196 protein-coding genes, 1 tRNA gene and 2 pseudogenes (1 of these 199 only partly in view) are annotated in these 213,265 nt (G+C 67.3%); 106 read left to right on the forward strand and 93 right to left on the reverse strand.

The features are described 5' to 3' along the window. Positions 1 to 1,267, forward strand: partial view of an aldehyde dehydrogenase gene (locus HWX36_RS06260; RefSeq protein WP_175951341.1) — the 3' portion only. Its footprint begins 224 nt before the window's first position; the window shows 1,267 of its 1,491 coding nt (coding positions 225–1,491); its start codon lies off the left edge, out of view; it ends in the stop codon at positions 1,265 to 1,267. 64 nt (positions 1,268 to 1,331) lie between these two features. On the opposite strand, the gene HWX36_RS06265 is transcribed toward HWX36_RS06260, so the two are convergent. The 10 genes from HWX36_RS06265 to HWX36_RS06310 all read right to left on the reverse strand — a co-directional run bounded on the left by HWX36_RS06265 (position 1,332) and on the right by HWX36_RS06310 (position 8,846). Next, on the reverse strand, positions 1,332 to 1,532 hold the full coding sequence (locus tag HWX36_RS06265; protein ID WP_113194742.1) for a heavy-metal-associated domain-containing protein: 201 nt from the start codon (positions 1,530 to 1,532) through the stop codon (positions 1,332 to 1,334). Between the two features lie 168 nt (positions 1,533 to 1,700). Further along, entirely contained in the window at positions 1,701 to 1,919 is a 219-nt protein-coding gene (locus tag HWX36_RS06270; protein ID WP_175951342.1) for a hypothetical protein, read from the reverse strand. Next, positions 1,919 to 2,386 (reverse strand): hypothetical protein, encoded by a 468-nt coding sequence (locus HWX36_RS06275; protein WP_175951343.1) that lies wholly within the window; start codon positions 2,384 to 2,386, stop codon positions 1,919 to 1,921. Before HWX36_RS06275 ends, HWX36_RS06270 begins: the two co-directional genes overlap by 1 nt. A 67-nt stretch (positions 2,387 to 2,453) precedes the next feature. Further along, positions 2,454 to 2,774: a DNA-binding transcriptional regulator gene (locus HWX36_RS06280; protein WP_175951344.1), complete on the reverse strand. Its 321-nt coding sequence runs from the start codon at positions 2,772 to 2,774 to the stop codon at positions 2,454 to 2,456. Then, positions 2,767 to 3,132, reverse strand: coding sequence for a type II toxin-antitoxin system RelE/ParE family toxin (locus tag HWX36_RS06285; protein ID WP_175951345.1), 366 nt, complete (start codon positions 3,130 to 3,132; stop codon positions 2,767 to 2,769). The genes HWX36_RS06280 and HWX36_RS06285 overlap by 8 nt, the downstream gene beginning before the upstream one ends. Positions 3,133 to 3,262: 130 nt before the next feature. Continuing rightward, on the reverse strand, positions 3,263 to 5,080 hold the full coding sequence (gene glmS / locus HWX36_RS06290; protein ID WP_175951346.1) for a glutamine--fructose-6-phosphate transaminase (isomerizing): 1,818 nt from the start codon (positions 5,078 to 5,080) through the stop codon (positions 3,263 to 3,265). Between the two features lie 50 nt (positions 5,081 to 5,130). Then, positions 5,131 to 6,492, reverse strand: a complete 1,362-nt coding sequence (glmU, locus tag HWX36_RS06295; RefSeq protein ID WP_175951347.1) for a bifunctional UDP-N-acetylglucosamine diphosphorylase/glucosamine-1-phosphate N-acetyltransferase GlmU — start codon at positions 6,490 to 6,492, stop codon at positions 5,131 to 5,133. Positions 6,493 to 6,627: 135 nt separating this feature from the next. Further along, complete coding sequence (gene ttcA / locus HWX36_RS06300) at positions 6,628 to 7,623, reverse strand: tRNA 2-thiocytidine(32) synthetase TtcA (protein ID WP_175951348.1); 996 nt, start codon at positions 7,621 to 7,623, stop codon at positions 6,628 to 6,630. Beyond that, positions 7,620 to 8,024: a dihydroneopterin aldolase gene (locus HWX36_RS06305; RefSeq protein WP_043186999.1), complete on the reverse strand. Its 405-nt coding sequence runs from the start codon at positions 8,022 to 8,024 to the stop codon at positions 7,620 to 7,622. The genes ttcA and HWX36_RS06305 overlap by 4 nt, the downstream gene beginning before the upstream one ends. A 78-nt stretch (positions 8,025 to 8,102) precedes the next feature. Then, a complete protein-coding gene (locus HWX36_RS06310; RefSeq protein WP_047852306.1) occupies positions 8,103 to 8,846 on the reverse strand; it encodes an SDR family oxidoreductase in 744 nt (247 codons plus the stop codon). 13 nt (positions 8,847 to 8,859) lie between these two features. Between HWX36_RS06310 and HWX36_RS06315 the strand changes: the two genes are divergently transcribed. Together HWX36_RS06315 and HWX36_RS06320 are read left to right on the forward strand one after the other, a co-directional pair. After that, entirely contained in the window at positions 8,860 to 10,056 is a 1,197-nt protein-coding gene (locus HWX36_RS06315) for an SAM-dependent methyltransferase (protein WP_175951349.1), read from the forward strand. 11 nt (positions 10,057 to 10,067) lie between these two features. After that, entirely contained in the window at positions 10,068 to 10,262 is a 195-nt protein-coding gene (locus HWX36_RS06320; protein WP_006484654.1) for a DUF2905 domain-containing protein, read from the forward strand. 22 nt (positions 10,263 to 10,284) lie between these two features. Here the strand turns inward: HWX36_RS06320 and HWX36_RS06325 are convergent, their stop codons facing one another. The 6 genes from HWX36_RS06325 to HWX36_RS06350 all read right to left on the reverse strand — a co-directional run bounded on the left by HWX36_RS06325 (position 10,285) and on the right by HWX36_RS06350 (position 17,360). Next, entirely contained in the window at positions 10,285 to 10,506 is a 222-nt protein-coding gene (locus HWX36_RS06325; RefSeq protein WP_129513135.1) for a hypothetical protein, read from the reverse strand. Between the two features lie 119 nt (positions 10,507 to 10,625). Then, positions 10,626 to 11,534, reverse strand: a complete 909-nt coding sequence (locus HWX36_RS06330) for a carbohydrate kinase (protein WP_175951350.1) — start codon at positions 11,532 to 11,534, stop codon at positions 10,626 to 10,628. After that, positions 11,531 to 12,811, reverse strand: coding sequence for an AGE family epimerase/isomerase (locus tag HWX36_RS06335; protein WP_175951351.1), 1,281 nt, complete (start codon positions 12,809 to 12,811; stop codon positions 11,531 to 11,533). Before HWX36_RS06335 ends, HWX36_RS06330 begins: the two co-directional genes overlap by 4 nt. Beyond that, entirely contained in the window at positions 12,808 to 13,830 is a 1,023-nt protein-coding gene (locus HWX36_RS06340) for a LacI family DNA-binding transcriptional regulator (RefSeq protein ID WP_046544274.1), read from the reverse strand. The genes HWX36_RS06335 and HWX36_RS06340 overlap by 4 nt, the downstream gene beginning before the upstream one ends. A 362-nt stretch (positions 13,831 to 14,192) precedes the next feature. Beyond that, a complete protein-coding gene (locus HWX36_RS06345) occupies positions 14,193 to 16,019 on the reverse strand; it encodes an EAL domain-containing protein (protein WP_175951352.1) in 1,827 nt (608 codons plus the stop codon). 309 nt (positions 16,020 to 16,328) lie between these two features. After that, positions 16,329 to 17,360, reverse strand: a complete 1,032-nt coding sequence (locus HWX36_RS06350) for a bile acid:sodium symporter family protein (protein ID WP_175951353.1) — start codon at positions 17,358 to 17,360, stop codon at positions 16,329 to 16,331. 347 nt (positions 17,361 to 17,707) lie between these two features. Between HWX36_RS06350 and HWX36_RS06355 the strand changes: the two genes are divergently transcribed. The 3 genes from HWX36_RS06355 to HWX36_RS06365 all read left to right on the forward strand — a co-directional run bounded on the left by HWX36_RS06355 (position 17,708) and on the right by HWX36_RS06365 (position 20,752). Beyond that, positions 17,708 to 18,190: a peptide-binding protein gene (locus HWX36_RS06355; protein ID WP_175951354.1), complete on the forward strand. Its 483-nt coding sequence runs from the start codon at positions 17,708 to 17,710 to the stop codon at positions 18,188 to 18,190. 345 nt (positions 18,191 to 18,535) lie between these two features. Continuing rightward, complete coding sequence (locus HWX36_RS06360; protein ID WP_175951355.1) at positions 18,536 to 19,612, forward strand: porin; 1,077 nt, start codon at positions 18,536 to 18,538, stop codon at positions 19,610 to 19,612. A gap of 177 nt (positions 19,613 to 19,789) precedes the next feature. Next, positions 19,790 to 20,752: a LysR family transcriptional regulator gene (locus tag HWX36_RS06365; protein WP_175951356.1), complete on the forward strand. Its 963-nt coding sequence runs from the start codon at positions 19,790 to 19,792 to the stop codon at positions 20,750 to 20,752. 115 nt (positions 20,753 to 20,867) lie between these two features. On the opposite strand, the gene HWX36_RS06370 is transcribed toward HWX36_RS06365, so the two are convergent. Further along, positions 20,868 to 21,827: a nitronate monooxygenase family protein gene (locus tag HWX36_RS06370; protein ID WP_047852303.1), complete on the reverse strand. Its 960-nt coding sequence runs from the start codon at positions 21,825 to 21,827 to the stop codon at positions 20,868 to 20,870. Positions 21,828 to 22,103: 276 nt separating this feature from the next. On the opposite strand from HWX36_RS06370, the gene HWX36_RS06375 reads away from it, so the two are divergent. Next, the gene (locus HWX36_RS06375) at positions 22,104 to 23,000 is read left to right on the forward strand and encodes an alpha/beta hydrolase (RefSeq protein ID WP_175951357.1); all 897 of its coding nucleotides are present in this window, start codon (positions 22,104 to 22,106) and stop codon (positions 22,998 to 23,000) included. Between the two features lie 30 nt (positions 23,001 to 23,030). On the opposite strand, the gene HWX36_RS06380 is transcribed toward HWX36_RS06375, so the two are convergent. Further along, positions 23,031 to 23,522: an Lrp/AsnC family transcriptional regulator gene (locus HWX36_RS06380; RefSeq protein ID WP_175951358.1), complete on the reverse strand. Its 492-nt coding sequence runs from the start codon at positions 23,520 to 23,522 to the stop codon at positions 23,031 to 23,033. A 112-nt stretch (positions 23,523 to 23,634) separates the two neighbouring features. Here HWX36_RS06380 and HWX36_RS06385 point away from each other — a divergent pair, with 112 nt between their 5' ends. Further along, complete coding sequence (locus HWX36_RS06385; protein ID WP_175951359.1) at positions 23,635 to 24,537, forward strand: DMT family transporter; 903 nt, start codon at positions 23,635 to 23,637, stop codon at positions 24,535 to 24,537. Between the two features lie 263 nt (positions 24,538 to 24,800). On the opposite strand, the gene HWX36_RS06390 is transcribed toward HWX36_RS06385, so the two are convergent. The 4 genes from HWX36_RS06390 to HWX36_RS06405 are packed head-to-tail and all read right to left on the reverse strand — an operon-like array spanning position 24,801 to position 27,443. Then, complete coding sequence (locus HWX36_RS06390; protein WP_175951360.1) at positions 24,801 to 25,013, reverse strand: DUF1289 domain-containing protein; 213 nt, start codon at positions 25,011 to 25,013, stop codon at positions 24,801 to 24,803. Continuing rightward, a complete protein-coding gene (locus HWX36_RS06395; protein ID WP_175951361.1) occupies positions 25,010 to 25,516 on the reverse strand; it encodes a YbaK/EbsC family protein in 507 nt (168 codons plus the stop codon). Before HWX36_RS06395 ends, HWX36_RS06390 begins: the two co-directional genes overlap by 4 nt. A 26-nt stretch (positions 25,517 to 25,542) precedes the next feature. After that, the gene (locus HWX36_RS06400) at positions 25,543 to 26,475 is read right to left on the reverse strand and encodes a hydroxymethylglutaryl-CoA lyase (protein ID WP_175951362.1); all 933 of its coding nucleotides are present in this window, start codon (positions 26,473 to 26,475) and stop codon (positions 25,543 to 25,545) included. Between the two features lie 26 nt (positions 26,476 to 26,501). Further along, positions 26,502 to 27,443, reverse strand: coding sequence for a glyoxylate/hydroxypyruvate reductase A (locus tag HWX36_RS06405; RefSeq protein WP_175951363.1), 942 nt, complete (start codon positions 27,441 to 27,443; stop codon positions 26,502 to 26,504). A gap of 378 nt (positions 27,444 to 27,821) precedes the next feature. Between HWX36_RS06405 and HWX36_RS06415 the strand changes: the two genes are divergently transcribed. Further along, positions 27,822 to 28,445: an alpha/beta hydrolase gene (locus HWX36_RS06415; RefSeq protein ID WP_175951364.1), complete on the forward strand. Its 624-nt coding sequence runs from the start codon at positions 27,822 to 27,824 to the stop codon at positions 28,443 to 28,445. A gap of 55 nt (positions 28,446 to 28,500) precedes the next feature. On the opposite strand, the gene HWX36_RS06420 is transcribed toward HWX36_RS06415, so the two are convergent. From HWX36_RS06420 to HWX36_RS06430, 3 genes are all read right to left on the reverse strand, one after another. Continuing rightward, positions 28,501 to 30,621, reverse strand: coding sequence for a phospholipase C, phosphocholine-specific (locus HWX36_RS06420; RefSeq protein ID WP_175951365.1), 2,121 nt, complete (start codon positions 30,619 to 30,621; stop codon positions 28,501 to 28,503). Between the two features lie 48 nt (positions 30,622 to 30,669). Beyond that, on the reverse strand, positions 30,670 to 30,951 hold the full coding sequence (locus HWX36_RS06425) for a hypothetical protein (RefSeq protein WP_175951366.1): 282 nt from the start codon (positions 30,949 to 30,951) through the stop codon (positions 30,670 to 30,672). A gap of 266 nt (positions 30,952 to 31,217) precedes the next feature. Further along, a complete protein-coding gene (locus HWX36_RS06430; protein ID WP_175951367.1) occupies positions 31,218 to 32,138 on the reverse strand; it encodes a LysR substrate-binding domain-containing protein in 921 nt (306 codons plus the stop codon). Between the two features lie 112 nt (positions 32,139 to 32,250). Here HWX36_RS06430 and HWX36_RS06435 point away from each other — a divergent pair, with 112 nt between their 5' ends. After that, positions 32,251 to 32,889, forward strand: coding sequence for a glutathione S-transferase N-terminal domain-containing protein (locus HWX36_RS06435; RefSeq protein WP_175951368.1), 639 nt, complete (start codon positions 32,251 to 32,253; stop codon positions 32,887 to 32,889). Between the two features lie 56 nt (positions 32,890 to 32,945). Here HWX36_RS06435 and HWX36_RS06440 read toward each other — a convergent pair whose 3' ends face one another. After that, a complete protein-coding gene (locus HWX36_RS06440) occupies positions 32,946 to 34,220 on the reverse strand; it encodes an MFS transporter (protein ID WP_175951369.1) in 1,275 nt (424 codons plus the stop codon). A 106-nt stretch (positions 34,221 to 34,326) separates the two neighbouring features. Between HWX36_RS06440 and HWX36_RS06445 the strand changes: the two genes are divergently transcribed. The 3 genes from HWX36_RS06445 (at position 34,327) to HWX36_RS06455 (ending at position 36,074) form a co-directional block, all read left to right on the forward strand. Then, the gene (locus HWX36_RS06445) at positions 34,327 to 35,385 is read left to right on the forward strand and encodes a LysR substrate-binding domain-containing protein (RefSeq protein WP_175951370.1); all 1,059 of its coding nucleotides are present in this window, start codon (positions 34,327 to 34,329) and stop codon (positions 35,383 to 35,385) included. 105 nt (positions 35,386 to 35,490) lie between these two features. Beyond that, on the forward strand, positions 35,491 to 35,694 hold the full coding sequence (locus HWX36_RS06450) for a hypothetical protein (protein ID WP_175951371.1): 204 nt from the start codon (positions 35,491 to 35,493) through the stop codon (positions 35,692 to 35,694). Then, positions 35,694 to 36,074 carry a type II toxin-antitoxin system VapC family toxin gene (locus HWX36_RS06455; protein WP_175951372.1) on the forward strand — a complete coding sequence of 127 codons (381 nt, stop codon included), beginning with the start codon at positions 35,694 to 35,696 and terminating at the stop codon, positions 36,072 to 36,074. Before HWX36_RS06450 ends, HWX36_RS06455 begins: the two co-directional genes overlap by 1 nt. Positions 36,075 to 36,130: 56 nt before the next feature. On the opposite strand, the gene dapA is transcribed toward HWX36_RS06455, so the two are convergent. Beyond that, a complete protein-coding gene (dapA, locus tag HWX36_RS06460; protein WP_175951373.1) occupies positions 36,131 to 37,024 on the reverse strand; it encodes a 4-hydroxy-tetrahydrodipicolinate synthase in 894 nt (297 codons plus the stop codon). 451 nt (positions 37,025 to 37,475) lie between these two features. Here dapA and HWX36_RS06470 point away from each other — a divergent pair, with 451 nt between their 5' ends. Both HWX36_RS06470 and HWX36_RS06475 read left to right on the forward strand, forming a co-directional pair. Next, a complete protein-coding gene (locus HWX36_RS06470; RefSeq protein WP_175951374.1) occupies positions 37,476 to 38,495 on the forward strand; it encodes a sulfate ABC transporter substrate-binding protein in 1,020 nt (339 codons plus the stop codon). A gap of 167 nt (positions 38,496 to 38,662) precedes the next feature. After that, positions 38,663 to 39,622: pseudogene (locus HWX36_RS06475) on the forward strand (ion channel); the annotation flags it as partial. Positions 39,623 to 39,676: 54 nt separating this feature from the next. On the opposite strand, the gene HWX36_RS06480 reads toward HWX36_RS06475, so the two are convergent. Beyond that, positions 39,677 to 40,291, reverse strand: coding sequence for a glutathione S-transferase (locus tag HWX36_RS06480; protein WP_175951376.1), 615 nt, complete (start codon positions 40,289 to 40,291; stop codon positions 39,677 to 39,679). Between the two features lie 356 nt (positions 40,292 to 40,647). On the opposite strand from HWX36_RS06480, the gene HWX36_RS06485 reads away from it, so the two are divergent. The 3 genes from HWX36_RS06485 to HWX36_RS06495 all read left to right on the forward strand — a co-directional run bounded on the left by HWX36_RS06485 (position 40,648) and on the right by HWX36_RS06495 (position 46,678). Further along, positions 40,648 to 41,205 carry a sugar O-acetyltransferase gene (locus tag HWX36_RS06485; protein ID WP_175951377.1) on the forward strand — a complete coding sequence of 186 codons (558 nt, stop codon included), beginning with the start codon at positions 40,648 to 40,650 and terminating at the stop codon, positions 41,203 to 41,205. 818 nt (positions 41,206 to 42,023) lie between these two features. Then, positions 42,024 to 42,248, forward strand: coding sequence for a hypothetical protein (locus HWX36_RS06490; RefSeq protein ID WP_175951378.1), 225 nt, complete (start codon positions 42,024 to 42,026; stop codon positions 42,246 to 42,248). Between the two features lie 857 nt (positions 42,249 to 43,105). After that, the gene (locus HWX36_RS06495) at positions 43,106 to 46,678 is read left to right on the forward strand and encodes an indolepyruvate ferredoxin oxidoreductase family protein (RefSeq protein WP_175951379.1); all 3,573 of its coding nucleotides are present in this window, start codon (positions 43,106 to 43,108) and stop codon (positions 46,676 to 46,678) included. An 88-nt stretch (positions 46,679 to 46,766) separates the two neighbouring features. On the opposite strand, the gene HWX36_RS06500 is transcribed toward HWX36_RS06495, so the two are convergent. Continuing rightward, entirely contained in the window at positions 46,767 to 48,434 is a 1,668-nt protein-coding gene (locus tag HWX36_RS06500) for a Na+/H+ antiporter (protein WP_175951380.1), read from the reverse strand. A 297-nt stretch (positions 48,435 to 48,731) separates the two neighbouring features. On the opposite strand from HWX36_RS06500, the gene HWX36_RS06505 reads away from it, so the two are divergent. The 5 genes and pseudogenes from HWX36_RS06505 to HWX36_RS06525 all read left to right on the forward strand — a co-directional run bounded on the left by HWX36_RS06505 (position 48,732) and on the right by HWX36_RS06525 (position 53,085). Next, the gene (locus HWX36_RS06505) at positions 48,732 to 50,018 is read left to right on the forward strand and encodes an EAL domain-containing protein (RefSeq protein WP_175951381.1); all 1,287 of its coding nucleotides are present in this window, start codon (positions 48,732 to 48,734) and stop codon (positions 50,016 to 50,018) included. 310 nt (positions 50,019 to 50,328) lie between these two features. Continuing rightward, positions 50,329 to 50,712, forward strand: a complete 384-nt coding sequence (locus HWX36_RS06510) for a hypothetical protein (RefSeq protein WP_175951382.1) — start codon at positions 50,329 to 50,331, stop codon at positions 50,710 to 50,712. After that, on the forward strand, positions 50,709 to 51,113 hold the full coding sequence (locus HWX36_RS06515) for a hypothetical protein (protein ID WP_175951383.1): 405 nt from the start codon (positions 50,709 to 50,711) through the stop codon (positions 51,111 to 51,113). The genes HWX36_RS06510 and HWX36_RS06515 overlap by 4 nt, the downstream gene beginning before the upstream one ends. Positions 51,114 to 51,207: 94 nt before the next feature. After that, entirely contained in the window at positions 51,208 to 51,933 is a 726-nt protein-coding gene (locus tag HWX36_RS06520) for a copper homeostasis protein CutC (RefSeq protein WP_175951384.1), read from the forward strand. 77 nt (positions 51,934 to 52,010) lie between these two features. After that, a pseudogene (locus HWX36_RS06525) lies at positions 52,011 to 53,085 on the forward strand (suppressor of fused domain protein). Positions 53,086 to 53,191: 106 nt separating this feature from the next. On the opposite strand, the gene bioB reads toward HWX36_RS06525, so the two are convergent. The 9 genes from bioB to aceK all read right to left on the reverse strand — a co-directional run bounded on the left by bioB (position 53,192) and on the right by aceK (position 63,317). Continuing rightward, entirely contained in the window at positions 53,192 to 54,214 is a 1,023-nt protein-coding gene (gene bioB / locus HWX36_RS06530; protein ID WP_175951385.1) for a biotin synthase BioB, read from the reverse strand. A gap of 55 nt (positions 54,215 to 54,269) precedes the next feature. After that, positions 54,270 to 54,989, reverse strand: coding sequence for a dethiobiotin synthase (gene bioD, locus HWX36_RS06535; RefSeq protein WP_175951386.1), 720 nt, complete (start codon positions 54,987 to 54,989; stop codon positions 54,270 to 54,272). After that, positions 54,986 to 56,212, reverse strand: coding sequence for an 8-amino-7-oxononanoate synthase (bioF, locus tag HWX36_RS06540; RefSeq protein WP_175951387.1), 1,227 nt, complete (start codon positions 56,210 to 56,212; stop codon positions 54,986 to 54,988). Before bioF ends, bioD begins: the two co-directional genes overlap by 4 nt. After that, the gene (bioA, locus tag HWX36_RS06545) at positions 56,209 to 57,555 is read right to left on the reverse strand and encodes an adenosylmethionine--8-amino-7-oxononanoate transaminase (RefSeq protein WP_175951388.1); all 1,347 of its coding nucleotides are present in this window, start codon (positions 57,553 to 57,555) and stop codon (positions 56,209 to 56,211) included. Before bioA ends, bioF begins: the two co-directional genes overlap by 4 nt. A gap of 496 nt (positions 57,556 to 58,051) precedes the next feature. Continuing rightward, the gene (locus tag HWX36_RS06550) at positions 58,052 to 59,323 is read right to left on the reverse strand and encodes a CocE/NonD family hydrolase (RefSeq protein WP_175951389.1); all 1,272 of its coding nucleotides are present in this window, start codon (positions 59,321 to 59,323) and stop codon (positions 58,052 to 58,054) included. Between the two features lie 106 nt (positions 59,324 to 59,429). Then, complete coding sequence (locus HWX36_RS06555) at positions 59,430 to 59,867, reverse strand: YchJ family protein (RefSeq protein ID WP_043187089.1); 438 nt, start codon at positions 59,865 to 59,867, stop codon at positions 59,430 to 59,432. A gap of 37 nt (positions 59,868 to 59,904) precedes the next feature. After that, positions 59,905 to 60,582 carry an SDR family oxidoreductase gene (locus HWX36_RS06560; protein ID WP_175951390.1) on the reverse strand — a complete coding sequence of 226 codons (678 nt, stop codon included), beginning with the start codon at positions 60,580 to 60,582 and terminating at the stop codon, positions 59,905 to 59,907. A 93-nt stretch (positions 60,583 to 60,675) separates the two neighbouring features. Continuing rightward, positions 60,676 to 61,443, reverse strand: a complete 768-nt coding sequence (gene can / locus HWX36_RS06565; RefSeq protein ID WP_175951391.1) for a carbonate dehydratase — start codon at positions 61,441 to 61,443, stop codon at positions 60,676 to 60,678. A gap of 56 nt (positions 61,444 to 61,499) precedes the next feature. Continuing rightward, positions 61,500 to 63,317, reverse strand: coding sequence for a bifunctional isocitrate dehydrogenase kinase/phosphatase (gene aceK / locus HWX36_RS06570; protein WP_175951392.1), 1,818 nt, complete (start codon positions 63,315 to 63,317; stop codon positions 61,500 to 61,502). A gap of 304 nt (positions 63,318 to 63,621) precedes the next feature. Between aceK and HWX36_RS06575 the strand changes: the two genes are divergently transcribed. The 3 genes from HWX36_RS06575 (at position 63,622) to HWX36_RS06585 (ending at position 66,842) form a co-directional block, all read left to right on the forward strand. Next, on the forward strand, positions 63,622 to 64,698 hold the full coding sequence (locus HWX36_RS06575; protein WP_175951393.1) for an MBL fold metallo-hydrolase: 1,077 nt from the start codon (positions 63,622 to 63,624) through the stop codon (positions 64,696 to 64,698). Between the two features lie 72 nt (positions 64,699 to 64,770). Then, complete coding sequence (locus tag HWX36_RS06580; protein ID WP_175951394.1) at positions 64,771 to 66,555, forward strand: DUF6880 family protein; 1,785 nt, start codon at positions 64,771 to 64,773, stop codon at positions 66,553 to 66,555. Positions 66,556 to 66,596: 41 nt separating this feature from the next. Further along, entirely contained in the window at positions 66,597 to 66,842 is a 246-nt protein-coding gene (locus HWX36_RS06585) for a DUF6429 family protein (protein WP_175951395.1), read from the forward strand. Between the two features lie 14 nt (positions 66,843 to 66,856). Here the strand turns inward: HWX36_RS06585 and HWX36_RS06590 are convergent, their stop codons facing one another. Further along, positions 66,857 to 68,497 carry an ABC-F family ATP-binding cassette domain-containing protein gene (locus HWX36_RS06590; RefSeq protein ID WP_175951396.1) on the reverse strand — a complete coding sequence of 547 codons (1,641 nt, stop codon included), beginning with the start codon at positions 68,495 to 68,497 and terminating at the stop codon, positions 66,857 to 66,859. Positions 68,498 to 68,818: 321 nt separating this feature from the next. Continuing rightward, positions 68,819 to 70,207: a tetratricopeptide repeat protein gene (locus HWX36_RS06595; RefSeq protein WP_175951397.1), complete on the reverse strand. Its 1,389-nt coding sequence runs from the start codon at positions 70,205 to 70,207 to the stop codon at positions 68,819 to 68,821. A gap of 322 nt (positions 70,208 to 70,529) precedes the next feature. On the opposite strand from HWX36_RS06595, the gene HWX36_RS06600 reads away from it, so the two are divergent. Next, entirely contained in the window at positions 70,530 to 70,802 is a 273-nt protein-coding gene (locus HWX36_RS06600; protein ID WP_175951398.1) for a hypothetical protein, read from the forward strand. Between the two features lie 51 nt (positions 70,803 to 70,853). Here the strand turns inward: HWX36_RS06600 and HWX36_RS06605 are convergent, their stop codons facing one another. The 5 genes from HWX36_RS06605 to argS all read right to left on the reverse strand — a co-directional run bounded on the left by HWX36_RS06605 (position 70,854) and on the right by argS (position 77,206). Continuing rightward, on the reverse strand, positions 70,854 to 72,449 hold the full coding sequence (locus tag HWX36_RS06605; protein WP_175951399.1) for an ABC transporter substrate-binding protein: 1,596 nt from the start codon (positions 72,447 to 72,449) through the stop codon (positions 70,854 to 70,856). A gap of 452 nt (positions 72,450 to 72,901) precedes the next feature. Beyond that, the gene (locus HWX36_RS06610) at positions 72,902 to 73,675 is read right to left on the reverse strand and encodes an SDR family oxidoreductase (RefSeq protein ID WP_175951400.1); all 774 of its coding nucleotides are present in this window, start codon (positions 73,673 to 73,675) and stop codon (positions 72,902 to 72,904) included. A gap of 19 nt (positions 73,676 to 73,694) precedes the next feature. Then, a complete protein-coding gene (locus HWX36_RS06615; protein WP_011353364.1) occupies positions 73,695 to 74,333 on the reverse strand; it encodes a thiol:disulfide interchange protein DsbA/DsbL in 639 nt (212 codons plus the stop codon). 69 nt (positions 74,334 to 74,402) lie between these two features. Continuing rightward, positions 74,403 to 75,302, reverse strand: coding sequence for an SPOR domain-containing protein (locus HWX36_RS06620; RefSeq protein WP_175951401.1), 900 nt, complete (start codon positions 75,300 to 75,302; stop codon positions 74,403 to 74,405). A 122-nt stretch (positions 75,303 to 75,424) separates the two neighbouring features. Next, positions 75,425 to 77,206 (reverse strand): arginine--tRNA ligase, encoded by a 1,782-nt coding sequence (gene argS / locus HWX36_RS06625; RefSeq protein WP_175951402.1) that lies wholly within the window; start codon positions 77,204 to 77,206, stop codon positions 75,425 to 75,427. 200 nt (positions 77,207 to 77,406) lie between these two features. On the opposite strand from argS, the gene HWX36_RS06630 reads away from it, so the two are divergent. Further along, a complete protein-coding gene (locus HWX36_RS06630) occupies positions 77,407 to 77,730 on the forward strand; it encodes a DUF1840 domain-containing protein (RefSeq protein WP_011353361.1) in 324 nt (107 codons plus the stop codon). Positions 77,731 to 77,843: 113 nt separating this feature from the next. On the opposite strand, the gene metH is transcribed toward HWX36_RS06630, so the two are convergent. The 5 genes from metH to HWX36_RS06655 all read right to left on the reverse strand — a co-directional run bounded on the left by metH (position 77,844) and on the right by HWX36_RS06655 (position 84,658). Continuing rightward, a complete protein-coding gene (metH, locus tag HWX36_RS06635; RefSeq protein ID WP_175951403.1) occupies positions 77,844 to 80,561 on the reverse strand; it encodes a methionine synthase in 2,718 nt (905 codons plus the stop codon). 42 nt (positions 80,562 to 80,603) lie between these two features. Continuing rightward, complete coding sequence (locus tag HWX36_RS06640; RefSeq protein ID WP_089446708.1) at positions 80,604 to 81,671, reverse strand: homocysteine S-methyltransferase family protein; 1,068 nt, start codon at positions 81,669 to 81,671, stop codon at positions 80,604 to 80,606. Positions 81,672 to 81,873: 202 nt separating this feature from the next. After that, positions 81,874 to 82,131: a DUF3567 domain-containing protein gene (locus HWX36_RS06645; RefSeq protein WP_006477667.1), complete on the reverse strand. Its 258-nt coding sequence runs from the start codon at positions 82,129 to 82,131 to the stop codon at positions 81,874 to 81,876. Positions 82,132 to 82,384: 253 nt separating this feature from the next. After that, the gene (locus HWX36_RS06650) at positions 82,385 to 83,677 is read right to left on the reverse strand and encodes a DUF3108 domain-containing protein (protein ID WP_175951404.1); all 1,293 of its coding nucleotides are present in this window, start codon (positions 83,675 to 83,677) and stop codon (positions 82,385 to 82,387) included. A gap of 114 nt (positions 83,678 to 83,791) precedes the next feature. Then, positions 83,792 to 84,658 (reverse strand): IclR family transcriptional regulator, encoded by an 867-nt coding sequence (locus HWX36_RS06655; RefSeq protein WP_175951405.1) that lies wholly within the window; start codon positions 84,656 to 84,658, stop codon positions 83,792 to 83,794. Between the two features lie 156 nt (positions 84,659 to 84,814). Here HWX36_RS06655 and HWX36_RS06660 point away from each other — a divergent pair, with 156 nt between their 5' ends. The 6 genes from HWX36_RS06660 to rfaE2 all read left to right on the forward strand — a co-directional run bounded on the left by HWX36_RS06660 (position 84,815) and on the right by rfaE2 (position 90,859). Next, the gene (locus HWX36_RS06660) at positions 84,815 to 85,807 is read left to right on the forward strand and encodes a fumarylacetoacetate hydrolase family protein (RefSeq protein WP_175951406.1); all 993 of its coding nucleotides are present in this window, start codon (positions 84,815 to 84,817) and stop codon (positions 85,805 to 85,807) included. Positions 85,808 to 85,941: 134 nt separating this feature from the next. Beyond that, entirely contained in the window at positions 85,942 to 86,769 is an 828-nt protein-coding gene (locus tag HWX36_RS06665) for an enoyl-CoA hydratase/isomerase family protein (RefSeq protein WP_175951407.1), read from the forward strand. Positions 86,770 to 86,857: 88 nt separating this feature from the next. Continuing rightward, positions 86,858 to 87,619, forward strand: a complete 762-nt coding sequence (locus HWX36_RS06670; RefSeq protein ID WP_175951408.1) for a PhaM family polyhydroxyalkanoate granule multifunctional regulatory protein — start codon at positions 86,858 to 86,860, stop codon at positions 87,617 to 87,619. Positions 87,620 to 87,647: 28 nt separating this feature from the next. After that, entirely contained in the window at positions 87,648 to 88,874 is a 1,227-nt protein-coding gene (locus tag HWX36_RS06675) for a patatin-like phospholipase family protein (RefSeq protein ID WP_175951409.1), read from the forward strand. Positions 88,875 to 89,340: 466 nt separating this feature from the next. Further along, positions 89,341 to 90,219 carry a diiron oxygenase gene (locus HWX36_RS06680; protein ID WP_175951410.1) on the forward strand — a complete coding sequence of 293 codons (879 nt, stop codon included), beginning with the start codon at positions 89,341 to 89,343 and terminating at the stop codon, positions 90,217 to 90,219. A 154-nt stretch (positions 90,220 to 90,373) separates the two neighbouring features. Next, positions 90,374 to 90,859: a D-glycero-beta-D-manno-heptose 1-phosphate adenylyltransferase gene (gene rfaE2, locus HWX36_RS06685; RefSeq protein ID WP_069248974.1), complete on the forward strand. Its 486-nt coding sequence runs from the start codon at positions 90,374 to 90,376 to the stop codon at positions 90,857 to 90,859. A 16-nt stretch (positions 90,860 to 90,875) separates the two neighbouring features. Here the strand turns inward: rfaE2 and HWX36_RS06690 are convergent, their stop codons facing one another. The 3 genes from HWX36_RS06690 to HWX36_RS06700 all read right to left on the reverse strand — a co-directional run bounded on the left by HWX36_RS06690 (position 90,876) and on the right by HWX36_RS06700 (position 93,032). Beyond that, the gene (locus tag HWX36_RS06690; protein ID WP_175951411.1) at positions 90,876 to 91,118 is read right to left on the reverse strand and encodes a hypothetical protein; all 243 of its coding nucleotides are present in this window, start codon (positions 91,116 to 91,118) and stop codon (positions 90,876 to 90,878) included. A gap of 196 nt (positions 91,119 to 91,314) precedes the next feature. Further along, positions 91,315 to 92,115 (reverse strand): type III pantothenate kinase, encoded by an 801-nt coding sequence (locus HWX36_RS06695; RefSeq protein WP_175951412.1) that lies wholly within the window; start codon positions 92,113 to 92,115, stop codon positions 91,315 to 91,317. After that, entirely contained in the window at positions 92,112 to 93,032 is a 921-nt protein-coding gene (locus tag HWX36_RS06700) for a biotin--[acetyl-CoA-carboxylase] ligase (protein WP_175951413.1), read from the reverse strand. Before HWX36_RS06700 ends, HWX36_RS06695 begins: the two co-directional genes overlap by 4 nt. Positions 93,033 to 93,502: 470 nt before the next feature. On the opposite strand from HWX36_RS06700, the gene HWX36_RS37040 reads away from it, so the two are divergent. After that, positions 93,503 to 94,108 (forward strand): hypothetical protein, encoded by a 606-nt coding sequence (locus HWX36_RS37040; protein ID WP_244136331.1) that lies wholly within the window; start codon positions 93,503 to 93,505, stop codon positions 94,106 to 94,108. Beyond that, positions 94,090 to 94,719, forward strand: a complete 630-nt coding sequence (locus HWX36_RS06710) for a type VI secretion system amidase effector protein Tae4 (protein ID WP_175951414.1) — start codon at positions 94,090 to 94,092, stop codon at positions 94,717 to 94,719. The genes HWX36_RS37040 and HWX36_RS06710 overlap by 19 nt, the downstream gene beginning before the upstream one ends. A gap of 537 nt (positions 94,720 to 95,256) precedes the next feature. Here the strand turns inward: HWX36_RS06710 and HWX36_RS06715 are convergent. Together HWX36_RS06715 and HWX36_RS06720 are read right to left on the reverse strand one after the other, a co-directional pair. After that, on the reverse strand, positions 95,257 to 96,102 hold the full coding sequence (locus tag HWX36_RS06715) for a tetratricopeptide repeat protein (RefSeq protein WP_175951415.1): 846 nt from the start codon (positions 96,100 to 96,102) through the stop codon (positions 95,257 to 95,259). Positions 96,103 to 96,110: 8 nt separating this feature from the next. Then, positions 96,111 to 98,180, reverse strand: a complete 2,070-nt coding sequence (locus HWX36_RS06720) for a bifunctional 2',3'-cyclic-nucleotide 2'-phosphodiesterase/3'-nucleotidase (RefSeq protein WP_175951416.1) — start codon at positions 98,178 to 98,180, stop codon at positions 96,111 to 96,113. 293 nt (positions 98,181 to 98,473) lie between these two features. Here HWX36_RS06720 and HWX36_RS06725 point away from each other — a divergent pair, with 293 nt between their 5' ends. From HWX36_RS06725 to HWX36_RS06770, 10 genes are all read left to right on the forward strand, one after another. Continuing rightward, positions 98,474 to 99,598: an ABC transporter permease gene (locus HWX36_RS06725; protein ID WP_175951417.1), complete on the forward strand. Its 1,125-nt coding sequence runs from the start codon at positions 98,474 to 98,476 to the stop codon at positions 99,596 to 99,598. After that, positions 99,595 to 100,503 (forward strand): ABC transporter ATP-binding protein, encoded by a 909-nt coding sequence (locus HWX36_RS06730; RefSeq protein ID WP_175951418.1) that lies wholly within the window; start codon positions 99,595 to 99,597, stop codon positions 100,501 to 100,503. Before HWX36_RS06725 ends, HWX36_RS06730 begins: the two co-directional genes overlap by 4 nt. A gap of 18 nt (positions 100,504 to 100,521) precedes the next feature. Further along, a complete protein-coding gene (locus tag HWX36_RS06735) occupies positions 100,522 to 101,451 on the forward strand; it encodes an MlaD family protein (RefSeq protein ID WP_175951419.1) in 930 nt (309 codons plus the stop codon). A gap of 38 nt (positions 101,452 to 101,489) precedes the next feature. Beyond that, positions 101,490 to 102,113, forward strand: coding sequence for an ABC-type transport auxiliary lipoprotein family protein (locus HWX36_RS06740; protein WP_175951420.1), 624 nt, complete (start codon positions 101,490 to 101,492; stop codon positions 102,111 to 102,113). Between the two features lie 19 nt (positions 102,114 to 102,132). After that, positions 102,133 to 103,284 carry a VanZ family protein gene (locus HWX36_RS06745; protein ID WP_175951421.1) on the forward strand — a complete coding sequence of 384 codons (1,152 nt, stop codon included), beginning with the start codon at positions 102,133 to 102,135 and terminating at the stop codon, positions 103,282 to 103,284. A 155-nt stretch (positions 103,285 to 103,439) separates the two neighbouring features. Beyond that, positions 103,440 to 103,757 (forward strand): ferredoxin, encoded by a 318-nt coding sequence (locus HWX36_RS06750; RefSeq protein WP_011694422.1) that lies wholly within the window; start codon positions 103,440 to 103,442, stop codon positions 103,755 to 103,757. A 13-nt stretch (positions 103,758 to 103,770) separates the two neighbouring features. Further along, the gene (locus tag HWX36_RS06755) at positions 103,771 to 104,415 is read left to right on the forward strand and encodes an alpha/beta hydrolase (protein ID WP_021157030.1); all 645 of its coding nucleotides are present in this window, start codon (positions 103,771 to 103,773) and stop codon (positions 104,413 to 104,415) included. 497 nt (positions 104,416 to 104,912) lie between these two features. Further along, a complete protein-coding gene (locus HWX36_RS06760) occupies positions 104,913 to 106,226 on the forward strand; it encodes a D-alanyl-D-alanine carboxypeptidase family protein (RefSeq protein WP_175951422.1) in 1,314 nt (437 codons plus the stop codon). Between the two features lie 44 nt (positions 106,227 to 106,270). Then, positions 106,271 to 107,197: a D-amino acid aminotransferase gene (locus HWX36_RS06765; RefSeq protein ID WP_175951423.1), complete on the forward strand. Its 927-nt coding sequence runs from the start codon at positions 106,271 to 106,273 to the stop codon at positions 107,195 to 107,197. Next, complete coding sequence (locus HWX36_RS06770; protein ID WP_011353335.1) at positions 107,197 to 107,505, forward strand: YbeD family protein; 309 nt, start codon at positions 107,197 to 107,199, stop codon at positions 107,503 to 107,505. Before HWX36_RS06765 ends, HWX36_RS06770 begins: the two co-directional genes overlap by 1 nt. Here HWX36_RS06770 and HWX36_RS06775 read toward each other — a convergent pair. Continuing rightward, complete coding sequence (locus HWX36_RS06775; protein ID WP_175951424.1) at positions 107,489 to 108,475, reverse strand: transcriptional regulator GcvA; 987 nt, start codon at positions 108,473 to 108,475, stop codon at positions 107,489 to 107,491. The two genes, HWX36_RS06770 and HWX36_RS06775, sit on opposite strands and share 17 nt — an antisense overlap. A 102-nt stretch (positions 108,476 to 108,577) precedes the next feature. Here HWX36_RS06775 and HWX36_RS06780 point away from each other — a divergent pair, with 102 nt between their 5' ends. From HWX36_RS06780 to HWX36_RS06805, 6 genes are all read left to right on the forward strand, one after another. Then, positions 108,578 to 108,904 carry a DUF2917 domain-containing protein gene (locus HWX36_RS06780; protein ID WP_175951425.1) on the forward strand — a complete coding sequence of 109 codons (327 nt, stop codon included), beginning with the start codon at positions 108,578 to 108,580 and terminating at the stop codon, positions 108,902 to 108,904. Between the two features lie 84 nt (positions 108,905 to 108,988). Next, complete coding sequence (lipB, locus tag HWX36_RS06785; RefSeq protein WP_175951426.1) at positions 108,989 to 109,744, forward strand: lipoyl(octanoyl) transferase LipB; 756 nt, start codon at positions 108,989 to 108,991, stop codon at positions 109,742 to 109,744. Further along, the gene (gene lipA / locus HWX36_RS06790) at positions 109,737 to 110,729 is read left to right on the forward strand and encodes a lipoyl synthase (protein WP_175951427.1); all 993 of its coding nucleotides are present in this window, start codon (positions 109,737 to 109,739) and stop codon (positions 110,727 to 110,729) included. Before lipB ends, lipA begins: the two co-directional genes overlap by 8 nt. Positions 110,730 to 110,978: 249 nt before the next feature. Continuing rightward, on the forward strand, positions 110,979 to 111,995 hold the full coding sequence (gene tauA, locus HWX36_RS06795) for a taurine ABC transporter substrate-binding protein (protein WP_175951428.1): 1,017 nt from the start codon (positions 110,979 to 110,981) through the stop codon (positions 111,993 to 111,995). A gap of 28 nt (positions 111,996 to 112,023) precedes the next feature. Beyond that, positions 112,024 to 112,821, forward strand: a complete 798-nt coding sequence (locus HWX36_RS06800) for an ABC transporter ATP-binding protein (RefSeq protein ID WP_175951429.1) — start codon at positions 112,024 to 112,026, stop codon at positions 112,819 to 112,821. After that, positions 112,821 to 113,783 carry an ABC transporter permease subunit gene (locus tag HWX36_RS06805; RefSeq protein WP_175951498.1) on the forward strand — a complete coding sequence of 321 codons (963 nt, stop codon included), beginning with the start codon at positions 112,821 to 112,823 and terminating at the stop codon, positions 113,781 to 113,783. Before HWX36_RS06800 ends, HWX36_RS06805 begins: the two co-directional genes overlap by 1 nt. Before the next feature lie 35 nt (positions 113,784 to 113,818). On the opposite strand, the gene HWX36_RS06810 is transcribed toward HWX36_RS06805, so the two are convergent. From HWX36_RS06810 to HWX36_RS06820, 3 genes are all read right to left on the reverse strand, one after another. Next, on the reverse strand, positions 113,819 to 114,454 hold the full coding sequence (locus HWX36_RS06810) for a LysE family translocator (RefSeq protein WP_175951430.1): 636 nt from the start codon (positions 114,452 to 114,454) through the stop codon (positions 113,819 to 113,821). 64 nt (positions 114,455 to 114,518) lie between these two features. Next, positions 114,519 to 116,396: a gamma-glutamyltransferase gene (gene ggt, locus HWX36_RS06815; RefSeq protein ID WP_175951431.1), complete on the reverse strand. Its 1,878-nt coding sequence runs from the start codon at positions 116,394 to 116,396 to the stop codon at positions 114,519 to 114,521. 72 nt (positions 116,397 to 116,468) lie between these two features. Then, complete coding sequence (locus HWX36_RS06820; RefSeq protein WP_175951432.1) at positions 116,469 to 117,431, reverse strand: LysR family transcriptional regulator; 963 nt, start codon at positions 117,429 to 117,431, stop codon at positions 116,469 to 116,471. Positions 117,432 to 117,679: 248 nt separating this feature from the next. Here HWX36_RS06820 and HWX36_RS06825 point away from each other — a divergent pair, with 248 nt between their 5' ends. The 9 genes from HWX36_RS06825 to HWX36_RS06865 all read left to right on the forward strand — a co-directional run bounded on the left by HWX36_RS06825 (position 117,680) and on the right by HWX36_RS06865 (position 130,780). Beyond that, positions 117,680 to 119,812 (forward strand): 3-hydroxyacyl-CoA dehydrogenase NAD-binding domain-containing protein, encoded by a 2,133-nt coding sequence (locus HWX36_RS06825; protein WP_175951433.1) that lies wholly within the window; start codon positions 117,680 to 117,682, stop codon positions 119,810 to 119,812. Between the two features lie 29 nt (positions 119,813 to 119,841). Beyond that, positions 119,842 to 121,050, forward strand: a complete 1,209-nt coding sequence (locus HWX36_RS06830) for an acyl-CoA dehydrogenase family protein (RefSeq protein WP_175951434.1) — start codon at positions 119,842 to 119,844, stop codon at positions 121,048 to 121,050. A gap of 14 nt (positions 121,051 to 121,064) precedes the next feature. Then, entirely contained in the window at positions 121,065 to 122,201 is a 1,137-nt protein-coding gene (locus HWX36_RS06835; protein WP_175951435.1) for an acyl-CoA dehydrogenase family protein, read from the forward strand. A 30-nt stretch (positions 122,202 to 122,231) separates the two neighbouring features. Further along, a complete protein-coding gene (locus tag HWX36_RS06840; RefSeq protein WP_175951436.1) occupies positions 122,232 to 123,437 on the forward strand; it encodes a CaiB/BaiF CoA-transferase family protein in 1,206 nt (401 codons plus the stop codon). Positions 123,438 to 123,618: 181 nt separating this feature from the next. Next, positions 123,619 to 123,924 (forward strand): DUF485 domain-containing protein, encoded by a 306-nt coding sequence (locus HWX36_RS06845; RefSeq protein ID WP_175951437.1) that lies wholly within the window; start codon positions 123,619 to 123,621, stop codon positions 123,922 to 123,924. A gap of 11 nt (positions 123,925 to 123,935) precedes the next feature. Continuing rightward, positions 123,936 to 125,630 (forward strand): cation acetate symporter, encoded by a 1,695-nt coding sequence (locus HWX36_RS06850; RefSeq protein ID WP_175951438.1) that lies wholly within the window; start codon positions 123,936 to 123,938, stop codon positions 125,628 to 125,630. 397 nt (positions 125,631 to 126,027) lie between these two features. Next, positions 126,028 to 127,317, forward strand: coding sequence for a dicarboxylate/amino acid:cation symporter (locus HWX36_RS06855; protein WP_175951439.1), 1,290 nt, complete (start codon positions 126,028 to 126,030; stop codon positions 127,315 to 127,317). Positions 127,318 to 127,321: 4 nt separating this feature from the next. Beyond that, entirely contained in the window at positions 127,322 to 129,331 is a 2,010-nt protein-coding gene (locus HWX36_RS06860) for an ATP-binding protein (RefSeq protein WP_175951440.1), read from the forward strand. A 93-nt stretch (positions 129,332 to 129,424) separates the two neighbouring features. Continuing rightward, positions 129,425 to 130,780, forward strand: a complete 1,356-nt coding sequence (locus HWX36_RS06865; protein WP_175951499.1) for a sigma-54 dependent transcriptional regulator — start codon at positions 129,425 to 129,427, stop codon at positions 130,778 to 130,780. A 97-nt stretch (positions 130,781 to 130,877) separates the two neighbouring features. On the opposite strand, the gene HWX36_RS06870 is transcribed toward HWX36_RS06865, so the two are convergent. Continuing rightward, the gene (locus HWX36_RS06870; protein WP_175951441.1) at positions 130,878 to 131,414 is read right to left on the reverse strand and encodes a TlpA disulfide reductase family protein; all 537 of its coding nucleotides are present in this window, start codon (positions 131,412 to 131,414) and stop codon (positions 130,878 to 130,880) included. A 160-nt stretch (positions 131,415 to 131,574) separates the two neighbouring features. On the opposite strand from HWX36_RS06870, the gene HWX36_RS06875 reads away from it, so the two are divergent. Then, positions 131,575 to 132,147, forward strand: coding sequence for a hypothetical protein (locus HWX36_RS06875; protein ID WP_175951442.1), 573 nt, complete (start codon positions 131,575 to 131,577; stop codon positions 132,145 to 132,147). A gap of 333 nt (positions 132,148 to 132,480) precedes the next feature. Here HWX36_RS06875 and HWX36_RS06880 read toward each other — a convergent pair whose 3' ends face one another. The 8 genes from HWX36_RS06880 to HWX36_RS06915 form a co-directional block, all read right to left on the reverse strand. Beyond that, complete coding sequence (locus HWX36_RS06880; protein WP_244136332.1) at positions 132,481 to 132,588, reverse strand: hypothetical protein; 108 nt, start codon at positions 132,586 to 132,588, stop codon at positions 132,481 to 132,483. 543 nt (positions 132,589 to 133,131) lie between these two features. Continuing rightward, a complete protein-coding gene (locus HWX36_RS06885; RefSeq protein ID WP_175951443.1) occupies positions 133,132 to 134,196 on the reverse strand; it encodes a hypothetical protein in 1,065 nt (354 codons plus the stop codon). Between the two features lie 2 nt (positions 134,197 to 134,198). Further along, entirely contained in the window at positions 134,199 to 135,992 is a 1,794-nt protein-coding gene (locus HWX36_RS06890) for a restriction system-associated AAA family ATPase (RefSeq protein ID WP_175951444.1), read from the reverse strand. Beyond that, positions 135,989 to 137,602 (reverse strand): restriction endonuclease subunit S, encoded by a 1,614-nt coding sequence (locus HWX36_RS06895; RefSeq protein ID WP_175951445.1) that lies wholly within the window; start codon positions 137,600 to 137,602, stop codon positions 135,989 to 135,991. Before HWX36_RS06895 ends, HWX36_RS06890 begins: the two co-directional genes overlap by 4 nt. Further along, positions 137,599 to 139,170 (reverse strand): N-6 DNA methylase, encoded by a 1,572-nt coding sequence (locus tag HWX36_RS06900; protein ID WP_175951446.1) that lies wholly within the window; start codon positions 139,168 to 139,170, stop codon positions 137,599 to 137,601. The genes HWX36_RS06895 and HWX36_RS06900 overlap by 4 nt, the downstream gene beginning before the upstream one ends. Before the next feature lie 274 nt (positions 139,171 to 139,444). Then, positions 139,445 to 139,786 (reverse strand): helix-turn-helix transcriptional regulator, encoded by a 342-nt coding sequence (locus HWX36_RS37600; RefSeq protein ID WP_279613381.1) that lies wholly within the window; start codon positions 139,784 to 139,786, stop codon positions 139,445 to 139,447. Further along, the gene (locus tag HWX36_RS06910) at positions 139,787 to 141,418 is read right to left on the reverse strand and encodes a YifB family Mg chelatase-like AAA ATPase (RefSeq protein ID WP_175951447.1); all 1,632 of its coding nucleotides are present in this window, start codon (positions 141,416 to 141,418) and stop codon (positions 139,787 to 139,789) included. A gap of 314 nt (positions 141,419 to 141,732) precedes the next feature. Then, positions 141,733 to 141,984, reverse strand: a complete 252-nt coding sequence (locus tag HWX36_RS06915; protein WP_006489451.1) for an accessory factor UbiK family protein — start codon at positions 141,982 to 141,984, stop codon at positions 141,733 to 141,735. 355 nt (positions 141,985 to 142,339) lie between these two features. Between HWX36_RS06915 and HWX36_RS06920 the strand changes: the two genes are divergently transcribed. From HWX36_RS06920 to ptsP (HWX36_RS06950), 7 genes are all read left to right on the forward strand, one after another. Next, a complete protein-coding gene (locus tag HWX36_RS06920) occupies positions 142,340 to 142,678 on the forward strand; it encodes a P-II family nitrogen regulator (RefSeq protein WP_027789049.1) in 339 nt (112 codons plus the stop codon). Between the two features lie 37 nt (positions 142,679 to 142,715). Beyond that, positions 142,716 to 144,230, forward strand: coding sequence for an ammonium transporter (locus tag HWX36_RS06925; RefSeq protein WP_175951448.1), 1,515 nt, complete (start codon positions 142,716 to 142,718; stop codon positions 144,228 to 144,230). Positions 144,231 to 144,473: 243 nt separating this feature from the next. Then, on the forward strand, positions 144,474 to 145,763 hold the full coding sequence (gene gshA / locus HWX36_RS06930; protein ID WP_175951449.1) for a glutamate--cysteine ligase: 1,290 nt from the start codon (positions 144,474 to 144,476) through the stop codon (positions 145,761 to 145,763). A 26-nt stretch (positions 145,764 to 145,789) separates the two neighbouring features. Then, a complete protein-coding gene (gene gshB, locus HWX36_RS06935; protein WP_175951450.1) occupies positions 145,790 to 146,746 on the forward strand; it encodes a glutathione synthase in 957 nt (318 codons plus the stop codon). A 230-nt stretch (positions 146,747 to 146,976) separates the two neighbouring features. Continuing rightward, entirely contained in the window at positions 146,977 to 147,447 is a 471-nt protein-coding gene (locus HWX36_RS06940) for a PTS fructose transporter subunit IIA (RefSeq protein ID WP_011353293.1), read from the forward strand. A 73-nt stretch (positions 147,448 to 147,520) separates the two neighbouring features. Continuing rightward, positions 147,521 to 147,790 (forward strand): HPr family phosphocarrier protein, encoded by a 270-nt coding sequence (locus HWX36_RS06945; RefSeq protein WP_006477716.1) that lies wholly within the window; start codon positions 147,521 to 147,523, stop codon positions 147,788 to 147,790. A gap of 201 nt (positions 147,791 to 147,991) precedes the next feature. Then, positions 147,992 to 149,764, forward strand: coding sequence for a phosphoenolpyruvate--protein phosphotransferase (gene ptsP / locus HWX36_RS06950; RefSeq protein ID WP_175951451.1), 1,773 nt, complete (start codon positions 147,992 to 147,994; stop codon positions 149,762 to 149,764). Between the two features lie 71 nt (positions 149,765 to 149,835). Here ptsP (HWX36_RS06950) and moeB read toward each other — a convergent pair whose 3' ends face one another. The 3 genes from moeB to gpmA form a co-directional block, all read right to left on the reverse strand. Then, positions 149,836 to 150,588, reverse strand: a complete 753-nt coding sequence (gene moeB, locus HWX36_RS06955; RefSeq protein ID WP_175951452.1) for a molybdopterin-synthase adenylyltransferase MoeB — start codon at positions 150,586 to 150,588, stop codon at positions 149,836 to 149,838. Positions 150,589 to 150,692: 104 nt separating this feature from the next. Beyond that, the gene (locus HWX36_RS06960; protein ID WP_175951453.1) at positions 150,693 to 152,243 is read right to left on the reverse strand and encodes a S41 family peptidase; all 1,551 of its coding nucleotides are present in this window, start codon (positions 152,241 to 152,243) and stop codon (positions 150,693 to 150,695) included. 276 nt (positions 152,244 to 152,519) lie between these two features. Further along, positions 152,520 to 153,266 (reverse strand): 2,3-diphosphoglycerate-dependent phosphoglycerate mutase, encoded by a 747-nt coding sequence (gpmA, locus tag HWX36_RS06965; RefSeq protein WP_021164239.1) that lies wholly within the window; start codon positions 153,264 to 153,266, stop codon positions 152,520 to 152,522. A 135-nt stretch (positions 153,267 to 153,401) separates the two neighbouring features. Here gpmA and HWX36_RS06970 point away from each other — a divergent pair, with 135 nt between their 5' ends. The 5 genes from HWX36_RS06970 (at position 153,402) to HWX36_RS06990 (ending at position 156,316) form a co-directional block, all read left to right on the forward strand. Continuing rightward, positions 153,402 to 153,824, forward strand: a complete 423-nt coding sequence (locus HWX36_RS06970; protein WP_175951454.1) for a rhodanese-like domain-containing protein — start codon at positions 153,402 to 153,404, stop codon at positions 153,822 to 153,824. Next, positions 153,821 to 154,081, forward strand: a complete 261-nt coding sequence (grxC, locus tag HWX36_RS06975; RefSeq protein WP_039346228.1) for a glutaredoxin 3 — start codon at positions 153,821 to 153,823, stop codon at positions 154,079 to 154,081. The genes HWX36_RS06970 and grxC overlap by 4 nt, the downstream gene beginning before the upstream one ends. Before the next feature lie 106 nt (positions 154,082 to 154,187). After that, complete coding sequence (secB, locus tag HWX36_RS06980; RefSeq protein ID WP_011353285.1) at positions 154,188 to 154,670, forward strand: protein-export chaperone SecB; 483 nt, start codon at positions 154,188 to 154,190, stop codon at positions 154,668 to 154,670. Positions 154,671 to 154,698: 28 nt separating this feature from the next. Next, entirely contained in the window at positions 154,699 to 155,697 is a 999-nt protein-coding gene (locus HWX36_RS06985; RefSeq protein ID WP_175951455.1) for an NAD(P)H-dependent glycerol-3-phosphate dehydrogenase, read from the forward strand. 94 nt (positions 155,698 to 155,791) lie between these two features. Beyond that, positions 155,792 to 156,316: an O-acetyl-ADP-ribose deacetylase gene (locus HWX36_RS06990; RefSeq protein WP_175951456.1), complete on the forward strand. Its 525-nt coding sequence runs from the start codon at positions 155,792 to 155,794 to the stop codon at positions 156,314 to 156,316. 34 nt (positions 156,317 to 156,350) lie between these two features. On the opposite strand, the gene trmL is transcribed toward HWX36_RS06990, so the two are convergent. Continuing rightward, positions 156,351 to 156,821, reverse strand: a complete 471-nt coding sequence (trmL, locus tag HWX36_RS06995; protein ID WP_011353282.1) for a tRNA (uridine(34)/cytosine(34)/5-carboxymethylaminomethyluridine(34)-2'-O)-methyltransferase TrmL — start codon at positions 156,819 to 156,821, stop codon at positions 156,351 to 156,353. A 105-nt stretch (positions 156,822 to 156,926) separates the two neighbouring features. Beyond that, positions 156,927 to 157,730: a phosphoribosyltransferase family protein gene (locus HWX36_RS07000; protein ID WP_175951457.1), complete on the reverse strand. Its 804-nt coding sequence runs from the start codon at positions 157,728 to 157,730 to the stop codon at positions 156,927 to 156,929. An 81-nt stretch (positions 157,731 to 157,811) separates the two neighbouring features. Here HWX36_RS07000 and HWX36_RS07005 point away from each other — a divergent pair, with 81 nt between their 5' ends. The 8 genes from HWX36_RS07005 (at position 157,812) to HWX36_RS07040 (ending at position 164,877) form a co-directional block, all read left to right on the forward strand. Then, positions 157,812 to 158,777: a methyltransferase domain-containing protein gene (locus HWX36_RS07005; RefSeq protein WP_175951458.1), complete on the forward strand. Its 966-nt coding sequence runs from the start codon at positions 157,812 to 157,814 to the stop codon at positions 158,775 to 158,777. 195 nt (positions 158,778 to 158,972) lie between these two features. Then, complete coding sequence (locus tag HWX36_RS07010; RefSeq protein WP_175951501.1) at positions 158,973 to 159,497, forward strand: DUF2244 domain-containing protein; 525 nt, start codon at positions 158,973 to 158,975, stop codon at positions 159,495 to 159,497. Between the two features lie 55 nt (positions 159,498 to 159,552). Continuing rightward, a complete protein-coding gene (gene coxB / locus HWX36_RS07015) occupies positions 159,553 to 161,148 on the forward strand; it encodes a cytochrome c oxidase subunit II (RefSeq protein WP_175951459.1) in 1,596 nt (531 codons plus the stop codon). Positions 161,149 to 161,191: 43 nt separating this feature from the next. Then, a complete protein-coding gene (ctaD, locus tag HWX36_RS07020; protein WP_031401318.1) occupies positions 161,192 to 162,799 on the forward strand; it encodes a cytochrome c oxidase subunit I in 1,608 nt (535 codons plus the stop codon). Between the two features lie 80 nt (positions 162,800 to 162,879). Further along, positions 162,880 to 163,020: a cytochrome oxidase small assembly protein gene (locus HWX36_RS07025; RefSeq protein WP_174921494.1), complete on the forward strand. Its 141-nt coding sequence runs from the start codon at positions 162,880 to 162,882 to the stop codon at positions 163,018 to 163,020. Positions 163,021 to 163,055: 35 nt separating this feature from the next. Further along, positions 163,056 to 163,664, forward strand: a complete 609-nt coding sequence (locus HWX36_RS07030; RefSeq protein WP_175951460.1) for a cytochrome c oxidase assembly protein — start codon at positions 163,056 to 163,058, stop codon at positions 163,662 to 163,664. A 16-nt stretch (positions 163,665 to 163,680) separates the two neighbouring features. Continuing rightward, positions 163,681 to 163,881: a DUF2970 domain-containing protein gene (locus HWX36_RS07035; RefSeq protein WP_175951461.1), complete on the forward strand. Its 201-nt coding sequence runs from the start codon at positions 163,681 to 163,683 to the stop codon at positions 163,879 to 163,881. Positions 163,882 to 164,019: 138 nt separating this feature from the next. After that, positions 164,020 to 164,877 (forward strand): cytochrome c oxidase subunit 3, encoded by an 858-nt coding sequence (locus HWX36_RS07040; protein WP_011353274.1) that lies wholly within the window; start codon positions 164,020 to 164,022, stop codon positions 164,875 to 164,877. A 171-nt stretch (positions 164,878 to 165,048) separates the two neighbouring features. On the opposite strand, the gene HWX36_RS07045 is transcribed toward HWX36_RS07040, so the two are convergent. Continuing rightward, positions 165,049 to 165,258, reverse strand: coding sequence for a twin transmembrane helix small protein (locus HWX36_RS07045; RefSeq protein ID WP_174952993.1), 210 nt, complete (start codon positions 165,256 to 165,258; stop codon positions 165,049 to 165,051). Positions 165,259 to 165,342: 84 nt separating this feature from the next. Between HWX36_RS07045 and HWX36_RS07050 the strand changes: the two genes are divergently transcribed. From HWX36_RS07050 to HWX36_RS07070, 5 genes are read left to right on the forward strand one after another with little or no spacing between them, the layout of a single operon-like run. Beyond that, on the forward strand, positions 165,343 to 166,053 hold the full coding sequence (locus HWX36_RS07050) for an SURF1 family protein (protein WP_244136335.1): 711 nt from the start codon (positions 165,343 to 165,345) through the stop codon (positions 166,051 to 166,053). Between the two features lie 60 nt (positions 166,054 to 166,113). Next, positions 166,114 to 166,737, forward strand: coding sequence for a cytochrome C oxidase subunit I (locus HWX36_RS07055; RefSeq protein WP_175951463.1), 624 nt, complete (start codon positions 166,114 to 166,116; stop codon positions 166,735 to 166,737). Positions 166,738 to 166,761: 24 nt separating this feature from the next. Beyond that, positions 166,762 to 167,874 (forward strand): COX15/CtaA family protein, encoded by a 1,113-nt coding sequence (locus tag HWX36_RS07060; protein ID WP_175951464.1) that lies wholly within the window; start codon positions 166,762 to 166,764, stop codon positions 167,872 to 167,874. An 8-nt stretch (positions 167,875 to 167,882) separates the two neighbouring features. Then, a complete protein-coding gene (gene cyoE / locus HWX36_RS07065; RefSeq protein WP_175951465.1) occupies positions 167,883 to 168,785 on the forward strand; it encodes a heme o synthase in 903 nt (300 codons plus the stop codon). A gap of 18 nt (positions 168,786 to 168,803) precedes the next feature. Continuing rightward, positions 168,804 to 169,421, forward strand: coding sequence for an SCO family protein (locus tag HWX36_RS07070; RefSeq protein WP_175951466.1), 618 nt, complete (start codon positions 168,804 to 168,806; stop codon positions 169,419 to 169,421). Between the two features lie 140 nt (positions 169,422 to 169,561). On the opposite strand, the gene HWX36_RS07075 is transcribed toward HWX36_RS07070, so the two are convergent. Then, on the reverse strand, positions 169,562 to 169,852 hold the full coding sequence (locus HWX36_RS07075; protein ID WP_039346187.1) for a YciI family protein: 291 nt from the start codon (positions 169,850 to 169,852) through the stop codon (positions 169,562 to 169,564). Between the two features lie 243 nt (positions 169,853 to 170,095). On the opposite strand from HWX36_RS07075, the gene HWX36_RS07080 reads away from it, so the two are divergent. After that, the gene (locus tag HWX36_RS07080) at positions 170,096 to 171,700 is read left to right on the forward strand and encodes a methyl-accepting chemotaxis protein (RefSeq protein WP_175951502.1); all 1,605 of its coding nucleotides are present in this window, start codon (positions 170,096 to 170,098) and stop codon (positions 171,698 to 171,700) included. A gap of 211 nt (positions 171,701 to 171,911) precedes the next feature. Then, positions 171,912 to 172,727 (forward strand): MetQ/NlpA family ABC transporter substrate-binding protein, encoded by an 816-nt coding sequence (locus tag HWX36_RS07085; protein WP_175951467.1) that lies wholly within the window; start codon positions 171,912 to 171,914, stop codon positions 172,725 to 172,727. A gap of 114 nt (positions 172,728 to 172,841) precedes the next feature. Here HWX36_RS07085 and HWX36_RS07090 read toward each other — a convergent pair whose 3' ends face one another. Continuing rightward, positions 172,842 to 173,150 carry a VF_A0006 family four-cysteine protein gene (locus tag HWX36_RS07090; protein ID WP_175951468.1) on the reverse strand — a complete coding sequence of 103 codons (309 nt, stop codon included), beginning with the start codon at positions 173,148 to 173,150 and terminating at the stop codon, positions 172,842 to 172,844. A gap of 333 nt (positions 173,151 to 173,483) precedes the next feature. On the opposite strand from HWX36_RS07090, the gene HWX36_RS07095 reads away from it, so the two are divergent. The 11 genes from HWX36_RS07095 (at position 173,484) to nagE (ending at position 189,638) form a co-directional block, all read left to right on the forward strand. After that, positions 173,484 to 174,449, forward strand: a complete 966-nt coding sequence (locus HWX36_RS07095; protein WP_175951469.1) for an ABC transporter substrate-binding protein — start codon at positions 173,484 to 173,486, stop codon at positions 174,447 to 174,449. Between the two features lie 139 nt (positions 174,450 to 174,588). Then, on the forward strand, positions 174,589 to 175,485 hold the full coding sequence (locus HWX36_RS07100; protein ID WP_175951470.1) for an ABC transporter permease: 897 nt from the start codon (positions 174,589 to 174,591) through the stop codon (positions 175,483 to 175,485). Between the two features lies 1 nt (position 175,486). After that, positions 175,487 to 176,281 (forward strand): ABC transporter ATP-binding protein, encoded by a 795-nt coding sequence (locus HWX36_RS07105; protein WP_175951471.1) that lies wholly within the window; start codon positions 175,487 to 175,489, stop codon positions 176,279 to 176,281. A 300-nt stretch (positions 176,282 to 176,581) separates the two neighbouring features. Then, positions 176,582 to 177,289, forward strand: a complete 708-nt coding sequence (imuA, locus tag HWX36_RS07110) for a translesion DNA synthesis-associated protein ImuA (RefSeq protein WP_175951472.1) — start codon at positions 176,582 to 176,584, stop codon at positions 177,287 to 177,289. Further along, the gene (locus HWX36_RS07115; RefSeq protein ID WP_175951473.1) at positions 177,222 to 178,709 is read left to right on the forward strand and encodes a DNA polymerase Y family protein; all 1,488 of its coding nucleotides are present in this window, start codon (positions 177,222 to 177,224) and stop codon (positions 178,707 to 178,709) included. Before imuA ends, HWX36_RS07115 begins: the two co-directional genes overlap by 68 nt. 6 nt (positions 178,710 to 178,715) lie before the next feature. Further along, positions 178,716 to 181,919 carry an error-prone DNA polymerase gene (locus HWX36_RS07120; protein WP_175951474.1) on the forward strand — a complete coding sequence of 1,068 codons (3,204 nt, stop codon included), beginning with the start codon at positions 178,716 to 178,718 and terminating at the stop codon, positions 181,917 to 181,919. Positions 181,920 to 182,237: 318 nt separating this feature from the next. Beyond that, entirely contained in the window at positions 182,238 to 182,972 is a 735-nt protein-coding gene (locus HWX36_RS07125; RefSeq protein ID WP_175951475.1) for a GntR family transcriptional regulator, read from the forward strand. Positions 182,973 to 183,070: 98 nt separating this feature from the next. Continuing rightward, positions 183,071 to 184,174, forward strand: a complete 1,104-nt coding sequence (gene nagA, locus HWX36_RS07130) for an N-acetylglucosamine-6-phosphate deacetylase (protein WP_175951476.1) — start codon at positions 183,071 to 183,073, stop codon at positions 184,172 to 184,174. After that, complete coding sequence (locus tag HWX36_RS07135) at positions 184,167 to 185,183, forward strand: SIS domain-containing protein (RefSeq protein WP_175951503.1); 1,017 nt, start codon at positions 184,167 to 184,169, stop codon at positions 185,181 to 185,183. The genes nagA and HWX36_RS07135 overlap by 8 nt, the downstream gene beginning before the upstream one ends. A gap of 15 nt (positions 185,184 to 185,198) precedes the next feature. Continuing rightward, the gene (gene ptsP / locus HWX36_RS07140; RefSeq protein ID WP_175951477.1) at positions 185,199 to 187,781 is read left to right on the forward strand and encodes a phosphoenolpyruvate--protein phosphotransferase; all 2,583 of its coding nucleotides are present in this window, start codon (positions 185,199 to 185,201) and stop codon (positions 187,779 to 187,781) included. Between the two features lie 87 nt (positions 187,782 to 187,868). After that, the gene (nagE, locus tag HWX36_RS07145; protein ID WP_175951478.1) at positions 187,869 to 189,638 is read left to right on the forward strand and encodes an N-acetylglucosamine-specific PTS transporter subunit IIBC; all 1,770 of its coding nucleotides are present in this window, start codon (positions 187,869 to 187,871) and stop codon (positions 189,636 to 189,638) included. Between the two features lie 150 nt (positions 189,639 to 189,788). On the opposite strand, the gene HWX36_RS07150 is transcribed toward nagE, so the two are convergent. From HWX36_RS07150 to rpoH, 6 genes are all read right to left on the reverse strand, one after another. Beyond that, positions 189,789 to 192,272, reverse strand: coding sequence for a family 20 glycosylhydrolase (locus HWX36_RS07150; protein ID WP_175951479.1), 2,484 nt, complete (start codon positions 192,270 to 192,272; stop codon positions 189,789 to 189,791). A gap of 572 nt (positions 192,273 to 192,844) precedes the next feature. Further along, complete coding sequence (cydX, locus tag HWX36_RS07155; protein WP_011353251.1) at positions 192,845 to 192,961, reverse strand: cytochrome bd-I oxidase subunit CydX; 117 nt, start codon at positions 192,959 to 192,961, stop codon at positions 192,845 to 192,847. 62 nt (positions 192,962 to 193,023) lie between these two features. Continuing rightward, positions 193,024 to 194,160 carry a cytochrome d ubiquinol oxidase subunit II gene (gene cydB / locus HWX36_RS07160; RefSeq protein ID WP_175951480.1) on the reverse strand — a complete coding sequence of 379 codons (1,137 nt, stop codon included), beginning with the start codon at positions 194,158 to 194,160 and terminating at the stop codon, positions 193,024 to 193,026. A gap of 31 nt (positions 194,161 to 194,191) precedes the next feature. Further along, a complete protein-coding gene (locus HWX36_RS07165) occupies positions 194,192 to 195,772 on the reverse strand; it encodes a cytochrome ubiquinol oxidase subunit I (RefSeq protein ID WP_175951481.1) in 1,581 nt (526 codons plus the stop codon). Beyond that, the gene (gene cydP, locus HWX36_RS07170; RefSeq protein ID WP_175951504.1) at positions 195,762 to 196,046 is read right to left on the reverse strand and encodes a cytochrome oxidase putative small subunit CydP; all 285 of its coding nucleotides are present in this window, start codon (positions 196,044 to 196,046) and stop codon (positions 195,762 to 195,764) included. Before cydP ends, HWX36_RS07165 begins: the two co-directional genes overlap by 11 nt. Before the next feature lie 362 nt (positions 196,047 to 196,408). Further along, positions 196,409 to 197,344 (reverse strand): RNA polymerase sigma factor RpoH, encoded by a 936-nt coding sequence (gene rpoH, locus HWX36_RS07175; protein WP_175951482.1) that lies wholly within the window; start codon positions 197,342 to 197,344, stop codon positions 196,409 to 196,411. A gap of 359 nt (positions 197,345 to 197,703) precedes the next feature. On the opposite strand from rpoH, the gene pagL reads away from it, so the two are divergent. Beyond that, entirely contained in the window at positions 197,704 to 198,273 is a 570-nt protein-coding gene (gene pagL / locus HWX36_RS07180; protein ID WP_175951483.1) for a lipid A 3-O-deacylase PagL, read from the forward strand. Between the two features lie 45 nt (positions 198,274 to 198,318). Then, complete coding sequence (locus HWX36_RS07185; protein WP_011353245.1) at positions 198,319 to 198,702, forward strand: nuclear transport factor 2 family protein; 384 nt, start codon at positions 198,319 to 198,321, stop codon at positions 198,700 to 198,702. 143 nt (positions 198,703 to 198,845) lie between these two features. Here HWX36_RS07185 and leuA read toward each other — a convergent pair whose 3' ends face one another. Both leuA and ybiB read right to left on the reverse strand, forming a co-directional pair. After that, the gene (gene leuA / locus HWX36_RS07190; protein WP_175951505.1) at positions 198,846 to 200,492 is read right to left on the reverse strand and encodes a 2-isopropylmalate synthase; all 1,647 of its coding nucleotides are present in this window, start codon (positions 200,490 to 200,492) and stop codon (positions 198,846 to 198,848) included. Between the two features lie 380 nt (positions 200,493 to 200,872). Continuing rightward, a complete protein-coding gene (ybiB, locus tag HWX36_RS07195; protein WP_175951484.1) occupies positions 200,873 to 201,847 on the reverse strand; it encodes a DNA-binding protein YbiB in 975 nt (324 codons plus the stop codon). Positions 201,848 to 202,039: 192 nt separating this feature from the next. Here ybiB and maiA point away from each other — a divergent pair, with 192 nt between their 5' ends. Further along, positions 202,040 to 202,684, forward strand: a complete 645-nt coding sequence (maiA, locus tag HWX36_RS07200) for a maleylacetoacetate isomerase (protein ID WP_175951485.1) — start codon at positions 202,040 to 202,042, stop codon at positions 202,682 to 202,684. An 85-nt stretch (positions 202,685 to 202,769) separates the two neighbouring features. Here the strand turns inward: maiA and ftsY are convergent, their stop codons facing one another. Further along, the gene (gene ftsY, locus HWX36_RS07205; RefSeq protein ID WP_175951486.1) at positions 202,770 to 203,924 is read right to left on the reverse strand and encodes a signal recognition particle-docking protein FtsY; all 1,155 of its coding nucleotides are present in this window, start codon (positions 203,922 to 203,924) and stop codon (positions 202,770 to 202,772) included. A 216-nt stretch (positions 203,925 to 204,140) separates the two neighbouring features. Between ftsY and rsmD the strand changes: the two genes are divergently transcribed. The 3 genes from rsmD (at position 204,141) to HWX36_RS07220 (ending at position 205,690) form a co-directional block, all read left to right on the forward strand. Next, positions 204,141 to 204,755 carry a 16S rRNA (guanine(966)-N(2))-methyltransferase RsmD gene (gene rsmD, locus HWX36_RS07210; protein ID WP_175951487.1) on the forward strand — a complete coding sequence of 205 codons (615 nt, stop codon included), beginning with the start codon at positions 204,141 to 204,143 and terminating at the stop codon, positions 204,753 to 204,755. A 111-nt stretch (positions 204,756 to 204,866) separates the two neighbouring features. Next, the gene (gene coaD / locus HWX36_RS07215; RefSeq protein ID WP_039346084.1) at positions 204,867 to 205,364 is read left to right on the forward strand and encodes a pantetheine-phosphate adenylyltransferase; all 498 of its coding nucleotides are present in this window, start codon (positions 204,867 to 204,869) and stop codon (positions 205,362 to 205,364) included. Positions 205,365 to 205,423: 59 nt separating this feature from the next. After that, on the forward strand, positions 205,424 to 205,690 hold the full coding sequence (locus HWX36_RS07220; RefSeq protein ID WP_175951488.1) for a YfhL family 4Fe-4S dicluster ferredoxin: 267 nt from the start codon (positions 205,424 to 205,426) through the stop codon (positions 205,688 to 205,690). 84 nt (positions 205,691 to 205,774) lie between these two features. Here HWX36_RS07220 and hisC read toward each other — a convergent pair whose 3' ends face one another. The 8 genes from hisC to HWX36_RS07260 form a co-directional block, all read right to left on the reverse strand. Beyond that, complete coding sequence (hisC, locus tag HWX36_RS07225) at positions 205,775 to 206,842, reverse strand: histidinol-phosphate transaminase (RefSeq protein WP_175951489.1); 1,068 nt, start codon at positions 206,840 to 206,842, stop codon at positions 205,775 to 205,777. Positions 206,843 to 206,959: 117 nt separating this feature from the next. Further along, on the reverse strand, positions 206,960 to 207,559 hold the full coding sequence (pth, locus tag HWX36_RS07230; RefSeq protein ID WP_124593413.1) for an aminoacyl-tRNA hydrolase: 600 nt from the start codon (positions 207,557 to 207,559) through the stop codon (positions 206,960 to 206,962). 121 nt (positions 207,560 to 207,680) lie between these two features. After that, positions 207,681 to 208,286 (reverse strand): 50S ribosomal protein L25/general stress protein Ctc, encoded by a 606-nt coding sequence (locus HWX36_RS07235; protein WP_085042200.1) that lies wholly within the window; start codon positions 208,284 to 208,286, stop codon positions 207,681 to 207,683. A gap of 161 nt (positions 208,287 to 208,447) precedes the next feature. After that, positions 208,448 to 209,404: a ribose-phosphate pyrophosphokinase gene (locus HWX36_RS07240; protein ID WP_069248896.1), complete on the reverse strand. Its 957-nt coding sequence runs from the start codon at positions 209,402 to 209,404 to the stop codon at positions 208,448 to 208,450. Between the two features lie 44 nt (positions 209,405 to 209,448). Continuing rightward, positions 209,449 to 209,525: transfer RNA gene (locus HWX36_RS07245), tRNA-Gln, on the reverse strand. 55 nt (positions 209,526 to 209,580) lie between these two features. Further along, complete coding sequence (gene ispE / locus HWX36_RS07250; RefSeq protein WP_175951490.1) at positions 209,581 to 210,462, reverse strand: 4-(cytidine 5'-diphospho)-2-C-methyl-D-erythritol kinase; 882 nt, start codon at positions 210,460 to 210,462, stop codon at positions 209,581 to 209,583. Between the two features lie 25 nt (positions 210,463 to 210,487). Then, complete coding sequence (gene lolB / locus HWX36_RS07255; RefSeq protein ID WP_175951491.1) at positions 210,488 to 211,108, reverse strand: lipoprotein insertase outer membrane protein LolB; 621 nt, start codon at positions 211,106 to 211,108, stop codon at positions 210,488 to 210,490. Further along, positions 211,108 to 212,931, reverse strand: a complete 1,824-nt coding sequence (locus HWX36_RS07260; protein WP_175951492.1) for a tetratricopeptide repeat protein — start codon at positions 212,929 to 212,931, stop codon at positions 211,108 to 211,110. The genes lolB and HWX36_RS07260 overlap by 1 nt, the downstream gene beginning before the upstream one ends. Between the last annotated feature and the right edge of the window lie 334 nt (positions 212,932 to 213,265).

Consider the following 213,265-nt stretch of genomic DNA (forward strand, 5'->3'; position numbering starts at 1 on the left):
GGCCGGGCTGAACCCGCGTGCGCGCAAGGCCGTGCTGCTGCGCTGGGCCGCGCTGATGCGCGAGCATCTCGACGAGCTGTCGCTGCTCGAGACGCTCGACGCCGGCAAGCCGATCGGCGACACGACGACGGTCGACGTGCCGGGCGCCGCGTACTGCGTCGAATGGTTCGCGGAAGCGATCGACAAGGTCGGCGGCGAGGTCGCGCCGGCCGATCATCATCTCGTCGGTCTCGTCACGCGCGAGCCGGTCGGCGTGGTGGCCGCCGTCGTGCCGTGGAACTTCCCGATCCTGATGGCCGCGTGGAAATTCGGGCCGGCGCTCGCGGCCGGCAACAGCGTGGTGCTGAAGCCGTCGGAGAAATCGCCGTTGACCGCGATCCGTGTCGCGCAGCTCGCGTACGAGGCCGGCATTCCGGCCGGCGTGTTCAACGTCGTGCCGGGCGCGGGCGAGCCGGGCAAGCTGCTCGCGCTGCATCGTGACGTCGACTGCATCGCGTTCACGGGCTCGACGGCGGTCGGCAAGCTGATCATGCAATACGCCGCGCAGTCGAACCTGAAGCGCGCGTGGCTCGAACTCGGCGGCAAGTCGCCGAACATCGTGCTGCCCGATTGTCCCGATCTCGACCGCGCGGCGCAGGCCGCCGCCGGCGCGATCTTCTACAACATGGGCGAGATGTGCACGGCGGGTTCGCGGCTGCTCGTGCATCGCGACATCAAGGACGCGTTCATCGAGAAGCTCGTCGCGGCCGCGCGCGCATACGTGCCCGGCAATCCGCTCGATCCGTCGGTGTCGATGGGCGCGATTGTCGACGGCATCCAGCTCGAGCGCGTGCTCGGCTATATCGAGGCCGGGCGCAGCGAAGGCCGGCTCGTCACGGGCGGGGCGCGCGTGAAGGAGGAAACGGGCGGCTTCTACGTGGAGCCGACGGTGTTCGAGGTGAAGCCCGATGCGAGGATCGCGCGTGAGGAGATCTTCGGGCCCGTGCTGTCGGTGATCGTGTTCGACGACGTCGACGAGGCCGTGCGGATCGCGAACGACACCGAATACGGGCTGGCCGCCGCCGTGTGGACATCGAACCTGACGACCGCGCACGACGTGTCGCGCCGGCTGCGTGCGGGCACCGTCTGGGTGAACTGCTACGACGAGGGCGGCGACATGAACTTCCCGTTCGGCGGCTACAAGCAGTCGGGCAACGGCCGCGACAAGTCGCTGCACGCGCTCGAGAAGTACACCGAGCTGAAGTCGACGCTGATCAGGCTGCGCTGACGCGAAATCGGCCGCGGGCGCAGCGCCGTACGGCGGTGTGCCCGCGGGTCGCGGTGCGTGCGCGTTATGCGGCGCGCAGCGCGGGGTGGAAGCCGGCGGCTTCGATGATCGACTGCACGCGCTGCGCGCCTTGTGCCGATTCGACCTTGACGATCTTCGCCGCGACGTCGATGTCGAGCTTCGCGGCGGGATCGGCGGCCGTCACCGCGCGCGTGATGGCGTTGGCACAGCCGCCGCAGGTCATGTCCTGGACTTCGAATTCCATCGTGTTCTCCTGGGTTGACGATTGACAAGCATCGACAGCATGAAGCTTGCCACGGTGGGAAGGTCAAGCGCCGTCATGCGTGCTCGTGCGGTTGCGGGATGAGCGATCAGGCGGCGGGCGGGCCGCCTGCCGCCGTGCGAACGGGTGAGAAGGGGCGGCCGAGGGCGGTCAGCGGTGGCTGTCGATCCAGGCGCGAGCCCATTCGAGCCCCGCTTCGCGCGCGTCGTCCTCGGTGTCGAACACGCCGAGTACGCCGGATGCCTCGACCAGCTTGTTGTTCTGCGTGATCGTGCCGCTTGCCGCGAAGCGCTCGGGCTGCAGGATTTCGTCCTGCTGCAGGATCGCGTGGCCCCAGATCTGGTAGCCGTGGTAGCTTTGCGCTTCCATTATCGAGTCACCTCCGCGGAGCGGCCGCGCGTGCCGACCTGCAGCACGTTGCCGTCCGGCGTGTATTGACGCGGGATGTTGGAGTCATTCAGGGCGTGCTGCGCATCGGGCGCAGCCGGCTGCATCACCGTCAGGCGTCCCGGTGCGGGCTGCGCGACGGGGCGCGGAGCGGCCGGCGTCTCGGCCGCGGTCGCGGGCGAACGATGCGAACCGGCTTTCACGGCCTGCGCGACGCGGCGCTTGTGCGGCTTCACCGCGGCTTTGGGCGTGGCATTCGCGTGCTTCTCCGCGCTCTTGACGGCGCGCGCGTCGGCGCCCGTGTGCGCGGCCGGGGTACGGGCTTCCGGCGCGTGGGCCGCCGGCTGCCGCGCCTCGGGCGGGTTCCAGACCTCGACGTAATGCTCGGCGGCCCAGCCCGTCGACGCGAACGTCAGCGCCAGCACACCGCATCCAATCAGTCTTACCATTGTCTCTCCGTCATATTCCTTGCGACCCGCGTTCGGCCGGCCGTGCATGCGCATTCGGGGCAGCGGCTCAGGAGAACACCTCGAGCCCGTGCTTCTCGACGATCTGGAGCATCCGGGCCGCGATGCCGCTCGGCCGCTTGTCGCCCTGTTCCCATTGGCGGATCGTCGACGTCGTCGTGTTCAGGTAGAGCGCGAACACGCTCTGGCTGACGTTGACGGATTTGCGGATGCGGGCGATCGCTTGCGGATCGAACTGCGGGGCGGCTTCGATGCAGAGATTGTCGTATTCGCGCATCGTTTTCTTGTCGATCAGGTTTGCGCGATAGAGGCCCGACGCGGCGCTGTGGATCGCCTCCGTTGCGTCGCTCTTGAATCGACTCTTAGCCATTGCAAATCTCCACCAGCTCTTTCAGTGCGATCAGCGTCGCGATATCGGCGTCGGTGCGGCGCCCGACATCCGCGGCGAGCTTTCTGAAGGCGCGCAGTTCGCGTTCGTCGATGTCGTCCCTGTCGCGTTTTGCGAACAGGAACACGAAAACCCACGCCTGCCCGACCTTGCTCAGCACGATCCCGCGCTGCCGATTCCCGTCCAGGCGCTTTTTCCAGACGTTGCCGCCGAGCTCGACGCCCTGGCCGCGCGCCAGTTCCCGCGCGGCGCGGCAGAGTTCGGCATCGGCGATTCCTGCTTTTCTGGCTGCCTTGTGAAACCACTTCGTCTTGAAGACGCGTCGTACGGAGGCAGGCATGTCGGACCGGTCGAGTTAGCACAGGATTATATACCACTAAGTGGTACATATTTCGACCTGGCCGAATGGCCTGCTGCCCGCCGATACGCGGTCGGGACGGCCCGGCAAGGACCATCCCGGTCGTCCCGCGTTACTCCACCGTCACCGATTTCGCGAGGTTCCGCGGCTTGTCGACGTCGGTGCCGCGCGCGCATGCGGTGTGATACGCGAGCAATTGCAGCGGCACGACGTGCAGGATCGGCGACAGCTGCCCGTAGTGTTCCGGCATCCGGATCACGTGCAGGCCATCGTCGTTGACGATCTGCGTGTCCGCATCGGCGAACACGTACAGTTCGCCGCCGCGCGCACGCACTTCCTGCATGTTCGACTTCAGCTTCTCGAGCAGCGTGTCGTTCGGCGCGACCGTGACGACCGGCATCGCTTCCGTGACGAGGGCGAGCGGCCCGTGCTTCAGTTCGCCGGCCGGATAGGCCTCGGCGTGGATGTACGAGATTTCCTTCAGCTTCAGCGCGCCTTCGAGCGCGATCGGGTAGTGCAGCCCGCGGCCGAGGAACAGCGCATTTTCCTTGCGTGCGAACTCTTCCGACCACGCGATGATCTGCGGCTCCAGCGCGAGCACGCTGTTCAGCGCGGCCGGCAGGTGGCGCAACTGCTTCAGGAATTCCGCTTCCTGAGCGGCATCGACGTGCCCGCGCAGCTTGCCGAGCGTGGCCGCGAGCACGAACAGCGCGACGAGCTGCGTCGTGAACGCCTTCGTCGACGCGACGCCGATCTCGGTGCCCGCGTGCGTCAGGAACTGCATTTCGGTGAGGCGCACCATTGCGCTCGTCGCGACGTTGCAGACGGCCAGCGTGTGCGTGTGGCCGAGCGACTGCGCGTGCTTGAGCGCGGCGAGCGTGTCGGCCGTCTCGCCCGACTGCGAGATCACCAGCACGAGCTGGCGCGGGTTCGGCACCGATTCGCGGTAGCGGTATTCGCTCGCGATCTCGATCTGCGTCGGGATCTTCGCGATCGATTCGAGCCAGTATTTCGCGGTCAGGCCCGAGTAGTAGCTCGTGCCGCACGCGAGGATCAGCAGGCTGTCGATGTCCGCGAAGGCGGCGGGCGCGGCGTCGCCGAACAGCGTCGCGTCGAAGGCTTCGGTTTGCGGCACGGTGTCGCTGATCGCGCGCGGCTGCTCGAAGATTTCCTTCTGCATGAAGTGGCGATACGGCCCGAGTTCGACCGCGCCGCCGTAGGCGCTCACCACGCGGATTTCGCGCTGCACGGCGGCGCCGTGGCGGTCGACGATCTTCACGCCGTCGAGCGACAGCTCGCACACGTCGCCTTCCTCGAGGAACGTGAAGCGGTCGGTGCTGCCCGCGAGCGCGAGCGCGTCGGACGCGAGGAAGTTCTCGCCGTCGCCGTGGCCGACCACGAGCGGCGAACCCTGGCGCGCGCCGACGACGGTGTGCGGCTGGTCCTTGTGGATCACGGCGATCGCATACGCGCCGTGCAGCTGCCCCACCGCTTCGCGCACCGCGTCGAACAGGTTGCCGCGATACAGGCTGTGCACGAGGTGGGCGATCACTTCGGTGTCGGTCTGCGACACGAATTCGTAGCCCTTCGCGCGCAGCGATTCGCGCAGCGATTCGAAGTTCTCGATGATGCCGTTGTGGACGAGCGCCAGCGCGTTCGACGAGAAGATCGGGTGCGCATTGTGCGTGACGGGCGCCCCGTGCGTCGCCCAGCGGGTATGCGCGACGCCGGTGGTGCCTTCGAGGTGCGATTCGCGCACCTGCGCGTCGAGATCGGCGACGCGCGCGACGCTGCGCGCGCGCTTCGGTGCGCCCGGCTCGAGCACGGCGACGCCGCACGAGTCGTAGCCACGGTATTCGAGGCGCCGCAATCCTTCGATCAGCACCGGAACGATATTACGTTGCGCAACTGCGCCGACAATGCCGCACATGAAATCTACCTTCTATATGGAAGCGGGCGCCGTATGGCACCCGCGTGATGTTAAGTTTTCTTCTTGACCGGGCGGACGTAGCCGCTCTTCGCGGTCTGGGTCTTCTCGTTCAACGCGAGCAGGCCGTCGGCCACGTCCTTCCAGATCGTCGTGCCGGCGGCGATCGTCACGCCGCGGCCGACGCGCACGGGCGCGACGAGCTGCGTATCGGAGCCGACGAACACGTCGTCCTCGATCACGGTGCGGAACTTGTTCGCGCCGTCGTAGTTGCAGGTGATCGTGCCCGCGCCGATGTTCACGCGCGCGCCGATGTCGGCGTCGCCGATGTAGGTGAGGTGGTTAGCCTTCGAGCCGTGGCCGATCACCGCGTTCTTCACCTCGACGAAGTTGCCGACGTGCGCTTCGTCCGCGAGTTGCGTGCCGGGGCGCAGCCGCGCGTACGGGCCGATCACGGTGTGCGCGCCGAGCTCGGCGCCGTCGATGTGCGTGAATGCGTCGATGCGCGTGCCGGGGCCGACCGACGCGTTGCGGATCACGCAGTTCGCGCCGATCGTCACGTTGTCGGCGAGCGTCACGTTGCCTTCGAACACGCAGTTCACGTCGATCGACACGTCGCGGCCGCAGCGCAGCGTGCCGCGCACGTCGACGCGCGCCGGATCGGCGAGCGTGACGCCGTCGACGAGCAGCGCGTCGGCGATATTGCGCTGGTGGATGCGTTCGAGCTCGGCGAGCTGCGCCTTGCTGTTCACGCCGAGCGTTTCCCATTCCTCGTCGGGCTGCGCGGTGACGACCTCGAAACCGGCCTCGATCGCGAGTTCGACGACGTCGGTCAGGTAGTACTCGCCCTGCGCGTTCTCGTTCTTCAGCGCGCCGAGCCACATCGACAGCTGGGCCGTGGGCGTGACGATGATGCCGGTGTTGATCTCGGCGATCTTCAGCTGTTCGGGCGACGCGTCCTTCTGTTCGACGATGCGCGTGACGAAGCCGGCCGCGTCGCGCACGATGCGGCCGTAGCCGGTCGGATCGTCGAGCGTGACCGTCAGAATCCCGTAGCGGCCTTCGCGCGCGGCGTCGACGAGGCGTTGCAGCGTCGATGCGCGGGTGAGCGGCACGTCGCCATACAGCACGAGCGTCGGTTGCGCGGGATCGAGGAGCGGCAGCGCCTGGCGCACCGCGTGGCCGGTGCCGAGCTGCTCGGCCTGCACCGCGAACTGGACGTCGGGCGCGGCGACGGCGGCCTGGACCTGCTCGCCGCCGTGACCGACGACGACGACGAGCCGGGACGGCTGCAGCGTGCGCGCGGTGTCGATGACGTGGGAGAGGAGCGGCCTGCCGGCCAGGGGATGAAGCACTTTCGGCAGCGCGGAACGCATGCGCTTGCCGGTGCCTGCCGCCAAAATCACGATATTCATGGCGCCAGCTTGTCAGAGGAGTTCGAAGCCGTCCATTTTAGCATGCGGCCCCCGCCGTTCCGGGCCTGTCGCGGCGGGGCGACAGCGCCGGAAAGAGGCGTCGAGGCCCCGTTCCGGCAGGTGTTCGGGCCCTGCTTACAGGTCGTCGAACTGGACGATCGAGATCGGCCGGGCGCCGCCCGGCGCGGCGCTGTCGTCGCCCGACGCGCACGGTTCCTCGTCGAACGCGATGTCGCCCTGCGGATCGGCAACGCCGGTCGCGCGCAGCGACTGGAACGGGTACAGCGTCGTGTCCATCAGGTGCGACGGCACGACCTTCGCGAGCGCGTTGAACATGTTGTCGACGCGGCCCGGGAAGCGCTTGTCCCATTCGCGGATCAGCGCCTTCATTTCCGCGCGCTTCAGGTTCGGCTGGCTGCCGCACAGGTTGCACGGGATGATCGGGAATTCGCGCAGTTCCGCGTATTTCTCGAGATCGGTTTCCTTCACGTACGCGAGCGGGCGGATCACGATGTTCCTGCCGTCGTCCGACTGCAGCTTCGGCGGCATCCCCTTCAGCTTGCCGCCGTAGAACATGTTGAGCAGCAGCGTCTGCACGATGTCGTCGCGGTGGTGGCCGAGCGCGATCTTGGTCGCGCCGAGCTCGCCGGCCACGCGGTACAGGATCCCGCGGCGCAGCCGCGAGCACAGCGAGCAGGTCGTCTTGCCCTCGGGCACGAGCCGCTTCACGATGCTGTAGGTGTCCTGGTTCTCGATGTGGAACGGCACGCCGACCTGCTTCAGGTACTCCGGCAGCACGTGCTCGGGGAAGCCCGGCTGCTTCTGGTCGAGGTTCACCGCGACGATGTCGAAATCGATCGGCGCACGCTCGCGCAGGCGCAGCAGCACGTCGAGCATCGCGTAGCTGTCCTTGCCGCCCGACAGGCAGACCATCACCTTGTCGCCTTGCTCGATCATGTTGAAGTCGCCGATCGCCTGGCCGACCTGGCGCACGATCCGCTTGAACAGCTTGTTGTTCTCGTACGCGTCCTTCTGTTCGCGGCGCGTCAGCACCGGGCGGGCGGCCGGGGCGGCGGTTGCGTCGAGGGTGGCGGCATCGGCCGCCGTGTCATTCATGTGGGGGGCGTTCATGCGCGCTCCTCGTCCTTGATGCGAAAGACTTCGACGCCGACGGCGTCGCAGTCCGGATAAGCGTCCGGTTTCTCGGTACAGACGCGTACCGCGCGCACGGCATCGTGCGCCAGCAGGCGCGCGGCGATCGCGTCGCACAGCGTTTCCTGCAGGTGGATGTGGCCGCGCGCCAGGCATTGCGTGACGCTCTGCTTCATCAGATCGTAGTCGACGATTTCATGCAGCCGGTCGTCGACGGGGGTGGACAGTGCGAGCGGCACGAACAGGTCGACATTGATGACGACGCGCTGCTCGCCGCGCTTCTCGTGTTCGAAGGCACCGATGTTGATGTGCACTTCGTAGTCGCGCAGGTAGAGCCTGCGGCAGTCCGCGAGGCGGGGGTGCAGGAGAGCGGAAAACATGGTCGTCCCAGTCAAATTGGCGTGCGCACACGCAAAGCGGCGCGGGCGGCGGCAGTCAGGCCGCGCGATCCGCGCAGTTCATTCATTCGGGCCGGCGGCGGGCGGCACGAGGTGCTCGCCGCCGTCGACGGTCAGCGTCGCGCCGGTGACGCCCGGTGCGCTCGCGAGATAGCAGGCGGCCGCCGCGATGTCGTCCGCGTGCGGCGCGTGGCCGCGCACGAGCGCCGCGACCCGCACCTTCGGCGCGAGCGCCAGCGCCAGCGCCGACGTCGCGCGGTTCAGCGCGGCCTGCATCAGCGCGTGCGACATCTGCGCCGGCGCGGGGTGAAACAGTGCCTGATCCAGCACGTGGATCGCGCAGGCGCGCAGCGCTTCGTGCTCGCGCGCGGCGTCGGGCGTCGCATCGGCGAGCGCGCGGGCCAGCGCGAGCGGGGCCGTCACGTTGCGCGCGAGCGCGCCGGCGAGCGACGCGCCGTCCACCGTGTGCGCGTCGTCGGCGCCTGCGCTGGCGCTCACGAACACCGCGCACGCGGGCCGGCCGAGCGCCGCGCCGCACGCGGCGACGAGTCCGGCGGCGTCGGCTTCCAGGGCCAGATCGGCGTCGAGCACGACCGCGCGGCGGCCGAGCGCCGCGACTTCGGCGACGAGTGCGTCGGCCGCCGCGTGCGGCGTGCCGTGGCTGCGCTGCAGCGCGACGTCCCAGCCGCGCCGGGCGAATCCCGTCGCGAGCGCGCGACCGATCGACGCGGCGTCGGCCGCGCTGCCCAGGGCACCTGTGACGAGCGCCACGCGCTGGGTCGACGTATCGGCTGAAACGGTCATTTACAATGCCGGGATGAACCCGAAAGCTCACGAACCCGCTAGTTTACCCGCTCCCGGCCCTGACGCGCTTGCGCAGTCCGAAACCCTTGCCGCGCAACTGCGCGACGAGATCGCGGCTGCCGGCGGCTGGCTGCCGTTCGACCGCTTCATGGAGCGCGCGCTGTATGCGCCCGGCCTCGGCTATTACAGCGGCGGCGCGCGCAAGTTCGGGCGTCGCGCCGACGACGGCAGCGACTTCGTGACCGCGCCCGAGCTGTCGCCGCTGTTCGCGCAGACGCTCGCGCAACCGGTCGCGCAAGCGCTCGCGGCGAGCGGCACGCGTCGCGTGATGGAATTCGGCGCCGGCACGGGCAAGCTCGCGGCCGGGCTGCTCGCGGCGCTCGACGCGTTCGGCGCCGGGCTCGACGAATACCTGATCGTCGACCTGTCCGGCGAGCTGCGCGAACGGCAGCGCGACACGATCACGGTCGCCGCACCGGCGCTTGCCGCGAAGGTGCGCTGGCTCGACGCGCTGCCCGAGCGGTTCGACGGCGTCGTCGTCGGCAACGAGGTGCTCGATGCGATGCCCGTGCGGCTGTTCGCGAAGGCGGGCGGCGCGTGGCACGAGCGCGGCGTCGCGCTCGACGCGCGGCAGGCGTTCGTGTTCGAGGATCGGCCCGCCGCGCCTAACAGCCAGCCGCCGGTGCTCGCGCGGCTCACCGCCGATGTCGCCGACGGCTACGTGACCGAGACGCACGAGGCCGCGCTGGCGTTCACGCGCACCGTCTGCGCGATGCTCGGGCGCGGCGCGGTGCTGCTGGTCGACTACGGCTTTCCCGCGCACGAGTACTACCATCCGCAGCGCGACCGCGGCACGCTGATGTGCCACTACCGCCATCACGCGCACGACGATCCGTTCCTGTACCCGGGGCTGCAGGACATCACCGCGCACGTCGAATTCACCGGCATCTACGACGCGGCCATTGCCGCCGGCGCCGACCTGCTCGGCTACACGTCGCAGGCGCGCTTCCTGCTGAACGCAGGCATCACCGACGCGCTGGCCGCGATCGATCCGTCGGACATCCATGCGTTCCTGCCGGCCGCGAACGCGGTGCAGAAGCTGATCTCGGAAGCCGAGATGGGCGAGCTGTTCAAGGTGATCGCGTTCTCGCGCGGCATCGACGGCACGCTCGACGCGTTCGCGCGCGGCGACCGCTCGCACGCACTCTGACGGGAGCCGACATGCTGCGCTGGCTGATGGCGTCGTTCGTCGCGGTGATGATCCTGACGCGCTGCTGGCCGTGGCTCGGCAAGCTCGGCATCGGGCGGATGCCGGGCGACGTCACGCTGACGCTCGGCGGGCGGCGCTACCCGTTCCCGTTCATGTCGACGCTGGTGCTGACGATGCTGGTATCGATGGTGGCGCGGCTCCTCTGAGCCGCGCGTGAATGGCGGCGCGTTACAGCTCGATTTCGCCGAGGATCCGGTGCGCGAGCGCCTTCGCCTCGTCGAACGCTTCTTCCTCGCTGGGGCTCGTCGAGTGGACGTCGTAGCGTGTGTTCTCGGTGTCGTCCCCGTCGTCCCGCGAGAGGATCACGTAACCCTGGAACTGACCGTTGGCCGAATGCTGGGTATGCGCCTTGGCCGTGTAGATGCCCTTCGTGAACGTGTTCGTGTCCATCGTGCCTCTCCCGCAAAAGGACACTTCATCGTAGCACTGCGGCGCAGCATGTACAGCGCGGCTTATCGGTGACCGAACGGCGGCCGGCGCGCGCCCGGCCGCGTTCGATCGACCCTCGGTCAGCCTTCGATCAGCGCGACGACCTCGTCGAGCGTCGGCGCGTGCGCGCCCGTATGCCGGCACGCCGCGGCGCCCGCCGCCAGCGCGAACGCGAGATGCTCGCGCCACGATCGCTGCGGCGCCACCATCAGGCTGAACAGCATGCCGCCGATCGATGCGTCGCCCGCGCCAACCGTGTCGGCCACCTCGACGCGCGGCGGGCTGGCTTCATGCACGTCGCCGTCCGCGTAGAGCGTCGCCGCCTGCGCGCCGCGCGTGACGAGCACCGCCGCGTGCGGGTTCAGCGCGCGCACCGCGCCGATCGCGTCGGGGCCGTCGCCGCCGAACAGGTGCCGCAGGTCCTCGTCGGAGACCTTGATCAGGTCGGCGAGCGCGGCCATCTTTTCCAGCGTCGGCCGGTACGCGGCCGTCATCAGGTTCCGGACGTTCGGGTCGAAGCTGATCTTCACGCCACGTGCGTGCAGGTCGGCCGCGAGCGCGGCCAGCGTGCCGGCGAGCGGTTCGCGCACGAGGCTGATGCAGCCGAAATGGGCCCATTTCACATGGTCGGTCCAGCCGGCCGGCAGTTGCGCCGGATCGAACGCGAGATCGGCGCTCGCTTCGCCGATGAAGAAGTACGCGGGCGGGCGGGTCTCGTGGACGATCGCGAGCAGCGGCGGCCGCGCGACGCGCTGCAGGAAGCGCAGGTCGAGCCCGGCCGCTTCGCTCGTGCGCCACAGCACGTCGGAGAAGCAGTCTTCGCCAATCGAGCCCGCGAGCGCGCTCGGCACGCCGAGCCGCGCCACCGCGCGCGCGACGTTCCAGCCGGCGCCACCCGGCACCGAGGTCCATTGCGCGTCGCCCGCACGCACCATGTCGGTCAGGATGTCGCCCGCCGACACGAAAGCCGGAAACGTGCCGCCGCTCATTGCGTCGGCTCGCTGCGCTGCGCGCGCGCGAGGGTCGCGAGCACGTCGTAGCATGCGCCCATCGTGTGGTAGTCGGTCTTGCCGGCCGGGCTCTTCTCGTCGCCGTACTTGCGGTTGTCGCAGGTAAGGATGCGGTACCACGCGCCGTAGCGGTGATCGACGAAGTGCGCCCAGCTGTAGCGCCAGATCTCGTCGTACCAGTCCCAGAAGCGTTCGCTGCCGGTGCGCGCGCCGAGCATCGCGGCCGCCGCGAAGGTTTCCGCCTGCACCCAGAAATACTTGTTGTGGTCGCAGATCGTGAAGTCGGGGCCGAAGCCGTAGCACAGGCCGCCGTGATCGGCGTCCCACGCGTGCGCGAGCGCCGCGTCGAACAGCTCGGTCGCGCGCGGCACGAGCCAGTCGAGCGGGCGGTGCCGCTCGAGGATCAGCAGCAGCTTCGCCCATTCGGTCTGGTGCCCGGGCTGGAAGCCCCACGGACGGAAGATGTTCGAGCTGTCTTCCTTGTTGTAGTCCCAGTCGACCGACCAGTCCGCGTGATAGTGCTCCCACACGAGCCCGCCCGACAGCGCGGCCTGGCGCTGCGTGACGTGGCTCGCGATTTTCTCTGCGCGATCGAGGTACGTGAGGTGGCCGGTCGCCTCGTACGCCGCGAGCAGTGCCTCCGTCATGTGCATGTTGGCGTTCTGGCCGCGGTACGACGACACGACCCAGTTCGGCGTCGCGTCGTCCGCATACAGGCCCGCGGCCGCGTCCCAGAAGCGGTGCTCGGCGAGCTCGAAGGTGGCCGCGATCAGCGGGCGGGCCTCGTCGATGCCGGCCATCGTCGCGTGCGCGGCCGCGAGCAGCACGAACGCGAGCCCGTAGCAGTGGCGCGTGCCGTCGAGCGTCGCGCGCTTCGCGCCGTCGCGCCAGTCGAGTTCCCAGTCGTAGCCCTGCAGTTCGTCGTCCCAGTGCGCGTCGCGCAGGAAGCGCAGCCCGTGGCGCGCATAGTCCAGGTGGCGCGGATCGCCGAAATGCCGGTACGCCATCGCGTAGTTGAAGACGAACCGGCAACTGCTGACGAGGTGGCGCGACGTGCGGTTGTAGAGGCTGCCGTCGTCGCGGAAGTAGTGATGGAAGCCGCCCGTCGGGTCGAACGCATTCGTTGCGTAGAAGCGCAGCGTGTCCTCGATGTGCGACAGCAGGAACGACGGATCGCGGAAACTCGCGACGAACGGCGCGGCTTGCGTATGGGCGGCCGGCGCGGCCGTGCAGGGTTGGACCGGGGGCATGTTCATGATGATTCGGTGACCGTGGCGGTATCGAGCGCCGGGGAGCCGGCGGGCTGACTGCTGGCCCGCACGATCAGCTCGACGGGCAGGGAAATCTCGGTGCGCTCGGGCGCTTCCGCGAGCAGCAGCTCGACGCCGCGGCGGCCGAGCGCTTCCTTGTCGACCGCGAGCGTCGTGAGCGGCGGGCTTGCGTGCGCGGCGGCCGGGATGTTGTCGAAGCCGACGATCGCGATGTCGTCGGGAATGCGCAACCCGCGCGCGGTGCAGACGCGCTGCGCGGCGAGCGCGGCTGCGTCGTTGTACGCGAAGACGGCTTCCGGGCGCGGGCCCGGCGCGTCGAGCAGCTGCTCCATCGCGCGCGCGGCGCCGGTGTCGGGATCGAGCCCTGCATCGATCGTCACTTCGTACGCGGGATCGAACAGCCGCCCGGCCTCGAAGAACGCGCGCCGGTAGCCGATCGCGCGCTGCGCGATGCTGTAGTGCGCGGGCGAGCCGCCGATGAACGCGATCCGCGTGCGGCCGGTGGCGAGCAGGTGGCGCATCGCGAGCGCCGCGCCCGTCGCGTTGTCGATGTTCACCGAGCGCAACCCGGGCGCCCACAGGTCGATCAGCACGAGCGGCCGGCCGGTCGCGGCGAGCGCCTCGATCGTTTCCGGCTCGATGAAGCCGGCCACCGCGATCGCGTCGGGCGCGTGCGGGCGCATCTGGCGCAGCACGTCGTCGTTCGGCCCGACCGTGAGCAGCGTCGGCACGATGCCGCGCTCGCGGCACGCGTCCTCGACGCCGTGCAGCACGTGCGAGAAGAACGGGCTGGCCGGAAAGCGGTTGTGCTGGCGGTGCAGCAGGAAGGTGAGCCGGCGGATGCGCGGCCGCAACTGCGCGGGATCGTAGCCGAGCCGCTGCGCGATCTCGACGATGCGCGCACGCGTCGCTTCGGACAGGCCCGGCTGGTTTTTCAGCGCGCGGGAGACGGTGCCGATCGAAACCTCTGCCGCCCGCGCCACATCGCGAATGGTCGTACCCATCGTTCGGGGTCCGGTTTGTTTAGGGTGAAAGCGATTGTATAGTAAAACGTGTCGCGGAATTCGGGCCGGATAACCGGGGAATACCCGGGAAATACCGGTTTTTAAGCGCTAATCTGCGAAAACGCCGTTACTAAAAATACTAAACAAAACGAGAAAAAGGCAAGGTGGTCGTGCAGGCGCCTGGCGAGCGGGAAATGGGGGCAAACGGACGGGCTTCACGCGTCCGCGCGAATGGTGCCCGACTGCCTCCGCCGACCACCAGCAGGTCGGCGTGCAACTAACGGTCCGGCTGCCTGACGGGCGCATGCACCCCGCCGCCGCACCGGGCGTCGCCATGTCTGCAAGCGCCCGCCGCCCGCCGCTCAGCGTATCGCCACGGCCGGCGGCTCGCCGCGATGGCGCAGCGCGGCGCGCCCCGCGTCGAGGTCGACGACCGCGAGTCCATCCGGCTGCTGTTTCGCGCGCCGCTTCGCGAGCGCCGCGACCGACGCGATCTCGTCGCTGCTGTAGCGCTTCGCGCCGTGCGCGCCGGCCGGCACGCCGACCGCGCCGATCGCCATCGTCACGAAGCCGAAGAACGCCGGGTTGCCGTGGCGGTCCTCGCCACGCAGCCCGCCTGCCTGCCGGTCGGCCTGCGTGTAGAACAGCTGCGCGCCGTCGTTGAAGCGGGCGATCGCGTCGGCGGCGCGCTCGCGCCAGTCGGCGCGCTGGAACAGCACGAGGAAATCGTCGCCGCCGACGTGCCCGAGAAAGTCGCGCTGCGGGTCGCACATGCCGGCCAGCACCGTCGCCGCGAACTTCAGCACCTCGTCGCCCTGCCAGTAGCCGTACTGGTCGTTGAACGGCTTGAACTGGTTCAGGTCGACGTAGCACGCATGAAAGCCCGCGTCGCGCTGGAGCAGGCGGTCGATGTGCGCGCTGATCGGGATGTTGCCGGGCAGGAACGTCAGCGGATTCGCGTAGCGCGCGGCCTCGATGCGCATCTCGGTCACCGTGCGAACGAGGCTCTCGCCGGTGCCGAGCCCGACATAGCGGCCGTGTTCGGTGATCACGAAGCCGTCCGCGAGATAGCGTTGGTCGTGGCTCGCGAGCTGCTCGAGCGTCGTCGCGTTGTCGATCATCAGCGGCGCATCGTTCGCGAACTGGAGGCACGGCTTCTTCCCGAACACCTCGCGGTGGTACGGCAGCGCGAAGCGGTCGATGAAGCCGCGGCGATTCACGAGCGCGACGGGCCGCCCGCGTTCGACGAGCGCGACCGCATGCAGGTCGGGCATTCGGTTGAACAGGTCGAGCACGTCGTTGCTGGTCGCGTCGCGCGGCAGCGCCGGCGCCGGCACCAGCATCTTCCCGGCGATCGTGCCGGCCGGCCGCACCGAGCGCGTCGCGCCGGGAAACACCGCGATGTGCGGCGCCCGGATCGCATCGCGCGCGGCCGGCGCGACGACCCGCGACGGCTGCGCGTTCGGCCGGCCGAGCAGGAAGCCCTGTACGCAGCAGATGCCCATGTCGCGCACGACGATCAGGTCGCATTCGTTCTCGATGCCTTCCGCGATCAGTTGCGCGCCGCTCGCCTGCGCGAAGTGCTGCATCGCCTTCACGGCCTCGAACTTCAGTGGGTCGCGGGCGATGTCGTGGATGAAGAAGCGGTCGATCTTCACGACGTCCGGCTGCAGGCGCAGCCACAGGTTCATGCTCGCGTTCGCGGTGCCGTAGTCGTCGAGCGCGAACTGGACGCCGGCGTCGCGCAGCGACGCGACGGCCGGCCCGATCTGGGCGATGTCCGGCGTCGCGTTCTGTTCGGTCAGCTCGATCACGATGCGCTCGGCGCCGATCCGCGCGCGGACGAGGCGCTGGCGTACGCGCTCGCGTTCGCGCGCGAGCTGCAGGATCGTGCCCGCGCTGAAATTGAGGAACAGCTTGCCGTCGCAGCCGAGCGCCGCGAACGCGTCGAGGCAGGTGAGTGCGGCCGCCTGTTCGAGCGCGATGGTTTCGCCTTCGCGCGCGGCCTGCGCGAACAGCGCGACGGGCGGCTCGAGGTCGGTGCCGCTTGGGCCGCGGATCAGGCCCTCGTATCCGACGACCGTTCCCGACCCGAGATCGACGATCGGCTGGAACACGGCGGCGAGCGCGCGATCCGCGATCAGGCGCGTGATGCTGGCGGCAGCGGAGTCGGGGTGGGGCGCGGGCATGGGCGAGGACAGCCGAATCGACGGGACGCCCGATTTAACGGCACCGCTCGCGGATAATTGAATGAAGATTTCGTGACGAGATGGGCGCTGCCGGTGCATCGCGCTTGGGGCGCATCGGTGCGCATTGGGGAGGGTGGTGTGGCGGGGAGGCGGAACCCGGAACCCGGAACGCGAGAACCCGAGAACCCGAGAACCCGAGAACCCGAGAACCCGAGAACCCGAGAACCCGAGAACCCGAGAACCCGAGAACCCGAGAACCCGAGAACGTCGGGACGGCCCCCCTCGATGACCGTCCCGCCGCGCTGATCGTCAGCGCTTGCCCGCGCTCAGCGCGCCTGGCGCCGATGTCGCGTCGCCCTCGTCGTGCTCGCCGCTCATGTCGCGCGCGCCCCAACGCTGCGCGAGTGCCGCGCACGCCATCAGCTGAATCTGGTGGAACAGCATCAACGGCAGCACGATCGCGCCGACCGCGTTCGCCGAGAAGATCACCTTCGCCATCGGCACGCCGGCCGCGAGGCTCTTCTTCGATCCGCAGAAGATGATCGTGATCTGGTCGGCGCGGTTGAAGCCGAGCCGTTTGCTGACGAACGCGGTCAGCAGCAGCGCGATCGCGAGCAGCACGAGGTTGACGACGAGCAGGCCGCCGAGCGCACGCGGCGGGATCTGGTGCCACAGGCCTTCGTTGACGGCCTCGCTGAAGGCGACGTAGACGACGAGCAGGATCGAGCCCTGGTCGACGAAGCGCAGCACGCCGCGGTTGCGGTCGATCCAGCCGCCGATCACCGGCCGCAGCAACTGGCCGGCGATGAACGGCACGAGCAGCTGCATCACGATGCTGCCGACGGTGCTCCACGGCGACGCGGCGGCTGCCGACTGCGACGTGATCACCAGCCCGACGAGCGCCGGCGTGACGAAGATTCCGAGCAGGCTCGACGCGGATGCCGCGCACACGGCGGCAGGCACGTTGCCCTTCGCGATCGACGTGAACGCGATCGACGACTGGACCGTCGACGGTAGCGTGCACAGGAACAGCACGCCCGCATACAACGTCGGCGTGACGAGCGGCTGCAGCACGGGTTTCAGCGCGAGACCGAGCAGCGGGAACAGCGCGAACGTGCTGAGCAGCACGACTGCGTGCAGCCGCCAGTGGGTCGCGCCCGCGACGACGGCTTCGCGCGACAGCTTCGCGCCGTGCAGGAAGAACAGCAGGCCGACGGCGATGTTGGTCGCCCAGTTGAACGCGTGGGCGGCCGGGCCGCGGCACGGCAGGAGGCTCGCGAGCACGACGGTGCCGACGAGCGCGAGCGTGAAGTTGTCGGGAAGATAACGGGGACGGGCCATCGGGAACTCGATTCGGAAACGACGGAGGTGCGCGTCGCGCGCGCGGATGGCGCCATTGTCCCGGTTGGCGATTCACTACACAAATTCATTGTGTGAATCGATTGATGAGACAACCTCATGCAACAGGGCTCACCGCACTGGCCCGGCGATGCGCAAAACGGCAGAAGAATGTTCTGTCCCGGTCGCCTGCGGAAGTGAAAAAACCTAGCAGTAACATGGTGTTACACCGATGCTGGCGACATAACACTTTTGGGCTCGACACGCTTTCGGCCCGCTCATAAATTACTGCTGAAAGCCCGGCGTCGGCCCCAAAGCGGCCGGCAACGGGCATGGACAGGCACTGAACGATGACGGAACGGGTGAAACGGAAGGTCGGACGATGGGTGGCGGGCGTGCTCGGCGCGCTGCTGATGCCGCTCGCGCTCGCGCAACCACCCCACGGCGGTCATGCGTTCGGTGGCCACGGCTTCGGCGGCGGCGACATGCGCGCGTACGGTCAGCCGGCTGGCGGGGGGGCCGTCTGGCACCGCGCTGCGCCGCCCGCCGGTGCACGCGCCGGCGGCGTGAACGGCTACGGCTCCCGCTGGGGGCTGCGGCCGACGCCGTCGTATGGCCATTACGCCGCGCAAAGCCCGTATCGCCCGATCAGCACCGACGTGCGCCAGATGCCGCGCCCGCCCGGCGGCGGCAACATGCCGCTGCGCGCCGGGTCGATCCGTGCCGACGTCGCGCGCTATAACGAGGAGCGCGGCGGACGTCCGATGCCGCCGCCCCGCTCGCAGGAAGAGCCTGCGCACTCGCCGTTTTTCTCCCCGTTCTACCGAAACTGAGCGCCCGCGCGCTCGTCCCTCCGCCGGCTGATGCGAATTCGCCACAGTCGCGCGCAGATTTCCGCTGATTTTCCCGTCGCATTGCGCTATCTTTCGCGCCCGGCTCGCGCGCGCCACGCTGCCGTCCCGCCGCGCGACCGCGTTCACGCCGGGCCGCCGGCGGGTACCCGGCCATGTATCCATTCCGCGAAGTTAATGCCGCCGCTATACCCGCAATAAGTGTGCGCAATTTTGACCGGACGAATGATCCGTAAAGATGGCTGCGCCCCATACGACGCAAGCACTCGGCTCCCAAAAACAACGCTCGCGCCACTTATCGACAATTCGACAAAACCTGGAGATCCCATGAAAGCACTCGCTCGCCGTGCGTCGCGCACGTCCGTCAAGCTGATCGCCGCGGCCGCCTGCGTGGCGGCTGCCGCGCCCGTCCATGCACAGTCGAGCGTGTCGCTCTACGGCCAGGTCGACGAATGGGTCGGCGCAACCAAGTTCCCGGGCGGCGACCGCGCGTGGAACGTGAGCGGCGGCGGGATGTCGACGTCGTACTGGGGCTTGCACGGCGCCGAGGATCTCGGCAACGGCTACAAGGCGATCTTTACGCTGGAAAGCTTCTTCCGCGCGCAGAACGGCCAGTTCGGCCGCTTCCAGGGTGACACGTTCTTCGCACGCAACGCCTACGTCGGCATCGATTCGCCGTACGGCACGGTGACGGCCGGCCGCCTGACGACGCACCTGTTCCTGTCGACGATCCTGTTCAACCCGTTCTACGACTCGTACACCTTCTCGCCGATGGTGTACCACGTGTTCCTCGGCCTCGGCACGTTCCCGACCTACCCGAGCGACCAGGGTGCCGTCGGCGATTCGGGCTGGAACAACGCGCTGTCGTACACGTCGCCGTCGTTCGGTGGCCTGAATTTCGGCGCGATGTACGCGCTCGGCAACCAGGCGGGCGACAACGGCTCGAAGAAGTGGAGCGCGCAGTTCAACTATGCGAACGGCCCGTTCGCGGCGACCGCGGTCTACCAGTACGTGAACTTCAACAATGGCCCGCGTGACCTGAGTGCGCTGGTGGCCGGCATGAAGAGCCAGGGTATCGCGCAAGTCGGTGCGACCTACGACCTGAAGTACGTGAAGCTGTTCGGCCAGTACATGTATACGAAGAACGACCAGGTCGCGGGCAGCTGGCACGTGAATACCGCGCAGGGCGGCGTGTCGGTGCCGCTCGGCGTCGGCAGCGCGATGGCGTCGTACGCGTACTCGCGCGATGCGGGCGGCCTCGATCAGACGCGCCAGACCTGGGCCGTCGGCTACGACTATCCGCTCTCCAAGCGCACGGACGTCTACGCTGCGTACATGAACGACCACATCAGCGGCCTGTCGACCGGCAACACGTTCGGCGCCGGCATCCGCGCGAAGTTCTGACGCGCGTGACCGGTGCGCCGGCCGCGCGCCAAAAGCGCGGCCGGACTGCATGTTTTCCCGCCAAAACGGCGCCGCGACCCCGCGGCGCCGTTTTGCTTTTGTTGACCTTTCTGTTTCCCCGCCTTTGTTACCCTATCTCGTAATTGGATCATTCCCCCGTCATTACGAGCGAGTTCGATGGATACCCTCGTCAGCATGAATGTGTTTCGCTACGTCGTCGAAGTGGGCAGCTTCGTCGGCGCGGCCGAGCGCATGCAGATGTCGGCTGCGATGGCGAGCAAGCACGTGATGCATCTCGAGCAGCAGCTCGGTGCGCGGCTGCTGCATCGCACGACACGACGCGTCGCCCCTACCGAGGCGGGACGCGAATACTATGAGCGCCTCGTGCAGGCGCTGTCTGAACTCGACGAAGCCGGGCAGGCCGTCGGCGCCGCGAGCGTGGTGCCGCAAGGCAGGCTGCGCGTGACGTCGCTCTCGGCGTTCGGGCTGCGGCACGTGATGCAGGCCGTCACCGATTATGCGGGCCGGTTCCCGGACGTGACCGTCGACATGACGCTGTCCGATCGCGTGGTCGACCTGATCGAGGAAGGCTACGACGTCGCGGTGCGTGCGGCGCCGAACGGATTGAAATCGTCGTCGCTGGTCGCGCGGCAGATCGCGACCGCGCACATCCTGCTGGTCGCGTCGCCCGAGTATCTCGAGAAGCACGGCACGCCCGCGACGATCGCCGATCTCGCGCACCACAACTATCTGCGGCGCGACTCGAATTCGACGATGCTCGACTCGCTGGTGATCGATGCGGCCGCCGCGTCGCGCGTGAACCTCAACGGCAACCTGATCGTGAATCATCTCGAAGGGCTGCGTGCGGCCGTGCTCGCGGGCGCGGGCATCGCGCTGCTCGGCACCGAGGTGGTCGGCGACGACATCGAGTCCGGCCGGCTCGTGCCGGTGCTGCTCGATGCGGTGCCGCCGCACGAGGCGCCGATCTATGCGGTCTACGCGAGCCGTCGTCACGTGTCCGCGAAGGTGCGTTCGTTCGTCGACTTCCTGGCGGCGCGTTTCGAAGGGCAGTCGCTGTGTCCGTCGATCGAATCGCGCCTGCGCGTGCTGCCGATGACGCGGATGAAGCGCGCGGTCTGAGCCGTCTTTCCCGCGGAAGCGGGGCAATGAAAAAGCGCGAACCGAAGCGGTTCGCGCTTTTTGTTTTGTCGGATGGCATTCGCGCCGGCGGCGGCCGCCATGGCCGCCGCATCCGTCAGCGCGGGATGCCGAGCCGCGCCTTCGCGTCGTCGTACTCGCGCTTCAGGCGCTCGACGAGCGCGCCCACGCTCGGCAGGTCGTCCATCAGGCCGACGCCCTGGCCGGCACCCCAGATGTCCTTCCACGCCTTCGTCTTGTCGCTGCCGAAATTCATCTTGGTCTTGTCGGATTCCGGCAGCGCTTCCGGATCGAGGCCGGCCTTCTCGATGCTCTCGCGGATGTAGTTGCCGTGCACGCCCGTGAAGAGGTTCGTGTAGATGATGTCCGACGATTTCGCGTTCACGATCGCGTGCTTGTAGTCGTCGATCGCGTGCGCTTCCTGCGTCGCGATGAAGCGCGTGCCCATGTACGCGAAGTCGGCGCCCATCGCCTGCGCCGCAAGGATCGAGCCGCCGTTCGCGATCGCGCCGGACAGCACGATCGGGCCGTCGAAGATCTTGCGGACTTCGCCGACGAGCGCGAACGGCGACGTCGTGCCCGCGTGGCCGCCTGCGCCGGCCGCGACGAGGATCAGCCCGTCGACGCCGGCTTCGAGCGCCTTCTGCGCATGACGCAGGTTGATCACGTCGTGCAGCACGATGCCGCCGTAGCTGTGCACCGCGTCGACGATCTCGCGCGCCGGTGCGCGCAGGCTCGTGATGAAGATCGGCACCTTGTGCTCGACGCACACGCGCACGTCGTGTTCGAGCCGCGCATTCGACTGGTGGACGATCTGGTTGACCGCGATCGGGCCGATCACCGCGTCGGGATTTTTTGCCTGGTGGTCGGCGAGCTCGGACTGGATCTGCGTGAGCCACTCGTCGAGCAGTTCGGCCGGACGGGCGTTGAGCGCGGGGAACGAACCGACGATGCCCGCCTTGCATTGCGCGAGCACGAGTTCGGGGTAGCTGACGATGAACATCGGCGACGCGATGACGGGCAGCGTCAGGTTCTGCAGGACGGTGGGCAAGGCCATGTGATGTCTCCAGTCTCCAGGGGGCGGCCGCGCGGTCGCGCCGACGCCGCCATGCTTTGCGGTCGAACGGTGATGATGATTCGAGTGTAGCTGCGAAACGAGGTCGTTCATATTAATACGAACGATCGTGCGATTCTACGCGAGCTTAACAAAATGCGCGGTGTGCCGGCAATCGAGTGAGTGTTCTCTTTCTACGGATTCCGGCTGTTGCCCCGCTGTGGAGATGGGCAAGCGCTCCTAAAATAGCCGCCATAACAAACCAACGAGAAACAAACCATGTCGTTTGAGGCGTTTGCACCGTTTCGCGTGACGGTGCAGGACACCGACATCTTCGGTGTCAAAGGAGGCGCGGGTCCGCCGCTCCTGTTGCTGCACGGACATCCGCAAACCCACATGATCTGGCATCGCGTTGCCGCGACGCTCGCGAATCATTTCACGGTGATCGCCACCGACCTGCGCGGTTACGGCGGGTCGGGCAAGCCGCCGAGCGACGCGCGGCATGCGCCGTATTCGAAACGTGCGATGGCGGCCGACCAGGTCGCCGTGATGCGGCATTTCGGCTTCGAGCACTTCCACGTATGCGCGCACGATCGCGGCGCGCGGGTCGCACACCGGCTGGCGCTCGACCACGCGGACGCCGTCGAGCGGATGATGCTGCTCGACATCGCCCCGACGCTCGCGATGTACGAGAAAACCGATCGCGCGTTCGCGACCGCGTATTTCCACTGGTTCTTCCTGATCCAGCCGGAGCCGCTGCCCGAGACGCTGGTCGGCGCGCATACCGATGCGTATATCGAGCGCGTGATGGGCAACCGGTCCGCCGGGCTCGCACCGTTCGCGCCCGAGGCGCTCGCCGCGTACCGGGCCGCGCTCGCGCAGCCGGGCGCCGTGCATGCGATGTGCGAGGACTACCGCGCATCCGCGACGATCGATCTCGAACACGACCGTGCGGATCTCGAGCGCGGCAACAAGGTTGCGTGTCCGCTGCGCGTGCTGTGGGGCGAGCACGGGATCGTCGGCCGCTGCTTCGATCCGCTCGAGGAATGGCGCCGCGTGGCGCGCGACGTCAGCGGCCGCGCGCTCGAGTGCGGGCACTACATTCCGGAAGAGGCGCCCGTCGCGCTGATCGACGAACTGCTGGCGTTCTTCGACGCGCGCGACGCGGCTGCCTGACGATGCGCGGACGTCGCGCGACCCGGCTGCTCAGCGGTGCGCGCCGTCGTCCTCGACGAGCGGCGGCAGCCGGCGCGGCACCGGCGTCGATTTGACGATCGCGGTGCTCGTCTCGGCGCGCTCCGTCACTTTCGACAGGATGTCGTCGAGGTGCTCGATCGTGCGCAGGTAGAGCCGGCAGATGAAGCAGTCGTCGCCGGTGACCTTGTCGCACTCGACGAATTCGGGAATCCGCCGCAGCATCTCTTCGACGAGATGCAACTGGCCGGGCAGCGGCTTCACGCGGACGATTGCCTGCAGCGTATAGCCGAGCGCGCGCGGGTCGAGCTCGACGGTGAACGCGGCAATCACGCCTTGCGCCTCGAGCCGCCGCACGCGGTCCGCGGTCGCGGGCGCCGACAGCCCGATCTGCCGGGCGAGCTCGCTGGTTGCGATGCGCGCGTCGTCGGCCAGCGCCGCGAGGATCGCGCGGTCGGTCGCGTCGAGCGACGCGACGGCAGGCGGGGGAAGGCGTTTCGGCATGATCGCTTTGCTTTCGAAGGTGAATCGTTCGATTCACTTCAGTTTAGCCGTGGTTGTCGCGAAAGCAAGTTTCTAGAATCGAAGTCATCCACGCTTCTGAACGGAGTTCACGATGGCTTCGAATGAAATTCGCCGCGGCGCCGCCGAGATGGTCGTCGCAATGATGATGTCCGGCACGATCGGCTGGCTCGTGATGTCGTCGCGGCAGCCGCTGACGAACGTCGTGTTCTTTCGCTGCCTGTTCGGCGCCGCGACGCTCGCGATCGTCTGCGCGGCGTTCGGGTTCCTGCGCCGCGCGCTGTTCTCGCCGCGGATGCTTGCGCTTGCGATGCTCGGCAGCGTCGCGATCGTCGCGAACTGGCTGCTGCTGTTCGCCGCCTACTCGCGCGCGTCGATCTCGATGGCGACCGCCGTCTACAACACGCAGCCGTTCATGCTCGTCGCGCTCGGCGCGATCGTGTTCCGCGAGCGGATCACCGCGTCGACGCTCGCGTGGCTCGCGCTCGCATTCGTCGGGCTCGTCGCCGTGGTGCGCGTCGAGCCGGCCGTGCTCGCGGTGCCGGGCGAATATCTGGAAGGCGTCGCGCTGTCGCTCGGCGCAGCCTTTCTGTATGCGATCTCGTCGATCGTCACGAAGCACCTGAAGGGCACGCCGCCGCATCTGCTCGCACTGCTGCAGGCCGGCCTCGGGGTCCTGCTGCTCGCGCCGTTCGCGCACTTCGGCACGTTGCCGGCGACCGCCGGGCAGTGGCTCGACCTCGTCGTGCTCGGCGTCGTGAACACCGGTCTGATGTATGTGCTGCTGTACGGCGCGATCCAGAAGTTGCCGACCGCGATGACCGGTGCGCTGTCGTTCGTCTATCCGGTCGTCGCGATCGTCGTCGATCACGTTGCGTTCGGGCAGACGCTCGCGTGGACGCAGGTGTTCGGCGCGCTGCTGATCCTGCTCGCGGCGGCCGGCGTGAATCTCGGCTGGCGCATCGTGCCCGCCCGTCGCGCGGCCGTCGGCAACTGAAACGGTCGTGCGATCCGGCGCCGCCGCGGGCGGCGCAGCGGCGCGTCGAATGCGCATTTCAGGAGCGGGCATGGCGCGCGGATGGCATGTCCATGGCGAGCGAAAGCGCCGCGCGCGCACGCGTGGAAGATGCTGTAAGAAGCTGTAGGGAAACACCCGATGCGATGCGGCCGCGTCGCTCGTATGATGCGGGCTGTGACGTTGATCACGTTCACAGGATTCCGATCTCGTGCCGTTCGCCGGTCAGGCTGAACGGCTTTTTTTTATGCGCCGCTTCTCGCCAGCAGACGCCGCCGCGCATCGAGCCGCGCGAGCAACGCGCGCCTCGCGTCGTCGTCCGACGCACGCCACCCCTTGATCTCGTCGCGCGTGCGCAGGCAACCCGCGCACCAGTCGGTGCGCGGATCGATCCGGCATACGTCGGTGCACGGCGACGCGACCGTGGCGACCGGCGCCGTCACCGGCAGGTCGCTCATGCGGGCTCCCGCAGTGCGACGTCCGCGACCGGCGCGCCCGTCAGCGATACGAGTTCGTTCGGCGACAGGTTGAACACCGCGTGCGGATGGCCGGCGGCCGCCCACAGGCTGTCGAGTTCGAGCAGGTCGGCGTCGATCAGCGTGACGGGGTCGACGAGATGGCCGATCGGGCAGACGCCGCCGATCGCATAGCCGGTGTTGTCGCGCACGAACTTCGCATCCGCGCGGCCGACCGCGCCGACTTGCGCGGCAACCTTCTTCTCGTCGACGCGATTGACGCCGCTCGCGATCACGAGCACCGGCGCGCCGTCCGACTGGCGGCGAAACAGGATCGACTTCGCGATCTGCGCGACCGAGCAGCCGAGCCCGGCTGCGGCTTCGGCCGAAGTCTTGCCGGTTTCGGCGAGCATCACGATGCCTTTCGCATGGCCGCGCTCGCGCAGCAGCAGCGCGACGCGTCGCGCGGAATCGGGGAGGGAATCGAATGAAGCGGGTGTCGTCATGTTGAGGAATCCATGGAATACCGGGGTCACACGCAGTTCGCGGCGTCGGCCGCGCTCTGCGCCTTGGCGAGCAGTGCGCGACCGGCGCGCGACACGTTCGCGCGGCCGATCGCGTTCGAGATGAAGTCGCCGGCGGCGACCACCTGCGCGAGATCGATGCCGGTGTCGATGCCGAGGCCCTGCATCAGGTACAGCACGTCCTCGGTCGCGACGTTGCCGGTCGCGCCCTTCGCGTACGGGCAGCCGCCGAGGCCCGCGACCGACGCGTGGAAAATCTCGATCCCCTCGAACAGCGCCGCGTAGATGTTCGCGAGCGCCTGTCCGTAGGTGTCGTGGAAGTGGCCCGACAGGCGTTCGCGCGGGAACACGCGCGTGACGGCCGCAAGCACTTCGCGGGTGCGCTTCGGCGTGCCGACGCCGATCGTGTCGGCGATGTCGATCTCGTCGCAGCCGAGCGCGGCGAAGCGCTCGACGACGTCGACGACCGAGGCGACCGGCACGTCGCCCTGGTACGGGCAGCCGAGCGTGCACGACACGCTGCCGCGCAGCCGCAGGCCCGCGTCCTTCGCCGCCTTCGCGACGGGCTCGAAGCGCGCGATGCTCTCGGCGATGCTGCAGTTGATGTTGCGCTGCGAGAACGCCTCGCTCGCCGCGCCGAAGATCACGACTTCGTCGGCACGTGCGGCGAGCGCATTCTCGAAGCCCTTCAGGTTCGGCGTGAGCACCGAGTACACGGTGCCCGCGCGGCGCTCGATGCCGGCCATCACGTCGGCGCCGTCGGCCATCTGCGGCACCCATTTCGGCGACACGAACGACGCGGCCTCGACGTTGCGGAAGCCGGCGCGCGACAGCCGGTCGACGAGCGCGATCTTCACGTCGGTCGGCACGAAGGTCTTCTCGTTCTGCAGCCCGTCGCGCGGGCCGACTTCGACGATCTTGACGGCGGTGGGGAACGTCATGGTTGTCTCCTGGTTTGCTTGCAGGTTCAGTAGCCGCGTGCGTAGTCGACGATGCCGCCGACGTGCTCGCCGCGCTCGAGCGCGCGGATCTTGCCGGCGATCTGCGCGACGGCTTCGTCGCGCAGCGTCTCGGCCGAGCTGTGCGGCGTGATCGTGATGCGCGGCGCGTGCCAGAACGGATGGTCTTCGGGCAGCGGCTCGCGCTGGAATACGTCGAGCGTCGCGGCGGCCACCTGGCCGCTCGAGAGCGCGTCGAGCAGGTCGGCCTCGACGAGATGCGCGCCGCGCGCGACGTTGACGACATACGCACCGGGCGCGAGCCGCGCGAAGGTGCGCGACGACAGGATGCCATCGGTGTCGGGCGTGCTCGGCAACAGGTTGACGAGCACCTTCGCGCCGTCGATGCATGCATCGAACGCGCCGTCGCCGGCGAAGGTCGCAATGCCGTCGAGCTGCTTCGCGCTGCGGCTGTAGCCGCGCACGGGCAGGCCGAGCGCGGCGAGCGCGAGTGCGACCTGCGCGCCGAGCACGCCGAGGCCGAGCACGGCGACGGTGAAGCTTGCGCGCGCATGCGGTTCGAGCAGCCGCCAGCGGCGCTCGCGCTGCAACGCTTCGTATTCGTCGAAGCGGCGCAGGTAGCGCAGCACCGCGTGCGTCACGTATTCGACCATCTGCCGCGCCATGCCCGAATCTTCCAGCCGCACGAGCGGCACGTGCCGCGGCAGCGTGCCCGGATGCGCGCGCTCGAGCGCGAGCAGCGCGTCGACGCCGGCGCCGAGGTTGAAGATCGCGCGCAGGCCGTCGCGCGGGGTGAAGAATTCGCGCGGCGCGCGCCACACGAGCGCGTAATCGGCGGCGGCCGTGTCGCCCGGCTGCCACGCGCGCAGTTGGGCCTCCGGCAACGCATGCGCGATCTCGTCGCGCCACGCGCCGGCTTCCTGGTGCGGGGAATGGAACAGGATCTTCATTGGATGACGGCGCGCGCGCCGGCGAGGCGCGTTACGGGCACGGCGAGCAGGGCCGGGCGCAGCGCGCCGGCGGGCGTAGCGGACATCGGGCGTCTCCTGACGACCGGGCGCCCGGCGCGTCGGCGCCCGGCCCCGGTTCCGTGTGAAGCTGACGGGAAGCCCACATTCTACGGGCTCGCGGCGCATCGCGCGCCGGTGCGCGGGGCGGGCGACCGGCGTGGAGGGGCCGCTCCGGGGCGCCGGCCCCCGGGCGCGGTTCGCCGGACAGCCGCCCCCCGGCGCGCCGTCCGCCGCAAATGCAAAGCACAAAATATTGGTTCGTCCGCCGGGGACGCCGCGCCACAATCGAATCCCGTATTCAGGCAAGCGAGGGCAATCATGCGCGCATGCAGCAAATCGGCGTGGCCGCCGCGGCTCGTGACCGTTCCGGGCCTGCACGGCAGCGAAGGCGCTCACTGGCAGACCTGGCTCGAACGGCAGTTCCCGCGCTCGCTGCGCGTCGAGCAGGACGACTGGGACGCGCCCGATCTCGCGCGCTGGGCGCAATCGGTGCGCACCTTGCTCGACCGCGAACGCGGCCCGTTCGTGCTGGCCGCGCACAGCTTCGGCTGCCTCGCGGCCGCGCATGCGCTCGCGCAGTGGCCGCATACGGGCGATGTCGCGGGCGTGCTGTTCGTCGCGCCGGCCAGTCCGAGGAAATTCACGTTTGCCGGGCCGTTCGACGCGCGCCGGCTCGCCGTGCCGTCGATCGTGATCGGCAGCGAGACCGATCCGTGGATGCCGCTCGGCGACGCACGCACGCTCGCGCAGCACCTGGGCAGCGCGTTCGTGAACCTCGGCGACGCCGGGCACATCAACACCGCGGCCGGCTTCGGGCCGTGGCCGCGCGCGAAGTACTTCGTCGACACGCTCGTCCACTGCGCGGCACCGCTGCGCTTTCGCGACGCGGACGACGGCTTCGACGCCGCACGCGTCGACCGCGCGCTCGCGCACGCGATCTGACGAGCCGGGCGGGCGGCGCGCGCGGCACGGCGAGTGCCGCGCCGCGCCGTCGCGCTTACGCCGCGGAGACGGGCCGCACCGCCGCCGGATCCGAATAGCTCGGCCGGCCGTTCTCGACGTGGCCCGCGAAACGGCGCGAGAAGGTGCCGTTCGCGCCGTCGCTCACCGTCACGTCATACCATTGGTGGCTCGATGCGAGCGCCCACTGCTCGACGCGCTCGTCACCGCCATGCAGCGTCACCTGCCGCGACGGCGCGCCGTATGCGTTGTCGGTCAGCGTCAGCGTGACGTGCGCCCCGCCATGGTTGTGCAGCTTCAGGTACAGGTTCCCGTTCGCGACGTCGTAGCCGGCCTTCACTTCCGGTCGCGCGGGGTTGCGGTGCGGCGCGGCCGGGGCCGACACGTTGCCCGAGAACACGCGCACGAAGCCGTTCGGCCCGTACACCGCGAACGTGTACGCCCCGTTCGTCACCGTCAGGTCGAAGTCCGCATGCAGCACGCGGCGCGCGCCGACCGTATAGCGCCACGGGCCGTCGGTGCGGTTCGTCGCGTACACGTGGAAGTGCGCGCCCTGGTTGCCGCGGTTCGCGAACTCGATACGCAGCCTGGTCCCGCCATCGATGCTCGCGTTCACGTGCAGTTCGTACGGCAGCGCACGTGCCGGCCGCACGCCGGGCTCTTGCGGGTCGACCGGCGACGGCGTCGCGGGCACGGTCGGCGCGGGCTGCGACGTGCATTGCTGGTCGGCGATCGAGCGGTACTGGCTCGTGTCGGGCAGCGGCGGGAACGACGCGTCGGACGAGCGGAAGTCGAATGCGGCGGTGAGGTCGCCGCACACCGTGCGGCGCCACGGCGTGATGTTCGGTTCGTCGATGCCGAAGCGCTCGCCGATGAAGCGGATCACCGACGTGTGGTCGAACACCTGCGAGCACACGAAGCCGCCTTTCGTCCACGGCGACACGACCGTCATCGGCACGCGCGGCCCGAGGCCGTACGGCAGGCCGTCGGCCGTGTAGCTGCCGCCTCGGCCGGGGTTCACGACCGTGTGCAGCTCGCCGTCGGTCGTCACGGTCGACGCGCCCTGCGCGGCCGACGTCGGCGGCTGCGGCGGCACGATGTGGTCGAAGAAGCCGTCGTTCTCGTCGTACATGATGAACAGCACGGTCTTGCGCCATACGTCCGGGTTCGACGTGAGCGCATCGAGGATCTGCGACGTGTAGTTCGCACCGTACGCGGGCGTGTATTTCGGATGCTCGGAGAACGCCGCGGGCGGGCACAGCCACGACACCTGCGGCAGCCGGTCGTTGATCACGTCGTCCTTCAGGTTGTCGAGCGTGCGCACCGTCTGCGCGCGCTGGTACAGCGACGAACCGGGTTTCGCGTTGATGAAGTTCGCGAAGTTCTGCAGCACGTTCGTGCCGTAGTTGCCGTTGTACGGATCGTTGCCCGTCGTGCCCTGCTGGTAGATCTGCCACGACACGCCGTGCGCTTCGAGACGCTCGGGAAAGGTCGTCCACGACAGCAACTGATAGGCGGGCGGCCCGTCGCCGTCGACATAGTCGCTGTTGTCGAGCAGCGGGCCGCCGAACTTGCCGGTCGGGTCGACGGTGCCCGTCATCAGGTACGAGCGGTTCGGGTGCGTCGGCCCCGGCAGCGAGCAGAAGTAGTGGTCGCACACGGTGAACGCATCGGCGAGCGCGTAGTGGAACGGGATGTCCTCGCGCACGTGATAGCCCATCGTCATGTCGGTCTTGTTCGCGGGCCACTGGTCGTAACGGCCGCCGTCGATCGCCGCGTGCGTCTTGTACCACGAGTGGTCGAGGTCGCCGACGCACTGCGCGCTCGTCGTCAGCGTGTTCAGCCGGAACGGCAATACAGGCTTTGTCGGATCGGCCTTCGACGGCTGGTACCACACCGGCTTGCCGTTCGGCAGCGGGATCGGGAAGCGGTCGTTGTAGCCGCGCACGCCGCGCAGGTGTCCGAAGTAATGATCGAACGAGCGGTTTTCCTGCATGAACACGACGATGTGCTCGACATCGCGGATCGTGCCGGTGCCGCGCGCGGCGGGAATCGCGAGCGCGCGCCGGATCGATTCGGGGAAGGCGTTGAGCGCGACGGCGGCGCCCGCGGATTGTGCGACGGTATGCAGGAAACGGCGGCGGCTCGACGACGTCATGTTATTTCACCTCGGTTCTGCTGCGGTCAGGGGACGGAAGCGGCGGGATCAGCCGGGTGACGACGCTGCCGCACTCGACGCGGCCGCATGTGCCGTGGGCTTCGCATCGTCGTCGTCATCGGGCGGGTAGTGCACGACGGGCGGCGCGAGCGGCGCGGCATCGGACGCGGCGGTGCTGGCGGCTGCATCGTTGTTGAATGCGCTCGCGGAGCCGGCCGATGCGCCGGCCTGCTGCGAAGCGTCGGTCGCGTGTGCGTCGTGCGGCGCGTCGTCACTGCAGGCAGCGACGAAAGCGGCGGCACAAAGAACGGCGACGGAAACGCGACGCATGACTTCTCTCCTGGCTGGCTGATCGGGAAACGTTTTCGAGTATGCCGACGCGATGCGACGTTTCGGTGAATCGTTTGCGACCGGCGTGTGATCGCGAAATGCTTTCGATATCCTGACCAAGTGCTTTCGTGCGATCGAGGAGATGCAATATTTCCCGGTGGGTGATGCGGGCCGGGCACTTTTACCCGGGCACGCGACGCGATGCACGAGCGCGTCGATGGCCGCGTGACCGTTCATGATGGGCGCGTGCAGCCGATCGCGTTGCTTCAGCGGCGCGGCGTGCGTCGCCGGACCTCGCTGCGCAGCCAGTCGAGCCAGGTGCGGATCGCCGCTTCGTGCGGATGGCCCGGGCGCCACACGACGTAGTGCGCGTACACGTCGGTCACGCGCACCGTCGATACGCGCACGAGCGTGCCGTTAGCGAGTTCTCGCTCGATCAGCGAGCGGCGCGCGAGTGCGACGCCGCGCCCCTTCAGCGTCGCGTCGATCAGCGCATTCGCATCGGTGAAGCGCGGCGCGCGTGCGGATTCGGTGAGGTCGAGCCGCGCGGCCTGGAACCACGGTTCCCACGGCTGCGCGGGATGGCGCAGCAGCGTCGCGCGCACGAGATCGGCCGGCACACGCGGTGCGACGCCGTCGCGATTGCGGTACGCGGGGCTCGCGACCGGAAAGATCGTCTCGTTCATCAGCTTCTCGGCGACGACGCCCGGCCACGTGCCGGGCCCGTAGCGCAGCGCGACGTCGATGCGGTCGCGCTTGCGCAGCGGCGCGAGCGCCACGTCCGGGTGCAGCGCGATCGCGATGTGCGGATGCGCGGCCGTGAAGCGCGGCAGGCGCGGTGCGAGCCAGCGCTCGGCGACGCTCGGCAGCACGCTGACGTTCAGCGTGACGTCGCACGTGCGCGGGCGGCTGCGCACGGCGAGTGCCGGCTCGAACGCGCGTTCGAGCACGCTGAGGCCCTGGCGCACCTGCAGCGCGAGCGCGTGCGCGGCGTGCGTCGGCGTCGCGCCGTTGCGCTCGCGCGTGAAGAGCGGATGGCCGAGCTGCGCCTCGAGCGCGCGGATGTGCTGGCTGACGGCGCCTTGCGTGAGTGCGAGTGCGTCGGCCGCACGCGTGAAGCTCTGCAGCCGCACGGCGGTCTCGAACGCGCGCAGCGTCTGCAGCGGAGGAAGGTGGATGCGTCGCATTCGGGTATTAGTAACACTAATGTCCAGGCACGACAATTCATCGTTTGCGGCGGGCAGGCACGCGTTCCTACACTCGGTTCCGTCTTCCACAGACCCGTCGGGCCACACCACCATGAACGCCTATCGTCTCTATCTTTCGCCGGGTGCCTGCTCGCTTGCCGCTCACATCGCGCTGGAGGAAACCGGCGCGCCGTTCGACGTCGAGATCGTCTCCGTGCAGAAGCAGCAGAACCTCGAAGCGCGCTATCTTGCGATCAACGCGAAGGCGCGCGTGCCGGTGCTCGCGATTCCGGGCGAGCCGCGTGTGCTGACCGAAACGCCGGCGATCCTCACGTATCTCGCGCGCCGTTATCCGGATGCGCGATTGCTGCCGATCGGCGATCCGCTGCGCGAGGCGCGGTGCCACGAATGGCTCGCCTGGCTGGTCGGCTGGGTGCATGGCGTCGGCTACGGCGCGCCGTGGCGGCCGGGCCGCTTCATCGACGATCCGGCCCTGCACGATGCGGTCAGCACGCACGGGCGCGGCACGATCGATGCCGCGAACGAGGCGATCGAAGCCGCGCTCGCCGACGGCCGTCCGTGGGCCGAGCCGGGCGCGCATTCGATCGTCGATCCGTTCCTGTTCGTGCTGTATCGCTGGGGCGTCGCGATCGGACTCGACATGACGTGGCATCCCGCGTGGACGGCCCATGCTCAGCGCGAGGCCGAACGACCGGCTGCGCAGCGTGCGCTGGCGCGCGAGGCGGGCTGACGGAAGCGCGGGCGTCGCGGGCGCAGACAACGACGCCCGCGAACGACGCGCGGCCGCTATCGCACGGCGAACAGCGGATAGGTCGCACCCGCGATCAGCGCAGTCGCGAGCCAGACCACGCTCCACGAACTGACGGCGAGCAGCGGCGGAATCGCGAGCGGCGTCGCGAACAGCCCGAGGTAGACGATCGTGTTCGCCATCCCGAGCGCGGTGCCCGCTTGGTTCGCGCCCGCGAGCGTCGCGAGCTCCGTGTACGCGACGCCGTGCCACGCCGATACGCAGACGCCCGCGAACACGAGCATCGCGACGATCGCCGCGAGCGGCACCTGCGGGCTGCCTGCCGTCGCGGCCGCGAGCAGCGCGAACGACCCGGCCGCGACGAGCACCGAACCGCGCAGGTACGCGCGCCGGTTGCCGTGCCGGTCGGTATGACGGCCGCTCCAGACGCGCATCACCATCGCGCCGAGCTGCAGCACGACCATGGCCGTGCTGATGCCGGCGAGGCCGAGCCGGCCGAAGTCGTGCAGGAACACCGTCGCGAACGTGAGCACCGCGAATTGGGGCACGCACAGCGCGCCGATGCCGAGCACGATGCGCCATACGGGGCCGCTCGTCAGCGGGCCGCGGGTGGGTGGGGCAGCCCGATGCGGCTGGCCGGTCGCCCGTGTCGCGGCGACGTCCACGGGGGCCGGCGCGGCGGGCGGCTCGTGCAGCCAGCGCCAGGTCAGCGCGGCCGATCCCGCGCACAACAGCATCAGCGCACCGAACACAGCGGCGAAGCCGAGATGCGACGCGAGCGACGGCAGCAGCGCCGCGCCGACGCCGCCGCCGAGCGGCACGGCCGTCTGGCGGATGCTCATCGCGAGCCCGCGTTCGCGCTCGCCGAACCAGCGCATCACCGCGCGCCCGCTCGACCCGTTCACGCTGCCGCCGAGCAGGCCGACGCAGCTCATCGCCGCGACGACGCGCATCAGCGGCGGCACCGCGTGCGCGGTCGGGACGATCGTGCACACCATCAGCGCGAGCATCGCGGCCGTCGCGACGAGCCCGGTCAGCAGCACGCGGCGATCGCCGAAACGGTCGGCGGCCATCCCCCACGGCAGTTCGGACAGCGCGACGCCGAAGCCGAGCGCGCCGAGCACGAGGCCGAGCGCGCCGTTGTCGAGATGATAGGCCGCACGCATCCACACGGCCGTGGTCGGAATGCCGGCCGCAGCGGCCGAAAAGCTCATGTTCGCGGCGACGCCGGCCGCCAGCACGCGCCAGCGATGGGCCGGGCCGCGCGCGTCGCGGGCGGGCGAGGTGGGGGAAGCGATGCAGGTGGTATCCATGGCGGCAGGCCCGGTTGGAAATTGACACCGACAGTCTGGCAACCTACATTCATCCTGAAAATCGGAAAGTTCTTGATGAATCGTTCGATAAAACAGGATGGTCGATATGTCCGGACAAGACATTCCACGCGGCGACGGCGGGTCGCTCGCGCTGGCCGATGCCGCGCTGGCCCGGCCCAACTTCGACGTGGCGGCGCTGCGCAGCCTCGTCGCGGGCGTGGATCTCGGCAGTTTCGCGAAGGCGGCCGACCGCGTCGCGCGCTCGTCGTCGGCGGTGAGCGCGCAGATCCGCAAGCTCGAGGAGCAGGCTGGCACGCCGCTGTTCCTGAAGGCCGGGCGCGGGCTCGCGCTGACCGATGCCGGCGAAGCGATGCTGCGCTATGCGCGGCGGATGATCGAGCTGAACGACGAGGCGGCCGCGGCCGTGCGCGGCATGAATCTCGACGGCTGGGTGCGTGTCGGGCTGCAGGAGGATTTCGGCGAGGCGATTCTGCCCGACGTGCTTGGGCGGTTCGCGCGCGCGCATCCGAAGGTGCGGATCGAGGCGCGCGTGGCGCGCAATGCCGATTTGCTCGACCGGCTCGACGCGAACCAGCTCGATCTCGCGCTGGTGTGGGGCGATCCGGCGTCGGCGGCGCTGGTGGCGCGCGCGGGGATCGACAGCGAAGCGATCGCGCAGGTGCCGATGCAGTGGGTCGGGGCGGCGAGCCCGGGCGCGGGCGGTTTCGGCACGCTGGGCGGGGGCGGCACGGAGGCCGACGACACGGAAGTGCCGCGCGGCGCAACGGGCATCGGCGCGGTGGCCGTGCCGGGCGAGCCGCTGCCGCTCGTCGTGTTCGACCGGCCGTGCCGGTTCTTCAACGCGGCGACCGGTGCGCTCGATCGCGCGGGCGTGCCGTGGCGCGTCGCGTTCACGACGCCGAGTCTCGCCGGGCTATGGGCCGCGGCGGCGGCCGGCCTCGGGCTGACGGTGCGCTCGCACTACGGGCTGCCCGCGTCGGTGCGCGTGCTCGACGCGGCTTCGTGCGGGCTGCCGGCACTGCCGAGCCTGCCGCTGATCTTGCTGCGCCGCACGTCGTCGGCGACGCCGACCGTCGATCGGCTTGCGCGAATCGTGACGCAGGCGGTGCGGGATGCGACGGAGGGGGCGGCGCTGGCGGCGTGACGAAGCGTTCGATCTCCGCCGCGCGGGGTGCGGTTCTGCAGTCCCTCTGCCGATCGGTCGAATGGATCGATCGGGTGAACCTGACTACAGTGGTGATCACTTGAAATGGAGGTCATCGTGCAAAACGCCCATACACACGGCGGTAGTGAGGTCGATCCGCCCCAAAGGACAGATGCCGCGATTCGCAGTGACAGGGCTTCAGCCGATCCGCCCGTTCGGTTCGGCGTGCTGCAAGGGCAGGCCCGGATCGCGGACGATTTTGACGCCCCGCTGCCCGATTACCTGCTGGATGCTTTCGAAGGGCGCTGATGCGGCTGTTGCTCGATACGCACATCTTTTTGTGGATCGTGACCAACGACCCCAGGCTCAGCGCGCGGGCGCGCAGGTTGATCTCGGCCGCCGACGAACGTTTCGTCAGCAGCGCGAGTATCTGGGAGGCGGCGATCAAGGTCGGCCTGGGGAAGCTCGATATCGACGTCGGCAAGCTGATCGGCTCGATCGGTTCAAGCGGGATTCGTGAACGACCGGTGCGGGCCGTGCATGGGGCCGCGGTCCATGATTTGCCGCATCACCATCGTGATCCATTCGATCGTTTGCTGGTTGCACAGGCCCGGCTCGAGCCGCTTCAGCTTATGACGGCCGATACCCTTCTTGTGCGGTATGGCCGACCTCTTGTTCTGACAGTTTGAAGCAATCTCTCGGCGCGCTATCCGTCGGTTGCCCCCGTGACATGTGACGTCGGGATTTATATCGCGGCGATGTCCGGCTCGACCTCGCTCAGTGCCGCACGGATCGCCGCCAGCCGCGCCCGCAACCCTTCGCTCGCCGGCACGAACGGCAGCCGCAACCCGTCCTCGCACCACCCTTGCGCGGCCAGCACGGCCTTCACCGGCGCCGGGTTCGGCTCCGCGAACAGCGCCGCGACGAGCGGCTGCAGCGCAACCGACACGCGCCGCGCATCGGCGAGCCGGCCGTCGCGCAGCAGCGCATGGATGCGCACATGCCATTCGGGCAGCACGTGTGCGCTGCTTGCGATCGCGCCGTGCGCGCCGGCGCACATTGCCGCGAAGTTCTGGTTGTCGTCGCCGGACAGGATCGCGAGCGGCGTGTCGTGCACGAGCCGGCTCATCCGGTCGAGCGTGCCGCCGCATTCCTTGATGCCCGCGACGCGCGGGTCGCGGGACAGCGCCTGCAGCGTGTCCAGTTCGACGTTCACGCCGGTGCGGTACGGGATGTTGTAGACGAGCACCGGCAGGTCGGCCGCGTCGACGATCGCCTCGACGTGGCGGCGGATGCCGTCCTGCGTCGGCCGCACATAGACGGGCGGCGTGACGAGCAGCCCGTCGGGCCGCAATGCCGCGAGTTCGCGCGCGCGGGCGGCCGCGACATGCGTCGCGCTCGCGGTCAGCCCGACGACGATCGGCAGCCCGGGCGCCGCGTCGCGCAGCGTCGCGAACACCGCGTCCTGTTCGCGCGCGTCGAGCAGCACGCCTTCACCGGTCGTCGCGCCCGCGACGAAGCCCGCGATGCCTGCGGCCGCATAGTGGCGCGCGAGCCGCACGAGTGCGGCATGGTCGACTTCGCCGTGGTGGAACGGCGTGATGATCGGCAGCCAGATACCTTCGAAACGTGTGTTCATGCAAAGCCTCATGGTGGAAACGGAGTGGGAAAGAACCGTTCCGCCGGCGGAGAGCCGGAGCGAGGCGTGCGAGCAAGGAGAAAGAAACGACCTGCGGGCATCCCGTCCGGCATTCGCCTGACGGGACGCGACATCCCCGTCAGTCGAGGAGTCGTTTTTTCAGTTTCAGCCCGGCCGCGCGCGCACCTGCCGCGATGGCGGCGAGGATCGGAAGCGAGCGCAGGGGAGCGGACATGGAGGAACCGTGAGTGGGCTGAGCGGCGATCTTAACACCGGACCCGATCCGTGCGCGAGTGCGCGCCGCCGTTTAGCAGGATTCGAGATTTGCTTTCCACGACTGATTGGAAAGCGCGCTCCGTCCGGCCGCTAGAATGCCCGCTTACGTTTCGATGACAGCGCGTATGCGTGCCGTCATGCACATTCACCCACACTGGAAACGGGGCATATCACGATGGCAAGCATGAAGGGGATCGGCCGCTGGCTGCACACGGGCGCGGCGGCGGCGCTGGTCGTGGCGGCAACGGCCGCGCACGCGGATACGTCGATCCTGAACGTGTCGTACGACGTGACGCGCGAACTGTACAAGGACATCAACGCGGGTTTTGCCGCGGCCTACAAGCAGAAAACCGGCGAGACGATCGCGATCAAGCAGTCGCACGGCGCGTCGAGCGCGCAGGCGCTGTCGGTGCTGCAAGGGCTGCAGGCCGATGTCGTGACGATGAACCAGCCGAACGACATCGACCTGCTCGCCGAGCGTGGCCAGTTGCTGCCGAAGGACTGGCGCGCGCGCTTCCCGGACAACAGCTCGCCGTACTCGACCACGATGGTGTTCCTGGTCCGCAAGGGCAACCCGAAGGCGATCAAGGACTGGAGCGATCTCGCGAAGCCGGGTGTCCAGGTGATCATCGCGAACCCGAAGACTTCAGGCAACGGCCGCTATGCGTATCTCGCCGCGTGGGGCTTCCAGAAGCAGAAGGGCGCGACCGACCAGCAGGCGATCGACTTCGAGAAGGCGATCTTCCGCAACGTGCCGGTGCTCGACTCGGGCGGTCGAGGCGCGACGACGACGTTCACGCAGCGCGGCATCGGCGACGTGCTGGTCACGTTCGAGAACGAAGTCGCGCTGATGGACACCGGCGCATCGGGCGCGCAGTTCGACGCGGTGTATCCGTCGGCGAGCATCCTCGCGGAGCCGCCCGTCGCCGTCGTCGACAAGGTCGTCGACAAGAAAGGCACGCGCAAGGTCGCGCAGGCGTATCTCGACTACCTGTACACGCCGCAAGCGCAGGAGATCATCGCGCGGCACCATCTGCGCCCGCGCGACGCGAACGTGCTGAAGAAGCATGCGGCCGAATTCAAGCCGCTGAAGACGTTCAGCGTCGAGCAGGTTTTCGGCAGCTGGGCGAACGCGCAGAAGACGCATTTCGCGGACGGCGGCACGTTCGACCAGGTGATCGTCGACCGCAAGTGAGCGCCGCGCGCTTGCCCACACGCTGACGCAGCCGGCCGCTTCCGCGGCCGTTTCTTTTTGCGCCGCGCGGCCGGCGGCGCGGCAGGTCTCCGTTTCGACCCGGCACGCATACCCGGCCGCCGCCGCGCGTGCTACGCTCATCGCCTCCCTGCTTCCAGCGCCGCGCGATGAACGTCGATTCGTCCTCCCCATCCTCCCGCGGCCGTGGCCGCAAGATCTGGTCGGGCACGCGCCCGGTCATCGCGTACGGAATGCCGCCGCTCGGCTGGCGCGATCTCTATCATCGCGCGCTGACGGTGAGCTGGCCCGTGTTCTTCCTGTCGCTCGCCGTGCTGTTCCTGCTGCTCAACGGTGGGTTTGCGACCCTCTACCTGCTTGGCCATGCGCCGATCGCGAACCAGTCGCCCGCAGGATTCGGCGGCGCGTTCTTCTTCAGCGTCGAGACGCTCGCGACCGTCGGCTATGGCGACATGCATCCGCAGACCGTCTATGCGCACCTGGTCGCGACGTTCGAGATCTTCATCGGGATGTCGGGCATCGCGCTGGCCACCGGGCTCGTATTCGCGCGGTTTTCGCGGCCGCAGGCGAAGATCCTGTTCGCGCGCTACGCGATCGTCCGGCCGTTGAACGGCCGGATGACGCTGATGGTGCGCGCCGCGAATGCGCGCCAGAACGTGATTGCCGAGGCGCAGGCGAAGCTGCGGCTGATGCGCGTCGAAGGGACGCACGAGGGCTACACGCTGCGCAAGATCCACGACCTGCCGCTCGTGCGCAGCGAGCATCCGATTTTCCTGCTCGGCTGGAACCTGATGCACGTGATCGACGAATCGAGCGCGCTGTTCGGCGAGACGCCCGAATCGCTTGCCGCGCGCGACGCGTCGTTGCTGATCACGATCGAAGGATCGGACGAGACGACCGCGCAGGTGATGCAGGCGCGTCACTCGTGGGCGCATGGCGAGATCCGCTGGCGTCACCGCTATGTCGACCTGATGCACGACGAAGGCGGCATCACGCACATCGATTACACGCATTTTCACGAGGTGGTGCCGGTCGACGCCGATACCGACGAGCGCGGCTCGCCGGGTGCGGTGGTCGATGCTGGCGCCGCGACGTCGGGCCCGGCCGCCTAGGTGCGCGCGCGGGCGGCGGGTCGCGCCGCCCGCGCGCTACGCGTCCGCACGTCACGCATGCAGCAGGCGCGCCGCTTCGCGCTGTTCGATCGCGACCGCGCGGCGGAAGGCGTCGCGATCCTCGGCGCGGGCGACGTAGTCGCCGAGCACGCCTTCGTGCGGCAGCAGATGCGCGTCGAACGCGATCTTCAGCGTGCTGGCGAGCAGCAGGTCGGCCGCGGTGAAGCGATCGCCGACGAGCCACGGGCTGTGGGCGAGCGCTTGCGCAAGGGCGCGCTGCACGCGTGTGATGTTGCCCCAGCCGAACGCGACCGGATTGCCCGACGCGCCGGTGAATTTTTCGGCCATCGCCGGTTCGAGGCAGGTCGGCGTGAAGAACATCCATTGGAGGAAGCGGCCGCGCAGCGGATCGTCGGGCGCGACGCCGAGCCCGGCGCCCGGGCATCGGTCGGCAAGATAGAGCAGCACGGCGCCCGATTCGGCGAACGGCGCGCTGCCGTCGTCGAGCGCGGGTAGCTTGGCCATCGGGTTGACCTGCACGAACGCGTCGCTGCCCTGTTCGTGCGAGCGCAAGTCGATCGGCACGAGTTCGTACACCACGCCGAGCTCCTCGAGCATCCACAACGCCCGGAATGCCCGGGTCTTCGGCCAGTAGTAGAGCTTCATCGTGCCTCCGCGTTCGGGTGCAGTTGTCGGTCCGGTGGATGTTCAAGCGTACCCGAGCGCCGCAGGTTCGGACAGGGGCGCCCGGCTAGGGGCGCCCGGCTCGGGGAGGCTATCTGCGTGTGATGGCCGGATACGTCGTGTGCCGTGCGTGAATCAGGCACAAGGCCGGGAAGTCTTATGACACAAGGGCGTAATTTAATGACTAGTAATATCAATACTAGTTATGAATAGGGTAGGAATGCCGCCGTGAACCGGCATCGCGGAGTCCGCAGCGCCTGCACATACGACAACACTGGCATCCTTCCGCAATCGCCGATGCATCACGAAACAGGGAAATCATGGGAGACAACTCACGCATGGCAAACGACGATCGCACCACGGTCATTCCGAGAAGAACGCCGGAATCTGCGGCGATGGTGGCCGAGGTCAAGCGGGCGATGTCGATCGCCGCGCGGATCAATCGCCTGACGTTCGACGATGCCGCCGAGGTTCGCGCATTGTTCGGAGAACTGATCGGCACGCAGGTGGACGACGCCTTCGTATTGATCCCGCCGTTCCATGCGACGGGCGGCACCGGCATGAAGCTCGGGCGCAACGTGTTCATCAACCAGAACTGCACGTTCTACGATCTCGGCGGGCTCGAAATCGGCGACGACGCGATGATCGGGCCGAACGTCAGCCTCATCACGTCCGGCCATCCCGTCGAACCTTCGCGGCGGCGCGACTTCGTCGTCGCGAAGCCGATCATGATCGAACGGAACGTGTGGATCGGCGCCGGCGCGACGATCGTCGGCGGTGTGACGGTGGGCGAGAATTCGGTGGTCGCGGCCGGGGCCGTCGTCACGCGCGATGTCCCGCCGAACGTGCTGGTCGGGGGTAATCCGGCATCGGTCATCCGGTCGATTGCCGCGTAACGCGACGCGCGGGTGTGTGCCCGCTCGATGCAACCGGGCGGGACGGATGTGGATAACCCACCGCCGAGGCGACTCGAAACGCTGTGCATTTGAACGGTGAGCGTGCCGCCGAGCCCGTCCGGGCGGGGCTTTCCGGGGACTGTCCGCTAGCCGCCGGCAGATGCGTGAGCCGCACCTGGCGATGGTCCGACGAAGGCCGCGGCGAGCGATCGGTTGTGGATATCCTCACGCCGAAACGACTCGGCGCCCTGTGCATTTCACAGGTGAGGGTCACCGGATGATACGGAATGCATGAAGCAGGGTGTGGACAACTCGCCCGCGAAACGACGCGAAATGCTGTGGAATTCAGCGGTGAGGGTCGGCGCCCGATCGGGCGATGCGCCTGTCCTGGCGAGGTTTTCCGATCGTTGCCGTGGTTCGAAGCGTCGCGCATTCTAGCCGAACGCGCGCGTGCGCGGCGCAACCGCGCGGGTGCCGCGACGGGGAGATCCGGTTCCGGCTGTCGCTCGAAAGGCCGTGCATTTTAACGGCGAGCACGGGCGCGTGGTCTGCAATCCGCAGATTTCGCTGCGCACCGCCGCGTTCGCAAGCGATTCGAAGCGCTGCGCGATGCAAGGGCGAGCGTGAACACGAGATCGGCGCTCAGCGCACCAAGATGCGATCATTCGGCCGCCGGCGCCGTCTGGAGCATCGTGTATCTCAGGCTCGTGCGCGAGCATGCGAACGAGGAACACACGGGCCCCGTGTGGATATCCGGCTGCGGAAACGACTCGCGACACTGTGCATTTCGACGGTGAGTGTCCGTGCCCGATCGGCCGATGAGCCGCTTCCAGCATGAATCGCCGGCCTGCCGCACCTGCCGCGGCGCGCATCCGTCATCGCCTCGGCGGATGCTCGTCCATGTGGATATCCTGCGCGCGGAAGCACTCGAAGGGCTGTGGCTTTCGACGGTGAGGGCGACCGCGTGGCCGGACGGCAATGCAGGATCGGGCGTGGATAACCGCCGTTGCAGACACTCGAAGCCCTGTGTATTTCAATGGTGAGCGCGAGCCCGCGATTGTGCCGCATGCGCGTTCGGGTGTGTATGCCCGGCCCCTAAACCACTCGCGTCCCGGTGTATTTCCGCGGTGAGTGTGGGCCCGCGATCATGGCGCATGCGAGTACCCGCGCGCCTGTCCGGACGATCAACCCCGCGTGTTTCAACGGTGAGTGCGATCCGGCGATTGCCCGGCATGCGTGTTCCGGCACGCCTTTGCGGCCGACAAACCCGCTCGCGGCCCTGAGTATTCGAGCGCTGAAGGCGAGCCGTGGATCGACGCAACAGGTCCTGATCGATGTGGATATCCGCGGTTCAAACCCACTCGCCGCGCTGTGCATTTCAACGGTGAGCGTCGAGGCAAGCGCCGGACGCATGCCGACAACGGTGTGGACATCCCCGCCTCCACGCCACTCGAAACGCTGTGCAATCGAACGGTGAGCGCGCGAGCCCGGGCGGCCGAGGGGCGCGGCATTGTGGACATCCCGCCCCATCGACCAATCGCAACGCTGTGCATTTCATCGGTGAGGCTCACCGCATCGAGCCGCTGAAACCCTTGTCACACGGGGCGTGAGCGCCATCCGCCACCTACCTGGGCCACAGTCGGACAGCCGCGTGTTTCCCCGGCAGGCGACCCGCCGGTCCCGACACGTCGCCCATCCCGCCCGGCCGCCGTGCGCGAAAACTCTCTCAAATCCCGGCAAAAAGCTGCGCAGTTTTTCTCGCTGAAGGCCCGCCCGAGCAAGATGAGAAAAAACATTCTCGGCTGCGCGCGAAAAAATAGAGGCATTCGCTGCCGCCGGTCACGCGTCGCCTGACGCCCCACCGAGCAGCCCAGAACAACACGATCCGGAGACATCCCCCATGACTGCCCGCTTGCCCATCGACGGCACGCCTGCCCTGTCCGACTACCGCCTGACCGACAACCTGACCGCGACGCGCGGCCGGATCTTCCTGACCGGCACGCAGGCGCTGGTCCGCCTGCTGCTGATGCAGCGCACGGTCGACACCGAACAGGGGCTCGACACGGCCGGCTTCGTCAGCGGCTATCGCGGTTCGCCGCTCGGCATGGTCGACCAGCAGCTGTGGAAGGCGAAGAAACTGCTCGACGCCGGCAGCGTGCACTTCCTGCCCGCGATCAACGAGGAACTCGGCGGCACGGCGGTGCTCGGCACGCAACGCGTGGAAGCCGATCCCGAGCGCACGGTCGAGGGCGTGTATGCGATGTGGTACGGCAAGGGCCCGGGCGTCGATCGCGCGGGCGACGCGCTGAAGCACGGCAACGCGTACGGTTCGTCGCCGCATGGCGGCGTGCTCGTCGTCGCGGGCGACGACCACGGCTGCGTGTCGTCGTCGATGCCGCACCAGAGCGACTTCGCGATGATCGCGTGGCACATGCCGGTCGTGAACCCGGCGAACATCGCCGACATGCTCGAATTCGGCCTGTACGGCTGGGCGCTGTCGCGCTACTCGGGCGCGTGGGTCGGTTTCAAGGCGATTTCCGAAACGGTCGAATCGGGCTCGACCGTCGACCTCGACGCATTGCAGACGCAGTGGCCGGCGCCGGAAGGCTACACGCCGCCGGCGGGCGGCCTGCACAACCGCTGGCCGGACCTGCCGAGCCTCACGATCGAGGCGCGCCTCGCCGCGAAGCTCGACGCGGTGCGCCATTTCGCGCGCACCAACAGCATCGACAAGTGGATCGCGCCGAGCGCGCGGGCAAACGTCGGCATCGTGACCTGCGGCAAGGCACACCTCGACCTGATGGAGGCGCTGCGCCGCCTCGACCTGACGGTGGCCGACCTCGACGCGGCCGGCGTGCGGATCTACAAGGTCGGCCTGTCGTATCCGCTCGAGATGACGCGCATCGAAACCTTCGTCGAAGGCTTGTCGGAAGTGCTCGTCATCGAGGAGAAGGGCCCGGTGATCGAGCAGCAGATCAAGGACTACCTGTACAACCGCCCGGATGCCGCGCGCCCGCGGGTGCTCGGCAAGCATGACGCCGCCGGCGCCTGCCTGCTGTCCGAGCTCGGCGAACTGCGCCCGTCGCGCATCCTGCCGGTGTTCGCCGGCTGGCTCGCGCGCCACAAGCCGGCGCTCGACCGTCGCGAGCGCGTCGTCGATCTCGTCGCGCCGCAGATCCTGTCGAACGAGGCGGACGCGGTGAAGCGCACGCCGTACTTCTGCTCGGGCTGCCCGCACAACACGTCGACGAAGGTGCCGGAGGGCTCGATCGCGCAGGCCGGCATCGGCTGCCACTTCATGGCGTCGTGGATGGAGCGCGACACGACCGGGCTGATCCAGATGGGCGGCGAGGGCGTCGACTGGGCCGCGCACGCGATGTTCACCAACACGAAGCACGTGTTCCAGAACCTCGGCGACGGCACCTACTTCCACTCGGGCATCCTCGCGATCCGCCAGGCCGTGGCCGCGAAAGCGAACATCACGTACAAGATCCTCTACAACGACGCGGTCGCGATGACGGGCGGCCAGCCGGTCGACGGCAGCATCTCGGTGCCGCAGATCGCGCGGCAGGTCGAGGCGGAAGGCGTGTCGCGCTTCGTCGTCGTGTCCGACGAACCGGAGAAGTACGACGGCCATCACGGGCTGTTCCCGAAGGGCACGACGTTCCATCACCGCAGCGAGCTCGACGCGGTGCAGCGCGAGCTGCGCGAGACGCCGGGCGTCACCGTGCTGATCTACGACCAGACCTGCGCGGCCGAGAAGCGCCGCCGCCGCAAGAAGGGCGAATTCCCCGATCCGGACAAGCGCCTGTTCATCAACGACGCGGTGTGCGAAGGCTGCGGCGATTGCGGCGTGCAGTCGAACTGCCTGTCGGTCGAGCCGCTGGAGACGCCGCTCGGCCGCAAGCGCCGCATCGACCAGTCGTCGTGCAACAAGGACTATTCGTGCGTAAACGGCTTCTGCCCGAGCTTCGTGACGGTCGAAGGCGCGGCGCTGAAGAAGGCTGCCGGCGCCGCATTCGACGAAGCCGCGCTCGCCGCGCGCGTCGACGCGCTGCCGGTGCCGGCCACGCATCTCGACGCGGCGCCGTTCGACATGCTCGTGACGGGCGTCGGCGGCACGGGCGTCGTGACGGTCGGCGCGCTGATCAGCATGGCCGCGCACCTCGAAGGCAAGAGCGCGTCGGTGCTCGACTTCATGGGCTTCGCGCAGAAGGGCGGCTCGGTGCTGTCGTTCGTGCGGATCGCATCGAGCGACCGGTGGCTGAACCAGGTGCGTATCGACACGCAGCAGGCCGACGTGCTGCTCGCGTGCGACATGGTGGTCGGCGCGAGCGCCGAGGCGCTGCAGACGGTGCGTCACGAGCGTTCGCGGATCGTCGTCAACACGCACCGGATCCCGAACGCGTCGTTCGTGCAGAACCCCGACGCGAACCTGCATGCGGATGCGCTGCTCGAGAAGATGCGTCACGCGGCCGGCGACGGCTACCTGTCGAGCTGCGACGCGCAGGCGCTCGCCGCGAAGTTCCTCGGCGACTCGATCGGCGCGAACATCCTGATGCTCGGCTACGCGTGGCAGCTCGGCCTCGTGCCGGTGTCGCTCGCCGCGATGATGCGCGCGATCGAGCTGAACAACGTCGCGGTGCCGATGAACAAGCTCGCGTTCTCGATCGGCCGGATGGCGGCCGGCGACGCGGCGGGCCTCGATGCGTTGTGGAACGCGCGTCACGCGGTGGCCACACACGCCGCACCGGAAACGCTTGCCGAACTGATCGCCGATCGCGAGGCGCGTCTCGATGCGTACGGCGGCGCACGCTATGTCGAACGCTACCGTGCGCTCGTGAACGCGGCGGCCGCGAAGGGCGACGATGCGCTGACGCGTGCGGTCGCGACGACGTTCTACCGGCTGCTCGCGGTGAAGGACGAATACGAGGTCGCGCGGCTGTACACGGACGAGGCATTCCGCACCGCGCTTGAAGCGCAGTTCGAAGGCGTGCCGGGGCAGGCTTATCGCGTGAAGTTCAACCTGGCGCCGCCGACGGTCGCGAAGGCCGGCCGCGACGGCAGCGCGCCGAAGAAGCGCGTGTTCGGCCAGTGGATGTGGCCGGTGTTCGGCATGCTGGCGCGCGTGCGCAGCCTGCGCGGCACGTGGCTCGATCCGTTCGGCCGTACCGTCGAGCGCAAGATGGAGCGTGCGCTCGCCGACGACTACGAGACGACGCTCACGCGTGCGCTCGCCGCGACGACCGCCGGCAATGCGGCGCAGGTCACGCAACTGGCCGACCTGCACGCCCGCGTGCGCGGCTTCGGGCACGTGAAGGTGCGCAACCTGGCCGGCGTGAAGCGCGCGGAGCGCGAGCTTGCACTGCAGCTCGGCATCGAGGCGGCGACGAGCGCGGCCGTGCAGCACGCGCTCGACGAGATGAAGGGCGCGGGGATGCTGAAGGGGATTCCGGTCGTCGTCGTGAAGTGACGCGAACGCGGGCGGAAGTGAAAACGGCGACGCCGGTGCGTCGCCGTTTTTTATGGGCGACGGCCGCGCGCAGGCGGCCGCCGGCCGTTTAGAGAATGCCTTTCTTGCGCGTCGACAGCGCGGTCTCCGACAGGTCGATCTCGCGGAGCAGCTTCGTCAGCGTCTCGTCGGAAATCCTGCTTTCGCTGCGCAGCCGATAAAGCGCGGAACGTTCCGCGCGCACGGCCGCGATCCGCATCTGCAGTTCCATCGTTTCGGCCTGCTTCGCTTCCGCGCGCGGCGTGGGGCCGTCCTCGGCGAGCGTCGCGAGGCGGCGGCGGTACTGGTCCATCACGCGTGCGGAGATATCCGCGCAGCGCGCGGCGCCCGATTCGTCGAGATCGGCCGAGATCGCGTCGTGCGACGAGTCGATCGCACGGATCGCGGCCTGCGCGGCGGTCGCGCGTGCGGCGCGTTCCTCGTCGCCGAGCGGGCTGCGCGACGAACGCACGCCGCGCAGCAGCAGCGGCAGGCCGATCACCGCGACGACGAGCGAGCCGAGGATCACGGCCGATGCCACGAAGATCGCCGTGTCGCGGCCCGGCAGCGGCACGCCGTCGGACAGCGCGACCGGAATCGACAGCACGCCGGCGAGCGTGACCGCGCCGCGCACGCCGCCGACCGTCATCACCGCGACCGTGCGCACGCCGGCCATCGTGCCCGCGAGGCCCTGGCGCGCGGCGCGACGGCTCGCGAACCAGCGCAGCAGCCAGACCCACAGGAAGCGGATCGCATACAGCGCGAGCATCATCGCGCAGACGTTGAAGATCATCCGGCCGACGAGTGCGTCGCTCGTGTGGTGCGCGTCGACGAGCGTGCGGCCGATGATGTGCGGCAGCTGCAGCCCGAGCATGATGAACACCATGCCGTTGAACACGAACTCGATCATCGCCCACGTGCTTTCGGCGCGCACGCGCGACGCGACGGTGCTTTTGCGCGAGAAGCTCGTGTAATTCATCATCATCCCGGCCGACACGGCCGCCAGCACGCCCGACAGGTCGAGGTGCTCGGCGAACAGGTAGGCCGCGAACGGCACGAGCAGCGTCATCACGATGCCGGGGGCCGGATCGCCTTCCTGCTCGGCGTTCAGGAAGCGCGTCGACAGCGCACTGAAGGCCCACGATACGATCGCGCCCGTCGCGAGCCCGCCGGCCGCGACGATCACGAACGTGACCGAGGCGTCGCGCAGCGAGAACATGCCCGTCAGCGCGGCCGCGATCGCGAATTTCAGTGCGACGAGGCCCGACGCGTCGTTCATCAGCGCCTCGCCTTCGAGGATGTGCATCAGCTGCGGCGGGATCCGGCCACGGCCGGCGATGCCCGACAGCGCGACCGCGTCGGTCGGCGACAGCACGGCCGCGAGCGCGAACGCGATCGGCAGCGGCAACTCGGGTATCAGCCAGTGCGCGAAGTAGCCCACTGCGAGTACCGTCATGAACACGAGCCCGAACGCGAGCATCAGGATCGCGCGGCGCTGCAGGTACAGCTCGCGCTTCGGAATCCGCCAGCCGTCCGCGAACAGCAGCGGCGGAATGAACAGCAGCATGAAGATTTCGGGATCGAACGTGACGTGCAGGTTCAGCTTCGGCCACGCGAGCATCGCGCCGAACGCGATCTGCATCAGCGGCAACGGCAGCTGGAACGGCAGGATGCGCGTGACGGCGCCGGACAGCGCGACGGTCAGCAGCAGGATCAGGACGGTGAAGACGATTTCCATCGATACGGCGAATACGGGGAATGAAACGATCGTACGGAGTGTAGCGTGGCAGCGTGACGGGTGCGTTCGAGCGGCCGGTGCGCGCGCACGAAAATGGTGCGCGAGACATGCGCCGGGTTGGTGCGGCAGCACGGCGCGAGCGGCGCGGCACACGGGTTGTCCACGCCTTGCACGGAGCTTGCTTGGTGTTGGCCAGCCGTCCGGCGTCGACCGGGCAACCGAGGGTCCAACCATGACATTGCACGCGCCGTTCGCTTCGTCGGACGCTGCGTTCGAAGGCACTACCAGGAGGAAGGCATGACGATCGTGCAACAGGAGCGTCCGGCCGCCGCGTCGCCGTACCGCTTCGAGCGGGAGGTGAGTTCCGGCCTCGAACGTCTGGCGACGCAGCACCGCGACCTGACGCTCACGACCGTGTTCCAGCCGATTTTCAGCCTGTCGCACCAGCGTGCGGTGGGCTACGAGGCGCTGCTGCGCGCGCACGATGCGCTCGACCGCGCGGTGTCGCCGCTCGACGTGTTCGGCGAAGCCGCGCGCCAGGGCGAGCTGCTGCAGCTCGACCGGCTCGCGCAGGCGCTGCATCTCGAGAACTTCGCGCTGCTCGGCGCCGAGCGCGAGTGGCTGTTCCTCAACGTCCATCCGGGCGTGCTCACCGACCCGTTCCAGGCGGCCGCGCTGCTCGCGAACCTGAAGCGGCTCGGCATGCCGCCGCGCCGCATCGTGCTCGAAGTGCTCGAACAGCGCGCGGAAGACATCGAGCGGCTCGCCGAGGCCGTGCGTGAATTCCGCAAGCACGGCTTCCTGATCGCGCTCGACGATTTCGGCGCGGGCCATTCGAATCTCGAGCGGATCTGGCAGTTGAACCCGGACATCGTGAAGCTCGACCGGATCATGCTGTCGCACGCGGCGCACCGCACCGGGCTCACCGCGATCCTGCACGGGCTCGTGACGCTGCTGCACGAGGCCGGCAAGCTGGTGCTCGTCGAGGGCATCGAGACCGAACACGAGGCGCAGATCGCGCTGTCGTGCGAGGCCGATTTCGTGCAGGGCTACTACTTCGGCCGGCCGGCGCCGGGGCTGCCCGACAGCGCGGCCGCGACGGGCTGCATCGGCGAGCTGACCGAGCGTTTCCGGCAGCAGACCGACGCGCGCGAGCGGCGCGATGCGCAGCGGCTCGCGCCTTACCTGCGCGCGTTCGAGCGTGCGGCCGAGCGTCTCGCGGCCGGCGAGCCGCTCGACGAGGTGTGCTGGAACTTCCTTGCGCTCGACTCGGCCGCGCGCTGCTTCCTGCTCGACGCGCACGGCCGCCAGTCGGGCCGCAACGTCGTGCTGCGCGCCGACCGTGCGCTCGCCGAGGCGCGCTTTTCGCCGCTGGCGGACGCGCAGGGCGCGAACTGGCTGCGCCGGCCGTATTTCCGCTCGGCGATCGCCGAGCCGGGGCGCGTGCAGGTCACGCGGCCGTACCTGTCGATCAACGAGGCGCAGCCATGCGTGACGCTGTCGGTGGCCGTGCGCGTCGGCGATGCGCAGCGCGTGCTGTGCGGCGATATCGACTGGGGCGACGACGAAGCGGACGCCGGCTAGCGCCGCGCGCACCGCAAGCGGCAAGCGGCAAGCGGCAAGCGGCAAGCGGCAAGCGGCAAGCGGCAAGCGGCAAGCGGCAAGCGGCAAGCGGCAAGCGGCGGGCGGCGGGCGGCGGGCGGCAAGCGGCAGACGGCAGACGGCGGACGGCGGACGGCGGACGGCGGACGGCGGACGGCGAGTGGGGCGAGTGGGGCGGGCCGGCCGTTGCGTTCGCCGCGAGCTTCCCCGACAATGGCCCGACCGCGGCCATCGTGACCGCGAGCGCGCCGTCCCGGGGGCCACCATGGCGGCGAATAACAAGGAAAACACAATGAAAAGACCGATTTCGCTGACCATTCTCGCGTGGATCATCATCGTGACCAATGCGATAACGTGCGTCTATACGCCATTCACGATCGGCATGCCGACCACCCAGGCGCTGCTGTCGCACTACCTGCTGCCCGTCTGGGCGACGCTCGGCATCAGCGTGATTCTCGAAGTCGTGAACGTCGTGATCGGCATCGCGATCCTCAAGGGCCGCGAATGGTCGCGCAAGACCTACATCGCGATCTCCGTGTTCAGCTTCGCGTTCTCGTTCATCAACATGCCGGCGTCGATGTATGCGGTGCTGATTCCGGGCGTCCTGCTGTTCGCGCTGTTCGTCTACCTGATGTTCCGGCGCCCCGCGACCGCGTATTTCCAGGCGAACGCATGAGCTTCGCGCGCAATGCCGTCGCGATCGGGCTGTTCATGCTCGCGGGCATGTGCGTGATCACCGCGCAGATGATGGCGTTCATGAGGCTCGGCCATACGGGGGCGATGTTCGTGTTCGTCACCGTGCTGTGCGTGTTGTCGGCCGTGCTCCTGGCCGTGGGCGCGTTCGCCGGCGCGTTCCGGCCACGCGCGCGCGGCGCGGGCATCGCGCTCCTCATCGCGACCGCGACCACCGCGTTCGGGATGATCGGCTGGACGGCGATGCTGATGGCGCCGGGGATCGTCGACGTATTGCAGCAGCAAGGCGTGGACATGAACGTGCGGATGTTCCGGGTCGTGCCCGGCGCCGCGGTGACCGGCCTGTCCGCGCTCGTCGGCGCGTGGCTCGCGCGCCGCGGCTGACGGTGCGACCGACGGCGCCGCGGCCGGCACGCTGGCGTCCGTCACGTGGCTCGGCTAGGATGCGCGAATTGTCCTGACGATTCGCGGGCCGCCCATGAACCGAAACGCCGCCTCTTCCATTCTCCTCGAAGTGATCGCCACGACCGTCGGCGATGCCAAGGCCGCCGCCCGGGCGGGCGCCGACCGCCTCGAACTCGTGACCGCCATCACCGAAGGCGGGCTGACGCCGAGTGTCGGCCTGATCGAAGCCGTGGTGGCCGCCGTGCCGATTCCCGTCAACGTGATCGTGCGACCGCACAGCCGGTCGTTCGTGTACGACGCCGACGACTTGCGCGTGATCGAACGCGACGTGCGTGCCGCCGTCGCGGCCGGGGCGAACGGCGTCGTGTTCGGCGCGCTCGACGCGCGCGGCGACGTCGATCTCGACGCACTGGCCCGCATCGCGGCCGCGGCGGACGGCCGCGCGCTGACGTTCCACCGCGCCTTCGACGTGTCGCGTGACCTCAACGCCGCATTCGACGCGCTGTTGCGCGTGCCGGCCGTCACGTCGGTGCTGACGTCGGGCGGCCATCCGTCGGTGCTCGACGCGGCCGCGACGATCACGCGGCTGGTGCGGCAGGCGGCGGGCTCGACCTGCACGGTGCTGGCCGGCTCGGGGCTCACGATCGATGCGGTCGGCGATTTTGTCCGCGCCACGGGCGTGCGCGCGGTGCATTTCGGTTCGGGCGTGCGGCCGCGCGGCGAGGTGCTCGCGCCGGTCGATCAGCAACTCGTCGAGCGCGTGCGCGCGGCGATCGACGGCGCGGCGGCACACGTGTGACGCACACGGCGGCCTGCAGGCCGCCGCCGCACGCACCGACACCACCCACCGGGACACCAGCCGGGAGAGAGGGCCGCATGACGGACGCAACGCACGATCCGCAGGACCGCGCAACCGGCGACAGCGCGCCGGGCTGGGACGCGATCGACGGCGCGCTCGCGCGTGTCTATCCGGGGCAGGCGCCGAAGCACTACGCCACGCTGCTGAAGTGGCGGCTCGGCGGCCGCGATCCGCTCGACGGAATCAGCGTGTGGAGGCGCGCGGCACCCGTGCCGCACTGGCATTTCGTCACGTACGGGCTCTCCGAGCTGTATGCGAAGGAGTCGGATGATCCGGCCGTCAGCGGCTTCGGATTCGAGCTGACGATGCGCGTCGCCTGCGGCGGCGCCGACGAAGCGCCGCCGAACTGGGTGTTCAGCTTCCTGCAGAATCTCGCGCGCTACGTATTCCAGAGCGGCAACGCGTTCGACGACGGCCAACGGCCCGATTGCGCTCGATACCGGTACGCAGCTCTGCTCGATGGGTTTCGCGTTCGATCCGGAACTGCCGGCGATCGATACGCCGCACGGCCGTCTGGCGTTCGTGCAGATCGTCGGGCTGACGCTCGACGAGGAGCGCGCCGCGAAGCGCTGGCGCACGCGCGCGCTGCTCGACACACTGCTGTCGCACATGCCGCTATGGGTGACCGATCTCGGCCGCGCGTCGCTGCTCGAGCGCGCGGACGTGCGCGCCGAGGTCGACGCCGGTACGCGGCGCGACGGCTCATCGAGCGGCTACCTGTTCACCGACGTGCTCCGATGGGAAACCCGCAAGCGGCTACTGCGTGCGCCCGTGATCGAGATTACCGTCGGCGCACGACAGGTCGACGAACTCGTCATGCTGCTGCCGCTGCGGTTGCCGTTCGACCGGCCGTTCGGCCTGGTCGGCCATGACGGCGCGGTGCGGTTCGTGCACGGCGATGCGAATGGCGTGACCGACGAGGACGGCACGCTGACGCTGCGGCTCACGGATGCGACGGTGCAGGCGCTGGCGCGCACACTGCAGCCGCGCGCCGGCGAATATGCGCTCGACGGTCTCGACGGCGTGCGCTGGCGCGTGGAGAAGACCGTGATCCGCGATGCACAGGGCAACGCGGTGCAGACGATCGGATGACGCGCGGCGGTGCGCGGGCGGCCCGTCGCGTATTGCGTACGAACCGCGTAAAAAAGCCGGGACGTATCCCGGCTGTTCATGCGAACGAATCCGCCGCGCGTTGCGCTTACGCGTTCGCCGACATCGCGTCTGCATCGCTCGAACGGATGCCGAGGCGCTCGAACAGCGCCCGGTCCTTCTGCGACTGCGGATTGCTCGTCGTCAGCAGCTGGTCGCCATAGAACATCGAGTTCGCGCCGGCGAGGAAGCACAGCGCCTGCAGCCCGTCGTCGAGCTGCTCGCGGCCGGCCGACAGACGCACGACGGCCTTCGGCATCGTGATCCGCGCGACCGCGATCGTGCGCACGAATTCGAACGGGTCGAGCGGTGCGGTGCCTTCGAGCGGCGTGCCTTCGATCGCGACGAGGTTGTTGATCGGCACCGAATCCGGATACGGGTTCAGGTTCGCGAGCTGCGAGATCAGGCCCGCGCGCTCGCGGCGCGATTCGCCCATCCCGATGATGCCGCCGCAGCACACGTTGATGCCCGCGTCGCGCACGCGATCGAGCGTGTCGAGGCGATCCTGGTAGGTGCGCGTCGAGATGACCTGGCCGTAGAACTCCGGCGACGTGTCGAGGTTGTGGTTGTAGTAGTCGAGGCCCGCGTCGGCGAGTTCCTTCGCCTGCTCGTCTTCCAGCATGCCGAGCGTCATGCAGGTCTCGAGGCCGAGCTCCTTCACGCCGCGCACCATCTCGGTCAGCGCCGGCATGTGGCGCTCCTTCGGGTTGCGCCACGCGGCGCCCATGCAGAAGCGGCTCGCGCCGTTCGCCTTCGCCGCGCGTGCGGCGTCGAGCACCGCGTCGACGTCCATCAGCTTCTCGGCCTTCAGGCCCGTGTCGTGGTGCGACGACTGCGAGCAGTAGCCGCAATCTTCCTCGCAGCCGCCCGTCTTGATCGACAGCAGCGTCGACAACTGCACCGCGTTCGCGTCGAAGTGTTCGCGGTGCACCTGCTGCGCGCGGAAGATCAGGTCGTTGAACGGCAGCTCGAACAGCGCGACGACGTCGGCGACGCGCCAGCGCGGCGAGGCCGGAGCGGCCACGGGAATCGCGTCGGGTTGCACGGTGGCGGCAGTCTGGGCTTGGGTCATATCGTTTTCCTGTCCTGGTCGGGGATGAGGGATCGGGGATCTGTTGTCGATTGGGTCAAGGCTGCGCGGCGCGCAGCGTCTCGACGAGCGCGGCGATGTCGAGCATCGCCGCGGCGGATTCGGGGGCGGCCGGACGCAGGTGCGGAATGCGGCCGAGCAGCGGCGCGCCGTGCTCGCGGGCGAGCCAGTCGCGCATCGTCGCGATGTTTTCGTCGGGGAACGACATGGCCGGGTCGACGTGGTTCGCGACCCAGCCGGCGAGCTTGAGGCCGCGCGCGGCAATCGCGTCGGCGGTCAACAGCGCGTGGTTGATGCAGCCGAGCCGCACGCCGACCACGAGCACGACCGGCACGCCGAGCGAGACCGCGAGATCGGCCATGTCCTGCGTGTCGTTCATCGGCACGCGAAAGCCGCCGGCGCCTTCGACGACGACGATATCCGCGCGCGCCAGCGCTTCGCGATGGCACGCGACGATCGTGTCGATGTCGAGCGTCACGCCTTCCCGCGCGGCGACGATATGCGGCGCGGCCGGTGCTTTCAGCAGGAACGGCGTGCGCAGCTCGGGCGGCAGCACGACGTTCGCGGCCGCGTCGAGCTGGTCGGCGTCCTCGTTGCGCCAGACGCCGTCGCGCTCATACGCGCCGGCCGCGACGGGCTTCAGCGCGGCCGCGCGCAGGCCGTGCCGCGCGAAGCCGTGCAGCATCGCGGCCGACACGAAGGTCTTGCCGATTTCGGTGTCGGTGCCGGTGACGAACAGCGAGAGCGGGGCGGTCATGCCGCGGCCTCCTGCGGAACCGCGTCAACGGAGGCGGCAGCGCCCTCGCCGGCTTCGATCAGCGCCGCTTCGAGCCGCGCGAGATCGTCGAACGAATGCGCGGCCGACAGCGACACGCGCAGCCGCGACGTGCCGGCGGGCACCGTCGGCGGCCGGATCGCGGGCACCCACAGGCCGTGCGCGTCGAGCGCGCGCATTGCCGCGAGCGTCGCGTCGTTGCTGCCGATCACGAGCGGTTGCACGGCCGTGTGCGAATCGACCGGCTGCCAGCGCGTGTTGCGCAGCAGCGCGCGCGTGCGTTCGATCAGCGCGGCGAGATGCGCGCGTCGCGCGTCGCCTTCGTCGCCCGCGATCACTTTCAGGCTGGCCGATACCGCGTGCGCGACGGCCGGCGGCGCGGCCGTCGTGAAGATGTAGCTGCGCGCGCGCTGGATCATCCATTCGATCACGGTCTCGTGCGCGATCACGAATGCGCCCGCGACGCCGGCGGCCTTGCCGAGCGTGCCGACGTACACGAGATGCGGGGAGCGCATCGCGGCGGCCGCGAGCGCGCCGCGGCCCTGCGGGCCGAGCACGCCGAAGCCGTGCGCATCGTCGACGACGAGCCATGCGCGATGGCGTTCGGCCAGTGCGACGAGTTCGGCCAGCGGCGCGATGTCGCCGTCCATGCTGAACACGGTGTCGCTGACGATCAGCTTCGTTTCGGCCTCCGATGCGTCGAGCAACGCGGCGAGCGCGGCCGTGTCCGCATGCGGATAGACCTGGACGTTCGCGCGCGACAGCCGCATGCCGTCGATCAGCGACGCGTGGTTCAGCGCGTCGGAGAAGATCGTCGCGCCCTTGCCGGCGAGCGCCGTCATCGCGGCGAGGTTCGCCATGTAGCCGGTGCTGAAGTACAGCGCGCGCGGCGCGTCGGAGAAGCCGCCCGAGAAGGCGGCGAGTTCTTCCTCGAGCGTCGCGTGCGCACGCGAATGGCCGCCGAGCAGGTGCGAGCCGCCGCTGCCGGCGCCGTAGCGCTGCGCGCCTTCGGCGAACGCGGCGATGAGCGCCGGGTGCGCGGCGAGGCCGAGATAGTCGTTGCTCGCGAAGCCGATGATCTTGCGACCGTCGACGGTCATGCGCGCATCGCACGCGGTGTCGGCGGTGCGGCGCACGCGGCGCAGCCCTTGCGCGTCGAGATCGGCGAGGCCGCGCTGCAGGTGATCGAGCAGAGGGTTCGTCATCCAATGATCTCCGCGAGCGTTGCATCGAGCGTGTCGCGCGTGCTTTGCGCGAGCCACGCGATGTCGTCGTCGCTCATCACGTACGGCGGCATCAGGTACACGGTCGTGCCGATCGGGCGCAGCAGCAGCTCGCGTTCCAGCGCGCGTTCGAAAAAGCGCTGCGAGAAGCCGCGCGCCGCGTCGCCGTCGAGCGCGACGTCGAACGCGAACAGCGTGCCGCGCTCGCGCAGGTGGCGCACCCGCGGGTGTGCATCGAGCGGCGCGAGCGCCGCGCGCATCGTGGCCGACTTGCGGGCGTTGGCCGCGAGCACGTCGTCGCGGGCGAACAGGTCGAGCGTCGCGACCGCCGCGCGGCACGCGAGCGGGTTGCCCGTGTACGAATGCGAGTGCAGGAAGCCGCGCGTCGTGTCGTCGTCGTAGAACGCGGCGAACACGTCGTCGCGCGTGAGCACGAGCGACAGCGGCAGGTAGCCGCCGCTGATGCCTTTCGACAGGCACAGGAAATCGGGCCAGACACCGGCCTGCTCGCACGCGAAGAAGGTGCCGGTGCGGCCGCAGCCGACCGCGATCTCGTCGGCGATCAGGTGCACGCCGAACTCGTCGCACAGCGCGCGCAGCCCGCGTACATACGACGGATCGTGCATCGCCATGCCGGCCGCGCACTGCACGAGCGGCTCGACGATCAGCGCGGCGATCCGGTCGCCGCGTTCGACGAACAGGCGCCGCACGTCCGCGAGCGCGCGGCCCGCGACGTCGGCGGCCGTTTCGCCGGCCAGCGCGCCGCGTGCGTCGGGTGACGCGACGACATGCGCGTGGCGGATCAGCGGGTCGTACGCGTCCTTGAACAGCGCGACGTCGGTCACGCCGAGCGCGCCGATCGTCTCGCCGTGATAGCTGTTCGCGACGCAGACGAATTCCTGCTTGTCGGCGCGGCCGCGGTTGCGCCACGCGTGGAAGCTCATCTTCAGCGCGATCTCGACCGCCGACGCGCCGTCCGACGCGAAGAACGCATGGCCGAGCGTGCGCGCGGTGAGCGCGTGCAGCCGCTCCGCGAGCTCGATCGCGGGCTCGTGCGTGCAGCCGGCGAGCATCGCGTGCTCGAGCGTGTCGAGCTGGTCCTTCAGCGCCGCGTTGATGTCCGGGTTCGCATGACCGAACAGGTTGACCCACCACGAGCTGATCGCGTCGAAGTAGCGGCGGCCGTCACGGTCGTACAGCCACAGGCCCGCGCCACGCGCGACGGGGATGAGCGGCAGGCGCTCGTGATGCTTCATCTGGGTGCAGGGATGCCAGACCGCGCGCAGGCTGCGCGCGACCCAGTCGTCGGTGGCTGGCGTACTCAAGGCGGCTCCGGGGGATAAAACGGCCGCGCGGCATCGATGGGATGCCGCGCGGCGAGACACGAAACGCGCTGAGATTAGCGTGTTCCGCGACCCGTTGCACTACCGGTTACAAACGCCGCAAAGCCTTGCCGGGCGGGAGTTCGGCGCAGATCGGGGCGGCTCGCGACGGTACGGTTCAGATGTCCCGAAATGACCGCAGATGACGACGTTCGAGTGAGCCCCCCCAACCGAAAAAAATCGTGGGCCGGGCGGGGCGGCGGGGTGAAAAATCGGAGCGCGAAGGCGGGTGGCGAGGGGGGGATGTGGCCCCACATGACGGGAACGCGTTTGACGGCAAGCGGTGACGGGGAGAACGCGAGCGTGGGGTTGCGACACGGCGCATTCATGCCGGCATGCGCGCCGTGCCACCTGTGCGACATTCGCCGCGAACGCTGCGCGAAGCGGCGAAAGGGAGTCGGGGAGGAAAACGAAAAACGGCGGCGAAGGCCGCCGCTCGTCAACGCGAAGCCAGCGCCGGCGTACCGGTGTCGCGTGCGTTGCCGTCGTCGTTGTCGGCCGTCTGCGTCGTGTTCCACACGACGCGGTCGTTGACCGCGTACAGGCGGCACGAACCGGCGCCCTGCTTCGCGCAGTTGTCGAGCGCGAGCGCCATCGGGTCGTCGCCGCCTTCGGCCCACGACCATGCGCCTTCCGACGACACCGCGAACGCACGGCTCGGATGCTGGTTCAGGAAGCGGCGATAACCTTCGCGGCCGGCTTCGTCGACATACGGCACCGCGTCGACCGAGTCGATCGACGCATAGCCGCTCGCCTTCGGCTCGTGCGGGTTCGCGACCGCGTAGCGCACGGAGGTCGGCAGGTTCAGCTGCGCGAGGAACGCGTTGACGGCCGGCCACCACACGGGTACGCCGTCGCGGTCGACGATCAGCCGGTGCGCGTCGTCCTTGTAGCGGCCGAAATCGATGAACTGGGCTTGCGTGCCGTGCGAAACGTACGCGTCGCGCATTTGCGCGACCAGCCCGGGCGTCCACACCGAGTCGTTGTCGCCATACAGCCACAGCGACCGCACGGCCGTATGCGCGCCGTACTGGTCGAACGCGTCGACGAGGTTTTTCTGCCAGCCGTCGCAGAGGTCCTGGCGCAGCCCGCCGGAGAAGTTGATGATGCCGCGCACGCCCGGTGCGGCTTCGGTGCCGTACGCGACCGATACGAGGCCGCCGTGCGACGTGCCGGCGACGACGATGCGCGACGCATCGACATACGGCTGGCGCGACATGTAGCGCACCGTCGCGTCGACGTCAGCCGCCTGCGCGAGGCCGTTCTTGCCGACGTTGCAGCCTTCCTGCTGGTACGTGCCGTCCGAGCCCGCGAAGCCCTGGCGGTTCGGCGCGATCACCGCATAGCCGCGGCGCACGAATTCGCGCGCGAACGCGAGCGGCCGGCTGCGCGGCTGCAGATGGAGATCGCCGGTGTTCTTGCCGTGGTTGAAGACGACGAGCGGGAACGGGCCGGGGCCGTTCGGCTTGAAGAGCGTGGCCTCGAGCGTGATGGAGCCCGATGCATCGGCCGGAATGCGGAGGATCTGTTCGTTCAGGTCGGCGGCGACCTGCGGCAGGTTCGAATCGCCGTAGTCGAAGCGTTCGGCGTGGGCGAGCGACCCGCTGGCGCCGGCACCCGTCCCCGTATTGGCGTTCGGCAGCGTACCGGCCTGAGCGGCCGACAGCGCGCAGGCCGCCATCCATCCCACCAAACCCTTGCTGAACGCCATTCGTAAGCCCTGCCATGCAACATGACCAATTCGAGGTCATCGTAGCCCGACAAAATGGGGTTGTGCAATGCGGGAATTACCCGGCGTCTGACATGGCAACTATTTGTCAGCGTTCACTTACTTCGCCGTCGACGTAGCGCCAGAAACCATGTTCGTCGCGCTCGAAACGGCTCGTCTCGTGGAGCCGGTAAGCGCGTCCGCCAACCTTGTAGCGGGCCACGAATTCGACCTCCGCGTGCCGTTCGTCGAGCGGCGCGTGGCGTTTGACCGCCAGCCCGAGCCAGCGCGGCGCGTCGGGCGCTTCGGGGTCGGTGTCGAGATCCGGCGGGCAGGTGCGCGCGGCCCAGGTCGCGCGCAGGTAGTCGGTCGCGCCGAGCACGTAGGCGCTATACCGCGAGCGCATCAACTCGAGCGCGGTCGGCGCGGCTTCGCCGCCGTCGATGAAGCGGCCGCAGCAGGCCGCATAGCGGGGCGCCGGCGCTTTGCCGGCGGGAGCGGGGGACGCGCCGCCGCACGGGCACGCGTCAGGTCGGTTCAAAATCATGCGAAACGGGAATTAACGACGCAAGGTTGTCGGCTGCCTACCAGCTCAGCTCGATACCGTCGTACTGGAAGAAACGGCCGTTTGCCTGCGACACGTCCGCGCCGGATTCGGCGATCACGCGGCGCATGCCGGTCACGCTGGTTTCCGGATCGATCGCGGCCTGCGCGCCGCCCATGTCGGTGCGCACCCAGCCGGGATGCAGCGAGATGCACGCGGCGTGGCGCGTCTGCAGCGACGCGATGCGCAGCGCGTCGTTCAGCGCGGCCTTGCTCGCGCGGTACAGCCAGCCGGTCGTGCCGGTGGCCTCGGCGATGCTGCCCATCCGGCTCGACACGACGGCCAGTACGCCGCGCGCGTCCTCGACGAGCGGCAGCACGATCGGCAGCAGCTGCATCGGCCCGCGCACGTTCGTATGCATCACCGCGTCGAAATCCTCGGCGGTGACCGTCTCGACCCCCTCGGTGCGCGGCCCGTACACACCCGACACCAGCACGGTCGCATCGAGCCGCTCGCCGTCGAGCTTCCAGCCGAGCGCCGCGATCTGCTTGGGCTGCGTGATGTCGAGCGCATGCGCGTGCGCGCCGAGCGCGCGCAGCGCGTCGAGCGACGCGTCGTCGCGCGCGGTGGCGATCACGTTCCAGCCGTCGCGCCGGTATTGGCGGACGAATTCGCGGCCGAGGCCGCGCGATGCACCGACGATCAATACGGTTTTCATGTTCGCCGCTCCTTTGCAGTGCCGTGGTGACGGCGTCAGGTCAGTTCGATGGAGGTTGCCGCCGTTGCGTCGCCGCCGGCTTGGCTCGCGTGCTTACCCGGCGTCCGGGCAGGGCTTCAGGGTATCGACCACCGCCTGCGCGACTTCGTTCATTTGCGCGGCATCGGCGGCGACCATGTCGTTGTCCGGCGCATGCTTGCCGCCGGCGGTGAGCGCGGCCACGCAACGTTTGTAGGTCTCGTCGAGCGCGTCGAAGTTCGACACGGCCATTCCGAGGTTGCGCATCCGGCCGTCGTGCACGCCGTACACGAGCCCGTGCACGGTGAGCGACTGGCCGCGCGCCCACGCGTCGTTGACGATCGTCGTGCGGCATACGTTGACGACCTGCTCGATCGCGTTCAGCTCGATCAGGCGGCGATAGCGCGCTTCGCCCACCGGCCATCCGTCGAGCAGCGCCGCGTGGCGCTCGCGCACGTCCTGCACGTGATGCAGCCAGTTGTCGGCGAGGCCGACGCGGCGGTTGAGCAGTGCGGCGTTCACGCCCGAGCAGCCGTAGTGGCCGACGACCATGATGTGCTTCACGCGCAGGATGTCGACCGCGAACTGGATCACCGACAGGCAGTTCAGGTCGCTGTGCACGACCACGTTCGCGATATTGCGGTGGACGAACACTTCGCCCGGCGGCAGGCCGATGATCTGGTTCGCGGGCACGCGCGAATCCGAGCAGCCGATCCACAGGTATTCCGGCGCCTGCTGGTCGGCGAGGCGCGTGAAGAACTCGGGATCGTCGGCGAGCTGGCGCTTGACCCAGGCGTCGTTGTTGTCGAACAGGTGCGAGAGCGGGTTGACTGGGGTGTTCATCGGGTTGGATTCCGTTTTCGGCAATCAGGTCGATAGCGGGTTCGGTGTGACCGGCGTCAGGCGGCGCGCTGCGCGTCGCCTGCGCCATCGTTCTGGTCCGTCGCGCCGAAGCGCGCCGGGTAGCGCATGCAAAAGCGCAGCGCGGTGTCGTACGGGTAAAAATCGGGCAATTCGCCCTGCATCAGCTTGTCCTTGCTGGCCTGCCACAGCGCGGGATCGAAAAAGTCCGCGTGATGCTTCATGAAGACGTCGCGCACGCGCGGGTCGCCGAGCAGGAACGGCCCGTAGGTTTCCGGAAAGATGTCGTGCGGGCCGACGGTATACCACGGTTCGCCGGACAGCTCGTCTTCCTCGTTGCGCGGCGGCGGCACGCGGCGCACGTTGCAGTCGGTCAGGTACTCGATCTCGTCGTAGTCGTAGAACACGACGCGGCCGTGGCGCGTGACGCCGAAGTTCTTGTACAGCATGTCGCCGGGGAAGATGTTCGCCTTCATCAGCTCCTTCACCGCGTTGCCGTACTCCTTCACGCCGTGCTCGACGTCGGCGTCGGTGCCGTTCTGCAGATACAGGTTCAGCGGCGTCATCCGGCGCTCGATGTACAGGTGCTTGATCACGAGATTGTCGTCCTCGTATTCGAGCAGCGACGGCACTTCCTTCTCGAGCTCGCGCACGAGCGCATGGTCGAGCCGCGCGAGCGGCAGCGCGACGCTCGAATACTCGAGCGTGTCGGCCATCCGCCCGAGGCGGTCGTGGCGCTTCACGAGCTGGTACTTCTCCATGATCTGCGCGCGCGTCGTTTCCTTCGGCGGCGGGAACTGATCCTTGATGATCTTGAACACGTACGGGAACGACGGCAGCGTGAACACGAGCATCACGAGGCCCTTGATCCCGGGCGCGATGATGAAGCGATCGCTCGAATGCGACAGGTGGTGCAGCAGGTCGCGATAGAACAGGTTCTTGCCCTGCTTCTGCAGGCCGACCGACGTGTAGATCTCCGCCTTCGGCTTGCCGGGCATGATCGTGCACAGGAAGTCGACGTACGCGGAAGGCACACCCATGTCGACGAGGAAATACGAGTGCGAGAAGCCGAAGATGATCATCAGCTGGTCGCGGCGCAGCAGCACGGTGTCGAGCGAGAGCACGCCCGGGCGCACGTGGCGGATCGGCACCGCGAACGGCAGCACGCGGTCGGCGTTGATGATGCGGCCGACGATGTACGCGCTCTTGTTGCGGAAGAACAGCGACGACAGCACGTGGATCTGGAAATTCGGCGCTTCGTCGAAGTGGCCGAACTCGTCGTGGATCGCCTGCATCACGCATGCGATGTCGCGCGGGAGATCGTCGAACGCAGGCTCGAGCTGGAAGTTCGTGACGATCCGCTCGAGCGTGGCCGCGAGCCCGTCGGTGCCCGGATAGTACGCGCGGTAGGTCGGCTTCGCGGCCGGCTCGTCGTTCTCGAGATACTCGGTCGAGATCGCCGGGCGCACGAAGATGAAATCGTTGCTGAAGTACGAGCGGTGCAGGATCTTGCAGCACACCGAATTGAAGAAGGTCTCCGCGCACTCGGGCTGGCGGTGCGACGTGAGCAGGCCGATGTAGTGCAGCTTGATCTGCTGCCATACTTCGTCGTCGATGTTCTCCGCGTCGTATTCGTCTTCCAGCACCTCGACGCATTCCTTCACGCGATCGTCGTACGACGTGATCCGCTCGCGCGCGAGCCGCTGCAGCCCGTGCCAGTCGCCTTGCTCGTACAGCGTCTTCGCTTCGACGGCCGCTTCGCGGAAGATCCGGTAGTGGCGGTCGAAGTTCTCGAGCATCGTCTGCGCGACGTCGAAACCGATCTGCGAAGACAGCAGTTTGGGGAAGTGATTCATCGCGTGCAGGCTCGTTCGGGAGGGGCTGTAAGCACTCGCCATTTTAGCGCCCAAGCGGGCGGTTCAAGGACTTTGCGGCAATGTGCGGCCGGCCGGCAGGCGGCGGGTTGTGCGCCGTTGGATGCCGTTCGGTGCATCTTCGTGTAAAGATACGGGTACGGAACCGATTCTGGCGCGAACTTTTTTTGACGGGCGGCAAGCCGCCGGGCGCGTGTTCTGCGCGACGGCGATAGAATCGACGCACCGCCCGCCGCGGCCTGCCGCCGCCGCGCATTTGTACCGATAACGACGAGACGCCCCACCGATGAACGCACTGGAACACCAACTCGACTATCCCTTCGCCGACACGCTGCCCGCCGCGGGCGACACGTTCGAGGTCGCGCCCGGCGTGCGCTGGCTGCGCATGCCGCTGCCGTTCTCGCTCGATCACATCAACCTCTGGCTGCTGCGCGACGAGATCGACGGGCAGGCCGGCTGGACGATCGTCGATTGCGGGATCTCGTCGGACGCGATCCGCACGCACTGGGAGCAGATCTTCGACACGCATCTCGACGGCCTGCCCGTGCTGCGCGTGCTGGTCACGCACTGCCACCCCGATCACTTCGGCCTCGCGAACTGGCTGTGCGAAGGCGGCGACAAGGGCCGCTGGAACGTGCGGCTGTGGATGACGCTCGGCGAGTACATGTTCGGCTGCCTGATGGCGGCCGGCAACGGCTCGAACGCGGGCGGCGCGGCTGCCGCCGATCACTTCGCGCGCCACGGGCTGACCGATCCGGCCGCGCTCGACAAGCTGCGCAACCGCCGCCACTACTACTCGGATCTCGTGCCGGCCGTGCCGCCGCGCTACCGGCGCCTGCGCGAAGGCGACGCGGTGACGATCGGCGCGCGCACCTGGCGCGTCGTGACCGGCTTCGGCCATTCGCCTGAACATTGCGCGCTGCACAGCGAAGCCGACGGCGTGCTGATCTCCGGCGACATGGTGCTGCCGCGCATCTCGACGAACGTGTCCGTGTTCGACCTCGAACCGGAGGCGAACCCGCTCGCGTTGTACCTGCAGTCGCTCGGCCGCTACGAGACGATGGCGCCCGATACGCTGGTGCTGCCGTCGCACGGCAAGCCGTTCCGTGGCGTGCGCACGCGCGTCGCGCAACTGCGCGAACACCACGACGCGCGCCTGGCCGAAGTGCGCGTCGCGTGCGCGGAAAAGCCGATGAGCGCGGCCGACATCGTGCCGATCATGTTCCGCCGCCGCGAGCTCGACATCCACCAGATGACGTTCGCGCTCGGCGAGGCGCTCGCCCACCTGAACCTGCTGTGGCTCGCGGGCGAACTCGTGCGCGAGCAGGGCGACGACGGTGTGCTGCGGTTCGCGCGCCGTTGAGCGGGGTATCGACGGAAGTGTCCGTGTTGTTTGTAGAACCGTCGGCGTCAACCTGAATATCCATCATGAATCATGCCGCATAACGTTTCTCTTGCCGATGTCATTACGCTTGCGTCAATCCGCGAGTTGGCCGACCCGAAATCCTTCGCACGTGGCGAGGCTTATTACCACGATGGCGTCGTTTCGCGACTGACCGAGCGCGACGGCTCGGTATCGGCGACCGTGCGCGGCACATACCGCTATCACGTCGAACTGGCGGCGGACGACGACGGCACGCTGGATTATTCGTGCAATTGCCCGGTCGGCGAAGACGAGGTGTTCTGCAAGCATGCGGTGGCCGTTGCGTTGTCGTGGCTCGAAAACAGCGGCGAGGAAGTCTTTCATCGCGACGCACCTGAGACGGTGCGCCCGAGACGAAAGCGCAAGACCTATGCGGAACTGATTCATGAGTATCTGGCAACGCTGGACGCTGATGCGTTGCGGAACTGGTTGCTCGACGCGGCCGAACGCGACAGGTCCTTGCGCGACAGGCTGTTGTTCGAGGCCCGCGCCGCGAATGCCGACGACGTCCCGAGCCTGAAGGCTGCGGTCCGCCAACTGGCGCGCGTTACACGGCCGCTCGGCTGGGACGAAGCGCACCTTTACGGGGAAAACCTGTTCGAGCTGGCCGGCATGTTACGCCGGCAACTCGACGGTCCGCATGCCGCGCACGTGGTCGAGCTGACCGAACTCGCGATCGCCGATGCGGAGGCGAGCCTCGAACAGATCGATGACTCGGATGGCAGCGTGGCGCCCGGGCTCCACGAACTGGCCGAACTGCATCTCGATGCATGCCGGCGGACACGCCCGGACGCCATCCAGCTTGCCGAGCGCCTGTTCCGCCTGCAGGTCGGCGGGCAGTGGGATACGTTCCGCGGCGTGCTGCCGGCCTATGCGGAACCGCTGGGCGATGCGGGATTGAGCCGCTATCGGGAACTGGTCGAGCATCAATGGGCCGCGCTGCCGCCGCTGCGGGCGGGGCGGGACGATCGGCGCTCGTACGATTCGGTACGCTTGAATCTCGAGCATGCGATGGAATCGCTGGCGAGGCACGACGGCGACTTCGACGCGCTGGTTCGCATCTGGTCCAAGGATCTGTCGGCGTCGTACCGATTCGCGCAGATCGCGGAATTGTGCGCGGCGCATGGCCGTTTCGACGAAGGGCTGGCATGGGCCGAGCGCGGGTTGCACGAAGCGGGCGATCGTCGCGATGTGCGTCTTCTGGGCTTCTGTATCGACGAATACTTGCGTCGCCGCAATTTCGATCGGGCCGATGCACTCGCGTGGCAGCGTTTCGACGATCATCCAACGGCGGAAGCATTCTCGGCGTTGATGAAGGTCGCAAAGGTGACGAAGCGACGCGATGCCGTGCGGGAGCGCGCGGTTTCGCATCTGCTGTCTCTCGCGCGGAGCCAGGAAGCGCCGACTCAGGGCGGCAAAACGCGCCGGGGCTGGCAGCCTCTGGCGCGCACCGAACTCGTCAAGCTGCTGCTGGCGGAACAGGACGCCGCCGCGGCCTGGGACGCGTTTGGCGGCGGGCCGGTCGAGACCGGCGTATGGCCGGCGATGGCGGCCGCACGCGCGAAGACGCATCCCGCCGATGCGATCGCGCTGTATCACCGGTTGTTGCCGATCGCCGTCGAACGCGGCACCGGCGGTGCGCGTTACGACGAGGCGTTTCGTATCGTGCAGGCGATCGGCGCGCTGCGGGCGGCGCAGCGACAGCAGGCGGAATTCGACATGGAACTCGATGCTGTCCGGAAGACGTATCGCGCGAAGCGCAACTTCATCAAGTTGCTCGCGACGCTCGACGTGTAGCGCGTGCGACCGGCTCGATCAGGTATCGGGATGGAAATTGTATGGAAATCGACACGGCAGCAATCGATGATGCAGTCCTTGCGCTGCTCCAGTTGACTCTGCACGACCACAATCGCGCATGGAAGGGGCTCGATTGGGACGTGTTGAATCGCCTGCACGCGCGCGGTTTGATCGGCAACCCCGTGAACAACGCGAAATCCGTGGTCCTCACCGACGAGGGTTTGCGCGAATCCAGACGCTTGTTCGAACGGCTTTTCGTCGACCCGGGCAGTCGCGGTGACCCGTGACGCCCCTCGCTTCACTACGCGACGGGTTCGTAGCGCCACCCGTCCCGATGCCATTGCATCGTGTGCGTCGGGTCGAGCGCCGCGAGAAATGCGGTGTCGTGCGACGCGACCACGATCGCGCCGGGGAAGCCGGCCAGGGCGGCTTCGATCGCACGCACCGATTCGAGATCGAGGTGGTTGGTCGGCTCGTCGAGCAGCAGCAGTTGCGCGGGCGTGCCGCGCCACAACGCGCACGCGAGTGCGGCCTTCAGCCGTTCGCCGCCGCTCAGCTGCCGTGCCGGCTGCGTCGCGCGCGCCGCGTCGAGCTGCAACAGCGCGAGCCGGCTGCGCAGGTCGCCTTCGGCGAGGGGCGTATCGAGCAGCCCCAGTTGCTCGACGATCGAACGATCGGGATCGAGCAGCGCGAGCCGCTGGTCGAGATACGCGGCGCTGACGTGCGTCGTGCAGGCGCCTGAACGCGGCGAAAGCTCGCCCGCGAGCATGCGCAGCAACGTCGATTTGCCGCAGCCGTTCGGGCCGGTCAGCGCGATGCGCACCGGGCCGCTTGCCGACCATGTGATCGCGTCGGCATCGCAGGCGAGGCGCCACGGCGGTTGCGCGCGGTCGAGCGTGAACAGCTGGCGGCGCGCGCTGACCTCGGTGCCCGGCAGCGACACGAGCACGGGCGCATCGGCTGCGACGCGCGCGGCCGTCTCCTGCACGCGTTCGTCGAGCGTCGTCTTGAATTCGCTCTGGTGGCGCCGGACCTGCCCCATGATGTTGCGCGCCGCGCCCTTGCGGCTCTGGCGCGCGCCCGACGATAGGTTGGCTGTCTTCGCCTCGCGCAGCGATGCGGCCGCGTGACGCTGGATCGTGTCGTGCTCCTGCTGGAGCCTGCGCCTGACGCGTCCGCGCTCGGCACGCGCGTTGTCGAGTGCAGACTGCGCGGCATCCTGTTCGGCGTCGCGCTGCGCACGGTAGAGCGCATAGTTGCCACCATACGAGCGCACGCCTTGCGGCGTCAGCTCGACGATGCGCTGCACGTCGGCGAGCAGCGCACGGTCGTGGCTCACGATGACGAGGCCGCCGCGCCAGCCGTCGAGCGCCGCCCGCAGCCATGCGCGGCCCTGCGCGTCGAGATGGTTGGTCGGCTCGTCGAGCACCAGAAGGCCGGCGCCGGACAACAGGGCGCCGATCAGTGCGACGCGCGCGCGTTGCCCGCCGCTCAGCGCTTGCGCCGGCGTGTCGGCGCGCACGTCGTGCAGGCCGGCCGCGTCGAGCGCGGTGCGCAACCGCTCCACGAGATCCCAGCGATCGCCGATCGGGTCGAAGTCGTGCGGTTCCGCGCGGCCGTCGGCGAGACGCGCGAGCGCGTCGAGCGGCGCATCGAGCGCGGCAACCTGCGCGACGGTCCGCGGGCCGGCGGCTGCGTCGTCATGCTGCTGCGCGACGTAGACGACTGGCGTGCGCCGGTCGATCGTCCCCGCACTCGGCGCGCAGCGGCCCGCGATCAGTTGCGCGAGCTGGCTCTTGCCGATGCCGTTGCGGCCGACGATGCCGGTCGGCGTGCGATCGATGGAAAGGTCGAGCGAATCGAACAGCGTGAAGCCGTCGTCGAAGCGGAAGGAAACGTGATGAAGCGCGACGAGCGCGCCGGTGGGCGTGGCGGCAGCCATAAGCACCTCCGAAAATGCGTGAAGACCTTCGCGCGCGGCGTGCGTGGCACGGCGGCGAAAACATTTCGGGAAGGCTTAGTTGTTCACTTTGGCTGGCGTCCGGTATGAGGAATGAGCGCGCAGTGTAGCAGGCGCGGCGCGCGCGCCGCAAGCGACGGCCCGACGCGTCGTCGCTCGCGCGCGACGCGCGGCGGCCGCGTACCGCACCGCGGCGATCGTGAAGGTCTGCCGTCCGCACGGGCTCACGCGACAGCGGCTCGCGTGCGTGCCGGTGAGCGCGATGGCATCCGAACATCGCGTTCGTTGGTGCGTGTGCCTGCGTCAGCCCGCAGCGCGCGGCGCCGTCGTTGCGCGCCGCTCGAGCAGCGCGTGGAACGTTTGCCGGATGCGCTCGACGGCGGCTGTCTTGTACGGGAATCGTTCGTTGTTCCCGTGCACCAGCATGCTCGCATTGACCTCGAACACGACGACCGCTCCGTCGCGGTCGAGCCCGCAGTCGATGCCGAAATAGTCCAGCCCGATCGCGTCGCGGATCGCCTGCAGTCCGTTGCGCTGCGCGGCGCCGAACGCTTGCCACGGATCGTCGAGGAACGCGCGCTCCTCGTCCTGCATCCATGCGTGGTGCGCCATGTCGGTCGTCGCGTGATGGACCTTCCATTGGCTGTCGATCGCGAGGTGATACGGCAGGATCTCGCCGTCGACATAGACGAAACGGTACTTGCGGAAATAGCCGTCGGCGGACCGGTAGTCGACGTACGGCGTCAGATAGAAATCGTCCGTATCGAACCTGTCGACGAACGCCAGCAGTTGCGCCGCGTGTTCCATCCGTTCGAAATCGTCGCCGCCGTGCGCGCCGGCCGGCCTCGCGAGCAGCGGAAACGGTAGCGGCGCCGGCGATGTGCCCGATAGCATCGCGCGCAGCCCGGCTTTCCGGTGAAGCGACGTCTGCGGCACACGGCAGCCCGGCATCTCCGCCAGTTGCCGCGCCACCGCGTCCCGGCTCGTTTGCGCGATCACGGCCGGCGCATTCACGACGGGCCGGCCGACGCTCGTGACGAGCGCCTGCGCCGGCGCGAGCAGCGCCTGCCCGCGATCGACGTCGGACACCAGATTGACGACCACGTCCGCATAGATGCGCAACCGGTCGACGTCGTACTCCATGTCGGGCAGCAGCGTGATGATGTTGCTTTCGAAGCGCGCCCGATCGATCAGGAATTCGAACGGTGTGTTGCCGGCGCCGGGCGCGAACACGAACAATACGCGGAAGTCCGCCGGCGCGACGGCGGCCGGGATCGTGACAAGCGGCTTCAGTTTCAGCGCGCGGCGGAAGCTCGCGTCCGCTTCGCGCGCGAGCCCCAGCGCCTGCTCGAGATTCGCGACGGTATGCGCGAGCGCGGGATCGTCGGGATCGTGTTCGAGCGCGCGCCGGAAATGTGCGAGCCCGCGGGCGTGGCGGCCCGCGCAGGTCTCGGCGAGGCCGAGCTGGCGGCTGACGGCGGCGTGATCGCCGGGGCGCTCCAGCAGCGGCGTCAGCCAGCCGATGGCTTCGTCGAAGCGGTCCTGCCGGATCAGCACCAGCGCGAGGCCGAAGCACGCGTCCCAGTGGCCGGGCTCGAGCGCGAGCGCATCGCGGTAATGGTGTTTGGCCTGGTCGAGATGGCCCGCCTGCCGGCAAGAGGACGCGAGTGAAAGGGCGTGATCGATGGACATGATGGCGGCATGCCGCACGCGGCCGGATGACACGACGCTTGCGGTGCGGTTGGGCGAAAGCCGGGAAGACCCCGGCCGGATGGAACGAACGCCCGAAAGATAGCAGCGCGTCGATCCGTTCCGATCGCTCCCTCACTCCGGAAATTTACCGGCGATTACCGCAAGCCGCCGACGTAATGGGTCGTAACGCGACACCGCCCGACCGCGTCGTTTCCGCCTCTAATCGACCGATTGAACGGCGTGCGCTTGCGGCACGCTGCGATGGCGCTCGCAAAGCAACGCATCGCGGCGGGCGTCCGTTCATTCAATCCAGAGGAATACCATGTCCATTTCCAGCGTCTCGACCAGCGGCATCACGTCCCCGACCTTTCAGGGCAATGCCGCGCAGCGCACCGGCAACACCACGTCCACGTCGTCCCCGGAGCGGACGAAGCACATGCACGGCCATCATCATGGCGCCGAGGCCGTGTCGTCGAGCTCGACCGACAGCACGACGTCGTCGACCGGCAGCACGGCCGGCACCGCGAGCGGCACGGCGTCGACTTTTTCGCTCGCCGGCGACGCGCTCGGCAGCCTGATCAACACCACCGCGTAACGCGAAGCAGGCAACACGGCGGCGGCGTGATGCCCGTTCGCGGCGGACGCGTTACTGCACGGCGACCGTCGTGAAGTTCTGCCGTCCGAACGGGCTCACGCGATAGCCGCTCACGTTCGTGCGCGTGAGCGCGGCCGCGGTGGGGTAGCCGAGCGGGATCCACAGCGCCTGGTCGTGGATGATCTTCTGCGCGGCTTCGTACAGCTTCGCGCGCTTGGCCTGGTCGGCGGTCGACTTGCCGTCGGCGATCAGCTTGTCGAGCTGCGCGTCGCAGAAGCGCGCGAAGTTGATGCCCGATTTCACCGCATTGCAGCTGAACAGCGGCGACAGATAGTTGTCCGGATCGCCGTTGTCGCCGGCCCAGCCCATGAACAGCATGTCATGCTGGCCGAGCTTCGCCTGCTTGATCAGCTCGCCCCATTCGATCACCTTGACCTCGGCCTTCACGCCGATCTTCGCGAGGTCGGCCTGCAGCAGCTCCGCGCCGACCTTCGGGTTCGGGTTCAGCACGCTGCCGGTCGGGCGCGTCCAGATCGTCGTCGAGAAGCCGTTCGGGAAGCCGGCCTGCGCGAGCAACTGCTTCGCCTTCGCCGGATCGTACGGATACGGTGCGACGTCCTTCGCGTAGCTCCACGTGTTCGGCGGATACGGGTTGTTCGCGGCCGTCGCGGTGTTGTCGAACACGACCTTCAGGTAGGTCGCGCGGTCGAACGCGAGGTTCAGCGCTTCGCGCACCTTGTCGTTGTCGAGCGGCTTCTTCTGCGTGTTCAGTGCAACGAACGCGGTCATGAACGCGGGCGTCTGCACGACCTTCAGCGCGCTTTCGCCCTTCGCGGCGAGCACGTCCTGCGGCTTCGGCGACAGCGCGATCTGGCATTCGCCGGCCTTCACCTTCTGCAGGCGCACCGACGGGTCGGGCGTGATTGCATAGATCAGCCGGTCGACCTTCGGCTTCGTGCCCCAGTAGGTCGGATTCACGTCGTAGCGGATCAGCGCGTCCTTCGTGTAGCTCTTCAGCACGAACGGGCCGGTGCCGACCGGCTTCGCGTTCAGGTCGGCCTGCTTGCCGGCCTTCAGCAACTGGTCCGCGTATTCGGCCGAGTAGATCGACGCGAAGCCCATCGTCAGGATCGGCACGAACGTCGCGTTCGGCTCGTTCAGCACGAACTTCACGGTGCTGTCGTCGACCTTCGTGACCGACTTCACGAGCTTCACGAGGCCCATCGACTGCGCGTGCGGGAAGCCGCTCGCACCCGCCACCTTGTGCCACGGGTTCGAGTCGTCGAGCATTCGCGAGAACGTGAACACGACATCGTCCGCGTCGAGCGCGCGGCTCGGCTTGAAGTAGTCGGTGGTCTGGAACGCGACGTTCGGGCGCAGGTGGAACGTGTACGTGAGGCCGTCGGCGCTCGCCTCCCATTTGTCGGCGAGCGCGGGCACGACCTTCTTCGCGGCTTCGTCGTACGACACGAGCGTGTTGAAGATCACGTCGGCCGACGCGTTGGTCGTGACGAGCGAGTTGTACTGCACGACGTCGAAGCCGTCCGGGCTCGATTCCGTGCACACGGTGAGCGGCTTGGCGGCGGCGAGGCCGGGGGCGGCGAGGGCGGCGGCGAGCGTGGCCGCGGCGAACAGCTTGACCTGCATAGGATCTCCCACGTGGCTTGTGTTTTTTGCTGGGTGACGGGATGCGGGCGCGGCCCGGAAGCGGGCAGGGCCGGCGCGGCTGGCGAATAGCATACCGTCAAAGCGCGCGACGCGTGAAAAAAGCGCCTGAACGCGGCGAATTGACCGAAAAACGGCTGCGTTCGCGACGGAACGGGTGTTGGGGCGGTGGGAGGGGCGAGCGCTGGCGCTGGGGGCGCTGGACGGCGGTGCGGCGGGGGCGGCGCGGGAGCGCTCTGCGAATCGGAGCGTCGAAGCGGCCCGGCGTCGGTGCGGAGAGACGGAGAGATGGAGAGACGGAGAGACGGAGAGACGGAGAGACGGAGAGACGGAGAGACGGAGAGACGGAGAGACGGAGAGACGGAGAGACGGAGAGACGGAGAGACGGAGAGACGGCCCGCGATGCGTCGCGCGGGCCGGCGCTCGCCGGAGTGTCAGTGCGCCCCGGCCTTCGGCTTGCGCGGCGCCTTCTCGAACAGGCGGTCGTACAGCCAGCGCGGCAGCACGTGCAGCACCTTCGCGACGACGCCCATCTGCCACGGAATCACGCGGAACGCGTGCTGCCGCGCGATTGCCTGGGCCGCCCGTGCGGCGAAGCGGTCGGCGTCCATCAGGAACGGCATCCGGTACGGGTTGTGCGCGGTCATCGGCGTGCGGATGTAGCCGGGCGCGATCGTCACGACGCCGACGCCGGCCGGCCGCAGCTCGACGCGCAGCGCTTCGAGGTACTTGATCGCGGCCGATTTCGACGCGCTGTACGCGCCGGAACCGGGCAGGCCGCGCACGCCGGCGACGCTTGCGACACCGACCAGCGTGCCGTGGCGCGCGGCCGTCATCGGGCCGACGAACGGCTCGAACGTCGCGACCATCCCATAGTAGTTGATGTCCATCACGTCGCGGAACGCCGCGAGATCGCCCTGGCCCGTGACGGCGCCCTGGCTGATGCCTGCGTTCGCGATCACGACGTCGGGGCAGCCGTGCGTTGCGATGAACGACGCGGCGGCCGTCGCGAGCGCGTCGGCGTCGCGCACGTCGGCGGAATAGACGGAGATGGACAGCTTCGGGAAGCGCTGCGCGAACGCATCGAGGGTCTCGGTGCGTCGCGCGACGAGTGCGAGCGTGGCGCCCTGGCGGGCGTATTCCTCGGCCATCGCGAGGCCGAGGCCGCTCGATGCGCCGGTGATGAAGACCTTCAGCGGAGTAGTCATGCCGGCGCGCGGGCGGGGATCAGAGCTTCTTGTCCTGAACCTGCTTCACGAGGAAGTCGAGCACCTGGGCCGTGCCCGGGATGCTGTTCGCGTAAGCGGGGCCCGTCTTGTACTTGCCCTGGACGACGACCGTCGGCACGCCGTCGATCGCGTAGTCCTTCAGCAGCTTGGCCGACTGGTTCACTTCGCCCTGCACGCTGAACGAGTTGTACGCGTCCATGAACTGCTTCTTGTCGACGCCTTGCGTGGCCAGGAAATCGGCCTGCGCCTGCGGCGTCAGCAGGTAGTTCTTCTGCTTGTGGATCGCGTTGAAGATCGCCGGCGTGACCTTCTCGGAGATGCCGAGCGCGGACACCGCGTAGAACAGCTTCGAGTGCGGGACGAAATCGTCACGGAATGCGACCGGGACGCGCTTGAAGTCGATGTTGTTGCCCTGCTTCTTCACCCAGGCCTCGATCGTCGGCTCGAATTCGTAGCAGTGCGGGCAGCCGTACCAGAAGAACTCGATCACCTCGACCTTGCCGGCCGGCGCGGACACCGGCTGCGGCGACTTCATCACCTCGAAGTCCTTGCCGGCGACCGGCGCGGCGGGCGAAGCCTGTGCGAGGCCGGCGGCCAGGCCCAGGGACAGGAGGAGCGTGCTAAGCAGTTTTTTCATGTTGTGAACGTCGAATCAGTTGCTCGGGTTACGGGACGTAACGGGTTCTGGGTGGGCTCGGCCGGTTGCTTACTGCTTCGTGAAACGGATCACCGCCGTGTCGACACCTGCATCGGACAGGCGCTGGCGGGCCGAGTTCATATCCTCGAACTTCGAGAACGGGCCGACCCGCACGCGGAAATACGTCACGCCGCTGACATCGCGCTTCGACACCTTCGACTCGAAGCCCTGGAAGCCGAGGCGCGCGCGCTGCTGCTCGGCGTCGCCTTCCGTCTTGTACGCGCCAACCTGCAGGAAGTAGCCGGTATTCGCGTCGTTCGCGGTCGGCGGCTTCGCCGCGGCGGCGGCCGTGGCCGACGAGGTCGGCTTCGGCGTGTTCGCGGCCAGTTGCTGTTGTTGCTGCTTTTGCGCGGCGGCTTGCTGCGCCTGCTTCTGCGCGGCGAAGCGTGCGAGGTCGTCCTCGCCGCCTTGCTGCTGCTGCGCTTGCTGCGTCTTCTTCGGCGGCGGCGTGGTGTCGGCCGGCTTCGGCGCGACGGCGACGCCATTGCTCGACGACGTAGTGTTCGACGCGGTCGTGTTGTTCGCGCTGCCGGTGCTGTTCGAGCCGCTCGACCCGTTGGCCTGCGGCGGCACTTCGACGATCTGCGGCTCGGGCAGCAGGCCGCCCTGGGTCTGGTTCGCGGCCTGGCCTGGCGCGGTGTTCGGCGGCGCGGGCTGCGCGGCCTGCGGCACCGGCTGGCCGGGCGTCTTGCCCTGCAGCGCGCGGTTCGGATCGAACTGCTGCGGCTGGCTCGCGCCGTTGTCGGCCGGCGGCGGCGCGACCTTCGACACGAACGGCGACGGCGAACGCGTGATGTAGAGCGCCACCACCACCGCGATCGCGAGGCCGACGATCAGGCCCAGCACGATTCCAAGAAATGTTCCTCCGGCTTGTTTCGATTGTTTCGAAGTGCGGCGTGGTTGTGCCATTGCTTGAGTCACCTGCAAAAAGAATCGTGAAAAGGCCACGGCGGGCTGTCCGACGGCGGGTTATCCGACGGTGGGCGCTCCTGCCGCGGCCATTCGCTGCCCGGTTCGGGCCGCTTGCTGCCTTACATCTTGGCGGGCGCGGACACGCCGAGCACCGCCAGACCATTCTCGAGCACCTGCCGGGTCGCGGCGAGCAGCGCGGCGCGCGCATTGCGCGGCGCTTCGTCGTCGACCAGCACGCGCTCCGCATTGTAGAACGAGTGGAATTCGCCAGCGAGGTCGCGCAGGTAGAACGCGACCGCGTGCGGCGCCAGCTCGTTCGCCGCGTGCGTGAGCATGTCCGGGTATTCGGCCAGCTTCTGCATCAGCGACGCCGCTTGCGCGCTCGTCAGCTGTGACAGGTCGGCGCCCGGCAGCTGCGCAACGTCGACGTTGTAGCGCGATTTCAGCTCGTTGAGCACCGAGCAGATCCGCGCATGCGCGTACTGGACGTAATAGACCGGGTTTTCGTCGTTCTGTTTCAGCGCGAGGTCGATGTCGAACACGAACTCGGTATCGGCCTTGCGCGAGATCAGGAAGAACCGCACCGCGTCGCGGCCGCGCGTGATGGTCGCCTCGTCGATCAGGTCGGGCGCCGCTTCCTGGCCCGCCGCCGCGCCACCCGACCATTCGATCAGGTCGCGCACCGTCACGTAGCTGCCCGCGCGCTTCGAGATCTTCACTTCCTGGCCGTCGCGCATCACGGTGACCATCTTGTGCAGCACGTAGTCGGGGTAGCCCTTCGGAATCCCGATGTGCAGGCCCTGCAGGCCGGCGCGCACGCGCGCGATCGTGCCGTGGTGGTCCGAGCCCTGGATGTTGATCACCTTCGTGAAGCCGCGCTCCCACTTCGTCACGTGGTACGCGACGTCCGGCACGAAGTACGTGTACGTGCCGTCCGACTTGCGCATCACGCGATCCTTGTCGTCGCCTTCGTCGGTCGTGCGCAGCCACAGCGCGCCGTCCTGCTCGTAGGTCATGCCGGCCTTGACCAGCGCGTCGACCGTCTTCTCGACACGGCCTTCGCTGTACAGCGACGACTCGAGGTAGTACTGGTCGAACTTCACGCCGAACGCCTGCAGGTCCATGTCCTGCTCGCGACGCAGGTACGTGACCGCGAACTTGCGGATCGCGTCGAGATCCTCGACGTCGCCCGCACCCTTGACCGGCTCGCCATCCGACGCGGCGACCGTTTCGCCGTTCAGGTAGTCGCGTGCGATGTCGGCGATGTATTCGCCGTTGTACGCGGCTTCCGGCCAGCCCGCGTCGCCCGGCTTCAGGCCGCGCGCGCGCGCCTGCGTCGAGATCGCGAGGTTGCCGATCTGCACGCCCGCGTCGTTGTAGTAGAACTCGCGGTGCACCGCATAGCCCTGGCTCGCGATCACGTTCGCGAGCACGTCGCCGAGCGCGGCCTGGCGGCCGTGGCCGACGTGCAGCGGGCCGGTCGGGTTCGCCGACACGAATTCGAGCAGCACCTGCTTGCCTTTCTCGCGATCCGACGTGCCGAACGCGCGGCCCTGGTCGAACACGGCGGCGATCACCGCCTGCTTCGCGGCGGCCGACAGGCGCAGGTTGATGAAGCCGGGGCCGGCGATCTCGGCGGCTTCGACGAGCCCTTGCGCGGCCGGCTGCGCGGTGAGGGCGGCGACGATCTGCTCGGCGAGCTGGCGCGGGTTCGTGCCGAGCGGTTTCGCGAGCTGCATCGCGACGTTGCACGCGACGTCGCCGTGCGCGGCGACCTTCGGGCGCTCCAGCGTGATGGCCGGGGAGACGAACGCTGCGTCGGCGCTTTTCAGCGCGTGTGCGACCTGCTTGACGCTATCCGCGAGCAGGGCTTCGAGGGTCTGTTTGTGTGCTGGCAGCATGCTGGTAGAAGGCTTCGTTGGTGGCGGCCGGAAACGCCGGCCCGCCGGCGCGCTTTTTAAGCGCGCGTTTCAGGGATCGCAGAATTTTAACAGGTGCTAATATGCCGCTCAGGCGGCCCGCGTCCGCGAGGCCGGACGCCGGTCTGCCGGCGTTCCCCAACTTCGCCGCGCAGGCACAACAAGATGAAAAGGGAATTGTCATGATTACGTTCAAGAGCAAGGCGGCACAGGATCTCGACGTGCTGAAGGATTTCGCCGTGTATGTGCTGGGTCTCGTCGGCAAGCAGCTGGGCGAGCGCGGTGTGATTACGCACGACGAACTGGACCACGCGATCGCGAAGCTGGAAGGCGCAGTCGCGCAGGCGAAGCAGGAACGCGCCGAGCACGCCGGCCATTTCCACGAGGACGAAGCCGACCACGCGCACCACGAAGTGCCGCCGAGCCTGGCCCAGCGCGTCGCGCCGTTCCTCACGATGCTGCGCGAGGCGAAAGCCGGCGAAGCCGACGTGCACTGGGGCTTCTGAGCTTCCTTGCCCGGCAGTACGAAAGGTCAAGTAAGGCAAGAAAAAGCCCGCTTCCGAGCGGGCTTTTTCTTTTTGTCTGACCAAACGGGTGGCCGGTGGCCCGTTCGCTTCGATCAGAGCTGCGGCGCGAGCGCGCGGCGCGCGTCGTCGAGCGACAGCGCCATGCGCCGCGCGTAATCCTCGAGCTGATCCTGCCCGATTTTGCCGACCGAGAAATAGCGGCTGTCCGGATGCGCGAGATAGAAGCCCGATACGCTCGCGGCCGGCAGCATCGCCAGCGAGTCGGTCACGCTCATGCCGATCTCGTCCGCGCGCAGCACGTCGAACATGTCGCGCTTCACGAGGTGATCCGGGCAGGCCGGGTAGCCGGGCGCCGGGCGGATGCCCGCGTACTTTTCCGCGATCAGCGCCTCGTTGTCGAGCGTTTCGCCGCTCGCGTAGCCCCACAGCTCGCGCCGCACGCGTGCGTGCATCGCTTCCGCGAACGCTTCAGCGAAGCGGTCGGCGAGCGCCTTCAGCATGATCGCGCTGTAGTCGTCGTGGTCGGCTTCGAACTGCTTTTCCTTCGCGTCGACGCCGAGGCCGGCCGTCACCGCGAACATCCCGATGTAGTCGGCGACGCCCGATTCCTTCGGCGCGATGAAGTCGGCGAGCGAGCGGTTCGGCCGCATCACGCCGTCGACCACCGGGCGCACGCTCTGCTGGCGCAGGTTGCGCCACGTGAGCAGCACTTCCGAGCGCGACTCGTCGCTGTAGATCTCGATGTCGTCGTCGTTGACGGTATTCGCCGGCAGCAGCGAGATCACGCCGCTCGCGGTCAGCCAGCGGCCCTGGATCAGGCGCGCGAGCATCGATTTCGCGTCGGAGAACACGCGTCGCGCCGATTCGCCGACGATCTCGTCGTTCAGGATCGCCGGGTACGGGCCCGCGAGATCCCAGGTCTGGAAGAACGGGCCCCAGTCGATGTACTGCGCGAGCTCGTTCAGATCGTAGTTCTTGAACACGCGGCGGCCGATGAACTTCGGCTTGACCGGCTGGTAGCCCGCCCAGTCGATCCTGGTCTTGTTCGCGCGCGCTTCGGCGAGCGTGACCATCGGCTGCGCCTTGCGGTTCGCGTGCTGGTCGCGGATGCGTTCGTAGTCGGACTTCAGCTCGTCGAGGTATTTCGCCGCGCCTTCGTCGGACAGCAGGCTGGAGGCGACCGACACCGAGCGCGACGCGTCCGGCACGTAGACCACCGGGCCTTCGTAGTGCGGCGCGATCTTCACGGCCGTGTGCACGCGCGAGGTCGTCGCGCCGCCGATCAGCAGCGGGATCTTCTTCACGCGGAAGTAGTCGTCGCGCTGCATTTCGGACGCGACGTACGCCATTTCCTCGAGGCTCGGCGTGATGAGACCCGACAGCCCGATGATGTCCGCGCCCTCGACCTTCGCCTTCGCGAGGATCTCGTTGCACGGGACCATCACGCCCATGTTGACGACTTCGAAGTTGTTGCACTGGAGCACGACCGACACGATGTTCTTGCCGATGTCGTGCACGTCGCCCTTCACGGTCGCGATGACGATCTTGCCCTTCGCGCGCACGTCGCCGCCGGCTTCCGCGAGCAGGCGCTTTTCTTCCTCGATGAACGGGATCAGGTGCGCGACGGCCTGCTTCATCACGCGCGCCGATTTCACGACCTGCGGCAGGAACATCTTGCCCTGGCCGAACAGGTCGCCGACGACGTTCATCCCGTCCATCAGCGGCCCTTCGATCACGTTGATCGGCCGGCCGCCGGCCGCGGCGATCTTCGCGCGCGCTTCTTCGGTATCTTCGACGATGAAGTTCGTGATGCCGTGCACGAGCGCGTGCGCGAGCCGCTTCTCGACCGGCTGGTTGCGCCACTCGAGATTCTCTTCCTTCTTCGCGGCGCCGGTCTTGAACTTGTCGGCGATCTCGAGCAGGCGGTCGGTCGAATCGTCACGGCGGTTCAGGATCACGTCCTCGACGCGCTCGCGCAGCTCCGGGTCGAGGTCGGCGTACACGCCGAGCTGGCCCGCGTTGACGATGCCCATGTCCATCCCCGCCTGGATCGCGTGGTACAGGAACACGGTGTGGATCGCCTCGCGCACCGGGTCGTTGCCGCGGAACGAGAACGACACGTTCGACACGCCGCCGCTCACCTTCGCGTACGGCAGGTTCCGCTTGATCCAGCGGGTCGCCTCGATGAAGTCGACCGCGTAGTTGTTGTGCTCCTCGATACCGGTCGCGACGGCGAAGATGTTCGGGTCGAAGATGATGTCTTCCGGCGGGAAGCCGACTTCGTTCACGAGGAAGTTGTACGAGCGTGTGCAGATCTCGATCTTGCGCGCGTAGGTGTCGGCCTGGCCGGTTTCGTCGAACGCCATCACGACGGCCGCCGCGCCGTAGCGGCGGATCAGGTGCGCGTGGTGGCGGAACGCGTCCTCGCCTTCCTTCAGCGAGATCGAGTTCACGATCGCCTTGCCCTGCACGCACTTCAGGCCCGCCTCGATCACCTCCCACTTCGACGAGTCGATCATGATCGGCACGCGCGCGATGTCCGGCTCCGATGCGATGAGATTCAGGAAGCGCACCATCGCCGCCTTCGAATCGAGCATCGCCTCGTCCATGTTGATGTCGATCACCTGCGCGCCGTTCTCGACCTGCTGGCGCGCGACCGCGAGCGCCTCGTCGAACTGGCCGTTGAGGATCATGCGTGCGAACGCCTTCGAGCCGGTGACGTTGGTGCGCTCACCGACGTTGATGAAGAGCGTCCCGGGCGTGACGTTGAAAGGCTCGAGGCCGGCGAGGCGCATCGTGTGATCGGTCATGGCGGTGCGAATTCTGGTGATGAAGGACGTAGGGCGGTCGGGTCAGGCGTTGTCGCTGTACTGGTTCGGCCAGCGGCGCGGCTTCACGTCGGCGAGCGCCTTCGCGATCTCGGCGATGTGTTCGGGCGTCGTGCCGCAGCAGCCGCCGGCGAGGTTCACGAGCCCGGCTTGCGCGAATTCCTTCAGGAGACCCGACGTGACGTCCGGCGTCTCGTCGAAGCCCGTCTCGGCCATCGGGTTCGGCAGGCCCGCGTTCGGGTAGCACGACACGTACGTGTCGCACAGCTTCGCGAGCTCGGCGATGTACGGGCGCATCAGCGCCGCGCCGAGCGCGCAGTTCAGGCCGAACGTGAGCGGCTTCGCATGGCGCAGCGAATTCCAGAACGCCTCGACCGTCTGGCCCGACAGGATCCGGCCCGACGCATCGGTGACGGTGCCCGAGATCATGATCGGCAGGCGCTCGCCGGTGTCCTCGAACAGCTCGTCGAGCGCGAACAGCGCGGCCTTTGCGTTCAGCGTGTCGAAGATCGTCTCGACGAGGAACAGGTCGACGCCGCCGTCGAGCAGCGCCTTCGCCTGCTGGTAGTACGACGCGCGCAGCTCGTCGAACGTGACGTTGCGTGCGCCCGGGTCGTTGACGTCCGGCGAGATGCTGGCCGTCTTCGGCGTCGGTCCGATCGCGCCCGCGACGAAGCGCGGCTTGTCCGGCGTCGCGTATTTTTCGGCCGCTTCGCGTGCGAGCTTCGCCGATTCGATGTTCATCTCGACGACGAGATCCTCCATCTCGTAGTCGGATTGCGCGACGGTCGTCGCGCCGAACGTGTTGGTCTCGACGATGTCGGCGCCGGCCGCGAAGTACTGGTCGTGGATCTCGCGGATGATCTGCGGCTGCGTGATCGACAGCAACTCGTTGTTGCCCTTGATGTCGCGCGGGAAATCCTTGAAGCGCTCGCCGCGATACGCGGCTTCGTCGAGCTTGTAGCGCTGGATCATCGTGCCCATTGCGCCGTCGAGGATCAGGATGCGCGATTTGAGCAGCGCAGGCAGTGCGGCGCCGCGCGTGTAGGGCGCGTCGAGCGGGACGGAAGCGGCGAGAGGAGTCGCAGACATGGGCGAAAGACCGGCGAAGACGGGAAAACCGTCATTGTAGCCGGTGCGCATGGGCGCCGCCCGGCCTCGCGCCGCGCCGGCCGGGCCGCCAAATGAAAACCCCCGCCGGCGAACCGGACGGGGGCATGATCGGAGTGCTCGCGGGTGCCGCGTCGATGCGCGGCGAATGGCCCGGCCGCGCGAGGCGCCGGGCCGCGGGTCGTCAGTGCAGCACGACGGGCATCATCATCAGGCTGTCGAATTGTCCGAGGAATTCGTCGACTTCGTCGAGTGACGGTTCATCCTCGATCAACTGCTTCACGTGCGCGCGGAATCGTTCGGCAAGTTCGCCGTCGATGAAGATTTCGCGCTGCGCGTTCTTGTCGACGATTTCATATCCGCCGGCGTTCATCAGGTGGTGGCCGGCCTGCGGCGCGAATTCGACGACGCAGTAGTTGGGGCTGTTGTAGATCATTTGCATGGCGGCACTCCTCTTCGCAGTGGCATCTGGCCTTGTTGTCCCCTAGGTGGGGCGAGCCTTGCCGGATTCAAGGGGCTTGCGCTGCACACCCTGTTCCCGTTGTGTAGGGTGTATCGGTTAGAAGCCGATGTCTATGAAACGTTTCCCATTGTCGGCCGGTGGACTGAAATAGTTGTTAAAGAGTGTCATCGGCCATTTCTCGGAAATCTGTAATCGGTCGAAATTGCCGAATCGCGCGCGTCCACGCGCGAGTTCACTGTGTGACAGGCGATGTGACAGGCGATGTGACAGGCGAGGACGCGGGCGGCGCAGCCGGTTGTGCGGGCGGTTGCACGGCGGCCGGCGGCGCGGGTTGTGCCGGTTCCGCGGCGGGAGCGGCCGATGCGTCGGGCGTCGGTGCACCGGCGGGCGCATGCATTGCGCCGCCCGCGGGTTCTTCGTCGGACGGCGCGCCCGGCGCCGCGAGCCGGCCATGCCACAACAGCTCGATCTGCGCGCCGTTCGGTTCGCTCTGCACGAGCCGCGCGGGCAGCCAGCCGAGCGACGGCGCGAGCCACATGTCGATGCGGCGCGTGTCGCCGTCGCGCCGCGGCAGGCGCATGAAGTGCCGCGCGCCGATGATGCCGGTCTGCGTCTGCACCTGCTCGTCGCCGATCACGGTGATCGGCCACGTCTCGCCGCTGTTGTTGTCGATCACGAAGAACTGCTGCGTGACGCCCGGCTTGTAGGCAGACGGATTGCCGCGCACGAGCCCCGACAACTGCATCAGCATGCTGAAGCGGTCCTGCACGCCGTCGGGCAGCGGCGCGTTGTTCGGCGTGCGCGTAAACACGACCTGGCGGATCTCGCGGTTGAAGATCGCGATGTCTTCCGGCCGCTTGCCGCGCTTCTCGACGTAGCGGTCGGGCGCGACGCCGAACGCGTCGATGCGGCCTTCGCTGCGGTAGGTGAACGGGCCGACGAACGGCACGGGCATCGACACCGACAGGTCGTAGGTATGCCCGTCGGTGCGCCAGTGGATCGTGCCGATCATATTCTGCATGCCGTTGTAGAACGTGTCGTACTGCAGGTCGCCGGACGGCGGCGCGGCGAACTTCACGCCGTTCGTCGCGGGGCCCGGCGTCGCGGCGCTGGCGGCGCCGGCAGCCGACGCGGCATCGGCGCCCGATGCGCCCGGCACGCCACTCGCCGCGGACGCGGCGGCCGGCGGCTCGCCGTGCTCGGCCGTTTGCGTCGACGTGAGGACCGGCTCAGGCGCGGGTTTCGGTGCGGCGGCCTTCGGGGCAGCCGGTGCGGGCGCGGCCGGACGCTCGACCGGCTTCGGCGCAGGCGGCGCGGGCTGGCGCTCGATCGGTTGCGGTTTCAGCAGCTCGATCTGCACGGGGACTTCGGCGGGTGCGGGCGGCGTGAATGCGTCGCGGTTGCGCATCAGCCAGAACGCGGCGAGCGCGTGCAGCACCAGCACGACGACGAGCGCAATGCCCACGCGCAGCCAGTGGCGGGGCAAAGCGTGACTCGGGCGGGTGTCGGCAGGCTGCATGGGCATCGGAACAGGATCGGAGCGTTCGCATGGCGTCGGGCGCGCCGCGCGCGCCACAGGAATCGGACTGCCGAATGCGCCGCGCGTTCGCGCTACGTGACGGGGCGGGTGCAGGACGCGTCAGGCGTCGCGCGCGTCAGGACTATAGCCGAGTTCGTAAGACAGTTTCTGCGCGCAGGCGCGCAGCGCGGTGTCGATCTCGCCGCCCCATGCAATGTCGAACGAGCCTTCCTGGCCGAGCGCGACGATCGCGAGCGCGAGTTCGCCGACCGCATCGAACACGGGCATGCAGAACGCGTGGATCGTCGGCAGCAGCATCCCCTCGACGCGCGCGGCCTCGTGCTTGCGCACGTCGGCGAGCGCCGCGTCGACCTCGTCGAGCGTGCGCGGGCCGCCGTGGTGCGGCGAGCGGCGGGTATCGGCGAGTTCGCGCTCGAGCATCGCGGCGGTCTTGCTGCGCGGCAGGTACGCGGCGAACAGCAGCCCCGTCGCGGAGCCGAGCAGCGGCATCACGTCGCCGAGCTTCAGAGACGCCTTCGCCGGGTGGCTCGATTCCATCCAGTGGACGATCGTCGGCCCCTGGTTGCCCCATACGGCGATGCCGACCGTCTGGTCGAGCCGGTCGCGGAATTCGGTCAGCGCGATCCGCGCGAGCTTCACGCCGTCGACGCGCGCGAGCCGCGCGAGCCCCATCTGCAGCGCGAAGCCGCCGAGCTCGTAGCGGCCCGAGACGGGGTCCTGCGACACCACGCCGAGCCGCGCGAAGCTGACCAGGTAGCGGTGTGCCTTTGCAGGACTCATGCCCGCGCGCTGAGCGAGGTCGCGCAGCATCATCGCGCGCGGCTCGCTCGTCAGCACGTCGAGCAGGCGGAAGCCGACCTCGATCGACTGGATGCCGGAACGGACCTTCCCGCCGTGCTCGCCGGAAGCGGCGTCGTCGGTGTCGGAGTCGGCGAGATCGTCGTCGGGAAGCGGGCTGGCAGGCATGGGCGGCAGGTGCGCGAAAGTGCGGCAGGAGTCGGGCTGGAAAACCGGGCCGAAAAATCGGGGCGAAAACGGCGCGCACAATCGCGGCGCGCCGCAGGGATTCACCATCGTAAAATAGATTCCCTCCATCGTCACTACAACGGCAGAGTCCCCCTTATGAAACTTGCTTCGCTGAAGGACGGCACGCGCGACGGCCAGCTGATCGTCGTGTCGCGCGACCTGCACACCGCGGCGATCGCCGATGCGATCGCGCCGACGCTGCAGCGCGTTCTCGACGACTGGGCGTTCTACGCGCCGCAGCTGCGCGACCTGTACGACGCGCTGAACCACGGCCGCGCGCGCAATGCGTTCGCGTTCGATCCGGCCAACTGCATGGCGCCGCTGCCGCGCGCGTTCCAGTGGGCCGACGGCTCCGCCTATGTGAACCATGTCGAGCTCGTGCGCCGCGCGCGCGGCGCGGAGATGCCGCCCGAATTCTGGACCGACCCGCTGATGTACCAGGGCGGCAGCGACGATTTTCTGGGGCCGCGCGACGACGTCGTGTGCCCGTCCGAGGAATGGGGTATCGATTTCGAGGCGGAAGTCGCGGTGATCACCGGCGACGTGCGGATGAGCGCGACGCCCGACGAAGCGCTGAAGGGCGTGCGGCTCGTCACGCTCGTGAACGACGTGTCGCTGCGCAACCTGATTCCGGCCGAGCTCGCGAAGGGCTTCGGCTTCTTCCAGAGCAAGCCGGCCACCGCATTTGCACCGGTCGCCGTGACGCCCGACGAGCTCGGCGACGAATGGCGCGAAGGCCGCGTGCACCGGCCGATGATCGTCCACTGGAACGGCAAGAAGGTCGGCCAGCCCGATGCGGGCACCGACATGGTGTTCCACTTCGGCCAGCTGATCGCGCACGCGGCGAAGACGCGCAACCTGCGCGCCGGCTCGATCGTCGGCTCGGGCACGGTGTCGAACAAGGACGCGAAGCGCGGCTACTGCTGCATCGCCGAGAAACGCTGCCTCGAGACGATCGAGCACGGCGCGCCGCAGACCGGGTTCATGCGCTACGGCGATACCGTGCGCATCGAGATGTTCGATACCGCCGGCAAGTCGATCTTCGGCGCGATCGAGCAGTCGGTCGCCCCGCCCGACGGCGCGGCGTAAGTCACGCGGGGCACGCAGCTCCGCCGTCGCGAAACCCGGGCCCGGCCCGCGCGCCGGGTTTCGCCTGATGTTTGCCCGCGCGGGCTTGGCTACACTCGATTCAGGGGCTCGAGAGCCTCGAGCAAGGAGCTGGCATGGCCAATCTCGCCGCTTACAGCGGTTACGAAGCACTGAAGGTGACGCGCCGCGACCATGGCGTGCTCGACATCGTGATGAGCGGCGAGGGCGCGAACCGCAGCGGCCTCGCGACCGCGAACGCACGCATGCATCGCGAGCTCGCCGACATCTGGCGCGACGTCGACCGTGATCCCGACACGCGCGTCGCGGTGATCCGCGGCGAAGGCAAGGGCTTCTCGGCAGGCGGCGATCTCGCGCTCGTCGAGGACATGGCGAAGGACTTCGACGTGCGCGCCCGCGTGTGGCGCGAGGCGCGCGACCTCGTCTACAACGTGATCAACTGCAGCAAGCCGATCGTGTCGGCGATGCATGGCCCGGCCGTCGGCGCCGGGCTCGTTGCGGGGCTGCTCGCGGACATCTCGATCGCCGCGAAGGATGCGCGCATCATCGACGGCCACACGCGGCTCGGCGTCGCGGCCGGCGACCACGCGGCGATCGTGTGGCCGCTGCTGTGCGGGATGGCGAAGGCGAAGTACTACCTGATGCTGTGCGAGCCCGTGAGCGGCGAGGAGGCCGAGCGGATCGGGCTGGTCTCGCTCGCGGTCGAGCCGGCCGACCTGCTGCCGAAGGCGTACGAAGTGGCCGAGCGGCTCGCGCACGGTTCGCAGTCGGCGATCCGCTGGACCAAGTACGCGTTGAACAACTGGCTGCGCACGGCCGGGCCGACCTTCGATACGTCGCTTGCGCTCGAATTCATGGGCTTCTCGGGGCCCGACGTGCAGGAAGGCATCCGCTCGCTGCGCGAGCGGCGCCCGCCCGAGTTTCCCGGCGACGCGCCGTTCTGATGCGCGCCGGCGCTATGATCGACCCAGGCGCGGCTCGCGCGATGCATGGCGGCCGCCTTGCCCTCACCCAGTCAACCAGGATGCCCGTATGACGACCGATGCCCCCGGCTCCAACCCTTTCGCCGGCTTTGCCGGCTTCAAGCCCGCCGACATGATGGACCGCATGTGGGACATGATGCGGATGTCGCCGTTCGGCGGGATGACGTCGTTTCCGGGCGCCACGCACGGGCTGCCGCCGTCGCTGTCGAGCATGTCCGACATGATGGCGCCGCTCACGAGCGTCGAGGAGCTCGACAAGCGGATCACCGATCTGCGCGCGGTCGAGCAGTGGCTGAAGCTCAATCTCGGGATGCTGCAGTCCGCGATCCAGGCGCTCGAGGTACAGCGCGCGACGCTCGCGACGCTGCGTGCGTTCGGCGCGTTTGCGCAGAGCTCGATGTCAGCGGCCGAGGAGGCGGCCGTCGCGGCCGCGCATGCGGCGAAACAGGCATCGGGCGACGCACCGCCGGCCCCGGATGCCGACGCGTCGGATGCGGCGGCGGGCGACGCCGCGCAGCAGGCGTTCGATCCGTCGGGCTGGTGGAACCTGCTGCAGTCGCAGTTCAACCAGCTCGCGAGCCTCGCGATGGCGCAGCCGGGCATGCAGCCCGCCGCGCCGGGCGAGGCGCCGGCGGACGCGGCTGCGCCGCCGGAGCCGGCCGCGAAGCCGGCACCGGCCGCCGCCGCGCCGCGCAAGCCTGCGGCGAAGCGCGCGAAGTCGACCGGTGCGAGCGGTGCGGCCGGTTCGGCCGCGGCGCGCGCGGCGGCCGCTTCGTCGCCCGAAACCCGCCCGCCGAAGCGCTCGACGTGACGCGGCGCAGGTAGCAGGCAGGTCGACCATGCGGCTCGCGCTCGTTCTGATGGGAGGCGGCGCACGTGCCGCCTATCAGGTCGGCGTGCTGAAGGCGCTGGCCGAGATCGCGCGCGAAGCCGATCCGCAGCGGCACACGCTGCCGTTCGCGGTCGTGTGCGGCTCGTCGGCCGGCGCGATCAACGCGACGTCGATCGCGAGCCACGCAGACGACTTTTCCCACGGCGTGCGGCGCCTGCTCGAGTTCTGGGAGCCGTTGCGCGCCGACTACGTGTATCGCACCGACTGGCTCGGCATCGCGGCCGCCGGCGCGCGCTGGCTCGCGACGATGACGTTCGGCTGGGCGGCCCGCCGTTCGCCGCGCGGGCTGCTCGACAACGCGCCGCTCGCGCACCTGCTGCAGCGCGAGCTGAGTTTCCACCGGATCGAGCAGATGCTCGAAGCGCGCCTGCTGCACGCGCTCGCGGTGACGGCGCTCAGCTATTCGAGCGGGCGGCACCTGACGTTCTACCAGGCGGCCGAGCCGATCCAGGCGTGGCGCCGCGCGCAACGCACCGCACGGCTCGTCGACCTGTCGGCGTCGCACCTGCTCGCGTCGTCGGCGATTCCATTCGTGTTCCCGGCCGTGCCGCTCGTGCTCGACGGGCAGATCGAATACTTCGGCGACGGGTCGATCCGGCAGATCGCACCGCTGTCGCCGGCAATCCATTTCGGCGCGGACCGGATCGTCGTGGTCGGTGCGGCCGACCCGCGGCCCGAGATTCCGGCCGCGAACGGCGCCGGGCTGGTACGCGGCTACCCGACGCTCGCGCAGATCGGCCAGCAGGTGCTCGCGAGCGTGTTCCTCGACTCGATCGGCTCGGATATCGAGCGCATCGAACACATCAACCGGATGATCGAGCACCTGCCGCAGCAGGTCGAGGTGGGCAGCGGCTGGCGGCACGTCGATGTGCTCGCGATCGCGCCGTCCGAGCGCATCGAGCTGATCGCCGCGAAGCACCTGAAGCAGATGCCGGCGACGATGCGCGGGCTGCTCGGCGCGATCGGCGGCAGCCAGCCGGCCGGCGCGTCGTTCGCGAGCTACCTGCTGTTCGAGGAGGCGTTCACGCGCGAACTGATCGAGCTCGGCTATCGTGACGGGCGCGCGCAGCGCGACACGTTGGCCGGCTGGATCGCGCGGGCGGACGGCGGCAGCGTGCCGGCCGCCGGCATACCGCCGGAAGACGGCCTCGCGACCGGCGAAATACGGGTCTGATGCGCCGAAATGGTGCGTGGTTGCGTTTTCGCGACGGCCAGCCGCGACCGATCGCCGCACCGCGAATGGCGGAGCGCGACCGGCCAGGCGTCTCGGAACCGTCATGGACGCGTGCTATCATGGCCGCCGCCGTATACACCATATCGAACAGCCCGCCGATCCGGCATCCGCACGGGACCCTTCGGGGCACCCGCCTGGGGCAGGGGACGGGCGCGTCACGAGCCGGCCAGCGCCGGCCCCCACACAGGCAAGTGCGCAGCCGGTTCCGTTCGCGCGGAGCATGGTTGCGGCATGCCGCAACGGCGGCGGCGCGGCCGCCCGGCTGCCGGACGAGCAATCTGAGTCCGGTCGGTCGGTTTCACGCGTAAAATTACAGTCTTGGCCGCAAAAAGCGCGCTTGGCGCGCCGCTGCGGCAACAGTCACGTTTAGAGAAGTCGCATTGCGCAGAACAGGGGTGGGACCATCATGAACACCATGCTTTATCCGGAACTTTACCGATCGCTCGAAGCTGTCCGCTGGGACATGGAGAAGGACATTCCGTGGGACAGGTTCGATGCTTCGCTGCTGACCGACGAGCAGGCGAAGACGATCAAGATGAACGCGATCACCGAATGGTCGGCGCTGCCCGCGACGGAAATGTTCCTGCGCGACAACCAGCACGACAGCGACTTTTCCGCGTTCATGAGCGTGTGGTTCTTCGAGGAGCAGAAGCATTCGCTCGTACTGATGGAATACCTGCGCCGTTTCCGGCCGGAGATGGTGCCGACCGAAGAGGAACTGCACGCGGTGCGCTTCGAATTCGATCCGGCGCCGCCGCTCGAGACGCTGATGCTGCACTTCTGCGGCGAGATCCGCCTGAACCACTGGTACCGCTGCGCGGCCGACTGGCATACCGAGCCGGTCATCAAGCAGATCTACGAAACGATCTCGCGCGATGAAGCGCGCCACGGCGGCGCGTACCTGCGCTACATGAAGAAGGCGCTGAACAACTGCGGCGACGTTGCGCGTGCCGCGTTCGCGAAGATCGGCGTGCTGATGGCGTCGGCGCGCCGCACCGAGAAGCCGCTGCACCCGACCAACCTGCACGTGAACCAGGCGCTGTTCCCGCGCGACACCGTGCAGTCGCGCCTGCCCGATCCGGAATGGCTCGAGCGCTGGCTCGACGAGCAGATCCGGTTTGACGGCGAGTGGGAAAAGAAGGTCGTCGAGCGGATCCTGCACAACCTGTCGATCCTGTTCGAGCGTACGTTCGCGACCGCGCAGGAGTTGAACCGCTACCGCAAGGAAGTGACCAGCCGCCTGCAGGCCGAAAGCGGCCCGTCGTCGGCCGCGCAGCCGGCCTGAGGCTGGTTGGCGCCGCAGCCAGCCGGCGTGAAGCGCGCCGGCCGCGTTGCGCGATGCCGTACCCGTTGCATGAAGCCCGCCCGGTCAGTCCGGCGGGCTTTTTATCTGGCGCCGCCGCCGCGCGCGCCGTTGTTCATTCCGTCCAGCCTCCATCATGTCCGCCACCTTCGAACGCAAGCTGATCACCCGTGATGCCCTCGTCGCCCTGCGTGCGTCACTGCCGTCACCCGTCGTGTTCACCAACGGCGTATTCGACATCCTGCATCGTGGCCACGTCACGTATCTCGCCGACGCGAAAGCGCTCGGCGCATGCCTGATCGTCGGTGTGAACAGCGACGCGTCGGTACGCATGCTCGGCAAGGGCGACGACCGGCCGATCAATCGCGAGGAAGATCGCGCGGCGCTGCTCGCGGCGCTGGAAAGCGTCGACTGGGTCGTGACGTTCGAGGAAAAGACGCCGGTGTCGCTGATCGAGGCCGTCCGGCCGGACATTCTCGTGAAGGGGGGCGACTACGACATGGATGCGTTGCCGGAGTCGGCGCTGGTGCGCGGCTGGGGCGGCCGCGCGCTGGCGATTCCGTTCGAGCACGATCGCTCGACTACCGCGTTGCTGAAGAAGGTGCGCGCGCAACAGTCCTGAGCGCAGTCCGGCGCCGTCAGGGCGCGGACGCCGCGAGCGGCTCGGCCGTGACGGCAGGCGGCGTGATCGGGCCGCCGATGACGGGCTGGTCGGTTGCCTGCGCGAGCGGCGTCACGCGCAGCGCATCGGGCCGCACCTGCCGCGCCAGCACGCCCGGTTCGCGCGGGCCGGCCGCCGGCAGCGGCCCGAACACGCCGCGTGCCGCCACGAACGCAAGCATGTTGGCGAGAAAGAGAACAGCGATCAGCCAGCGCAGCATCGTCGACACTCCTCGTCGTCATTGACGTGGTTCACGTCATTCAATCGGGCCGGCCGCATCGCCGGCTATTTCACGCCTTCCGGTGACCGTGCGTGCGGGCTGCCGTCGTGGCGCCGCCCGTTCTTCACCGTCATCTTGACGCAGGCCCGCATGGGCTCGCGTCGCCGTGCGCCGGCGCGCTGCCGGCGCCTTTCCGTCACGCCTGCGCCGCCGGTGCGGCCGCGGCTTCCGCGGCGATCAGCGCGAGCCCGGACAGGATCAGTGCATCGTGCCGGGTATGCGGGACCGTCAGCGCACGCGCGACGTCGTCCGCCGCGCCGCCTGCCAGCACGAGCCGCACGGGCGCCTGCCAGGCATCCGCGAGATCGCGCCACGCGCGTTCGATCAGCCCGGCCTGTGCGTACAGGCAGCCGGCCGACAGCGAGCGCGGCGTATCGACCTGGAACGGCTCCGCTTGCGCATCTGCAAGCAGGCCGCTTGCGATATCGGTGGTCAGCGTCGGCAACTGCGCGGTGTGCGTGCCGAGCGCGCGCATCATCAGTGCCCACCCCGGCGCGATCAGACCGCCCGTGAAGCGGCCGTCCGCGCGCAGTGCCTCGAGCGTCGTCGCGGTGCCGAACGTCGCGATCAGCAGATGCTCGCCGGGAAAGGCCGCGTGCGCGCCGATCAGGCCGGCCCAGCGGTCGCTGCCGAGCTGGTCGGGCGTCGTATAGCCGTTCGTCACGCCGCATTGCGCGGGGCGCGAGCGTATCGTCGTGCGCGGCAGGCCCGGCCAGCGGGCGTCGAGCAGCGCGTCGATCCGGGCGGCCACGTCGGCGCCCGCGACGTTCGAGATCCATGCGTCGTGCGGACGCGGCAGGCTCGACCAGTCGGGATCGGCGCCGCCGTCGCGTGCGTGGCCGAACGCGCCGGTCTGGACAAGCGTGCGCTGCGCATCGGCGAGCGCCCACTTGATCCGGCTGTTGCCGGCGTCGATCAGCAGGTGCGGCTCGCTCATTGCGCTTCGCGCAGCGACACGTCGCCGGCCGCGATCGCCTGCATGCCGTTCGGCGTATCGAGCAGCAACTGGCCGGTCGCATCGATACCCGTTGCGATGCCGCGTGCGCGTTCGACGCCCTGTTCGAGCAGGACGACTTCGCGGCCGGCGTACGCGTGCAATGCGTGCCAGCGCGGCAGGAACGGCGCGAGCCCGTCGGTGCCGAACTGCGCGAGCGCGGGCGTGAGCGCGTTCAGCGACGCGGCGAGCGTATCGGTGAGGTTGGCCGATGCGCACGCGATCGACAGCGCGGCCGGCGGCAGCCCGATCGCGAGGGTCGCTTCGCGCGCGCGCAGCGCGTCGACCTGCGCGGCGACGGCTTCCGCGCCGTGCACGTTGATGCCGAAGCCGATCACGACGGCGGTCGCGTCGGCGGTGGTCCAGACGGTTTCGATCAGGATCCCGGCGAGCTTGCCGACGATGCGCGGCGCGCCGTCGTCGGTGGCCGTCAGCAGCAGGTCGTTCGGCCATTTGAGCGCGACGCGCGAGCGGGCGTCGAGCGGCAGCGCGGCCAGCCCTTCGGCGAGCGCGACGCCGATCGCGATACTGAGGCCGCCGAGCGCGTCGACAGGGCGCGGCACGATGCAGCCGACCGAGCAGAGGAGCGCATTGCCGGGCTGCGCGAACCACGGGCGGCCCTGCCGGCCGCGGCCGGCCGTCTGTTCGAACGCGACGCGCACGAGCGGCGCGGGCAACGCGTTCGCGCTGCGCGGCAGCGCCTTGAGCCGCGCCGCGACGTCGGCGTTGGTCGAGCCGGTGGCGGCGACGATGTCGAGCGGCCACGCACGCGGCGCGGCGTCCAGGTGCGCCTCGAGCCGGTTGCGTGCGATGTGCGCGTCGCCGGAATCGGGCGTGTCGGTGGAGGTGGGGGCGTTCATGGGGCTATTGTAGCGACAGGGGGCGGGGGCGCGTCGGGAAGCCGGCGAAGCGTTTGTCGGGGCGCTTGCTTGGATCGTCGCGACGCATTGGCCCGAATTTCGTTGCCGCCAAGAGAAGATGTCGCGTGTTCAAGCGGAAGTGCATCGTCAAGCCAAATGAAGTCCGGCCCGGTTCTTGTCGGGTGATGGGAAAAGCATGGTCGATTCATATAAATTGATTAGGATTTCGAATTCGTCTGATTGATTCCCTTGTGCTGATTGGGCATTTTGGATGCCAACCATTGACGACGGGGAATCCAGATGAGCAACGGGCAAGAGTCGCCAGCATCTTCTTTTACGGTTATCTGTCGGTTTGCTGCGGAAAGCGGCCGGCGTATCCGGGCTGGCGATAAGACAGTCATCGAATCGGGAACGGTTCGTCTTTATACGGATACGAAGCGTTCGGGCGCGACGTTTCGAGGCGAGTCGGCATGATTCGTTATTTCCTCGCCAAAGGCGACCGGGGCGGTAACGCCGTGATCACGGAAGGGCTGGAGTTCGTCACGTGTTCCAATCCACCCCCGCGCGTACAGATCGCCACGCTCTACATGAAAACCTACTGCACGGCTTGCAAACGGGAAGGGTTCATCGCGCCGCAAGGTCCGCGTTTGCCTGGTACGGGGCCCAATGGGCAGCAGTGGGCATTGAGTGGCGATGTCAATGCATGTGGATGTAGTCCGCCCCCCGTCTTTTATGCCGAGCGTGGCATGAAGATGATTCTGACGTCAGAAGATGCGGCAGCCGCTGAGAAAAAACAACGAATTGCAGAGGTCAATGAAAAAGAGCATACCGTCGCGACGCGATCTGACGTTACTCCTACCTATGACGAACAGGTGCGCGCCTGCATTGGCACCAGGCTGCCGCAGAGCTATCCGTATTTGATCGAAATGGCCGATGGGCGCACGATCGCCGGGCGCGTCGATACCAATGGTCGATTGCCGCGAATCCATACCGAGATTTCCGGGAGTTACCAAATATATTGGGGTGAGGATGCGCTTGCCCACAAGGACTGGCCGTCATGCCCAACAGATCGATAATGGTGAGGGGAAATACGACCCCGCTCTCAATCAAGGAAGTGCAGCTTCGGGCAGTGACGTTCAGCGAGCTGTGGGATGCTTACCCGTCGGGTAACCCATATGACAACCCTGCTTATACAAACCAATGTGCAATTCGCGTGAGTGTTGCCCTGCATCGCGTCGGGGTCGACATGAAGTCGTTTTCGTCGAAGCTGGTCAAGCCGCTAGGCGATCAACCGAGTATTGGGAGAATTCTGATAGATGGGAAGGCGACGGCGACACGTGCCAATGAACTTGGGGCGTGGCTCAGGTTGCAACCATTTGCAGGTCTCGGAAAGGCGGAGGCAATTACCGGCGCGAACTGGGAGGCAAAAATAAAGGGACGTACAGGCATTGTCATGTTTGACGGTTACTGGACGCGCGCCGGCGAGTCGGAATCGAATGCTAGCGGAGGGCACATTGATCTCTGGAACGGCTCTCGAATGACGATGAATGGTTTCTGGGGTGCGACCGCCACGATAGGGCGATATATCGGGATAGCATCATTTCGGCAAGGTGCAAGTGTCCTGCCAAGCCTCAGCTATTCCGATTTCGGGAGATCGAATTCAATCTGGTTTTGGGAGATCGAGTGAAGCGATTCGCGATTACGCTTTCTGGAGTCTTCGGGGGCTTGCTATTGGCCTGGCTCTACCTTGATGCATACAGCCATATAAGATGGCCGGAAACTTCAGGCACGCCGGCGCGGGGATGCTACGAGATCGACAAATGCCCGATGTCATGGTGGCAAGGGCTGCTTTTTTTTACGTACTTGTTTGCGCCGGCGGTGTTCTTCGGCGCCATCAATGCAATAGCGTATCGGCGTTGGTCATGCAAAAGATGGAGTGCGGCGCTCGGAATCGGGACCCTGCTCACGGGTCTGCTTTATCTTGACCCTTACGTGTCCCGCTTGCTTTAGCGCTGCTCGCAATGACGGAGCGATCGTATGCCAGCGCCCGGCCAAACGACTCAATGCTCTTCGATCCGCTCCAGCGCGTCGAGGTTTTCCTCGGACGTCAACGCAGCATCCTGCCCTCCAGCGCCGGGCCGTGGCGGGCCGACCCGAGAATCAGCGCGCCGCTCTCGTCCCGATGGCTCGCGCCAGCACCCGCGCAAGCCGAACAACCATCACATCACGGCGCGACAACCGGATGCTTCAGCGCATGCGCGGTCTCGATCCACTGCGCGTGGAATTCGTCCGCGTCGGGCTTGAGCCCGAGTTCGCCGTTGCGATAGGCCATCGCGAGCGTCTGTACGGCTTCCGGCAGCTCGTGCTCGGCGGCGCGGCGATACAGCGCCAGCGCGCGCGCCTCGTCGCGCGGCACGCCGCTGCCTTCGCGGTACGCGTTCGCGAGCATGAAGTCCGCGGCCGGAATGTCCGCGCGCGACGCGATCTCGAACCAGTGCGCGGCCTGCACCGGATCGGCGGCGACGCCGTAGCCGCTGCGATGGATCAGCCCGAGGTAATACGCGGCGGCCGGGTCGCCCTGCGCGGCCGCTTCGCCGAGCAGCGTACGGGCGCGTGCATAGTCCTTCGGCATGTCGCCGCTGCCGAGCAGCAACGCCTTGCCGAGCGCGAGCTGCGCGCGCCGGGCGGCCGGCGCGTCGGCCTTGCTGTCTGCCGTCGCGGCCGTTTCCAGCCAGCCGCGCCCCTCGTCGCGCAGCCCCGGTTCGCGGGCATCGACGAGCGCGATGCCGAGCGCCGCCTGCGCGGCGCCCGAGCCGCGGCGCGCGAGCGTGCGCAATTGCGCGAGTGCATGCGGCTCGGTGGCCTGCGTGACCATCGCCTGCCACTCGTCGAGCTGCGCGGCGCTCGGCGCGGGGCCGGCGCCACGCAGGCCAGTTGTCGCGACGACGGCCGCGACGGTCATGGCCGCCGCCGCGAGCAGCGCGGCCGGCGGGAGTTTCGCGCGCAGCAGGCGCCGCGCGGCGGCGGCGAAGCCGGTTTCGGCCGGCCGCATCGTCCGGATCGGTTGCATCGCGTGTCTCATTGCGTGAGGTCGATTTCGTAGGTGGCGAGGTTCTTGCCCGAGCCGTCGTCGGCCGCGACCTGCGTGATGCCGGTCAGGCCGGCCGCCGCCGCGTCGCCGAGACGGTTCGGCGCGGACGCGAACTGCACGTGCGCGACCGAGCTCGCGAGTTTCGTGAAGCGCCAGCTGCGCTGCGCGCCGTCGGCCGCACGCGTGATCGCGCCGCGCTTCTTGATGAATGCGATCAGCACGTCGCGGTTCGCATCGGGCGACGCGAAGATCGTCTTGCTGCCGTCGAGGCCCGGGAAGTTGCCGCCGCCGCTCGCGCGATAGTTGTTGGTCGCGACGATGAACTGCGCGTTCGGGTCGATCGGCGCGCCCTTGTACGTCAGGTTCCTGATCCGGCTGCCGACCGGCTGCGTGACGTCGATCTCATACGCGAGATCGGCCGACGTGAACATGTCGAAGTTGTAGCCGGGGAACGTGCTGACGAGCGGCTGCACGGTTGCCTTGGTCGGGTCGATCCGGTTGAAGCGCTTCGCGGCCGTTTCGAGCCAGTTCTTCACGTCGGCGCCGCTTACCTTCACCGCGTACACGGTGTTCGGGTACAGGTACAGGTCGGCCGCGTTGTTGATCGCGAGCGCGCCCGGCGCGACGTCGGTGTAGTCGGTGCCGCCGCCGAAGCCGCTCTTGAACGGCGCGCTGACCGACAGCACCGGCAGCGACGCGTATTGCGGCAGGTTCGCCTGCACGTAGGTCTTCACGTAGTCGGCCTGCGCCTCGTTGACGATCTGGATCGCGCCCGGGTCGCCTACGTCGGCGAAGTACGAGTTCATCCGGTAGTCGGTCGAGCCGATCGGCGTCTTCACGTAGTCGATCGTCGCCTGGTGCTCGGCGGCAATCGCGGCGGACACGGACGGATCGGCCGCGACGTAGCTCTTGTCGGCGTTCTGGATCGGTCGCGCCTCGACGGTCGTCTGCGATTTGTCGACGCTCCACGTCTTGCCGTCGAACTTCAGGCCGAGCTTGATCACGCCGAGGTGCTTGCCCCAGTAGTTGGCCATCACGGTCGGCACGCCGTTGACGGTGCCCTTGACCTTGTCGACGCCTGGCAGGTTGAATTGCGACACGGTGCTGTTCGCGTCCGGGAACACCTGGTGCGAGTGGCCGATCAGCATCGCGTCGATGCCGGTCACCTTCGACAGCCACCAGCTGCCGTTCTCCATCGTCGGCGAATACGCGGAATTGTCGAGGCCGCCGTGCGAGATCGCGACGACGAGATCGGCGCCCTTCGCGCGCATCTCCGGAATGTACTTTTCGGCGGCTTCCTTCAGGCCGGTCGTGTAGACCTTGCCGTCGAGCCAGCGCTTGTCCCAGTTCATGATCGCGGGCGGCGTGAAGCCGATGATGCCGATCTTCACGGGCGCGCTGATCGTCTTGCCGTCCGGCGTCGTCGCGGTCACGGTGCGGGTCAGGATCGTGTACGGCGCGAACAGCGGCGCGTTGGTCTTCGCGCTGATCACGTTCGCGAGCACCTGCGGGAAGTTCGGGCCCGCGCACTTCTTCTGCTGGGCCGGCGCGGGCAGGCCGTCGACCTCGAACGTGTTGCCGGTCACCTGCGACAGGTACGGCAGCCCGTAGTTGAATTCGTGGTTGCCGATCCCGCCGCCGTCGAATTTCGCGGCGTTCATCACCTTGTAGATCGCGAGCGTCTGGTCGCAGCCGACCGGCTTCACGAGCGCCTGGTAGTCCGACAGCGCGGTGCCCTGGATCGTGTCGCCGTTGTCGAGCAGCAGCGTGTTCGGATACTGCGCGCGCGCCTGCGCGATCAGCGTCGACACGCGCTCGAAGCCGAGCGAGTTGTCGGCGGCGAGCTTGAAATAGTCGTACGACAGCACGTTGGTGTGCAGGTCGGTCGTCTCCAGCAGCGCGAGCGTGGCCGTCGTGCCGACGGGCGCCTGGGCCGCCGGCGGCGTCACCGGCGGCGAGGTGACGTCGTCGCCGCCGCACGCGGCGAGGATGAAGGCGAGGCTGGCGAGCACGGCGATGGCCGGCATGCGACGGCGGGAAAGCGGGGGGAGACGCATCGGTTGTCCTGTTCGGTGTTCTGTTTTATGGAGTGCGCGGTACGCAACGCATGGCGGCGCGGGGCGCCGACGGCCTGATGTGCGGCGCGTGAGAGTATCGAAAGAAAACGTGACGGAAGAATGAAAGGTGATGAAGCCGGCAACGGGCAGGGGGCGTCGGCTTCCACGCGCACCCCGGGGCGGGCGTCCCGGGCCGGACGCCCCAGCCAGGCGTTCCCACGGAAATCCTCACGTCGCGTCGCCGGGCGGTTCGCTACAATGGCCGCTGTCACCATTTTGCAAACAACCTGCCCTTGGACTTCGAGACTCCTCCCGGCCTGTCGGTCGATGCCGGCGGCCAGGGCCAGACGGTGCGCCTGACCGGCCAGTGGACCGCGCTCGCGCTTGCACGCAATCGCGGCGTGGTCGCGCGCCGCGTCGCGAGCATCGCGTCCGGGCGCGTGAGCGAATGGGATCTGTCCGGCATCGAGCGGCTCGACCACGTCGGTGGCCAGGCGCTGTGGCGCGTGTGGGGGCGCAAGCTGCCGGCCGGCGTCGCGCTGAGCGACAACCAGCGCACGATCTTCGAGCGCATCGAGCGGCTCGACAGCCAGCGCGAGGCGCCCGAGCGCATCGTGCGCGTCGATCCCGTCACGCGGCTCGGCCAGGCAATCTTCACGTTCGGCGAACACCTGCAGGGCGGCATCGCGATGTTCGGCCTCGTGATCCTCGACGCGCTGTCGGTGCTGCGCCGCCCGCGGACGATGCCGTGGAAGGAACCGTCGGCGAACATCTACAGCGCGGGCACGCAGGCGCTGCCGATCACGGCGCTCGTCGCGTTCCTGATCGGCATCGTGCTCAGCTACCTGTCCGCGCAGCAGTTGCAGATGTTCGGCGCGAACCGCTACATCGTGAACATTCTCGGGCTGTCGGTGATCCGCGAGCTCGGCCCCGTGCTGTCGGCGATCCTCGTCGCGGGCCGCTCGGGCTCGGCGATCACCGCGCAGATCGGCGTGATGCGCGTGACCGAGGAGCTCGACGCGATGCGCGTGATGGGCATCCCGCACGGGCTGCGGCTGGTCCTGCCGCGCGTGCTCGCGCTCGGCGTCGCGATGCCGCTGCTCGTGATGTGGACCAACATCATCGCGCTGACGGGCGGCGCGCTTGCCGCGAAGCTCGTGCTCGGCATCGACGTCAACTATTTCGTGCGCTCGCTGCCGGGCGTCGTGCCGATCGCGAACCTGTACATCGGGGTCGGCAAGGGCGTCGTGTTCGGCATGCTGATCGCACTGGTCGCCTGCCATTTCGGCTTCCGGATCAAGGCGAACTCGCAGAGCCTCGGCGAAGGCACGACCACGTCGGTCGTGTCGTCGATCACGGTCGTGATCCTCGCCGACGCGGTGTTCGCGATCCTGTTCCAGAACGTGGGGCTCGGATGAACGTGTCGAACGAAACGGACGCCCACGCCGCGGCCATCGGAGCCGGGTCGATCGGCACGCCGGCGGCGGCGGATGCCGCCGACCTCGTGATCGAGGTGCGCAACCTGACCAAGCGCTACGGGCGCAACATCATTCACCAGAAGCTCGACTTCGACGTGCGGCGCGGCGAGATCGTGTCGATCGTCGGCGGCTCGGGCTCCGGCAAGACGACGCTCGTGCGGCAGATCCTCGGCCTCGAGCGGCCGACCTCGGGCACGATCAAGGTGTTCGGCGAGGATACGGCGACGATCGACGACGCGAGCGCGCGGATGATGCGCACGCGCTCCGGGATGCTGTTCCAGCAGGGCGCGCTGTTCTCGTCGATGACGGTGTTCGACAACGTCGCGCAGCCGCTGCGCGAGCTCGGCCGCGTGCCGCCGGATCTGCTGCACGACATCGTGATGTTGAAGCTCGAGATGGTCGGGCTGCCGTGCAAGCACGCGTCGAAGATGCCGGCCGCGCTGTCGGGCGGGATGGTCAAGCGGGTCGGCATCGCGCGCGCGATCGCGCTCGAGCCCGAGCTGCTGTTCCTCGACGAGCCGACGGCCGGCCTCGATCCGCAGGCGTCGGACGAATTCGTCGAGCTGATCGCGACGCTGCACCGCACGCTCGGCCTGACCGTCGTGATGGTGACGCACGATCTCGACACGATGGTCGCGCTGTCGACGCGCGTCGCGGTGCTGGCCGACCGCAAGGTGCTCGTCGCCGCGCCGGTCGAGGAGGTCGCGAACGTCGACCATCCGTTCATCCACGAATATTTCCTGGGGCTGCGCGGGCGCCGCGCATTGCAGGCGCTGCCGCCCGAGCGGCGCGCGAAGCTGCCGAAGGCGGCCCTCGAACCGGCGCTGTCGAGCGTCGAGCTGTAGGCACGAAGGAATCCGCGAATGGAAAACAAATCACATGCGTTCTGGGCCGGCCTGTTCACGATCGCGCTGACGCTCGCGATCGCGGGCACCGTGTTCTGGTTCAACGTCGACCGTACCGTGCGCGTGCCGTACGACCTGCTCGCGCGCACCAACGTGACGGGGCTGTTTCCGGACGCGGCCGTGCGCTTTCGCGGCCTCGACGTCGGCAAGGTGCAGTCGATCGGCTTCGATCGCGTGCATCCGGGCCAGATCCGGATCCGCATCCTCGTCGACCACGACGCGCCGATCACGCAGTCGACCTATGGCAGCCTCGGCTTCCAGGGCGTGACGGGCATCGCGTTCGTGCAGCTCGAGGACACGGGCCGCGATCTGGCGCCGCTGCCGTCGTCGACGAAGGCGATCGCGCAGATCCCGATGCGCCCGAGCCTGTTCGACCAGATCCAGGAGCGCGGCGATGTGCTGCTGCGGCAGCTCGAACTGGCCGCGAAGAGCGCGAACGCGCTGATGTCGCCCGAGATGCGCGAGCAGCTGCGCGCGACCGCTGAAAGCCTGCAGCACGCGGCCGATGGCGCCACCACGCTGACGAAGCAGCTCGGCCCGGCGGTGACCGCGCTGCCGGAAACGATGCACGAGGTGAACCGCGCGATGGCGTCGGCGAACACGCTGCTGCAGCCGAACGGGCCGCTCGTGTCGAACCTGAACAAGGCCGGCACGGCCGCGGAGCAGATCGGCGTCGCGCTGAACGGTCTCAACGCGCGCGTGCAGTACGACACGCTGCCGCGTTTTAACGCGCTGGCCGGCAGCGTCGGCGACGCATCGCGGCAATTGAAGGACGTGGCCGGTGAACTTGGCCGCAATCCGCGCAGTCTGTTGTTCGGTTCGCCCGGCGCGGCGCCGGGGCCCGGCGAGCCGGGCTTCGTCTGGCCGGGTGCGACGGCCGGGCAGTGATACCCATCGAAACCGGAAACATCATGCAGGAACACGCCATGCCACGAATCCTTGACCGCGCGCTGCGTCCCGCCGCGGCCGCGCTTGCCGTGCTGACGCTCTCGCTCGCGGCCGGCTGCGCCGGCAACAGCGCGGTGCTGTCGAATGTCCGCTACGACCTCGGGCCGGCCACGTCGGTCGTGACCGCAGGCCCGGGCCCCGCGCTGAAGGTGCTCGACGTTGCCGCGCCCGACGCGCTCGACTCCGACAAATTCGCGTACCGTCTCGCCTACGTGGACGCGCAGCACGTGGCCGTCTATCGCGACAGCCGCTGGACCGCGCCGCCCGCGCAACTGCTCACGCAGCGGCTGCGCGGCGCGCTGTCGTCGCGTGGCACGGTGCTCGAAGGGTCCGACGGCGTGCGCGCGCCGACGCTGAAGGTCGACCTGAACGAATTCGAACAGGTGTTCGACGGCCAGTCGCAGAGCCACGGCGCCGTCATCGCGCGCGCGACGCTGATGCTGGACGGCAAGGTGCTCGGCCAGCGCACGTTCGTTGCACGCGCGCCGTCGAGCACGCCGGACGCGGCGGGCGGCGCCCGCGCGCTCGCGACGGCGAGCGACCAGCTCGTGTCGCAGATCGCCGCGTGGGTCGGCATGCAGGCGTACGCGGGCACGCCGTGACACGTGCCGCGCAGCCGCGATGAGCGCGACCGGTACGCCTCGCGCCTCGCCGTTCGCGCGCCAGGCCTTTGCCGCTTACGCGGCACTCATCGTCTACGCGTCGCTGTATCCGTTCGAAGGCTGGGTATCGCTCGGCATCGGGCCGTTCGACTACCTGTTCGCGCCGATGCAGCGCTACGTGACCGCATTCGACGTGGTCACGAACGTGCTCGGCTACATGCCGTTCGGTGCGCTCGCCGTGCTCGCGCTGCACCCGCGCCGGCGCGGCGTGGCCGCGACGCTGATCGCGGCCGGGCTCGGCGTGCTGTTGTCCGGCTCGATGGAAGCGCTGCAAACCTACCTGCCGACGCGCGTCGCGTCGAATCTCGATCTCGCGGCCAACGCGCTCGGCGCGCTGCTGGGCGCGGCGCTCGTCGCGCCGGCCACCGGTGCGCTGCTCGATCGCGGCGCGTTGCGCCGGTTGCGCTTCGCGTGGTTCGAGGACGACGGCGCGACACCGCTGCTGCTCGCCGGGCTGTGGCCGTTCGCGATCCTGTTTCCGTCGCCGTTCCTGTTCGGCATCGGCGACTGGCCGGCCGCGCTGTGGGAGCGGGCCGACGCGTCGATGCAGGACGCGCTGCTTGCGTGGTTGCCGGCCGCGTGGCGCGTGGGCGAATGGCCGGAGCGCGTCGACGGCTGGCTGTCCGACTCGGGGTGGGAGGCCGCGCTCGGCGGGTTGATGCTGTTCGCCGCGCTGACGATCGCGTCGCTCGCGATGCGGCCGCGCGCGCCGCGCATCCGGCTCCTGATCGCGCTCGTCGCCGCGACGCTCGTGCTGAAGGCGGCCGCGACGTTCATGCAGTCGGCCACCGGCCTCGTCGTCGTGTGGGCGACGCCCGGCGCGCGGCTCGGGATCGAGCTCGGTTTCGCGGCCGCGCTCGTCACGCTGCACGTGCCGGCGACCTGGCGCGCGACGCTTGCGGCGCTCGCGCTGCTGGCCGGCGTGGCGCTCGTGAACCTGCTGCCGGTCAACCCGTTCTTCGACTTCACGCTGTCGGGCTGGCGGCAGGGGCGCTACCTGCACTTCAACAGCCTCGCGCGCTGGCTCGCGTGGATCTGGCCCTACGCGGCGCTGATCTGGCTCGGCCAGCGCGTCGAGCATGCGTGGCTGCCGGCCGCATTGCGGCGGTGACGCGGTGACGCGGCGGCTGCGATAACGCGGCCGCAGCGTTATCGCGGGCAGCGCCGTGCGCCGCTCGCTATAATCGTCCGCATCCTCCGTTGCCCCGCGCAGCGGCAACCGCTCCTCTTTCCGCACGGCCTCGCGCCGGGCCGCTCGTCACCATCATGGATTCCTACTACCAGCACCACGTCTTCTTCTGCCTGAACCAGCGCGAACCGGGCGCCGAACGCCCGAGCTGCGCGCAATGCGATGCGCAGACCATGCAGGAATACGCGAAAAAGCGCGTGAAGGAGCTCGGCCTCGCGGGGCCCGGCAAGGTTCGCATCAACAAGGCCGGCTGCCTCGACCGCTGCGAGGAAGGGCCCGTGATGGTCGTGTATCCGGAAGGCACGTGGTACACCTACGTCGACCAGGCCGACATCGACGAGATCGTCGAATCGCACCTGCGCGACGGCAAGGTCGTCGACCGCCTGAAGATCTGAGCGGGCCGGCCGAATGAACGTACATACGCAGAAGTCGCTGATCGCGGGGCCGGTCGGGCAGATCGAAATCGCGGTCGACCTCCCCGACGCGGTGCGCGAAGGCGGCGCCGCGCCGCGCGGCATCGCGCTGGTCGCGCATCCGCATCCGCTGTTCGGCGGCACGATGGACAACAAGGTCGCGCAGACGCTCGCGCGCACGCTCGTGCAGCTGAACTACGTCGTGTTCCGGTCGAACTTCCGCGGCGTCGGCGCGACCGAAGGCGTGCACGACAACGGCACCGGCGAGGCCGACGACCTGCTCGCGGTGCTCGCGCACATGCGCGCGCAGCCTGCGTATGCCGACCTGCCGCTCGTGCTCGCGGGCTTCTCGTTCGGCACGTTCGTGCTGTCGCACGTCGCGAAGCGGCTGCGCGACGCGGGCGAGACGATCGAGCGGATGGTGTTCGTCGGCACGGCCGCGAGCCGCTGGCAGGTGGCCGACGTGCCGGAGAATACGCTCGTGATCCACGGCGAAACCGACGACACGGTGCCGATCGCGTCCGTGTACGACTGGGCGCGGCCGCAGGAACTGCCGGTCGTCGTGATTCCCGGCGCCGAGCATTTCCTGCATCGCAAGCTGCATGTGCTGAAGCGCATCATCGTCGACGCATGGCGCTAGTCGGTGCGCGGGTGCCGGCGTAACGCCGGTAGCCCGCGTCGCCTCTCGCACGGGATCTCCGGCACGCGCCGGACGCGCGTTCCCGCCGCGCGACATCGCGCCGCCGCGTGCGGCGCAACCCGACTTCCACCTCGCCTGCGCACGCCTTTCGCACAGCTTCGCGTGCGATGACGTGCGGCTTGCCGTCACCCTGCGCCCGATGCCGATGTGCGGCCGATGTGCGGCCGTCCGGCGCCAGGTTCGCGAAAACGCCCTGCGCGGCCACGTATAATGGCCGCATTCCGCGTCGCCCGCGGCCCGGCTGGGCCCATGCGGCGCTCGTTTCGCCGCCTGTCCGCCCGCTCGCGACGGCCGCGAACCGAACGCGTCCGCACGAGTCCAACCGGCGCGTTTCGCGTCGCCCGACGATCTCGGGCGAGTGCCCGAAACGCCCGCCGCCTTGCCGTTCAACCCTGCGCGTTTCGCACCGCACTTTCTGCCATCAGCCTGAATCGATCATGCGTCTGTCTCCCCAAGGCCTCAAGTCCCTCGCTTCTTCCATCGCCTTTGGCACCGCCGCGCGCAACGTCGCGCTCGGCGTGATGCTGCCCGTTGCGCTCGCGTCGACGATCGTCGTCGCCGAGGCGAAGCCGGCCGCCAAGGCCCGGGCCGCGCATGCAGCGCCGGCCGCCACCGAGCAGTTCACCGGCGCGCCCGCGACCTACATGCCGGGCGCGGTGCCGCCGCCGGGCGTGAATGCACGCTCGTGGGTGCTCGTCGATGCGACCAGCAACACGGTGCTCGCGTCGGGCAATGCCGATGAACGCGTCGAGCCCGCATCGCTGACGAAGCTGATGACGGCGTACCTCGTGTTCGAGGCGCTCGACAAGAAGAAGATCTCGATGGAGCAGATCGTCACGCCGAGCGAAGCCGTGCGCCGCGTCGGCCGCGACGAGTCGCGCATGTTCATCGAGGCGAACAAGCCGGTGTCCGTGCACGATCTCGTGTACGGGATGATCATCCAGTCGGGCAACGACGCCGCGATCGCACTGGCCGAACTCGTCGGCGGCAGCGAAGGGCAGTTCGTCACGATGATGAACGACGAGGCGCAGCGCCTCGGCATGAAGGGCACGCACTTCGCCGACGTGAACGGCATGCCCGACCCGAACCACTACACGACGGCCGGCGATCTCGCGAAGCTGTCCGCCCACCTGATCCGCGATTTTCCGCAGTACTACAGCATCTTCTCGGAGAAGGAATTCAAGTACAACAACATCCGCCAGGGCAACCGCAACCGCCTGCTGTGGCTCGACCCGACGGTCGACGGCCTGAAGACGGGCCATACGCAAGCGGCCGGCTACTGCCTGATCGCGTCGGCGAAGCGCGCGATTCCGGGTGTGGACGGCCAGCGCCGCCTGGTGTCGGTGATGATGGGCGAGCAGAAGGAAGGCGAGCGCACGCAGGACAGCATGAAGATGCTGAACTACGGCTACAGCGCGTTCGATTCGGTGCGCCTGTTCAAGGGCGGCCAGGCGATCTCGACGCCGCGCATCTACAAGGGCAAGGACAACACCGTGCAGGTCGGCGTGCAGGGCGACCAGTGGGCGACCGTGCCGCGCGGCCTCGGCGACAAGGTCAAGACGGAAGTCGACGTCAACGCGCCGCTGATCGCGCCGCTCGCGGAAGGCCAGCAGGTCGGCACCGTGAAGATCGTCGCCGACGGCAAGACGCTGTCGGAATTCCCGGTCGTCGCGCTGCAGGCGGTGCCGGAAGCGGGTATCTTCGGGCGTATCTGGGACTCGATCCTGCTGATGTTCAGCAAGAAGAAGTAAGCACGACGGGCCTTTGTTTCCACGACTTCATCCCCATCATAGCCATGAGCCAAGCCGAATTCGAACCGATCGTCTACCTCAGCGTGTCGTCGCAGGAGGAAATGGTGCCGCTGTCGGAAGCCCGCGTACCGGTGCTGGACCGCGGGTTCATCTTCGGCGACGGCGTGTATGAAGTCGTTCCCGTCTATGCGCACGACGGCGCGCACGTGCCGTTCCGGATCGAGCAGCATCTGGCGCGGCTCGAGCGCAGCCTGAAGAAGATCGGCATCGCGAGCCCGCACGATGCGGCGGGCTGGCGCGCGCTGATCGAACGGGTGGTCGCGGCGAACGCCGAAGGCCTCGGCGACGGCAACGCGCTCGTCTACCTGCAGGTGACGCGCGGCGTCGCGAAGCGCGGCCACGCGTTCCCGGCGAACGCGGTGCCGACGGTGTTCATGATGACGAGCCCGCTGCGCCTGCCGTCCGCCGAAGAGCGCGCGCAGGGTGTGCGCTGCGTGACGGCCGAGGATCGCCGCTGGCTGCATTGCGACATCAAGTCGATCTCGCTGCTCGGCAACGTGCTGATGGCGCAGCATGCGGCCGAACGCGATGCGTTCGAGACGCTGCAGCTGCGCGACGGCAACCTGACGGAAGGCTCGTCGTCGAACGTGTGGATCGTGAAGAACGGCGAACTGCTCGCACCGCCGCGCAGCAACAAGATCCTCGAAGGGATCCGCTACGCGCTGATCGAGGAACTGGCGGATGAATGCAAGATCCCGTTCGTTGCACGCGAGATCAGCGAAGTGGAGTTGCGCGCAGCCGACGAAATCATGATCACGTCGGCCACGAAGGAAGTGCTGCCCGTCACGTCGCTCGACGACCTGCCCGTGCAGGGCGGCAAGCCCGGCCCCGTGTTCGCGGCCCTGTATGACGCGTACCAGCGCGCGAAGGCGCGCGAGTTTGAACAGTTTGACCTAACCCGGAGAAAATGATGAGCGAACCGACCAAAACCATCGAGGTGACCGGCGCGATCGATACCCGGAAGGAGTCGCTGCTGGAGTTCCCGTGCGATTTCCCGATCAAGATCATGGGCAAGGCGCACCCCGAGTTCAAGGACACGATCTTCAAGGTCGTGGCCGTTCACGACAACGAGATCGATGTCGAGAAGATCGAGGAGCGTGCGTCGAGCGGCGGCAATTACACGGGCCTCACGATCACCGTGCGGGCGACGAGCCAGGAACAGCTCGACAACATCTACCGCGCACTGACCGGCCATCCGATGGTCAAGGTTGTGCTCTAAGCGCCTTCCATCCTCCTTCCTGCGCGCACTCGGCGGGACGCTTCCCCGCCGCGCGCCGCGCGTCCAGCTCGTCGCACAGCCGCTTGTATTCGGCGACTTCCTCGAACAGCCAGTTCCGGAACGCCTGCACGCGCGGCGCATTCAGCAGCGGCGGCGGGCACACGAAAAAATAATGCCACGGGCTCGGCTCGTCGATGTCGAACAGGCGCACGATGCGTCCGTCGAGCAGGTCGTGCACCGCGAGCGAGCGGCGCACCAGCGCGATGCCCTGGCCGTCGATCGCGGCCAGCAGCAGGTTCGACGAATCCTGGTACAGAATCCCCCGCTTCGGCTCGGTCAGCGTCTTGAGCCCGGCCGCGTCGAACCACGGGCGCCACAGCTCGTCGTCCGAGCGCAGCAGGTTGTAATGCACGAGATCGGCGGGTGTCTGCGGCAGCTTGCCGCCGTTCAGCGTCGGCGCGCACGCCGGAAAGAACACTTCCTCGAACAGCGGCTCGACATGCAGCCCCGGATAGCTGCCGAAGCCGAAGCGGATCGCGAGATCGACGTCGTCGCGCGCGAAATCGGTGAGCGTGTTGGTCGACTGCAGCTCGACGTCGATTTCCGGATGCCGCTCGATGAACGTGCCGATGCGCGGCGTGATGAAGCGCGCGGCGAACGACGACAGCATCGACACCACGAGCCGCCGGTCGCGGTCGCTCGCGCGCACGTCGCGGGTCGCATCGGCGATCACCATCAGCGCGGTGCGGATCTGCTGTGCGTAGCGCATGCCGGCGTCGGTCAGGCACAGTCGCTTGCCGTTGCGCGTGAAAAGCTGCACGCCGAGCTCCTCCTCGAGCGCGCGCACCTGGTGGCTGACCGCGCCGTGCGTGACGAACAGCTCGTCGGCGGCGCGGGAGAAATTCTCGTGACGGGCGGCGGCTTCGAACGCGCGAATCGCGTTCAGCGCGGGCAGCTGGCGGAGGTCCATTTGCTAATTTTCCTCACATCGACGTGAAAATTGGTCGTTTTGTCGGACGCCTTGAAGTGACTACGATTGTAGCCATCGAAGCATTTATTGGCGGAGTCGATCATGCAAGAAATTTCTTCAAGCATCACGTTCGAAATCCCCGCGGGCGAAACCGTGCCGATGAAGGTGCAACGCAGCACGCGGCTGGTGGTGCAGCGCGGGCCGGTGTGGGCGACGCGCAGCAACGACGTCAACGACTACTTCCTGGTCGACGGTGAAACGCTGAAGCTGCGCCGCGGCGAGCGGCTGTGGCTGAGCGCGGAAGGCCGGGAGGGCACGTGCGTGGCATTCTCGGTGTCGCGGCCGCCGCGGGAAGTCGCGCTCGGCGGGCTGGCGCGGCTGCGCGAACGCGTGAGCGCGCTGCTCCATGACGGATGGCGCACCGTCTGACCATCATTTCTTTCGACGGATAACGGTGATCCGTCCCCTCTCCCGGGCCGGCGAGACCCACGGGTTTTCGGTAAACTACCGCCCATGTCCGTTTCGCCGGTTTCCATCGTGTCCACGCCTGTTGCCGTTTCCGCATCGCCCGCCGGGTCACCGGATCAGCCGGCCCAGCCGGTCACCGTGCGCTGGCGGGGCGTCGAGACCTACGAGGCGAGTTTCGACGCAATGCGCGCGTTCACCGACACGCGCACGGCCGACACCGGCGACGAGATCTGGCTGGTCGAGCACCCGCCCGTCTACACGCTCGGCCAGGCCGGCGACCCGGCCCACCTGCTGGTGGCCGACAGCGGCGTGCCGCTCGTGAAGGTCGACCGCGGCGGGCAAATCACTTACCACGGCCCCGGCCAGATCGTCGCCTACCTGCTGCTGGACCTGCGCCGGCGCAAGCTGATGGTGCGCACGCTGGTGACGAAGATCGAGGAGGCCGTGATCGAAACCCTCGCGGCGTATAATCTCGCTTCGGTCCGCAAGGCGGGCGCGCCCGGGATCTACGTGGCATCCGGCGTGCACGAGGGCGCGAAAATCGCGGCCCTCGGCCTGAAGATCCGTAACGGCTGCAGCTATCACGGGCTGAGCCTGAACGTGAAGATGGATCTGCGCCCGTTTCTTGCGATCAACCCGTGCGGCTATGCCGGACTGGAAACCGTCGACATGGCGAGCCTCGAGGTTGCCGCCGACTGGAACGACGTCGCCCATACGCTGGTGCGCCGTCTGATCGCCAACCTCGACGGCGCATCCGCGGCCGCCGACAAGCCGCAGGCACTGGAACAATCGAATGACTGACGTTACCGCTTCTCCCGCACCGGCCGATTCGGCCGCGACCGCTGCCTACGATCCGACCGCCAAGCAGAAGGCGCAGGCGAAGACGGCGCGCATCCCGATCAAGGTCATTCCGATCGAGAAGCTGAAGAAGCCCGAGTGGATCCGCGTGAAGGCGGCCACCGGCAGCTCGCGTTTCAACGAGATCAAGACGATCCTGCGCGAGCACAACCTGCATACGGTGTGCGAGGAAGCGAGCTGCCCGAACATCGGCGAATGCTTCGGCAAGGGCACCGCGACGTTCATGATCATGGGCGACAAGTGCACGCGCCGCTGCCCGTTCTGCGACGTCGGCCATGGCCGCCCCGATCCGCTGGATCCGGACGAGCCGAAGAACCTCGCGCGCACGATCGGCGCGCTGAAGCTCAAGTACGTGGTGATCACGAGCGTCGACCGCGACGACCTGCGCGACGGTGGCGCCGGCCACTTCGTCGAGTGCATTCGCGAAGTGCGCGAGCAGTCGCCGGAAACGCGCATCGAGATCCTGACGCCGGACTTCCGCGGCCGTCTCGACCGCGCGATCTCGATCCTGAACGCCGCGCCGCCGGACGTGATGAACCACAACCTCGAAACGGTGCCGCGCCTGTACAAGGAAGCGCGCCCGGGTTCGGACTACGCGCACTCGCTGAAGCTCCTGAAGGATTTCAAGGCGCTGCATCCGGACGTCGCGACGAAGTCGGGCCTGATGGTCGGCCTCGGCGAAACCGAAGAGGAAATCCTGCAGGTGATGCGCGACCTGCGCGCGCACGACGTCGACATGCTGACGATCGGCCAGTACCTGCAGCCGTCCGAGCACCATCTGCCGGTGCGTGCGTACGTGCATCCGGATACGTTCAAGATGTACGAGGAAGAGGCGTACAAGATGGGCTTCACGCACGCGGCGGTCGGCGCGATGGTGCGGTCGAGCTATCACGCCGATCTGCAGGCGCACGGGGCCGGGGTGGTCTGAGCGCCGCGTTCCTGCGGCAGTCACGCAGTCGAAAAAGCCCGCAGCGATGCGGGCTTTTTTGCTGGTGCGGCCGCCATTCCTGCGGTCGCACGGCAATCGTCACCCGACCGGACGCGCAATCCGGTCGAGCATGGAAAGCAAAGCTGAAACGGCATCGATAGCTTCGCACGATAAGTTCGCTCCCGCCGCGCGCAAAGCTCCTATAGTCGGCTCTCCCGCAGCAATGCCCGCATTCCGAAGGAGAGCCGCATGTCCCGCTTCAGCTTCATCCGCCGCGCCGTCGTCGCACTGACCGCCTTTGCCGCGCTCGGCGCGGCGCACGCCGAATCGCGCGAAGTCGTGATCGCGTACCAGGACATGGTCGTGCCGTGGCGCTACGCGCAGGCGAGCGGTGAAGTCGAAAAGGCGACCGGCTACAAGGTCAGGTTCCGCAAGCTCGACAGCGGCGCCGACGTGATCCGCGCGCTCGCGTCGGGCTCCGTGCAGCTCGGCGAAGCCGGCTCGAGCCCGATCGCGGCCGGCCTGTCGCAGGGGCTCGACATCTCGCTGTTCTGGGTGCTCGACAACATCAACGACGCCGAGGCGCTCGTCGCGCGCAACGGTTCCGGCGTCACGAGTATCGCGGCGCTGAAGGGCAGGAAGATCGGCGTGCCGTTCGTGTCGACGTCGCATTTCCACACGCTCGTCGCACTGCAGGCCGCGGGCGTCAATCCGAACGACGTGAAGATCGTCAACCTGCGCCCGCCCGAAGTCGCGGCGGCGTGGGCGCGCGGCGACATCGACGCGACCTACATCTGGGATCCGGTGCTCGCGAAGGTCAAGCAGTCGGGCACCGTGCTGACGACGTCGGGGCAAGTGGCGAAAGAAAGCGGCAAGGCGACCTTCGACGGCTTCGTCGTGAGCCGCAAGTTCGCGCGCGAGAACCCAGAGTTCGTCACGCGTTTCGTGAAGGTGCTGGCCGCCGCCGATGCCGACTATCGCGCGCATGCGGCGGCGTGGAAGGTCGGCTCGCCGCAGGTCGCGGCGGTGGCTAAGGTATCGGGCGCGAACGCGCAGGATGTGCCGGCCAGCCTCGCGCTCTACGCATTCCCGACGGCGGCCGAGCAGGCGTCGCCGACGTGGCTCGGTGGCGGCGCGCAATCGGGCGCCGCGAAATCGCTCGCGGCCACCGCCACGTTCCTCAAATCGCAAGGCACGATCCAGACGGTGCTCGCCGACTACTCGGCCGGTGTCGATCCGCAGTTCGTGCAGAAAGCCGCGCGCTGAGCGCGGTGAACATCGCGGAGTCCTGAACATGAGTACGCTGGAAGTCCGTCAGGTTTCGGTGGCCTATCCGGGCGAGCGCGGCAGGCCGACGACGCAGGCGCTCGCACGCGTCGACCTGCGCATCGAGGCCGGTGAATTCGTCGTCGCGCTTGGCGCGTCCGGGTGCGGGAAGACGACGCTGCTGAACTGCATGGCCGGCTTCGTCGTACCGACCACCGGTGAGGTACGCGTCGACGGCGTGCCGGTCACGGGCCCCGGCGCCGATCGCGGCGTCGTGTTCCAGAAATACGCGCTGCTGCCGTGGCTTAACGTGCTCGACAACGTCGCGCTCGGGCTGCGCTTCGCGCGCGTGTCGAAAGCCGAACGCGAAGCGCGGGCGCGGGAAATGCTCGCGCTCGTCGGGCTCGACGGTCATGCGCATGCGCGCGTGTACGAGCTGTCGGGCGGGATGCAGCAGCGGGTCGGCATCGCGCGCGCGTTGGCAAGCGACCCACGCGTGCTGCTGATGGACGAGCCGATGGGCGCGCTTGACGCGCTGACGCGCGGCACGATGCAGGCGCTCGTGCTCGACGTGTGGGCGCGCACCGGCAAGACGGTGTTCTTCATCACGCACGATGTCGAGGAGGCGCTGTTCCTCGCGACGCGTCTCGTCGTGATGACGCCCGGCCCCGGCCGGATCGCGGAAACTTTCGAACTGCCGTTCGCGCGCCGCTACGTCGAATCGCGCGATGCGCGTGCGGTGAAGTCTTCACCGGATTTCATCGCGTGGCGCGAGCGTCTGATCGCGTACCTGCATCGCGACGAAGCGGCCGAGGTGGCCGCGTGATGCATGAACTCGCGCGACAGGGCGCGTCGGTCGGACGCGGTCGGATCAGCACTTTGCACAGGCAGGACAGCATGAGCACGCAGGATTCGTGGGCGGCCGACGCGACGGCCGCAGGTGTCGAGCAGGGCGATCGCACGCGGACTCGGGCGGCGGAACGTCGTGCGTCGTCGTCGCGGCGCTACCGGTTGCCGGGGGAAGGGAAGACGGCCGGGTTGAGCGCGGCGACGGTCGCGGCGCTGGCCGTGCTGTGGTGGGTCGCCACGCATCGCCAGTGGTTGCCGCCGCTGTTCCTGCCCGCGCCGGAAGCCGTGTGGACGGCATTCGTCGATGCGTGGCATGGCCGCATCCAGGGTGGCCTGCCATTGTCCGAGCACCTGCTGTGGAGCGCCGCGCGCGTGTTCGGCGCGTTCGGGCTCGCGACCGCGATCGGCGTGCCGGCCGGCATCCTGATGGGCGTGAGCCGCGTTGCGCGCGGCGTGCTCGATCCGCTGCTGGAGTTCTACCGGCCGTTGCCGCCGCTCGCATACCTGCCGCTTGTGGTGATCTGGTTCGGCATCGACGAAACGGCGAAGCTCGTCGTGATCTTCCTCGCGTGCTTCGCGCCGATCGCGATGGCCGCACGTGCCGGCGTGCGCGCGGCGACGGTCGAGCAGATCAACGCCGCGTATTCGCTCGGCGGCAGCTTCGCGCAGATCGTGCGCCACGTGGTGCTGCCGGCCGCGCTGCCGGAGATCCTCACCGGGCTGCGGATCGCGATCGGCTTCGGCTGGACGACGCTCGTGGCGGCGGAGATGGTCGCCGCGACCGCCGGGCTCGGGCAGATGGTGCTCAACGCATCGAGCTTCCTGCGCACGGATATCGTCGTGATGGGCATCCTGATCATCGGCGCGATCGCGTGGCTGTTCGATCTCGCGATGCGGTGGGTCGAGCGGCGGGTGGTGCCGTGGAAGGGGCGGGGGTGAGCGAGGTTTGTTGCGACGTGTCGAGCGTCCTCGCATCAGGTTGCGGTGCCGCGTCGATAGAGGCTGAGGGCAACCGCCAGCCCGGCCAGCATGCCGGCGCAGCCGCGATTGAGCCATTTCAGGGCTTTGTCGGACATGACCTTCATCGCGTGATAGCCACTTGCCGCGTAAGCGCCCATCAACAGGACATCGATCGTGGCCGTCAGAATCGCTAGCGTCGCGTACTGGGCTGCGACGTTCGATTGGGGCTGGATGAACTGCGGCAGGAATGCCGAAAAGAACAGCAAGCCCTTCGGATTTGATAGTGCGACAAGCAGCGAGCGCTTGAATGCGGAGCGGCCGTCGCGTGCTCCGTCTGCTCGCACGGTGTCGGCCAACGGCAGGGATGTAGGGGCACGCCAGAGCGCCCAGGCGAGGTAGAGCAGGTACGCGGCGCCCGCCCACTTCAGCATGACGAACAGGTGTTCCGACGCTTGCATGAGTGCGCCGAGCCCACATCCCACCGCGCCGATCAGAATCAGGTCGGACAGCGCCGCTCCGGCGATGCCGTAAGCGGCGATGCGCATGCCGCGTGTGGCACCGTTGTTCAGCGCCAGCAGCATCGTCGGGCCGGGCGTGACCGTGACGGCGGATACGGTGATGACATACAGCACGAGTGTCGTCGAATTCATGTCGCGGCTCCTCGAGGGCAGAGGGTGCCAGTCTACGCGAGATCGAGGTGCCCGCCTGCCGGTGTCAATCCCCCATCGCCACCCCTTCCCGCCGCGGATCGGCCCCACCGAACCACACCGTCTGCCCCTGCACGTTCAGCCGCTGGATCCCCTGCAGCCCCGAGTTCATCTCGACGATCTGCACGTCGTGCCCGCGGCCCTTCAGCCCGTCGGCGAGCGCGTCCGACACGCGGCCGCGTTCGAGCTGCGTCGGCCCGTTCATCGACCCGAAGTTCGGCAGCGCGATCGCCTGCTGCATCGTCATCCCCCAGTCGAGCACGCCGACCAGCGTCTTCGCGACGTGGTTGATGATCGCGGGGCCGCCGGCCGAGCCGACGACCATCGTCACCTGCTTCGTCTTCTTGTCGAACACGAGCTCCGGCGACATCGCCGAGCGCGGCCGCTTGCCGGGCTGCACGCGATTCGCGACCGGCCGGCCGTTGTCGTTCGACACGAACGAGAAATCGGTGAGCTGGTTGTTCAGCATGAAGCCGCGCACCATCAGCCGCGAACCGAACGCGTCCTCGATGCTGGTCGTCATCGACAGCGCCTGGCCATAGCGGTCGACGATCGCGATGTCGGACGTGGACGGCAACTCGAGGCTGCGGTCGTCGGCCATCGCGAGCGTCGCGCCCTGCGGCGTGCCGGCCTGCGCGACGCCCATGCTGTTGTCGCCGATCAGGTGCGCGCGCTGCGCGAGATAGGTCTTGTCGGTGAGGCTCGCCCAACTGCCGCCCGGCAGCGGCACGAAATCGGGATCGGCGACATAGCGCGCGCGGTCCGCATACGCGAGGCGCCCGGCCTCGCTGAACAGGTGCGCGGCGAACGGCGTCGGCTCGTAGCCGACATCGTTGCGCACCGGCTTTTGCGCGCCGATCTGCTGCCAGTCGGGCATCGCCTCGAGGATGCCGAGCATCTGCGCGATCGCGAGGCCGCCCGACGACGGCGGCGGCATCCCGCACACGACCGAGCGACGGTAGTCGGTGCACAGCGGCGTGCGCACCTTCGCCTTGTAGCGCGCGAGATCCTGCAGCGACAGCAGGCCCGGGTTGGTCGGGTGCCTGCGCACCTTGGTGACGATGTCGCGCGCGATCGCGCCGCTGTAGAACGCGTTCGCGCCGCGCTCGGCGACCTGGCGCAGCACGGTTGCGAGCGCGGGGTTCTTCAGCACCGTGCCGGCCGCCTTCGGCGTGCCGTCCGGGTTGTAGAAGTACGCGCGCGCGGCCGGGTCGTTCTTCAGGTACTTGTCGTTGGCGATCAGCGTCGCCAGCCGCGGGCTGATCGTGAAGCCGTGCTCGGCGAGCCGGATCGCCGGCTGGAACAGCCGTCGCCACGGCAGCTTGCCGTGCGCGCGGTGCGCGGCGTCGAGCATGCGCAGCACGCCCGGCGTGCCGACCGAGCGCCCGCCGACGACACCTTCGTAGAAGCGCATCGGCTGGCCGGTCGGCCCGTAGAACAGGCGATCGGTCGCGGCGGCCGGCGCGGTTTCGCGGCCGTCGTAGGCCTGCGTCGCCTTGCCGTCGAAGTACAGCAGGAACGCGCCGCCGCCGATCCCCGACGATTGCGGCTCGACGAGCGCGAGCACCATCTGCGTCGCGATCGCCGCGTCGATCGCGGTGCCGCCGGCCTTCAGCATGTCGTAGCCGGCCTGCGTCGCGAGCGGGTTCGCGGCCGCGATCATGAAGTGCTGCGAGGTCCAGCCCGGCTTGTCGGTCCAGCCGGACGACAGCTCGGGCGCATGAAAACCGGGCAGCGGCACGGCGGCGCCCGATGCGGCGGCGACGGGCACCACCGCGCCCGACGACGGCGTGGACGGGGACGTGCAGCCGGCGTTGAACGCGACGAGCGCGACGGCGGCGAGCAGCGTCCAGGAGCGCGAATGCGGACGAATCCGGTCGAACATTGAACCCTCGGCAGCAGTGAATTCGAATGAAGCGATGGTGCGGGCGCAACGCGGCTGCCCGCCCCGGGCGCGCTATTGTCGCCGCGCGGCCGGCGGCTTGTCACCCGACAGGAAACCCTGACGCATCGCGCCGGGCCCGCCCCGGCCGGTCTTTCCGGCCTGTTCGAGGATGAACTCTATGAACGTCGACGTCGCACGCGTGTGGTGCCGGTTCGGCATGTAGAGCATGTACATATGCGTGCCGAAGATGCTGAGCCGGTACGCGTCGAGCGACGTGACGACCGTGCCGCGCCGGATGTCGTCCTGCACCACGTAGTCGGGCACGATGCCGACGCCGATCCCGCCGAGGATCGCCTGCCGCAGGAACAGGAAGTTCTCCGAAATCAGCGTGGGCTCGAGCAGCACCTCATGGCGCTCGTCGCCGAGATACGCGGCGATCCTGAGCTGCCGGCCCATCACCGTCGCGGTGACGACGGGAGCGGCCGACAACGCGCCGAGGCTTGACGGCATGCCGTGCTCGGCCGCGAATGCGGCCGACGCGCACGCGACGTAGCGTACCGCGCCCATGTCGCGCGCCACGAGGTTCTGCGGCGGCTCCGGCATCACGCGCACCGCGATGTCGATTTCGTCGCGCATCAGGTCTTCCACGCGGTTCTCGAACACGACGTCGAGCACGATCCCGGGATGCAGCCGCTTGAACGCGAGCAGCCAGTCGGACATCACCATCTGCCCGTAGCCGCTCGGCACCGACAGCCGCACGCGGCCCTGCAGGTCCTGGCCGAGCGTCGTCACCGATTCCTGCGCGGCGAGCAGTTCGTTGCGGATGCGCCGGCCGTGCTCGTACAGCTTCAGCCCGATTTCGGTCGGCTCGATGCGCCGCGTCGTGCGCCGCACGAGCTGCTGGCCGATCGAGCGCTCGAGCTGGTTCAGCCGGTAGCTGACATTCGCGCGGCTCATCTTGAGCCGCTGCGCGGCCTTGCTGAGATTGCCGGCGTCGAGGATCTCGACGAGCAGCGTCAGCGCGTTCAGGTCCATGCGTGTGCTCCTGATCCGTCCCGTTTAACGGTCGGAAAGCATTCAATGTCAAGTCAGACTTGACAGCTTGTAAAGGCGTGCGGGAATTGTCAATGAATCTAGATCAATCGAGAATCGGGTCATGCCCGGCGTCAGGCCGGATCTTGTCCCGCTTCGTGCGGGACCGGGGCTGGTGCCCCGGCGCCGCTCGCGTGGCCGCGAGCCACGAACCGGCGTCGACGCACCGGCCGCCGCGTCAAGGAGACACGATGAACTCACCCGCTTCCCCCACCAGCCCTGCCGGCATCGTCACGCGCGAGCGGCGCGACAAGGTGCTCGTCGTCACGATCGACCACCCGCCCGTCAACGCGTTGTCGGCCGACGTGCGGCGCGGCCTCGCCGACGCGCTCGACGCCGCGCAGGCCGACGACGCGATCCGCGCGGTGCTGATCGTCGGCGCCGGCCGCAACTTCATCGCGGGCGCCGACATCCGCGAGTTCGGCAAGCCGCCGGCGCCGCCGTCGCTGCCCGATGTATGCGAGCGGATCGAGTCCAGCGCGAAGCCGGTCGTGGTCGCGCTGCACGGCGCGACGCTCGGCGGCGGCCTCGAGGTCGCGCTCGCCGCGCATTACCGGCTCGCGGTGCGCGGCGCGAAGCTCGGGCTGCCCGAAGTCACGCTCGGCCTGCTGCCCGGCGCGGGCGGCACGCAGCGCGCGCCGCGCCTGATCGGCGCGAAGGCCGCGCTCGACCTGATGCTGACGGGCCGTCATGCAAGCGCCGAAGAAGCGCTCGCGCTGGGCCTGGTCGACCGTCTCGCGCACAGCGACGACACGCTCGCCGAAGGCCTCGCCTACGCGCAGGAACTCGTGTCGCTCGGCGCGCCGGTGCGCCGCACGCGCGATGCGCAGGGGCTCGCCGACCGCGCGTCCGCGCAAGCCGCGATCGATGCGGCGCGCGCGGAGCTGCCGAAGAAATCGCGCGGCCTGTTCTCGCCCGCGAAGATCGTCGACGCGGTCGAGGCCGCGCTCACGCAGTCGTTCGACGCGGGGATGAAGCTCGAGCGCACCCTGTTCCTGCAGTGCATCGACAGCCCGCAGCGCGCGGGCCTCGTGCATGCGTTCTTCGCGGAGCGTGAAGCGGCGAAGGCGCCCGAGGCGCGGCGCGCGAGCGCGCGGCCGGTCGAGCGGATCGGCGTGGTCGGCGGCGGCACGATGGGCGCGGGCATCGCGGTCGCGGCGCTCGATGCCGGGCTGCCGGTGACGATGATCGAACGCGACGAAGCATCGCTCGCGCGTGGCCGCGCGCACGTCGAGAAGGTGTACGACGGCCTCGTCGCGAAAGGCCGGATGACGCCGGCCGCGCACGCCGCGCGGCTCGCGCGCTTCAAGGGCAGCACGTCGTACGATGCGCTCGCGCAGGCCGACGTCGTGATCGAGGCCGTGTTCGAGGACATGGCCGTGAAGCAGGCCGTGTTCGCCGAACTCGCGCGGGTGTGCAAGCCGGGCGCGGTGCTCGCCACCAACACGTCGTATCTCGACATCGACGCGCTGGCCGCGAGCATCGACCGGCCGGCCGACGTGATCGGCCTGCATTTCTTCTCGCCGGCCAACGTGATGAAGCTGCTCGAGATCGTCGTGCCGGCGCGCGTGAGCGCGGACGTCGTCGCGACCGCGTTCGCGCTCGCGAAGCAGTTGAAGAAGACGCCGGTGCGCGCGGGCGTGTGCGACGGCTTCATCGGCAACCGGATCCTCGCCGTCTATCGCACGGCGGCCGACTACCTGATGGAAGACGGCGCGTCGCCGTACCAGATCGATCGAGCGGTGCGCGAATTCGGCTTCCCGATGGGGCCGTTCCAGGTCGTCGATCTCGCGGGCGGCGACATCGGCTGGGCGACCCGCAAGCGCCGCGCGGCGACGCGCGACCCGCGGGCGCGCTACGTGGAGATTTCCGACCGGCTGTGCGAGCGCGGCTGGTTCGGCCAGAAGACGGCGCGCGGCTACTACCTGTATCCGGACGGTGCGCGCGTCGGCACGCCGGACCCGGAAGTCGAGACGATCGTCGCGCAAGAGCGCGCGAAGAAGGGCGTCACGCCGCGCAAGTTCACCGACGACGAGATCCTGCGCCGCTACCTCGCCGCGATGATCAACGAAGGCGCGAACGTCGTGCACGAGAAGATCGCGCTGCGCCCGCTCGATGTCGATGCGGTGTTCCTGTACGGCTACGGCTTCCCGCGCCATCGCGGCGGCCCGATGCATTACGCGGACACGATCGGCCTCGCGAACGTGCTCGCCGATATCCGCGCGTTCGCGAAGGAGGATCCGCTGTTCTGGAAGCCGTCGCCGCTGCTCGTCGATCTCGTCGCGCGCGGCGCGGATTTCGCGAGCCTGAACCGCATCGACTGAACGCCCACCGCATTCGCCACGGACCGAAGATGGACCTCAATTTCACTCCCGAAGAGGAAGCCTTCCGCACGCAAGTGCAGCGCTTCCTGCAAGCCGAACTGCCCGCGCGCATCGCGCGCAAGGTGAAGGGCGGCCTGCATCTCACGCGCGACGACATGCGCGAATGGCATGCCATCCTCAACGCGCGCGGCTGGCTCGCGAGCCACTGGCCGCGCGAATACGGCGGCCCCGGCTGGAGCGTCGCGCAGAAGTTCCTGTTCGACAACGAATGCGCGCTCGCGGGTGCGCCGCGCATCGTGCCGTTCGGCGTGAACATGCTCGGCCCCGTGCTGATCAAGTACGGCAACGAAGCGCAGCAGCGCCACTGGCTGCCGCGCATCCTCGACGGCACCGACTGGTGGTGCCAGGGCTACTCGGAGCCGGGCGCCGGGTCCGATCTCGCGGCGGTGAAGACGAGCGCGGTGCGCGGCGTGGACGCGCAGGGCGAGCACTACGTCGTGAACGGCCAGAAGACGTGGACCACGCTCGGCCACTACGCAAACATGATCTTCTGCCTCGTGCGCACCGCGACCGACGTGCGCAAGCAGGAAGGCATCAGCTTCCTGCTGATCGACATGAACACGCCGGGCGTCGAGGTTCGCCCGATCGTCACGCTCGACGGCGAGCACGAGGTGAACGAGGTGTTCTTCACCGACGTGCGCGTGCCGGCGGCCAACCTCGTCGGTGAAGAGAACCGCGGTTGGACCTACGCGAAATACCTGCTCACGTACGAGCGCACCAACATCGCCGGCATCGGCTTCTCGACGGCCGCGCTCGACCGGTTGCGCGCGGTCGCCGCGAAGGTCACGAAGAACGGCCGGCCGCTCGCGGACGATCCGTTCTTCGCGGCGCGCGTCGCACGGGTCGAGATCGAGCTCGAGAACATGCGCACGACCAACCTGCGCGTGCTGGCCGCGGTCGCGGGCGGCGGCGCGCCGGGCGCGGAAAGCTCGATGCTGAAGATCCGCGGCACGCAGATCCGCCAGGAGATCACCGCGCTGATGCGGCGCGCGATGGGGCCGTATGCGCAGCCGTTCGTCGAGGAAGCACTCGATGCCGATTACGACGGCGAGCCGGTCGGACCGGACGAAGCCGCGAGCGCCGCGCAGCAGTATTTCAACAACCGGAAGCTGTCGATCTTCGGCGGCTCGAACGAAATCCAGAAGAACATCATCGCGAAGATGATGCTCGGGCTGTAACGAGGGACGCGACGATGGATTTCCAGCACACAGAAGACCGCCGGATGCTGGCGGATACGTTGAACCGCTTCATCGCCGAACAGTACGCGTTCCCGGTGCGCGATCGCATCGCGCAGTCGGCCGAGGGTTTCGATCGCGCGATGTGGCGGCGCTTTGCCGAACTCGGCACCGTCGGCGCGCTGTTTTGCGAAGCCGACGGCGGGTTCGGCGGCGCGGGCTTCGACATCGCCGTGGTGTTCGAATGCCTCGGGCGCGGGCTCGTCGTCGAGCCGTTCCTCGGCGCGCTGCTCGCGGGCCGCGCGTTGTCGCTCGCCGGCGGCGCCGCGCATCGCGACCGGCTCGCCGCGCTGATCGACGGCAGCGCGAGCGCCGCGTTCGCGCACGACGAGCCGGGCTCGCACTACGAACTGACGACCGTGCGCACGCGCGCCGAACGCTCGGGCGACGGCTGGGTGCTGACGGGCGCGAAGGGCGTCGTCGACCAGGCCGCGCAGGCGGCGTTCTTCGTCGTCAGCGCGCGCGTGTCAGGTCACGACGACGACGCGGCCGGCATCGGCCTGTTCGTCGTGCCGGCCGATGCGCCGGGCGTATCGCTGCGCGACTACCGGAAGATCGACGGCGGCCGCGCGGCCGAAGTGCGCTTCGAACGCGTCGCGCTGCCGGCCGATGCCGCGCTCGGCGCGCACGACGGCGAAGCCGGCGCCGAGCTGCTCGAACGCGTGCTCGGCTACGGGTTGCTCGCGCTGTCGGCGGAAGCGCTCGGCGCGATGGACGTCGCGAAGGCGTACACGCTCGACTACCTGCGCACCCGCAAGCAGTTCGGCATGCCGATCGGCAGCTTCCAGGCGTTGCAGCACCGGATGGCCGACCTGCTGCTCGAAGTCGAGCAGGCGCGCTCGGCCGTGATCAACGCGGCCGCGCAGCTCGATGCGCCGCGCGTGGTGCGTGAACGCGCGCTCGCGGCGGCGAAAACCAGCATCGGCCGGATCGGCACGCTCGTCGCGGAAGAGAGCATCCAGCTGCACGGCGGGATCGGGATGACGTGGGAGCTGCCGCTGTCGCACTACGCGAAGCGCCTCGTGATGATCGATCACCAGCTCGGCGACGAGGATCACCATCTCGCGCGCTACATCGCGCTGTCGAAACAGTAAAGGCGCACCACGCGAATGGAGGAGACAAGGATGACGAACGAATCGCGCGCATTGCCGCTGGCCGGCGTGAAGGTGCTCGATTTCTCGCGCGTGCTCGCGGGCCCGTGGTGTGCGATGGTGCTCGCCGATTTCGGCGCGGAAGTAATCAAGGTCGAGCATCCGGCGCGCGGCGACGACACGCGCGACTGGGGCCTGAGGATCGGCGACACGGAGACGACCTACTTCAACAGCGTGAACCGCAGCAAGCGCTCGATCTGTCTCGACCTGCAGACCGGCGAAGGGCGGCGGCTCGCGCGCGAGCTGGCCGCGCAGGCCGACGTGGTGCTTCACAACTTCAAGTTCGGCGGCGCGGAGAAGCTCGGCCTCGGCTACGACGCGCTGGCCGAGCTGAATCCGCGCCTGGTGCACTGCGCGATCTCCGGCTACGACCGCTCGGGCGCCGAGGCCGCGCGGCCCGGCTACGACCTCGTCGTGCAGGGCGAGGCCGGGCTGATGGCGCTGAACGGCGAGGCCGGCCAGCCGCCGCTGAAGTTCGGCGTCGCGGCGGTCGACCTGTTCACCGGCATGTATTCGGCGCAGGCGATCCTCGCCGCGCTGTACGAGCGCCATGCGACGGGGCGCGGGCGGCGCATCGAGATGGCGCTGTTCGACTGCGGGCTGATGATCACCGCGTACTACGGGCTCGACGCGCTGCTGATGGGCGAGGACCCGCCGCGCTACGGCAACGCGCATCCGTCGATCGTGCCGTACGGCGTGTTCGACGCGGCCGACGGCCCGCTCGTGATCACGGTCGGCAACAACACGCAGTTCGCGCGCTTCTGCGACGCGATCGAGCGGCCCGACCTCGCGGCCGACACGAGATACAAGACCAATCTCGGCCGCTCGGAAAACCGTGCGGACCTGCTGCCCGAGATTCGCGGCGAACTCGCCCGCCGGTCGCGCGCGACGTTGCTCGCGGCGCTCGCCGATGCGGGCATTCCGTGCGGCGAAGTGCTCGGGCTGCACGAAGCGCTGAAGTCGGAGCGCGCGACGAGCGCGGGGCTCGTCACGCGGCAGCCGCACCCGGTCGCGGGCGGCGTCGACGTGCTTGCGCCGCCGTATCGGTTCGACGGCGCGCGATTGCCGGTGCGCGGCGCGCCGCCGGTGCTCGGTGCCGATACGGAGGCGGTGCTCGGCGGCTGGCTCGGCATGTCGGTCGACGAGGTTGCGCGGCTGCGTGCGGAGCGCGTGGTCTGACGCGCGCATCGCCCCTTTCACCGGATTGCCTTTCTCCGCCGCGGCGCGGGCGGATCGGTTGACGCGCCGGCCATCCACAACATCTCCCTCGCGACACGACGAGGGCATTCGGCGGGACCGGCGCGGGCGCTGAAGGGCCCGCGCCGGGCGACCGCCAAGCATGGGACAGGAGACAGACACCATGGAGCTTTCCGTCATCGAATCGGTCACGGCGCGCCGCGACTACCAGCAGCTCGTGCGTGCGCGGCGCCGCTTCAGCTTCACGCTGACGGCGCTGATGATCGCGACCTACTACGGCTTCATCCTGCTCGTCGCGCTCGCGCCGCACGTGCTCGCCGCGCCGCTGTACCGCGGCGCGACGACGACGGTCGGGATCGCCACGGGCGTCGCGATCATCCTGGTCGCGATCGGCCTGACCGCGTGCTACGTGCTGCGCGCGAACCGTGCGTTCGACCGCCGCGTCGACGCGATCCTGCAGCGCCCCTGACGGAGGCCGACATGCGACATACTTCGATCGCGCCCGGCGCGCTTGCCGTTCCGTTGGCGCTCGTTTCTTGCGCCGCGCGGGCCGTATCGGTCGCGGGCCCGATGCCCGACAAGGTCGAACTGAACCCGGTCGCGATCGGGATGTTCTTCGCGTTCGTGTTCGCGACGCTCGCGCTCACGCGCTGGGCCGCGCGCCGCACGCGCTCGACGCGCGACTTCTACACGGCCGGCGGCGGCATCACCGGGCTGCAGAACGGGCTCGCGATCGCGGGCGACTACATGTCGGCCGCGTCGTTCCTCGGGCTGTCGGGGATGGTGTTCATGTTCGGCTTCGACGGGCTCATCTACTCGATCGGCTTTCTGGTCGGCTGGCCGTTCGTGATGTTCCTGATCGCCGAGCCGCTGCGCAACCTCGGCAAGTTCACGTTCGTCGACGTCGTCGCGTACCGCTTCGCGCAGCGGCCGATCCGGCTGCTGACGTCCGCGAATTCGCTCACGATCGTCGTGCTGTACCTCGTCGTGCAGATGGTCGGCGCGGGCAAGCTGATCCAGCTGCTGTTCGGGCTGTCGTACGGCACGGCCGAGCTGATCGTCGGCGTGCTGATGGTCGTGTACGTGTTCTTCGGCGGGATGACCGCGACCACCTGGGTGCAGGTGATCAAGGCCGTGCTGCTGCTGTGCGGCGCGACGCTGCTCGTCGTGCTCGCGCTCGGCGAATTCGGCTTCAGCATCGACGAGATGTTCCGCCGCGCGGTGGCCGTGCATCCGGGGGCGCTGTCGATCATGGGCCCCGGCAAGCTGATTCGCGATCCGGCCAACGCGCTGTCGCTCGGCATCGCGCTGATGTTCGGCACGGCCGGCTTCCCGCACATCCTGATGCGCTTCTTCACGGTGCCGAACGCGAAGGAGGCCCGCAAGTCGGTGCTGTACGCAACCGGCTTCATCGGCTACTTCTACCTGCTGACCTTCGTGATCGGCTTCTCGGCGATCGTGCTGCTCGCGCAGCATCCGGAGTTCTTCAAGCTCGGCGCGAACGGCACGTTCAACCTCACGCACGACCTGCTCGGCGGCTCGAACATGGTCGCGGTGAAGCTCGCGCTGGCGGTCGGCGGGAACTGGTTCTACGGCTTCATCGCGGCCGTCACGTTCGCGACGATCCTCGCGGTGGTCGCGGGCCTGACGCTCGCCGGCGCGACGACGATCTCGCACGACCTCTATGCGCAGATGTGGGCGCGCGGCAAGCCCGACGAACGCGTCGAGATGCGTATCTCGCGCGCGGCGACGATCGCGCTGTCGGCGGTCGCGATCGGGCTGTCGATCCTGTTCGAGCATGTGAACGTCGCGTTCATGGTCGGCCTCGTCGCGGCGGTGGCCGCGAGCGCGAATTTCCCGGTGCTCGCGATGTCGATCTTCTGGCGCGGGATGACCACGCGCGGCGCGGTGCTCGGCGGCGGCCTGGGCCTCGGGTCGGCGGTCACGCTCACGGTGCTGTCGAAGTCGGTGTGGGTCGACGTGCTGCATCACGCGCACGCGCCGGTGTTCCTCGACAACCCGGCGCTCGTGTCGGTGCCGCTCGCGTTCATCGGGATCGTCGCCGGCTCGCTCGCGGATCGCGGCGAGCGCGCCCGGCGCGAGCGCGAGGCCTTCGCACAGCAGGAGTTCTACGCGCAGACGGGCGTGCTGGCTGGCCGCGCCGTGCAGCACTGATTGATCCGACGGATGAGCACATCCGTCCGGATCGCCGGACGGATATTTTCCGGAAATCCGGAATACCGGATTTCCTTGCCTGCCGCATTATGAGAAATACAATGAAAACAATGGCTTGACGGGTTACGAAAGCCTGGCATCGACCTTGCGTTATAAATCGCACGGCCATCCCCCGGCCGGACTATTAAACCAAGCGTTGCATGAGACCCGGTAAGCGCCGAAGCGCCGGCCTGGGTCCACAGGAGACAATCGATGACCACTGCCTTCCTCCCCCTCCGGATGTCGTGAGGCATCGCTTGTTGCGGCACGGCAGCCGCGCGGGCGAATGACTCCCCTGGCATTCGCCTGCGCGCGTGACGCCGTTTCCATCGGCTCATCTACTTCTGCAGGAACCATCGTGAAGAAGAAACCCTTCTACAAAGTGCTCTATGTGCAGGTGATCTTCGCCATCATCGTCGGCGTGATCCTCGGTCACTACTACCCGGCGCTCGCCACCGACATGAAGCCGCTCGGCGACGGCTTCATCAAGCTGATCAAGATGGTGATCGGCCCGATCATCTTCTGTACGGTCGTGACCGGCATCGCCGGCATGGAGGACATGAAGAAGGTAGGCCGCGTCGGCGGCAAGGCGCTGCTGTACTTCGAGGTCGTGTCGACCTTCGCGCTGGTGCTCGGCCTCGCGGCCACGCACATCCTGCGTCCGGGCGTCGGCTTCAACATCGATCCGGCGACGCTCGACGGCAAGGCCGTTGCGTCGTACGCGGCGAAGGCGCACGGGCAGTCGACGGTCGACTTCCTGATGCACATCATCCCGAACACGATGGTCGATGCGTTCGCACAGGGCGAGATCCTGCAGATCCTGCTGATCGCGCTGCTGTTCGGCAGCGTGCTCGCGCACCTCGGCGAGCGCGGCCGCGTCGTGACCGACTTCATCGACGGGCTCACGCGCGTGCTGTTCGGCATCGTGCACATCGTCACGAAGCTGGCGCCGATCGGCGCGTTCGGCGCGATGGCGTTCACGATCGGCAAGTACGGCGTCGGCTCGCTGGTGCCGCTGCTCAAGCTGATCGGCACGTTCTACCTGACGTCGGTCGTGTTCGTGCTCGTCGTGCTCGGCACGATCGCGCGCGTCACGGGCTTCTCGATCATCCGCTTCGTGTCCTACATCAAGGAAGAGCTGCTGATCGTGCTCGGCACGAGCTCGTCGGAAGCCGCGCTGCCGCAGCTGATGGAAAAGCTCGAGAAGGCCGGCTGCTCGCGCTCGGTCGTCGGCCTCGTCGTGCCGACCGGCTATTCGTTCAACCTCGACGGCACCAACATCTACATGACGATGGCCGTGCTGTTCATCGCGCAGGCGACCAACATCGAACTGACGTGGATGCAGCAGCTCACGCTGCTGGCCGTCGCGATGCTGACGTCGAAGGGCGCGAGCGGCGTCACGGGCGCGGGCTTCATCACGCTCGCCGCGACGCTGGCCGTCGTGCCGACGATCCCGCTGTCGGGCATGGTGCTGATCCTCGGCATCGATCGCTTCATGAGCGAATGCCGCGCGCTGACCAACATCGTCGGCAACGGCGTGGCGACGGTCGTCGTGTCGGCCTGGGAGAAGGAGCTCGACCGCAACAAGCTGCGCCAGGCGCTGAAGGGCGGCGGTGAGGTCGCGGCGACCGAGACGGCCGGCGTCTGACGCCATGAACGAGCAGGCGGCGGCGCCGCTCGCCGGCGGCGCGGCCCGCGGCAGCCGGGGCGAAGAGGCGGAGGCCTATGACACAATAGGCGATCCGCATCGTCAGGAAGCCTCGACCGTGACGCGCCGCCTGCTCATTCTCGTCGTGCTTGCCGCCGCGCTCGCCGCGGCGTGCACGCTGACGTGGACGATGACCTGGCGGCGCGGCGTTGCCGAACTGCAGCGCAACGCCGCGGTGCGCGTCGACCGCACCACCAACGCGCTCAAGAGCACGCTCGACCGCTACGAATCGCTGCCCTATCTGCTCGGCAGCCATCCGTACGTGCAGGACCTGCTCGCCGAGCCAAAGCGCGCCGACTACACCGCGCGCGTCAATCGCTATCTCGAAGACCTCAACGAACACGCGCATGCGACTGTCACCTACGTGATCGGCGCGGACGGCCTGTGTGTCGCCGCCAGCAACTGGCGTGCGCCCGACAGCTTCGTCGGGATCGAATACCGTTTCCGCCCGTATTTCCTCGATGCGATGAAAGGCCAGGTCGGCCGCTTCTTCGGGATCGGCACGATCTCGCGCGATCCCGGCTACTACATCTCGCAGCCCGTGTGGCGCGACGGCAAGATCGCGGGCGTCGTCGTCGTGAAGCTCAACCTCGAATGGTTCCAGGGCGCCGATGCGTCCGAGCCGCTCGTCGTCGCGGACGACCATGGCGTCGTGTTCCTGTCGTCGGTGCCCGCGTGGAAGTACCACACGCTGCGGCCGCTCACGGGCCCCGTCGCCGCGTCGATCTACGAGACGCGCCAGTACGCGCAGCAACCCGTCACGCCGCTGCCGTTGCGCATCGAGCAGGTGCTCGGCCCCGACGCGGAGATCGTGCGACTCGGCCCCGGCCTGCGCGCGCCGCGCTTCCTCGCGAGCAAGCGCAGGATCGGCGAGCCCGACTGGCTGCTCGTCACGCTCGCGCCGATCGCGCCGATCGACGCCGATGCGCGCAACGCGACGATCGTCACGGGCTTTGGCTTCGTGTCGGTCGCGCTGCTCGCGTTCTACTGGCGGATGCGCCGCGCGCGCGTGCGCGAAATGATCCGCGGCCGCGCGCTGTTGCAGCAGGCGTACGCGGAGCTGAACCGGCGCGTCGAGGAGCGCACGGCCGACCTGTCGGAGGCGAACGAGCAATTGCAGAAGGAAGTCGGCGACCGGATCCGCGCGGAGCAGGAGTTGCGCGCCGCGCACGACGAGCTGATCCAGGCGAGCAAGCTTGCCGCGCTCGGCCAGATGGCGGCCGGCATCACGCACGAACTGAACCAGCCGCTCGCGGCGCTGCGCAGCTTCTCGGACAACACGCGTGTGCTGCTCGATCGCGGCGAGCAGGCGGCCGCGCGGGAAAACCTCGAGGCGATCGCCGCGCTCACCGAGCGGATGGGCAAGATCACGAACCAGTTGAAGCTGTTCGTCGGCCGCGCGAAGCCGCGCAACGAGCAGGCGCTCGTCGTGCGCGCGCTGCGCAGCGTGCTGTCGCTGCTCGACGAGCGCCTGCGCGGCGTCGCGCTCACGCTGACGCTGCAGGACGCGACCGTGTCGCCCGCGCACGATGCGCCGCTCGACCTGGCGCGCGACTATCCCGAGCTCGTCGCCCGTTGCGAGGACCTGCGCCTCGAACAGGTGCTGATCAACCTGCTCGGCAACGCGCTCGATGCGGTCGCCGGGGTTGCGGCGCCGGCGATCGAGGTGACGATCGCGGTGTCGGCGGCGACGCTCGCCGTCGAGGTGCGCGACAACGGCTGCGGCATTGCGCCCGACCTGCTGCCGCGCCTGTTCGAGCCGTTTTTCACGACCAAGGAAATGGGGCGGGGGCTCGGGCTTGGCCTCGCGATCTCGTCGTCGATCGCGAGCGACGCGGGCGGCGCGCTGACCGCGCGCAACGCGCCGTCGGGCGGCGCGCTGTTCGTCTTGACGCTGCGGCGCGCCCGCACGCATCATCCCGACTCCGTGTCCGAGCCGGCGGGCTCGCGCTAGGCGCGCCACGCCGCCCGCCCGATCGGCGCACGATCGGTATAACGACGCCGCGCGCGCTGCCGCCGCGCGGCCCGTCAGGAGCAAGTGAGTACGATGGCCAACCGGCTGCAAGTGATCTATATCGAAGACGACGCGCTCGTTCGCCGGGCAAGCGTGCAGAGCCTTCAGCTGGCGGGGTTCGACGTCGCCGGCTTCGAGTCGGCCGAAGCGGCCGAGAAGGCGATCGTCGCGGATACCGCCGGCGCGATCGTCAGCGACATCCGGCTGCCCGGCGCGAGCGGGCTCGACGTGCTCGCGCAGTGCCGCGAGCGCGTGCCCGACGTGCCCGTGATCCTCGTTACGGGGCACGGCGACATTTCGATGGCCGTGCAGGCCATGCGAGACGGCGCGTACGACTTCATCGAAAAACCGTTCGCGGCCGAGCGCCTGATCGAGACGGTGCGCCGCGCGCTCGAGCGCCGCGAGCTCGTGCTCGAGAACCACGCGTTGCGGCGCGAGCTGGCCGGGCAGAACGTCGTCGCGCCGCGCATCATCGGCCGCAGCCCCGCGATCGAGCAGGTGCGCAAGCTGATCGCGAACGTCGCGCCGACCGATGCGTCGGTGCTGATCAACGGCGACACCGGCGCCGGCAAGGAGTTGATCGCGCGCAGCCTGCACGAGCTGTCGCCGCGCCGCGACAAGCCGTTCATCGCGGTGAATTGCGGCGCGCTGCCCGAGCCGATGTTCGAGTCGGAGATGTTCGGCTACGAGCCCGGCGCGTTCACCGGCGCCGCGAAGCGCCGCGTCGGCAAGCTCGAATATGCGTCGGGCGGCACGCTGTTCCTCGACGAAATCGAAAGCATGCCGCTCGCGCTGCAGGTGAAGCTGCTGCGCGTGCTGCAGGACGGCGTGCTGGAGCGGCTCGGCTCGAACCAGCCGATCCGCGTGAACTGCCGCGTCGTCGCGGCAGCGAAGGGCGACATGGGCGAGCTCGTCGCGGCCGGCACGTTCCGGCGCGACCTGCTGTACCGCCTCAACGTCGTGACGATCGCGCTGCCGCCGCTTGCCGAGCGCCGCGAGGACATCGTGCCGCTGTTCGAGCACTTCATGCTCGATGCGGCCGTGCGTTACGCGCGGCCCGCGCCGGTGCTGACCGATCGGCAGCGCGCGAGCCTGATGCAGCGCGACTGGCCCGGCAACGTGCGCGAGCTGCGCAACGCGGCCGACCGCTTCGTGCTCGGCGTGGCCGACATGCCGCAGGAGACGGGCGCGGGCGGCGACGAAGCCGACAACGAGCAGACGCTGAAGGAGCGCATCGAGCAATTCGAGCGCGCGGTGATCGCCGAGGCGCTGAACCAGACGGGCGGCGCGGTCGCCGCGACGGCCGACCGGCTGCATGTCGGCAAGGCGACGCTGTACGAGAAGATGAAGCGCTACGGCCTGTCGGCGAAAGGCGAAACCGAGCGCTGAAAAGCCAACGGACCGCGGAACCGGCTTGCCCGGTCGTGCGGTCCGTCGTGCGGGGAAGGGCGCGGTGCGCGGCCCTTCGATCCGGATCGGGCGGCGCTCAGGCCGCGTTGCTGTCGAGTGCCTTCTTGAGCAGCGCGTCGAGTTCCGCGAACTGCGGTGCGCCGACGTAGCGCTTCAGGATCTTGCCGTCCTTGTCGACGACGAAGGTGGTCGGCGTGAGCTGCACGTTGCCGAACTGTTTCGCGACGCTGCCGTCGTCGAGCGCGACCTTGAACGGCAGCTGACGCGTTTGTGCGTAGTTCGCGACGTACATCGGCGGATCGTAGTTCATCGCGACCGCGACGAATTCCAGCCCCTGACCCTTGAAGCGGTTGTAGGTGTCGACCATCTGCGGCATTTCCTGCATGCAGGTTGCGCAGCTCGTCGCCCAGAAGTTCACGAGATAGACCTTGCCTTTCAGGTCGCCTGCAGTCGAAACCTTCTGGCCCGACAGCAGCGTGAACGTGGCGTCCGGCACGGTGGACTTGCCGTTGAACGCGAAGAAGCCGGCGACGGCGATCGCCGCGACGACGACGGCGGCGACGAGGTAGCGGACGGGGCCGGCGCTGCGCCGGACGGGAGGCGTGGTGTTCATCTGGTGCTCTCGGAGTCGGTCGATGACGCGGATCGATGCAAAGGACATCGAAATTCGGCGCTCATTTTAGCGCGAATGCGGCTTGCGCACCGACGGCGGCCGCGCATCCCGGATTTCAGGTTCGGCGGATAATGCCCGTTTTGCCTGCCCGATCCACGCCATGCCGAAGGAAGTCACCGTTTCGTTGCGCCCCCTTTTTCGTCCGCTGCGGCACTTCGCCGCGCTCGCGTGCGTGAGCGTCGCGCTGGCCGCATGCTCGCCGTCGTACGACTGGCGCACGCTGCACAACGATGCCGGCTACACGATCGACCTGCCGGCGAAGCCGACCGTCGAGGAACAGCCGGTGGCGATCGACGGCGCGTCGATGCCGATGCGGATGCAGGCCGCGCACGTTGACGGCGCGGTGTTCGCGGTCGGCACGCTGACGCTGCCGGACGACCGTGACGACACGCGCCGCGCGGCGCTCGACTTCCTGCGCGCCGGGCTGTCCCGCAACCTCGAAGGCGCGCCGCAGACGGCTTCGGTGCCCGTGCCGCTCGCGGCCGGCGGCGCGGTAAATGGGCTCGAGCTGCGCATCGCGGGCGCGGCCGCCGGCGGCGATCGCACGCACAAGACGATCGTCGCGCGGCTCGCCGCGCGCGGCCGGCACGCGTACCAGGCCGTCGTGATTGCCGACGGGCCGCTTGCGCAGGAGCAGCTCGACCAGTTTTTCGGGTCGTTCAAACTCGATTGACGGTGGCCGGAAAGGGCGCCGGGACACTCTGTGACAACTGAAAGTTCATTCGCAGCTTTCGACGCTAGTCGCCGGATTTTGCGGGTTTTTTCCGGCTATCCACAGCGCATGTGGATAACTTTGTTGAAAAGTTGCCCGGATTTCCCGCCAAGCCGCGCGGGACGGCCTTCCGGCCCGTTTGGCCGCTCGCTTGTGATTTGAGAAAAATCAATCAAAACAACGAGATGCGGATTCCGTGCTGCAAAGGCTTCGCCGAACCCTGATCCGGGGCCGGATGCGTGGAATTGTGTATAAGTCAAGTCTTGACAGCCGGATTTTGTCCTCCGAGGGCGTTCAGAGTGCCGTCAGCGCGCGCCGGTAGCGGATGGCTTCGGCGATCTGCGCGGCCGTCGGCAGCGGGTCGCCGGCCAGGTCGGCGATCGTCCGCGCGACCTTCAGCATGCCGGAAATACGCGTTAGCGCCGACAGGATCTAGGAGCCCTAGTGACTGGGCGTTGTGGATGTGTTTGCGCCCGGCTGCGGGAGACTATATTTACGTCTACCCAAACGAGTCACCCTGTCCGATACGCGCGCGTGTTGGGGAGCGCAAGATGCTCAGGAGAATTCAATCGGTGGTGGGTGGAATGGTATACGGCGGCACCAATCAAGGACCGTAGGTCATAGTAAGTCGGCGCGAGGTTGGTGGGCCGCGTAACTAATCGATATCAGAATCGCAGGCGATTCTGACGTTGCGCGGGGCACGTTCGAACCAACTGTGAAGCGCCCGTTGAGCACCGACACGCGGTAGACGTGACCCCGTCATTAGGGGCAATACGCGAAGTTTGTTGAAGGACGTGCAATCGCCGACCGACTACGTGTCACTAAGCTCAGCGTAGAACACCCGTTTGCCGTCTTTCGCCGCGAGGGCGTGGCGGATCAGCATGGAGTATGGCGAATTTCGCCCGGTATATTCGGTGTCGAGATGCATCTAGCTCCACTGAAACACTACCGAACTAAACCGGCGCTGTGACATGCCTCCAGAAACGGGATTTTGAGAAAATTGAGATCCGCCCAGTTAGAAATAGCTGCTCTCTTTATTGCGGTAAGTGCATCTTCGGGGCTTTTCCCTGCCTCTCTCATTTCCCCTAGAACTTGCTGCAGCCAATAGTAACCGGCAGTTTCCTCTTCGCAGCATATCGCCTTGTATCGTTCCTCTATATGGAAAACCTCCTTCCATGCCTCGATTTCAGTTTGATGTGTGGTGCTTGTTAGGTGTAGTTGAATATTTTCTGGCTGTAGATTTCGCGCGTCGACGATTTGGCCATTGGCGGGGCTAAGTTCAATTCTAAGTCGAACACTTGGATTGGTTTGTGCATAGCTATAAAAAGCTTTGCGGCGATTTCCATGCTCGTCGTATATGGGATCTTGTTGAAGTTTGTATTTCTTATTGCATTTATCGCAAATCGGCGCAAGATTTCGCATGCTCACGGAGTTAAAAGGATATTTCCTCTTTGGGAGGTAGTGATCGAAGTCCTCTTGAATTGTGCTGAAAATCCCATCGATCCGACTAATTCCACAAAATGGACATATTCCTTTTCGATTTTTTTTTCGAAATTCTTTGAAATGCTCTGCTAGTGTGCCAAGTCGATCCGTAACTGCTTTTCGCTTTCGAACTTCAGACCAAAGATTTACGCAAAAATCGTATAAATGCTCTGCGAGATCGGCGTTGAGCAATTTTATATCATCGTATGTTGCCGGTAAGCTTCCGTTCTGTTTGGAGCAAAGGGCTAAAATGTTGATGTTTTGATCAAAATATGATGCGAGTTTGGTGCGATCGGCCTCGGTGAGTTTGTCGCGACAAATATTGTGGATGCAATGAATGGGGCCGAATAAATAATCGGTTCCGCGCGACGATTTTACCGTCTCCCGGACGACCTGCTGGAATTCGGGAAGTAGTCGCCTTAGATAAAATGACTTCGATGGTTTGCACCAGACTTCTTTTACAAGATGGGATAGCCATTCCTCTATTTTTTCGAGTCGAGTCGGAACGTATTCGTAATGAAAAAGCATGTTTACCCTTTCTTCTTATCTAGTGCATCATTTATGAAAAGAATTTTCTCCATCGAGTCGCCCAGCAAATCGTTGGCGGATTCGATCAGATCGTCGGGGTCGCCGTCTAGTGTTAGTTGATTTCGCAACTCTTGTAGTTTTGCGGCAGCATAATCACCGATAGTTTCCTTTTGGCCGAAAACCTGCATTGTGATTGCGTTCGAAGATGCGCCAAAGGTATTGAACGGGGGAGTGTTCCAGGTCACAACTCCTTGAAGGTCTCTGGAGAATATAAGGACATGATCTCGTTTGCAATCAGAGACGATAAACGGAGAATGCGATGTGAAAATCACCTCGCGCATTACAGCCTTTGATTCATCATCAGCCTCGAGGGCCGATCGAAGTGTTGATACGTACGATGCTCGCCAGTCCGGATTGAGGTGTGTCTCTGGCTCGTCCAGTAGAAAGAGTGCTGGCTCGTGGCGAAATAGTAGGCACAATCCTATTGTGTGAACCAACTGGTGCTCGCCATCTGAGAGCGCCTTCCCATACATCTTCGCCGCAACTCCGCTTTTTATAATTTCGAAATTTTTAAATCGCATGATACGTTCATGCGATGCCGGCATGGGTATCGTTTCGTTGAGGTAAAGACTGTCGGATCGATAGAGTTCGTTTTTAGTTTGCTCGTCGACGCGGTAGTAGTTTAGCGTTAGTAGGGTTTGCAAGGATTGAAAGAGATTTAATGCGGATGCCGCGCGAGATCTTTCGTTCGAATTTCCATCCCCTACGCCAAAATGAAATTCAAATGCTCTTCGAGTTTCTTCGGTAATCCAGTAGTCCAAAATGAGATCGCTCTCAGTTTGGTCCGGATCGTCAGAGGTGTCCTCGTAATAAGTCGTAGCGCATTTGACCAACTTGTCGATAAGTCCTAGCTGTAGTTCGCCGTTCTCGTTAATATGCCCCCGTAGTTTTTCCGTAAGCTCGACACGATCCGTGGTGATTGAGGCGGTTGAATTGTCGCGAATATCGGTTTCGCGCGTGGTAACTGGAACGAAATGATGATGGCGAATGATTATGCGAAAGCGTTGGATTCCTTTGAGTCCAATTTTTTCTTCGAACACCTTGGTGACTACGTCACTGGGGAAGAGAAAATGACAAAGGAGAATCGCTTGGCTGAACTGTTCGTCCACATAAATCATCCTCCCCTCTGGCCTTCCGGCATAGGGGAGTTCTCTGACGAGATGGTCGCGATATTCGTCAAAATGCACAAAGCGCATTTTAAAGAAAGGAAGGCTAAGTATTTCGTTGTGTCCTGAAGAGTAGCCGAGCACATATCGGGGAAGCAGACTTTTCGCTTCGGTGCGAGCTAACTCTGTCGTTGCTCCGTCATTTCCATCTACTCTATTGAGCCAAAGCAGTCGTGGACGCTCTCCCGCCGATTTTTCAATAAGTACATGTGCGATTTCCGGGGTTTGTGAGTTTTCCGTCGTACTTTTGAGCTCCAATGGAGTTGGCAGCATGTATTCCAGCGAGAAGGCATCGATCAAGGCGTTCTCAGCGCGGAAACCACTCTCATTCGTTGATGGATCATATTCGAAGCCATCGGGTCTATAGTTCAAATAAATGCATTCGATATGGTAAAAAATAGATGCGAGTGCCTGAAGGACGTTCGATTTGCCGCTACCATTTCGACCGGCTAAGCAATAAGGTTCGAAGTCGGATGTGAGCGAACTCTCACCGTTATTCGGGAAAACGATAGTGAAGCCCCTTGGAAGGCTGCGAAAATTAGTGTCTAACGTTAGGCGTATTAATTTCATTTTGCAAGGTCGAAGACAATCTCGCGGCGCCCAAAGGCTTCCTTGGTATCTTTGTCGATCTGATAGTCGAATCGTTGAACTAAAACGGGTGCTTGATCATTTTGGCCAAGCAAATCGGAAATTAGCTTGCGAATCACTTCGTAGGGAGGCGGCTCGTCAAAGATATTTTTCGCGCGCTTCAATAAATCACCGAAACTGAATGGGATCTCGTGGCGCCCCAGCACGCGATACCGAAAATAATCGTCGGACCATGGAATGGGCTCCCCTTTCTCAATACGAGCATCAAGCGCCTTTAGTTCGCGCTCGATTTTCTTGGGTGGAACAAGAAATTCCGTGGAGATCGTCCGAGCATCTTTCGGCGCTACCGATGTGGCATTGCCAGTCTCGTCTTCTACGTTAGGAGGAATGGTAGCCTTGATACGCCTCAGATCAAGCAGGCCGCGATAAGCGCGCTGCTGCACTATTTCACGCAACGACTTGATGGCGCGCGCCGACTCCTGCATCTGGGTTGCCATTCCATGATGTCGTTCCAGTAGTGCTAGGAATTGCTCCTGTAAATCGACGTTAGGAGCAATTAGCTCCAGACCACGTATAGCCTGAGCATTTATGTTGTAGTTGCCGGCAGCAGTCTTAGCGTAAGTAAGTAAACGAGTTCGCCAAGAAGGCATCGCAAGCATTGCGTTGACGAACTCCGGATGCAATCGTGAGTTTTGTCGAAGTCTAACTCGGATCAGATACGACGCAAAAGCTGCATCATACGGTCCGGAATAGACAGCCGTTCTGGCAACCATCGAGGGATTACCATTTGTTCTTACAAATAGTAGATCGCGCGGGAGGAGTTTCAGTTTTTCCCACTCGGCTTCGGTGAGTTCTGAGAATTTCAAATTATCCCAATCAATTTTCCCTGCGATGACGTTAGGGATGCGGAGGACAGGATGAGCTCGATCCGATCGCGTTTCATAGCTTTTTTCGGATGTGCCGTAGCTGATACTTTCCATTTCTGAGGCGAATTTGACGACGGGCCACTGCATTGGATTTTTAATGGGGTCGCCGAACATGTGCAAGAACGAAGACACGATAAAGTTATTCGCTGATTGCAACGCCTCGCTGCGCAATTGCTGTAGATGATCGATTCGCGCGAGAACGGTCGCAATTTTTATCTGCTCTTCTAGCGGTGGAAGTGGTATTTCAATTGCTAGAAAATCATCTCGTGTTAGCGAGCGTCGCCTTGCCACCGCACCTCGCATCCTGCTTGCGTAGGTTTTCCTTGCCTGTTGAGAGCGAAGATAGCCTTCGAGAAAAGGCACATGTATATCTGCTGGGCTTTTAAGTTGCCAGATTGTGTACGCCGGACTTACCACCGCGGCAGGATACAATGTCTGAAAACCGAGGACACCCTCGTCAATGGGGAAGCCGACTACCAACTGATTGGGATAGACGACCCGATAATCTGAAATATCGTTGCTGGCGACACGTTTATTAAATTTCTCAGATTGATCGATCAGACCATCGCGCATCGTGACAGACAGCACGGGAAGATCTTGGTCACCGGCTCGAGAGTTGCCGGCAGGTGCCAAAAGTGATCCAAGCGGTACGGTGTTCCACGTCATTTCAAGATTTCTGTCAATTCGTCGATGTCTGCCTGAATACGAAGCTCAAGGTCACGAAGCCGATTAAGCACGGTGTCCGGATGCTCGTATACAACCTCAGCTTGCTCAGATTTGCGATAGTGTCCAAAAGATAGATCATATTTTGCATCGCGAATTTCCTTCGCGGACACAAAGAAATGCTTTCCCTTTCGGTCAGTGTTCACTTTCGGATCGCGTAGCCGCCATTGACGCACTACATCCTGTAATTCGCTGCCAGGAATTCGCTGGCGCTTGTCATCGAGGCTGAAGCCATCGTTCTCGACGTCGTAAAACCATGTGCTTTTCGTCTTTCCTTTGCGCTCAAATATCAGAATTGCTGTTGCAACTCCCGCGTATGGCCTGAAAACTCCACTTGGTAATGATATCACCGCTTGGAGATTGGTTTCTTCTAAAAGCCTTTTCCGCATTTCAACAAATGCGTTGGCTGAACTGAAGAGCACGCCACGTGGGATGACGATGCCGGCAACACCGCCCGGTTTGAGAAGAGTAAGTATTCGTTCTGTGAATAATATTTCAGTCTTGCTGGTGTTTGAACGAAGGATGCTATTTATATCTCCTTTGTCGATGCTTCCAGTGAAAGGAGGGTTCGCCATTACGACGTCGTATGCCTCGGTCTCATGAAAATTTTTGCTGAGAGTATCGGCATAGTCGATGCGAGGGTTATCGATGCCGTGCATCATGAGGTTCATGAGTGCAAGCCGAACCATGGTGGCATCGAAATCGTACCCGTACAGGTCCGATTCGAGTTTGCGCTTAGTGTCTTGGGTAAGAATTGCGCCCGCGCTTACTCTAATAAATCCGTCGTCATCGGCGTCTACCGGCTTTTTATTTTCTTCGGCGAGCACAATTTTTGTGCCGATGTAATGATAGGCGTCAAGAAGGAAGCCAGCTGTACCACATGCCGGATCGCAAATGCGTTGTCCAGGTTGAGGGTCGACTAATTCGCTTACCAGTTTGATTATGTGCCGTGGTGTGCGAAATTGCCCATTTTTTCCAGAGCTACTGATTTCATTGAGAAGCATCTCGTAGACATCGCCCTGAATGTCCTGAAACAGATGGCCGTCTTCGCGTGCGTCACGATCGATCTCAGTAAAAATCTCCTCGATTATGACGATGGCGCCTTTTAGTAAATTTTCGTTTGGAATTAAAAAGACGGCATTCGCCATGTGGCGAGCAAAATTATTATTCTCACTTTCGAGTGTCTTGATAAATGGAAACGCATAGTTAACCATGTGCGGAAGCAGGTCCTCTGCCTCCATCTCTTTTAGATAGCTCCATCGAAGGGTCGATTTTTCGATCGGAGTACTCGTATTGGGAGCTTTGTACTTTCCGGCAAAACGAGAATGAAACACTCCGCCGTTGTGCTTTGCTTCAAACTCCTGACGACGATCGAGTTCGTCGATCTGCTTCATGAAAAGCAAGTAGCTGATCTGTTCGATCGCAGCGATCGGGTTCGAAATTCCGCCAGACCAGAATCGGTTCCAGAGGCGGTCGATGAGGGATTTCAGAGTTGCGTTGATTTGTAACATGTTTGTCGAGTGACTGTGTCGGCATGTGTGACACCACACGCACTGCTTCTCCGAGCGGCATGGGCGTTTCGCACGGATGATAGAGCAGGCAGGGGGAGGAGTCATCCGCCCCTTTTTGTGTGGGGCCAGGGACGGCGTCAGGGTTGACGGATGACGCGTCTCGGTTTGCCATTGACCGATGGCGCTATGCTTCCAACGGGTCACGGTTCCTATGATCGATTCACCGTTGCGAGCCTGCCGTCGAAAGGGGCTAATGGTTAATTTTGGCATGGAGCTAGAGGCGAGCAAGTCTAAATAGTTCTGACGGAGGGACGTTCAACACGGCGGAGATTCGAATCACATTGAGGATGCTGACGTTGCGTTCCCCACACTCAATCTTTCGCATCTGACTGCGGTCCAGGCCAGTCAGATTGGCCAAGGCCTTCTGCGAAATTGCTCTCTCGTTACTGGTGATGTGAATTGCCTCCCTGCGAATCGAGCTATATGCCAGCGGCAGCAGGAGCTTCAGCGGCTGCGCGGCCGGTATCGACTCGCCGGCGCTGGGCGGCCCGTCCGCATATGGTGTTCGTCCGCGGCGGCGACTTCGCGCGCGCCGGGCGTCGCGCTGGTCGAGCACTCAGAGTGCCGTCAGCACGCGCCGGTAGCGGATGGCTTCGGCGATTTGCGCGGCTGTCGGCAGCGGGTCGCCGGCCAGGTCGGCGATCGTCCGCGCGACCTTCAGCACGCGGTAATACGCGCGCGCCGACCAGCCGAAGCGCTCGCCGGCCTCGCGCAGCAGGCGTTCGCCTTCGTCGGTCGGCCGGCACAGGTCGTCCGTCTCGCGGCCGCTCAGCATGTGATTCGTCTTGCCCTGCCGGTCGAGTTGCAGCGCACGCGCCCGCGCGACCCGCGCGGCCACCGCCGCACTCGGCTCGCCGGGCGCCGACGCGCGCGTCGCCAGCTCGGCCGGCGACAGCGCGGGCAGGTCGATCTGGATGTCGATGCGGTCGACGAGCGGCCCCGACAGCTTGCGCAGGTAGCGCGCGGCGACGTCCGGCGAGCAGCGGCAACGTCCGGATGGATCGCCGTGCCAGCCGCATGGGCACGGATTCATCGCGGCGATCAACTGGCACGCAGCGGGAAAGTCGGCTTGCTGGGCCGCGCGTGAAATCGTGATGCGGCCGGCCTCCAGCGGTTCGCGCAGCATCTCGAGCACGTGCCGGTCGAATTCCGGGAGTTCGTCGAGGAACAGCACACCGAGGTGCGCGAGCGTGATCTCGCCCGGTTGCGGCGGGTTGCGGCCGCCGACCAGCGCGGCGGCGCTCGACGAGTGATGCGGTGCGCGGAACGGCCGCCGGCGCCACTGCGCGGGTGAAAAGCCGAGGCGGCTCGCGGAGAGGAGCGCCGCCGACGTCAGCGCCTCGTCATCGGTCAGGGGCGGCAGGAGGCCCGGCAGCCGGGCGGCCAGCATCGACTTGCCCGCCCCCGGCGGCCCGACCATCAGCATGTGATGGCCGCCCGCAGCCGCGACTTCCAGCGCGCGGCGGGCGCCGCGCTGGCCGATCACGTCGGCGAGATCGGGGGCGGCCGGCATCGGCAGGCCGTCGAGGCACGGTGCCGCGACCGGGGCGAGCCGCCCGTCGGGCGCGCCGGTGAGGTGCGTGCACAGCGCGGGCAGGTCCGGCGCACCGAACACGGTGACGCCCGGCACGAGCGCAGCCTCGGCGGCACTGGCGAGCGGCAGGTACAGCTCGGGGGCGTTCGGCGCGGCGGCGGAGCCTGGCTCCGGGCCGGCTCCCCGGCCATCGTTGCCTGAACCGGAAAGCGAGCCGGAACCCAGACCGGAAGCCGCGCCACTTTCCGCGGACTGCCAATCCCGCGCCACGCCGCACGCCATCGCGAACGCGCCCCGCATCGGCCGCAGCGCGCCCGTCAGCGACAGTTCGCCCGCGAATTCGCGGCCGGCCAGCGCGTCGGCCGGGATCTGGCCGTTCGCGGCGAGGATGCCGAGCGCGATCGGCAGGTCGAACCGGCCCGACTCCTTCGGCAGGTCGGCCGGCGCGAGGTTGACGGTGATGCGGCGCACCGGGAATTCGAAGCCGCAGTTCTGCAGCGCGGCACGGACGCGCTCGCGGCTTTCGCGGACTTCGAGATCGGGCAGGCCGACGATCGAGAACGACGGCAACCCGTTGGCGAGATGGACTTCGACGGTGACGTCCGGCGCACGGCCGGAGGCGGGCGCGCGACTGCGCACCACGGCGAGCGACATGGCGAGGCTCCTGTAAACAAGGCGGACGGACGACGGCCGTTCGGGGCCGCATGCCGCGGGAATCGGACGAATCGGTGCGCGCTTGCCGGCGTGGCGCGGGGAAAGAACGAGGCACTGCGGAACGACGGACTGCGAAGAGCGATGAACAGCGAAGAGCGGGGGTGCTGCGGAGAACGACGAAGAGCGGTACGGTGACTTCAGTGCTTCAGTGCTTCAGTGCTTCAGTGCTTCAGTGCTTCGGGCGGCGGGCGGCGGGCGGCGGGCGCGAGCCGCACGAGGCGGCCCGCGCCCGGACCTTGCAGCCGGGTCGGGCGTCAGGCTTGCGGCGCGGCGAGCTTCTGCTCGAGTTCCGCGACGCGTTTCTCGAGTTCCTCGAGGCGCACGCGGGTGCGGGCGAGCACTTGCGCCTGCGTGTCGAATTCCTCGCGCGTGACGAGATCGAGTTTCGAGAAGCCTTGCGACAGCATGGCCTTCACGTTGCGCTCGACGTCCTTGGCCGGCGAGTTTTTCAGCAGATCGCTGACGCGCGACTGCAGATCGTTGAAAACGTCGCTGGGTTGCTTCATGTGATTCCCCTTCCTTGCACAAAAAATGTGCATCTTCAGTTGCGTACGTGCCCATGATGCACGCATGACCGGAAATGGTGCGCACTGAGCGCGAATTCCGGGCATGGCGCCCGCATGGGTGAATGGCCCGGCGATCCGGGACGTGCGTGCACTCTAGCAACGATCCTTTCGCCGCGCCAGCAAACCGGGCCACGTTGGCCATTCGGCCGGGCTTCCGCACCTTACATCACGTGATGCGCCCCCTTGATGAAGCCTTTTGAGACGGTGCTCGACCCGACATGGCATGCGAGTTGCTGAGAAGAGTCCGCTACAACATTCCAACCAATTCGACGGGACAACCCAGCGAGAGGACTTCATGAAACTCATTACCGCAATCATCAAGCCGTTCAAGCTCGATGAGACGCGCGAAGCGCTGTCGGCGCTTGGCGTCTCGGGCATCACGGTGACGGAGGTGAAAGGGTTCGGACGCCAGAAGGGGCACACCGAGCTGTACCGCGGCGCCGAATACGTGGTCGATTTCCTGCCGAAGATGAAGATCGAGGCGGCCGTGTCCGACGATCTCGTCGACCAGGCGGTCGAGGCGATCGAGCGGGCCGCGCGCACCGGCAAGATCGGCGACGGCAAGATCTTCGTCACGGCGATCGAACAGGTGATCCGGATTCGCACCGGGGAGACGGGCGCAGACGCGCTGTAACAGAACAGACAAGACAAGCGACAAGAGGAAACCCAAGATGCGCAAACTTCTGATGTCCCTGTTGATGGCCGGCTCGCTGATCGCGGCCGGCGTCGGCTCCGCGCTTGCCGACGACGCGGCGTCCGCCGCGGCTGCGTCCGCACCCGCCGCAATGGCTTCCGACGCCTCGGCTGCCGCCGCGCCGGCCGCTTCGACGCCGGCTGCCACCGACGCGTCCGCCACGGCCGCTGCCGCCGCACCGGCCTCGGGCGCCACCGACGCGTCGGCTGCCGCCGCCGCTTCGGCACCGGCCGCCCCCGCCGCGCCGACCGCGCCGTTCTCCGTCGATTCGTCGAAGATCAACTCGGGCGACACCGCGTGGATGCTGACCTCCACCGCGCTCGTGCTGTTCATGACGATCCCCGGCCTCGCGCTGTTCTATGCCGGCATGGTCCGCAAGAAGAACGTGCTCGCGACCGTGATGCAGAGCTTCGCGATCACCGCGCTGATCACGGTGCTGTGGACGGTGGTCGGCTACAGCCTCGCGTTCACGCCGGGCAACGGCTTCATCGGCGGCCTGTCGCGCGCGTTCCTGCACGGGATGAACTACATCCACGGCGACAAGGCGACGACGCTGACCGTCAGCCACCTGGCGCCGACGATCCCGGAATCGGTCTACTTCGTCTACCAGATGACGTTCGCGATCATCACGCCGGCGCTGATCTGCGGCGCGTTCGCCGACCGCATGAAGTTCTCGGCGATGCTCGTGTTCATGACGCTCTGGTCGCTGATCGTCTATGTGCCGATCGCGCACATGGTGTGGGAGCCGACCGGCTGGCTGTCGGCCGACGGCGTGCTCGACTTCGCGGGCGGCACGGTGGTGCACATCAACGCCGGTATCGCGGGCCTGATGTCGTGCCTGGTGCTCGGCAAGCGGGTCGGCTACGGCCGCGAATCGATGGCGCCGCACAACCTCGTGCTGACGATGATCGGCGGCTCGATGCTGTGGGTCGGCTGGTTCGGCTTCAACGCGGGTTCGGCGGTCGCGGCTGACGGCCGTGCCGGTTTCGCGATGCTGACGACGCAAGTCGCGACGGCCTGCGCGGCGCTCGGCTGGATGTTTGCCGAATGGATCGCGAAGGGCAAGCCGTCGGTGCTCGGCATCGTGTCGGGTGCGGTCGCGGGTCTCGTCGCGATCACGCCGGCGGCCGGCTTCGTCGGTGTGACGGGCGCACTCGTGATCGGCATCGCGGCCGGCGTCGTGTGCTTCTGGTCGGCGACGTGGCTCAAGTCGAAGCTCGGCTATGACGATTCGCTCGACGCGTTCGGCGTGCACGGCGTGGGCGGGATTCTCGGCGCACTGCTGACCGGCGTGTTCGCGGTCAAGGACATCGGCGGCGCCGACGGCAGCCTGCTGCTGCAGGCCAAGGGCGTGCTGATCACGCTGGTCTACAGCGGCGTGCTGAGCTTCGTGCTGCTGAAGCTGATCGACCTGACGATGGGCCTGCGCGTGTCGGAAGAAGAGGAGCGCGAAGGCCTCGACGTGATCCTGCACGGCGAGCACGTCGAATAAGTCACAAGGATGACCGGCGGGCCGCCGCGACGACGGCGCCTGCCATGAATGAGCGCAGCGACTTCGGCCCGCCCCACCGGCGGGCTTTTTTTCTCCTGTCACCCGCTGCCGTGGCGCATGACCCTTCGCACTATCGGGTCAATAGCCGAAAACTTCCTCCAAACCCTTGCGAAGCCGGGAACAATCCCCAAATGGGCAGGGCAATTGCTCTACAATCTTCATTCTCCCGCTCGCGAGTGATTCATGGTTCCCCACCTCGTTACGGCGTTGAACGGTCCGCTGCTCGAACTCGAGCAGAAGATCCTCGACGCGACGCCTGCGATCGAACGCTGGTTCAGGCTCGAATGGCAGGAACATACACCGCCGTTCTATTGTTCGGTGGACCTGCGCAATGCCGGCTTCAAGCTGGCGCCCGTCGACGCGAACCTGTTTCCCGGCGCGTTCAACAATCTGCCGTCCGAAGTGCTGCCGCTCGCCGTGCAGGCCGCGATGGCCGCAATCGAGAAGATCTGCCCGGACGCGAAGAACCTGCTCGTGATTCCCGAGCTGCCGACCCGCAACGCGTTCTACCTCGAAAACGTCGCACGTCTTGCGACGATCATGCGCCAGGCCGGCCTGAACGTGCGCTTCGGCTCGCTCGACCCGAGCATCACCGACATGACGCCGATCACGCTGGCCGACGGCCAGAAGATCGTGCTCGAACCGCTCGAGCGTTCGCCGCGCCGCCTCGGCCTGAAGAATTTCGACCCGTGCTCGATCCTGCTGAACAACGACTTGTCGGCCGGCATCCCGGCCGTGCTGGAAAACCTGCACGAGCAATACCTGCTGCCGCCGCTGCATGCGGGCTGGGCCGTGCGCCGCAAGTCGACGCACTTCTCGTGCTACGACGACGTCGCGAAGAAGTTCGCGAAGATGGTCGGCGTCGATCCGTGGATGGTGAATCCGTATTTCGCGCACGTGGAAGGCGTCGACTGGCAGGCGCATGAAGGCGAGCAGGCGCTCGCCGACGCGATCGACGGCGTGCTGAAGAAGATCGCGCGCAAGTACCGCGAATACGGGATCAGCGAGAAGCCGTACGTGGTCGTGAAGGCCGATGCGGGCACGGCGGGGCGCGGCGTGATGACCGTGCACGACGCGGCCGAGATCGGCCGCATGTCGAAGGCCGAGCGCGCGCAGATGGCCGAGTCGAAGGCCGGCCTCGCGGTGCGCGACGTGATCGTGCAGGAAGGCGTGTATACGTTCGAGCGCGTCGGCGACGAAGTCGCGGAGCCCGTCGTGTACATGATCGACCGCTACGTGGTCGGCGGCTTCTACCGCACGCACGCCGGCCGCGAACGCGACCAGAACCTGAACGCGCCCGGCATGCACTACGTACCGCTCGGCTTCGAGCACACGGCGCTGCCGGATGCGGGTGCGAAGCCGGGTGCCGCGCCGCCGAACCGTTTCTACATGTACGGTGTCGTCGCGCGGCTGTCGCTGATCGCGTCGTCGATCGAACTGGAAAAGACCGACCCCGAAGCCATCCAGGTGTAACGGACCTTCGCCAAGTACAGGACCTCATGGACATTCTCTTTATCGCCGACCCGCTCGAGCGCTTCAAGATCTACAAGGATTCGACCTACGCGATGATGGCCGAGGCGGCGCGGCGCGGGCATGCAGTCTATGCGTGTCAGCCGCATCAGCTCGCGTGGACGGGTTCGGGCGTCGAGGCGGACGTGCAGCGCGTGACGATCGTCGGCGACACGGCCGACCTGCACCGCCATCCGTGGTACGAGGCGGCCGCTCACGAATCCCGTGCGCTGACGTCGTTCGGTGCGGTGCTGATGCGCAAGGATCCGCCGTTCGACATGGAATACGTGACGGCCACGTGGATGCTCGAGCTCGCCGAGCGTGCGGGCGCGCACGTGTTCAACAAGCCGCAGTCGATCCGCGATCACTCGGAAAAGCTCGCGATCGGCGAGTTTCCGCAATTCGTCGCGCCGACGCTCGTCACGCGCGATGCGGCGCGCCTGCGTGCCTTCCACGCCGAGCATGGCGACGTGATCGTCAAGCCGCTCGACGGGATGGGCGGGATGGGCGTGTTCCGCGTGAAGGCCGACGGGATGAATCTCGGCGCGATCATCGAGATGCTCGGCCACGACGGCACGCGCTCGCTGATGATCCAGAAGTTCATTCCGGAGATCAAGGCGGGCGACAAGCGCATCCTGCTGATCGCGGGCGAGCCGGTGCCGTATTCGCTCGCCCGGATTCCGCAGGGTAGCGAGGTGCGCGGCAATCTCGCGGCGGGCGGGCTCGGTGTCGCGCAGCCGCTGACCGCGCGCGATCGCGAGATCGCCGAAACGCTCGGGCCCGTGCTCGCGGCACGCGGGCTGCTGCTGGTCGGCCTCGATGCGATCGGCGACTGGCTGACCGAGGTGAACGTCACGAGTCCGACGTGCTTCCGCGAGATCATGGAGCAGACGGGCTTCGACGTCGCCGCGATGTTCATCGACGCGCTGGAGCGTGCGGCCGCGTAGGCCGTCTCCCGCGCAACCCCGGCGGCGGCCGCGCAGGTCCCCCGTCGCCGGAGCGGTTCGACCGGCCTGCTACAATGCCCGCTTGCCCGGTGCCGCGATCGCGCACCAAAGGCCCGGCGGTCGGGCCGAAACTGTTGCAAGGCTGAACATGGAACGTTTCCCACACTCGCTACGCTCATTGCCCCGCCGCGGGGTGTCGGCCCGCCAGGGGCGGCCGGGAGCGATCTGACATGGCCGGGATCCTGATCATCGCGCACGCCCCGCTCGCCACCGCGCTGCGGGACTGTATCGCGCACATCTACGGCGGCGTGCCCGCCCGCATCGGCTGTATCGACGTGACGGCGGACAGCGATCCGACCCAGGTGATGGCGTTCGCGCACGCGGAACTCGCACGGCTCAAGGAAGAGAACGGCGTGGTCGTGCTGACCGACATGTACGGCGCGACGCCTGCGAACATCGCGGGCCAGCTCGCCAAGATCGACAACGTGCGCGTGCTCGCGGGCGTGAACCTGCCGATGCTCGTGCGAGCCGTCTGCTACCGCACCGTGCCGCTCGACAAGCTGGTCGACAAGGCGCTGTCCGGCGGCGCGAAGGGCGTCCACGAGGTGTCGGCCGGTACGCCGCCGCCGCCGACGGAAACCGGCTGCGGCCAGTGCGCGCCGATTCCGCCCGAACCGCAGCCGCGCACCGAATCGCACTGATTTCCCGTTTTCCGTTTTAGACAGCCCCGCCGACGCGCCCCGCCGGCGGCCCCGACCGATCCGACCGAGAATCATGCTTCAACAAGAAACCACCATCGTCAACAAATTGGGGCTCCATGCGCGTGCATCGGCCAAGCTTACGCAACTGGCCGGCAACTTCCAGTCGGAAGTCTGGATGACACGCAACGGGCGCAAGATCAATGCGAAGAGCATCATGGGCGTGATGATGCTGGCGGCGGGCATCGGCAGCACCGTGACGATCGAGACCGAAGGGCCGGACGAGCGGGAAGCGATGGACGCGCTGCTGAAGCTGATCGCCGACAAGTTCGGCGAAGGCCAGTGATCGCCGCGCGGGATCGTTGCCGTTTCCAGTCAGAATGCCGCGGATTCCGCGGCATTTTTTTCGTCGGAAGCATTGATGCGGAATGCGCAATGCTGCGGTGCATGCAGTCAGCGGGGAGTCGCGGAATTTATAATCGCTAACCGGGGTCATAAGCGCATCGCAGCAGTGTGCCGCGGCTTTACTTGTACAGAGGAGGTGCGCGTGTCCTTCACGCTGCATGGCATTCCCGTCTCACGTGGTATCGCGATCGGGCGAGCGTACCTGATCGCGCCGGCGGCGCTCGACGTCGCCCATTACCTGATCGAGGCAAACCAGATCGATGCGGAGGTCGAGCGCTTCCGCACGGCGCTCGATGTCGTGCATCACGAACTCGAAGCGCTGCGCGCCGACCTGACCGACGACACCCCGAGCGAAGTCGGCGCATTCATCGACGTGCACACGATGATCCTGAGCGACGAGATGCTCGTGCAGGAAACCATCGACCTGATCCGCACGCGTCGCTACAACGTCGAGTGGGCGCTGACCGAGCAGCTCGAGCTGCTCACGCGCCACTTCGACGACATCGAGGACGAATACCTGCGCGAGCGCAAGGCCGACATCGAGCAGGTGGTCGAGCGCGTGCTGAAGGCGCTCGCCGGTGCGCCGTCCGCGTCGCAGGCACTGGACCGGGCGGCCAAGAACGGCACGAACGAGATGATCGTCGTCGCGCACGACATCGCGCCGGCCGACATGATGCAGTTCAAGTCGCAGTCGTTCCAGGCGTTCGTCACCGACCTCGGCGGGCGCACGTCGCACACGGCGATCGTCGCGCGCAGCCTCGGCATCCCGGCGGCGGTCGGCGTGCAGCACGCGAGCGCATTGATCCGCCAGGACGACCTGATCATCGTCGACGGCGACCAGGGCATCGTGATCGTCGATCCGGCGCCGATCGTCCTCGAGGAATATTCGTACCGGCAGTCCGAGAAGCTGCTGGAGCAGCGCAAGCTGCAGCGTCTGAAGTTCTCGCCGACGCAAACGTTGTGCGGCACCAAGATCGATCTGTACGCGAACATCGAGCTGCCCGACGACGCGAAGGCGGCCGTCGAGGCCGGCGCGGTCGGCGTCGGGCTGTTCCGTTCCGAATTCCTGTTCATGCATCAGAAGGAGATGCCGGAAGAGGAGGAGCAGTTCGCCGCGTACAAGCGGGCCGTCGAGTGGATGAAGGGCATGCCGGTGACGATCCGCACGATCGACGTCGGCGCGGACAAGCCGCTCGAGGCGCTCGACGAAGGCTACGAGACGGCGCCGAATCCTGCGCTCGGCCTGCGTGCGATCCGCTGGAGCCTGTCAGAGCCGCAGATGTTCCTCACTCAGCTGCGCGCGATCCTGCGCGCGTCCGCGTTCGGCCAGGTGAAGATCCTGATCCCGATGCTCGCGCACGCGCAGGAGATCGACCAGACGCTCGACCTGATCCGCGAGGCGAAGCGCCAGCTCGACGACGCGGGGCTTGCATACGATCCGAACGTGCGGATCGGCGCGATGATCGAGATTCCGGCCGCGGCGATCGCGCTGCCGCTGTTCCTGAAGCGGTTCGATTTCCTGTCGATCGGCACGAACGACCTGATCCAGTACACGCTTGCGATCGACCGCGCGGACAACGCGGTCGCGCACCTGTACGACCCGCTGCATCCGGCCGTGCTGCACCTGATCTCCTATACGCTGCGCGAAGCGAAGCGCGCGGGCGTGTCGGTGTCGGTATGCGGGGAGATGGCCGGCGATCCGGCGCTCACGCGCCTGTTGCTCGGGATGGGGCTCACCGAGTTCTCGATGCACCCGAGCCAGTTGCTCGTCGTGAAGCAGGAGATCCTGCGCGCGCATCTGAAGGCGCTCGAAAAGCCGACGGCCGACGTGCTCGCCGCGTTCGAGCCCGAGGAAGTACAGGCCGCGTTGCAGCGCCTGTCGGTCGCGGAGCCGCGTGCGGACGCGGCTGCTTGACGCACTGGCGTTGCCGCTCAAACCTTGGCGAAGTGTTACCCATGCGCCGAAAGGCGCATGCCCGTCGCGCGTCAGTGCCGGCCCCCGCACACGGGGCAGTCGGCCTGGCGCGCGATTTTCATCGTCGTCCATTCCATCCGCAGCGAATCGAGCATCATCAGCCGCCCGCTGAGCGTCTTGCCGATTTCGCCGATCACGCGCAGCGCCTCGGCGGCCTGCATCGCGCCGATGATCCCGACCGTCGGCGCGAACACGCCCATCGTCGCGCATGCGACTTCCTCGAACGGCTGGTCTTCCGGGAACACGCACGCATAGCAGGGCGCGGCCGGGTCGCGGAAATCGAACGTGCTGATCTGGCCGTCGAAGCGCAGCGCGGCGCCGGATACGAGCGGCACGCCGTGCGCGACGCACGCGCGGTTGATCGCGTGCCGCGTTGCGAAGTTGTCGGTGCAGTCGAGCACGACGGTCGCGCGCGGCACGTGCGCGTCGAGCCACGCGTCGTCGACGCGCTCCGCGACCGCGTGCACCTTCACCTCGGGGTTCAACCGCGCGAGCGCGTCGCGCCCCGATTCGACCTTGTGGCGGCCGACCGACGCCGTCACGTGCAGGATCTGCCGCTGCAGGTTCGTGAGGTCGACCGTGTCGGCGTCGACGAGCGTGATCGTGCCGACGCCCGATGCGGCGAGGTACATCGCGGCCGGTGAGCCGAGGCCACCCGCGCCGATGACGATCGCATGCGCATCGAGAAAGCGCTGCTGCGCCTCGATGCCGATTTCGTCGACGAGGATGTGACGGGAGTAGCGAAGGAGTTGATCGTCGTTCATGGGAAGTCGTGGGCGAGGCGGCGGTCGTGTCGTTATTTTAGGCGCGCATGAAAAACGGGCCATCGCGGTCTTCCCGCGATGGCCCGTCGGATGCCGGCCGGCGCTTACTGCGGTGCCGACGCGGCCTTCGGTGCGGCTGCCGGCTTCGCGCCTGCGCCCGATGCCTTCGAGGTCGCCGCAGCCTTGCCGGCCGGGCTCTTCGTCGTGCTCTCGGCGAGCAGCGACTTCGATTCCTGGACCGGCTTGCCTTCGAGCTTGTTGAGCGCCTGCTGCATCATGAAGTCGTCGGCGCTGCCGAACTCGATCGGCTTGCGATCGCGATCCTTCTGGCGCTGCTCCGGCGTCTTCTTGTCGTTCTGCTCTTCGAGAATGCGCAGCTGATCCATCCGGCGCTGCTCGCGGTCTTCCTGTTCCTTCTTCTCGTTCGGATCCTGCGTGTTCGCAAGGTGGTTCGAGTAGTCGACCTCGCGCGTCACGAGCACGTCGTCCGGATCGCCGTCCGCGTACTGATCGACCGGCACGTCCGGCGTGATGCCCTTGTTCTGGATCGAACGGCCGCTCGGCGTGTAGTAGTACGCGGTGGTCAGGCGCAGCGCGGTGTCGGCCGTCATCGGGCGAACCGTCTGCACCGAACCCTTGCCGAACGTCGTCTTGCCCATGATCTGCGCGCGCTTCGAATCCTGCAGCGCGCCGGCGACGATTTCCGACGCGGATGCCGAATAGGCGTTCGTCAGCACGATCATCGGCACGGTCTTGAAGACCGGCGGCAGGTTCTTCAGCGGATCGCCGTCGAAGGACGGCAGGCGATAGTTGTCGTACGTATCGCGGTAGACCTGCTTCGAATCGGCGATCTGGCCGTTGGTCGACACGACGACGGAGTCGGGCGGCAGGAACGCGCCGGCCACGCCGACCGCGCTCTGCAGCAGGCCGCCGCCGTTGTTGCGCAGGTCGAGGACGAGGCCCTTGAGGTTCGGCTGCTGGCGTGCGATGTCCTGCAGCTTCGCGGCGAGATCAGGCGTCGTGCGCTCCTGGAAGCTCGTGATGCGGATATACGCATAGCCCGGATCGAGGATCTTCATCTTCACGCTCTGGACCTTGATGATCGCGCGCGTGACCGTGACCGGGAACGTGCGGTCGTCGCTCTTGCGGAAGATCGTCAGCGTGACCTTGGTGCCCGGCTCGCCGCGCATCTGCTTCACGGCCTTGTCGAGCGTCATGCCGCGCACCGGCTTGTCGTTGATGCGGGTGATCAGGTCGCCCGGACGGATGCCGGCGCGGAACGCGGGCGTATCTTCGATCGGCGAGATCACCTTGACGAGGCCGTCTTCCTGCGAGATCTCGATGCCGAGACCCGCGAAGCGGCCCTTCGTCTGCTCCTGCAACTCGTCATAGTCGGTCTTGTCGAGGAACGACGAGTGCGGGTCGAGGCTCGACACCATGCCCTTGATCGCGGCCGTCAGCAGCTTCTTGTCGTCGACCGGTTCGACGTACTCGCGCTTGATCTGTCCGAAGACTTCCGCGAACAGGCGGAGCTGGTCGAGGGGAAGCGGCGCCGTGGCGGTCTGCTCGGCCGATGCGGAAACCTGCAGCGTGGCGAACACGCCCGTGGCGAGGCCCGCGGCAATCAGGCCGATGTTCTTCAATTTCATTCGCATAGAGATCTGGTGCGGTCGGGAAGCGCGTGGCGGTAGCGGGGATGTAGCGGACAAGTATAACTGTTCGTCCGATGACTCAGTGGAACGGCGCGAAAAGCGTCGAAAAGGGCCCGGAACCGGCCCGGCGGGGCACTGCCGGGTGCGCTGCGGGTTCGAAAGCGGATTCGACAGCGCCGGCGCCGCGAAGGTTCGCGCGGTGTGCCGGACAAGGGGCGGGGCTCGGGCCGGGCGGGCCGCACCGGACGCAGCCCGCCCGGCTCACCCGGCCGACGGGCGTCAGCCCGCCTTGCCCTGCTTCGCGACGGCGGCTTGCGCCTGCGCGATCGCGTCCTGGTCGCCGAGGTAATAGTGCTTGATCGGCTTCAGGTTTTCGTCGAGTTCGTACACGAGCGGCACGCCGTTCGGGATGTTCAGGCCGACGATGTCGCTGTCCGAGATGCCGTCGAGGTACTTGATGAGCGCGCGCAGCGAGTTGCCGTGCGCGGCGATCAGCACCTGCTTGCCGGCGCGGACCGCCGGGGCGATCGACTCGTTCCACAGCGGCAGCACGCGCGCGACCGTGTCCTTCAGGCACTCGGTGAGCGGCAGCTGCTCGCGCGGCACCTTCGCGTAGCGCGGGTCGTTGAACGGCGCGCGTTCGTCGGTCGGCTCGAGCGCGGGCGGCGGCGTGTCGTAGCTGCGGCGCCACACGAGTACCTGGTCGTCGCCGAACTTCGCGGCCGTTTCGGCCTTGTTCAGGCCCGACAGCGCGCCGTAGTGGCGCTCGTTCAGGCGCCACGAGTGGACGACCGGCAGGTACATGAGGTCCATCCGGTCCTGCACGTGCCACAGCGTGCGGATCGCGCGCTTGAGCACCGACGTGTACGCGATGTCGAACGTGTAGCCGGCCTCCTTGAGCAATTCGCCGGCCTGGTAGGCCTCGTTGCGACCCTGCTCGGTCAGGTCGACGTCGACCCAGCCGGTGAAGCGGTTTTCCTTGTTCCACGTCGATTCGCCGTGGCGGATGAGAACGAGTTTGTACATGGATCTTGCGGTCGGTAGTGAAGGAAGCTGTGGCGCGTCGCGCAGGACCCGGCCCGGGCCCGCCATCGCGCAAGACGGTTATTTTATAATGGCGGGATTGTCCTCATCCGATTTCTCTTTTTCCGGCGGAATTCCGTGACGTTCTTTACCGATTACACCAACCTGGCCCTTATCGCGATCCTGGCGGTATCCGGCGGCCTGCTGGCCTGGCCCGCGCTGCGCCGCGGCCGCGGCGGCCTGTCGGCCGCAGAGGCGACGCAACTCATCAACCGTCGCAACGCGGTCGTGATCGACGTGCGCGCCGCGTCCGATTTCGCTGCCGGCCACCTGCCGTCCGCACGTCAGGTCGCGGCGGGCGAGATCGGCACGAAGATCGCGCAGGTCGCGAAGAACAAGAGCACGCCGGTGTTGCTCGTCTGCCAGAACGGCCAGCAGTCGCAGAAGGCGGCGCGCGAGGTCGAGGCGGCGGGCTACGCAGAGGTGCACGTGCTCGAGGGCGGCGTGGCCGCCTGGCAGCAGGCCGGGATGCCGGTCGTCAAACAAGGAGTGGCGAAGTGAACAAGGTTTTGATGTACAGCACGCAGGTGTGTCCGTATTGCATCCAGGCCGAGCGCCTGCTGAAGCTGCGCGGTGTCGAGCAGATCGAGAAGGTGCTGATCGACCGGGATCCTGCGCGCCGCGACGAAATGATGACGCGCACGGGGCGCCGCACGGTGCCGCAGATCTATATCGGCGACACGCACGTCGGCGGTTACGACGATCTGTCGAAGCTTGACCGCGAAGGCGGGCTCGTCCCGCTTCTGCAAGCGGCCTGATTAGGGCAGAATGGCCGCCGGCCGCGCCGCGGCTTGGCGCGCAGGATTCATCCGTGGCGGCCGGCGAGAAGCCGGGCCGCCCCGTCACCACTTTTAGGGAAACACCATGTCCGACGTCGAAAACCAACCGTTCTTCAATATCCAGCGCGTCTACCTGAAGGATATGTCGCTCGAGCAGCCGAATTCGCCGGCGATCTTCCTCGAGCAGGACATGCCGTCGGTTGAAGTCGAAGTTGACGTGAAGGCCGACCGCCTCGCGGAAAGCGTGTTCGAAGTCGTCGTGTCGGGCACCGTTACCGCGAAGGTGAAGGACAAGGTCGCGTTCCTGATCGAAGCGAAGCAAGCCGGCATTTTCGACATCCGCAACATTCCGGACGAACAGCTCGACCCGCTCGTCGGCATCGCATGCCCGACGATCCTGTTCCCGTACCTGCGTTCGAACATCGCCGACGCGATCACGCGTGCGGGCTTCCCGCCGATCCACCTGGCGGAAATCAACTTCCAGGCGCTGTACGAACAGCGCCTCGCGCAGCTTCAGCAGCAAGCCGGCGCCGCTGCAGGCGCGCCGAACGGCACGACGCTGAACTGACGTTTCACTCGGAGGACCGGTGCTGGGTATGAAAGTAGCCGTTCTCGGCGCCGGTGCGTGGGGCACCGCGCTCGCGGGCCATCTGGCCGCGCGGCACGACACGCTTCTGTGGGCGCGCGACGCCGCGCTCATCGCCGGGCTGCAGGCCCGGCACGAAAATTCCCGCTATCTGGACGGCATCGCGCTGCCTGACGCATTGCGCTACGGCGCCGATCTCGGCGCCGCGCTCGCGCATGGTGCCGCGGACGACGCACTGTGCGTGATCGCCGCGCCCGTGGCCGGGCTGCGCACGCTGTGTCATGCGATGCGCGATGCAGGCTGCGTGCCCGCGCATATCGTCTGGGTCTGCAAGGGCTTCGAGGCCGACACGCATCTGCTGCCGCATCAGGTGATCGCGGCCGAGCTGCCCGAGCAGCACAGCAACGGCGTGCTGTCGGGGCCGAGCTTCGCCCGGGAAGTCGGGCAGTCGCTGCCTGTCGCGCTGACGGTGGCGAGCACGTCCGCCGAATGCCGCGAGCGCACGCTCGCCGCGTTCCATCACGGCGCGATGCGGATCTATACGGGCGACGACGTGGTCGGCGTCGAGGTCGGCGGCGCGGTGAAGAACGTGCTCGCGATCGCGACCGGCATCGCCGACGGCCTCGGTCTCGGGCTGAACGCGCGCGCCGCGCTGATTACGCGCGGCCTCGCCGAAATGTCGCGCCTCGGTGTCGCGCTCGGCGGCCGGGCGGAAACCTTCACGGGCCTCACGGGCCTCGGCGACCTGATCCTCACCGCAACGGGCGACCTGTCGCGCAACCGCACGGTCGGCCTGCAGCTGGCGGCCGGCCGCACGCTGAACGACATCCTCGGCGCGCTCGGCCATGTGGCCGAAGGCGTGCGCTGCGCGCAGGCCGTGCTGGCCATCGCGCGCGCGCAGTCGATCGAAATGCCGATCACCGAAGCCGTGTGCGGCGTGCTGTTCGACGGCATCGCGCCGCGCGACGCCGTCAGTGGCTTGCTGCGGCGCGACGCGCGCGCCGAGTAGGGCGGCCCGGCACTGGCAGCGCCGTGTTCGCTTCGGGCGCGCGGCGTCAAAGCGCGCTACGCTTGAACAGTCTCCGGCGCTCCGGGAGGGTGTCATGCTGCGGATTCATTCCACCACGCTCGATGCGCAGGTCGTCGACATCACGACGCTCGATGTCGACGCGATCGTCAACGCCGCGAACGGTTCGCTGCTCGGCGGCGGTGGCGTCGATGGCGCGATCCACCGCGCGGCCGGCCCCGGCCTGCTTGCCGAATGCCGTACGCTCGGCGGCTGCGAGACGGGCGACGCCAAGCTCACGCGCGGCCACGGGCTGCCGGCGCGCTACGTGATCCATGCGGTCGGGCCGGTGTGGCACGGTGGCGGGAGCGGCGAGGCCGACCTGCTCGCGTCGTGCTACCGGCGCGCGATCGAGCTGGCCGAGGAGGTCGCGGCGGCGTCGATCGCGTTCCCGGCGATCAGTTGCGGCATCTATCGCTATCCGGCGGAAGAAGCCGTCGAGATTGCGGTCGGCACCGTCGCCGAAATGCTGCCGCAGGCGCCGAACCTCGCGCTCGTGGTGTTCGCGTGCTTTTCTCCCGACATCTACGACCTGTATCGCGCGCGACTCGCGCGGACGTGACGCGTCCCGCGGGGTGGGATGCGCCGCGCAAGCGTCACGCGCCGCCTTCGAAGCCGGCCTGGCGCCACGCCTCGAACACGACCACCGCGACCGTGTTCGACAGGTTCAGGCTGCGGTTGTCCGGCCGCATCGGCAGACGCACGCGCTGTTCGTTCGGGAAGCGCTCGAGCAACTCGGCGGGCAGGCCGCGCGTTTCCGAGCCGAACACGAACCAGTCGCCGGGCAGGAATGCGTGATCGTGGAAGCGGCCCGAGCCGCGGGTCGTGAACGCGAACATCCGCGCGGGGTCGGGCGTTTCCGCCGCGACGAACGCATCCCAGTCGCGGTGCACGCGCATCTGCGCATACTCGTGATAGTCGAGGCCCGCGCGGCGCATCCGCGCGTCGTCGAGCGGGAAGCCGAGCGGCTCGATCAGGTGCAGGCGCGCACCCGTGTTGGCGCACAGGCGGATCACGTTGCCGGTGTTCGGCGGAATTTCGGGGGCGACGAGGACGACGTTGAACATGTTTCGGTCTGGCTGGGCCGGCCGGGGCGGCGCAATGTGCGCGTTCCCGGCCGGCCGGTTCGTGGCGGCCGCCGCCGTGTTCGGGCGGCTGGCCTCTCTATCTAATTAATCCCTGGCGGTGCGCAGCGCAACCAGATTCGTCACGCGCGCGGCGCCCGCCGCTTTCAGCGCGTGCGCGGCCGCCGCGAGCGTCGCGCCGGACGTCATCACGTCGTCGACGAGCGCGACGTGGCGGCCGGCGACGCCACCCGCCACCGCGAATGCCGCCATCACGTTGTCGCGCCGTGCGTGCCGGTCGAGCCGCGACTGCGGCGCGGTGTCGGCGACCCGCGCGAGCAGCGCCGCATCCGCGCGCACGCCGAGCCGCCGCGCGAGCGGGCGCGCGATGACCCAGGCCTGGTTGTAGCCACGCGCGACGAGCCGCCGGTGCGACAGCGGCACGGGCACCACCAGGTCGAAGCCGCCGGCGCCGGGCGTATCGTCGATCAACCGGGCGAGGCGTGCCGCGAATTCGGCGCCGAGCGCGAGTTGCCGGTGAAACTTCAGGCCGCGCGCGAGTCCGTCGAGCGGCGCGCGGTAATCCGCCAGCGCGAGCGTTGCATCGAACGGCGGCGGCGCCGCACGGCACGCGTCGCACCGGTATGCGGCCGCGCGGCCGGCGCCGGCGCGAGCGCCGCGGGGCGGGGGCGAACGCGGCGGCCCGACGCCCAGCGGCAGCGCACAGACGTCGCAGCGCAGCCGCGCTTCGTTCCAGTACGCGGCGTCGCAAGCATCGCACATCACGGCATGTGACAAATTGCCGCACAGTGCGCAGCGATTCGGCAGCGCGACCGCGGCGACGCGCGCGCCCAGCGCGCGGACCTGCGACAAAGCGACGCGCATCGTGCGTCGGGCGGAACGGCGGATCATCGCAACACTCCTGACACCCCGCCTCAATGAAGCCCGCGGGGCGAGCGAGTATACTTCGGGCTCTTCGCCAGTGTGCCCGACATGTCCCCAGCTTCGACTTCAACCGGCCGTCCGGCCAATGACGCAAGGCGCCTTCGGCGGATCTTCGACCGCCGTGCCGCCACGTTCGATGCGGTCGCGTTCCTGCCGCGCGAGATCGCGCAGCGCATGAACGAGCGCCTCGAATACATCAAGGTGAGCCCCGCAGCCGTGCTGGACGCGGGCTGTGGCCCGGGCGACGATCTGCCGGCGCTGCGCGCACGCTTTCCCGAGGCGCCCGTATTCGGCGTCGACCTGTCCGGTGCGATGCTCGCGCGAGCCGGTCAGCGCGAGGTCGAGCAGACGAGCTGGCGCCGCTGGCTGCCGGCCTCGCTCGGCCGCGCACTGGGCCAGCGCGGCCCGCGCGTCGCGCAGGCCGATTTCGCCGCGCTGCCGTTCCCCGGCGGGGCGTTCGACCTGATCTGGTCGAATCTCGCCCTCCACTGGCATTCACGCCCGGACGCGGTGCTGCCCGAATGGCAGCGCGTGCTGCGCGTGAACGGGCTGCTGATGTTCAGCACGCTCGGCCCCGATACCCTGCGTGAACTGCGCGCGGCCTGCGCGGACGCCGAAGCGGCGCTCGGCATCGCGCCGCCCGCCGCGCGCGTGATCGATTTCGTCGACATGCACGACCTTGGCGACATGCTCGTCGAGAGCGGCTTCGAGATTCCCGTGATGGATCAGGAGGTGCTGACCGTCACCTACCAATCCCCCGACTCCCTGCTGGCCGACGTGCGCCGCTGGGGCGCCTATCCGTTCGAGCGTGAGGCGCCGCAACGCGCGACGCGGCGCTTTCGCGCGGCGCTCGGCGATGCGCTGGAGGCCCGCCGGCGCGCGGACGGCACGATTCCGCTCACGTTCGAAGTGATCTACGGCCACGCATGGAAGGCCGTACCGCGCACGACCGCCGAAGGGCACGGGATCGTGCGCATCGAGGACATCGGAAAGGGGCGTCCGAAGAATCGGTAAAGCGGTAAAGAGGGGTTTTGTTATGTCTGAAATTAGCGGCGCAAAGCGGGGTCGAATTGGCGCCTGAAATGGCCGGAAAGCTTGTCGCGCTTGGCTCGCGGGCCGATAGTCGCTTGCTTGTGGATGCCATTGAACCCGCCTATAATGCGTCAGCTTGTCGTCCCGGGGTCCCCGCAATACGGAACGACGAGTCCGATGCAGGCATGCATCGCATGCCATTCGCGTGAGGCGGCGATGGAAGCAGCGAGGGTTTTGGCGGAGACGACGAACGGCGAGCCGGTCCTCGAAGACTGGCTCATGAAACGCAACTGTTCGGCGTCGCCGCGTCAGTTCGTGCTGTTTTACGCGTCGCTCGCGGGCTTCTCGCTGCTGATCGCGACATTGCTGATGTGGCGGGGAGCTTGGCTCGTCATGCCCTTTACCGGAATCGAGTTGCTGGCTGTGGGTGTCGCATTTGCGATCTATGCTCGCCATGCAGTCGATTACGAACGCATCAGGCTGTATCCGCACCGGCTCGTGATCGAGCGGATGGATGCGGAGCGGCTCACGCAGATCGAATTCAACCCGCGCTGGGTGCGGGTCGAGCCGGGTGCGACGCCACGCGATCCGATTCGGCTGGTATCGCGCGGGCAGACCGTCGTAATCGGGCAGCATCTCGCGCAGTACAAGCGTGCGCAGTTCGCCGACGAACTGCGCGTGTCGCTCAGGCGCTGCGGCTGACGAGGCGCGGGCACCGGCGGATAGGGCCGGCGGCTTGCGACGGGGGAGGGTTTGAATGGAAATTTTGGGTAAGGATGCTATGAAAACAATCAAGCGAGCCCTCACGGGCGTGCTGGCATGCAGCGGATTGCTCTTTGCCGGTGCCGCCCTGGCGGTCGGTGATAGCCCGGGCGGCCCCCGCGTCAACGAGATCAACTTTCAGCCGCCGGTCACGAAGATCGCCGAGGAGCTCTACGATCTCCACACGATGATGCTCATCCTGTGTACGGTGATCTTCGTCGGCGTGTTCGGCGTGATGTTCTATTCGATCTTCGCGCACCGCAAATCCAAGGGCCACAAGGCCGCCAATTTCCATGAAAGCACGACCGTCGAGATCATCTGGACGATCGTGCCGTTCGTCATCGTCGTGCTGATGGCGCTGCCGGCGACGAAGGCCGTCGTCGCGATGAAGGACACGACGAACGCCGATCTCACGATCAAGGTCACCGGCTACCAGTGGAAGTGGGGCTACGACTACGTGAAGGGTCCGGGCGAGGGCATCGGCTTCCTGTCGACGCTCAGCACCCCGCGTGACGAAGTGATGGGCAAGAAGCCGATCACCGACACCTATCTGCAGGAAGTCGACAACCCGCTCGTCGTGCCGGTCAACAAGAAGATCCGCATCATCACCACCGCGAACGACGTCGTCCACTCGTGGTACGTGCCCGCGTTCGGCGTGAAGCAGGATGCGATCCCCGGCTTCGTGCGCGACACGTGGTTCAAGGCCGACAAGGTCGGTACGTTCCGCGGTTTCTGTACCGAGCTGTGCGGCAAGGAACACGCGTACATGCCGGTTGTCGTCGAAGTCCTGTCGGATGACGACTACGCGAAGTGGGTCACCGCGCAGAAGGCCAAGCTGGCCAGCGCCGCGGTCGATCCGAACAAGGTCTACACGATGGCTGAACTCGTCGCGCACGGCGAGGAAGTCTACAAGGCGAACTGCGCGGCCTGCCACCAGGTGAACGGCAAGGGCCTCGGCGCGTTCCCGGCCATGGACGGCAGCCCGATCGCGAACGGCCCGATCGCCGGCCACGTCGAGCGCGTGCTGCACGGCAAGGGCGCGATGCCGTCGTGGGCGTCGCTGTCGGATCTCGACATCGCCTCGGTCATCACGTACGAACGCAATTCGTGGGGCAACCACAAGAACGACCTGCTGCAGCCGAAGCAAGTGGCCGACGCGCGTAACGGCAAGATGCCGGAAGACGCGGCGGGCGCAGCGGCAGCTGCACCGGCGGAAGCCGCTTCGGCGCCGGCGCAGGCTGCGTCGGGCGGGGAGCAGCCGGCGGCAGCGGCATCGGCCGCGCTGTCGACGATCTACTTCGAGACGGGCAAGAGCGTGCTGCCGGCCGACGCGAAGGCGGCGATCGCCGCCGCGGCCGACTATGCGAAGGCACATCCGGACGCGAAGCTCGCGTTGTCGGGCTTTACCGACAAGACGGGCTCGGCCGACGCGAACGCCGAGCTGGCGAAGCATCGCGCGCAAGCTGTGCGCGACGCGCTGAAGGCAGCAGGCGTGGCGGAAGACCACATTATTCTCAAAAAGCCGGAAACGATCTCGGGCGGGGCGGACGCGAAGGAAGCCCGGCGTGTCGAGATCGGTCCGGCGGCTTGACGTGTCGCTGAGTTAGTCGACGTATTCGCATTAGGAGATTCTCATGTCTAGCATCGGGCACGACGTAGCCGCGGACCACGCGCACGACGACCACGCGCACGAAATGCCGCACGGCTGGCGGCGTTGGCTGTTCGCCACCAACCACAAGGACATCGGTACGCTGTACCTGTTGTTCTCGTTCATCATGTTCCTGTCGGGCGGCGTGATGGCGCTCGCCATCCGGGCCGAGCTGTTCGAGCCGGGCCTGCAGATCATGCGTCCGGAGTTCTTCAACGAACTCACGACGATGCACGGCCTGATCATGGTGTTCGGCGCGATCATGCCGGCGTTCGTCGGCTTCGCGAACTGGATGATTCCGCTGCAGATCGGCGCGTCCGACATGGCGTTCGCGCGGATGAACAACTTCAGCTTCTGGCTGCTGCCGGTTGCGGCCGTGCTGCTGGTCGGTTCGTTCTTCGCGCCGGGTGGCGCGACGGCCGCCGGCTGGACGCTCTACGCGCCGCTGTCGACGCAGATGGGCCCGGGCATGGACTTCGCGATCTTCGCGGTCCACATCATGGGCGCATCGTCGATCATGGGCGGGATCAACATCGTCGTGACGATCCTGAACATGCGCGCACCGGGCATGACGCTGATGAAGATGCCGATGTTCGCGTGGACGTGGCTGATCACGGCGTACCTGCTGATCGCGGTGATGCCGGTTCTGGCAGGCGCGATCACGATGGTGCTGTTCGACCGCCACTTCGGCACGTCGTTCTTCAACGCGGCAGGCGGCGGCGATCCGGTGATGTACCAGCACATCTTCTGGTTCTTCGGCCACCCCGAGGTGTACATCATGATTCTGCCGGCGTTCGGGATCGTGTCGCAGGTGATCCCGGCGTTCGCACGCAAGACGCTGTTCGGCTATAGCTCGATGGTGTACGCGACGGCTTCGATCGCGATCCTGTCGTTCATGGTCTGGGCGCACCACATGTTCGCCACGGGCATGCCGGTGACCGGCCAGCTGTTCTTCATGTACGCGACGATGCTGATCGCGGTGCCGACGGGCGTGAAGGTGTTCAACTGGCTCGCGACGATGTGGCGCGGCTCGATGACGTTCGAAACCCCGATGCTGTTCGCGATCGGCTTCCTGTTCGTGTTCACGTTCGGCGGCCTGACGGGCCTGATGCTCGCGATGGCGCCGCTCGACATCCAGTATCACGGCACCTACTTCGTGGTGGCGCACTTCCACTACGTGCTGGTGGCGGGCTCATTGTTCGCGCTGTTCTCGGGCTGGTACTACTGGGCGCCGAAGTGGACAGGCTGGATGTACAACGAGACGCGCGGCAAGATCCACTTCTGGGCGTCGATGATCTTCTTCAACCTGACGTTCTTCCCGATGCACTTCGTCGGTCTCGCAGGCATGCCGCGCCGCTATGCGGACTACCCGGCGCAGTTCACGGACTTCAACCAGGTTGCGACGATCGGCGCATTCGGCTTCGGCCTTGCGCAGGTGTACTTCCTGTTCGCAGTCGCGCTGCCGGCCTACCGTGGCGGCGGCGAGCTGGAAAAGGCGTCGGACAAGCCGTGGGATGGCGCGACGGGCCTCGAGTGGACGGTGCCGAGCCCGGCTCCCTTCCACACGTTCGAGCAACCGCCGCACGTCGAGTAAGTTTCACGGTGCGCTTAGCCGCCGCCTGCCGCACCGGCAGGCGCGGCGGGCGCCGAATCGAGGTTTCAGCGAAGTTTCAGATGACCCGGAATCCACAACAAAGACGAACGCCCGAGCAGATTCGTGCGGGCAACAAGCGGCTCGGCCTCATCCTGCTCGTCATCGCCGCCGTTTTTTTTGTGGGTGTCGTGATCAAGCAGTGGTGGCTGTCCACTCACTGATGCAGCAACAGACGCAGTAGCGAGGAAGTTGTCGTATGTCGAAGCCGGAAGAGGGCGCCGTCGATCGCGCGTTCAATCGTTCGATGCTGGTGAAGCTCTTCGTCGTGGCCGGGCTGATGTTCGGTTTCGGCTTCGCGCTGATCCCGATGTATCGGGCGATCTGCCAGATCACCGGCATCAACAACCTGGTGCAGCGCGATGTCAGCGAGCGCGAGGCGAAGAACTCGCAGGTCGACACCAGCCGCACGGTGTCGGTCGAGTTCGATGCGAACGCGCGCGGCCCGCTCGGTTTCAAGCCGGAGCACAACAGTCTCGACGTGCATCCGGGCGAGCTGACGACGATCGTGTACGACGTGACGAACGGGCAGGGCAGGCCGGTCGTTGCACAGGCGATTCCGAGCTACGCGCCGAAGCAGGCGACGGAGTTCTTCAAGAAGATCGAGTGCTTTTGCTTTACGCAGCAGACGCTGGCCGCGAACGAATCGCGCAAGATGCCGGTGGTGTTCGTGATCGATCCGAAACTGCCGAAGGACGTGAAGACGATCACGCTGTCGTACACGTTCTTCGAGCTGAATACGCCGGCCACGCCGGCGCCGGCGCCGGGCAAGACCGCGGCGCAGGGCGCGGCGAAGCCGGATGCATGACGACGGAGGCGGGGCGATGACGGGGGAGAAGCGGGGCGGGTCGTTCGGCCAGGCGCTGAAAGCCGTGCTGTGGTCGTTCTTCGGGGTGCGCAAGCGGCGCGACCTGGAGGCCGATGCGACGCAGTTGAATCCGCTGCACGTGCTGATTGTCGCGTTGCTGGCGGCCGGTGTGTTCATCGGCGTGCTGATCCTGATCGTGCGTGCCGTCGTGGGCTGAAGCCCGCGGCCACGAAAGAATGCAGCGCGCGGCGCCACGGCGGAGCGTGCAGGAAGGAGCGGTGGTGGTCACGCCGCGCAAGAAATAAAGCCGGAGCGGTTTCCGGTACACAAATTGGACTGAAGTGGAGAATCAAGCATGAGCGGTCAAAACCAGACCCCGTACTATTTCGTGCCGCATCCGTCGCAGCATCCGATCAGCGCGGCCATCGGCCTGCTGGTCATGCTCGGATCGACAGCGCTGTGGATCAACGGTCACGACTGGGCGCCGTTTACGGCGCTGCTCGGCCTGCTTTGGTTGCTCTTCACGCTGTATCACTGGTTCGGCGACGCGATCGCCGAATCGGAAGGCGGTCACTACGGCAAGAACGTCGACAAGTCGTACCGCTGGAGCATGAGCTGGTTCATCTTCTCGGAAGTCATGTTCTTCGGCGCGTTCTTCGGCGCGCTGTTCTATGCGCGTGAAATCGCGCTGCACCAGCTCGGCAGCCTCGACTACAAGCTGATCTGGCCGGATTTCTCCGCCGTGTGGCCGAACGAAGGCCCCGCCGCGCTCGCCGGTCACTTCAAGACGATGGGCCCGTGGCCGATCCCGACGCTGAACACCGCATTCCTGCTGTCGTCGGGCGTGACGCTGACGATCTCGCACCACGCGCTGCGTGACGATCATCGCAAGAAGGCGATCGCCTGGCTGGCCGCGACGCTCGCGTTCGGTATCTGCTTCCTGTTCCTGCAGGGCTTCGAGTATTACCACGCGTACAACGAACTGAACCTGACGCTGAACTCGGGCGTGTATGGTTCGACGTTCTTCCTGCTGACGGGCTTCCACGGCTTCCACGTGTTCCTCGGCGGCACGATGCTCGCGGTGGTGCTGGTGCGGATGATCCGCGGCCACTTCAAGCCCGATCACCACTTCGCATTCGAAGGCGCCGCGTGGTACTGGCACTTCGTCGACGTCGTCTGGCTCGGCCTGTACGTCGTCGTCTACTGGCTGTAAATGGAACAACGGCCCGCGCAGCAATGCGCGGGCCGTTTTCATTGGGTCGGCCGGGCAGCGTGACTGCCGGCCTTCACCACCCGGGCGCCGCCGCGACTCAGTCAGGCGGCGCTTTTGCTTGGCGCCGTGGCCGTGCGGCGAAATGTCACAGCGGCCGCGGCGGCAAACGGATCAACGCCCGATCGGCAGGCCGGTCGAATGGATCCAGCCCATCCGGTTCGCGATCAGGATGAGCAGGAACAGCGACACCGACAGCCCGACGCGGGTGGCGAGCGACCAGACCATGCGTTTCGTGTGGCCGCGGTCGTGCATCATGAAGTAGAGCGCCGAGCCCATGCTGGCAATGATGAGGACGAAGGCGATGGGAACGAGTATGTGCATGACACGAACCGGACGACGGCAATTCGAAAGGAAGAGGATAATTATCGCACTTCGCTTTCGGGCAGGTGCCGGGCGGGCCGCATGATGAAGATTCGCTGGCTGCCCGCGCTGCTGATCCTCGTCGTCGTCGCGGTCACGATCCGTCTCGGTTTCTGGCAGCGCGACCGCGCGCACCAGAAGGAAGCGCTGCAGGCGAGCATCGAGCGCTACGAGCAGGCGGCGCCCGTCGACGTCGGCGCGCAGCCGATGCCGCTCGCGTCCATCGAGTTCCATCGCGTGCGTGCGACGGGCCGTTTCCTGCCCGAGCAAGCCGTGTTCCTCGACAATCGGCCGTATAACGACCAGCCGGGTTTTTACGTCGTGATGCCGTTTAAACTCACGGGCGGCGGCGTCGTGCTCGTGAACCGCGGCTGGCTGCCGCGCAATATCTCCGATCGCACGGCGATCGAGCCGTTCGCGACGCCCGCGGGCGACGTCGAGATCGTGGGCATTGCGCGCGCCGACGCATCGCGGGCGTTCGAGCTCGGCGAAGGCGGATCGGCCGCGCACCAGAAGATCCGGCAGAACCTGGACGTCGCCGCGTATGCGAAGGAAACGGGGCTGCCGCTGCAGCCGTTCGTGATCCAGCAGACGAGCGATGACGGCGACAAGCTCGTGCGCGACTGGCCGGCGGCGACGACCGGCGTCGAGCGCAATTACGGTTACATGTTTCAGTGGTGGGCGATGGCGGCGGCCGCGCTCGGCTTCGGGCTGTACGCCGCGCGGCGTGCGGCGAAGAAGTCGGCCGGCGCGTGAGCGCCATGCCAGGACGCGGCGCCGGCGCCGCGGGTTCGTTTCGAGAGGTCTGATTTGTCCATGCAATCTTCCCGTCAGGGTCCGGCCGCTGCGCCGTCGCCTGCGGCCCGCAAGCGCGGCCGCTGGATGCTCGTGCTGCTGGGTCTCGTGTGCGCCGCGCCGATGATCGCGTCGTACTTCACCTATTACGTGATCAAGCCGAAGGGCGGCTCGACCAACTACGGCACGCTGATCGAGCCGCAGCGCCCGATCCCCGCGGATCTGCAGGTGACCGACGAAACCGGCAAGACCGTGCCGCTGTCGTCGCTGCGCGGCGTGTGGCTGTTCGTGATGACCGACAGCAGCGCGTGCGACGAAGCCTGCGCGAAGAAGCTCTATTTCATGCGCCAGATCCGCGTCACGCAGGCGGGCGAGCGGCACCGGCTCACGATGGTGTGGCTGCGCAGCGATGCGGGTGCGACGCCGCAGAAGGTGCTGGACGCGTACCCGGACACGCGCCGTCTCGTCGCCGACCCGGCCGCGGTGGCCGCGTGGCTGCCGGCCGACGCGGGCACGAAGGACAGCGACCACATCTACCTGGTCGACCCGAACGGCAACCTGATGATGCGCTTCCCGAAGGATCCGAACCCCAGCAAGATCAAGTCGGACGTGACGAAGCTGCTGAAGTGGTCGAGCATCGGCTAAGGCAATACGAGAGGCAATAAACCGATGGCGTATCTACTGCAACTCGGCCTGATCGGCTTCTGCATCGCGCTGCTGCCGCTGTCGTACGTGTGGGTGAAGGCCGACGACAACAAGTTTCGCAAGCTGGTGTGGATCACCACCTTCCTGACGCTCGACCTCGTGATGTTCGGCGGCTTCACGCGGCTGACCGATTCGGGGCTCGGCTGCCCGGACTGGCCCGGCTGCTACGGCACGTCGTCGCCGTTCATTGCGCACGCCGCGATCACGGCCGCGCACCAGGCGATGCCGACCGGCCCGGTCAGCATGTCGAAGGCGTGGATCGAGATGATCCACCGCTATTTCGCGATGGCGATCGGCGTGCTGATCATCGCGCAGGTCGTGATCGCGTGGGCCGCGCGGCTGCGCCGCCGCCCGCTGCACGTGTCGCCGTGGTGGCCGACGAGCCTGCTGCTGCTGATCCTCGTGCAGGGCGCGTTCGGCGCGTGGACGGTCACGATGAAGCTGCAGCCGGTGATCGTCACGATCCACCTGCTGCTCGGCCTCACGCTGCTCGGCACGCTCGGCTGGCTCGCGGCGCGGCAGACGCCGCTGCCGTCGTACGACCCCGAAGCCGGCCGCTATCGCGCGGCCGCGCTCGCGGCGCTGGTGCTGCTGGTCGTGCAGATCGCGCTCGGCGGCTGGGTGAGCACCAACTACGCGGTGCTCGCGTGCACCGACTTCCCGACCTGCAACGGCCAGTGGATCCCGCCGATGGACTTCGAGCACGGCTTCCACCTGTGGCGCGCGCTCGGGATGACGAAGGACGGCGAGGCGATCACGCAGGACGCGCTGGTCGCGATCCACTGGACGCATCGCACGTTCGCGTTCGTGGTGGTCGCGTACCTGGTCGCGTTCGCGCTGAGGATGCGCCGCTTCGAATCGCTGCGGCGGCCCGCGAACGGCGTGCTGCTGGTCGTGCTGCTGCAGTTCGTGACGGGCCTGACCAACATCGTGCTGCAGTGGCCGCTGCCGGTCGCCGTCGCGCATAACGGCGGGGCCGCGATCCTGCTGCTGCTCGTCGTCATGTTAAACTTTCGCATCCTTTCAAGCCGCCCCGGCCGTGTCGCGCAGCCTGCGCGCGACGCCGCCCCGGCGTGACCGCCCCCATGCAAAGCACCCTCTCCCAATCGCCCGGTAGCCGGTTTTCGCAATACATGGCGCTGACGAAGCCGCGTGTCACGCAGCTCGCGGTGTTCTGCGCGGTGATCGGCATGTTCCTCGCGACGCCGGGCATGGTGCCGTGGCACGTGCTGATCGGCGGTACGGTCGGCATCTGGCTGCTGGCCGGCGCCGCGTTCGCGATCAACTGCCTCGTCGAACAGAAGATCGACGCGATGATGCGCCGCACCGCGTGGCGCCCGTCCGCGCGCGGCGAGATCACGACCCCGCAGATCCTGCTGTTCTCGGCCGTGCTCGGCAGCGTCGGCGCATGGACGCTCTATACGTTCACGAACCCGCTGACGATGTGGCTGACGATCGCCACCTTCGTCGGCTACGCGGTGATCTACACGCTGCTGCTCAAGCCGATGACGCCGCAGAACATCGTGATCGGCGGTGCATCGGGGGCGATGCCGCCGGCGCTCGGCTGGGCCGCGGTCACCGGCGCGGTGCCGGGCGACGCGTGGATCCTCGTGCTGATCATCTTCGTATGGACGCCGCCGCATTTCTGGGTGCTCGCGCTCTATCGCCGCAAGGATTACGAGAACGCGGGGCTGCCGATGCTGCCCGTCACGCACGGCGAGAAGTTCACGCGGCTGCACATCCTGCTGTACACGGTGATCCTGTTCGCGGTCACAATGATGCCGTTCATCTCCGGGATGAGCGGAGCCGTCTACCTGACGAGCGCGGTGCTGCTCGGCGCGGTGTTCCTCGCGTATGCGTGGAAGATCCATCGCGACTATTCGGACGAACTCGCCCGCAAGGCCTTCCGCTACTCGATCGTCTACCTGTCGCTGCTGTTTGCCGCGCTGCTCGTCGATCACTATGCACGCCCGCTGCTCGGCGTGTAACCGCACGGTTTGAACGCAATGCTCCAATCACGGTTCGGGCGCCACGCGCGCCAAGGCTGGATGCTCGCATGCGCATTCACGGCAGCGCTGCTGCTCGCCGGATGCGACAACGCGCCGAAATTCCAGAATCTCGACATCACCGGCAATACGCAATTCGGCAGCGACTTTTCGCTGCCCGATACGACCGGCAAGGTGCGCACGCTCGCCGACTTCAAGGGCCGGGCGGTCGTGATGTTCTTCGGCTATACGCACTGCCCGGACGTGTGCCCGACGACCATGGCCGAGCTGTCCGAAGCGTTGAAGCAGCTCGGGCCGGATGCCGCGAAGCGCGTGCAGGTGCTGTTCGTGACCGTCGACCCGGAGCGTGACACGCCGGCGCTGCTCGGCCAGTACGTGCCCGCGTTCGATCCGTCGTTCATCGGCCTGCGGCCGGCCGACGAAGCGGCACTGAAGAAGGTCACGAAGGATTTCCGCGTGTACTACGCGAAGGTGCCGGGCAAGACGCCCGGCAGCTACACGATGGATCACACCGCAGCGAGCTACGTGTTCGACCGCAACGGCAAGCTGCGCCTGTTCGTGCGCGATGGCCAGGGCCCCGGCCCGTGGGTCCACGACCTGAAGCTGCTGGTCGACTGACCGGCCGCCGCCGGGCGCCCGGCCCGGCGATCACGTGACGGCCGCCACGCGCCGTCACGCTTTCCCGCTCTCCTCGTTGATTGCATGCGCCGCGCGTCGGGCGGCGTGCCGGCCTGCGCGCGCATCGCGCAGGCGTCGCGTTAAGGCAGCGCCGGTACGTTGAAGCCGGATGCGGCACGCGTGATCCGGAATTCCGTCACGCGATACGTGGCGAGCCCTTCGGTGACGAACGGATCGGTCTTCAGGATCGCGTCCAGTTCGTCGCGATCGATGCGGGCCGCGAGGATCACGCCGCCTTCGCGCGGCACCTTCGGCCCGGCCGCGATGAAGATGCCCTTGTCGAACTGCGGCTGCAGGAATGCGCGATGGCGCTCGAGCGCGTCGTCGATGCGCTCGAGCGATGCGGTGTAGTGAATGTCGATGACGTACATGGATGGCCCCGGAATGGTGCCGGCTCCTCGTGTGCCGGCTGGCCGGCCTTTTTAGCACAGTGGATGCGGGCTGTCGCGCCGGTGGTCGCGGTGCGGGGCGCGGGCGGCGTGTCGATCGCCGGTGCGTGGCGCCCGTTCGTATTCAAGTTGTAAGCCTCGGTGCCGTAAATGAATGGGCAAGCGTTTGCGCGCGGCAGGCCGTTCGCGCGCAGCGTGCGCATCGACATCGACAAAGGCACGCAGATGAGCAGAATGAGTTTGAACCGCAAGCTGTGGCTCGCGCTTGCGCTGGTATGGATCGGTCTCCTGGGCGTTGGCGCATGGAGCGCGTACGAGACGCGCACGACGATGCTCGCCGAGCGCAAGGCCGGCATCGCGAATCTCGTCGACTCGGCGGCCGGCATCGTGAGGGCGTATCACGCACTCGCACAAAGCGGCACGCTGCCCGAGGCCGACGCGAAGCGCGACGCGCTCGCGAGCCTGGCCGCGATGCGCTACGGCGATTCGGGCTACGTGTTCGTGATGGACTCGAAGCCGGTCGTGCTGATGCATCCGACGCTGCCGAAGCTGGTCGGCACGCAGGTCGGCGACTATCTCGACCCGGACGGCAAGCCGCTGTTCGTCACGATCCTGAACGCCGCGAAGGAAACCGGCAGCGGCTTCGCCGAGTATCGCGGGCGCCTGCCGCACAGCGAGACCGCCGTGCCGAAGATCAGCTACGTCACGCGCTTCACGCCGTGGGACTGGAACATCTCGAGCGGCGTCTTCCTGAAGGACATCGACACCATTTACTACCGGACACTGCTCGGCCACCTCGCGGTCGTGTTCGTGATCGGCTTCGTGATCAGCGCGGCGATGCTGGTGATCATCCGCAACGTGCGCGGCAGCCTCGGCGGCGAGCCCGACGAAGCGGCCGCGCTCGCGGCGCGCATCGCGCAGGGCGATCTGACGCAGCCGGTGCCCGTGCGGGCGGGCGACCGCACGAGCATGATGGCCGCGATGCACGACATGCAGGCACGGCTGCAGGCGACGATCGGCGGGATTCGCCAGTCGGCCGGAGCGATCGCGTCGGCGAGCCGCCAGATCTCGGCCGGCAACGACGACCTGTCGCAGCGCACCGAGGAGCAGGCCGCGTCGCTGGAAGAAACCGCCGCGAGCATGGAGCAGCTGACCGCGACGGTGAAGCAGAACGCCGACAATGCGCGGCAGGCGAGTGGGCTGGCGAACAACGCATCGGAGATCGCCCGTACCGGGAGCGACGTCGTGAATCGCGTGATCGGCACGATGGGCGAGATCGACGACAGCTCGCGCAAGATCGCCGACATCATCGGCGTGATCGAGGGCATCGCATTCCAGACCAACATCCTCGCGCTGAACGCGGCGGTCGAAGCCGCGCGCGCCGGCGAGCAGGGGCGCGGCTTCGCGGTGGTCGCGGGCGAAGTGCGTTCGCTCGCGCAGCGCAGCGCGACGGCGTCGAAGGAGATCCGCGAGCTGATCGTCGACTCGGTCGAGCGCGTGCGCAACGGGTCGGCGCTGGTCGGCCAGGCCGGCACGACGATGGGCGAGATCCTGCAGGCCGTCGCACGCGTGACCGACATCATGGGCGAGATCGCGGCGGCGTCCGAGGAGCAGGCGAGCGGCATCACGCAGGTCGGGCGCGCGGTCACGCAGATGGATCAGGTGACGCAACAAAACGCGGCGCTCGTCGAGGAGGCCGCCGCGGCCGCCGCGTCGCTGCAGGAACAGGCCGCACGGTTGCGCGACACGGTCGGCGCGTTCCGGGTCGGCGGGCAGGTGGGTGGGCCTGCACTCGGCGCCGCGAACGCAGATCAGGCGGCGGTGGCGTAACACACGGGCGCGATGCGCGACTCGCATGAACGCAACTAACGGCCGAGTCGCGCAGGCGCTGCCGGCACCGCTGCGGAGCATACCCATATGAGCGGGATGTATTTCACTTCCCGCCGATCCTGTGACACCATTTGCCCCTTCCTGCGAGTCGGGGCATACCCGTATCGCGCCCCATTTCCAGCAATCCAGTAAGCAAGAAAGCGAGAAACAGATGAAGCGTCGCAGTCTCCTGAAGGTATTTTCCGTGCTGGCCGCCGGTGCCGCACTGACGCTGTCGGCAGGCGCGCATGCCGAGGACAAGGTGATCAAGGTCGGCACGGTCGCCGGCCCGGATTCGGAAGTGTGGCAGCTCGTGCAGAAGGTCGCGAAGGAGAAGGAAGGCCTGAACGTGAAGGTCATCGAGTTCAACGACTACGTGCAGCCGAACGCGGCGCTCGACTCGGGCGACCTCGACGCGAACAGCTTCCAGCACCAGCCCTACCTCGACAGCCAGGTGAAGCAGCGCGGCTACAAGATCGTCAGCGCGGGCCTGACCTACATCTCGCCGATGGGCGTGTACTCGAAGAAGTTCAAGGCGCTGAAGGATCTGCCGCAGGGCGCGAAGGTCGCGGTGCCGAACGATCCGTCGAACGAGAACCGCGCGCTGCTGCTGCTGCAGACGCAAGGCCTGATCAAGCTGAAGGCGGGCGCCGGCACGGGCGGCAACAACGCAACGGTGCTCGACATCGCCGACAACCCGAAGAAACTGAAGATCTCCGAACTCGACGCCGCGCAACTGCCGCGCGTGCTGTCGGACGTCGACGCGGCCGTGATCAACACCAACTACGCGCTCGCCGCGAACCTGCAGCCGACCAAGGACGCGATCGCGCTCGAAGCGCTGACGAGCCCGTACGCGAACCTGATCGCCGTGCGCGCGAAGGACAAGGATCAGCCGTGGGTGAAGAAGCTGGTCAAGGCATACCAGTCGCCGGAAGTGCGGGAATTCATCAAGAAGCAGTTCAAGGGCTCGATGGTCGCGTCGTTCTGAACGCCGCATACCGGTCGAACCGCTGAATGAAAAGGGCCTGCATCGCGTGCAGGCCCTTTTTTCATTGGCGCGGCCGATCGGCGGCCGCAGGGTGTGCCGCGTTCCGCGGCCGGCTCACATCTCGCCGCGCCGCGAGCAGATCGACATGATCTGCTGGATCGCGTAATTGTCGCGCACGCCCGGCAGCGACTGCACGACACACTCATGAAAGCGCCGTTCACGCGGCAGCAGCATCGCGTTGTTGCGATACAGCGCGTCGCACGAGCGCTGGATCAGTTGCGCCGCCGCGCCGTTGCGGCTGTCGCGCAGCGCGCCGAGCATGCAGTCGTCGTATTGCGCATAGCCGTCGGTCAGCGCGAACGCCGCGCTCGGCAGCGCCAGCGCGAGCGCCGCGAATGCGATGGCTCGGATCCCCCGTTTCATGTGCCCTCCGAAGGCGTGGATTGGGTCGGCCGACAGCATAACGTAAAGCCGCGAGCGCGGCTGACCCGTTGCGTTGGAGCCGGCGGAAACCGCCGCCGGCCGGGCTTCGCGCGCGTTCGCGGGCGTCGGCGGGCGCTGCGATTCGGGGCGTGATGCGAAAGCGCGGAGTCAGGCGGTGGTCTGCGGAAATGGTATTCTCGTGCGTTCGCCGCCGCACGCTTTCCCGGAGCGTGCGCGGGCCGCTCGCCGACGCGTCGCACGCATGGCGGCGCCCGCCTGACGGCGGCGGGAATCCATCATCCAGAACCGACACAATACGGGGGAGACACATCCATGAAGCGTTTCAAGACTTTCGCGATCCGTTCGATCACGGCCGGCGTGGCCGCACTCGCGCTGGCAGGCGCCGCGCACGCACAGACCGTCAAGGTGCTGTCGATCGTCGATCACCCGGCGCTCGACGCGATCCGCGACGGCGTGCGCGCCGAACTGAAGGCGCAAGGGTACGGCGACGACAAGCTCAAGTGGGAATACCAGAGCGCGCAGGGCAACACGGGCACGGCCGCGCAGATCGCGCGCAAGTTCGTCGGTGACCAGCCCGACGTGATCGTCGCGATCGCGACGCCGGCCGCGCAGGCGGTGGTTGCATCGACGAAGAGCGTGCCGGTCGTCTATTCGGGCGTGACCGATCCGGTCGCCGCGCAGCTCGTGAAGGGCTGGGGCCCGTCGGGTACCAACGTGACGGGCGTGTCCGACAAGCTGCCGCTCGATCGCCAGGTCGCGCTGATCAAGCGCGTCGTGCCGAATGCGAAGACGGTCGGCATGGTCTACAACCCGGGCGAGGCAAACTCGGTCGTCGTCGTGAAGGCGCTCAAGGAGATCCTCGCGAAGCAGGGGATGACGCTCAGGGAAGCGGCCGCACCGCGTACCGTCGACATCGGCCCGGCCGCGAAGAGCCTGATCGGCAAGGTCGACGTGATCTACACGAACACCGACAACAACGTCGTGTCCGCGTACGAAGCGCTCGTGAAGGTCGCGAACGAAGCGAAGATCCCGCTCATCGCCGGCGACACCGACAGCGTGAAGCGCGGCGGCATCGCGGCGCTCGGCATCAACTACGGCGACCTCGGCCGCCAGACGGGCAAGGTCGTCGCGCGCATCCTGAAGGGCGAGAAGCCGGGCGCGATCGCGTCGGAAACGAGCAGCAACCTCGAGCTGTTCGCGAACACGGGCGCGGCCGCGAAGCAGGGCGTGACGCTGTCGCCGGATCTGCTCAAGGACGCGAAGACGGTCATCAAGTAAGCCGCGGCCCGAGCGCCGCGCTTGCAGGCCCGATCCGGGCCTGAACGACACCGCCGGACGGGCGGCTCCCACCCGGGGCCGCCCGTTCGCTTCGCCCGGCCGTACACGTCCGGCCGGGAAGCAACAGGATTTCCCCATCATGTCTCTGTTCTCGTTTCTGGGCGCGCTGGAGATCGGCCTGATCTTCAGTCTCGTCGCCCTCGGGGTGCTGATCTCGTTTCGCATCCTCAACTTCCCCGACCTCACTGTCGACGGCAGCTTTCCACTCGGCGGCGCCGTCGCCGCGACGCTGATCTCGGCCGGCTACGACCCGTTCAGCTCGACCTGCATCGCGATCGTCGCGGGCGCGGCGGCCGGCTTCGTCACCGGGTGGCTCAACGTGCGCCTGAAGATCATGGACCTGCTCGCCAGTATCCTGATGATGATCGCGCTGTATTCGGTGAACCTGCGGATCATGGGTCGGCCGAACGTGCCGCTCATCACCGAGCCGACCCTCTTCACCGTGCTGCAGCCCGACTGGATGCCCGACTACGTGCTGCGCCCGGCGCTGCTCGCGATCGTCGTCGTGGTCGCGAAGCTCGGCCTCGACTGGTTCTTCTCGTCGCAGCTCGGCCTCGCGATGCGCGCGACCGGCGCGAACCCGCGGATGGCGCGTGCGCAAGGTATCGCGACCGGCCGCGCGACGCTCGCCGGGATGGCGCTGTCGAACGCGCTCGTCGCGCTCGCAGGCGCGTTGTTCGCGCAGACGCAGGGCGGCGCGGATATCTCGATGGGGATCGGCACGATTGTGATCGGGCTGGCCGCGGTGATCATCGGCGAAACGCTGCTGCCGGCGCGCCGGCTCGTGCTGACGACGCTTGCCGTCGTGCTCGGCGCGATCGTCTACCGCTTCTTCATCGCGCTTGCGCTCAACAGCGAATTCATCGGGCTGAAGGCGCAGGATCTGAACCTCGTGACGGCCGCGCTCGTCACGATCGCGCTGGTGCTGCCGGCGACGCGCAAGAAGCTGTTCGCGCGCAAGAACGGAGGGGCCTGACATGCTGTCCGCACGAGACCTGACACTCACGTTCAATCCCGGCACGCCGATCGAGACGCGTGCGCTGCGCGGGCTGTCTCTCGAGATTCCCGACGGCCAGTTCGTCGCGGTGATCGGCTCGAATGGCGCCGGCAAGTCGACCTTCCTCAATGCGGTCAGCGGCGACCAGGCCGTCGATGCGGGGCGCATCTCGATCGACGGCGCGGACGTCACACGCAAGGCCGCGTGGGATCGCGCGCACCTCGTCGCGCGCGTGTTCCAGGATCCGATGGCCGGCACCTGCGAGGCGCTGACGATCGAGGAGAACATGGCGCTCGCGATGGCGCGTGGTGCGCGGCGCGGCTTCCGGGCCGCGCTCGACCGGCCGTCTCGCGCGCTGTTCCGCGACAAGCTGCGGCTCCTGAACCTCGGCCTCGAGAACCGGCTGACCGACCGGATCGGGCTGCTGTCGGGCGGCCAGCGGCAGGCGGTGAGCCTGTTGATGGCGTCGCTGCGGCCGTCGCGGATCCTGCTGCTCGACGAGCACACCGCCGCGCTCGATCCGAAGACGGCCGCATTCGTGCTGGAACTGACCGCGCGCATCGTCGCCGAGAGCAAGCTGACGACGATGATGGTCACGCACAGCATGCGGCAGGCGCTCGACTACGGCGACCGCACGGTGATGCTGCACCAGGGGCAGGTCGTGCTCGACGTGTCGGGCGACGCGCGCAAGGGGCTCGACGTGCCGGACCTGCTGCAGATGTTCGAGAAGGTGCGTCACGAGCAGCTCGACGACGACGCGTTGCTGCTCGGCTGACGGGCGGCAGGCGGGCCGGCGCGGTGCGGTGCGGGGTGCCGCACCGTGCCGGTTCGCGCGAGGGTGGGCATGCCGATCCGGCCGGGCGATTCGGCGCGCGTGCGCCGCATCGGGCCGGATGGTTGTAGCGTGCGTTCGGGCGGCACGATCCGGCCACGCCCGATCCGGCGCGCCGCAACATGACGGGTGCGCCGGCTTTCTCCCCGTTTTTCCTCTGACAAAAAACCGGTTTCGCACCGGCGCTGTGCGATGCGGGCGCATTGCCATATACTGTATATCCATACAGTTGTGGGTGGCGTCATGCTCGCATCCTCCATTTCTCCCGAATCCCTTCATCCATCGCTCTGGCGTGGCTCGCAGCTCGCGCGCGGTGGTCCGCGCACGATCGACACGGGCTTTGCGCCGCTGTCCGCCGAGCTGCCGGGCGGCGGCTGGCCGGTCGGCGGGCTCGTCGAACTGCTGGCCGCGCAGCCGGGGTGCGGCGAGATGCGGCTGCTCGCGCCCGCGCTCGCACGCACCGTCAGCGCCCGGCGTCCGCTCGCGCTCGTCGCGCCGCCGCAATCGCCGCATGCGACCGCGCTCGCCAGTCTCGGCGTGCCGGCCGACGCGTTGCTGTGGCTGCGCGCCGACAGCCGCACGGATGCGTTGTGGGCCGCCGAACAGGCGCTCAAGACCGGCTGTTGCGGCGCGCTGCTGCTCTGGCAGGACCCGCGGCCCGATGCGCTGCGGCGCCTGCATCTCGCGGCCGCGCGCACGGGCGACACGCTATTCGTGATGTTGCGCCCGCTGTCGGCCGTGCGGCAGCCGTCGCCGGCCGTGCTGCGCGTCGCGCTGTACCCCGTGCCGGGCGGCGTGTCGCTCGATATCGTCAAGCGTCGCGGGCCGGCGCGCGGCGAGCCGCTCGTGCTCGACCTGCCGTCGCCCATCGTGGAGAGCCGCTATGCGCGTCTTGCTCGGCATCCATCTGCCGCGCCTGCCGCTCGACGTGTGCGCCCCGCCGCCGTCTGACGCAGCGGCCGGCGGCGCCGGCTGCGCGGTGCTCGAGCAAGGCGTCGTGCTGATCGCCGATGCAGCCGCGCGCCGGCAAGGCGTGCGCGCGGGCATGAAGCGCGGCGGCGTGCTGACGCTCACGCCCGACACGCAACTCGTCGAACGCGATCCCGCGCGCGAGGCCGATGCGCTGCGCGCGGTCGCGCTCGCGTTGCTGCGCTTCTCGCCGTGCGTCGCGCTCGACGACGAAGCCACGCTGATCGTCGACGTCGGCCCGAGCCTGCGCCTGTTCGGCGGCTTGCCGTCGCTGTGCCGCCAGGTGCGTGCGACGCTCGCGGCGCTCGGTTATGCGGCGCGCCTGTCCGCCGCGCCGACCGGGCGCGGTGCGTGGCTGCTCGCGCGTGTCTCGGCCCGCGCGCGGATCCGGCGCCGGGTGGCCGCCCCTGCGTCGCTGGTTCGCGCGCTCGACGGGCTGCCGTGCGTGCTGTTGCCCGATGCGCGTCCGTATGCGGGCTGGTTCGACGGTCTCGGTTGCCGCAGGCTCGCCGATCTGCGCCGCCTGCCGCGCGCGGGGCTGCAGCGCCGCTGCGGTCCCGCGCTGCTGGCCGCGCTCGATCGTGCGTACGGCGATGCGGTCGAGCCGCTTGCGTGGATGGCGGTGCCGCCCGTGTTCGACGTGCGGCTCGAATTGCCGGAGCGCGTCGAATACGCGGAAGCCGTGCTGTTCGCCGCGCGGCGGCTCGTCGTGCAGCTCTGCGGCTGGCTGGCCGCGCGGCAACTGTCGCTGGCCGCGATGACGTTCGATCTCGAGCACGAGCGCGGCCGCCAGGCCGTGCCGCCGACGCCGCTCGAACTCGCATTCGCCGCACCCGTGCGCGACGAGGCGCATTTCATGCGGCTGCTCGGCGAGCGGCTCGCACGCGTCGAGCTGCCGGCCGCGGTGATCGCGGTGCGCCTGAAGGCCACGCGCGTCGAATCGGTCGCGCCGCCCGCCGACGATCTTTTCCCCGAGCCGGGCGGCACGCGCGAGACGCGCGCGCGGCTGTTCGAGCTGCTGGTCGCGCGGCTCGGCGCGGAGAACGTGCTGCGCGCGGCGCCGGTTGCCGATTACCGGCCCGAGGCCGCGAACCGCTGGTTGCCGCTCGATGCGCAGGCCGGCAAGCCGGCCGCTGGCCCGCCGGCCGTGCCGCCGCGTCCCGCGTGGCTGCTGGCCGAGCCGCTGCCGTTGCTGATGCGCGGGGAGCGGCCGGTATTTCATACGCCGCTCAGGATGATGTCGTCGGTGGAGCGGATCGAGGCAGGGTGGTTCGATGGTCAGCTTGCTGCACGCGATTACTGCGTCGCGCAGGACGAGGCCGGTGCGTGCTACTGGGTATTCAAGGAACGGGCGAGGAGCGAGTCCGAGCCGCGCTGGTTCCTGCACGGCCTGTTCGGGTGAGCGGCGATGGTTGCGGAATTCAGCTGGCTGCCCGATTACGCGGAGTTGTTTTGCCGCTCGAACTTCTCGTTCCTGCATGGCGCGTCGCATGCGGAGGAACTGGTCGAACGTGCGTGCGAACTCGGCTATCGCGGGATCGCGATCACCGACGAATGTTCGCTCGCAGGTGCGCCGCGCATGCATGTCGCCGCGAAGGCGAAAGGGCTGCCGCTCGTCATCGGTTCGTATTTCGACGTCACGCCGGATGAAGTCGCGCCCGGCCACGATCCGGGCCCCGGCGCGTTCGGGCTCGTGTTGCTGGCGCAGAACCGCGAGGGCTACGGCAACCTGTCCGAGCTGATTTCGTGGCGGCGAATGGCATCGCCGAAGGGCACTTACACGCTGACGTCGCGGATGCTGTCGGCGCCGCCTGCCGAGTTTGCGCACTTGCGCGGCATGCCCGACTGCTTCGCGATTCTCGTGCCCACGTATCCGGTGCGTGCCGATGTACTCGATGCGCAGGTCGCGTGGTTTCGCGCGACGTTCGGCGAACGTGCGCGGCTCGGGCTCGTGCAGTTGCAGCGCGCGCTGGATGGGGTACAGCGCGAGGAGATTCGTGCGGCCGGCGAACGACGTGGCGTGCGCATCGTCGCGCTGGGTGACGTGACGATGCACCGGCGCTCGTGCAAGGAACTGCAGGACGTGATGACGGCAATCCGCGTCGGCATGCCGGTTTCCGAGTGCGGGTATGCGCTCGCGCCGAATGCGGAACAGCATCTGCGCTCGCGACAGCGAATCGGGCAACTGTACTCGCCGGAGGAGATCGCGCAGACGTGCGCGATTCTCGATGCTTGTCATTTCGAACTCGATTCGCTGCGCTACGAGTATCCCGACGAGATCGTGCCGAAGGGGCTCACGCCGACGAGCTATCTGGAACAGGAAACCCGGGCAGGCGCGGCCGAGCGTTATCCGAACGGCATTCCGGAGAAAGTGGCGAAGCAGATCCGGTATGAACTCGACCTGATCGCGAAGCTGAGCTACGAACCGTTCTTCCTGACCGTCTACGACATCGTCAAATACGCGCGCAGCCAGAACATTCTGTGCCAGGGCAGAGGCTCGGCAGCGAACTCGGTAGTCTGTTACTGCCTGGGCATCACCGAGGTCGACCCCGATCAGAGCACGATGCTGTTCGAGCGTTTCATCAGCGAGGAGCGTGGCGAGCCGCCCGACATCGACGTCGACTTCGAGCATCAGCGTCGGGAGGAAGTGATTCAGCATATCTACAAGAAATACGGCAAGGATCGCGCGGCGCTCGCGGCGGCCGTTTCGACCTATCGTCCGCGCGGCGTGCTGCGCGAAACCGGCAAGGCGCTCGGTGTCGATCCGATGCTGATCGATCGCGTCGCGAAGGGGCATCGCTGGTTCGACGGCAGCCGTGACCTGTTGCAGCAATTCGCGACGACCGGGCTCGACCCGGCGACGCCGATGATTCGCGCATGGGCCGAACTGTCGGGGCGACTGCTCAACTTTCCGCGCCACTTGTCGCAGCACTCGGGCGGTTTCGTGATCAGCCGCGGCAAGCTCACGCGGCTCGTGCCCGTCGAGAACGCGGCGATGGACGGGCGGCGCGTGATCCAGTGGGATAAAGACGATCTCGAATCGCTCAAGCTGATGAAGGTCGACGTGCTCGCGCTCGGCATGCTGTCGGCGCTGCATCGCGCGTTCGACATGCGCACCGCATGGCGCGGGCCGCCGAAACCGGGCGGCGAGCCGTTCACGCTGAAGCATATTCCGCAGGATGACAAGGCGACCTACGACATGATCTGTCGCGCCGACACAGTCGGCGTGTTCCAGATCGAATCGCGCGCGCAGATGTCGATGCTGCCGCGCCTGCGCCCGAAGACTTACTACGATCTGGTGATCGAGGTGGCGATCGTGCGGCCGGGGCCGATCCAGGGCGGGGCAGTGCACCCCTATCTGAAACGGCGCCGGGGAATCGAAAAGGTCAGTTATCCGAAGGAGGAGTTGAAGCCCGCGCTCGAACGTACGTACGGCGTGCCGATCTTCCAGGAGCAGGTGATGCAGATCGCGATGATCGCGGCAGGCTTCACGCCCGGCGAGGCCGATGAGCTGCGCCGCGCGATGGCCGCGTGGAAGCGCAAGGGCAATCTCGAGAAATATCACCGCAAGATCGTCGACGGGATGCGCGAGCGCGACTATCCACCCGACTTCGCCGAACAGATCTTCGAACAGATCAAGGGCTTCGGCGATTACGGATTCCCCGAAAGCCATGCGGCAAGCTTCGCGAAACTCGCGTACGCCAGCAGCTGGCTCAAATGCCACGAACCGGCGATCTTCCTCGCCGCATTGCTGAACAGCCAGCCGATGGGTTTCTACCCGCCGTCGCAACTCGTGCAGGACGCGAAGCGGCACGGCGTGCAGGTGCTGCCGATCGACGTGACGCAAAGCAACTGGGAAGCGTCGCTGGAAGCGCTGCCCGACCAGCCGCCTCCGCGCGGCCAGCCCGCTGTGCGGCTCGGCCTGTCGCTCGTGCGCGGTCTCGGCGAAGCCGCCGCGCGCCGCATCGAAGCGGCACGCGCAGCCGGCCCGTTCGACAGTGTCGACACCCTCGCGCGCCGCGCGCAGCTCGAATGCCGCGACCTCGAAGCGCTCGCCGCCGCGAACGCGCTCGCGACGCTCGCCGGCCATCGCCGCGACGCATTGTGGCAAGCGGTCGCAGCAGCCCCCGAGCGCGACCTGCTCGCTGCCGCGCCGATCGACGAAGTGGAGAAGCCCGCATTCGGCGCGCCGTCGGAAGCCGACGAGATCCTCGCCGACTATCACACCACCGGCCTCACGCTGAACCGCCATCCCGTCGCGCTGCTGCGGCCCGAGCTGCGCGCGCGGCGCCTGTCGTCCGCGGCCGAATTGCATGACCGCCCCGATGGCCGGCTCGCGCGCGCGTGCGGGCTCGTGACCGCACGGCAGATGCCGGGCACCGCGAAAGGCGTGATGTTCATGACGCTCGAGGACGAAACCGGCTGCGTGAACCTGATCGTCCGGCCCGAACTGCTCGCGCGGCAGCGCCGCGAAACCCTCGATTCGCGGCTGCTCGCGGCGTCCGGCGTGTGGCAGGTCGTGAGCGACGTGAGGCACCTCGTCGCACAACACTTCGAGGATCTGACGCCGCTGCTCGGCGGCCTGCGCACAGCGAGCCGCGAATTCCACTGACGCACCGTGGCGGTCGCGGCGCGCCTGCCGTCACCCGTGCATACCAGTCGGCTCAACTGGTTCTATTCAGGTCTCATATTCGCGCCCAAAAGCCGGCCGAGACGCGTACTTGAACTGTCCCCTTGCATACCAATCCGGGTAAATCCCTATCCGGTACTTTGTTTTAAACAAAAGGTTTGTTGGAACTAAACCGCTTGCCTGGCAAGGCTTTCGGCGATTCCTGTACCACTAATACCAGTTCGTTGACTGGTATTATGGTGGTTATATAATGCCCTCACTTTCGACGGCCCGAGGCCGTCGTCCGACACCCGGAGGCACATGGAAACCGGCTGGTCCGAACTGGCGCCCGATCCCCTCAGCGACACGCCGCTTTATCTGCAGCTCGCCCGCAACCTGGCGAGTGCGATCCACGCCGGCGCATGGCGGGCCGGTGAGGCGCTGCCGTCGGAGCGGCTGCTGTCGGTGTCGGTCGGTGTGTCGAGGATCACGGCCCGTCGCGCACTCGCGCTGCTGGTCGAGCAGGGGCTGATCAAGCGGGCGCGCGGGGCGGGCAGCTTCATCACGCCGCGCGTTGCCGATCCGCTGTCGCGTCTCGTCGGCTTCACCGCGAAGATGCGGCAGCGCGGCTTCGTGCCCGATTCGGTATGGCTGTCGCGCACGCTGCGCGCCGCAAACCGCGACGAGATCACGCGTCTCGGCCTCGCGCCCGGCGCGACGGTGGCGCGACTCGAACGGCTGCGCCGCGCGGACGGCATCGTGATGGCCGTCGAGCACTCGACGCTGCCGGCCGCGGTGGTGCCCGATCCGCAGGTGCTCGGCGCGTCGCTGTACGAATACCTCGAAGCGCGCGGGATGACCGTCGTGCGCGCGCTGCAGCACTTTCGCGCGGCGAACGCGACCCACGCGATCGCGAAATGGATGGCGGTGAAGCCGGGTTCGGCGCTGCTGGTGATCACGCGGATCGGCTACGGCGCCGACCAGCGCGCGATCGAAGTGAGTGAAACGTATTGCCGCGACGATTACTACGACTTCGTCGCCGAACTGAAACGCTGACGCGCGAGACTGCACGCGCGCGACCCGCGTGAAGCAACGACACGGATTTGCAAATCACGACGCGGATGCCCGCGTCACCAGATCATCAAGAGAACGTCATGCTGACTGGAAACATCCTTACCCCCGACGGCTGGATTCACGGTTCGCTCGATAGCGAGAACGGCCGCATCACCACGCTTGACGGCAAGCCCGTCGATCCCGCGAAGAACGACGCGCCTTACATCCTGCCCGGCTTCATCGACCTGCACGTGCACGGCGGCGGCGGCGCCGACGTGATGGAAGGCGGCGACGCGATCGAGACGATCGCCCGCACGCACGCGCAATTCGGCACGACGAGCCTGCTCGCGACGACGATGACCGCGCCGCGCGACGAACTGATGAAAGTCGTCGGCAACCTCGGCAGCGTTGCACGCACCCGCACGCCGGGCGGCGCGCGCGTGCTCGGCGTGCACCTCGAAGGGCCGTACATCAACCCCGGCAAGCTCGGCGCGCAACCCGACGCGGCCGTGTCGGCCGTGCTCGACGAAGTGCTGAAGTACCTGTCGATCGCACCGATCCGCGTTGTCACGCTCGCGCCGGAAATCGCCGGCCACATCGAGATCATCGGCGAGATGGCCGCGCGCGGCGTGCGCGTGCAGCTCGGCCATTCGCTCGCGACCTACGACGACGCGGTGGCCGCGCTCAAGCACGGCGCGTGCGGCTTCACGCATCTGTTCAACGCGATGTCGCCGCTGCATCACCGCAACCCGGGCCTGGTAGGCGCGGCGCTTGCGCATGCCGAATACGCGGAAATCATCCCAGACCTGCTGCACGTCCACCCGGGCGCGATTCGTGCTGCGCTGCGCGCGATCCCGCGCCTGTACGTCGTGACCGACAGCACGTCCGCCACCGGGATGCCCGACGGCGAATACCGGCTCGGCAGCCAGCACGTGACGAAGTGCCTCGGCGGCGTGCGGCTCGCCGACGGCACGCTCGCCGGCAGCACGCTGACGATGGACCAGGCGCTGCGCAACCTCGTGTCGCTCGGCCTGCCGATCGCCGACGTGTCGAACCGGATGTCGCGCTATGCGGCCGACTATCTCGGCATCGCCGATCGCGGCCGCCTCGAGCGCGGCGCATGGGCCGACCTCGCGGTGTTCGATCGCGACCTGAACCTCACCGCGACTTACGTCGAAGGAGAATCGATTGTCGAATATGCTTAAGGAAGCGCGCGAGTCCGCCCAGGTCGTCGCCGCGCAGATCGCCGACACCACGCGCGTCGAAGCGCTCGCCGGCCAATTGCTCGATCACCCGCCGGCCGTCGCGCTGACGGTCGCGCGCGGCAGCTCGGATCACGCCGCGAGCTATTTCGCGAGCCTGACGATGAGCCGCCTCGGCGTGCCGGTCGCGTCGCTGCCGATGTCGGTCGCGACGCTGCAGCAGGCGCCGCTGAAGGTGCAGGACCAGCTCGCGATCGCGTTCTCCCAGTCGGGCAAGAGCCCCGATCTCGTCAACACGATGGCCGCGCTGCGCGAAGCCGGCGCGCGCACCGTCGCCGCCGTGAACGTGCTGCCCTCGCCGCTCGCCGATGCGTGCGAGCACCAGTTGCCGCTGCTCGCCGGCCCCGAACTGTCGGTGGCCGCGACCAAGAGCTATATCGCGATGCTGTCGCTGTCCGCGCAGATCGTGGCCTACTGGCAGCGCGACGCCGCGCTGATGACCGCGCTGCGCGGCCTGCCCGACGTGCTCGCGCAGGCTGGCCAGCTCGACTGGTCGCAGGCCGTTGCCGCGCTGGCGGGTGTCGAACGGATGATCGTGATCGGCCGCGGCCTGGGCCTCGCGATCGCGCAGGAAGCCGCGCTGAAGCTGAAGGAAACGTCCGGCATCCAGGCCGAGGCGTTCTCGAGCGCCGAAGTCCGTCACGGCCCGATGGAGCTGATCGACCGCGACTATCCGCTGCTCGTGTTCGCGCCGCCGGGGCCCGAGCAGGCCGGCCTGCTGCAGCTCGCCGAAGACATGCGCGCCCGCGGCGCCGCCGTGCTGCTCGCGGCGCCCGCCGGCACGCCCGGCACATCGGGCACGGTGCTGCCGCTCGCGCAGTCCGCCCATCCGGCGCTCGATCCGATCGCCGCCATTCTTTCGTTCTACGTGATGGCAGCGGATCTTGCCGTCGCGCGCGGCCGCAATCCCGACACGCCGCGCCACCTGAACAAAGTCACCGAAACGCACTGATAGCCGAGACAGCCGATGAGACGTGCCGAGGAGTCCCAGTTGAAGAGCCCCACCCCCGATCAGATCGTCCTGCTTGCCCCGTTGACGGGGCCGATCGTCGCGCTGGCCGACGTGCCCGATCCGGTGTTCTCCGGCGGGATGTTCGGCGACGGCATCGGCATCGACCCGCTCGCGGGCCAGCTCGTCGCGCCGTGCGCGGGCGTCGTGTCGCATCTCGCCCGTACGGGCCATGCCGTGACGATCACGACGCCGCAAGGCGCGGAAGTGCTGCTGCACATCGGCATCGATACCGTTGAACTGAACGGGCAGGGCTTCATCGCGCACGTCGAGGCCGGCGCGCGTGTCGAGGCGGGCACGCTGCTGATCGAGTTCGACCAGGACGCGGTGGCGCGCAGCGCGCATTCGCTCGTGTCGGTGATCGCGATCGCGAACTCGGATGCGTTCGAGGTCGTCGAGCGCGCCAGCGGTTTCGCGACGGCTGGCGAGACGCCGCTGCTGGCGCTGCGCGGCAAGGGCGAAGCGGCCGCGCAGGCAGCGCAAACCAGCGCCGCGGCGGGGAACGAAGTGCGCCGCGAAATCGTGCTGGCGCAGCCGGGCGGCCTGCATGCGCGGCCGGCCGCACGTGCGCGTGAAGCCGTGCGCGGGTTCGACGCGACCGTCGACGTGCTGTTCGACGGCCGCAAGGCATCGATCGCGAGCGTCGTCGGCCTGCTCGGCCTCGGCGCCGGGGAAGGCGCGACGGTCGAACTGGTCGGCCGTGGCGCGCACGCGCAGCAGGCCGTCGATGCGGTCGAGCACGAGCTGTTGCGCGAAGCGCACGGTGAAGTCGAGGAAAAACCGGCGCGGCTGAGGTCGCCCGCGCCGCAGACGGTCGTGCGCAACGTGGGTGCCCCGATCGACCCGAACACGCTCGCGGGTGTGTGCGCGGCGCCCGGTATCGCGGTCGGCACGCTGGTGCGTCTCGACGATGCGGAAATTGTGCCGCCCGAGCAGGCTGCCGGCACGCCGGCCACGGAAAGCCGTCAGCTCGACCAGGCGCTGAAGTCCGTCGATGCGGAACTCGACGAAACGGTGCGCAACGCATCGGCGCGCGGCGCGGTCGGCGAAGCGGGCATCTTCGCGGTGCACCGCGTGCTGCTCGAGGATCCGACGCTGATCGACGCGGCGCGCGACCTGATCAGCCTCGGCAAAAGCGCGGGCTTCGCATGGCGCGCGACGATCCGCACGCAGATCGACACGCTGTCGAAGCTCGACGATGCGCTGCTCGCCGAACGCGCAGCCGACCTGCGCGACATCGAGAAGCGCGTGCTGCGCGCGCTCGGCCACACGAACGGCGCGGCGCGGGCGCTCCCCGACGAGGCCGTGCTCGCGGCCGAGGAATTCACGCCGTCCGACCTGTCGTCGCTCGATCGCCAGCGCGTGACCGCGCTCGTGATGGCGCGCGGCGGCGCGACGTCGCATGCGGCAATCATCGCGCGGCAGCTCGGCATTCCGGCGCTGGTCGCGGTCGGCGATGCACTGTACGCGATTCCGGACGGCACGCAGGTCGTCGTCGATGCAAGCGCGGGCCGGCTCGAGCACGCGCCGACCGCACTCGACGTCGAGCGCGCGCGGCACGAGCGCCAGCGCCTGGACGGCGTGCGCGAGGCGAACCGGCAACTGGCGGGCGTTGCCGCCTCGACCGTCGATGGCCGTGCGATCGAGGTCGCCGCGAACATCGCGACGCTCGACGACGCGAATACCGCGGTCGACAACGGCGCCGACGCGGTCGGCCTGCTGCGCACCGAACTGATGTTCATCCATCGCCAGGCTGCACCGACGGTCGTCGAACACCAGCAGAGCTACCAGTCGATCGTCGACGCATTGCAGGGCCGCACGGCGATCATCCGCACGCTCGACGTCGGCGCCGACAAGGAAGTCGACTACCTGACGCTGCCGCCCGAACCGAACCCGGCGCTCGGCCTGCGCGGCATCCGTCTCGCGCAGGTGCGCCCCGACCTGCTCGACGATCAGTTGCAGGGCCTGCTCGCGGTGAAGCCGTTCGGCGCGGTGCGCATCCTGCTGCCGATGGTCACCGACGCGGGCGAGCTCGTGCGGTTGCGCAAGCGCATCGACGAATTCGCGCGCGCGCAGGGGCGCACCGAGCCGATCGAAGTCGGCGTGATGATCGAGGTGCCGTCGGCCGCGCTGCTGGCCGACCAGCTCGCGCAGCACGCGGATTTCCTGTCGATCGGCACCAACGACCTGACGCAGTACACGCTCGCGATGGACCGCTGCCAGGCCGACCTGGCAGCGCAATCCGACGGCCTGCATCCGGCCGTGCTGCGCCTGATCGACATCGCGGTGCGCGGCGCCGCGAAGCACGGCAAGTGGGTGGGCGTGTGCGGCGCGCTCGGCGGCGATCCGCTCGCGGTGCCGATCCTGGTCGGCCTCGGCGTGACCGAACTGTCGGTCGACCCGGTGTCGGTGCCGGGCATCAAGGCGCGGGTGCGCCGTCTCGATTACCCGTTGTGCCGTCAGCGCGCGCAGGATCTGCTCGCACTCGATTCGGCGCAGGCGGTAAGGGCAGCAAGCCGCGAGGTCTGGCCGCTCGACTGAACGTCGAAGGCAGGCTCGCGACCCGTTTCACTACGAAAGCAATTAGGTCAACGACGCTTAACGACGAGACAAGGATTGGAGGACTGAATGAACGGGAATCCGTTTCTGAAAATACAGGGCCTGGGCCGGGCGCTGATGCTGCCGATCGCGGTACTGCCGGTTGCCGGCATCCTGCTGCGACTCGGTCAGCCCGACGTGTTCAACATCAAGATGATCGCCGACGCCGGCGGCGCGATCTTCGACAACCTGCCGCTGCTGTTCGCGATCGGCGTGGCGGTCGGTTTCGCGAAGGACAACAACGGCGTGGCGGCGCTCGCGGGCGCGATCGGCTACCTGATCGAAACCGCGATCATGAAGGACATCGATCCCAAGCTGAACATGGGCGTGCTGTCCGGGATCATCGCCGGTGTCGTGGCGGGCCTGCTGTACAACCGCTACAAGGACATCAAGCTGCCGGACTACCTCGCGTTCTTCGGCGGGAAACGGTTCGTGCCGATCATCACGGGGCTGGCCTGCGTGGTGCTCGGCATCGTGTTCGGGTATGTATGGCAGCCGGTCCAGCATGCGATCGACGCGGCCGGCCAGTGGCTGACGACGGCGGGCGCGATCGGTGCGTTCGTGTTCGGCTTCCTGAACCGCCTGCTGCTCGTCACGGGCCTGCACCACATCATCAACTCGCTCGCATGGTTCGTGTTCGGCAACTTCACGCCGCCCGCCGGCGGCGAGATCGTGCACGGCGACCTGCACCGCTTCTTCGCGGGCGACCCGACCGCGGGCACCTTCATGGCCGGCTTCTTCCCGATCATGATGTTCGGCCTGCCGGCCGCGTGCCTGGCGATGCTGCACGAAGCGCCGAAGGAACGCCGCGCGATGGTCGGCGGCCTGCTGTTCTCGATGGCGCTCACGTCGTTCCTGACCGGCGTGACCGAGCCGATCGAATTCAGCTTCATGTTCCTCGCACCGGTGCTGTACGTGATCCACGCGGTGCTGACGGGGCTGTCGCTCGCGATCTGCCAGATCCTCGGCGTAAAGCTCGGCTTCACGTTCTCGGCCGGCGCGATCGACTACGTGCTGAACTACGGGCTGTCGACGAAGGGCTGGATCGCGATCCCGCTCGGCATCGCGTACGGCGCCGCGTACTACGGACTGTTCCGCTTCTTCATCCGCAAGTTCAACATGGCCACGCCGGGCCGTGAGCCGGCATCGGCCGATTCGGCAGTCGAATCGTACGCATCGGGCGGCTTCGTCGCACCGGCTGCCGGCGCCGCGGCGGTTGCCGCCGCGCCGCGCGCGCAGCGCTACATCGCCGCGCTCGGCGGGGCAGGCAACCTGTCGGTCGTCGACGCCTGCACGACGCGCCTGCGCCTGACCGTCGTCGATCCGGAGAAGGTCTCGGAGCCGGAACTGAAGTCGATCGGCGCGCGCGGCGTGCTCAAGCGCGGCGGCAACAGCGTGCAGGTGATCATCGGGCCCGAGGCCGACATCATCGCCGACGAGATGCGTGCCGCCATCGGCAGCGGCGCGGCAGGCGCAGCATCGACGGCGACGGCTGCCGCGGCGCAGCCCGTCACCGGCGCGGCCGCCGGCCCGCTCGATCCGGAGCCGACGCGCTGGCTCGCGGTGTTCGGCGGCGCGACCAACGTCGTGTCGCTCGATGCGGTCGCGACCACGCGCCTGCGGGTGGTCGTGCGCGATCCGTCGGCGGTCGATCGCGATCGTCTCGGTGCGCTCGACGTCGCGTGGGTGTCGCTCGACACGTTCCACATCGTCTGCGGCAACGCGGCGGCACGCTATGCCGAACAGCTCGGCGCGCGCCTGCCGCCGTCGGGCGGCGGGGCGGCCGCACAGCCGGCCTGATGCGATGAAGCCGGCCCGATCCGCGATGCGGGTTCGGGCCGGCCGGCAAAACGAAAACGGCTTGCGATGCGTCGCAAGCCGTTTTTGCTTGGCGCGGATGAAGGTGCGATGCGCCCGCCAGCATCGCGCATCGCCTGGTCGCTCAGCGGATCACGGATTCGTCAGCGTGAAGGTCGGCTTCCGGTAGCCGACGCCGGCCCGGTCGAGCTTCGGCAATTCGCGTTGCGCGAGCAGCGTCGCGAAGCCGGCCCAGTCGCGCTGCAGCGCGGCGATGTCGACGTGATGCGTGTCGCCGCGCTTGAAGCGCACGCCGGCCGCATACGGCAGCTCCCAGTCGGCCTGGTGCCAGGCGCGCTCGGCCAGCGCGAGCAGCCTCGGATAGGCCATGTACTCGAGGAAGGTGTCGTTGCGCATCACCTCGCCCCACGCCTGCCCCTGCATGCCTTCGATGCGTGGCGCGGGGCCCGTGCCCGTGACCTCGAACGCGTTGCCGTCACGGTCGCCCATGACTTCGGCGTTCTGCGGCAGGTTCTCGGGCGCGAGCGAGAACACCTTGTACTCGTCCGTCGCGTGCGAGCCCCAGTAGTAGCCGCGCTCGCGCGGGTTGAGCGTGTACGGGAAGTCGAAGTACAGGTAGTCGGGCAGTGCCAGCACCGTCAGGTAGCCCTTGCCGCTCAGGTCGCGCGCGCTATCCGATGCGCCCCAGAAGATCGTGTCCCACAGCGACACCATCACGTGGCGCGTGCTGAAGTCCTGCGGCCCGTTTGCATGTTTGATGCCGTCCTGCCACGCGGCCATCGTGTCGATTCCGTTCGCGTTGACCGCCGCGCTCACCTGCTGCGCGAAACGCGTCGGCAACTCGTCGATCGACTTGATCTCGCCGCGCCGGAGCAGTGCCGTGCACGCGGGCGAACGCGCCCACGGCTTGTCCTGCGTGGCGAGATCGATGCGCCCCTTGTTCGGATCGGTGCCGTTCAGCGGCTGGAAGCCCGCGCCGAGGAAGATGTTCTTCGCCTCGTCGCCGCCGTAGTGCCAGATGTGCAGCGGCGCCTGCGCGTCGGCATGCATCGCGGCGATCTCGCGGATCACCTTCGATGCGAAATTGAGCGCGCCCGGCACGCAGGGGTTCAGGTCGCTGCGCCGGTCGTAGAACTGCACCGTCGTCAGGTTCGAGGTGTCCTGCGGATCGAGCAACCGGTATGCGTTCGCTTCCTGCTCGCGGCCGGCTGCATGCAGCCGCTTGTAACGTGCCTCCATCGTCACGACGGCCGCGCGCGCATGCGCGGGCATGTCGATCTCGGGGACGATCTCGACGAAATGCGCGGCCGCGTAGCGCACCAGCGACACGTAGTCGTCACGCGTCAGGTAGCCGCCGCCCGAGCGGTTGTCCGGGCCGGAGCCGAGCTGCGGCAGCAGGCAGCGCGTCTCGCTCGGGTCGTGGCAGCGGCGTCCCCCGATCTCGGTCAGTTCGGGCAGGCCGGGAATCTCGATGCGCCAGCCTTCGTCGTCGGACAGATGCAGGTGCAGGCGATTGAGCTTGTACGCGCTCATCTGGTCGATCAGGCGGCGCAGCGTGGCCGGGTGCTTGAAGTTGCGCGCGAGATCGACGTGCATTCCGCGATGCGTGAAGCGCGGCGCATCTTCGACCCGCATCGCCGGGATCGGGCCGCCGCCGGCGGGTGCGAGCGAGTAGAGCGTCTGCACGCCGTAGTAGAGGCCGGCGCGATCGTAGCCTTCGATCAGCACGCCGCGCGGCCCGATTGCGAGCCGATAGCCGCCCGGTATCGCGATGTCGGCCGGCAGCCGGCGCGGCGCGACGGCGCCACGCACCGGCACGCGCGCGCCGTCGAGCCCGAGTGTCGTCGCGCGTTCGCGCAGCGCCGCGACCTGTGCGTCCGGTAGATCGGGTAGCGCGAGCTCGACGCCGCGCAGGTCGAGCGTGCCGGGCAGCGGCTGCTCGCGCTTCACGCTCGGCAGCGCGCGGCTCGCATCGGGCCGCGCGGCCACGGGCGGCGCATTGCCGGTCGAGGTGTTCTGCGCGTCGGCCGGCAGCGATTCGACGTAGCGCAGCTCGTCGTCGGTGTCGTTGTAGCGGAGCACCGCGGGCGGCGCGCCATCGACGACCACGTACGGGCGCGGGATCACGTCGCTGTAGCGCAGCAGCCAGTATTCGGCGACGAACGGCAGCTCGATGCGCTCGCCCGGCGCAAGCCGCACCGAGCCCGGCTGCGGCGTCAGCTCGTACAGGTCGCCGGTGAGCCGCCGCAGCGCGAAGCCGGGGCGGTCGATCCGCAGCAGGCGGCGGATGCTGTGCAGGTAGAGCTTCCAGCCGCCGTCGGCGATCGCCTGGTGGCCGCGGTTCTGCAGGATCAGGCGGCCCGTCGCGCAGGCCGCACCGTCGGCGCCGAGATCGGCGCACGGCACGCCGGCCGCGGCCGCGTGATTGTTGTCGACGGCGACGCGCAGCGCGAGGCCGTTCGACAGCCGCGCCGCGAGATCGGCCGGCGGCACGGGGGGACGTGCGGCGCCGGTCGTCGCGACCGCAGCGCTCGACGCGGGCAGCGCGCCGAGCGCGACCGGCGACAGTGCCGCGACCGTCAGGCCGGCAAACAGGGTGGACAAGATTCGCTTCATGCGGACTCCTGAGAAAAAGGGGCGTGGCGGCGTCACGGGATGACGTCGCTGCGAGCGGGTCTTTCAACGGAGCTGCGGGGACAACAGGGTGCGCGGGCGATGCGGCTTTTCCGCGCGCAGTCGGCACGCGTGCGCGTGCGTTACGGAACGGGGGGCGGGCAGGCGTGCCGGTCGGATCGGCGCGGGCGGGTACGCGTCTTCATCGGCGGCGCACGACAGCGGCGGGTGCTGCCGGGGCGGTGCGCCCGATGGCGAAGGCACGCACGCAATCCGCGCGGACGAATACGGCAACGCTCGCCAACGACGCGCAACCGGCCGTCGCACGCCGTCGACGAGACGGCGCGCACGCGCGCGCCACATACGGGACTTGCATGTCTCCCCCACCAGATGGATTCGGCCTGTCTGCGGCCGTGTCCAAAGATCATATGAAACCTTTTATTGGTATTCAAGTGGTATCAATCTGGCGCTAAATTGGCATCGGCACGCCGGGCCTGTCCGGCGGGGACGAAAAAAAACCTCGCACAAGGCGAGGTTCCTTCGGGACGGCGGCGGCGCGATCGGCCGCACCCGCGTCAGTCGTGGCGAACGCGTGCTTCCTGCGTCTTCTGCCGCGCTTCGAGCCACATCGCATTGACGATGCCGAACGACAGCGCGACGCCGATACCGAGAATCCAGCTGAAATACCACATGATCCGACTCCTTGCGAAACGGTGGGCGAGGGCGCGTGCGCGCCCCGGCCCGGTTCAGAGCATCAATACATCGAATGCGTGTTCTCTTCGAGCACTTCGCGCGTGACCTTGCCGCGCATCACGCGATACACCCAGCCCGTGTAGAGCAGGACGAGCGGCAGGAACACGATCACCGCGAACAGCATCACCTGCAGCGTCATGTGGCTCGACGTCGAATCCCACACGGTCAGGCTGCTGCGCGGGTCGAGCGACGACGGCATGATGAACGGGAACATCGAGAAGCCGGCGGTCAGGATCACGCCGGCGATCATCAGGCCTGTGCAGAAGAACGCCGTCTTTTCCTGCTTCGAGCCGGCGAGCAGCAGCGCGAACAGGCCGCCCGCGATCCCGACGACGGGCGCCGCGATCATCCACGGATACTCGCCGTAGTTCGCGAGCCACAGGCCCGAGCCGGCAGCGACGTCCTTGAGCAGCGGGTTCGCGACCGTATCGGTCGGCGCGGCGTGCGTGATGTGGAAGCCGCCGATAGTCGACGCGACCAGCACGCCGGCCAGTACGAACAGCACGACCGCGAGGAACGATGCCGCCCGCAATGCGACCGACGCACGGCGTGCGATCGCGCCTTCCGTCTTCATCTTGATGAACGCCGCGCCGTGCGCGACGAGCATCGTGAGGCTGACGAGCCCGCACAACAGCGCGAACGGGTTCAGCAGCGCCCAGAAGCCGCCGTAGTAGGTCACGCGCAGGTCGCTGTCGAACTTGAACGGCACGCCTTGCAGCAGGTTGCCGAACGCGACGCCGAACACGAGCGCCGGCACGAAGCCGCCGACGAACAGGCCCCAGTCCCAGCCCGCGCGCCAGCGCGGGTCCGGCCGCTTGCTGCGGTAGTCGAAGCCCACCGGCCGGAAGAATAGCGCGAACAGCACGAGCAGCATCGCGAAGTAGAAGCCGGAGAACGACGCCGCGTAGACGAGCGGCCAGGCTGCGAACATCGCGCCGCCGGCCGTGATCAGCCACACCTGGTTGCCTTCCCACGTCGCGCCGACGGTGTTGACGATGATGCGGCGTTCCTCGTCGGTCTTGCCGAGGAACGGCAGCAGCGCGGTCGCGCCCATGTCGAAGCCGTCGGTGACGGCGAAACCGATCAGCAGCACGCCGACGAGCAGCCACCAGATCAGCTTGAGAGTTGCATAGTCCATAGCGATTCCTTGTTCCGTTTCAGGTGCGTGCTCACGCCGGGGCGCGCTCGCTGGCGGCCGCGATTTCGTGGTGATAACGGCCGGTATGCAGCGACGACGGGCCGAGGCGCGCGTACTTGAACATCAGTTTGATCTCGATGACGAACAGCACCGTGTAGAACGCGATGAAACCGGCGAGGCTCAGGTACAGGTCCGTGGGCGTCAGGCTCGACGCGGACAGATGCGTCGGCAGGATGCCCGCGATCGTCCAGGGCTGGCGGCCGAGCTCGGCGACGACCCAGCCGAATTCCGCGGCAAGCCACGGCAGCGGAATCGCCCACACCGCATAGCGCAGGAACCAGCGGCGGTTGTCCTGCAGCAACTGGCGGCGCGCGCAGAACCAGAACGCGGCGACGAAGGTCGCGAGGAACAGGAAACCGAGGAACACCATGATCCGGAACGAGAAGAACACGGGCGCGACCGGCGGGATCGTCTTCATGGCGGCGGCCTTGATCTGCTCGGGCGTCGCATCGACCACATTCGGCGTGAACTGCTTGAGCATCAGCCCGTAGCCGAGATACTGCTTGTGCTGGTCGAACAGTTCGCGCGTGGCCGCGCTCGCGTCGCCTTCCTTCATCTTCTGCAGCGCGCCGTACGCGATCATCCCGCTCTGGATGTGCTCCTCGCTGTGCTTCGCGAGTTCGCGCAGGCCGACCACGGGTTCGTCGACCGAGCGCGTCGCGATCAGGCCGAGCGCATACGGAATCTTGATCGCGTAGTCGGTACGCTGTTCTTCCTGGTTCGGAAGGCCGATCAGCGTGAACGAGGCGGGCGCCGGCTGCGTTTCCCATTCGGACTCGATCGCGGCGAGCTTCATCTTCTGCACTTCGCCGGTCGTGTAGCCCGACTCGTCGCCGAGCACGATCACGCAAAGCGTCGACGCGAGGCCGAAGCCGGCCGCGACCGCGAACGAGCGCAGCGCGAAATCGGTGTCGCGCTTTTTCAGCAGGTACCACGACGAGATGCCGAGCACGAACATCGCAGCCGTCACGTAGCCGGCCGACACCGTGTGCACGAATTTCACCTGCGCGACCGGGTTGAACAGCACGTCGAACAGGTTCGTCAACTCCATGCGCATCGTCTGATAGTTGAACTCGGCGCCGACCGGGTTGTTCATCCAGCCGTTCGCGACGAGGATCCACAGCGCGGACAGGTTCGAGCCGAGCGCGACGAGGAACGTGACCATCAGGTGCTTGACCTTCGACAGGCGGTTCCAGCCGAAGAAGAACAGGCCGACGAACGTCGATTCGAGGAAGAACGCCATCAGGCCTTCGACCGCGAGCGGTACGCCGAAGATGTCGCCGACATAGTGCGAGTAGTACGACCAGTTCGTGCCGAACTGGAATTCGAGCGTGATGCCGGTGGTTACGCCCATCGCGAAGTTGATGCCGAACAGCTTGCCCCAGAACTGGGTCATGTCCTTGTAGACCTGTTTGCCGGTCATCACGTAAACAGCTTCCATGATGACGAGCAGCCAGGACAGGCCGAGCGTCAGCGGCACGAACAGGAAGTGGTAGAGCGCCGTGATGCCGAACTGCAGACGCGACAGATCGACGACTTCACTACTTATCATGGTGGTCTCCCTCGGTGGGTGCTGGCGCCGGTACCGAGAGCAGTTTCTCGGCGACGACGGCAGGCGCAAGCGCCATGTGCTCGGCCTGCGGATGATTGAAGAATGCGTATTTGAGCGACATCAGGAGGATCAGCTTGACGATCAGCACCAGGGTGATGTCGCGGGCGAGGGTGGGGCCGCGAGCCCACGCGGCGATGCGCGCGCGCCAGCCGATCGTGCCGGCCGGCCGCGGGGGAGGCGGCGCGGGCTCTTTATTGATCGAGATCAAGGCGATTATCCTGAATCGATTTACGTCGAATTTGGGGCGACTTTACGTCGGATTTATGACGGCCGTGAAGCTGTTTTAATCCTTTTGCGCCTGACATGCCAATTTTAAAAGGACGGCTTTCCGATTCCGAGTGCTGCGCTGCGGCAGACCGTCGCGAAACACGGGCCGAAACTTGAGGCAGATCAAGGTTATGCGGAAGGGGCCTGCAAACGGCCTATTGCCTGACGAATCAGGTCAATTAATCGGCGCGGAAACGAGTGATGAAGCGGGCGGAGAAGCGAATGAAAAGCAGGAGAAAAGACGGGCGAAAAAAAAACCGCTGCCGGTCGGGCAGCGGTTTTGGGTGAAGCGCTCTAAATCGCAGCGATTTACGCGTATTCGGCGAGGGCGGTGCGCATCTTTTTCATGGCGCTCGCTTCGATCTGGCGGATGCGTTCCGCCGACACACCGAACTCGGCGGCGAGATCGTGCAGCGTCGAGCCGCCCGAGCCGTCGTCGTCGACGTGCAGCCAGCGCGCCTCGATGATGCGGCGGCTGCGCGCGTCGAGTGCGTCGAGTGCCTGCGCGATGCCGTCCGTCTGCAGCGTGTCGCGCTGACGCGCGGCGAGCACGGCGGTCGGTTCGTTGTGCGAGTCGGCCAGGTAGGCGATCGGCGCGTACGACTCCTCGCCGTCTTCGACCTGCCCTTCGAGCGCGATGTCGCCGCCCGACAGGCGCGTTTCCATTTCGGTCACGTCTTCGCGCTTGACGTTGAGCTCTTGCGCGAGGCCGTCGATTTCCTCGGGCGTCATCGCCTGCATGCTCTTCTTGTGGCTGCGCAGGTTGAAGAACAGCTTGCGCTGCGCCTTCGTCGTCGCGACCTTCACCATGCGCCAGTTGCGCAGGATGTACTCGTGGATCTCGGCCTTGATCCAGTGGATCGCGTACGACACGAGACGCACGTTCTGAGCCGGATCGAAGCGCTTCACGGCCTTCATCAGGCCGATGTTGCCTTCCTGGATCAGGTCGCCGTGCGGCAGGCCGTAGCCGAGGTAGTTGCGCGCGATCGACACGACGAGCCGCAGGTGCGACAGCACGAGGCGGCGTGCCGAGTCGAGATTGTTGTCTTCACGGAATTCGGTTGCGTACTGGCGTTCCTCTTCGGCCGTCAGCAGCGGAATACGATTGACGGCCTGAATATACGCGTCGATGTTGCCGAGCTGGCCGGGCAACATCGATTGGGCTGCGAGCGCCAGCGAGCCTGCCGATTCGGCCTTGGCCGGCGTGGGGCTCAGGGTGTTCGGGAGGGTCAGGGCGTTGCTCACTAAAAAACTCCTTTGGAATCAGGGACAAACCCCCGGTCTCGAATGAGATTCCGTGGGCCATCTTAGCACTCCCGCAAGATGAGTGCTAATTCCTTAGAGCAAGCGTGGGCATCGGAGTTCCCATTTTTCTATCAAGTTAGTCGAGTCGATAGTCTATTCTGCGACAGAGGCGGCGAAGCGAAGTTCCGTAAGCCGTTGTTTCTGATGGTTATCAGTAGACGATTTCGATTTTTGTCGTTTCGGAAGGAAGCCATTTCGCTTTGTGATGCCGATCCGAAAAGTCCTTTACCATACCATTCAGTTCGCTTGAGCCGGCCAAAGCGGCAGGCTCCATTCAACCCACAAAGTTGGAGTGTCAGATGAACAATAAGAAGAATCGCTGGCCCCGCAGCCGGCTTGCGCTGCACGCGATGCTGGCGGCGTCCCTTCTGGGCGGATCAGGCGCGGCATGCGCGGATCGATGGGGGATTCAGGCGGGCGGCGGTTTTTCGGATCGCCACGGTGTCGACAAGGCCGATCTCGGCGTGGTGTGGGATCCGGGCTGGAACTGGTGGGAAATCGGCGGCTGGCACTTCGCGTTCGTCGTGGAAGGACACGCCGGCTACTGGCACACGGGCGGCAACGTCCACAGCAGCATTGGCGAATTCGGCGTGACGCCGATGTTCCGCTTCATCAAGAGCGCCGGGGAGATTCGCCCGTTCATCGAGGCCGGCGGCGGCGTCAGGCTGCTGACGCACCCGACGATCTCGGATCATTTCTCGATGGGGACCGCGTTCCAGTTCGCGCCGACGGCGGGGGTGGGCGTGCAGTTCGGCCAACGGCAACAGTATCAGGTCGGCTACCGTTTTGAACATGTGTCTAACGCGGGTATCAAAGAGCCGAATCCTGGTATAAATTTCCACCAGTTCTACTTGCAGTACAACTTCTGATCCGCATGCCCGCGCACGGCGTGCGCGTTGCCGAGGAGTCAGGCGATGGCGAAGGTGGTCGATGCGATCCGCGCGCTCGAGCGCGATCGGTTCCGGGCGATGGTGGACGGGGACGGCGAGGCGCTCGACGCGCTTTTGTCGGACAAGGTCTTCTTCGTGCACACCAACGGCAAACGCGAAACCAAGCAGCAGTTCATCGACGCCATCGTCGCCGGCCGCCGCCGCTATCGCCAGATCGAAATCCAGTCGCAGGACGTGCTGCCCGTCGGCGATGAAACCTGCATCGTCACCGGCCGCGCGTTGATCGAGATGGAAACGAACAACGGCGGCCTGGTCTTCCCGATTGCCTATACCTCCGTCCACACCCACGAACAGGGCCGTTGGAGCCTGTTCGCGTGGCAGGCGACGCGGTGCGCGACCGAGACATGAGCGCGCGTGGCGCTCCTTTTCATGTCCCGACCGAAGCGGCCTTCTGGGCCGCTTTTTGCTGCCTCGTGCGGCGCGGATCGCGCGGCGCACGGGCGGTCACGCCCCGCTCGCTGACGGTTGAACCCTGAAACGAAACCCGGCGCTCAGGCCGCCGCGCGGTGATCCGCGCAGTGCCAGGCCGAGCGGTTGATCGCGCTGACGACCGCATCGAGCGCGGCGCTCGCCGCATCCGCGTGCAGGCCGACGCCGTGCCGCAGCGGCGCATTGCCGACCCGGCAGCCGACCGATACCGCGATCCGCCCATCCGTCGTGCGCGCGCGTTCGCACGACGCGATGTCGATCGCCGCGCCGGCGGCCGCCGCGAATGCCGCGGCCAACTGTCGCACGGCATCGTCGGGCGGTGTATCCGCCGCGGGCGCCGTCGCGATCTCGCGGTTCTGCCAGCGCGCGCCGTTGCCGTGGCGCGCGGCCGGCCCGTCGGTGTCGAAGAATTCGCGCGCGAACAGCGCACAGATCGCGTCGCCCGTCACTTCCTCGCCGGACGCGTCGGCGAGCGTCTGCACCGCATGGCTGAATTCGATCTGCACGCGGCGCGTCGGCGTGAAGCCCATCCCGCGTTCGAGCAGGAACGTCGCGCCGCCTTTGCCGGACTGGCTGTTCACGCGGATCACCGCGTCATAGCTGCGGCCGAGGTCGGCCGGGTCGATCGGCAGGTACGGCACTTCCCAGGCCGCGTCGGGGCGCTGCTGCGCGAAGCCCTTGCGGATCGCGTCCTGGTGCGAGCCCGAGAACGCGGTGAACACGAGGTCGCCCGCGTACGGATGGCGCGGATGCACGGGAATCTGGTTGCAGCGTTCGACGACCCGGCGCACCGCGTCGATGTCGGAGAAATCGAGGCCCGGATCGATGCCCTGCGTGTAGAGATTCAGCGCGAGCGTGACGAGATCGACGTTGCCGGTGCGTTCGCCATTGCCGAACAGGCAGCCCTCGATGCGGTCGGCGCCCGCGAGCAGTGCAAGCTCGGCCGCTGCGACCGCGGTGCCGCGATCGTTGTGCGGATGAACGGACAGCACGATGCTGTCGCGATACGCGAGGTTGCGGTCCATCCACTCGATCTGGTCGGCGAACACGTTCGGGCTCGCGGCTTCGACGGTGGCCGGCAGGTTGACGATCATCTTGCGATCGCGGGTCGGCCGCCAGGTCTGCGCGACCGCGTCGCAGATCTCGCGCGCGAACGTCAACTCGGTCATGCTGAAGGTTTCCGGCGAGTACTGGAAGGTCCACTGCGTGTCGGGGCGCGCGGCGGCGTGTTCCTTGATGATGCGCGTGCCGTCGATCGCGAGCGCTTTCACGTCGGCTTTCGACATCCCGAACACGATGCGGCGGAACGACGGGCAGACCGCGTTGTACAGGTGCACGATCGCGCGCGGCACGCCTTCGAGCGCGTCGAACGTGCGGGCGATCAGGTCTTCGCGCGCCTGCACGAGCACTTCGATCGTCACGTCGTCGGGAATCCGCTTGTCGTCGATCAGCTTGCGGACGAAATCGAAGTCGGTCTGCGACGCCGACGGAAAACCGACTTCGATCTCCTTGAACCCGATCGCAACCAGCATCTCGAAGAACTCGAGCTTCTGCTCGATGCCCATCGGCTCGATCAGCGACTGGTTGCCGTCGCGCAGGTCGGTGCTCATCCAGACGGGCGCGCGCTCGATGGTGCGCGACGGCCATTTGCGGCCATTGAGGCGGACGGGTTCGAACGGACGGTACTTGTCTTGCGGATTGCGCTGCATCTTCTGGACCTCGGGTCTCAAGTCGCGAGCGAAGACGGGCGGCATGGGCGACGGTTGGCGCTGCCTCGCTCCGCGGCACGTGAACGCGCTGCGGATGCGGATGATCTTCGCGAGTCGGCCGACGGATAGACGGACGAACGCTGACGACTTCGGGTTGTAAAAACTGCGAGAGGGGTACTGCGAGGAACTGCCGGGAGGGACCGTGCGGACAGCACACGGCGCTACGAAAGCCTTAGGCTAGTCGTAGCGATAGCGGCCGCGTTAGGCGGCCGGAGGTAATTCGGAGGGTGTTCGGATAGGAACGCATGACGGCAACTCTATGCCAGGATGCGCTCGCGTGTCAAATGCCCTGCAAGCGGAGCCGGTTCGCGAGCGTGCCGTCAGCGCGCGATGCGGGCGATCTGCACGATCGTCGCGACCTGCCGGGTGACCGTGTCGGGCGCCGGGACTTCGCCGCGCAATACGGCGTCCGTCCACGCGGCCGTCGTGGCCGCATCGCGCGATTCGGGCAGGGCGACGGGGGGCGCATCGGTCGACGAGCGCTCGGCCTCGATCAGCGTGTCGCATACGCCGTCGTGCAGCCAGTCGACCTGTACCTGGCGCCGCGTGTCGGCAACGGCTTCACCCTCGGTGCCGCGTGCCAGCAGCGCGCCGCCGAGCGCGGCGTCCGGATGGTCGCGGAACAATTGAGCCAGGCTGTCGCGGTACGGCGGGTGCGTGTAGTTGACGAGCCGCAGGCCGGCCGGCGCGAACGGCTGCAGGATCTTCACGAGCGTGTGCGTCGAGTTGCGCACGCCGAGCACGCTGCGCATCGACAGCAGGCGTGCAATGCGCGGCGCCAGCACCTCGATCGACGCGAACGCGACGCGGCGCTCGGCAAGCGTGTCCTCGATCGCATCGTGCGACGTCGACGGCGCGAGTGACAGCGCCGAGAAGATCTCGGCGCTCGTCACGCGGCCCGGATCCTGCCCGACGCCATGCACGAGCACCGGCACGCCTTCGCGCGCGAGCAGCAGCGCGAGCAGCGGCACGAGGTTCGGCTGCTTGCGCGCGCCGTTGTAGCTCGGTATCGACACGGGGCGGAACGCGGCGTCCTGCACGTGCACCGGCTCGAACGACGCCTGCGCGGCAGCGAGCATCGCGGCCAGTTCGTCGGCGGATTCGCCCTTCAGCCGATAGGCGATCAGGATCGCACCGAGTTCGACGTCCGACACACGCGCGTCGAGCATCGCACGATAGAGCTCGAACGTGTCCTCGGCGGACAGTGCGCGCGCGCCGTTCGGGCCGCGGCCGATTTCCTTGATGAAGCGGGCGCACGGGAACGGAACGGCGGCGGGATCGTGGGAAGCGGTCATCGGGGCGTGGGGCGGGCGGCCGGCATCGGGCCGCGCTGTGAGCGGTGAGGAATGCCCCGAGTATCGCACGGGTGCGGCCGTCGCAAGCGAGGCCGCACGGCGCGGCGCGCTACACTCTGGTTCCCGGCGGTGCGCGCCGGCTGCGCCGCGCCCGTGCCGTCGCCGGCCGAATACGACTACGAGAGACATCCCATGAAGCTTTACAGCTATTTCCGCAGTTCCGCGTCGTACCGCGTGCGAATCGCCCTGAACCTGAAGCGGCTGCCGTTCGACTATGTCCCGGTGCACATGCTGCGCGACGGCGGCGAGCAACTGAAGGATGCGTACCGCGCGCTGAATCCGGATGCGGTCGTGCCGACGCTGATCGACGGCGACGCGACGCTGCAGCAGTCGCTCGCGATCATCGAATATCTCGAGGAAACCCATCCGGAACCGGCGCTGCTGCCGAAGCAGCCGGTCGATCGCGCGTATGTGCGTGCGGTCGCGCTGCAGATCGCGTGCGAAATCCATCCGCTCGACAACCTGCGCGTGCTGAAGTACCTGAAGCACACGCTGAAGGTGCCCGAGGAGGCGAAGAACGCGTGGTACCGGCACTGGATCGAGGCGGGCTTCGAAACGCTCGAGACGCGTCTCGTGAGCGATCCACGCACCGGCAAGCTGTGCTTCGGCGACACCCCGACGCTTGCCGACGTGTGCCTCGTGCCGCAGGTGTTCAACGCGAACCGTTTCTCGATCGACACGACGCGCTATCCGACGATCCAGCGGATCGTCGACCATGCGTCGACGCTCGATGCGTTCAAGGCCGCCGAGCCTGGCGTGCAGCCCGACGCCGAATGAGCGCGGCGCGCCCGGGCCATGCATGACCGGGCGCGCATGAAAAAGGGCGCCCGAAGGCGCCCTGTGCGATGCGTGCCGGCGGAGTTCAGCCGAGCAGCGCGTCCGCGAATTCGACCGCGCTGAACGGCTGCAGATCCTCGACCTTCTCGCCGACGCCGATGAAGTAGACCGGCACCGGGCGCTGCCGCGCGATCGCGGCGAGAATCCCGCCCTTCGCGGTGCCGTCGAGCTTCGTGACGATGAGGCCGGTGAGGCCGAGCGCGTCGTCGAATGCCTTGACCTGGGTAAGCGCGTTCTGGCCGGTGTTCGCATCGATGACCAGCAGCACTTCGTGCGGCGCGCCGTCATGCGCCTTCGAGATCACGCGCTTCACCTTCTTCAGCTCTTCCATCAGGTGGAGCTGCGTCGGCAGGCGGCCGGCCGTGTCGGCCATCATCACGTCGATCTTACGCGCGCGCGCGGCGCTGACCGCGTCGAAGATCACCGCGGCCGGATCGCCGCTTTCCTGCTGCACGACCGTCACGTTGTTGCGCTCGCCCCAGACCGCCAACTGTTCGCGCGCGGCCGCGCGGAACGTGTCGCCCGCGGCCAGCAGCACCGACTGGTCGAAGCTCTGCAGGTGCTTCGCGAGCTTGCCGATGCTGGTCGTCTTGCCCGCACCGTTCACGCCGGCGATCATCATCACGAGCGGCTGTGCGCGGCCGAGCATCAGCGATTTCTCGAGCGGCGTCAGCAGCTCGACGAGCAGGTCGTGCAGTGCGGATTTCACCTGCTGCGGGTCGGTCAGGCGGCCCGTGCGCACCTTTTCGCGCAGCGCGCCGAGCAGGTACTCGGTCGCGTCGACGCCCGCGTCGGACATCAGCAGCGCGGTTTCGAGCTCCTCGTACAGATCCTCGTCGATCTTCGTGTTGACGAACACGCCGGTGATGCTCGAACCCGTCTTGGCGAGCCCCGTTTTCAGGCGCGCGAGCCACGATTTCTTCGCGGTGGCGTCCTGCAGCGGCGGCGGGACGATTTCGACCGTCTCGACGACTTCGTCGCGTCCGTCGTTGGTCGGCGTGACCGTCATCACGACGGCCGGCGCGGCCGGTTGCGCGGGCGCCTGCGGCAGGTCGGCCGCAGGCGGGGCCTCGGCCGCGGGCGCATCGGACGGCTCGTCCGTTTGCTGCGCGTCGGCCGATTGCGATTCCGCCGGATCGGGCTCCTGCGTTTTCTTGAATCGTTTGAAGAAGCTGAACATGGTCTGACGTCGGGAAGAGGGCGGGCCGCCGCCAGCGGCGGGGCACCGGACGAGCCGTCCTGCGTTCGCGCGGGCGCGGCGCACGGCGGCCGAAACCGTGCATTTTATCAGTGCGGCGTGGCGCTCGCGTCAGTGCGCGCCGCCGCTGTGGTAACGTGCGCCTGTTTAGCGGTGCGCCCTCGCGCGCGCCCGGTCCCTCCGTCGTCGATATTCCGTATGTCCCGTTCCTCTCCCGGCCGCCCGGCGGCCCCTTCTGGCCGCGGCAAGCCGCACACGATCCGCATCATCGGCGGTGACTGGAAACGCACGCCGCTCGCGGTGCTCGATCTCGACGGCCTGCGGCCGACGCCCGATCGCGTGCGCGAGACGCTGTTCAACTGGCTCGGCCAGGATCTCGAAGGCCGGCGCTGCCTCGACCTGTTCGCGGGTACCGGCGCGCTCGGCTTCGAGGCCGCGTCGCGCGGCGCGGCGAGCGTCGTGATGGTCGAGCGCCATCCGCGCGCCGCGCAGCAGCTGCGCGCCATCAAGGACAAGCTCGGCGCACGTGCGGTCGAAGTCGCCGAAGCCGATGCGCTGCGGCTCGCGGCCGGGCTCACGCCGGGCGCGTTCGATGTCGTGTTTCTCGATCCGCCGTTCGGCGATTCCGCTGCGCTCGAGCGCGCGATCACGCTGTCGGCGCCGCTCGTCGCGGCAGGCGGCGCGCTGTACGTCGAAACGGGGGCGGAGCTCGATCCGGCCGCGCACGACGCGCTCGCGGGCTGGGAGGTCGTGAAGCACGGCAAGGCAGGTGCCGTTCACTATCATTTGCTGCGGCGCGAAAATGATGAATAATGCGCGTTCCATACGAGGCGGTGCGCCGCAAAGGCGACGCATGCCCATCTCGGCGGCGGCGTGCGCATCGCACGGCTGCCATCCCGTTTGCGTGATGACAGGAGGAGCGACATGGTAGTCGCCGTGTATCCCGGTACGTTCGATCCGCTGACGCGCGGGCACGAAGACCTCGTGCGGCGTGCGTCGAGCATTTTTGATACGCTGGTGGTCGGCGTTGCCGACAGCCGCGCGAAAAAGCCGTTCTTCTCGCTGGAAGAACGTCTGACGATTGCGAACGAGGTGCTCGGCCATTATCCGAATGTGAAGGTGATGAGTTTCACCGGGCTCCTGAAGGATTTCGTCCGCACCAACAACGCGCGCGTGATCGTGCGCGGCCTGCGCGCCGTGTCCGATTTCGAATATGAGTTCCAGATGGCGGGGATGAACCGCTACCTGCTGCCCGACGTCGAGACGATGTTCATGACGCCGTCCGACCAGTACCAGTTCATCTCGGGGACGATCGTGCGCGAAATCGCGCAGCTGGGCGGCGATGTCAGCAAGTTCGTGTTCCCGTCCGTCGAGAAGTGGCTGACCGAGAAAGTCGCCGCGATCGGAGGCCCTGCCGCGTGACGCGGCGCCGGCCGGTTTCGTCGCGAAGCCGGCCGCCGGCCTGAAGAAGTGAGATCAGTATGGCTTTGATGATTACCGACGAGTGCATCAATTGCGACGTGTGCGAGCCCGAGTGCCCGAACGGCGCGATTTCGATGGGCCCGGACATCTACGTGATCGACCCGAGCAAGTGCACCGAGTGCGTCGGCCATTTCGACGAACCGCAGTGCCAGCAGGTGTGTCCGGTCGAATGCATTCCGCGCGATCCGCAGCATGACGAATCGCACGCGCAATTGATGGAGAAGTATCACGCGTTGACCGCCGGGAAAGGCGACGACGCGTTGTGACCCAGCGGTGACGCGCGCGCTTTGGGCTATCGGCGCACGCGTCACGCTTCCCGAGCGGCGCCGCCTGGCGCCGGTTCTTTCGTTTCAGGCCAGCAACTCGCGCAACGCCGCGACGAGCGCATCGCATTCGGTGTCCGTGCCGACGGTGATGCGCAGGTGCTGGTCGATCCGCGGCAGCCCGAAGTGCCGCACGAAAATTTCCCGCTCCTTCAGCTTTGCCGCAATCGCACCCGCGTCGTGCGCGGGATGGCGCGCGAACACGAAATTCGCGGCCGACGGCACGATGTCGAAGCCGAGCGCGTCGAGCGCATGCGTGAGACGCGTCCGGCTGTCGATCACGCGCCGGCAGGTTGCGCTGAAATAGTCGGTGTCTTCGTACGCGGCCTGCGCGGCAACCTGCGCGAGCCGGTCGAGCGGGTACGAGTTGAAGCTGTCCTTCACGCGGTTCAGCGCGTCGATCAGCGCCGCATCGCCGAACGCGAAGCCGACGCGCATGCCGGCGAGCGAGCGCGCCTTCGACGTCGTGTGCACGACGAGCAGGTTCGGGTAGCGGTCGATCAGCGTAATCGCGGACTGCGCGCCAAAATCGACATAGGCTTCGTCGACCACGACGACCGACGACGGATTCGCGGCCGCGATCCGCTCGACGTCGGCGAGCGGCAGTGCGCGCCCGGTCGGCGCGTTCGGATTCGGAAACAGTACGCCGCCGGCGTCGTCGAGATAGTCTTCGACGCGGATCGAGAAGTCGTCCGCGAGCGGCACGATCGACGTCTGGACGCCGTACAGGCGCGCATAGGTCGGATAGAAGCTGTACGTGATGTCGGGGAAGTGCAGCGGCCGGTCGTGCTTGAGCAGCGCGTGGAACGTGTGAGCGAGCACCTCGTCGGAGCCGTTGCCGACGAACACCTGCTCGGGCTTGATGCGGTGATGGGCTGCGACCGTCTCGCGCAGTGCGCGCGCAACCGGGTCGGGATAGCGGCGCAGCGTGTCGCCGGTCTTGCCGAGTTCGCGCGCGATCGCCGCGACGACGCGCGGCGACGGCGGATAGGGATTCTCGTTGGTGTTCAGCTTGACGGGGCGTGCGAGTGCGGGCTGTTCGCCCGGCACGTAAGGCACGAGTTGCTGAACGACGTCGCTCCAGTAACGGCTCACCGCTTGGCTCCTGTCGGGCAAAGCGACCAGATTACCGCATGTGCGCGCAGGGTGGGGCGGGTAAGGCCGCCCGGCGGCAAGCCGGACGGCTCGATGCACCGCAGCGGTGCGATGCGGTCAGTTGCGATGCAGCTGCATGGTCGCGCGCTCGAGTTCGCCCTTGACGACCATCGGCATCACGGCGAGCGCGCGTTCGATCGACGCGTCGATCACGTCCTGTTCCTCGCGGCGCGGCGGCTTCAGCACGAAGTTCGCGACATCGGGCTTCGCGCCCGCGCGCGCGCTTTCCGGAATCAGGTCGCGCGGATGGCCGATGCCGATCCGCAGCCGCCAGTACTGCTGCGACGACAGGTGCGCGGTGATGTCCTTCAGGCCGTTGTGGCCGCCACTGCCGCCGCCGAGCTTCAGCTTCACGGTGCCGGGCGGCAGGTCGAGCTCGTCGTGCGCGACGAGGATCTGGTCGGGCAGGATTTTGAAGAACTGCGCGAGCGCGACGACCGACTGACCGGAGCGGTTCATGTAGGTTTGCGGCTCGAGCAGGTGGACTTCCTCGCCGTGCAGGCGCGCTTTCGCGTAGAAGCCGTGGAAGCGGCGTTCGTCGCGCAGCGTCGTGCCTGCTTCGCGGGCGAGCTGGTCGATCAGCCAGAAGCCGGCGTTGTGGCGCGTCGCGGTGTATTCCGCCCCGGGATTGCCGAGGCCGACGATCAGTTTGATCATGACGTTTCGAAGGCGGCAACTGCCGCCTGGGCGCAGAAAAAGAAAAACCCGCCGGGCAAGCCGCGGCGGGTTGCGTCGACCGTTTCGTGAAACGGATCGATGGGGCGCGTGGGCAGCCCGCTCAGGCAGCCGGCGTTTCGCCTTCTGCTGCGTCCGACACGGCACCAGCCGGGACCGTCGCCGATGCGACAACCGGGTTTTCCGCGTCGATGTGCGCGACCAGCGCGACGCCCTTCGGCAGCGTGATGTCCTTCGCGTGCAGCGATTGACCGGCTTCGATCTTCGACAGGTCGACTTCGAGGAACTCCGGCAGGTCAGCCGGCAGGCACTCGATTTCGATTTCCGTCGCGACGTGCGAAACGATCGCGCTCGACAGCTTCACGGCCGGGCTGATTTCAGCGTTCAGGAAGTGCAGCGGTGCCTTCGTGTGCAGCTTCTTCTTCGCGTCAACGCGTTGGAAGTCCACGTGCAGCACCAGTTGCTTGAACGGGTGGTATTGCACGTCGCGCAGCAGAACCTGTTGCGACTGGCCAGCCACTTCGAGGTCGAGGATCGACGAGTGGAAAGCTTCCTTCTTCAGGGCGTGCCACAGGGCGTTGTGATCGAGTTCGATCTTTTGCGGGGCTGCTTCGCCACCGTAAACGATACCCGTGGTCTTACCAGCGTTGCGCAGGCGGCGGCTCGCACCCGTACCTTGCTCTTGGCGCTCGAAAGCGACGACTTTCATGTGATTCTCCAATAGCTGCCCGCGACCAGGCAGTAAAACGGGGCCGTCAATCTGCGGCCCCCGATGAAACGGCCGGGGTTTCGTCTATCCCGTCCGATTGTGCAAAAAGCGAAGCGTTGCCGCTTCGCTTTCTGCGCATGCTTTGTTCGGTCGATTCGCGATCAGGATTCCGCGAACAGCGACATCACCGAGTCGCCGCGGCGGATCCGCGAGAACGTTTCGGCCAGCAGGCTCGCGCTCGTCAGCGAACGGATCTTCGAGCAGCCGAGCGATTCGGCGGACAGCGGGATCGTGTCGGTGACAACCAGCTCGTCGAGCGCCGATGCGGCGATACGATCAGCTGCGCCACCCGACAGCACCGGGTGCGTCGCGTACGCGAATACCTGCTTTGCGCCGCGCTCTTTCAGCACTTGTGCGGCCTTGCAGAGCGTGCCTGCCGTATCGACCATGTCGTCCATGATGACGCAGGTGCGGCCTTCGACTTCACCGATGATGTTCATCACTTCGGAGACGTTCGCCTTCGGGCGACGCTTGTCGATGATCGCGAGATCGCAGTTGAGCTGCTTCGCGAGTGCCCGGGCACGCACCACGCCGCCGACGTCCGGCGACACGACGAGCAGATCCGGGTAGTTCTGCTTGCGCAGGTCACCCAGCAGGATCGGCGTTGCGTAGATGTTGTCGACCGGGATGTCGAAGAAGCCTTGAATCTGGTCGGCGTGCAGATCCATCGTGATGATCCGCTCGACGCCTGCGATTTCCAGCATGTTCGCGACGACCTTCGCCGAGATCGCGACGCGCGCCGAACGCGGGCGGCGATCCTGACGGGCGTAACCGAAGTAGGGGATGGCTGCAGTGATCCGGCCGGCAGACGCGCGCTTGAGCGCATCGACCATGATCATCAGTTCCATCAGGTTGTCGTTCGCCGGTGCGCACGTGGATTGCAGGACGAAGACGTCCTTGCCACGCACGTTTTCCTGGATCTCGACCTGGATCTCGCCGTCGGAGAAACGGCTGACCATTGCTTTGCCGAGGGGAATTCCAAGGATATTGACGACTTCCTGGGCGAGCGCGGGATTCGCGTTGCCAGTAAAAACCATCAGGCCGTCATGGCTGCTCATCGTGCACCTGCTTCGGGCTTAGGCGGGAAATGCGGGAAAATTTTTGGCAGGGGAGGAAGGACTCGAACCCTCGCATGCCGGAATCAAAATCCGGTGCCTTGACCAACTTGGCGACTCCCCTACACTCAACTGATAACTTCGCCGGACTTGTGTAGGCCATCCGGCAAAGTAAAACTTCATGACGCGAAAGCGAAGAGCGGATGCTCGTTCAGGCTCTCGGCAACTGCACCGTTCCAACCGGTGGGCAGCTTGGCTTGCGCCGCTTCTGCCTCATGCTTGCTGCGAAACGCTGCAAACACGCTTGCTCCGGAGCCGGTCATCCTCGCGGGGGTCACATCATACAACCATTTGACCACCTGCGCAACTTCCGCGTACTTACTTGTCACAACTTGCTGCATATCGTTCCGACCGAAGCTATCTGGCCATCCCGCGTCGCTGCTTTGCTGTGCAAGAAAGTCCGTAATTGTGACGCGCTTCGAATCTCTTGTCAACAACTCATCTGAAAATATTTCAGCGGTTGGGACGTGAACGCGGGGCGTTACAACCAAGAACCAGCGAGTCGGCAATTGTACCTCAGCTAATTCTTCTCCGATACCCTCTGCGAATGCATTTTTTCCAAAAATAAAAAACGGAACGTCTGCGCCGAGTTTTACCGCGAGCGACTGAAGCTCCGCGCGCGGCAGGTCGAGTTGCCACAGGCGGTTCAGTGCGAGCAGCGTCGTCGCCGCGTCGGAGCTGCCGCCGCCGAGGCCGGCCCCCATCGGCAGGCACTTGTCGATCTCGATGTCGACACCGTGCGCGGTGCCCGTATGCGCTTTCAGCAGGTTGGCCGCGCGCACGACGAGGTCGCTTTCCTCGGGCACGCCGGGCACGTCGGTGACACGTGCGACGCGACCGTCGTCGCGTAGCGTGAAGTGCAGCGTGTCGCCCCAGTTCAGCAACTGGAACACGCTCTGCAGATCGTGATAGCCGTTCTCACGGCGGCCGGTGATGTGCAGGAACAGGTTGAGTTTCGCGGGCGCAAGGCAGTTGCGCAGCGAGCGGGTCGAATCGGTCATGCGTATGTCTGGGCTGGGCGGGTGCTCACTGATCGAGCACGAGCTTGATGTCGAGCGGCGGTGTCGCGCGCACGAGGTTGACGCGTTTGACGCCCGTGGCCGGGGCATCCGCGTAGGCAAGGTAGTCGATCGTCCAGCCGTCCTGGCGGATCTGCTTGACGCGCGTGCCGTCAGCCGGATCGCGCACCGTCTCCGCGGGCGTTGCGGGCGCGGCTGTCGGCAGCAGCCAGTAGCGCAGGCCCGCGAGCGGCAGTTCGAAGCCGAGCGTTTTCTGCATCAGGTCGCCGACGTCCGGCGCATATTGCGTCGGACGGTTCGGCAATTCGAGCGATGCCGCCTGCGGCGTCGACTTCACGACGGCGAGCGTCTGGCCGAGCGGGCTGCGAAGTTCGAGCGACACGTCGTCGCCATGCTCCTGCCAGTCGAAGTTGCCGTACACGTTCTGCTGCTTGCCGAGGCGGTCGTCGTACTGCACCGCGAAACGGCCATGGTAAGCGTGTGTTGCGGCGGTCTGCAGCGCTGCGCCGGTCGGCGCGCTGGCCGACGGCGGCGTGCTTGCGCAGCCGGCGAGCGCGAGCGCCGCGCCGACTGCGGCCAGCGAGCGCCGCGCGCGGAAGGACAGGAAAAACGTCGGGAACATCTGCATCAGAGACCGTTGATCTGGAAGCGTTTCAGCGTTTGCACGAGCGTGTCGTTGTCCGGCTCGAGCTTCTGTGCGTCACGCCACGCGGAACGTGCGTCGTCCTGCGCGCCGCTCTTCCACAGCACTTCGCCGAGATGCGCGCCGATCTCGGCGTTCGGCTGCAGTTCGTACGCACGCCGCAGCACCTTCGCCGCGCCGGCCGTATCGCCCATCCGGTACTTCACCCAACCGAGGCTGTCCATGATGTAGGCGTCGTTCGGCGCGAGCGCCATCGCCTTGTCGATCAGCTTGCTGGCTTCGGGCAGCCGCTGGTTGCGGTCGGCGAGCGAATAGCCGAGCGCGTTGTACGCCTGCGGATTATCGGGTTGCGTGCGGATCAGCTCGCGCAGCTGCTTTTCCATCGTCGTGTAGTGGCCGGTCTTTTCGGCCGCCATCGCGTAGTCGTAGCGCAGGTCGGGATCGTCGGGGAAGTCCTGGACCGCCTGCCCGAGCCGTGCCTCGGCTTCCGGATAGCGCTTCGCGGTAAACAGGATCGATGCGTCGGTGCGTGCGACTACGGCCGCATCGCGTGGATCCGTGATCGGCAGGTCGTCGAGCACCTTGCGCGCCTCGTCGGTCTTGCCCTGTTTCTGCAGCAGTTGCGCGCGCGTGATCTGCGCGGGGAGGTAGTGCTGGCTCGTCTGGTCGACCTTGTCGAGCCATTGCGACGCCTGCGCATCGTTGTTCTGGTCGATCGCGATCTGCGCGAGGTAGATGTAACCCTGGCCGACGTCGAGGTTCGGCTGCTTGTCGCCGAGCTGTACGTACCGCTTCAGGTAGACGGTCGCTTCGTCGAGCTTCTTCTGCTGGATCTTGATCAGCGCGAGCGCCATCAGCGGCGTCGGATCCTTCGAGTCGAGCTTGCGCATCGTCTCGAACTGCTTCTGCGCGTCGTCGAGGCGATCGTCGGCGAGATAGAGCTGTGACAGCGCGAGCCGCGCATCGCGCGACTTCGGATTCTGCTGAACATACTTCTCGAACGACGCGATGCCCGCCGCGCGTTCCGCGGGCCCCATCTGCGACAGCATCAGGGCCGCCGGCAGGTAGTCGGGGCGGATCTGCAGCGCCTGCTTCAGCGACTGCGCGGCGCCGTCCTTGTCGTCGACCGCGAGCTGCTGGCGCGCGATCGCGAGCTGGGCTTCGGGCCGGTTCAGGTCGTTCTTCAGCATGTCCTTCAGCACAGCGAGGCCGCCGACGCGGTCGGGGCCGCGTACCAGCAACGCCTGCAGCGCGAGGATCGCCGGGCCGCGCGTCTCGCCGGTCGCCCGGGCCAGCTCGCGTGCGAGCATCGGCTGCGCGTCGGCCGGCTTGCCGGCGAGCACCAGCAGCGCGGCGTCGACCTGCGATGCGCGATTCGAATCCGGCGCGTACTGGCGCCAGAGGTTCGCGGCGGACAGCGCATCGGCCGGGCTCTGCGCGCCCAGCGCGATTTCGGTCGCGCGCTGCGCCATGCGCGGATCGCGCGTGTCGCGGGCGAGCGCGAGGTAGGTCTGGTAGGCCGGCGCGGGCTGGTTACGCTGCAGCGCGACCTCGGCGGCGAGCACCTGGTAGACGATCTGGCTCGTCAGCGGAACGCTGGGCAGGTCATTCTTCTCGTCCGGCATCACGTGCTCGAACGCACCCTGCGACTCCGCGTCGTCCGATGCCGGATCCTGCGCGTGAGCCGGGAAGGCGGTGAGGGTCCAGGCGGCAAACAGCGCGGCGCCGAGTGCACGGCGGACCGGGAAGGCGCGCGCGCCGCGCACGGCGGCGGGACGCTTCAGAAGCAGCTTCGAGGGCAGGGTCATGGAAATCCGTTCGATGTTTCAACCGATTGTAACGCGCTCGCTACAATACACGCACGATCGTGATAGGGTCTGTTTACATATGGAACGCACATGCGAATGCCCGAAATTGCCCGCATGGCAAGAAGCGAGGAGTGCCGTTTGGCGAGCCAAACGCCCCGAAGGAAGTCCCCTTGGGGGACAAGCGACGAGCGACGCCGCCATCCAGGTAATTTCGGGCATTCCCGTGACAGGAATTTTTTAATTTGGGGTTGCCACGAGAACGGCCGCTCGCCGCGTTGCGCTTCTTGCGAATACGTGAGTATTCGCGGCGTCGCGCGCAACGCGGCGAGCGGCC

It is taken from the genome of Burkholderia sp. BCC0405 (assembly GCF_902833075.1).
Lineage (GTDB): Bacteria > Pseudomonadota > Gammaproteobacteria > Burkholderiales > Burkholderiaceae > Burkholderia.

Coding starts and splice junctions, on each gene's coding strand:
- HWX36_RS06265 (WP_113194742.1), bottom strand. CDS start 1,532: ATGGAATTCGAAGTCCAGGACATGACCTGCGGCGGCTGTGCCAACGCC.
- HWX36_RS06270 (WP_175951342.1), bottom strand. CDS start 1,919: ATGGAAGCGCAAAGCTACCACGGCTACCAGATCTGGGGCCACGCGATC.
- HWX36_RS06275 (WP_175951343.1), bottom strand. CDS start 2,386: ATGGTAAGACTGATTGGATGCGGTGTGCTGGCGCTGACGTTCGCGTCG.
- HWX36_RS06280 (WP_175951344.1), bottom strand. CDS start 2,774: ATGGCTAAGAGTCGATTCAAGAGCGACGCAACGGAGGCGATCCACAGC.
- HWX36_RS06285 (WP_175951345.1), bottom strand. CDS start 3,132: ATGCCTGCCTCCGTACGACGCGTCTTCAAGACGAAGTGGTTTCACAAG.
- glmS (WP_175951346.1), bottom strand. CDS start 5,080: ATGTGCGGCATTGTCGGCGCAGTTGCGCAACGTAATATCGTTCCGGTG.
- glmU (WP_175951347.1), bottom strand. CDS start 6,492: ATGAATATCGTGATTTTGGCGGCAGGCACCGGCAAGCGCATGCGTTCC.
- ttcA (WP_175951348.1), bottom strand. CDS start 7,623: ATGAACGCCCCCCACATGAATGACACGGCGGCCGATGCCGCCACCCTC.
- HWX36_RS06305 (WP_043186999.1), bottom strand. CDS start 8,024: ATGTTTTCCGCTCTCCTGCACCCCCGCCTCGCGGACTGCCGCAGGCTC.
- HWX36_RS06310 (WP_047852306.1), bottom strand. CDS start 8,846: ATGACCGTTTCAGCCGATACGTCGACCCAGCGCGTGGCGCTCGTCACA.
- HWX36_RS06315 (WP_175951349.1), top strand. CDS start 8,860: ATGAACCCGAAAGCTCACGAACCCGCTAGTTTACCCGCTCCCGGCCCT.
- HWX36_RS06320 (WP_006484654.1), top strand. CDS start 10,068: ATGCTGCGCTGGCTGATGGCGTCGTTCGTCGCGGTGATGATCCTGACG.
- HWX36_RS06325 (WP_129513135.1), bottom strand. CDS start 10,506: ATGGACACGAACACGTTCACGAAGGGCATCTACACGGCCAAGGCGCAT.
- HWX36_RS06330 (WP_175951350.1), bottom strand. CDS start 11,534: ATGAGCGGCGGCACGTTTCCGGCTTTCGTGTCGGCGGGCGACATCCTG.
- HWX36_RS06335 (WP_175951351.1), bottom strand. CDS start 12,811: ATGAACATGCCCCCGGTCCAACCCTGCACGGCCGCGCCGGCCGCCCAT.
- HWX36_RS06340 (WP_046544274.1), bottom strand. CDS start 13,830: ATGGGTACGACCATTCGCGATGTGGCGCGGGCGGCAGAGGTTTCGATC.
- HWX36_RS06345 (WP_175951352.1), bottom strand. CDS start 16,019: ATGCCCGCGCCCCACCCCGACTCCGCTGCCGCCAGCATCACGCGCCTG.
- HWX36_RS06350 (WP_175951353.1), bottom strand. CDS start 17,360: ATGGCCCGTCCCCGTTATCTTCCCGACAACTTCACGCTCGCGCTCGTC.
- HWX36_RS06355 (WP_175951354.1), top strand. CDS start 17,708: ATGACGGAACGGGTGAAACGGAAGGTCGGACGATGGGTGGCGGGCGTG.
- HWX36_RS06360 (WP_175951355.1), top strand. CDS start 18,536: ATGAAAGCACTCGCTCGCCGTGCGTCGCGCACGTCCGTCAAGCTGATC.
- HWX36_RS06365 (WP_175951356.1), top strand. CDS start 19,790: ATGGATACCCTCGTCAGCATGAATGTGTTTCGCTACGTCGTCGAAGTG.
- HWX36_RS06370 (WP_047852303.1), bottom strand. CDS start 21,827: ATGGCCTTGCCCACCGTCCTGCAGAACCTGACGCTGCCCGTCATCGCG.
- HWX36_RS06375 (WP_175951357.1), top strand. CDS start 22,104: ATGTCGTTTGAGGCGTTTGCACCGTTTCGCGTGACGGTGCAGGACACC.
- HWX36_RS06380 (WP_175951358.1), bottom strand. CDS start 23,522: ATGCCGAAACGCCTTCCCCCGCCTGCCGTCGCGTCGCTCGACGCGACC.
- HWX36_RS06385 (WP_175951359.1), top strand. CDS start 23,635: ATGGCTTCGAATGAAATTCGCCGCGGCGCCGCCGAGATGGTCGTCGCA.
- HWX36_RS06390 (WP_175951360.1), bottom strand. CDS start 25,013: ATGAGCGACCTGCCGGTGACGGCGCCGGTCGCCACGGTCGCGTCGCCG.
- HWX36_RS06395 (WP_175951361.1), bottom strand. CDS start 25,516: ATGACGACACCCGCTTCATTCGATTCCCTCCCCGATTCCGCGCGACGC.
- HWX36_RS06400 (WP_175951362.1), bottom strand. CDS start 26,475: ATGACGTTCCCCACCGCCGTCAAGATCGTCGAAGTCGGCCCGCGCGAC.
- HWX36_RS06405 (WP_175951363.1), bottom strand. CDS start 27,443: ATGAAGATCCTGTTCCATTCCCCGCACCAGGAAGCCGGCGCGTGGCGC.
- HWX36_RS06415 (WP_175951364.1), top strand. CDS start 27,822: ATGCGCGCATGCAGCAAATCGGCGTGGCCGCCGCGGCTCGTGACCGTT.
- HWX36_RS06420 (WP_175951365.1), bottom strand. CDS start 30,621: ATGACGTCGTCGAGCCGCCGCCGTTTCCTGCATACCGTCGCACAATCC.
- HWX36_RS06425 (WP_175951366.1), bottom strand. CDS start 30,951: ATGCGTCGCGTTTCCGTCGCCGTTCTTTGTGCCGCCGCTTTCGTCGCT.
- HWX36_RS06430 (WP_175951367.1), bottom strand. CDS start 32,138: ATGCGACGCATCCACCTTCCTCCGCTGCAGACGCTGCGCGCGTTCGAG.
- HWX36_RS06435 (WP_175951368.1), top strand. CDS start 32,251: ATGAACGCCTATCGTCTCTATCTTTCGCCGGGTGCCTGCTCGCTTGCC.
- HWX36_RS06440 (WP_175951369.1), bottom strand. CDS start 34,220: ATGGATACCACCTGCATCGCTTCCCCCACCTCGCCCGCCCGCGACGCG.
- HWX36_RS06445 (WP_175951370.1), top strand. CDS start 34,327: ATGTCCGGACAAGACATTCCACGCGGCGACGGCGGGTCGCTCGCGCTG.
- HWX36_RS06450 (WP_175951371.1), top strand. CDS start 35,491: ATGGAGGTCATCGTGCAAAACGCCCATACACACGGCGGTAGTGAGGTC.
- HWX36_RS06455 (WP_175951372.1), top strand. CDS start 35,694: ATGCGGCTGTTGCTCGATACGCACATCTTTTTGTGGATCGTGACCAAC.
- dapA (WP_175951373.1), bottom strand. CDS start 37,024: ATGAACACACGTTTCGAAGGTATCTGGCTGCCGATCATCACGCCGTTC.
- HWX36_RS06470 (WP_175951374.1), top strand. CDS start 37,476: ATGGCAAGCATGAAGGGGATCGGCCGCTGGCTGCACACGGGCGCGGCG.
- HWX36_RS06480 (WP_175951376.1), bottom strand. CDS start 40,291: ATGAAGCTCTACTACTGGCCGAAGACCCGGGCATTCCGGGCGTTGTGG.
- HWX36_RS06485 (WP_175951377.1), top strand. CDS start 40,648: ATGGCAAACGACGATCGCACCACGGTCATTCCGAGAAGAACGCCGGAA.
- HWX36_RS06490 (WP_175951378.1), top strand. CDS start 42,024: ATGAGCCGCTTCCAGCATGAATCGCCGGCCTGCCGCACCTGCCGCGGC.
- HWX36_RS06495 (WP_175951379.1), top strand. CDS start 43,106: ATGACTGCCCGCTTGCCCATCGACGGCACGCCTGCCCTGTCCGACTAC.
- HWX36_RS06500 (WP_175951380.1), bottom strand. CDS start 48,434: ATGGAAATCGTCTTCACCGTCCTGATCCTGCTGCTGACCGTCGCGCTG.
- HWX36_RS06505 (WP_175951381.1), top strand. CDS start 48,732: ATGACGATCGTGCAACAGGAGCGTCCGGCCGCCGCGTCGCCGTACCGC.
- HWX36_RS06510 (WP_175951382.1), top strand. CDS start 50,329: ATGAAAAGACCGATTTCGCTGACCATTCTCGCGTGGATCATCATCGTG.
- HWX36_RS06515 (WP_175951383.1), top strand. CDS start 50,709: ATGAGCTTCGCGCGCAATGCCGTCGCGATCGGGCTGTTCATGCTCGCG.
- HWX36_RS06520 (WP_175951384.1), top strand. CDS start 51,208: ATGAACCGAAACGCCGCCTCTTCCATTCTCCTCGAAGTGATCGCCACG.
- bioB (WP_175951385.1), bottom strand. CDS start 54,214: ATGACCCAAGCCCAGACTGCCGCCACCGTGCAACCCGACGCGATTCCC.
- bioD (WP_175951386.1), bottom strand. CDS start 54,989: ATGACCGCCCCGCTCTCGCTGTTCGTCACCGGCACCGACACCGAAATC.
- bioF (WP_175951387.1), bottom strand. CDS start 56,212: ATGACGAACCCTCTGCTCGATCACCTGCAGCGCGGCCTCGCCGATCTC.
- HWX36_RS06550 (WP_175951389.1), bottom strand. CDS start 59,323: ATGGCGTTCAGCAAGGGTTTGGTGGGATGGATGGCGGCCTGCGCGCTG.
- HWX36_RS06555 (WP_043187089.1), bottom strand. CDS start 59,867: ATGATTTTGAACCGACCTGACGCGTGCCCGTGCGGCGGCGCGTCCCCC.
- HWX36_RS06560 (WP_175951390.1), bottom strand. CDS start 60,582: ATGAAAACCGTATTGATCGTCGGTGCATCGCGCGGCCTCGGCCGCGAA.
- can (WP_175951391.1), bottom strand. CDS start 61,443: ATGAACACCCCAGTCAACCCGCTCTCGCACCTGTTCGACAACAACGAC.
- aceK (WP_175951392.1), bottom strand. CDS start 63,317: ATGAATCACTTCCCCAAACTGCTGTCTTCGCAGATCGGTTTCGACGTC.
- HWX36_RS06575 (WP_175951393.1), top strand. CDS start 63,622: ATGAACGCACTGGAACACCAACTCGACTATCCCTTCGCCGACACGCTG.
- HWX36_RS06580 (WP_175951394.1), top strand. CDS start 64,771: ATGCCGCATAACGTTTCTCTTGCCGATGTCATTACGCTTGCGTCAATC.
- HWX36_RS06585 (WP_175951395.1), top strand. CDS start 66,597: ATGGAAATCGACACGGCAGCAATCGATGATGCAGTCCTTGCGCTGCTC.
- HWX36_RS06590 (WP_175951396.1), bottom strand. CDS start 68,497: ATGGCTGCCGCCACGCCCACCGGCGCGCTCGTCGCGCTTCATCACGTT.
- HWX36_RS06595 (WP_175951397.1), bottom strand. CDS start 70,207: ATGTCCATCGATCACGCCCTTTCACTCGCGTCCTCTTGCCGGCAGGCG.
- HWX36_RS06600 (WP_175951398.1), top strand. CDS start 70,530: ATGTCCATTTCCAGCGTCTCGACCAGCGGCATCACGTCCCCGACCTTT.
- HWX36_RS06605 (WP_175951399.1), bottom strand. CDS start 72,449: ATGCAGGTCAAGCTGTTCGCCGCGGCCACGCTCGCCGCCGCCCTCGCC.
- HWX36_RS06610 (WP_175951400.1), bottom strand. CDS start 73,675: ATGACTACTCCGCTGAAGGTCTTCATCACCGGCGCATCGAGCGGCCTC.
- HWX36_RS06615 (WP_011353364.1), bottom strand. CDS start 74,333: ATGAAAAAACTGCTTAGCACGCTCCTCCTGTCCCTGGGCCTGGCCGCC.
- HWX36_RS06620 (WP_175951401.1), bottom strand. CDS start 75,302: ATGGCACAACCACGCCGCACTTCGAAACAATCGAAACAAGCCGGAGGA.
- argS (WP_175951402.1), bottom strand. CDS start 77,206: ATGCTGCCAGCACACAAACAGACCCTCGAAGCCCTGCTCGCGGATAGC.
- HWX36_RS06630 (WP_011353361.1), top strand. CDS start 77,407: ATGATTACGTTCAAGAGCAAGGCGGCACAGGATCTCGACGTGCTGAAG.
- metH (WP_175951403.1), bottom strand. CDS start 80,561: ATGACCGATCACACGATGCGCCTCGCCGGCCTCGAGCCTTTCAACGTC.
- HWX36_RS06640 (WP_089446708.1), bottom strand. CDS start 81,671: ATGTCTGCGACTCCTCTCGCCGCTTCCGTCCCGCTCGACGCGCCCTAC.
- HWX36_RS06645 (WP_006477667.1), bottom strand. CDS start 82,131: ATGCAAATGATCTACAACAGCCCCAACTACTGCGTCGTCGAATTCGCG.
- HWX36_RS06650 (WP_175951404.1), bottom strand. CDS start 83,677: ATGCCCATGCAGCCTGCCGACACCCGCCCGAGTCACGCTTTGCCCCGC.
- HWX36_RS06655 (WP_175951405.1), bottom strand. CDS start 84,658: ATGCCTGCCAGCCCGCTTCCCGACGACGATCTCGCCGACTCCGACACC.
- HWX36_RS06660 (WP_175951406.1), top strand. CDS start 84,815: ATGAAACTTGCTTCGCTGAAGGACGGCACGCGCGACGGCCAGCTGATC.
- HWX36_RS06665 (WP_175951407.1), top strand. CDS start 85,942: ATGGCCAATCTCGCCGCTTACAGCGGTTACGAAGCACTGAAGGTGACG.
- HWX36_RS06670 (WP_175951408.1), top strand. CDS start 86,858: ATGACGACCGATGCCCCCGGCTCCAACCCTTTCGCCGGCTTTGCCGGC.
- HWX36_RS06675 (WP_175951409.1), top strand. CDS start 87,648: ATGCGGCTCGCGCTCGTTCTGATGGGAGGCGGCGCACGTGCCGCCTAT.
- HWX36_RS06680 (WP_175951410.1), top strand. CDS start 89,341: ATGAACACCATGCTTTATCCGGAACTTTACCGATCGCTCGAAGCTGTC.
- rfaE2 (WP_069248974.1), top strand. CDS start 90,374: ATGTCCGCCACCTTCGAACGCAAGCTGATCACCCGTGATGCCCTCGTC.
- HWX36_RS06690 (WP_175951411.1), bottom strand. CDS start 91,118: ATGCTGCGCTGGCTGATCGCTGTTCTCTTTCTCGCCAACATGCTTGCG.
- HWX36_RS06695 (WP_175951412.1), bottom strand. CDS start 92,115: ATGAGCGAGCCGCACCTGCTGATCGACGCCGGCAACAGCCGGATCAAG.
- HWX36_RS06700 (WP_175951413.1), bottom strand. CDS start 93,032: ATGAACGCCCCCACCTCCACCGACACGCCCGATTCCGGCGACGCGCAC.
- HWX36_RS37040 (WP_244136331.1), top strand. CDS start 93,503: ATGATTCGTTATTTCCTCGCCAAAGGCGACCGGGGCGGTAACGCCGTG.
- HWX36_RS06710 (WP_175951414.1), top strand. CDS start 94,090: ATGCCCAACAGATCGATAATGGTGAGGGGAAATACGACCCCGCTCTCA.
- HWX36_RS06715 (WP_175951415.1), bottom strand. CDS start 96,102: ATGCAACCGATCCGGACGATGCGGCCGGCCGAAACCGGCTTCGCCGCC.
- HWX36_RS06720 (WP_175951416.1), bottom strand. CDS start 98,180: ATGCGTCTCCCCCCGCTTTCCCGCCGTCGCATGCCGGCCATCGCCGTG.
- HWX36_RS06730 (WP_175951418.1), top strand. CDS start 99,595: ATGAACGTGTCGAACGAAACGGACGCCCACGCCGCGGCCATCGGAGCC.
- HWX36_RS06735 (WP_175951419.1), top strand. CDS start 100,522: ATGGAAAACAAATCACATGCGTTCTGGGCCGGCCTGTTCACGATCGCG.
- HWX36_RS06740 (WP_175951420.1), top strand. CDS start 101,490: ATGCCACGAATCCTTGACCGCGCGCTGCGTCCCGCCGCGGCCGCGCTT.
- HWX36_RS06745 (WP_175951421.1), top strand. CDS start 102,133: ATGAGCGCGACCGGTACGCCTCGCGCCTCGCCGTTCGCGCGCCAGGCC.
- HWX36_RS06750 (WP_011694422.1), top strand. CDS start 103,440: ATGGATTCCTACTACCAGCACCACGTCTTCTTCTGCCTGAACCAGCGC.
- HWX36_RS06755 (WP_021157030.1), top strand. CDS start 103,771: ATGAACGTACATACGCAGAAGTCGCTGATCGCGGGGCCGGTCGGGCAG.
- HWX36_RS06760 (WP_175951422.1), top strand. CDS start 104,913: ATGCGTCTGTCTCCCCAAGGCCTCAAGTCCCTCGCTTCTTCCATCGCC.
- HWX36_RS06765 (WP_175951423.1), top strand. CDS start 106,271: ATGAGCCAAGCCGAATTCGAACCGATCGTCTACCTCAGCGTGTCGTCG.
- HWX36_RS06770 (WP_011353335.1), top strand. CDS start 107,197: ATGAGCGAACCGACCAAAACCATCGAGGTGACCGGCGCGATCGATACC.
- HWX36_RS06775 (WP_175951424.1), bottom strand. CDS start 108,475: ATGGACCTCCGCCAGCTGCCCGCGCTGAACGCGATTCGCGCGTTCGAA.
- HWX36_RS06780 (WP_175951425.1), top strand. CDS start 108,578: ATGCAAGAAATTTCTTCAAGCATCACGTTCGAAATCCCCGCGGGCGAA.
- lipB (WP_175951426.1), top strand. CDS start 108,989: ATGTCCGTTTCGCCGGTTTCCATCGTGTCCACGCCTGTTGCCGTTTCC.
- lipA (WP_175951427.1), top strand. CDS start 109,737: ATGACTGACGTTACCGCTTCTCCCGCACCGGCCGATTCGGCCGCGACC.
- tauA (WP_175951428.1), top strand. CDS start 110,979: ATGTCCCGCTTCAGCTTCATCCGCCGCGCCGTCGTCGCACTGACCGCC.
- HWX36_RS06800 (WP_175951429.1), top strand. CDS start 112,024: ATGAGTACGCTGGAAGTCCGTCAGGTTTCGGTGGCCTATCCGGGCGAG.
- HWX36_RS06805 (WP_175951498.1), top strand. CDS start 112,821: ATGCATGAACTCGCGCGACAGGGCGCGTCGGTCGGACGCGGTCGGATC.
- HWX36_RS06810 (WP_175951430.1), bottom strand. CDS start 114,454: ATGAATTCGACGACACTCGTGCTGTATGTCATCACCGTATCCGCCGTC.
- ggt (WP_175951431.1), bottom strand. CDS start 116,396: ATGTTCGACCGGATTCGTCCGCATTCGCGCTCCTGGACGCTGCTCGCC.
- HWX36_RS06820 (WP_175951432.1), bottom strand. CDS start 117,431: ATGGACCTGAACGCGCTGACGCTGCTCGTCGAGATCCTCGACGCCGGC.
- HWX36_RS06825 (WP_175951433.1), top strand. CDS start 117,680: ATGAACTCACCCGCTTCCCCCACCAGCCCTGCCGGCATCGTCACGCGC.
- HWX36_RS06830 (WP_175951434.1), top strand. CDS start 119,842: ATGGACCTCAATTTCACTCCCGAAGAGGAAGCCTTCCGCACGCAAGTG.
- HWX36_RS06835 (WP_175951435.1), top strand. CDS start 121,065: ATGGATTTCCAGCACACAGAAGACCGCCGGATGCTGGCGGATACGTTG.
- HWX36_RS06840 (WP_175951436.1), top strand. CDS start 122,232: ATGACGAACGAATCGCGCGCATTGCCGCTGGCCGGCGTGAAGGTGCTC.
- HWX36_RS06845 (WP_175951437.1), top strand. CDS start 123,619: ATGGAGCTTTCCGTCATCGAATCGGTCACGGCGCGCCGCGACTACCAG.
- HWX36_RS06850 (WP_175951438.1), top strand. CDS start 123,936: ATGCGACATACTTCGATCGCGCCCGGCGCGCTTGCCGTTCCGTTGGCG.
- HWX36_RS06860 (WP_175951440.1), top strand. CDS start 127,322: ATGAACGAGCAGGCGGCGGCGCCGCTCGCCGGCGGCGCGGCCCGCGGC.
- HWX36_RS06865 (WP_175951499.1), top strand. CDS start 129,425: ATGGCCAACCGGCTGCAAGTGATCTATATCGAAGACGACGCGCTCGTT.
- HWX36_RS06870 (WP_175951441.1), bottom strand. CDS start 131,414: ATGAACACCACGCCTCCCGTCCGGCGCAGCGCCGGCCCCGTCCGCTAC.
- HWX36_RS06875 (WP_175951442.1), top strand. CDS start 131,575: ATGCCGAAGGAAGTCACCGTTTCGTTGCGCCCCCTTTTTCGTCCGCTG.
- HWX36_RS06880 (WP_244136332.1), bottom strand. CDS start 132,588: ATGCTGAAGGTCGCGCGGACGATCGCCGACCTGGCCGGCGACCCGCTG.
- HWX36_RS06885 (WP_175951443.1), bottom strand. CDS start 134,196: ATGCTTTTTCATTACGAATACGTTCCGACTCGACTCGAAAAAATAGAG.
- HWX36_RS06890 (WP_175951444.1), bottom strand. CDS start 135,992: ATGAAATTAATACGCCTAACGTTAGACACTAATTTTCGCAGCCTTCCA.
- HWX36_RS06895 (WP_175951445.1), bottom strand. CDS start 137,602: ATGACGTGGAACACCGTACCGCTTGGATCACTTTTGGCACCTGCCGGC.
- HWX36_RS06900 (WP_175951446.1), bottom strand. CDS start 139,170: ATGTTACAAATCAACGCAACTCTGAAATCCCTCATCGACCGCCTCTGG.
- HWX36_RS06910 (WP_175951447.1), bottom strand. CDS start 141,418: ATGTCGCTCGCCGTGGTGCGCAGTCGCGCGCCCGCCTCCGGCCGTGCG.
- HWX36_RS06915 (WP_006489451.1), bottom strand. CDS start 141,984: ATGAAGCAACCCAGCGACGTTTTCAACGATCTGCAGTCGCGCGTCAGC.
- HWX36_RS06920 (WP_027789049.1), top strand. CDS start 142,340: ATGAAACTCATTACCGCAATCATCAAGCCGTTCAAGCTCGATGAGACG.
- HWX36_RS06925 (WP_175951448.1), top strand. CDS start 142,716: ATGCGCAAACTTCTGATGTCCCTGTTGATGGCCGGCTCGCTGATCGCG.
- gshA (WP_175951449.1), top strand. CDS start 144,474: ATGGTTCCCCACCTCGTTACGGCGTTGAACGGTCCGCTGCTCGAACTC.
- gshB (WP_175951450.1), top strand. CDS start 145,790: ATGGACATTCTCTTTATCGCCGACCCGCTCGAGCGCTTCAAGATCTAC.
- HWX36_RS06940 (WP_011353293.1), top strand. CDS start 146,977: ATGGCCGGGATCCTGATCATCGCGCACGCCCCGCTCGCCACCGCGCTG.
- HWX36_RS06945 (WP_006477716.1), top strand. CDS start 147,521: ATGCTTCAACAAGAAACCACCATCGTCAACAAATTGGGGCTCCATGCG.
- moeB (WP_175951452.1), bottom strand. CDS start 150,588: ATGAACGACGATCAACTCCTTCGCTACTCCCGTCACATCCTCGTCGAC.
- HWX36_RS06960 (WP_175951453.1), bottom strand. CDS start 152,243: ATGCGAATGAAATTGAAGAACATCGGCCTGATTGCCGCGGGCCTCGCC.
- gpmA (WP_021164239.1), bottom strand. CDS start 153,266: ATGTACAAACTCGTTCTCATCCGCCACGGCGAATCGACGTGGAACAAG.
- secB (WP_011353285.1), top strand. CDS start 154,188: ATGTCCGACGTCGAAAACCAACCGTTCTTCAATATCCAGCGCGTCTAC.
- HWX36_RS06985 (WP_175951455.1), top strand. CDS start 154,699: ATGAAAGTAGCCGTTCTCGGCGCCGGTGCGTGGGGCACCGCGCTCGCG.
- HWX36_RS06990 (WP_175951456.1), top strand. CDS start 155,792: ATGCTGCGGATTCATTCCACCACGCTCGATGCGCAGGTCGTCGACATC.
- trmL (WP_011353282.1), bottom strand. CDS start 156,821: ATGTTCAACGTCGTCCTCGTCGCCCCCGAAATTCCGCCGAACACCGGC.
- HWX36_RS07000 (WP_175951457.1), bottom strand. CDS start 157,730: ATGATCCGCCGTTCCGCCCGACGCACGATGCGCGTCGCTTTGTCGCAG.
- HWX36_RS07005 (WP_175951458.1), top strand. CDS start 157,812: ATGTCCCCAGCTTCGACTTCAACCGGCCGTCCGGCCAATGACGCAAGG.
- HWX36_RS07010 (WP_175951501.1), top strand. CDS start 158,973: ATGCAGGCATGCATCGCATGCCATTCGCGTGAGGCGGCGATGGAAGCA.
- coxB (WP_175951459.1), top strand. CDS start 159,553: ATGGAAATTTTGGGTAAGGATGCTATGAAAACAATCAAGCGAGCCCTC.
- ctaD (WP_031401318.1), top strand. CDS start 161,192: ATGTCTAGCATCGGGCACGACGTAGCCGCGGACCACGCGCACGACGAC.
- HWX36_RS07025 (WP_174921494.1), top strand. CDS start 162,880: ATGACCCGGAATCCACAACAAAGACGAACGCCCGAGCAGATTCGTGCG.
- HWX36_RS07030 (WP_175951460.1), top strand. CDS start 163,056: ATGTCGAAGCCGGAAGAGGGCGCCGTCGATCGCGCGTTCAATCGTTCG.
- HWX36_RS07035 (WP_175951461.1), top strand. CDS start 163,681: ATGACGGGGGAGAAGCGGGGCGGGTCGTTCGGCCAGGCGCTGAAAGCC.
- HWX36_RS07040 (WP_011353274.1), top strand. CDS start 164,020: ATGAGCGGTCAAAACCAGACCCCGTACTATTTCGTGCCGCATCCGTCG.
- HWX36_RS07045 (WP_174952993.1), bottom strand. CDS start 165,258: ATGCACATACTCGTTCCCATCGCCTTCGTCCTCATCATTGCCAGCATG.
- HWX36_RS07050 (WP_244136335.1), top strand. CDS start 165,343: ATGAAGATTCGCTGGCTGCCCGCGCTGCTGATCCTCGTCGTCGTCGCG.
- HWX36_RS07055 (WP_175951463.1), top strand. CDS start 166,114: ATGCAATCTTCCCGTCAGGGTCCGGCCGCTGCGCCGTCGCCTGCGGCC.
- HWX36_RS07060 (WP_175951464.1), top strand. CDS start 166,762: ATGGCGTATCTACTGCAACTCGGCCTGATCGGCTTCTGCATCGCGCTG.
- cyoE (WP_175951465.1), top strand. CDS start 167,883: ATGCAAAGCACCCTCTCCCAATCGCCCGGTAGCCGGTTTTCGCAATAC.
- HWX36_RS07070 (WP_175951466.1), top strand. CDS start 168,804: ATGCTCCAATCACGGTTCGGGCGCCACGCGCGCCAAGGCTGGATGCTC.
- HWX36_RS07075 (WP_039346187.1), bottom strand. CDS start 169,852: ATGTACGTCATCGACATTCACTACACCGCATCGCTCGAGCGCATCGAC.
- HWX36_RS07080 (WP_175951502.1), top strand. CDS start 170,096: ATGAGCAGAATGAGTTTGAACCGCAAGCTGTGGCTCGCGCTTGCGCTG.
- HWX36_RS07085 (WP_175951467.1), top strand. CDS start 171,912: ATGAAGCGTCGCAGTCTCCTGAAGGTATTTTCCGTGCTGGCCGCCGGT.
- HWX36_RS07090 (WP_175951468.1), bottom strand. CDS start 173,150: ATGAAACGGGGGATCCGAGCCATCGCATTCGCGGCGCTCGCGCTGGCG.
- HWX36_RS07095 (WP_175951469.1), top strand. CDS start 173,484: ATGAAGCGTTTCAAGACTTTCGCGATCCGTTCGATCACGGCCGGCGTG.
- HWX36_RS07100 (WP_175951470.1), top strand. CDS start 174,589: ATGTCTCTGTTCTCGTTTCTGGGCGCGCTGGAGATCGGCCTGATCTTC.
- HWX36_RS07105 (WP_175951471.1), top strand. CDS start 175,487: ATGCTGTCCGCACGAGACCTGACACTCACGTTCAATCCCGGCACGCCG.
- imuA (WP_175951472.1), top strand. CDS start 176,582: ATGCTCGCATCCTCCATTTCTCCCGAATCCCTTCATCCATCGCTCTGG.
- HWX36_RS07115 (WP_175951473.1), top strand. CDS start 177,222: ATGCGCGTCTTGCTCGGCATCCATCTGCCGCGCCTGCCGCTCGACGTG.
- HWX36_RS07120 (WP_175951474.1), top strand. CDS start 178,716: ATGGTTGCGGAATTCAGCTGGCTGCCCGATTACGCGGAGTTGTTTTGC.
- HWX36_RS07125 (WP_175951475.1), top strand. CDS start 182,238: ATGGAAACCGGCTGGTCCGAACTGGCGCCCGATCCCCTCAGCGACACG.
- nagA (WP_175951476.1), top strand. CDS start 183,071: ATGCTGACTGGAAACATCCTTACCCCCGACGGCTGGATTCACGGTTCG.
- HWX36_RS07135 (WP_175951503.1), top strand. CDS start 184,167: ATGCTTAAGGAAGCGCGCGAGTCCGCCCAGGTCGTCGCCGCGCAGATC.
- ptsP (WP_175951477.1), top strand. CDS start 185,199: ATGAGACGTGCCGAGGAGTCCCAGTTGAAGAGCCCCACCCCCGATCAG.
- nagE (WP_175951478.1), top strand. CDS start 187,869: ATGAACGGGAATCCGTTTCTGAAAATACAGGGCCTGGGCCGGGCGCTG.
- HWX36_RS07150 (WP_175951479.1), bottom strand. CDS start 192,272: ATGAAGCGAATCTTGTCCACCCTGTTTGCCGGCCTGACGGTCGCGGCA.
- cydX (WP_011353251.1), bottom strand. CDS start 192,961: ATGTGGTATTTCAGCTGGATTCTCGGTATCGGCGTCGCGCTGTCGTTC.
- cydB (WP_175951480.1), bottom strand. CDS start 194,160: ATGGACTATGCAACTCTCAAGCTGATCTGGTGGCTGCTCGTCGGCGTG.
- HWX36_RS07165 (WP_175951481.1), bottom strand. CDS start 195,772: ATGATAAGTAGTGAAGTCGTCGATCTGTCGCGTCTGCAGTTCGGCATC.
- pagL (WP_175951483.1), top strand. CDS start 197,704: ATGAACAATAAGAAGAATCGCTGGCCCCGCAGCCGGCTTGCGCTGCAC.
- HWX36_RS07185 (WP_011353245.1), top strand. CDS start 198,319: ATGGCGAAGGTGGTCGATGCGATCCGCGCGCTCGAGCGCGATCGGTTC.
- leuA (WP_175951505.1), bottom strand. CDS start 200,492: ATGCAGCGCAATCCGCAAGACAAGTACCGTCCGTTCGAACCCGTCCGC.
- ybiB (WP_175951484.1), bottom strand. CDS start 201,847: ATGACCGCTTCCCACGATCCCGCCGCCGTTCCGTTCCCGTGCGCCCGC.
- maiA (WP_175951485.1), top strand. CDS start 202,040: ATGAAGCTTTACAGCTATTTCCGCAGTTCCGCGTCGTACCGCGTGCGA.
- ftsY (WP_175951486.1), bottom strand. CDS start 203,924: ATGTTCAGCTTCTTCAAACGATTCAAGAAAACGCAGGAGCCCGATCCG.
- rsmD (WP_175951487.1), top strand. CDS start 204,141: ATGTCCCGTTCCTCTCCCGGCCGCCCGGCGGCCCCTTCTGGCCGCGGC.
- coaD (WP_039346084.1), top strand. CDS start 204,867: ATGGTAGTCGCCGTGTATCCCGGTACGTTCGATCCGCTGACGCGCGGG.
- HWX36_RS07220 (WP_175951488.1), top strand. CDS start 205,424: ATGGCTTTGATGATTACCGACGAGTGCATCAATTGCGACGTGTGCGAG.
- pth (WP_124593413.1), bottom strand. CDS start 207,559: ATGATCAAACTGATCGTCGGCCTCGGCAATCCCGGGGCGGAATACACC.
- HWX36_RS07235 (WP_085042200.1), bottom strand. CDS start 208,286: ATGAAAGTCGTCGCTTTCGAGCGCCAAGAGCAAGGTACGGGTGCGAGC.
- HWX36_RS07240 (WP_069248896.1), bottom strand. CDS start 209,404: ATGAGCAGCCATGACGGCCTGATGGTTTTTACTGGCAACGCGAATCCC.
- ispE (WP_175951490.1), bottom strand. CDS start 210,462: ATGACCGATTCGACCCGCTCGCTGCGCAACTGCCTTGCGCCCGCGAAA.
- lolB (WP_175951491.1), bottom strand. CDS start 211,108: ATGCAGATGTTCCCGACGTTTTTCCTGTCCTTCCGCGCGCGGCGCTCG.
- HWX36_RS07260 (WP_175951492.1), bottom strand. CDS start 212,931: ATGACCCTGCCCTCGAAGCTGCTTCTGAAGCGTCCCGCCGCCGTGCGC.